General features: G+C 71.9%; 206 protein-coding genes, 2 tRNA genes, 1 pseudogene and 1 riboswitch (1 of these 210 cut by a window edge). Of the genes and pseudogenes, 119 read left to right on the forward strand and 90 right to left on the reverse strand.

Annotated features, from left to right (window positions below; genetic code table 11):
- A protein-coding gene (locus tag IE252_RS15650) for a magnesium transporter MgtE N-terminal domain-containing protein (protein WP_190090007.1) crosses the window boundary here: on the reverse strand, positions 1 to 363 show its 5' end (the start). It extends 909 nt beyond the left edge of the window; only the first 363 of its 1,272 coding nucleotides appear in the window; its start codon is at positions 361 to 363; its stop codon lies beyond the left edge, outside the window.
- A gap of 216 nt (positions 364 to 579) precedes the next feature.
- Here IE252_RS15650 and IE252_RS15655 point away from each other — a divergent pair, with 216 nt between their 5' ends.
- Positions 580 to 1,329, forward strand: coding sequence for a hypothetical protein (locus tag IE252_RS15655; protein ID WP_190090008.1), 750 nt, complete (start codon positions 580 to 582; stop codon positions 1,327 to 1,329).
- A gap of 84 nt (positions 1,330 to 1,413) precedes the next feature.
- Here IE252_RS15655 and IE252_RS15660 read toward each other — a convergent pair whose 3' ends face one another.
- Positions 1,414 to 1,929, reverse strand: a complete 516-nt coding sequence (locus tag IE252_RS15660) for a hypothetical protein (RefSeq protein WP_190090009.1) — start codon at positions 1,927 to 1,929, stop codon at positions 1,414 to 1,416.
- Between the two features lie 98 nt (positions 1,930 to 2,027).
- Here IE252_RS15660 and IE252_RS15665 point away from each other — a divergent pair, with 98 nt between their 5' ends.
- A complete protein-coding gene (locus tag IE252_RS15665) occupies positions 2,028 to 2,945 on the forward strand; it encodes a DMT family transporter (RefSeq protein ID WP_229848401.1) in 918 nt (305 codons plus the stop codon).
- Here IE252_RS15665 and IE252_RS15670 read toward each other — a convergent pair.
- Positions 2,923 to 4,050 (reverse strand): magnesium and cobalt transport protein CorA, encoded by a 1,128-nt coding sequence (locus IE252_RS15670; protein ID WP_190090010.1) that lies wholly within the window; start codon positions 4,048 to 4,050, stop codon positions 2,923 to 2,925. The two genes, IE252_RS15665 and IE252_RS15670, sit on opposite strands and share 23 nt — an antisense overlap.
- Positions 4,051 to 4,477: 427 nt before the next feature.
- Here IE252_RS15670 and IE252_RS15675 point away from each other — a divergent pair, with 427 nt between their 5' ends.
- The 4 genes from IE252_RS15675 (at position 4,478) to IE252_RS15690 (ending at position 7,557) form a co-directional block, all read left to right on the forward strand.
- On the forward strand, positions 4,478 to 5,062 hold the full coding sequence (locus IE252_RS15675) for a suppressor of fused domain protein (RefSeq protein ID WP_190090011.1): 585 nt from the start codon (positions 4,478 to 4,480) through the stop codon (positions 5,060 to 5,062).
- 89 nt (positions 5,063 to 5,151) lie between these two features.
- Positions 5,152 to 5,790: a DUF6758 family protein gene (locus tag IE252_RS15680; protein ID WP_190090012.1), complete on the forward strand. Its 639-nt coding sequence runs from the start codon at positions 5,152 to 5,154 to the stop codon at positions 5,788 to 5,790.
- Between the two features lie 120 nt (positions 5,791 to 5,910).
- Positions 5,911 to 6,774 carry a PHP domain-containing protein gene (locus IE252_RS15685; protein ID WP_190090013.1) on the forward strand — a complete coding sequence of 288 codons (864 nt, stop codon included), beginning with the start codon at positions 5,911 to 5,913 and terminating at the stop codon, positions 6,772 to 6,774.
- A 177-nt stretch (positions 6,775 to 6,951) separates the two neighbouring features.
- On the forward strand, positions 6,952 to 7,557 hold the full coding sequence (locus IE252_RS15690) for a MarC family protein (protein WP_190090014.1): 606 nt from the start codon (positions 6,952 to 6,954) through the stop codon (positions 7,555 to 7,557).
- 105 nt (positions 7,558 to 7,662) lie between these two features.
- Here IE252_RS15690 and IE252_RS15695 read toward each other — a convergent pair whose 3' ends face one another.
- The gene (locus IE252_RS15695; protein WP_180357254.1) at positions 7,663 to 7,815 is read right to left on the reverse strand and encodes a DUF8834 family protein; all 153 of its coding nucleotides are present in this window, start codon (positions 7,813 to 7,815) and stop codon (positions 7,663 to 7,665) included.
- 230 nt (positions 7,816 to 8,045) lie between these two features.
- Here IE252_RS15695 and IE252_RS15700 point away from each other — a divergent pair, with 230 nt between their 5' ends.
- On the forward strand, positions 8,046 to 9,008 hold the full coding sequence (locus IE252_RS15700) for an NYN domain-containing protein (RefSeq protein WP_229848403.1): 963 nt from the start codon (positions 8,046 to 8,048) through the stop codon (positions 9,006 to 9,008).
- Between the two features lie 169 nt (positions 9,009 to 9,177).
- Here IE252_RS15700 and IE252_RS15705 read toward each other — a convergent pair whose 3' ends face one another.
- Complete coding sequence (locus IE252_RS15705) at positions 9,178 to 10,029, reverse strand: alpha/beta fold hydrolase (protein WP_190090015.1); 852 nt, start codon at positions 10,027 to 10,029, stop codon at positions 9,178 to 9,180.
- A gap of 101 nt (positions 10,030 to 10,130) precedes the next feature.
- A complete protein-coding gene (locus tag IE252_RS15710; protein ID WP_229848405.1) occupies positions 10,131 to 12,101 on the reverse strand; it encodes a DEAD/DEAH box helicase in 1,971 nt (656 codons plus the stop codon).
- Between the two features lie 454 nt (positions 12,102 to 12,555).
- On the opposite strand from IE252_RS15710, the gene IE252_RS15715 reads away from it, so the two are divergent.
- Positions 12,556 to 13,326, forward strand: coding sequence for a ferritin-like fold-containing protein (locus IE252_RS15715; protein ID WP_373298555.1), 771 nt, complete (start codon positions 12,556 to 12,558; stop codon positions 13,324 to 13,326).
- Between the two features lie 16 nt (positions 13,327 to 13,342).
- On the opposite strand, the gene IE252_RS15720 is transcribed toward IE252_RS15715, so the two are convergent.
- The 4 genes from IE252_RS15720 to IE252_RS15735 form a co-directional block, all read right to left on the reverse strand.
- The gene (locus IE252_RS15720; RefSeq protein WP_190090016.1) at positions 13,343 to 13,606 is read right to left on the reverse strand and encodes a hypothetical protein; all 264 of its coding nucleotides are present in this window, start codon (positions 13,604 to 13,606) and stop codon (positions 13,343 to 13,345) included.
- Positions 13,607 to 13,784: 178 nt separating this feature from the next.
- Positions 13,785 to 14,012: a DUF3107 domain-containing protein gene (locus IE252_RS15725; RefSeq protein ID WP_101389947.1), complete on the reverse strand. Its 228-nt coding sequence runs from the start codon at positions 14,010 to 14,012 to the stop codon at positions 13,785 to 13,787.
- A 133-nt stretch (positions 14,013 to 14,145) separates the two neighbouring features.
- Complete coding sequence (locus IE252_RS15730; protein ID WP_190090017.1) at positions 14,146 to 14,787, reverse strand: TetR/AcrR family transcriptional regulator; 642 nt, start codon at positions 14,785 to 14,787, stop codon at positions 14,146 to 14,148.
- 146 nt (positions 14,788 to 14,933) lie between these two features.
- Positions 14,934 to 15,152, reverse strand: a complete 219-nt coding sequence (locus IE252_RS15735; RefSeq protein WP_190090018.1) for an Rv3202a family protein — start codon at positions 15,150 to 15,152, stop codon at positions 14,934 to 14,936.
- 117 nt (positions 15,153 to 15,269) lie between these two features.
- Here IE252_RS15735 and IE252_RS15740 point away from each other — a divergent pair, with 117 nt between their 5' ends.
- The 13 genes from IE252_RS15740 (at position 15,270) to IE252_RS15805 (ending at position 31,054) form a co-directional block, all read left to right on the forward strand.
- Positions 15,270 to 16,238, forward strand: coding sequence for an alpha/beta fold hydrolase (locus IE252_RS15740; RefSeq protein ID WP_190090019.1), 969 nt, complete (start codon positions 15,270 to 15,272; stop codon positions 16,236 to 16,238).
- Positions 16,239 to 16,246: 8 nt separating this feature from the next.
- Complete coding sequence (locus tag IE252_RS15745; RefSeq protein ID WP_229848409.1) at positions 16,247 to 17,704, forward strand: DUF3152 domain-containing protein; 1,458 nt, start codon at positions 16,247 to 16,249, stop codon at positions 17,702 to 17,704.
- Between the two features lie 88 nt (positions 17,705 to 17,792).
- Positions 17,793 to 17,888, forward strand: a complete 96-nt coding sequence (locus IE252_RS44255; RefSeq protein ID WP_317453741.1) for an Ms4533A family Cys-rich leader peptide — start codon at positions 17,793 to 17,795, stop codon at positions 17,886 to 17,888.
- 185 nt (positions 17,889 to 18,073) lie between these two features.
- Positions 18,074 to 19,795 carry an ABC transporter substrate-binding protein gene (locus IE252_RS15750; protein WP_190090020.1) on the forward strand — a complete coding sequence of 574 codons (1,722 nt, stop codon included), beginning with the start codon at positions 18,074 to 18,076 and terminating at the stop codon, positions 19,793 to 19,795.
- A gap of 2 nt (positions 19,796 to 19,797) precedes the next feature.
- The gene (locus IE252_RS15755; protein WP_190090021.1) at positions 19,798 to 20,805 is read left to right on the forward strand and encodes an ABC transporter permease; all 1,008 of its coding nucleotides are present in this window, start codon (positions 19,798 to 19,800) and stop codon (positions 20,803 to 20,805) included.
- The gene (locus tag IE252_RS15760; protein WP_190090022.1) at positions 20,802 to 21,791 is read left to right on the forward strand and encodes an ABC transporter permease; all 990 of its coding nucleotides are present in this window, start codon (positions 20,802 to 20,804) and stop codon (positions 21,789 to 21,791) included. Before IE252_RS15755 ends, IE252_RS15760 begins: the two co-directional genes overlap by 4 nt.
- The gene (locus tag IE252_RS15765; protein ID WP_229848413.1) at positions 21,788 to 23,425 is read left to right on the forward strand and encodes a dipeptide ABC transporter ATP-binding protein; all 1,638 of its coding nucleotides are present in this window, start codon (positions 21,788 to 21,790) and stop codon (positions 23,423 to 23,425) included. The genes IE252_RS15760 and IE252_RS15765 overlap by 4 nt, the downstream gene beginning before the upstream one ends.
- A 190-nt stretch (positions 23,426 to 23,615) precedes the next feature.
- A complete protein-coding gene (locus tag IE252_RS43180) occupies positions 23,616 to 25,856 on the forward strand; it encodes a DUF3492 domain-containing protein (protein WP_229848415.1) in 2,241 nt (746 codons plus the stop codon).
- Positions 25,853 to 27,403 (forward strand): hypothetical protein, encoded by a 1,551-nt coding sequence (locus IE252_RS15785; RefSeq protein ID WP_190090023.1) that lies wholly within the window; start codon positions 25,853 to 25,855, stop codon positions 27,401 to 27,403. The genes IE252_RS43180 and IE252_RS15785 overlap by 4 nt, the downstream gene beginning before the upstream one ends.
- 82 nt (positions 27,404 to 27,485) lie before the next feature.
- Positions 27,486 to 28,457 (forward strand): NAD-dependent epimerase/dehydratase family protein, encoded by a 972-nt coding sequence (locus tag IE252_RS15790; protein WP_067163749.1) that lies wholly within the window; start codon positions 27,486 to 27,488, stop codon positions 28,455 to 28,457.
- Positions 28,445 to 29,194, forward strand: coding sequence for a spherulation-specific family 4 protein (locus IE252_RS15795; RefSeq protein WP_190090024.1), 750 nt, complete (start codon positions 28,445 to 28,447; stop codon positions 29,192 to 29,194). Before IE252_RS15790 ends, IE252_RS15795 begins: the two co-directional genes overlap by 13 nt.
- 63 nt (positions 29,195 to 29,257) lie before the next feature.
- Complete coding sequence (moeZ, locus tag IE252_RS15800; protein WP_190090025.1) at positions 29,258 to 30,436, forward strand: adenylyltransferase/sulfurtransferase MoeZ; 1,179 nt, start codon at positions 29,258 to 29,260, stop codon at positions 30,434 to 30,436.
- Between the two features lie 126 nt (positions 30,437 to 30,562).
- Entirely contained in the window at positions 30,563 to 31,054 is a 492-nt protein-coding gene (locus IE252_RS15805) for a hypothetical protein (RefSeq protein WP_190090026.1), read from the forward strand.
- A 47-nt stretch (positions 31,055 to 31,101) separates the two neighbouring features.
- On the opposite strand, the gene IE252_RS15810 is transcribed toward IE252_RS15805, so the two are convergent.
- From IE252_RS15810 to IE252_RS15820, 3 genes are all read right to left on the reverse strand, one after another.
- Positions 31,102 to 32,658: an alpha/beta hydrolase gene (locus IE252_RS15810; protein WP_190090027.1), complete on the reverse strand. Its 1,557-nt coding sequence runs from the start codon at positions 32,656 to 32,658 to the stop codon at positions 31,102 to 31,104.
- Positions 32,659 to 32,798: 140 nt separating this feature from the next.
- Positions 32,799 to 34,364: an alpha/beta hydrolase gene (locus IE252_RS15815; protein ID WP_190090028.1), complete on the reverse strand. Its 1,566-nt coding sequence runs from the start codon at positions 34,362 to 34,364 to the stop codon at positions 32,799 to 32,801.
- Positions 34,365 to 34,445: 81 nt separating this feature from the next.
- Positions 34,446 to 37,292 (reverse strand): lysylphosphatidylglycerol synthase transmembrane domain-containing protein, encoded by a 2,847-nt coding sequence (locus IE252_RS15820; protein ID WP_229848416.1) that lies wholly within the window; start codon positions 37,290 to 37,292, stop codon positions 34,446 to 34,448.
- 221 nt (positions 37,293 to 37,513) lie between these two features.
- Here IE252_RS15820 and IE252_RS15825 point away from each other — a divergent pair, with 221 nt between their 5' ends.
- The 6 genes from IE252_RS15825 to nudC all read left to right on the forward strand — a co-directional run bounded on the left by IE252_RS15825 (position 37,514) and on the right by nudC (position 48,834).
- Positions 37,514 to 37,966 carry an MGMT family protein gene (locus IE252_RS15825; protein WP_229848441.1) on the forward strand — a complete coding sequence of 151 codons (453 nt, stop codon included), beginning with the start codon at positions 37,514 to 37,516 and terminating at the stop codon, positions 37,964 to 37,966.
- Between the two features lie 152 nt (positions 37,967 to 38,118).
- On the forward strand, positions 38,119 to 41,622 hold the full coding sequence (locus tag IE252_RS15830; RefSeq protein ID WP_190090030.1) for an ATP-dependent helicase: 3,504 nt from the start codon (positions 38,119 to 38,121) through the stop codon (positions 41,620 to 41,622).
- Between the two features lie 87 nt (positions 41,623 to 41,709).
- The gene (locus IE252_RS15835; RefSeq protein ID WP_190090031.1) at positions 41,710 to 42,606 is read left to right on the forward strand and encodes a hypothetical protein; all 897 of its coding nucleotides are present in this window, start codon (positions 41,710 to 41,712) and stop codon (positions 42,604 to 42,606) included.
- Positions 42,607 to 42,728: 122 nt separating this feature from the next.
- Positions 42,729 to 46,349 carry an ATP-dependent helicase gene (locus IE252_RS15840; protein ID WP_229848418.1) on the forward strand — a complete coding sequence of 1,207 codons (3,621 nt, stop codon included), beginning with the start codon at positions 42,729 to 42,731 and terminating at the stop codon, positions 46,347 to 46,349.
- A gap of 10 nt (positions 46,350 to 46,359) precedes the next feature.
- Positions 46,360 to 47,778: a dipeptidase gene (locus IE252_RS15845; RefSeq protein ID WP_190090033.1), complete on the forward strand. Its 1,419-nt coding sequence runs from the start codon at positions 46,360 to 46,362 to the stop codon at positions 47,776 to 47,778.
- A gap of 75 nt (positions 47,779 to 47,853) precedes the next feature.
- Positions 47,854 to 48,834: an NAD(+) diphosphatase gene (gene nudC / locus IE252_RS15850; RefSeq protein WP_190090034.1), complete on the forward strand. Its 981-nt coding sequence runs from the start codon at positions 47,854 to 47,856 to the stop codon at positions 48,832 to 48,834.
- Positions 48,835 to 48,915: 81 nt separating this feature from the next.
- Here the strand turns inward: nudC and IE252_RS15855 are convergent, their stop codons facing one another.
- The gene (locus tag IE252_RS15855; protein WP_101389965.1) at positions 48,916 to 49,158 is read right to left on the reverse strand and encodes a mycoredoxin; all 243 of its coding nucleotides are present in this window, start codon (positions 49,156 to 49,158) and stop codon (positions 48,916 to 48,918) included.
- Between the two features lie 228 nt (positions 49,159 to 49,386).
- Here IE252_RS15855 and IE252_RS15860 point away from each other — a divergent pair, with 228 nt between their 5' ends.
- From IE252_RS15860 to IE252_RS15880, 5 genes are all read left to right on the forward strand, one after another.
- Positions 49,387 to 51,570: an ATP-dependent DNA helicase UvrD2 gene (locus tag IE252_RS15860; protein WP_190090035.1), complete on the forward strand. Its 2,184-nt coding sequence runs from the start codon at positions 49,387 to 49,389 to the stop codon at positions 51,568 to 51,570.
- Positions 51,571 to 51,761: 191 nt separating this feature from the next.
- A complete protein-coding gene (locus tag IE252_RS15865; protein WP_190090187.1) occupies positions 51,762 to 52,091 on the forward strand; it encodes a hypothetical protein in 330 nt (109 codons plus the stop codon).
- A gap of 161 nt (positions 52,092 to 52,252) precedes the next feature.
- A complete protein-coding gene (locus IE252_RS15870) occupies positions 52,253 to 52,621 on the forward strand; it encodes a WhiB family transcriptional regulator (protein ID WP_067163768.1) in 369 nt (122 codons plus the stop codon).
- The gene (locus IE252_RS15875; protein ID WP_190090036.1) at positions 52,618 to 52,941 is read left to right on the forward strand and encodes a putative WhiB-interacting protein; all 324 of its coding nucleotides are present in this window, start codon (positions 52,618 to 52,620) and stop codon (positions 52,939 to 52,941) included. The genes IE252_RS15870 and IE252_RS15875 overlap by 4 nt, the downstream gene beginning before the upstream one ends.
- A gap of 120 nt (positions 52,942 to 53,061) precedes the next feature.
- Positions 53,062 to 53,247 (forward strand): hypothetical protein, encoded by a 186-nt coding sequence (locus IE252_RS15880; protein WP_101389968.1) that lies wholly within the window; start codon positions 53,062 to 53,064, stop codon positions 53,245 to 53,247.
- Between the two features lie 37 nt (positions 53,248 to 53,284).
- On the opposite strand, the gene IE252_RS15885 is transcribed toward IE252_RS15880, so the two are convergent.
- Complete coding sequence (locus IE252_RS15885; protein WP_190090037.1) at positions 53,285 to 54,703, reverse strand: ABC1 kinase family protein; 1,419 nt, start codon at positions 54,701 to 54,703, stop codon at positions 53,285 to 53,287.
- Complete coding sequence (locus tag IE252_RS15890) at positions 54,696 to 55,901, reverse strand: ThiF family adenylyltransferase (RefSeq protein ID WP_190090038.1); 1,206 nt, start codon at positions 55,899 to 55,901, stop codon at positions 54,696 to 54,698. Before IE252_RS15890 ends, IE252_RS15885 begins: the two co-directional genes overlap by 8 nt.
- Before the next feature lie 174 nt (positions 55,902 to 56,075).
- Here IE252_RS15890 and IE252_RS15895 point away from each other — a divergent pair, with 174 nt between their 5' ends.
- From IE252_RS15895 to IE252_RS15910, 4 genes are all read left to right on the forward strand, one after another.
- Complete coding sequence (locus IE252_RS15895; protein WP_190090039.1) at positions 56,076 to 56,672, forward strand: M48 metallopeptidase family protein; 597 nt, start codon at positions 56,076 to 56,078, stop codon at positions 56,670 to 56,672.
- Positions 56,673 to 56,777: 105 nt separating this feature from the next.
- The gene (locus IE252_RS15900; protein WP_190090040.1) at positions 56,778 to 58,457 is read left to right on the forward strand and encodes a TerD family protein; all 1,680 of its coding nucleotides are present in this window, start codon (positions 56,778 to 56,780) and stop codon (positions 58,455 to 58,457) included.
- A 13-nt stretch (positions 58,458 to 58,470) separates the two neighbouring features.
- Positions 58,471 to 59,151 (forward strand): AIM24 family protein, encoded by a 681-nt coding sequence (locus IE252_RS15905; protein ID WP_190090041.1) that lies wholly within the window; start codon positions 58,471 to 58,473, stop codon positions 59,149 to 59,151.
- Positions 59,152 to 59,167: 16 nt separating this feature from the next.
- Positions 59,168 to 59,923, forward strand: a complete 756-nt coding sequence (locus tag IE252_RS15910) for an AIM24 family protein (RefSeq protein WP_101389974.1) — start codon at positions 59,168 to 59,170, stop codon at positions 59,921 to 59,923.
- Positions 59,924 to 60,016: 93 nt separating this feature from the next.
- Here IE252_RS15910 and IE252_RS15915 read toward each other — a convergent pair whose 3' ends face one another.
- Positions 60,017 to 60,538: an NUDIX hydrolase gene (locus IE252_RS15915; RefSeq protein WP_190090042.1), complete on the reverse strand. Its 522-nt coding sequence runs from the start codon at positions 60,536 to 60,538 to the stop codon at positions 60,017 to 60,019.
- Entirely contained in the window at positions 60,535 to 61,950 is a 1,416-nt protein-coding gene (locus IE252_RS15920) for a zinc-dependent metalloprotease (protein ID WP_190090043.1), read from the reverse strand. Before IE252_RS15920 ends, IE252_RS15915 begins: the two co-directional genes overlap by 4 nt.
- Before the next feature lie 189 nt (positions 61,951 to 62,139).
- Here IE252_RS15920 and IE252_RS15925 point away from each other — a divergent pair, with 189 nt between their 5' ends.
- From IE252_RS15925 to IE252_RS15940, 4 genes are all read left to right on the forward strand, one after another.
- Positions 62,140 to 63,246 (forward strand): SDR family oxidoreductase, encoded by a 1,107-nt coding sequence (locus tag IE252_RS15925; protein WP_190090044.1) that lies wholly within the window; start codon positions 62,140 to 62,142, stop codon positions 63,244 to 63,246.
- 78 nt (positions 63,247 to 63,324) lie between these two features.
- Positions 63,325 to 63,789: a molybdenum cofactor biosynthesis protein MoaE gene (locus tag IE252_RS15930; RefSeq protein ID WP_190090045.1), complete on the forward strand. Its 465-nt coding sequence runs from the start codon at positions 63,325 to 63,327 to the stop codon at positions 63,787 to 63,789.
- A 176-nt stretch (positions 63,790 to 63,965) separates the two neighbouring features.
- Positions 63,966 to 64,136, forward strand: coding sequence for a hypothetical protein (locus tag IE252_RS15935; protein WP_190090046.1), 171 nt, complete (start codon positions 63,966 to 63,968; stop codon positions 64,134 to 64,136).
- A gap of 108 nt (positions 64,137 to 64,244) precedes the next feature.
- A complete protein-coding gene (locus IE252_RS15940; protein ID WP_190090047.1) occupies positions 64,245 to 65,333 on the forward strand; it encodes a YlbL family protein in 1,089 nt (362 codons plus the stop codon).
- A gap of 103 nt (positions 65,334 to 65,436) precedes the next feature.
- Here IE252_RS15940 and IE252_RS15945 read toward each other — a convergent pair whose 3' ends face one another.
- Complete coding sequence (locus IE252_RS15945) at positions 65,437 to 66,003, reverse strand: PPA1309 family protein (protein ID WP_190090048.1); 567 nt, start codon at positions 66,001 to 66,003, stop codon at positions 65,437 to 65,439.
- A gap of 126 nt (positions 66,004 to 66,129) precedes the next feature.
- Here IE252_RS15945 and IE252_RS15950 point away from each other — a divergent pair, with 126 nt between their 5' ends.
- The 4 genes from IE252_RS15950 (at position 66,130) to IE252_RS15965 (ending at position 71,308) form a co-directional block, all read left to right on the forward strand.
- The gene (locus IE252_RS15950; RefSeq protein WP_190090188.1) at positions 66,130 to 69,027 is read left to right on the forward strand and encodes a UPF0182 family membrane protein; all 2,898 of its coding nucleotides are present in this window, start codon (positions 66,130 to 66,132) and stop codon (positions 69,025 to 69,027) included.
- Between the two features lie 46 nt (positions 69,028 to 69,073).
- Positions 69,074 to 69,147 (forward strand) — tRNA-Met (locus tag IE252_RS15955).
- Between the two features lie 171 nt (positions 69,148 to 69,318).
- The gene (locus IE252_RS15960) at positions 69,319 to 71,148 is read left to right on the forward strand and encodes a tetratricopeptide repeat protein (protein ID WP_190090049.1); all 1,830 of its coding nucleotides are present in this window, start codon (positions 69,319 to 69,321) and stop codon (positions 71,146 to 71,148) included.
- A gap of 83 nt (positions 71,149 to 71,231) precedes the next feature.
- Positions 71,232 to 71,308 (forward strand) — tRNA-Met (locus IE252_RS15965).
- Positions 71,309 to 71,481: 173 nt separating this feature from the next.
- Here the strand turns inward: IE252_RS15965 and IE252_RS15970 are convergent.
- Entirely contained in the window at positions 71,482 to 71,898 is a 417-nt protein-coding gene (locus IE252_RS15970; protein WP_190090050.1) for a Fur family transcriptional regulator, read from the reverse strand.
- 126 nt (positions 71,899 to 72,024) lie between these two features.
- Here IE252_RS15970 and IE252_RS15975 point away from each other — a divergent pair, with 126 nt between their 5' ends.
- A complete protein-coding gene (locus IE252_RS15975; RefSeq protein WP_190090051.1) occupies positions 72,025 to 73,494 on the forward strand; it encodes a catalase in 1,470 nt (489 codons plus the stop codon).
- Between the two features lie 98 nt (positions 73,495 to 73,592).
- On the opposite strand, the gene IE252_RS15980 is transcribed toward IE252_RS15975, so the two are convergent.
- Together IE252_RS15980 and hisN are read right to left on the reverse strand one after the other, a co-directional pair.
- Positions 73,593 to 73,994 (reverse strand): CBS domain-containing protein, encoded by a 402-nt coding sequence (locus IE252_RS15980; protein WP_190090052.1) that lies wholly within the window; start codon positions 73,992 to 73,994, stop codon positions 73,593 to 73,595.
- 225 nt (positions 73,995 to 74,219) lie between these two features.
- Positions 74,220 to 75,020: a histidinol-phosphatase gene (gene hisN / locus IE252_RS15985; protein WP_101389987.1), complete on the reverse strand. Its 801-nt coding sequence runs from the start codon at positions 75,018 to 75,020 to the stop codon at positions 74,220 to 74,222.
- 138 nt (positions 75,021 to 75,158) lie between these two features.
- Between hisN and IE252_RS15990 the strand changes: the two genes are divergently transcribed.
- Positions 75,159 to 75,797, forward strand: coding sequence for a TetR/AcrR family transcriptional regulator (locus IE252_RS15990; RefSeq protein WP_190090053.1), 639 nt, complete (start codon positions 75,159 to 75,161; stop codon positions 75,795 to 75,797).
- A gap of 16 nt (positions 75,798 to 75,813) precedes the next feature.
- Here IE252_RS15990 and IE252_RS15995 read toward each other — a convergent pair whose 3' ends face one another.
- The 4 genes from IE252_RS15995 to IE252_RS16010 all read right to left on the reverse strand — a co-directional run bounded on the left by IE252_RS15995 (position 75,814) and on the right by IE252_RS16010 (position 79,293).
- Entirely contained in the window at positions 75,814 to 76,137 is a 324-nt protein-coding gene (locus tag IE252_RS15995; protein ID WP_101389989.1) for a DMT family transporter, read from the reverse strand.
- A gap of 70 nt (positions 76,138 to 76,207) precedes the next feature.
- Entirely contained in the window at positions 76,208 to 77,221 is a 1,014-nt protein-coding gene (gene rsgA / locus IE252_RS16000) for a ribosome small subunit-dependent GTPase A (protein ID WP_190090054.1), read from the reverse strand.
- 15 nt (positions 77,222 to 77,236) lie between these two features.
- Complete coding sequence (aroA, locus tag IE252_RS16005; RefSeq protein WP_190090055.1) at positions 77,237 to 78,562, reverse strand: 3-phosphoshikimate 1-carboxyvinyltransferase; 1,326 nt, start codon at positions 78,560 to 78,562, stop codon at positions 77,237 to 77,239.
- Between the two features lie 26 nt (positions 78,563 to 78,588).
- Complete coding sequence (locus tag IE252_RS16010) at positions 78,589 to 79,293, reverse strand: M50 family metallopeptidase (protein WP_229848421.1); 705 nt, start codon at positions 79,291 to 79,293, stop codon at positions 78,589 to 78,591.
- A 49-nt stretch (positions 79,294 to 79,342) separates the two neighbouring features.
- On the opposite strand from IE252_RS16010, the gene IE252_RS16015 reads away from it, so the two are divergent.
- The 8 genes from IE252_RS16015 (at position 79,343) to def (ending at position 86,849) form a co-directional block, all read left to right on the forward strand.
- Positions 79,343 to 80,164, forward strand: a complete 822-nt coding sequence (locus tag IE252_RS16015) for an SOS response-associated peptidase (protein ID WP_190090056.1) — start codon at positions 79,343 to 79,345, stop codon at positions 80,162 to 80,164.
- A gap of 263 nt (positions 80,165 to 80,427) precedes the next feature.
- A complete protein-coding gene (locus IE252_RS16020) occupies positions 80,428 to 81,066 on the forward strand; it encodes an alpha/beta hydrolase family protein (RefSeq protein ID WP_190090057.1) in 639 nt (212 codons plus the stop codon).
- 246 nt (positions 81,067 to 81,312) lie between these two features.
- A complete protein-coding gene (locus IE252_RS16025; RefSeq protein ID WP_180357259.1) occupies positions 81,313 to 81,957 on the forward strand; it encodes a sigma-70 family RNA polymerase sigma factor in 645 nt (214 codons plus the stop codon).
- Positions 81,954 to 82,247 carry a mycothiol system anti-sigma-R factor gene (gene rsrA / locus IE252_RS16030; protein ID WP_101389996.1) on the forward strand — a complete coding sequence of 98 codons (294 nt, stop codon included), beginning with the start codon at positions 81,954 to 81,956 and terminating at the stop codon, positions 82,245 to 82,247. Before IE252_RS16025 ends, rsrA begins: the two co-directional genes overlap by 4 nt.
- A 165-nt stretch (positions 82,248 to 82,412) precedes the next feature.
- Positions 82,413 to 83,789 (forward strand): HD-GYP domain-containing protein, encoded by a 1,377-nt coding sequence (locus IE252_RS16035; RefSeq protein WP_190090058.1) that lies wholly within the window; start codon positions 82,413 to 82,415, stop codon positions 83,787 to 83,789.
- Positions 83,786 to 85,054 carry an HD-GYP domain-containing protein gene (locus tag IE252_RS16040; protein WP_190090059.1) on the forward strand — a complete coding sequence of 423 codons (1,269 nt, stop codon included), beginning with the start codon at positions 83,786 to 83,788 and terminating at the stop codon, positions 85,052 to 85,054. Before IE252_RS16035 ends, IE252_RS16040 begins: the two co-directional genes overlap by 4 nt.
- 114 nt (positions 85,055 to 85,168) lie before the next feature.
- Positions 85,169 to 86,158: a tetratricopeptide repeat protein gene (locus IE252_RS16045; RefSeq protein WP_188275983.1), complete on the forward strand. Its 990-nt coding sequence runs from the start codon at positions 85,169 to 85,171 to the stop codon at positions 86,156 to 86,158.
- Positions 86,159 to 86,216: 58 nt separating this feature from the next.
- Positions 86,217 to 86,849: a peptide deformylase gene (def, locus tag IE252_RS16050; protein WP_190090060.1), complete on the forward strand. Its 633-nt coding sequence runs from the start codon at positions 86,217 to 86,219 to the stop codon at positions 86,847 to 86,849.
- A gap of 67 nt (positions 86,850 to 86,916) precedes the next feature.
- Here def and IE252_RS16055 read toward each other — a convergent pair whose 3' ends face one another.
- The 5 genes from IE252_RS16055 to IE252_RS16075 all read right to left on the reverse strand — a co-directional run bounded on the left by IE252_RS16055 (position 86,917) and on the right by IE252_RS16075 (position 93,518).
- Positions 86,917 to 87,948, reverse strand: a complete 1,032-nt coding sequence (locus IE252_RS16055) for a ribonucleotide-diphosphate reductase subunit beta (protein ID WP_190090061.1) — start codon at positions 87,946 to 87,948, stop codon at positions 86,917 to 86,919.
- The gene (locus IE252_RS16060) at positions 87,948 to 90,326 is read right to left on the reverse strand and encodes a ribonucleoside-diphosphate reductase subunit alpha (RefSeq protein ID WP_190090062.1); all 2,379 of its coding nucleotides are present in this window, start codon (positions 90,324 to 90,326) and stop codon (positions 87,948 to 87,950) included. Before IE252_RS16060 ends, IE252_RS16055 begins: the two co-directional genes overlap by 1 nt.
- Before the next feature lie 130 nt (positions 90,327 to 90,456).
- A riboswitch (cobalamin riboswitch) is annotated at positions 90,457 to 90,580 on the reverse strand.
- Between the two features lie 147 nt (positions 90,581 to 90,727).
- Positions 90,728 to 92,359 (reverse strand): monocarboxylate uptake permease MctP, encoded by a 1,632-nt coding sequence (mctP, locus tag IE252_RS16065; protein WP_229848422.1) that lies wholly within the window; start codon positions 92,357 to 92,359, stop codon positions 90,728 to 90,730.
- A complete protein-coding gene (locus IE252_RS16070) occupies positions 92,356 to 92,610 on the reverse strand; it encodes a DUF3311 domain-containing protein (RefSeq protein WP_190090063.1) in 255 nt (84 codons plus the stop codon). Before IE252_RS16070 ends, mctP begins: the two co-directional genes overlap by 4 nt.
- A 143-nt stretch (positions 92,611 to 92,753) precedes the next feature.
- Positions 92,754 to 93,518: a GntR family transcriptional regulator gene (locus tag IE252_RS16075; RefSeq protein WP_190090064.1), complete on the reverse strand. Its 765-nt coding sequence runs from the start codon at positions 93,516 to 93,518 to the stop codon at positions 92,754 to 92,756.
- 283 nt (positions 93,519 to 93,801) lie between these two features.
- Between IE252_RS16075 and IE252_RS16080 the strand changes: the two genes are divergently transcribed.
- The 4 genes from IE252_RS16080 (at position 93,802) to IE252_RS16095 (ending at position 98,542) form a co-directional block, all read left to right on the forward strand.
- On the forward strand, positions 93,802 to 95,085 hold the full coding sequence (locus IE252_RS16080; protein WP_190090065.1) for an extracellular solute-binding protein: 1,284 nt from the start codon (positions 93,802 to 93,804) through the stop codon (positions 95,083 to 95,085).
- A gap of 79 nt (positions 95,086 to 95,164) precedes the next feature.
- Positions 95,165 to 96,163 carry a carbohydrate ABC transporter permease gene (locus IE252_RS16085; protein ID WP_190090066.1) on the forward strand — a complete coding sequence of 333 codons (999 nt, stop codon included), beginning with the start codon at positions 95,165 to 95,167 and terminating at the stop codon, positions 96,161 to 96,163.
- Positions 96,164 to 96,166: 3 nt separating this feature from the next.
- Positions 96,167 to 97,021 carry a carbohydrate ABC transporter permease gene (locus tag IE252_RS16090; RefSeq protein ID WP_190090067.1) on the forward strand — a complete coding sequence of 285 codons (855 nt, stop codon included), beginning with the start codon at positions 96,167 to 96,169 and terminating at the stop codon, positions 97,019 to 97,021.
- 9 nt (positions 97,022 to 97,030) lie between these two features.
- Positions 97,031 to 98,542, forward strand: coding sequence for a glycoside hydrolase family 3 protein (locus IE252_RS16095; protein WP_190090068.1), 1,512 nt, complete (start codon positions 97,031 to 97,033; stop codon positions 98,540 to 98,542).
- 241 nt (positions 98,543 to 98,783) lie between these two features.
- On the opposite strand, the gene nagB is transcribed toward IE252_RS16095, so the two are convergent.
- On the reverse strand, positions 98,784 to 99,569 hold the full coding sequence (gene nagB / locus IE252_RS16100) for a glucosamine-6-phosphate deaminase (RefSeq protein ID WP_190090069.1): 786 nt from the start codon (positions 99,567 to 99,569) through the stop codon (positions 98,784 to 98,786).
- A gap of 164 nt (positions 99,570 to 99,733) precedes the next feature.
- Here nagB and IE252_RS16105 point away from each other — a divergent pair, with 164 nt between their 5' ends.
- Positions 99,734 to 100,816: an SIS domain-containing protein gene (locus IE252_RS16105; protein WP_373298556.1), complete on the forward strand. Its 1,083-nt coding sequence runs from the start codon at positions 99,734 to 99,736 to the stop codon at positions 100,814 to 100,816.
- Between the two features lie 7 nt (positions 100,817 to 100,823).
- On the opposite strand, the gene IE252_RS16110 is transcribed toward IE252_RS16105, so the two are convergent.
- On the reverse strand, positions 100,824 to 101,576 hold the full coding sequence (locus IE252_RS16110) for an SDR family oxidoreductase (protein WP_190090070.1): 753 nt from the start codon (positions 101,574 to 101,576) through the stop codon (positions 100,824 to 100,826).
- Between the two features lie 92 nt (positions 101,577 to 101,668).
- On the opposite strand from IE252_RS16110, the gene IE252_RS16115 reads away from it, so the two are divergent.
- The gene (locus IE252_RS16115) at positions 101,669 to 102,271 is read left to right on the forward strand and encodes a TetR/AcrR family transcriptional regulator (protein ID WP_190090071.1); all 603 of its coding nucleotides are present in this window, start codon (positions 101,669 to 101,671) and stop codon (positions 102,269 to 102,271) included.
- 295 nt (positions 102,272 to 102,566) lie between these two features.
- Complete coding sequence (locus IE252_RS16120) at positions 102,567 to 104,033, forward strand: sensor histidine kinase (RefSeq protein ID WP_190090192.1); 1,467 nt, start codon at positions 102,567 to 102,569, stop codon at positions 104,031 to 104,033.
- Between the two features lie 157 nt (positions 104,034 to 104,190).
- Here the strand turns inward: IE252_RS16120 and IE252_RS16125 are convergent, their stop codons facing one another.
- Both IE252_RS16125 and IE252_RS16130 read right to left on the reverse strand, forming a co-directional pair.
- Positions 104,191 to 104,448 (reverse strand): WhiB family transcriptional regulator, encoded by a 258-nt coding sequence (locus tag IE252_RS16125; RefSeq protein ID WP_004937597.1) that lies wholly within the window; start codon positions 104,446 to 104,448, stop codon positions 104,191 to 104,193.
- 316 nt (positions 104,449 to 104,764) lie between these two features.
- Entirely contained in the window at positions 104,765 to 105,733 is a 969-nt protein-coding gene (locus IE252_RS16130) for a diacylglycerol/lipid kinase family protein (protein ID WP_190090072.1), read from the reverse strand.
- 94 nt (positions 105,734 to 105,827) lie between these two features.
- On the opposite strand from IE252_RS16130, the gene IE252_RS16135 reads away from it, so the two are divergent.
- The gene (locus IE252_RS16135; protein ID WP_190090073.1) at positions 105,828 to 106,283 is read left to right on the forward strand and encodes a hypothetical protein; all 456 of its coding nucleotides are present in this window, start codon (positions 105,828 to 105,830) and stop codon (positions 106,281 to 106,283) included.
- Positions 106,284 to 106,345: 62 nt separating this feature from the next.
- Here the strand turns inward: IE252_RS16135 and IE252_RS16140 are convergent, their stop codons facing one another.
- The 3 genes from IE252_RS16140 to IE252_RS16150 form a co-directional block, all read right to left on the reverse strand.
- The gene (locus tag IE252_RS16140) at positions 106,346 to 107,293 is read right to left on the reverse strand and encodes an RNA polymerase sigma factor SigF (RefSeq protein ID WP_229848424.1); all 948 of its coding nucleotides are present in this window, start codon (positions 107,291 to 107,293) and stop codon (positions 106,346 to 106,348) included.
- A gap of 14 nt (positions 107,294 to 107,307) precedes the next feature.
- On the reverse strand, positions 107,308 to 107,721 hold the full coding sequence (locus IE252_RS16145) for an ATP-binding protein (protein ID WP_067163834.1): 414 nt from the start codon (positions 107,719 to 107,721) through the stop codon (positions 107,308 to 107,310).
- Positions 107,722 to 108,025: 304 nt separating this feature from the next.
- Positions 108,026 to 108,286, reverse strand: coding sequence for a UBP-type zinc finger domain-containing protein (locus tag IE252_RS16150; RefSeq protein WP_190090074.1), 261 nt, complete (start codon positions 108,284 to 108,286; stop codon positions 108,026 to 108,028).
- Between the two features lie 40 nt (positions 108,287 to 108,326).
- Here IE252_RS16150 and IE252_RS16155 point away from each other — a divergent pair, with 40 nt between their 5' ends.
- Positions 108,327 to 109,925, forward strand: a complete 1,599-nt coding sequence (locus tag IE252_RS16155; RefSeq protein ID WP_190090075.1) for a Na+/H+ antiporter — start codon at positions 108,327 to 108,329, stop codon at positions 109,923 to 109,925.
- A gap of 3 nt (positions 109,926 to 109,928) precedes the next feature.
- Here the strand turns inward: IE252_RS16155 and IE252_RS16160 are convergent, their stop codons facing one another.
- The 4 genes from IE252_RS16160 to IE252_RS16175 form a co-directional block, all read right to left on the reverse strand.
- Positions 109,929 to 110,834 (reverse strand): 1-aminocyclopropane-1-carboxylate deaminase/D-cysteine desulfhydrase, encoded by a 906-nt coding sequence (locus IE252_RS16160; protein ID WP_190090076.1) that lies wholly within the window; start codon positions 110,832 to 110,834, stop codon positions 109,929 to 109,931.
- Between the two features lie 22 nt (positions 110,835 to 110,856).
- The gene (locus IE252_RS16165; RefSeq protein ID WP_190090077.1) at positions 110,857 to 111,447 is read right to left on the reverse strand and encodes an N-acetylmuramoyl-L-alanine amidase; all 591 of its coding nucleotides are present in this window, start codon (positions 111,445 to 111,447) and stop codon (positions 110,857 to 110,859) included.
- 149 nt (positions 111,448 to 111,596) lie between these two features.
- The gene (locus tag IE252_RS16170; RefSeq protein WP_190090078.1) at positions 111,597 to 112,820 is read right to left on the reverse strand and encodes a globin domain-containing protein; all 1,224 of its coding nucleotides are present in this window, start codon (positions 112,818 to 112,820) and stop codon (positions 111,597 to 111,599) included.
- A gap of 74 nt (positions 112,821 to 112,894) precedes the next feature.
- Entirely contained in the window at positions 112,895 to 113,353 is a 459-nt protein-coding gene (locus tag IE252_RS16175; RefSeq protein WP_190090079.1) for an RrF2 family transcriptional regulator, read from the reverse strand.
- 197 nt (positions 113,354 to 113,550) lie between these two features.
- Here IE252_RS16175 and IE252_RS16180 point away from each other — a divergent pair, with 197 nt between their 5' ends.
- The 3 genes from IE252_RS16180 to IE252_RS16190 all read left to right on the forward strand — a co-directional run bounded on the left by IE252_RS16180 (position 113,551) and on the right by IE252_RS16190 (position 116,917).
- Complete coding sequence (locus IE252_RS16180) at positions 113,551 to 114,948, forward strand: family 2B encapsulin nanocompartment shell protein (RefSeq protein ID WP_190090080.1); 1,398 nt, start codon at positions 113,551 to 113,553, stop codon at positions 114,946 to 114,948.
- 185 nt (positions 114,949 to 115,133) lie between these two features.
- Positions 115,134 to 116,165: a family 2 encapsulin nanocompartment cargo protein polyprenyl transferase gene (locus IE252_RS16185; RefSeq protein ID WP_190090081.1), complete on the forward strand. Its 1,032-nt coding sequence runs from the start codon at positions 115,134 to 115,136 to the stop codon at positions 116,163 to 116,165.
- Positions 116,166 to 116,302: 137 nt separating this feature from the next.
- The gene (locus tag IE252_RS16190) at positions 116,303 to 116,917 is read left to right on the forward strand and encodes a GNAT family N-acetyltransferase (RefSeq protein ID WP_190090082.1); all 615 of its coding nucleotides are present in this window, start codon (positions 116,303 to 116,305) and stop codon (positions 116,915 to 116,917) included.
- A 35-nt stretch (positions 116,918 to 116,952) separates the two neighbouring features.
- On the opposite strand, the gene IE252_RS16195 is transcribed toward IE252_RS16190, so the two are convergent.
- The gene (locus IE252_RS16195; protein ID WP_190090083.1) at positions 116,953 to 117,531 is read right to left on the reverse strand and encodes a TetR/AcrR family transcriptional regulator; all 579 of its coding nucleotides are present in this window, start codon (positions 117,529 to 117,531) and stop codon (positions 116,953 to 116,955) included.
- A gap of 121 nt (positions 117,532 to 117,652) precedes the next feature.
- Between IE252_RS16195 and IE252_RS16200 the strand changes: the two genes are divergently transcribed.
- From IE252_RS16200 to IE252_RS16215, 4 genes are all read left to right on the forward strand, one after another.
- On the forward strand, positions 117,653 to 118,228 hold the full coding sequence (locus tag IE252_RS16200) for a dihydrofolate reductase family protein (RefSeq protein WP_190090084.1): 576 nt from the start codon (positions 117,653 to 117,655) through the stop codon (positions 118,226 to 118,228).
- Positions 118,229 to 118,286: 58 nt separating this feature from the next.
- Positions 118,287 to 118,730, forward strand: a complete 444-nt coding sequence (locus IE252_RS16205; protein ID WP_190090085.1) for a DUF6304 family protein — start codon at positions 118,287 to 118,289, stop codon at positions 118,728 to 118,730.
- A gap of 149 nt (positions 118,731 to 118,879) precedes the next feature.
- The gene (locus tag IE252_RS16210) at positions 118,880 to 119,845 is read left to right on the forward strand and encodes a DUF1648 domain-containing protein (protein WP_190090086.1); all 966 of its coding nucleotides are present in this window, start codon (positions 118,880 to 118,882) and stop codon (positions 119,843 to 119,845) included.
- Positions 119,845 to 120,201 (forward strand): GntR family transcriptional regulator, encoded by a 357-nt coding sequence (locus tag IE252_RS16215; RefSeq protein ID WP_190090087.1) that lies wholly within the window; start codon positions 119,845 to 119,847, stop codon positions 120,199 to 120,201. Before IE252_RS16210 ends, IE252_RS16215 begins: the two co-directional genes overlap by 1 nt.
- Positions 120,202 to 120,205: 4 nt before the next feature.
- Here the strand turns inward: IE252_RS16215 and IE252_RS16220 are convergent, their stop codons facing one another.
- The 3 genes from IE252_RS16220 to sodN all read right to left on the reverse strand — a co-directional run bounded on the left by IE252_RS16220 (position 120,206) and on the right by sodN (position 121,687).
- On the reverse strand, positions 120,206 to 120,613 hold the full coding sequence (locus IE252_RS16220; protein WP_190090088.1) for a VOC family protein: 408 nt from the start codon (positions 120,611 to 120,613) through the stop codon (positions 120,206 to 120,208).
- Between the two features lie 10 nt (positions 120,614 to 120,623).
- The gene (locus tag IE252_RS16225; RefSeq protein ID WP_190090089.1) at positions 120,624 to 120,761 is read right to left on the reverse strand and encodes a hypothetical protein; all 138 of its coding nucleotides are present in this window, start codon (positions 120,759 to 120,761) and stop codon (positions 120,624 to 120,626) included.
- Positions 120,762 to 121,291: 530 nt separating this feature from the next.
- Positions 121,292 to 121,687 (reverse strand): superoxide dismutase, Ni, encoded by a 396-nt coding sequence (gene sodN / locus IE252_RS16230; protein WP_067163856.1) that lies wholly within the window; start codon positions 121,685 to 121,687, stop codon positions 121,292 to 121,294.
- Positions 121,688 to 121,853: 166 nt separating this feature from the next.
- On the opposite strand from sodN, the gene sodX reads away from it, so the two are divergent.
- Entirely contained in the window at positions 121,854 to 122,279 is a 426-nt protein-coding gene (gene sodX, locus IE252_RS16235) for a nickel-type superoxide dismutase maturation protease (RefSeq protein ID WP_190090090.1), read from the forward strand.
- Here sodX and IE252_RS16240 read toward each other — a convergent pair.
- The 4 genes from IE252_RS16240 to IE252_RS16255 all read right to left on the reverse strand — a co-directional run bounded on the left by IE252_RS16240 (position 122,183) and on the right by IE252_RS16255 (position 125,708).
- Positions 122,183 to 122,812 (reverse strand): CGNR zinc finger domain-containing protein, encoded by a 630-nt coding sequence (locus IE252_RS16240; protein ID WP_190090091.1) that lies wholly within the window; start codon positions 122,810 to 122,812, stop codon positions 122,183 to 122,185. The two genes, sodX and IE252_RS16240, sit on opposite strands and share 97 nt — an antisense overlap.
- A gap of 164 nt (positions 122,813 to 122,976) precedes the next feature.
- Positions 122,977 to 123,738, reverse strand: coding sequence for an amino acid ABC transporter ATP-binding protein (locus tag IE252_RS16245; protein WP_308434540.1), 762 nt, complete (start codon positions 123,736 to 123,738; stop codon positions 122,977 to 122,979).
- The gene (locus tag IE252_RS16250; RefSeq protein WP_190090092.1) at positions 123,735 to 124,676 is read right to left on the reverse strand and encodes an amino acid ABC transporter permease; all 942 of its coding nucleotides are present in this window, start codon (positions 124,674 to 124,676) and stop codon (positions 123,735 to 123,737) included. The genes IE252_RS16245 and IE252_RS16250 overlap by 4 nt, the downstream gene beginning before the upstream one ends.
- Positions 124,677 to 124,748: 72 nt before the next feature.
- Entirely contained in the window at positions 124,749 to 125,708 is a 960-nt protein-coding gene (locus IE252_RS16255) for an ABC transporter substrate-binding protein (RefSeq protein WP_190090093.1), read from the reverse strand.
- A 545-nt stretch (positions 125,709 to 126,253) separates the two neighbouring features.
- On the opposite strand from IE252_RS16255, the gene IE252_RS16260 reads away from it, so the two are divergent.
- The 3 genes from IE252_RS16260 (at position 126,254) to IE252_RS16270 (ending at position 129,949) form a co-directional block, all read left to right on the forward strand.
- Complete coding sequence (locus tag IE252_RS16260; RefSeq protein WP_190090094.1) at positions 126,254 to 127,468, forward strand: NAD(P)-dependent malic enzyme; 1,215 nt, start codon at positions 126,254 to 126,256, stop codon at positions 127,466 to 127,468.
- 88 nt (positions 127,469 to 127,556) lie between these two features.
- Positions 127,557 to 128,522, forward strand: a complete 966-nt coding sequence (locus tag IE252_RS16265; protein WP_190090095.1) for a zinc-binding dehydrogenase — start codon at positions 127,557 to 127,559, stop codon at positions 128,520 to 128,522.
- Positions 128,523 to 128,587: 65 nt separating this feature from the next.
- Positions 128,588 to 129,949 (forward strand): cellulase family glycosylhydrolase, encoded by a 1,362-nt coding sequence (locus tag IE252_RS16270; protein WP_190090096.1) that lies wholly within the window; start codon positions 128,588 to 128,590, stop codon positions 129,947 to 129,949.
- Between the two features lie 10 nt (positions 129,950 to 129,959).
- On the opposite strand, the gene IE252_RS16275 is transcribed toward IE252_RS16270, so the two are convergent.
- From IE252_RS16275 to IE252_RS16285, 3 genes are all read right to left on the reverse strand, one after another.
- Positions 129,960 to 130,826: an MBL fold metallo-hydrolase gene (locus IE252_RS16275; RefSeq protein WP_190090097.1), complete on the reverse strand. Its 867-nt coding sequence runs from the start codon at positions 130,824 to 130,826 to the stop codon at positions 129,960 to 129,962.
- A gap of 267 nt (positions 130,827 to 131,093) precedes the next feature.
- Positions 131,094 to 131,990, reverse strand: a complete 897-nt coding sequence (locus IE252_RS16280; RefSeq protein ID WP_190090098.1) for a PadR family transcriptional regulator — start codon at positions 131,988 to 131,990, stop codon at positions 131,094 to 131,096.
- A gap of 1 nt (position 131,991) precedes the next feature.
- Positions 131,992 to 132,855 carry a DUF4097 family beta strand repeat-containing protein gene (locus IE252_RS16285; protein ID WP_190090099.1) on the reverse strand — a complete coding sequence of 288 codons (864 nt, stop codon included), beginning with the start codon at positions 132,853 to 132,855 and terminating at the stop codon, positions 131,992 to 131,994.
- Between the two features lie 145 nt (positions 132,856 to 133,000).
- On the opposite strand from IE252_RS16285, the gene IE252_RS16290 reads away from it, so the two are divergent.
- Positions 133,001 to 133,825 (forward strand): hypothetical protein, encoded by an 825-nt coding sequence (locus tag IE252_RS16290; RefSeq protein WP_190090100.1) that lies wholly within the window; start codon positions 133,001 to 133,003, stop codon positions 133,823 to 133,825.
- Between the two features lie 164 nt (positions 133,826 to 133,989).
- Here the strand turns inward: IE252_RS16290 and IE252_RS16295 are convergent, their stop codons facing one another.
- A complete protein-coding gene (locus tag IE252_RS16295; protein WP_101390066.1) occupies positions 133,990 to 134,172 on the reverse strand; it encodes a DUF6104 family protein in 183 nt (60 codons plus the stop codon).
- 134 nt (positions 134,173 to 134,306) lie between these two features.
- Here IE252_RS16295 and IE252_RS16300 point away from each other — a divergent pair, with 134 nt between their 5' ends.
- The 17 genes from IE252_RS16300 (at position 134,307) to IE252_RS16380 (ending at position 157,496) form a co-directional block, all read left to right on the forward strand.
- Complete coding sequence (locus tag IE252_RS16300) at positions 134,307 to 134,681, forward strand: CU044_2847 family protein (RefSeq protein ID WP_190090101.1); 375 nt, start codon at positions 134,307 to 134,309, stop codon at positions 134,679 to 134,681.
- A complete protein-coding gene (locus IE252_RS16305; protein WP_190090102.1) occupies positions 134,674 to 136,641 on the forward strand; it encodes a VMAP-C domain-containing protein in 1,968 nt (655 codons plus the stop codon). The genes IE252_RS16300 and IE252_RS16305 overlap by 8 nt, the downstream gene beginning before the upstream one ends.
- 229 nt (positions 136,642 to 136,870) lie before the next feature.
- Positions 136,871 to 137,872 carry an AAA family ATPase gene (locus tag IE252_RS16310; RefSeq protein WP_190090103.1) on the forward strand — a complete coding sequence of 334 codons (1,002 nt, stop codon included), beginning with the start codon at positions 136,871 to 136,873 and terminating at the stop codon, positions 137,870 to 137,872.
- A 5-nt stretch (positions 137,873 to 137,877) separates the two neighbouring features.
- The gene (locus tag IE252_RS16315; RefSeq protein WP_190090104.1) at positions 137,878 to 141,291 is read left to right on the forward strand and encodes an SAV_2336 N-terminal domain-related protein; all 3,414 of its coding nucleotides are present in this window, start codon (positions 137,878 to 137,880) and stop codon (positions 141,289 to 141,291) included.
- The gene (locus IE252_RS16320; protein WP_190090105.1) at positions 141,288 to 141,563 is read left to right on the forward strand and encodes a hypothetical protein; all 276 of its coding nucleotides are present in this window, start codon (positions 141,288 to 141,290) and stop codon (positions 141,561 to 141,563) included. The genes IE252_RS16315 and IE252_RS16320 overlap by 4 nt, the downstream gene beginning before the upstream one ends.
- Positions 141,560 to 142,798, forward strand: a complete 1,239-nt coding sequence (locus tag IE252_RS16325; RefSeq protein WP_373298557.1) for an FxsB family cyclophane-forming radical SAM/SPASM peptide maturase — start codon at positions 141,560 to 141,562, stop codon at positions 142,796 to 142,798. Before IE252_RS16320 ends, IE252_RS16325 begins: the two co-directional genes overlap by 4 nt.
- Positions 142,799 to 142,892: 94 nt before the next feature.
- Positions 142,893 to 145,880, forward strand: coding sequence for an FxSxx-COOH system tetratricopeptide repeat protein (gene fxsT, locus IE252_RS16330; RefSeq protein WP_190090106.1), 2,988 nt, complete (start codon positions 142,893 to 142,895; stop codon positions 145,878 to 145,880).
- Between the two features lie 296 nt (positions 145,881 to 146,176).
- Entirely contained in the window at positions 146,177 to 147,430 is a 1,254-nt protein-coding gene (locus IE252_RS16335; protein WP_229848426.1) for an acyltransferase family protein, read from the forward strand.
- A gap of 60 nt (positions 147,431 to 147,490) precedes the next feature.
- Entirely contained in the window at positions 147,491 to 148,201 is a 711-nt protein-coding gene (locus IE252_RS16340) for an SDR family oxidoreductase (protein ID WP_190090107.1), read from the forward strand.
- Between the two features lie 47 nt (positions 148,202 to 148,248).
- Positions 148,249 to 148,707 (forward strand): carboxymuconolactone decarboxylase family protein, encoded by a 459-nt coding sequence (locus IE252_RS16345; protein ID WP_190090108.1) that lies wholly within the window; start codon positions 148,249 to 148,251, stop codon positions 148,705 to 148,707.
- Between the two features lie 159 nt (positions 148,708 to 148,866).
- On the forward strand, positions 148,867 to 149,763 hold the full coding sequence (locus IE252_RS16350; protein WP_190090109.1) for a sigma-70 family RNA polymerase sigma factor: 897 nt from the start codon (positions 148,867 to 148,869) through the stop codon (positions 149,761 to 149,763).
- 386 nt (positions 149,764 to 150,149) lie between these two features.
- A complete protein-coding gene (locus IE252_RS16355) occupies positions 150,150 to 151,670 on the forward strand; it encodes an MFS transporter (protein WP_190090110.1) in 1,521 nt (506 codons plus the stop codon).
- 153 nt (positions 151,671 to 151,823) lie between these two features.
- Entirely contained in the window at positions 151,824 to 152,240 is a 417-nt protein-coding gene (locus tag IE252_RS16360) for a pyridoxamine 5'-phosphate oxidase family protein (protein WP_190090111.1), read from the forward strand.
- A 196-nt stretch (positions 152,241 to 152,436) separates the two neighbouring features.
- Entirely contained in the window at positions 152,437 to 153,924 is a 1,488-nt protein-coding gene (locus tag IE252_RS16365) for an FAD-dependent monooxygenase (protein WP_190090112.1), read from the forward strand.
- A gap of 110 nt (positions 153,925 to 154,034) precedes the next feature.
- The gene (locus IE252_RS16370; RefSeq protein ID WP_190090113.1) at positions 154,035 to 154,871 is read left to right on the forward strand and encodes an SDR family oxidoreductase; all 837 of its coding nucleotides are present in this window, start codon (positions 154,035 to 154,037) and stop codon (positions 154,869 to 154,871) included.
- A 98-nt stretch (positions 154,872 to 154,969) separates the two neighbouring features.
- A complete protein-coding gene (locus IE252_RS16375; protein ID WP_190090114.1) occupies positions 154,970 to 155,956 on the forward strand; it encodes an alpha/beta fold hydrolase in 987 nt (328 codons plus the stop codon).
- A 73-nt stretch (positions 155,957 to 156,029) separates the two neighbouring features.
- Positions 156,030 to 157,496: an FAD-dependent monooxygenase gene (locus IE252_RS16380; RefSeq protein ID WP_190090115.1), complete on the forward strand. Its 1,467-nt coding sequence runs from the start codon at positions 156,030 to 156,032 to the stop codon at positions 157,494 to 157,496.
- 82 nt (positions 157,497 to 157,578) lie between these two features.
- Here IE252_RS16380 and IE252_RS43960 read toward each other — a convergent pair whose 3' ends face one another.
- From IE252_RS43960 to IE252_RS16390, 3 genes are all read right to left on the reverse strand, one after another.
- The gene (locus IE252_RS43960; RefSeq protein WP_257583886.1) at positions 157,579 to 157,713 is read right to left on the reverse strand and encodes a hypothetical protein; all 135 of its coding nucleotides are present in this window, start codon (positions 157,711 to 157,713) and stop codon (positions 157,579 to 157,581) included.
- A gap of 93 nt (positions 157,714 to 157,806) precedes the next feature.
- Positions 157,807 to 158,628 (reverse strand): AfsR/SARP family transcriptional regulator, encoded by an 822-nt coding sequence (locus IE252_RS16385; RefSeq protein ID WP_190090116.1) that lies wholly within the window; start codon positions 158,626 to 158,628, stop codon positions 157,807 to 157,809.
- A 91-nt stretch (positions 158,629 to 158,719) separates the two neighbouring features.
- Positions 158,720 to 159,565, reverse strand: coding sequence for an AfsR/SARP family transcriptional regulator (locus IE252_RS16390; protein ID WP_190090117.1), 846 nt, complete (start codon positions 159,563 to 159,565; stop codon positions 158,720 to 158,722).
- Between the two features lie 572 nt (positions 159,566 to 160,137).
- Here IE252_RS16390 and IE252_RS16395 point away from each other — a divergent pair.
- Positions 160,138 to 160,599: a carboxymuconolactone decarboxylase family protein gene (locus tag IE252_RS16395; protein WP_190090118.1), complete on the forward strand. Its 462-nt coding sequence runs from the start codon at positions 160,138 to 160,140 to the stop codon at positions 160,597 to 160,599.
- A 205-nt stretch (positions 160,600 to 160,804) separates the two neighbouring features.
- On the opposite strand, the gene IE252_RS16400 is transcribed toward IE252_RS16395, so the two are convergent.
- Complete coding sequence (locus tag IE252_RS16400; protein ID WP_229848428.1) at positions 160,805 to 161,506, reverse strand: gamma-glutamyl-gamma-aminobutyrate hydrolase family protein; 702 nt, start codon at positions 161,504 to 161,506, stop codon at positions 160,805 to 160,807.
- 337 nt (positions 161,507 to 161,843) lie between these two features.
- Here IE252_RS16400 and IE252_RS16405 point away from each other — a divergent pair, with 337 nt between their 5' ends.
- Positions 161,844 to 162,539 carry a hemerythrin domain-containing protein gene (locus IE252_RS16405; protein ID WP_190090119.1) on the forward strand — a complete coding sequence of 232 codons (696 nt, stop codon included), beginning with the start codon at positions 161,844 to 161,846 and terminating at the stop codon, positions 162,537 to 162,539.
- 80 nt (positions 162,540 to 162,619) lie between these two features.
- The gene (locus IE252_RS16410; protein WP_190090120.1) at positions 162,620 to 162,832 is read left to right on the forward strand and encodes a DUF6191 domain-containing protein; all 213 of its coding nucleotides are present in this window, start codon (positions 162,620 to 162,622) and stop codon (positions 162,830 to 162,832) included.
- Positions 162,833 to 162,918: 86 nt separating this feature from the next.
- On the opposite strand, the gene IE252_RS16415 is transcribed toward IE252_RS16410, so the two are convergent.
- From IE252_RS16415 to IE252_RS16430, 4 genes are all read right to left on the reverse strand, one after another.
- Positions 162,919 to 166,719 carry a multifunctional oxoglutarate decarboxylase/oxoglutarate dehydrogenase thiamine pyrophosphate-binding subunit/dihydrolipoyllysine-residue succinyltransferase subunit gene (locus IE252_RS16415; protein ID WP_190090121.1) on the reverse strand — a complete coding sequence of 1,267 codons (3,801 nt, stop codon included), beginning with the start codon at positions 166,717 to 166,719 and terminating at the stop codon, positions 162,919 to 162,921.
- Positions 166,720 to 166,979: 260 nt separating this feature from the next.
- Positions 166,980 to 168,140, reverse strand: coding sequence for a HAMP domain-containing sensor histidine kinase (locus IE252_RS16420; protein ID WP_229848430.1), 1,161 nt, complete (start codon positions 168,138 to 168,140; stop codon positions 166,980 to 166,982).
- A complete protein-coding gene (locus IE252_RS16425; RefSeq protein ID WP_067163879.1) occupies positions 168,137 to 168,874 on the reverse strand; it encodes a response regulator transcription factor in 738 nt (245 codons plus the stop codon). The genes IE252_RS16420 and IE252_RS16425 overlap by 4 nt, the downstream gene beginning before the upstream one ends.
- Positions 168,875 to 168,958: 84 nt before the next feature.
- Positions 168,959 to 169,645, reverse strand: coding sequence for a spermidine synthase family protein (locus IE252_RS16430; RefSeq protein ID WP_190090122.1), 687 nt, complete (start codon positions 169,643 to 169,645; stop codon positions 168,959 to 168,961).
- A gap of 212 nt (positions 169,646 to 169,857) precedes the next feature.
- Here IE252_RS16430 and IE252_RS16435 point away from each other — a divergent pair, with 212 nt between their 5' ends.
- Entirely contained in the window at positions 169,858 to 170,694 is an 837-nt protein-coding gene (locus IE252_RS16435; protein WP_190090123.1) for a rhomboid-like protein, read from the forward strand.
- Here IE252_RS16435 and IE252_RS16440 read toward each other — a convergent pair.
- The gene (locus tag IE252_RS16440; RefSeq protein WP_190090124.1) at positions 170,653 to 171,198 is read right to left on the reverse strand and encodes a hypothetical protein; all 546 of its coding nucleotides are present in this window, start codon (positions 171,196 to 171,198) and stop codon (positions 170,653 to 170,655) included. The genes IE252_RS16435 and IE252_RS16440 overlap by 42 nt on opposite strands.
- The gene (locus IE252_RS16445; protein ID WP_190090125.1) at positions 171,195 to 171,851 is read right to left on the reverse strand and encodes a GNAT family N-acetyltransferase; all 657 of its coding nucleotides are present in this window, start codon (positions 171,849 to 171,851) and stop codon (positions 171,195 to 171,197) included. The genes IE252_RS16440 and IE252_RS16445 overlap by 4 nt, the downstream gene beginning before the upstream one ends.
- A 165-nt stretch (positions 171,852 to 172,016) precedes the next feature.
- Here IE252_RS16445 and lon point away from each other — a divergent pair, with 165 nt between their 5' ends.
- The gene (gene lon, locus IE252_RS16450) at positions 172,017 to 174,428 is read left to right on the forward strand and encodes an endopeptidase La (RefSeq protein ID WP_190090126.1); all 2,412 of its coding nucleotides are present in this window, start codon (positions 172,017 to 172,019) and stop codon (positions 174,426 to 174,428) included.
- Between the two features lie 34 nt (positions 174,429 to 174,462).
- Here the strand turns inward: lon and IE252_RS16455 are convergent, their stop codons facing one another.
- Together IE252_RS16455 and IE252_RS16460 are read right to left on the reverse strand one after the other, a co-directional pair.
- Positions 174,463 to 175,254, reverse strand: a complete 792-nt coding sequence (locus IE252_RS16455; RefSeq protein ID WP_229848432.1) for a trypsin-like serine peptidase — start codon at positions 175,252 to 175,254, stop codon at positions 174,463 to 174,465.
- A gap of 94 nt (positions 175,255 to 175,348) precedes the next feature.
- Complete coding sequence (locus IE252_RS16460) at positions 175,349 to 176,173, reverse strand: lysozyme (protein WP_190090127.1); 825 nt, start codon at positions 176,171 to 176,173, stop codon at positions 175,349 to 175,351.
- A 438-nt stretch (positions 176,174 to 176,611) separates the two neighbouring features.
- On the opposite strand from IE252_RS16460, the gene IE252_RS16465 reads away from it, so the two are divergent.
- On the forward strand, positions 176,612 to 179,461 hold the full coding sequence (locus tag IE252_RS16465) for a M4 family metallopeptidase (RefSeq protein ID WP_373298558.1): 2,850 nt from the start codon (positions 176,612 to 176,614) through the stop codon (positions 179,459 to 179,461).
- 110 nt (positions 179,462 to 179,571) lie between these two features.
- Positions 179,572 to 180,051: a MarR family winged helix-turn-helix transcriptional regulator gene (locus tag IE252_RS16470; RefSeq protein ID WP_190090128.1), complete on the forward strand. Its 480-nt coding sequence runs from the start codon at positions 179,572 to 179,574 to the stop codon at positions 180,049 to 180,051.
- 152 nt (positions 180,052 to 180,203) lie between these two features.
- On the opposite strand, the gene IE252_RS16475 is transcribed toward IE252_RS16470, so the two are convergent.
- A complete protein-coding gene (locus IE252_RS16475) occupies positions 180,204 to 180,992 on the reverse strand; it encodes a hypothetical protein (protein ID WP_190090129.1) in 789 nt (262 codons plus the stop codon).
- Positions 180,993 to 181,371: 379 nt separating this feature from the next.
- On the opposite strand from IE252_RS16475, the gene IE252_RS16480 reads away from it, so the two are divergent.
- From IE252_RS16480 to IE252_RS16500, 5 genes are all read left to right on the forward strand, one after another.
- Positions 181,372 to 183,945, forward strand: a complete 2,574-nt coding sequence (locus tag IE252_RS16480; RefSeq protein ID WP_190090130.1) for a sensor histidine kinase — start codon at positions 181,372 to 181,374, stop codon at positions 183,943 to 183,945.
- The gene (locus IE252_RS16485; RefSeq protein WP_190090131.1) at positions 183,942 to 184,427 is read left to right on the forward strand and encodes a roadblock/LC7 domain-containing protein; all 486 of its coding nucleotides are present in this window, start codon (positions 183,942 to 183,944) and stop codon (positions 184,425 to 184,427) included. Before IE252_RS16480 ends, IE252_RS16485 begins: the two co-directional genes overlap by 4 nt.
- Positions 184,424 to 184,828, forward strand: coding sequence for a DUF742 domain-containing protein (locus IE252_RS16490; RefSeq protein WP_190090132.1), 405 nt, complete (start codon positions 184,424 to 184,426; stop codon positions 184,826 to 184,828). Before IE252_RS16485 ends, IE252_RS16490 begins: the two co-directional genes overlap by 4 nt.
- Positions 184,809 to 185,444 (forward strand): GTP-binding protein, encoded by a 636-nt coding sequence (locus tag IE252_RS16495; protein ID WP_190090133.1) that lies wholly within the window; start codon positions 184,809 to 184,811, stop codon positions 185,442 to 185,444. The genes IE252_RS16490 and IE252_RS16495 overlap by 20 nt, the downstream gene beginning before the upstream one ends.
- Before the next feature lie 61 nt (positions 185,445 to 185,505).
- Complete coding sequence (locus tag IE252_RS16500; protein ID WP_190090134.1) at positions 185,506 to 186,750, forward strand: styrene monooxygenase/indole monooxygenase family protein; 1,245 nt, start codon at positions 185,506 to 185,508, stop codon at positions 186,748 to 186,750.
- Positions 186,751 to 186,880: 130 nt separating this feature from the next.
- Here the strand turns inward: IE252_RS16500 and IE252_RS16505 are convergent, their stop codons facing one another.
- From IE252_RS16505 to IE252_RS16525, 5 genes are all read right to left on the reverse strand, one after another.
- Positions 186,881 to 188,008 carry a C40 family peptidase gene (locus IE252_RS16505; protein ID WP_190090201.1) on the reverse strand — a complete coding sequence of 376 codons (1,128 nt, stop codon included), beginning with the start codon at positions 188,006 to 188,008 and terminating at the stop codon, positions 186,881 to 186,883.
- Positions 188,009 to 188,160: 152 nt separating this feature from the next.
- On the reverse strand, positions 188,161 to 190,443 hold the full coding sequence (locus tag IE252_RS16510; RefSeq protein WP_190090135.1) for an outer membrane protein assembly factor BamB family protein: 2,283 nt from the start codon (positions 190,441 to 190,443) through the stop codon (positions 188,161 to 188,163).
- Positions 190,444 to 190,502: 59 nt separating this feature from the next.
- Positions 190,503 to 190,772: a DUF8847 domain-containing protein gene (locus IE252_RS16515; RefSeq protein ID WP_190090136.1), complete on the reverse strand. Its 270-nt coding sequence runs from the start codon at positions 190,770 to 190,772 to the stop codon at positions 190,503 to 190,505.
- A 39-nt stretch (positions 190,773 to 190,811) separates the two neighbouring features.
- Positions 190,812 to 191,537 (reverse strand): TetR/AcrR family transcriptional regulator, encoded by a 726-nt coding sequence (locus IE252_RS16520; RefSeq protein WP_190090137.1) that lies wholly within the window; start codon positions 191,535 to 191,537, stop codon positions 190,812 to 190,814.
- Between the two features lie 143 nt (positions 191,538 to 191,680).
- The gene (locus IE252_RS16525) at positions 191,681 to 192,610 is read right to left on the reverse strand and encodes an AurF N-oxygenase family protein (RefSeq protein ID WP_190090138.1); all 930 of its coding nucleotides are present in this window, start codon (positions 192,608 to 192,610) and stop codon (positions 191,681 to 191,683) included.
- A 193-nt stretch (positions 192,611 to 192,803) separates the two neighbouring features.
- Here IE252_RS16525 and IE252_RS16530 point away from each other — a divergent pair, with 193 nt between their 5' ends.
- Both IE252_RS16530 and IE252_RS16535 read left to right on the forward strand, forming a co-directional pair.
- Positions 192,804 to 193,910, forward strand: a complete 1,107-nt coding sequence (locus IE252_RS16530; protein ID WP_190090139.1) for a ferritin-like domain-containing protein — start codon at positions 192,804 to 192,806, stop codon at positions 193,908 to 193,910.
- An 88-nt stretch (positions 193,911 to 193,998) separates the two neighbouring features.
- Entirely contained in the window at positions 193,999 to 194,607 is a 609-nt protein-coding gene (locus tag IE252_RS16535; protein ID WP_190090140.1) for a Uma2 family endonuclease, read from the forward strand.
- On the opposite strand, the gene IE252_RS16540 is transcribed toward IE252_RS16535, so the two are convergent.
- Together IE252_RS16540 and IE252_RS16545 are read right to left on the reverse strand one after the other, a co-directional pair.
- On the reverse strand, positions 194,608 to 196,059 hold the full coding sequence (locus tag IE252_RS16540) for a penicillin-binding transpeptidase domain-containing protein (protein ID WP_190090141.1): 1,452 nt from the start codon (positions 196,057 to 196,059) through the stop codon (positions 194,608 to 194,610).
- Positions 196,056 to 197,435, reverse strand: a complete 1,380-nt coding sequence (locus IE252_RS16545) for an FtsW/RodA/SpoVE family cell cycle protein (RefSeq protein WP_190090142.1) — start codon at positions 197,433 to 197,435, stop codon at positions 196,056 to 196,058. Before IE252_RS16545 ends, IE252_RS16540 begins: the two co-directional genes overlap by 4 nt.
- A gap of 123 nt (positions 197,436 to 197,558) precedes the next feature.
- Between IE252_RS16545 and IE252_RS16550 the strand changes: the two genes are divergently transcribed.
- Both IE252_RS16550 and IE252_RS16555 read left to right on the forward strand, forming a co-directional pair.
- Positions 197,559 to 197,999 (forward strand): DUF6325 family protein, encoded by a 441-nt coding sequence (locus tag IE252_RS16550; protein WP_190090143.1) that lies wholly within the window; start codon positions 197,559 to 197,561, stop codon positions 197,997 to 197,999.
- A 4-nt stretch (positions 198,000 to 198,003) separates the two neighbouring features.
- Entirely contained in the window at positions 198,004 to 198,258 is a 255-nt protein-coding gene (locus tag IE252_RS16555) for an SHOCT domain-containing protein (RefSeq protein ID WP_190090144.1), read from the forward strand.
- A 9-nt stretch (positions 198,259 to 198,267) separates the two neighbouring features.
- Here the strand turns inward: IE252_RS16555 and IE252_RS16560 are convergent, their stop codons facing one another.
- The 5 genes from IE252_RS16560 to IE252_RS16580 all read right to left on the reverse strand — a co-directional run bounded on the left by IE252_RS16560 (position 198,268) and on the right by IE252_RS16580 (position 201,822).
- Complete coding sequence (locus IE252_RS16560; protein WP_190090145.1) at positions 198,268 to 198,609, reverse strand: SH3 domain-containing protein; 342 nt, start codon at positions 198,607 to 198,609, stop codon at positions 198,268 to 198,270.
- A 58-nt stretch (positions 198,610 to 198,667) separates the two neighbouring features.
- The gene (locus IE252_RS16565) at positions 198,668 to 199,987 is read right to left on the reverse strand and encodes a histidine kinase dimerization/phospho-acceptor domain-containing protein (protein ID WP_373298559.1); all 1,320 of its coding nucleotides are present in this window, start codon (positions 199,985 to 199,987) and stop codon (positions 198,668 to 198,670) included.
- Positions 199,984 to 200,730 (reverse strand): hypothetical protein, encoded by a 747-nt coding sequence (locus IE252_RS16570; RefSeq protein WP_190090146.1) that lies wholly within the window; start codon positions 200,728 to 200,730, stop codon positions 199,984 to 199,986. The genes IE252_RS16565 and IE252_RS16570 overlap by 4 nt, the downstream gene beginning before the upstream one ends.
- A 50-nt stretch (positions 200,731 to 200,780) precedes the next feature.
- A complete protein-coding gene (locus IE252_RS16575; protein ID WP_190090147.1) occupies positions 200,781 to 201,419 on the reverse strand; it encodes a class F sortase in 639 nt (212 codons plus the stop codon).
- Between the two features lie 79 nt (positions 201,420 to 201,498).
- Complete coding sequence (locus IE252_RS16580) at positions 201,499 to 201,822, reverse strand: zinc-ribbon domain-containing protein (RefSeq protein ID WP_190090148.1); 324 nt, start codon at positions 201,820 to 201,822, stop codon at positions 201,499 to 201,501.
- 122 nt (positions 201,823 to 201,944) lie between these two features.
- On the opposite strand from IE252_RS16580, the gene IE252_RS16585 reads away from it, so the two are divergent.
- Positions 201,945 to 202,745, forward strand: coding sequence for an NERD domain-containing protein (locus IE252_RS16585; protein WP_190090149.1), 801 nt, complete (start codon positions 201,945 to 201,947; stop codon positions 202,743 to 202,745).
- Positions 202,746 to 202,962: 217 nt separating this feature from the next.
- On the opposite strand, the gene IE252_RS16590 is transcribed toward IE252_RS16585, so the two are convergent.
- Entirely contained in the window at positions 202,963 to 203,853 is an 891-nt protein-coding gene (locus IE252_RS16590) for an ATP-dependent DNA ligase (protein ID WP_190090150.1), read from the reverse strand.
- Positions 203,850 to 204,734 (reverse strand): non-homologous end-joining DNA ligase, encoded by an 885-nt coding sequence (gene ligD / locus IE252_RS16595; RefSeq protein WP_190090151.1) that lies wholly within the window; start codon positions 204,732 to 204,734, stop codon positions 203,850 to 203,852. Before ligD ends, IE252_RS16590 begins: the two co-directional genes overlap by 4 nt.
- A gap of 40 nt (positions 204,735 to 204,774) precedes the next feature.
- Between ligD and ku the strand changes: the two genes are divergently transcribed.
- Entirely contained in the window at positions 204,775 to 205,830 is a 1,056-nt protein-coding gene (ku, locus tag IE252_RS16600; protein WP_190090152.1) for a non-homologous end joining protein Ku, read from the forward strand.
- Positions 205,831 to 205,890: 60 nt separating this feature from the next.
- On the opposite strand, the gene IE252_RS16605 is transcribed toward ku, so the two are convergent.
- From IE252_RS16605 to IE252_RS16625, 5 genes are all read right to left on the reverse strand, one after another.
- A complete protein-coding gene (locus tag IE252_RS16605) occupies positions 205,891 to 207,618 on the reverse strand; it encodes an MFS transporter (protein ID WP_190090153.1) in 1,728 nt (575 codons plus the stop codon).
- Positions 207,619 to 208,063: 445 nt separating this feature from the next.
- Positions 208,064 to 208,609 (reverse strand): cupin domain-containing protein, encoded by a 546-nt coding sequence (locus IE252_RS16610; protein WP_190090154.1) that lies wholly within the window; start codon positions 208,607 to 208,609, stop codon positions 208,064 to 208,066.
- A 421-nt stretch (positions 208,610 to 209,030) separates the two neighbouring features.
- Complete coding sequence (locus IE252_RS16615) at positions 209,031 to 210,245, reverse strand: FAD-dependent oxidoreductase (protein WP_190090155.1); 1,215 nt, start codon at positions 210,243 to 210,245, stop codon at positions 209,031 to 209,033.
- A 174-nt stretch (positions 210,246 to 210,419) separates the two neighbouring features.
- Positions 210,420 to 210,875, reverse strand: coding sequence for a carboxymuconolactone decarboxylase family protein (locus tag IE252_RS16620; protein WP_190090156.1), 456 nt, complete (start codon positions 210,873 to 210,875; stop codon positions 210,420 to 210,422).
- A 164-nt stretch (positions 210,876 to 211,039) separates the two neighbouring features.
- Entirely contained in the window at positions 211,040 to 211,567 is a 528-nt protein-coding gene (locus IE252_RS16625) for a hypothetical protein (RefSeq protein ID WP_190090203.1), read from the reverse strand.
- A 363-nt stretch (positions 211,568 to 211,930) separates the two neighbouring features.
- Between IE252_RS16625 and kdpF the strand changes: the two genes are divergently transcribed.
- From kdpF to IE252_RS16655, 7 genes are all read left to right on the forward strand, one after another.
- On the forward strand, positions 211,931 to 212,020 hold the full coding sequence (kdpF, locus tag IE252_RS16630; RefSeq protein ID WP_063801986.1) for a K(+)-transporting ATPase subunit F: 90 nt from the start codon (positions 211,931 to 211,933) through the stop codon (positions 212,018 to 212,020).
- Between the two features lie 8 nt (positions 212,021 to 212,028).
- Positions 212,029 to 213,693: a potassium-transporting ATPase subunit KdpA gene (gene kdpA, locus IE252_RS16635; protein ID WP_190090157.1), complete on the forward strand. Its 1,665-nt coding sequence runs from the start codon at positions 212,029 to 212,031 to the stop codon at positions 213,691 to 213,693.
- Between the two features lie 32 nt (positions 213,694 to 213,725).
- Positions 213,726 to 215,822, forward strand: a complete 2,097-nt coding sequence (gene kdpB / locus IE252_RS16640) for a potassium-transporting ATPase subunit KdpB (RefSeq protein WP_373298560.1) — start codon at positions 213,726 to 213,728, stop codon at positions 215,820 to 215,822.
- Between the two features lie 6 nt (positions 215,823 to 215,828).
- Complete coding sequence (locus IE252_RS16645) at positions 215,829 to 216,512, forward strand: potassium-transporting ATPase subunit C (RefSeq protein WP_190090159.1); 684 nt, start codon at positions 215,829 to 215,831, stop codon at positions 216,510 to 216,512.
- 31 nt (positions 216,513 to 216,543) lie between these two features.
- Positions 216,544 to 217,245: a response regulator transcription factor gene (locus IE252_RS16650; protein ID WP_190090160.1), complete on the forward strand. Its 702-nt coding sequence runs from the start codon at positions 216,544 to 216,546 to the stop codon at positions 217,243 to 217,245.
- An 89-nt stretch (positions 217,246 to 217,334) separates the two neighbouring features.
- Positions 217,335 to 217,409 (forward strand): 50S ribosomal protein bL37, encoded by a 75-nt coding sequence (locus IE252_RS44260; RefSeq protein ID WP_373298561.1) that lies wholly within the window; start codon positions 217,335 to 217,337, stop codon positions 217,407 to 217,409.
- Positions 217,410 to 217,448: 39 nt separating this feature from the next.
- Positions 217,449 to 217,901 (forward strand): nucleoside deaminase, encoded by a 453-nt coding sequence (locus tag IE252_RS16655; protein WP_190090161.1) that lies wholly within the window; start codon positions 217,449 to 217,451, stop codon positions 217,899 to 217,901.
- A 231-nt stretch (positions 217,902 to 218,132) separates the two neighbouring features.
- Here IE252_RS16655 and IE252_RS16660 read toward each other — a convergent pair whose 3' ends face one another.
- From IE252_RS16660 to IE252_RS43185, 3 genes and pseudogenes are all read right to left on the reverse strand, one after another.
- The gene (locus IE252_RS16660) at positions 218,133 to 218,546 is read right to left on the reverse strand and encodes a PIN domain-containing protein (protein ID WP_190090162.1); all 414 of its coding nucleotides are present in this window, start codon (positions 218,544 to 218,546) and stop codon (positions 218,133 to 218,135) included.
- Positions 218,543 to 218,806, reverse strand: coding sequence for a CopG family transcriptional regulator (locus IE252_RS16665; protein WP_190090163.1), 264 nt, complete (start codon positions 218,804 to 218,806; stop codon positions 218,543 to 218,545). The genes IE252_RS16660 and IE252_RS16665 overlap by 4 nt, the downstream gene beginning before the upstream one ends.
- A gap of 59 nt (positions 218,807 to 218,865) precedes the next feature.
- Positions 218,866 to 219,000 (reverse strand): annotated as a pseudogene (locus tag IE252_RS43185) (NUDIX hydrolase); the annotation flags it as partial.
- A gap of 225 nt (positions 219,001 to 219,225) precedes the next feature.
- Here IE252_RS43185 and IE252_RS16670 point away from each other — a divergent pair.
- Positions 219,226 to 219,477: a hypothetical protein gene (locus IE252_RS16670; protein ID WP_190090164.1), complete on the forward strand. Its 252-nt coding sequence runs from the start codon at positions 219,226 to 219,228 to the stop codon at positions 219,475 to 219,477.
- A gap of 308 nt (positions 219,478 to 219,785) precedes the next feature.
- Positions 219,786 to 220,151, forward strand: coding sequence for a hypothetical protein (locus IE252_RS16675; RefSeq protein WP_190090165.1), 366 nt, complete (start codon positions 219,786 to 219,788; stop codon positions 220,149 to 220,151).
- A 230-nt stretch (positions 220,152 to 220,381) separates the two neighbouring features.
- Here the strand turns inward: IE252_RS16675 and IE252_RS43190 are convergent.
- Positions 220,382 to 220,659 (reverse strand): hypothetical protein (locus IE252_RS43190; protein ID WP_229848436.1); only part of this gene is annotated, 278 nt, incomplete at its 5' end.

A 220,659-nucleotide genomic window follows, 5' to 3' on the forward strand; every position in this document is an offset into this window, starting at 1 on the left:
CAGCTGCTGGATGGCCACGTCGAGGACCGTCACCTCCTCGCCCTTCTCGACGAGGGTGACCCGGCGGTCGAGGAGCTCGCCGAGCACCAGCCGCTCGGTGGGGCGCTGTTCGAAGCGGCGCAGGTTGACGACGCCGGTGGTGATGACCTGGCCGGACTCGACGCCGCTGACCCGGGTCATCGGCAGGAAGATCAACCTTCGGCCGGCCACCTCGACGACGAGGCCGAGCAGCCGGGGCGGGCGGCGGCCGACCCGCAGTATGGCGACGAGGTCGCGCACCCGGCCCACCTGGTCGCCGTTGGGGTCGAAGACGGCGACGCCGGAGAGGTGCGAAACGAAGATCCGGGGGGCGCCTGCCGCCATGCTGAGCGCCTCCTCTTGGGCGTGATCCGACCTTGTCGTGGCCTGAAATGGCGCTGAATATCTGATTCAGGCTAGCCGGTGACCATCCGGTGCGCCTTTGAGGGGCGTCCGTACGGCTCTCTGCCGGGCAGCGTAGACGGCCCGGGTAGGGTGCGGTCTGCCGACCCCGACTTCGCGCCCCCCACCCCGCGCGCTCCGACGAAAGGCCGTGTGCCGGTGACCACTCGCTCCCTGTCCGTACGGGCCCGCCGGGCCGCGCTCCCCGTCGCACTCTGCGCGGGGCTCGCCACGGCCGTCACGGCGTGCTCCTCGGACCCGGACGAGGGCACCAACGGCGTCGGCAAGCTCTCCGCCACCGACATCGAGGGCAAGGCGCGCACGGCGGCGGACGGCGCCGACGCGGTGCACCTCAGCGGCACGCTGGTCAGCAAGGGCGGCTCGTACAGGATCGACATGCGGCTCAAGGGGACCGGCGCGACCGGCACGGTCACCTCGAAGAACAGCACGTTCGGGCTGCTGCGGGTGGGCGACGAGCTCTTCCTGAAGGCGGACGCCGGGTTCTGGTCGCACAAGGACAAGGGCGGCGACCCGGGGAGCGCGGCGGCGGGCAAGCAGCTCGACGACAAGTACGTCAAGGTGCCGTCGGGCGACCCCTCGTACCAGGAGCTGCGCGGCTTCACGGACAAGAGCGCGCTCCTGAAGGGGATGCTCGGGCTCCAGGGCGAGCTCTCCAAGGGCGACCGGTCCAAGGTGGGCGAGGTGCGCACCATCCGCGTCAAGGCGGGCAAGGACGGCGAGGGCGGCACGCTCGACGTCTCGCTCCAGGGCACGCCGTACCCCCTGCGCTTCGAGCGCGCGGGTGGTGCGGGCGTCCTGGAACTGGGTGACTGGAACCAGGACTTCGCCCTGGCCCCGCCGTCGAAGGACGCGACGGTGGACTACGGCCGCCAGCTTCCGAAGACGTAGCTCGTTCTTGGTCTGCGGGCCGTCCCCAACTGGTCGCGCAGTTCCCCGCGCCCCTTAATGCCGCTGCGCGGCAATACGCCGCCTTCAGGCCCGCTTCCGCTTGCGCTTCATCAGCAGCCTCGGCAGCGCCGCGGGGATCGGCCGCCGCGTGGTGGCCGAGGTCTCCACGGGCTGAGCCGCCAGCGAGCCGGAGGGCATCGTCGTGCGGACCTCGACCGGCGACAGGCGCAGCACCCGGCACTCCCGCGCCCAGCGCCCCGTCACCGCCTCCCCGTCCGGCGCGTTCAGCCGCTTCGTCTTCAGCTCGGCGGCCACGGCCTCCCACAGCTCGCCGTGCGGCGCGATCTCGCTCACCGCGGCCGTCCAGGCCACCAGGCGGCCGCCCTTGTCCTTGCTGCGGACGGTCACCTCGGCGGTGCCGCCGTCGGCCAGGCCCTCCAGGGGCTGCTCGCCGGGGCCGCCGCCCACCACGTACGCGGCGCCCTCGTGCCACACGTGCCACAGCGTGCGGTCGGCCGTCCCGGTGCCCCGCACCCAGATCAGCCCGGACTTCTTGGTGGCCTCCTCGACGAGGGCCCGGTCGAGCAGCGCAGGTGTCATGGGGTCACTTTATGGGACGGCCGGTACGGGGGTGGCGGCGTTGTCCACAGCCCGGACCGACAGTTCCGTAAATATGTTTAGCGCCTTACTCTCTTGTCGTGCCCACCACCACCGCGTCCACCGCCACCCCGGCCCTGACCGCCGCTCCGGCCGTCCCCCGGGTGGACTTCGCGCTGCTCGCCGTCGCCATCACCAGCGTGTCGCTCTCCGCGCCGCTCATCGCCGCGACCGCGGCCCCCGCGCTGGCCATCGCTTTCTGGCGCAACGCCATGGCGGTGGGGGCGCTCACCCCGCTGGCCGCGGTCAAGTACCGGGCGCAGCTGCGCGGGCTGACCCGGCGCGAGGTAGGGCTCGCGGTCGCCGCCGGGGCGCTGCTCGCGCTGCACTTCGGGCTGTGGCTGCCGAGCCTGCGGATGACGTCGGTGGCGTCCTCGACCGCACTGTGCACCACCACCCCGATCTGGACCACCATCGCGCTGCGCCTGCGCGGCCACCGCCCGCCCGCGATGGTGTGGGTCGGGACGCTGGTCGCCTGCGCGGGCGTGGTGATGCTCACCGGCGTCGACATGACCACCTCGCCGCGCGCGCTCGCCGGTGACGCGCTCGCGCTCGGCGGCGGCATCGCGGCCGCCGGTTACGTACTGCTCGGCGCTGAGGTCCGGCGGACCGTGGACACGGTCCCGTACACGTACCTCTGCTACGGGACGGCCGCCGCCGGGCTGCTCGCCGCCTGTCTGGCGAGCGGCGCGGACCTCACCTCGTACTCGGGAGAGACCTGGGCCAAGCTGGCCGCGCTCACCGTCGCCGCCCAGCTGCTCGGCCACTCCCTGCTCAACCGGGTGGTGCGGGGCCTCGGGGCGTCCGTGACGTCCACGGCGATCCTCCTGGAGACGCCGGGCGCCGCCCTCATCGCGGCGCTCTGGCTGGGCCAGCAGCCGCCCGCGCTGGCCTGGCCCGCGCTCGTGGTGATCCTCGCCGGGCTCGCGCTCGTGGTCAGAGCCAACCGTTCCGCTTGAGCGTGCGGTGGATGACGAGGCAGCTTCCGGCGATGGCGGCCAGCACCAGCGGGTAGCCGTACTTCCAGTGCAGCTCCGGCATGTGGTCGAAGTTCATGCCGTACACCCCGCACACCATCGTCGGTACGGCGATGATCGCCGCCCATGAGGTGATCTTGCGCATGTCCTCGTTCTGCGCGAACGACGCCTGCGCCAGATTGGCCTGGAGGATCGAGTTCAGGAGCTCGTCGAAGCCCACGACGTGCTCCTGCACGCGCGCGAGGTGGTCGGCGACGTCCCGGAAGTACTTCTGGATGTCGGGGTCGACCAGCCGCATCGGCCGCTCGCTGAGCAACTGCATCGGCCGCAGCAGCGGCGCGACCGCCCGCTTGAACTCCAGCACCTCACGCTTGAGTTGGTAGATCCGCCCGGCGTCCGTGCCGCGCGGGCTGCCCTTGGAGGGGGCCGAGAAGACGTCGATCTCGACCTCGTCGATGTCGTCCTGCATCGCGTCCACGACCGCCAGATACCCGTCGACGACCTGGTCCGCGATGGCGTGCAGCACGGCCGAGGGGCCCTTGGCGAGCAGCTCGGGGTCGTCCTGGAGGCGCTTGCGCAGCGCCCGCAGGGAGCCCTGGCCGCCGTGCCGGACGGTGATCACGAAGTCCCGGCCGGTGAAGCACATGACCTCGCCGGTCTCCACGACCTCGCTGGTCGCGGTGAGTTCGGCGTGCTCGACGTAGTGGACCGTCTTGAAGACGGTGAAGAGCGTGTCGTCGTACCGCTCCAGCTTGGGCCGCTGGTGGGCGTGGACCGCGTCCTCCACGGCCAGCGGGTGCAGCCCGAACTCGGCCGCGATACCGGCGAATTCGGCCTCGGTCGGCTCGTGCAGCCCGATCCAGGCGAAGCCGCCGTCCTCCCGCACCCGCCGCATCGCCTCGCGCGGCGACAGGCACGAGTCGGCCTGGGTGCGCAGCCCGTCGCGGTAGACCGCGCAGTCGACGACCGCGCTGCTCGCGGACGGGTCGCGGGTGGGGTCGTACGAGTTGTACGGGGCGGTGCTCTTGCGCAGCGACGGACGCAGGGAGGGGCGGACCGCGGCGCGCAGGTCACGGATCATGGACATGGCAGGACTCCTTCGCGGAGGGGCCGCCGGCGGGCGTGGCACTGCCCGGAATGGGGACGTGACGCGACGACTGCGTACATCTGCGTACGTCCGCAAAGCGGGCGGTACCGCGGGTGCGGTGACGGCGTTCGCTACTGAAACGGACTGGGCGAGGCGATGTGCTCTTCCGTCGTGCGAAATGCCATGAGACTCAGATGTTTCCCGGTGGAACGGCCGGGTAAGGAGGTCTCGATCACAGGGAACAACGAAGGCGCACGGAAGAGCGGTTGGTACTGCCAGGCCGACTTCGATCCATCGCAGCCCCACCTCCTCCGGCCGGTCCCCCGTGAGGGACTTCCTGCTGCCCTGAACAGCGGCCAAGACTATCAGCCGGCGCAAGTGTCAAGTCCGTACTTTGCTCGTTCGATACGGCTTCTATGCTCAACTCATGGTTGATGTTCTTGCTCTCGTCGAGGCCAGGCTGCGCACCGCCCTCGGCGAACCGGACGCGCGCGCCGCGGTGACCTTCCTCGGCACGGATCGCGTCGAGGTGCTGCGCTTCGCCGACGGGGACATCGTCCGCTACGCCACGCTCGGCATGTCGGCCCAGCCCATGACCGACCCGGCCGCCGCCCTCGCCGACCCGGTCAAGGGCCCGCGCGCCGAGCTGGTCCTGTCCGTACGGGCCGGGCTCGCCGACACGGACAAGGTGCTGCGGCCGCTCGCCGTCCTCGCCTCCACCCCGCAGGTCGAGGGCGTGATCGTGGCCCCCGGCGCCTCGCTCGACATCGGGGAACCGCTGTGGCCCGGGGCGCCGTTCAGCTCGGTCCTGGTCGCGGAGCCGGGCGGCCTGGTCGAGGACCTGGAGCTCGACGACCCGATGGACCCGGTCCGCTTCCTGCCGCTGCTGCCGATGACGACGAACGAGGCGGCGTGGAAGCGGGTGCGGGGGGCGCAGGAGCTGGAGGAGCGGTGGCTGGCGAACGGGACGGACCTGCGGGATCCGCTCCGTACGTCGGTACGGCTGGACTAGTCCGGAAGCCGGGGCCCGCCCCGATCCCCACACGCCGGACGGGTGATCGTCCTTGACGCGGCGCTGGACGGGGAGGACCGTGGGCATTTATGAGGGGCGAACCCAGTTGCCCGAAGTGCGGAGGCCGGGTCAGGGCGCCCGGTCTCTTTGCCGACTCCTGGCAGTGCGACGTGCACGGGACGGTGCATCCGCTGCAGCCGGTGGTCCCCCCGAGCGTCGAGGCCCTCGGCGTCGTGGTGCACCGGTCGAAGGTGCCCGTCTGGATGCCGTGGCCGCTGCCCATCGGCTGGCTCTTCACCGGCGTGGCCTGCGCGGGCGACGACCGCAACGGCGGGCGCGCGACCGCCGTGGCCTGCTCCGGCCCCGCCCCGCTGGGCGGCATCGGTGAGCTGCTGCTCGTCGCGGAGGAGCTGGGCGTCGGCCTCGGCGCGCGGTACGCGGGCATCGACGGCCCCGACCCCGGCCCGTACATCAGCGTCGACAAACCGCCGCACGCCAAGGTCCTCGCGGCCGGGCGGCCCACCCCGCTGTGGCACGTGACCGGCACGCCCGACGACCGCGCGGTCTTCGCGGGCGAGGCGCGCGGCCTGTGGCTGTGGGCGATCGTCTGGCCCGAGCAGTCGGGCCTGCTGCTCTACGACGAGCTGGTCCTCACCGATCTGCGCGACGCGGGCGCCGAGGTCGAGCTGGTGCCGTGCGGCGCGCTGTCGCCGCGGATCCTGTCGTGACGCGCGCGTGGCGGAGCGCCCCGAGTGCGGTGACCGCCACAGCCGTTACGGGCGGGACAGGGGCTACGCGCAGTTATCCTTGATTGTCCCCCTGCCGGTCTCTACGCCCTGGAGTCACGCGTGCGCATCGATCTGCACACCCACTCCACGGCCTCCGACGGCACGGACACCCCGGCCGAGCTGGTCCGTAACGCGGCCGCCGCCGGGCTCGACGTCATCGCGCTCACCGACCACGACACCACCAGGGGCTACGCCGAGGCGACCGCCGCGCTCCCCGCGGGCCTGACCCTGGTGACCGGCGCCGAGCTCTCCTGCCGGGTCGACGGCATCGGGCTGCACATGCTGGCGTACCTCTTCGACCCCGAGGAGCCGGAGCTGGCGCGCGAGCGCGAGCTGGTCCGCGACGACCGGGTGCCGCGCGCCCGGGGCATGGTCGCCAAGCTCCAGGCGCTGGGCGTCCCCGTCACCTGGGAGCAGGTGGCGCGGATCGCGGGCGACGGCTCGGTCGGCCGTCCGCACGTCGCCGAGGCGATGGTCGAGCTGGGCGTCGTCGGCTCGGTGTCGGACGCGTTCGTGCCCGAGTGGCTGGCGGACGGCGGACGCGCGTACGTCGGCAAGCACGAGCTCGACCCGTTCGACGCGATCCGGCTGGTCAAGGCCGCCGGCGGAGTCACCGTCTTCGCGCACCCGCTCGCCGTCAAGCGCGGCCGGGTCGTGCCCGAGACGGTCATAGCCGAGCTGGCCTCGGCCGGTCTCGACGGCATCGAGGTCGACCACACGGACCACGACGCGCCCACGCGCGCGCGGCTGCGCGGACTGGCCGCCGAGCTCGGTCTGCTCACCACCGGCTCCAGCGACTACCACGGCGGCCGCAAGGCCGTGCGGCTCGGGGAGTGCACCACCGACCCCGAGATCTACGGCGAGATCACCCGCCGCGCGACGGGCGCGTTCCCCGTTCCTGGCGCGGGCGGAACCGGCCGCTGAGCGCTTCGCTGGAAGCGCGGTGATTCGTCTGCGGGCCGTGTGTGGCTGGTCGCGCCCCCGCGGCGGAGCCGCATATGTCTCAGTCCCGCGCCCCTGAAGGCTCGGCCCCGGGCGGCCCATGCCCCGGCCCGAGGTCCCCCTTTTCCCCGTACACCCCTCCTCCTGCAAGGCACCACCGTGTTCGACGCTGCCGTCTTCGGCTCCCTGTTCCTCACCCTTTTTGTCATCATGGATCCCCCCGGGATCACGCCGATCTTCCTCGCGCTCACCTCCGGCCGCCCGGCCAAGGTGCAGCGCAAGATGGCGTGGCAGGCCGCGGCCGTGGCCCTCGGTGTGATCACCGTGTTCGGTCTGGTGGGCAACCAGATCCTGGCGTATCTGCACATCGACGTGCCCGCGCTGATGATCGCGGGCGGTCTGCTGCTCCTGCTCATCGCGCTCGACCTGCTCACCGGCAAGATGGAGGAGCCGAAGCAGACCAAGGACGTCAACGTGGCGCTGGTGCCGCTCGGCATGCCGCTGCTCGCCGGGCCCGGCGCGATCGTCCAGGTCATCCTCGCGGTCCAGAACCACGACACGTTCTCCGGGCAGGTCGCCGTGTGGACCGCGATCCTCGCGATGCACATCGTGCTCTGGCTGGTCATGCGGTACTCGCTGCTGATCATCCGGGTGATCAAGGACGGCGGTGTCGTCCTGGTGACGCGGCTCGCGGGCATGATGCTCTCCGCGCTCGCGGTGCAGCAGATCATCAACGGCGTCACCCAGGTGATCCACGGCGCCTGACCGCCGTCCGCCCGCCTGCCCGCTGCCGTACAAGCGGAAAGCGCCCCCGCACCGACGATTCGGTGCGGGGGCGCTTCGGCTTGCCGCGTAGAAGATCCTTACGCGTTACGAAGCCGGACTGTCGGCCGGGCGGATGTAGATGCGCTGGCCGATTGCGGCGGCCTGCTGCACGATCCGGTTGACGGAGGCGGCGTCCACGACGGTGCTGTCCACGGCGGAGCCGTCGACGTCGTTGAGGCGCATGATCTCGAAGCGCATGGCTTCTCCCTTCGTCTGATCCTCCTGAAGGAGAACTACTGGTGCGGGGGGCTCGGCTTCTTCAGCCTGCACCCTCGCGGAGTCCGGACGATTGCCCGCCCGTTACGACTGTTCAACGGGTTGCCCTTGGCAAACATTCCCTACGCTAAGGAAATTTTTTCACGGGCTAAATACTGGCAGGTAAGGCACCGGTTGTGTGGGATCGCTCACGCCACGGAGAATGGGGGGCAATGAGCGACGCAGGCGACATCCCAGGCATCCCCGACGGCCCCGGCGACCCGAGCGACCCCACCGACGCGGGCGGCTCCGCGGCCTCCGACATCGGCGCGCAGCTGGAGCGCACCAACCAGCTGCTGCGGCGGATGCTGGCCGAGGTGGCCAAGACGCCCTCGACCCACGCGATCTTCGTCGACGCGGGCTATGTGTACGCGGCGGCGGGCCTGCTGGTCGCCGGGACCGAGGACCGCCGGTCCTTCGACCTCGACGCCGAGGGGCTGATCGAGGCCTTCATCGACAAGGCGCGCACGATCTTCGCGGACAGTCGGCTGCTCCGCGTGTACTGGTACGACGGCGCGCGCCGGCGCATCCACACCTCCGAGCAGCAGTCGATCGCGGAGCTGCCGGACGTCAAGGTCCGCCTCGGCAACCTCAACGCCAACAACCAGCAGAAGGGCGTCGACTCGCTGATCCGTTCCGACCTGGAGTCCCTCGCCCGGCACCGCGCCATCAGCGACGCGGCGCTCATCGGCGGCGACGAGGACCTGGTCTCGGCGGTGGAGGCGGCGCAGGGGTACGGCGCGCGGGTCCACCTCTGGGGCATCGAGGCGGCGGAGGGGCGCAACCAGGCGGAGCCGCTGCTGTGGGAGGTCGACAGCCAGCGCACGTTCGACCTGGACTTCTGCAAGCCGTACGTCACTCGGCGGCCGGTGACGATGTACGAGGACAGCGGGCCCGCGCCGACGCGGGACGACGTGCGGTTCGTGGGGGCGCAGATCGCGGCGACGTGGCTGTCGTCGCGGGGCCGGGCCGCGCTGGCCCAGCTGCTGCCGGGCCACCCGTATCTGCCCGGTCCGGTGGACCAGGACCTCCTGGTGGAGGCGGAACGGCTGCTTCAGCGGTCGCTGCGGGGGCATGCGGATTTGCGGCGGGCGCTGCGGGATGGGTTTTGGCAGCACCTTCAGTCCCAGTACTAGCGGGTCCCAGTACTGGCGGTTGTTCGTCCGCGCGCCGTCCCCAACTGGTCGCGCAGTTCCCCGCGCCCCTAAAGGACTATGGCTGAGCTGACGTCTCCGGCTGCGGCGGACTACCTAAGGGGCGCGGGGAACTGCGCGACCAGCCACCCACCGGGCCGCAGACGGACAATCAGCGCCCCCAGAACCCCGTCAGGGCCGACGCCAACTCCTCCGCGTGCGAGACATTGGGGGAGTGGCCCGCGCCCGGGATGACCGTGTGGTGGGCGTTCGTGTCGCGGGCCAGGGCGGCGAGCTCCTGGACCGTCCACACCGTCTCGCCGTCCCCGTACGCCACATGCAGTGGCAACGGCAACGCCGCGATGTTCTCCGTCCGGTCCGGTTCCGTCCTCAACTGCCGCCCGGCGGCGATGAGTTGGCCGGGCCGCGTGTTGAACCACCGCCGCCGCAGGAACGCGGCGACCTCCGGCGCGTCCGGCTCGTACGCCGGATCGCGGCTGTCCAGCCAGCGCGTCGCCGCCCACACCGCCGCCGGCGGCAGCACCGGCAGCGCGGCCCGCAGCAGCCGGATCTTGGCGCGCTGCTCCGGGCCGACATGGCCCGGCCCCGACGACAGCAGCGTCAGCGAGCGGAAGGAGCCGGGGGAGAGGCGGACGGCCGCGCGGGCCACCAGCCCGCCGAAGGAGTGGCCGACGAGGTGTACGGGCCCGTCGCCGAGCGCCGCCGCCTGCGCGATCACGTCCTCGGCGAGGGTGCGGGGCGTGTAGCCGCCCGCGCCGCGTGGCCCGGGGCTCTCGTGCTGGCCCCGCCCGTCGACCGCCACCGCCCGGTACCCGGCCCGGGCGAGCGGCTCCAGGAGCGCGAGGAAGTCCTCCTTGCTGCCGGTGAAGCCGGGCAGCAGCAGCGCGGTGCCGAGCGCCGGTCCGCCGGGTTCGGCGTCGAGCACGGCGAACCGGCCGCGCGGTGTTACCAGCGCGTACGCGCGCGTGCCCGCAGGCGGGACCAGGGACCGGGGCTTGCTCATATGCCGAGCGTAACCGGGGTGTGCGGGGCCCGGAGCGGCGGCCCGGACGCACTTCGGCCCGGCACCCCCGAAGGGATGCCGGGCCGAAAGAGCGGTGCTGCTTACGCCTCGGGCGCCGCGACCTTGCGGGTGCGCGTACGGCGGGGCTTGGGCTCGGCCTCGGTCGCCTCGGGGGCGGCCTCGACCGTCTTCTTCGCGCGCGTACGACGCGGCTTGGGCTCGGCGGCGACCGACGCGTCGGGCTCCGCGGCGACCGCCTTCTTGCGCGAACGCACCGGCTTGGTGGCCTCCGCCGCCTTCGCGGCGGCGATCTCCAGCGCGGCCGACTCCGGCGTCAGGAAGCCGACCTCGGCCGACTCCGCGACCTTGCGGATGCGGCGGCGCGGCTTCGCGGGCGCCTCGACGACGGCCTCGACGACCGGCGCCGCGACCTTGCGGGCGCGGGTGCGGCGGGGCTTGGGCTCGGCCTCGACGACCGCGACGGGCTCGGCCGGGGCCGGGACGACGGGCGCCTCGGCGACGGCAGCGGCGGCCTTGCGGGTCCGGGTGCGGCGCGGCTTGGGCTCGGCCTCCACCACGGTCTCGGCGACCGGCTCGACCACCGCCACCGGAGCGGCGACGGCCTCGGCGACCGGGGCCGCCTCCACCGGGGCCACCCGCGTACGACGACGGCGGCGCGGGGTGCGCGGCTCCGTGTCGGCGGCGGGCGCGTCGGCCGGCTCGGTGGCCACGGGCGCCGGAGCGTCCGCCTCGACCGTCGAGCCGCCACGGGTGCGGCGGCGCTGGCGCGGGGTGCGGGTGCGCTCGGGGCGCTCCTCGGTCGCGACCGGCGCGGCGGACTTGCGGCCGCGGCCGCCCGTCTCGCCCAGGTCCTCGAGCTCCTCGGCCGCGAGACCGGCGCGGGTGCGCTCGCCGCGCGGCAGGACGCCCTTGGTGCCCGCCGGGATGTTCAGCTCCTCGAACAGGTGCGGGGACGTGGAGTACGTCTCGACCGGGTCCGGGAACTTCAGGTCCAGCGCCTTGTTGATCAGCTGCCAGCGCGGGATGTCGTCCCAGTCGACCAGCGTGATCGCGATGCCCTTGTTGCCCGCGCGGCCGGTGCGGCCGATGCGGTGGAGGTAGGTCTTCTCCTCCTCCGGCGACTGGTAGTTGATGACGTGCGTCACGCCCTCGACGTCGATGCCGCGGGCGGCTACGTCGGTGCAGACCAGCACGTCGACCTTGCCGTTGCGGAACGCGCGCAGCGCCTGCTCGCGGGCGCCCTGGCCGAGGTCGCCGTGGACCGCGCCGGAGGCGAAGCCGCGCTTGGCGAGCTGCTCGGCGATGTCGGCGGCCGTCCGCTTCGTACGGCAGAAGATCATCGCGAGTCCGCGGCCCTCGGCCTGCAGGATGCGCGCGACCATCTCCGGCTTGTCCATCGAGTGGGCGCGGAAGACGTGCTGCGAGATGTTGGCGACGGTCGCGCCCTCGTCGTCCGGCGCGGTGGCGCGGATGTGCGTGGGCTGCGACATGTAGCGACGGGCGAGACCGATGACGGCGCCCGGCATGGTCGCCGAGAACAGCATGGTCTGGCGCTTCGCCGGAAGCATGTTGATGATCTTCTCGACGTCGGGCAGGAAGCCCAGGTCGAGCATCTCGTCGGCCTCGTCGAGGACGAGCGCGCGGACGTGGGAGAGGTCCAGCTTGCGCTGGCCCGCCAGGTCGAGCAGTCGGCCGGGGGTGCCGACGATGACGTCGACGCCCTTCTTGAGGGCCTCGACCTGCGGCTCGTACGCCCGGCCGCCGTAGATGGCGAGCACGCGGACGTTGCGGACCTTGCCGGCGGTGAGCAGGTCGTTGGTGACCTGGGTGCAGAGCTCGCGGGTGGGGACCACGACGAGCGCCTGCGGGGCGTCGGTGAGCTGCTCGGGCTTGGCCCGGCCCGCCTCGACGTCCGCGGGGACGGTGACGCGCTCGAGGAGCGGCAGACCGAAGCCGAGCGTCTTGCCGGTGCCGGTCTTGGCCTGGCCGATCACGTCGGAGCCGGAGAGCGCGACGGGGAGCGTCATCTCCTGGATGGGGAACGGGGACACGATGCCGACGGCTTCGAGGGCCTCGGCGGTCTCGGGAAGGATCCCGAGCTCTCGGAACGTAGTCAGGGTGCTGCCTCTTCTGTGAGACGCGGTACGGAGGCGAACGCGGCGGGTCGTACCGTGCCGGGTACATCCGGCCGGTTCGGGGATCGACCGGGCCGGGTGGCGCGGGACCACTGCCGTCGCTCAAGCGCTCGTGCCGCTGAGGGTCCCTCATCTGCGGTTACGCACTGTCACGTGCCGCACTGGAGGGCTGTCGGGTCGGAGCCGACCGGGCGACCGACCGGGCATCCTCATTCATCAAGCCGCCCGCCGAATACATGATCCTCGGCAGGCTCATTACCACTGTACCCCGGATTCGCGCATGTGTGTTGGGCGAATTCCCGGGAACCGGTCGCACGCTCTGGCTGACCAGGCCCTTCCTCCCTGCCGCGAGCGGGCTATTGTGCGCTGCATGGAGACGCCTGACAACGCCCGCGCGGCCGGTACCGAAGCCGACGCGAACGCCGCAGAAGAGACCGTGGAACCCACCGGGATCGCCGCCCAGGACTGGGCGACGGCCTCCGCCGAGCCGCAGTACCGGGCCGCCGTAGTGGATCTGCTCGGCGCGCTCGCGTACGGCGAGCTGGCGGCCTTCGAGCGCCTCGCCGACGACGCCAAGCTGGCGCCCTCGCTCGCCGACAAGGCGGAGCTGGCGAAGATGGCGTCGGCCGAGTTCCACCACTTCGAGCGGCTGCGCGACCGCCTCGCGGAGATCGACGCGGAGCCGACCGCCGCCATGGAGCCGTTCGCCAAGGCGCTGGACGACTTCCACCACCAGACCGCGCCGTCGGACTGGCTGGAGGGCCTGGTCAAGGCGTACGTGGGCGACTCGATCGCCAGTGACTTCTACCGAGAGGTGGCGGCCCGGCTGGACTCGGACACGCGCGGCCTGGTGCTCGCGGTCCTCGACGACACCGGCCACGGCAACTTCGCCGTCGAGAAGGTGCGCGCCGCGATCGAGGCCGACCCGCGCGTGGGCGGCCGTCTCGCGCTGTGGGCGCGCCGGCTGATGGGCGAGGCCCTGTCGCAGGCCCAGCGCGTGGTCGCGGAGCGTGACGCGCTGTCGACCATGCTGGTCGGCGGGATGGCGGACGGCTTCGACCTGGCGGCCGTCGGCGAGATGTTCACCCGGATCACCAAGGCCCACACCAAGCGGATGGCCGCGCTGGGCCTCGCGGCCTAGTTGAAGAAGGTGCCGCCTACGCCGCTGAGCGGCGCAGGCGGCCCGCCGGGCGCAGCAGCAGGGACAGCGCGACCACGGCGATGAACGTGGCGCCCACGACCGTCGTCACCGCGTGGCCCGGGCCGACCGCCGAGTGGGTCAGGAAGGCGCCGAACAGGGCGCCCAGGGCGCCCACCGCGAAGACGGTCCGGCGCTCGGGCAGACGGTGCGGCAGGCGGGTCGCGGCGGTCCAGGCGAGGGCGATTCCGAGAGTCACGGAGCCGAGCGCTTCCAGGAGCATGTGCGTCCCTCCCGCGGTGTGGCCAGGTGTATCAGGTCACCAGCCGTCCTACCCGACGCTTGCGGAGCGCAATCCTCCCCTCACCGTGTGGAGCACAGCGAGGGCACAGCCCGGACACAGCGGAGCGGCCCGGCGGTCGATGACCGCCGGGCCGCTCCCTTGCCACGTGTGCGTCGGGCTACAGCTGGCCGAAGCCCACCCGGCGAACCGTCGGCTCGCCGATCTCCACGTACGCGATCTTGTCGGCCGGCACCAGGACCTTGCGGCCCTTGTCGTCCTGGAGGCTGAGCAGCTGCGCCTTGCCGGCGAGGGCGTCGGCGACGGCGCTCTCGACCTCCTCGGCGGACTGCCCGCTCTCCAGAACGATCTCCCGGGGCGCGTGCTGCACGCCGATCTTGACCTCCACGGCTATGTCCCTCCGACGGTCTGCGGTGCGCGGTCAGCCGCGCCGTACCCCGCACACATTAGCCCGGTGAGGGGACCCGGACGGGCGCGGCGCCGCACGCTAGGAGCGAACAGCCGCACCCCGCAAGCGCTGTTCAGTGGCCCTCGGTGCCGTGCAGCGGGAAGCCCGCGATGCCGCGCCAGGCCAGCGAGGTGAGCAGCTGCACCGCCTTCTCGCGGGGGATCGCCGACTCGCTGGAGAGCCAGTAGCGCGCGACCACCTGGGAGACCCCGCCCAGGCCCACGGCCAGCAGCATCGACTCGTCCTTGGACAGGCCGGTGTCCTCGGCGATCACGTCCGAGATGGCCTCGGCGCACTGGAGGCTGACCCGCTCGACGCGCTCGCGCACGGCGGGCTCGTTGGTCAGGTCGGACTCGAAGACGAGACGGAACGCGCCGCCCTCGTCCTCCACGTACGCGAAGTAGGCGTCCATGGTGGCGGCGACGCGCAGCTTGTTGTCGCTGGTGGAGGCGAGCGCCGTGCGCACCGCCAGGAGGAGTGCCTCGCAGTGCTGGTCGAGCAGGGCCAGGTACAGCTCCAGCTTCCCGGGGAAGTGCTGGTACAGGACCGGCTTGGAGACGCCGGCCCGCTCCGCGATGTCGTCCATCGCGGCCGAGTGGTACCCCTGTGCGACGAAGACTTCCTGGGCCGCGCCCAGAAGCTGATTGCGGCGGGCCCGGCGGGGCAGACGCGTGCCTCGCGGGCGCGCTGCCTCGGTCTGCTCGATGGCTGTCACGCCGCCTCCCAAAAATTGATCTCGTGCGCGATGTACGCGCGCCGCCATCGTACTTTTGGGTAACCCGGCTGTGCGCGGTGCGCACGCAGAATTTCACGGACCGGACGCGCTGGGTAGCTGGAGATACACCGGCTTATCCGAACAAATCAGCGGTAGTCGTCCTCGTCGAGGGAGACGACCCGGGTCTGTTCGACGGCGTCGGCCTCGCTGGCGGCGTCCGGGTGGACGTGGCTGAGCGGCTCGTCGCGCTCCTGCCGTACGTCCGTGTGCTGTTCGGCGGCGTCCGCCTCGGGAGTCTCCTGGGCGAGCTCCACGGCGTCGTCGTCTTCCTGGAACACTTCGGGGTCACTGGGGTCGAGGGGCATGATTGCTCCCTTTTGGAGGGCTTGGTTACGAGCCTATGGGCTAGCTCTGCGCACCGCTATGCGATCTGTGACGGCGAACACATGAACCACGGTGTGATCGTCTCGTAACATTGCCGCATGTCTTCGACCGACCTGCCGGAAACCCTTGCCGCCGCTGTCGCCCCGGCTCCCCGGGTGGGCGCGGTCCGGGTGGCGGACGGTGAAGAGCTGCGCTCGGTGAGTCTGCCCGGGCTGACGCTGAACATCCGCGCCCGTCCGAATCAGAGATCCGGTCTCGAACCCGCCCTGTTCGTGCACGGGCTCGGCGGCTCGTCGCAGAACTGGTCCGCGCTGATGCCGCTGCTCGACGACAGGCTCGATTGCGAGGCCGTGGACCTGCCCGGCTTCGGCGACTCCGCGCCGCCGGACGACGGCGACTACTCGGTCACCGGCCACGCGCGCGCGGTGATCCGGTTCCTCGACTCGGCCGGGCGCGGCCCCGTCCACCTCTTCGGGAACTCGCTGGGTGGCGCCGTCGCCACCCGGGTCGCCGCGGTCCGCCCGGACCTGGTCCGCACCCTCACCCTGGTCTCGCCCGCGCTCCCGGAGCTGCGCGCCCAGCGCACCGCCTGGCCGACCGCCCTGCTCGCGGTGCCCGGCGTGGCCTCGCTGTTCACGCGGATGACCAAGGACTGGACGGCCGAGGACCGTACGCGCGGGGTGATGGCCCTCTGTTACGGCGACCCGGGCAAGGTGAGCCCCGAGGCCTTCCGGGCCGCGGTCGAGGAGATGGAGCGGCGGCTGCGGCTGCCGTACTTCTGGGACGCGATGGCCCGATCGGCGCGGGGGGTCGTCGACGCGTACACCCTGGGCGGGCAGCACGGGCTGTGGCGGCAGGCCGAGCGGGTGCTCGCCCCGACGCTGCTGGTCTACGGCGGCCGGGACCAGCTGGTCGGCTTCCGGATGGCGCGCAGAGCGGCGGCCGCGTTCCGGGGGTCGAGACTGCTGACCCTGCCCGACGCCGGGCACGTGGCGATGATGGAGTACCCGGAGGTGGTCGCGCAGGCCTTCCGGGACCTGGTCGACGACTGCGGAAACAGGAGCTGATCCGGGGCGTGGGACGACACAGCCGACCCAAGGGCGCCGCAGGCACTCCCGAGTCCACCCGCACCGCCGAGACCACCGGGCCCGTGCCCGTGGTGGACGGCGGGCAGGGCGCGGGCGGACGCCGCCGCGCCGACGGCCCGCCGACCGGCCCGGTACCGAGGATCCGCCCGGTCCCGGGCGACCCCGCCCCGCAGCACTACGGCGGCACCCCCGCGCACGGCGTGCCGCAGGTGCGCGGCGGCCACCCCGAGCACCACGAGGGCGGGGGCGGCTGGGGCGAACCCGCCGCACCGCACGCCGACGACTGGCCGGCCATGTCCGGCCCCGGTGTCCGAATACCGGGACCCCGGCGCGAGTACGTGGACGCCTTCGACGGCGCCGACTGGACCGATACCGGCACCCACCGCGTGGCCGAGCCGGGCGACACGGGCTCGCACCGAAGGCCGGAGCCCACGGACACGGGCACGTACCACCGGGTCGCCCCCACCGATACGGGCTCCCACCGCAGGGTGGACCCGGCCGACACCGGCTCCCACCGCAGGGTCGCCCCCGAACCCCAAGCGCCCCCCGCCCCCCGGCCGGTCCCCGTTCCCGAGCGGGTCGAGACGGCGCCCGAGGCCAAGACCGCCAAGGCGGCCAAGTCGGGGAAGTCCGGCAAGGGTTCCAAGGGCCGGACCCTCACGGGCATCGCGGCGGCGGCCGTCACCACCGTGCTCGCGGTCGTGGTGGCCGGGCAGGTCACCTCCGACGGCGGCCACAAGACCGGCGCCCAGGCGGCCGACGACAACGGCCGGGGCACGGACGGGCCCGCCTCCCGCTCCAAGGACCGGGCGACGCCCGAGCAGGCGGCCCCGGTCAAGCCCGCCTCGTACGAGCAGAAGATGGCCCTCCAGTACCCGATCGACCCGAAGCTGAAGGGTTCCGGCGAGTTCGAGACGGTGCCCGGGGCCGCGGCGGCGCCCGGCAAGGGGCGCAAGTACCGCTACCGGGTGGACGTCGAGAAGGGCCTCGGTCTGGACGGCAGCCTCTTCGCCGAGGCCGTGCAGAAGACCCTCAACGACGACCGCAGCTGGGCGCACGACGGGGCCAGGACCTTCGAGCGGATCTCCTCGGGCAAGCCCGACTTCGTGATCACCCTGGCCAGCCCGGGCACCACGGCGACCTGGTGCGCCAAGTCGGAGCTGGACACCGCCGAGGAGAACGTCTCGTGCGACTCGGCCAAGACCGAGCGCGTGATGATCAACGCGTTCCGCTGGGCGCAGGGCTCCGAGACGTACGGCGCCCAGGCGATGTACGCGTACCGGCAGATGCTCATCAACCACGAAGTGGGACACCGGCTCGGCCACGGCCATGTGAGCTGTCGCACTCCCGGGGCGCTCGCTCCGGTGATGCAGCAGCAGACCAAGTCCTTGGACATAGACGGGATCAAGTGCCGTCCCAACCCCTGGGTCTACCCGACTGGTTGAGACCAGCCGGACCCCGCTGTCCACACTGTGGGACAACTGTCTCAATCTCGGTTGACAGTGGACAGCGGGGCTTTGCATAGTTCTCGGCATGCCGCACCGTCCCGTCACCCCCGCACGCGCCGCCATCGAGCTGGCGCTGATCGGCGTGACCGGGCTCTGCGTAGCCGACATTCACTGTTGCTGACGCCCGCTCGCGCGCAGTTTTCTTTCACTAGCGCCCGGGTACTTCCGTCTTTGCTCATCCGCGCGGGCGCGCAGCACTCCCTCTTGTTCGAAATTGCTCGAAGACCATGACGCCGTCATGGGCCGAGACGCTCGCCCGCGTCCCCTTTGCCCTGTACGTGCAGTCACCGAGAGGTCTTCATTCCGATGCGTCAGATGTCCGGAAACGTCGCAAGAGCGGCAGCGATAGCCGTGGTTCTCGCCGTGGGCGCCGTCGCCTGCGGCCCCGATGACAGCGGCGCCAAGAACGCCGGCGGCAGCTCGGACGGCAAGCCCCAGAAGGGCGGCACGCTCTCCGTCCTCAACAACGAGCCGCAGACCGACTTCGACCCGGCGCGGCTCTACACCTCCGGCGGCGGAAACGTTCCGTCCCTGGTGTTCCGCACGCTCACCACGCGCAACCGCGAGGCTGGCGCCGAGGGCACCAAGGTCGTCCCGGACCTCGCCACCGACACCGGCAAGCCCAACGCCGACGCCACGGTGTGGACGTACACCCTCAAGGACGGCCTCAAGTACGAGGACGGCTCGCCGATCACGACGGCCGACATCAAGTACGGCATCGAGCGGTCCTTCGCGGCCGAGCTCTCCGGCGGCGCGCCCTACCTGCGCGACTGGCTGGTCGGCGGTGACAAGTACGAAGGCCCCTACAAGGACGGCGGCAAGGGCCTCGCCTCCATCGAGACGCCCGACGCCAAGACCATCGTCTTCCACCTGAACAAGCCCGAGGGCGAGTTCCCGTACCTGGCGACGCAGACCCAGTTCGCGCCGGTCCCCAAGGCCAAGGACACCGGTACCAAGTACGAGTCGCACCCGGTCTCCTCCGGCCCGTACAAGGTCGTCAAGAACGAGAACGACGGCGAGCACCTGGTCCTGGAGCGCAACCCCAACTGGTCCGAGGCGACCGACGCGGAGCGCAAGGCGTACCCGGACAGCATCGACGTCCGCTCCGGCCTGGACGCCTCCGTCATCAACCAGCGCCTGTCCGCCTCGCAGGGCCCGGACTCGGCCGCCGTCACCACCGACACCAACCTCGGCCCGGCCGAGCTGGCCAAGGTCGGCGGCGACAAGGCGCTCGCCGGGCGCGTGGGCACCGGCCACTTCGGCTACACCAACTACATCGCCTTCAACCCGAAGGTGAAGCCGTTCGACGACCCGAAGGTGCGCCAGGCCATCGCGTACGCGGTGGACCGCAGCTCGGCCGTGAACGCGGTCGGCGGCTCCTCGCTCGCCGAGCCCGCCACCACCTTCCTGCCCAACCAGAAGGCGTTCGGCTACACCGAGTTCGACCACTTCCCGGCCGGCGCCTCCGGCAACGCCGCCAAGGCCAAGGAGCTCCTGAAGGAGGCGGGCCACGCGGACGGCCTCACCGTCACGCTCACCCACTCCAACGCCAAGGGCGGCCCCAAGGGCCCCGAGGTCGCGACCGCGCTCCAGGACGCCCTGAAGAAGGCCGGGATCACGGTCAAGCTCCAGGGCCTGGAGGCCAACGACTACAACGAGACGATCCAGAGCGTCAGCAAGGAGCCCGGCTTCTTCCTGCGCGGCTGGGGTGCCGACTGGCCCTCCGGCGGCCCGTTCCTCGCCCCGATCTTCGACGGCCGCCAGATCGTCAAGGACGGCGCCAACTTCAACACCGGCCTGCTGGACGACCCCTCGGTCAACAAGGAGGTCGACGAGATCAACAAGCTGACCGACCTGGCCGCGGCCGCGCCGCGCTGGGGCGCCCTGGACAAGAAGATCGGTGAGCAGGCCGTCGTGGTCCCGCTCTTCCACCCGGTCTACAAGCGACTGGTCGGCAAGGACATCAAGAACGTCGTCATCAGCGACTGGACCGGTGTGCTCGACATCTCCCAGGTCGCGGTCAAGTAGCCATGAGTGAGGCCTTGTTGGCCTCTCAGGCGGGAGCGGCCCAGGTGGCCGCTCCCGCTTCGGGGGCCCGTCAGTTCTGGCGGCGGCTGCGCGCCCAGCGCGCGGTGACCGTCGCCGCCGTCGTGTTCGCGCTGCTGGTGTTCGTCGCGCTCGCCGCGCCGCTGCTCACCGCCCTGGAGGGGCAGGACCCCAACGCCTTCCACCCCGCCCTGGTGGACTCAGCGGCCGGCGGTGTGCCCAAGGGCTCCTTCGGCGGGATCAGCGGCGACCACTGGCTCGGCGTGGAGCCGCAGACCGGCCGCGACCTGTTCGCCCGGCTCGTCTACGGCGCCCGGGTCTCCCTCGGCGTCGCCTTCATCGCCACCCTGGTGCAGGTGTTCATCGGGGTCAGCCTCGGGCTGCTCGCCGCGCTCGGCGGGCGCTGGGCCGACCAGGTCATCAGCCGGTTCACCGACGTGGTGGTGGCGCTGCCGCTGCTCGTCATCGGCCTCGGCCTGATCGCGATCGTGCCCGACTCCGTGCCGCGCCCGGTCCTGATCACCGCCGTCATCGCGGTGGTCGGCTGGTCCGGCACCTCCAAGATCGTGCGGTCCTCCGCGCTCAGCCTCAAGTCGCTCGACTACGTCTCGGCGGCCCGGCTCAGCGGCTGGGGCAGGCTCGCGGTCGCCCGGCGCGAGCTGCTGCCGGCGCTGGCCGCGCCCGTCATCACGTACGGCGTGCTGCTCGTCCCCGCCAACGTCTCCATCGAGGCGGCGCTCTCGTTCCTCGGCGTCGGCATCAAGCCGCCCACCCCGTCGTGGGGGCAGATGCTCACCGACGCCAACACCTGGTACCAGTCGGCGCCGACCTATCTGCTGCTGCCCGCGGGCTTCCTGTTCGTGACGGTCCTCTCCCTCACCGTCGTCGGCGAGGGCGTGCGCACCGCGCTCGACCCCCGCGCCGCCTCCCGGCTCAAGGTGGGCGTCAAATCCCGCAAGGACGCCAAGTCCCGTAAGGAGGCCTCGAAGTGACGGGCTTCCTGCTGCGACGGCTCGGCGGCGCGGTCTTCGTGCTGCTCGCCCTCTCCGTCGTCGTCTACCTCGTCTTCTACGCCGCTCCCGGCAACGTCGCCCAGATCGTCTGCGGCGAGCGCTGCTCCCCGGCCCAGGTGGCCCAGGTGCACGACCGCCTCCAGCTCGGCGACCCGATCTACGTCCAGTACTGGCACTTCCTTCAGGGGCTGTTCGCCGGGCGCGACTTCTCCTCCGGCGTCGGCGTCGTCCACTGCGACGCGCCGTGCCTGGGCCTGTCCTACCGCCAGGACTCGCCGGTCACCGACATCCTCGTGAACAAGCTGCCCGTCACCGGCTCGCTGGTGATCGGCGCCTTCGTGCTGTGGATCCTGCTCGGCGTCGGCACCGGGCTGCTCTCCGCGTGGAAGCGCGGCGGCGCCATCGAGCGGACGCTGACCGGGCTCACCCTGATCGGCTTCTCCACCCCGGTCTTCGTGATCGGCCTGGTGCTGATCATCGTCTTCTGCTCGACGCTCGGCTGGCTGCCGTTCCCGCAGTACACGCCGTTCTCGGACAACCCCGAGCAGTGGTTCTGGGGACTGCTCCTTCCGTGGATCTCGCTGGCGCTGATCGAGAGCGCCAAGTACGCGCGCCTGGTGCGCAGCTCCATGCTGGAGACCCTGGCCGAGGACCACGTGCGCACCTTCCGGGCGTACGGACTCACCGAGCGGGCCATCGTCGGCAAGCACGCCCTGCGCGGCGCGGTCGCCCCGGTCATCGCGCTCAGCGCGCTGGACGCGGGCTCCATGTTCGGCGGCGCCGTGCTCACCGAGTCGCTCTTCGGCATCCAGGGCATCGGCAAGCTCCTGGTGGACTCGGTCCGCCAGGTCGACCTGCCCGTCGTGGTCGGCGTCGTCATGACGACCGGATTCTTCGTCGTACTGGCCAATGCCGTCGCGGACGCGCTGTACGCGATGGCGGACCGACGGGTGGTGCTCCAGTGACCGAGGCTACGACTGAGGCCCTGGTGGAGGTCGTCGACCTCGGCATCTCCTTCGGGGAGACCCGGGCCGTGGACGGGCTCTCCTTCAGCCTGGCGCCCGGCGCCGCGCTCGGCGTGGTCGGCGAGTCCGGCTCCGGCAAGAGCGCGTCCGCGTACGCCCTGCTCGGCCTGCACCGGAGCACCGGCGCCGTGGTCGACGGGACCGTCCGGGTCGCGGGCACCGACGTACAGCGGGCGTCCGACGCCGAACTGCGGCGGCTGCGCGGGGGAGTGGCGGCGATGGTCTTCCAGGACCCGCTCTCCTCCCTCGACCCGTACTACGCCATCGGCGACCAGATCGCCGAGGTCTACCGGGTGCACCGGGGCGGCTCCAAGCGGGCGGCACGCGCGCGTGCCGTCGAGGTGCTCGACCGCGTCGGCATCCCGGACGCGGCCCGCAAGGCGCGCTCGCGCCCCCACGAGTTCTCCGGCGGCATGCGCCAGCGCGCGCTCATCGCGATGGCGCTGGCCTGCGAGCCCAAGCTGCTCATCGCGGACGAGCCGACCACCGCCCTCGACGTCACCGTCCAGGCCCAGATCCTCGACCTGCTGCACGGGCTGCGCCAGGAGACCGGGATGGGACTGCTGCTCGTCACCCACGACGTGGGCGTGGCGGCGGAGAGCGTCGACGACGTCCTGGTCATGCGGCAGGGCCGCGCGGTGGAGCGCGGGCCCGTACGGGACGTGCTCGGCGCGCCCAAGGCCGCGTACACCAAGGAGCTGCTTTCGGCCGTGCCGCGCCTGGACGCGGCGAAGCCGGCCGCCTCCGACGCCGGAGAGCCGCTGCTCGAAGCCCGTGACCTGCGCAAGGTCTTCGGGCGCGGCAAGTCGTCGTTCACCGCCGTCGACGGCGTCTCGCTCACCGTGCGGCGCGGCGAGACGCTCGGCGTGGTCGGCGAGAGCGGCAGCGGCAAGACCACGCTCGGCCGGATGCTGGTGGGCCTGCTCGACACCACGTCGGGCACGATCCGCCGCGACGGCACCGCCGTCCAGATGGTCTTCCAGGACCCGGTCGCCTCCCTCAACCCGAGGCGCTCGATCGGCGAGTCGGTCGCGGACCCGCTGCGCGCCTCGGGCGTACGGGACGAGCAGCGCATCCGCGCGCGCGTGGGCGAACTCCTGGAGCGGGTCGGCCTCGACCCGGACCGCTACGACCGCTACCCGCACGAGTTCAGCGGCGGCCAGCGCCAGCGCGTCGGCATCGCCCGCGCGCTGGCGGCCGAACCGCAGCTGATCGTCTGCGACGAGCCGGTGTCCGCGCTCGACGTGACCACCCAGGCCCACGTCACCGAACTCCTCGCGGAGCTCCAGCGCGAGCTCGGCCTCGGGCTCGTCTTCATCGCGCACGACCTCGCCGTCGTACGGCAGGTCAGCGACCGGGTCGCGGTGATGCGCCGGGGCCGGATCGTGGAGGAGGGCGCGGTGGACGAGGTGTACGGCTCGCCCAAGGACCCGTACACCCGGCAGCTGCTGGCGGCCGTCCCGACCGTCGACCCGGTGCTCGCGGCGGTGCGCCGCGCCGCCCGCAAGGAGCTGCGCGAGCAGCTCCGCGAGCAGGCGGGCGCGGCCGGCCGCGACGAGGTGGCCGCAGCCTGACGCTCTGTCACTCTCCCGCCCCGTAGCGCGACGGAACGCGACCGGGGAGGGAAAGTTACGTGCATTCACCCCTTCCGGTGGCGCGATGGACAACCGTCCATCGCGCCACCGTCGTATCCGCTTACGTTCTTCCCGCTGCGAGTCGCCGGTGCAACGGCGGCCGCCCACCAGGGAGATCGGGGGTGCGTACATGCGGATCGGACTGCTCACCGACGGCGGCTATCCGTACACGACCGGCGAGTCCAGGCTGTGGTGCGACCGGCTCGTGCGCGGGCTCGCGCGGCACGAGTTCGACATATACGCCCTGAGCCGCACGGCGGCCCAGGAGGAACGCGGCTGGGTGGCCCTGCCGCCTCAGGTCCGCCGGGTGCGCACGGCCCCGCTGTGGGCCCCGCAGGAGTGGGCGCACGCCCGCACGGGCGCGCAGGTGCCGCGCCGCCTCGGCCGCCGCGAACGGCACCGCTTCGCCACGTGCTTTCGCGAACTGGCCGGAGCGATCTGCATGGCCGGACCGGGCGGGGCGGCGGAGGGCGGGAGTACGTCTTCGGGGCAGGCCGCGGCGCCCGGCAGGGGCGGGCCGCTGAGCGGGGTGCCCGGGCAGCGGCCGGGCGGGAGCGCCCCGGCCTCGGACCCGAACGCCCTGACCATCACCGACCTGACCGTCTCCTTCGACGCGCTCGCCATGGAAGGGCAGGTGGTGGTCGGCACGGCGGCTTCGGGCGGGACTTCGGGCGCCGGTACCGGTGCCGGGGCCGCCGCCCCGGGCGGTTGTTCGCGGTTCGCCGAGGCGCTGTACGGGCTGGCCGACCTGGCCCGCGAGTGCGGCGGGCTCTCCGGCGCGCTGCGCTCCGAGACGGCCGTGCGCGTACTGGAGGCCGCCTGCCGCACCCCCGGCGCGAGCCGCGCGGTGCAGGCCGCGCGCGTCCCCGACTACCTCGCCTTCGCCGACCTCCTGGAACGCGCCCTGCGCCCCCTCTCGCTCGACTGGTACGACGCGGCGGGCCTCGGCGACGTCGACCTCTGCCACGCGGCCGGAGGCGGCTCCGCCGCCCTCCCGGGCCTGCTGGCCAAACGCTTCTTCGGGGTTCCGCTGCTGGTCACCGAGTACGGGGTGCAGCTGCGCGCGCAGTACCTCGCGGCGGGCGACGCGCGCGTCCCGGTACGGGCGCTGATGGCCGCCTTCCACCGGCGGCTCGCCGCCGAGGTGTACGAGCGGGCCGCGCTCATCACCCCCGGCAACACCCACACCCGCCGCTGGCAGGAGAAGTGCGGCGCCGACCGCGCCAAGCTGCGCACGGTGTACCCGGGCATGGCCGCCGACCGCTTCCAGACGGTCGGCGAGGAGACGAACGGGGGCGACCCCACCACGCTGGTCTGGGTCGGCCGCGTCGACCCGACGAAGGACCTCATCGCCCTGCTGCACGCCTTCGCCGAGGTCCGCCGCGCGGAGCCGGACGCGCGCCTGCGCATCTTCTACGCGGGCCAGGCGTCCGGGGCGGTGGGGTACGTGGATGGTCGCGGGTCGGGCTCGGCGGGGTTCGGAGGGGCGGGCCTCGGGGCCGGTGTGGAGTACGGCTCGGGATCGGGATACGGGGGCGGCTCGGGATTGGGATACGGGGTCGGCCCGGGGTACGCGGGCGGCCCCCACTACGGCGCCGCCGCCCAAGGGTTCGGCGCCCCCGCCTCCCCCCTTTCGCCCGAGTCCGCCGCCTACCTCGCCCACTGCCGCGCCCTCGCGGCCCAGCTCTTCCCCGACGAGGCCGTGGACGCGCACGCGGTCGGCGACAACCCGGTCTCCTTCGAGGAGATCGGCGGGCCCGGCGCGCCGGAGCTGGCCGACGCGTACGCCAGCGGCAGCGTCGTCGTGCTCTCCAGCGTCGTCGAGGGCTTCCCGGTCAGCCTGGTCGAGGCGATGTTCTGCGGCCGGGCCACGGTCTCGACCGACGCGGGCGCGGTGGTCGAAGTCATCGGCGGCACGGGCCTCGTGGTGCCGCCGCGCAACCCGCGCGCCCTGGCCGACGCGTGCGTCGCGCTGCTGCGCGACCCCGAACGCCGCGAACGGCTGGGCGCCGCCGCCCGCGCCCGCGCCCTCGAACTCTTCACCGTCGAGCAGAACCTCGCGGCATTTCGCGGCATTTACCTGGAGCTGATGTCCCACTGCCCGGTGCAGCGCGAGGCCGTGGACGAGAGCGGCGACCCGGTCCTGTTCGCCCACCCGGCCGAGGCCCACGTCCCCGGCAGCTGGGCCGCCATGACCGCCCCGTCCACGGCCGCCGGGCACGCCCCGAGCTGGGCGGACGGGGGCGCGCGCGGCGGTACGAGGAGTACGGGCACGGCCCGCCCGACCACCCGGAGCTCGGCCCCGCCCCCCTCGGACCCGCCCGGCATCGCCCGCCCCGGCTCCGCCCACGCCGAGGAGGCGACCCGATGACCCGCCCCCCGACGACCCGGCCGACGGACGGCCCCGCCGACAACGACATCCCGCGCGCCCCCGAGAGCTCGGGCGCCTGGGACATCCGCTCGGAGGCCCTCCTGGCCGACCCGGTCCCGAAGCGCCCCACGGGCGTACGGGGCCAGCGCCTCCCGTTTCCCCCGATCCCAAGGGGCAACTCGGCCTCGGTGGAGGGGAGTTCGAAGGGGGCGGCCAACGTGTCGAGGGGGGCGGCGAGCGCGGCGCGTACGGAGTCCATCCCCGCGAACTCCGCCCGCCCTGCGTCCGGTTCGCCCTGGGAGACCCCGGCGGCCCATGACTCCGTGGCAGCCGAGGACCCCACCGAGGTCGAGAAGGTCACCGAGGTCGACGAGCCCACCGAGGCCGACGAGCCCACCGCCCCCCGGCGGTCCGCGCCCCCGGACCAGCCCTCCGCCGGGCCCCAACGCCCCCGCCCCCGTCGCGGTCCCGCCGACCCCGTAAGGGCGCTCATGCACCGGCACCGGGACCTGTGCGAGCGGGCCGTCGACCCGCTGGAGATCGCCGCCGGACTCGAAGCGCACGGGGTGACCGACCGGACCGCCGCCCGCTTCCGGCACCGGGACGTGTTCTCGCTCGCCGAGGAGCTCTACGCGCGCGTGCCGCGCGGCACCGAACCGCCGCGCCACGACCTGGAGCCCGCACCCCAGCCCGCCGGACGGCCGTTCCGGGTGCTGCGCGCGCTGCTGCCCGGTGCCCTGTGCGCCCTCACCGTGACGGCCAGCCGGATCACCGTCGGCGGGGCACGGCTCGCCGCGATCGCCGCCGGGGCCGCCGCCGTCGGCGCCGCCTTCGCGTACGCCGTCCGGCGCGGCCCCCTGCGGACCGGCCGCGGCGCCGGGCTGCCGTGGGCACTCTGGCTCGCCGCCTACGCCGTCGCGGGCAACGGCCTCCTGGACGCGCTGGTCGCGGGCGGCCCGGACGGCGGCCCCGTCGGCGCCGACGGCTGGGGCGCCGACCCGGCGGCCGCGGTCGGCCTCACCCTGGCCGTCGCCCCCGCCACCTGGTGCGCCCGCCTCTTCGCCGTACGCGCCCGGCGCGGCCTCGCCACCAGCCGCGGCCTGGAGGAGTTCACCGGCCGCTCCCGCCCCCTGCTGCTCGGCGCGGTCGCCCTGTTCCTGACCGTCCTCGCCGCGATCCTGCTGACCGGCCGACTCGCTTACGGGCACGGCTCGTTCGCGTCCGCCGCCGCACCCGGCGCGCTGCTCTTCCTGGCGCGGCTGCTCACCCTGCACGGCTTCGCACCGGCCGCCGCCGCCGGACTGCGGGCGGCGGCCTGCGCCGAGGCGGCCGCCCTCGCCCTGGTGCTCGCCGGCCGCCTGCCGGGCTGCGGCGTCCTCGCCCGCCCGGTGACCGCCGCCGTCGAGGCGGGCGGCGCGGGAGCCGTCCCGGCCGCGATCTGCGGCGCGGTCGCCCTCGCCCTGCTCGTCCGGGCCACCGCGGTCCTCGCCCGCGCCTCGGCCCACTCCGTACGCCCACCCACCCCCGAACAGCACTACACGCATTGACGCGCACTGATGCCCGAAGGAGAACGAGACACATGACCGCCCTGCCCCCGGCCTCCTGCCGACCGCACGGAAAGGCCGTGCGATGAGGGTGCTACTGCTCGGTGCCAACGGATATCTGGGCCGTTTCGTCGCCGACCGACTGCTCGCCGACCCGGCCGTCCAGCTCACCGCGCTCGGGCGCGGCGACGACGCCGACGTCCGGTTCGACCTCGCCTCCGGCAGCCCGGGAGCCCTGACCCGCTTCCTGGACGCCGTCCACCCCGGGGTCGTGATCAACTGCGCGGGCGCCACCCGCGGCGGCGCCCGCGAACTGACCCGGCACAACACGGTCGCCGTCGCCACCGTCTGCGAGGCCCTGCGCCGCAGCGGCTGCGGCGCCCGCCTCGTCCAGCTCGGCTGCGCCTCCGAATACGGGCCCTCGCAGCCGGGGTCCTCCACCGCCGAGGACGCCGTGCCGCGCCCCGGCGGCCCGTACGGCGTGAGCAAACTCGCCGGGACCGAGCTGGTCCTCGGCTCCGGCCTGGACGCCATCGTGCTGCGGGTCTTCTCCCCGGTCGGGCCCGGCACCCCCGCCGGGTCCCCGCTCGGCCGCCTCGCCGAGGCGATGCGCCGGGCCATGCAGTCAGGCGACGGCGAACTCAAACTCGCCGGGCTCGGTGTGCAGCGCGACTTCGTGGACGTCCGCGACGTCGCCCGCGCCGTCCACGCCGCCTCCCTCTCCGCCGCCCAGGGCGTCGTCAACATCGGGACCGGCCGCTCGGTGAAGCTGCGCGACGCGGCCGCCGTCCTCGCCCGGGTCGCCGGATACGGCGGCGCGCTGCACGAACTGGACGCCGGGCCGGGCCTGCGGCCGGGAGTCATCGGCGCCCCCCGCCCGTCCGCAGACGCCGTCCTGGAGCATCTGGCGGCCTCCCCGGCCCCGTACCCCGACGGCTGCGGCAGCTGGCAGCAGGCCGACGTCCGCACCGCGCGCGACCGGCTCGGCTGGCGGCCCCGCATCAACCTGGAGGAGTCCCTCGCGGACATCTGGATGGAGGCGGCGTGCCGCATCTGACCACCACCGGCGCCCCGCGCGCGGCGACCTCGGGACGGCTCGGGTTCGGCGTCCCCGGCTGCGCGCACCCCCTGGTCGCCCCGGTCGAGTGGGCCGAGCTGACCCGCCCGGGCACCCCGCTGCACTGGGCGGTCCTGAACGTCGCCGACGGCCCGGGCACCCGCCCCGACCCGCACTGCCTGGAAGCCGCCGGGAAGCTGCGCAACGCGGGCATCCGGGTCCTCGGCCACCTCGACACCGCGTACGGGACCCGCCCCTTCGGCGAGCAGATCTCCGACGCGCACCGCTTCCTCGACTGGTACCGCGTCGACGGCTTCCTGCTGGACCGCTGTCCCACGGACCGGGACGCGCTGCCGGAGGTGCGGCGCACGGTCTCGACCCTGAGAGCCCTGCGCGAGGGCGCCCACCTGGTCCTCGGCCAGGGCGCCCACCCGTACCCGGGCTACGCGGAGACCGCCGACCAGCTGGTCACCTTCACCGGACCGTGGAACGAGTACCGGTGGTCGCAGGTGGCCGAGTGGACCGCCGACTACCCGGCGGAGCGCTTCTGCCACTTCGTCCACGGGGTGCCCCGCACCCACCTCGACGAGGCCCTGCGGATCGCCCGCTGGCAGGGCGCGGGGACGATCTACTTCACCGACCGGGGAGACGCCGGGGGACAAATGAACCCATTCGAGACACTGCCCGGCTACTGGGACGAAATCGTCTCGCGTATCGGACCGGGTATCTCGGAATGAGAAGCGGCGTGGCAGTGTTGCGGGAAGAACAACCGTACTGACATACCGACCGACGGAGTTTCCGTGTCGCTGCCACCCTTGGTCGAGCCGGCCGCCGAGCTCACCGTAGACGAGGTCCGCAGGTACTCGCGCCACCTGATCATTCCCGATGTCGGGATGGACGGGCAGAAGCGGCTGAAGAACGCCAAGGTGCTCTGTGTGGGCGCCGGCGGCCTCGGCTCGCCGGCCCTCATGTACCTGGCCGCCGCCGGTGTCGGCACGCTCGGCATCGTCGAGTTCGACGAGGTCGACGAGTCGAACCTGCAGCGCCAGATCATCCACAGCCAGGCCGATATCGGCCGCTCCAAGGCCGAGTCCGCCAAGGACTCGGTCCTGGGGATCAACCCGTACGTGAACGTGGTCCTGCACGAAGAGCGGCTCGAAGCCGAGAACGTGATGGACATCTTCAGCCAGTACGACCTGATCGTCGACGGCACGGACAACTTCGCCACCCGGTACCTCGTCAACGACGCGTGCGTGCTGCTCAACAAGCCGTACGTGTGGGGCTCGATCTACCGGTTCGACGGCCAGGCCTCGGTCTTCTGGTCCGAGTACGGCCCCTGCTACCGCTGCCTGTACCCGGAGCCCCCGCCGCCGGGCATGGTCCCCTCCTGCGCCGAGGGCGGCGTCCTGGGCGTGCTCTGCGCGTCCATCGGCTCCATCCAGGTCACCGAGGCGATCAAGGTCCTCGCGGGCGTCGGCGAGCCGCTGGTCGGCCGACTGATGATCTACGACGCCCTGGAGATGCAGTACCGCCAGGTGAAGGTCCGCAAGGACCCCGACTGCGCGGTCTGCGGCGCCAACCCGACCGTCACCGAGCTCATCGACTACGAGGCCTTCTGTGGCGTCGTGTCCGAGGAGGCCCAGGAGGCGGCGCTCGGCTCGACGATCACTCCCCGGCAGCTCAAGGAGTGGATCGACGCCGACGAGAAGATCGAGATCATCGACGTCCGCGAGCCGAACGAGTACGAGATCGTCTCGATCCCGGGCGCCAAGCTGATCCCGAAGAACGAGTTCCTGATGGGCAACGCCCTCCAGGACCTGCCGCAGGACCGGCGCATCGTGCTGCACTGCAAGACGGGCGTCCGCTCGGCCGAGGTGCTCGCGGTCCTGAAGTCCGCGGGCTTCGCGGACGCGGTCCACGTCGGCGGCGGCGTGATCGGCTGGGTCAACCAGATCGAGCCGGAGAAGCCCGTCTACTGATCCCGGTCCCGGCCCGTAGGACATTTGTCCTGCGGGACCCGGGACGGTCATCTCTGCCGTGGTCGGTGCCCCCTGAGCGAAGCTCTTTCTTGTCAGCGAGAGAGCGCGAGCGAAGGGGGCACTGTGATGAGCACGGTGGCAATCGAGAACCAGGTCCGCACTGTTGGAGCCGAGGTCCGCACGGAGATTGAGGCGCACGTCGAGATCTCGGCGCAGGCCGCGGCCACGGCGCAGCCGGAGATCAAGGGCCTGCCCACCTGGTACTTCCCGCTGGTCGGCTGCTTCGCCGGGGTCTTCGACATCGCCCGCGCCTACCCGGTGGTCTACTGGCTGATCCCGGTCGTGGCCGCCCTGAACATCGCGCTCACGCTCACCGTGCTCCGCGCCCGGATGCGCTACATGCGGGCGCTCTGGAAGAACAAGCGCACCCGCCTGCTCGCCCTCGGTCTGCTCGGCGTCCGCTTCGCGGTCCGGTTCGGCCTGGGCTTCGCCGGCCTCGCGATGGGCGCGGCGAGCGGCAGCCTCACCGTCGGCATCGTGATGGCGGTGCTGGGCACGGCGATGGCCTGGGGCGACCAGTGGCTGATCCTGCGCACCCTCAAGCGCGCCCAGGCCTGACGGCCGCCCGGCCGGACCGAGGCCCGGCCGCTCCCGGTCCGCGCCCGCTAGGACGAGCAGACGGTCCCGTTCGCCGGGACCTTGCCGTCCAGCAGATAGGCGTCGACGGTCCGCATCACACAGGTGTTGCCCTCGGTGTACGCGCCGTGGCCCTCGCCCTTGTTGGTCAGCAGCACCCCCACTCCCGTGCCCAGCTTGTCCGCCATCTTCTTCGCGCCCTCGTACGGGGTCGCCGGGTCGCCGGTGGTGCCCACCACCAGGACCGGACCCGCCCCCGGGGCGCTCGCCTCCGGCACATCGCGCTCGCCCGGCACCGGCCAGTTCGCACACCAGCCGGCCGTGTCCCAGGCCAGGAACTCCCCGAAGACCGGCGATATCCTCCGGAACTCCGGCAGCAGCGCCCGCGCCTGCGCGGCGGTCGGCCGGGCCTTGCTGTCGTCGCAGGAGATCGCCCGCTGCGAGTGGCTCTGCGTCCCGTAACGCCCGCTCTTGGAGCGGTCGTTGTACGAGTCGGCCATCGCGAGCAGCAGATTGCCGGTGCCGCGCTCCTGGACCTCCGCGAGCGCCTGGGTGAGGTAGGGCCAGCTCTCCTTCGAGTACAGCGGCATGACGATGCCGGTCAGTGCCAGGGTCTGGTCGAGCTTGCGTCCGCTGGACGTGGGCAGGGGCCGCTCGTCGAGCCGCGCCAGGAGCTTCGCGATCCGCTCGGTGCCCGCCTTCGGCTCCTGGCCGGTCGACTTCAGGTAGTCGTCGAGCGCCCGCTGGAAGCCGGTGGCCTGGTTCCGGGCGTGGCCCACCGTGTCGGCGGTCGGGTCGACCACCGCGTCCAGCACGGTCCGCCCCACGTTGTGGGGGAACAAGTGGGCGTAGGTGCCGCCCAGTTCGGTTCCGTACGATATTCCGAAGTAGTTGAGCTTCGCGTCGCCGAGGACCTGGCGGAGCAGGTCCATGTCCCGGGCCGCGTTGCTCGTCGCCACATACGGCAGGACCTTCCCGGAGCGGCGGGCGCAGCCCGCGCCGAAGTCGGCGCCGTCCTTGAGGAAGGCCGCCTCCTCGGCCGGGGTGTCCGGGGTGGCGTCGATCCGCCGCTCGGCGTCCGCCTGCTCCTTGTCGTCGCGGCACACCACGCCGGAGCTCTGGGCGACGCCGCGCGGGTCGAAACCGACCAGGTCGTAGCGGGCGTTGAGGGAGCGGTAGGTGCTCGCGGCCCGGGGCAGGATGTCGACGCCCGAGCCGCCGGGGCCGCCGAAGTTGAAGAGCAGCGAGCCGATCCGCTTGTCCTTGTCGCGCGCCTGCTTGCGCACGAGCGCGATCGAAATGGTGTCACCGGCCGGTTTCGCGTAGTCCAGCGGCACCTTGACCTCGGCGCACTGCCACCCGGAGCTCTTGCACGAACTCCACTGCGGCCGCTGCCCGGTGAGCGCGTCCGGAAGCGCCCGCGCCTTGTCGTCCGTGCTCCGCGTCGGCGCGGCGGAGGCCGTGCTCTTCGGCGGGGCTGTGGCGTCCGAGTCCTTCCCGCCGGAGTCGCAGCCCGCCAGGAGCCCCGCCGCCAGCACGGCGACGGCAGCTAGTGCTCCTGCCCGTACACGTACAAGACCGTTCATGGACGCCCCCCCGCGGGCCGAGTGAATGGACCGAGTGAATCAAGTCCGGTCATCGTAGGCGGGCCCACTGACAACGCCCCCGCGAGCCCGCCCGGCACCGGCCCGGAGCCCGTCCGACGCGGGCCACGAGCCCGCCCGGGCTACTGGCAGACCGTCCCGGCCGCCGGGGCCTTGCCGTCCAGCAGATACGTGTTCACCGCATCCTGCACGCACTTGCTGCCGCTGTTGTACGCCCCGTGCCCCTGCCCCTTGTACGTCAGCTCCACCCCGACGCCCGGCCCGAGCTTCTCCGCCATGTGCTTGGCGCCCTCGTACGGCGTGGCCGGATCGCCGGTGTTGCCGACGACCACGATCGGCGCCGCGCCCGGTGCGCTCACGTCAGGGGTGCTCCACTGGCCGGGCACGGGCCAGGCGGTGCAGCCCAGCATGCCCCAGCCGAGGAAGTCGCCGAAAACGGCGGACGCCTTGCGGAACTCGGGCAGCTTGGCCTTCGTTTGGTCCAGTGAGTAGCGGTCCTTGAAATCAGCACAGTTGATGGCGGTGTTGGCCGCCTGGATGTTGCTGTAGGTACCGTCCTTGGCCCGGCCGTTCATCGCGTCGGACAGGGCGAGGAGGAGGGCGCCGTTCCCGCCCTCCGCCTCGTCCACGCCCTCCTCCAGGAGCTGCCAGTACTCCTTGGAGTAGAGCGCCTGGGCGATGCCGTTGGTCGCCTCGGTCTGCGTCAGCATGCGGGTGCCGCTGCCCGGGATGGGCTGCTTGTCGAGGCCGGTCAGCAGCTTGACGATGACGGCCTCGACCTCCTTCACGTTCGCCCCGGCCAGCTTGCACCGGTCGCCCCGGTCCACGCAGTCCTGGGCGAAGTTGTCCAGGGCGAGCTGGAAGCCCTTGGCCTGCCCCAGCGCGCCCTGCTCGGAGGTGCTGGTGGGGTCGACGACGGCGTCGAAGACGGCCCGGCCGACGTTCTGGGGGAACAAGTGGGCGTACACCCCGCCCAGTTCGGTCCCGTAGGAGATGCCGAAGTAGTACAGCTTGTCGTCGCCCAGGACCTGGCGCATCAGGTCCATGTCGCGCGCGGCGCTGGTGGTGCCGACATGGGGCAGGACCCGCCCCGAGTTGGACTGGCAGGTCGCGGCGAACGACTTCATGTTGTCGGTCAGGGACTTCTCCTCGGCCGCGTCGTCCGGCGTGAAGTCCTGCGCGAAGTAGCGGTCCAGCTGGCTGTCGCTCTCGCACTGCACGGGCGCGCTGGCGCCGACCCCGCGCGGGTCGAAGCTCACCAGGTCGTAGCGGGACCGGAGTTTGTCGTAGTCGCCCGCGGCGGCGGGCAGGGTGGTCACCCCGGAGCCGCCCGGCCCGCCGAAGTTGAAGATCAGCGACCCGATCCGCTTGTCCTTGTCACGGGCCTCGGCCCGGATGAGCGCGAGCTCCACCGACCCGGCGTCGGGCTTGTCGTAGTCGAGGGGCACGCGCATGGTGGCGCACTTCCACTCGCCCCCGCCGGGCGGCGGCGAGGGCGCGTCCCCGTTCCCCTCCGCCGGGGAGGGCGCGCCGCACTTCTTCCAGTCCAGCTTCTGGGAGGCGAGCGCCGACGCCTTGGCCGGGGACGACTCCTTGGTCCCGCTGTCGGAGCACCCGGTGGCGGCGAGCAGCAGGGCGGCGGTGGCGGTGGCGAGAGAGGCGGCACGCAGGGCGGCGGAGTTCTCCATGCCTCCCATCGTGGGCCCGTCGGCCGGGACCCGCGCGAAACCGCAGGCCATGCGGGTGGCCGGGGCCCCTGCGCGGGTCCGTCAGAGCTCGCCCCTGCGGGTCAGGTAGTTGAAGCACAGCCAGCCCGGCAGCACCGGCAGCCAGAAGGTGAGCAGCCGGTAGAGCAGCACGGCGGAGGCCGCCGTCTCGGCCGGCAGGCCCGCGATGGTCAGGGCCGTGGAGAGCGCCAGCTCGACCGCGCCGACACCGCCCGGCGTCGGGGCGGCCGATCCCAGCGCGTTGGCGGTGAGGAAGACCACCGCGACGCTCGCGTAGCTGAGGGTGTTGTCGCCGGAGCCGAAGGCCCGGATGGACGCGTCCAGACACATCACGAAGGTGCCGGTGATCAGCAGTATTCCGCCGATGCCGGTGAGCAGCTTCTGCGGCCGCTGGAGTACGTCCAGCATGCGCGGCACCACTCCGGCGAACAGCGACCGGACCCGGGTGACCACGAACTTCCGCAGGAAGGGGATGGCGGTGACCACCAGGATCAGCACGGCGGCCGTGAGCAGACCCGCGATCACGGTCCGGGACGGCGACAGGTCCGGCGTCTTCTCGGTGCCCGTGACATAGCCGAAGACCAGCAGCAGCGAGATGTGCGAGGCGAGCCCGAAGAGCTGGGACGCGCCCACGCTCGCCACCGCGAGGCCGGGGCGGACCCCGGCGCGCTGGAGGAAGCGGGTGTTCAGGGCCACGCCGCCGACCGCCGCCGGGGCGACCAGCTTCACGAACGAGCCCGCGACCTGCGCGATCACGGCCCGTCCGAAGGGCACCTTCTCGGGCACGAAGCCCAGCAGGCTCGCCGCCGCCGCCGGATAGGAGAGCGCCGAGAAGAGCACGGCCGCCGCCACCCAGCCCCACTGCGCGTTCGCGACGAGATCGCCGAACTTGATGTGGGTGATCTGCACCAGCAGGTAGTACGCGGCGATGGCACCGGCGACGAACGTCAGCAGGGTCTTCACCTTGATGCGCTCCAGGCGCACCGGCTCCACCGGTGCCTGCGGGCGGATCAGCAGCACCTGGGCGCGGATCTGGGTGAGCAGATCGTCCTCGCGCGCGTTCTCCAGGGCCTCGTCGATGGCCTCCTTCTCGGCCTTCTTCTCGGCGCGCACGGCCTTGTTCTCGGCCCGTACGGCCTTGCGCTCCTCCCCGGCGGCCGACGGCTGCTCGGGGACGCTGGCTTCCGCCTCGCGCTGCCTGGCCTGGGCCGCCTCGGCGGCCCGTGCCTCCTTGGCCGCGAGCGAGGCCTCGATGACGGCCTCGCGCTCGCGCTGCGCCTGCTCGCGCGCCAGGCGGCGCAGCGTCGCGCGCGTGGTGCGGCTCAGCGCGATCGGCTGGAGCAGCGGCAGGCTGTCGGCGACGGTGTCCGGGCCGAGCACGTCGACGGCGGCGGCCACCGCGCGCTCGGCGCCGACCCGCAGCCCCAGGGTGACCAGGAGCTGCGCGATGTCCATGCGCAGGACCACGTCGCCGGCCGCGATCTCGCCGCCGCGCAGATCCGTGAGGATGACCGTGCCGGAACGATCCACCAGGATCGCGTCCCCCGCGAGCCGGCGGTGGGCGATGCGCCGCGACTGGAGCGCGCGCACCTGCCGCCAGGCGCTGCGCATCAGCTCGTCGGTGATCTCCTCGTCGGCCAGCGAGTCCAGGGAGCGCCCGCCGGTGTGCTCGTACACCAGCATCACGGCGTCCGGGCCGAGCTCGGAGGTGGCGATGAGCTTGGGCGCGTGCGCCCCGGCCGCGATCGCCGCGTACGCGAGCAGCGCCTCCTGCTCCAGGGCCTGGCGCAGCGACTGGATGGAGCGGCGGGTGGTGATGGAGCGCAGGGTCAGGCGCCGCCACACCCGGTAGAAGAAGCCCTGGGCCTGCTGCTCGCGGTCGACGACGGTGACGTCGAGCGGCGGCGCGTCCTCCAGGGTCACGAAGTAGCGTCGGCCCCGGTCGCCCTGCTCCATGGAGTCCGGGACGTCCTCGGCGCGCATCGCGGTGAGCGGCCGGAAGCCCACGTTCCGCAGTCCGGCGAGGAGGGTCTGGCCGGTGGGCCGGACGTTGGGCGAGCCCACCGCGTACAGCGTTCCGTAGGCGACCGTCCAGCCGATCAGGACCGTGACGAGGATCGAGAAGGCGGTCGTCTGGCCGCCGACGAGCACGGCGAACGAGTTGAGCAGCAGGACCGCCCACAGGGCGACCCGCCAGCGCGGTCTGCGGGCCATGCCGACGGCCGTCATATAGGCGATGACCGGGGCGAGATAGCCGTGCACGGGGTCGGTGAGACCGCCCGAGCCGGACTGCTGGGTGAGCGCGCTGGTGATCGAGTCGGGCGCCGACTTGGCCACCCAGAGGTCGGTGGCGAGGGCGGCGCCGTGGGCGAGCACGGCCGCGAGCACACCGTCCGCGATGCGCAGCCCGTCGCGTTTGATCAGCCGCTCGATGGCGAAGGCGACCGGCAGGATCAGCACGGCGATGGAGGAGACCAGACCGGCCAGCCGGATCAGTACGTCCGGAGCCTGGTCGGAGCCCTTGCTGATGTCCTGTTCGAGGCCGGACGTGGTGTGGTGGGCGATGGCGGCGATGGTGAGCACGATCGCGATGGCCAGTACGCCGCTGATCAGCCGTACGAGGTCGGAGGGGCGGTGCACGCGCGCGGGGAGCAGCGGTTCGTCCACCGAGACGCGCTCGATGGAGGCCGAAGCCTCACAGGCCTCGAAGCCGGACCCGGACTCCTTCTCCGCCGCCTCGCGCAGCGCGGAGGTGGCCGTGGCGCCGGAGGGGGCCACGGTCGAGGGCCTGGCGCCGGGCGCGGGCGCGGCCTTCGCGCCGGAAGCGGGTACGTCGGAGCGCGCCCCCGTCTCCGGGGAGCTGCCGGCCGCCGCTTCGGGTGGCTGCACGCCCCGCTCCTTCGCCGTCTGGTCCGCTGTCTCGCCGGTCTGGTCTTCGTGCTCTCGTATCACCGGTCACCGCCCGCATGATGGTGGCATGACCAGGCCCCGCAGGGGGGCATCAGGGTGCGTCGAGAGGGCGTACGCCGTGCGGTGCACGCCCTGTGGCCATGGTGCGCGCGGTCAAGGGGCGCCTGCTTCCCGGTCCACTGTCGGTGGCGTACGGCAGGATGGACAGGGTGAGCGATGAGCTTCCGGAACTCCCGGAGTATGCCGAACGGGTCCTGGACGTCGCCGAGCAGATCCCGCCCGGCCGGGTGATGACGTACGGGGACGTCGCCGAATGGCTGGGCGAGGGCGGCCCGCGCCAGGTCGGCCGCGTCATGGCGCTGTACGGCGCCGCCGCGCCCTGGTGGCGCGTGGTGCGCGCGGACGGGGCGCTGCTGCCGGGCCACGAGCTGCGCGCCCTCGGCCACTACCGGGACGAGGCCACGCCGCTGCGCGAGGCGAGCCGGGCCGCCGAGGGCCATCTGCCGCGCCTCGACATGCGCCGGGCGCGCTGGGACGGCGGCGCGGAGGACGGCGAGGGCGCGGGGGGTCGTTCCGGGCGCGCCGGGGACATACCGGCCGCGCGCGCGGCGGGCGCGGAGCGCGAGGTCGGCGGCGGGGCGGCTCATATCTGACAGCTTCGGCCATCGGGCGCCACCGGGGGCGGCCGCAGGCCCGTACGGATGACTCGCTGCGTGCCGGGCGCGCTTCGGCGTACCGTCGACAGTCGGCACGGCCCCCGTCCGCACCCTCATCACCAGCACACCCACCAGGACCGGCGATCCACGTGAGCTCCTCCTCCTTCACCGGGCGTACGACGTACCCCCAGGTACGACGGCGGTCCGCCGGCGCGTACCGACTGGTACGTACCCCGTTGAGGCCGGTGGACCCCCCTTTGCTGGACGCACGTCAGCGGGCGGTGGTTGACCACGGCCGGGGGCCGCTGCTGGTCCTCGCCGGGCCGGGCACCGGCAAGACCACGACGCTCGTCGAGGCCGTCGCGGCCAGAGTGGCCGCCGGGACCGACCCCGAGCGGATCCTCGTCCTCACCTTCAGCCGCAAGGCCGCGGTGGAGCTCCGCGACCGCATGGCGCTGCGGCTCGGCGGCACCCGGGGCCCGCAGGCCACCACCTTCCACTCCTACTGCTACGCCCTGGTCCGCGCCCACCAGGACGCCGACCTGTTCGCCGAGCCGCTGCGCCTGCTGTCCGGCCCCGAGCAGGACGTGGCCGTACGCGATCTGCTGGCCGGTCAGCTCGGCCTGGAGCGCGAGGGGCTCGCCCCCATCCGCTGGCCCGACGAGCTGCGCGCCTGTCTGACCACGCGCGGCTTCGCCGACGAGGTCCGCGCGGTGCTCGCCCGCAGCCGCGAGCTGGGCCTGGCACCGGACTCGCTGGCCGACTTCGCCCGGCGCACCGGCCGCCCCGACTGGCGTGCGGCGGCCGCGTTCTTGGCCGAATATCTCGACGTCCTCGACCTCCAGGGCGTACTGGACTACGCCGAGCTGGTCCACCGGGCGGTGCTGCTCGCCGAGCGCGCCCCGCACTCCGGCACCTCGTCCCACGTCTCCTCCTCCGCCCCGTCGTACGGGCCCGCTCCGGCCGATGCGTACGACGTGGTGTTCGTGGACGAGTACCAGGACACCGACCCGGCTCAGGTCCGCCTGCTGCGGGCCCTCGCGGGCGGTGGCCGCACGCTGGTCGCCTTCGGCGACCCGGACCAGTCGATCTACGCGTTCCGGGGCGCCGACGTCAACGGGATCCTCGACTTTCCGGACACGTTTCGGCGCGCCGATGGCACTCCGGCGCCGGTCGAGGTGCTGACGACGTCGCGCCGCTCCGGCGAGGCGCTCCTCGCAGCGACCCGGCTGCTGACCCGGCGGATGCCGATGCCGCGTCTGCCGTCGGAGAAGGCACGGGCCCACCGCGAGCTCGCGGCGGTACGCGCGGGCGGACGCGTCGAGGCGTACACCTACCCGACGGCCTCCACGGAGCTGGAGAACATCGCGGACATCGTCCGGCGCGCCCATCTGGAAGAGGGCGTTCCGTGGCACGACATGGCGGTCCTGACCCGCGCCGGCACCCGCGCCCTGCCCGCGCTGCGCCGCGCCCTGACGTCGGCGGGCGTCCCGGTGGAGGTGGACGGCACGGACATCCCGCTGCGCCATGAGCCCGCGGTGACGCCGCTGCTGACGGCCCTGCGGGCGGTGGCGACGGCGGCGCTGCTGGGTGCGGCGGAGGGGGGCGTCGGCTCCACGGGTGAGGCCGACGCGGCAGGCGACGCCCCCACGGCGGATGACGGCGGCGCGGTAGTCGACGGCCAGGCGGCCGACGGTGAGACGGCGGAGGGCGGCGACGCTGCCGCCGGCGGTGGCGGTTCGGCACATGACGGCGGTTCCGCCGATCACACCCCGCCCACCTGGCTCGACCCCGAGACCGCCCTCGACCTGCTCACCTCGCCCCTCGGCGGCATGGACAGCGCCGACATCCGCCGCCTCGGCCGCGCCCTGCGCGACGAGGAGCGGGCGGCGGGCAACCGGGTGCCACCGCCCTCCGACGTCCTCCTCGCGCGCGTGCTCGCCGAGCCCGAGCGGCTCGTCGCGCACGACCCCGCGTACGCCCGGGGCGCCCAGCGCCTGAGCGCGCTGCTGCGCAAGGCCCGCGAGCTCCTGGAGGGCGGCGGCACCGCGGCCGAGGCCCTGTGGGAGCTGTGGAGCGGCACCCCGTGGCCGCAGCGCCTGGAGCGCGCGGCGCTGCGCGGCGGCACGGCCGGACGCAACGCCGACCGCGACCTGGACGCGGTGTGCGCGCTGTTCGACACCGCGGCGCGCGCCGAGGAGCGCACCGGGGGCCGGGGCGCGCTCAACTTCCTGGAGGAGGTCGACGCCCAGGACATCGCCGCCGACACCCTCACCCGCCGCGCCGTGCGCCCCGACGCCGTACGCCTCATGACCGCCCACCGCTCCAAGGGCCTGGAGTGGAGCCTGGTCGTCGTCGCGGGCGTCCAGGAAGGCCTCTGGCCCGATCTGCGCCGCCGCGGCTCGCTCCTGGAGGCCGACCGCATCGGCCGCGACGGCCTCGCCGAACCGCTCACCCCCGGCGCCCTCCTGGCCGAGGAGCGCCGCCTCTTCTACGTCGCCGCCACCCGCGCGCGCGACCGTCTCGTCGTGACGGCGGTCAAGGCCCCGGCCGACGACGGCGACCAGCCCTCCCGCTTCCTCGCCGAGCTCGGCGAGGAGCCGAAGGACGTCACCGGCCGGCCCCGCCGCCCGCTGGCCGTCGCCGCGCTGGTGGCGGAGCTGCGCGCGACCACCGTCGACCCCGAGGCGTCCGAGGCGCTGCGGGACGCCGCCGCCCGCCGCCTCGCCCGCCTCGCGGCCCTCACCGACGACGAGGGCCAGCCCATGGTCCCCGCGGCCCACCCGTACCGCTGGTGGGGGTTGAACGAGCCGACGCGCTCCGCGGTTCCCCTGCGCGACCGCGATCACCCGGTCGTGCTCTCCGGCAGCGCCCTCGACCAGCTCGCCAACACCTGCGCCCTGCAGTGGTTCCTGGGCCGCGAGGTGAAGGCCGACGCGCCCACGTCCGCCGCGCAGGGCTTCGGCAACGTGGTGCACGTCCTCGCGGACGAGGTCGCCTCCGGACGTACGCCCGCCGATCTGGCCGTGCTGATGGAACGGCTGGACTCGGTGTGGGACGCGCTGGCCTTCGACGCGCCCTGGAAGTCTGTCCAGGAGAAGAACAACGCGCGCGTGGCGCTGGAGCGGTTCCTGCGCTGGCACACGCTCGACCGGACGGGCCGCACCCCCGTCGCCACCGAGCACGACTTCGACGTGACGCTGGAGGCGGGCGAGTACGAGGTCCGCATCCGCGGCTCCATGGACCGGGTGGAGCGGGACGAGGCGGGCCGCGCCTACGTGGTCGACTTCAAGACCGGCAAGCAGGCGCCCACCGCGAACGAGGTGGCCGCGCACCCGCAGCTGGCGGTCTACCAGCTGGCGGTCGAGCGGGGCGCGGTCGACGAGGCGTTCGCCGGTGAGCGCCCCGCGCCCGGCGGCGCCGAGCTGGTCCATCTGCGCCAGGCCGCCCCCAAGAAGGAGGGCGGTGAGGCGTACCCGAAGGTCCAGGCGCAGGAGCCGCTGGCGGGGGAGTGGGTCGGCGACCTCCTCGCCACGGCGGCGGGCCGCGTCCTGGACGAGCACTTCACCCCGAACCCGGGCCAGCACTGCACGAACTGCACTTTCCGTACGTCGTGCTCGGCCCAGCCGGAGGGGCGGCAGGTACTGGAGTGACGGATGTGGGGGGCGGGGGCGCTGTATTGATGGGGCCACGACAGTCGCACAATGTCGCGGGTCCATCGGTCTGGTGAGGAGAGACGCATGTGGGTCAGTCGGAAGGTTCTGGTCGTCGCGGTGGTCGGTACGACCGCCGTCGCCGGTCTTGCGGGTTGCGGCAAGGACGGTGACAACAAGGCCAAGGGCGTTTCCGAGGCCCGGAAGCCGTCCGCGACGGCTTCCCCCACGCCCGTGGACCCGTTCGCGGGGATGACCCCCGACGCGATCGCCGAGAAGGCGGTCGGCGTGACGAAGGCGGCGAACACCGTGAAGGTGTCCGGCGCGGGCATCTCCGACGGTGAGCACATGGCCATCGAGGTCTCGGTCACCCGCCAGGGCAACTGCTCCGGCAGGGCGACCGTCAAGGGCGGCACTGCCCACCTGATCAAGGCCGACGCCAAGTCCTTCTACATGAAGGGCGACGAGAAGTTCTACCGGGCCATAGCCAAGGAGGACGGCACCCCCAAGCGGCAGGCCGACGCCATGATCGAGGTCCTCAAGGGCCGCTGGATGAAGATGCCGGCGGACGCCCCGACGAAGTCCAAGAAGCGCCGCGGCAAGGCGTCCGGCGACGACATGGGCCAATTCTGCGTGCTCTCCGACCTCGTCGCGGGCATGGACGACGACAAGGGCGACCGCACCGGGATGACCAAGGGCGCCGACACCGCCGTCGCCGGTGTGCCCGCCGTCACGCTCACCAAGAAGAAGAGCGACGGCTCCGCCGTGACGATGTACGTCGCCAAGCAGGGCCCTGCCCGGCTGCTGAAGGTCGTCGAGACGGGCGGCGACGAGCCCGGCACCGTCACCTTCAGTGACTACGACAAGCCGGTGACGATCACCCCGCCGCCCGCCGACCAGGTCATGGACCTGGAGAAGCTGGGCATGAAGCCTGGCGGCGGCTCCGGCTCCGGCTCCGGCGGGACGGGCGAGCTGAAGGCCTGACGCCCGGGACCGGCGAATTGAAGGCCTGACGCCTGGGCGCACCCCGGTCGGGAGTGCGGGGAGCGTCACACCGGCGCTAACGGGGACCACGGTTGTCAGTGGCCCCCGTTAGCCTCTCTGGGGTGCCCCTCCTCACCGACCCCGAAGAGCTCAAGGAGCTCCTCGGCATCCCGTTCACCCCGGAGCAGACGGCGTGCATCACCGCCCCGCCCGCCCCGCAGGTCGTCGTGGCCGGCGCCGGGTCCGGGAAGACCACCGTGATGGCGGCCCGGGTGGTCTGGCTGGTCGGCACCGGGCAGGTCGCCCCCGAGCAGGTCCTCGGACTGACCTTCACCAACAAGGCCGCGGGCGAGCTCGCCGAGCGCGTCCGGACCGCCCTGGTCCGCGCGGGCATCACCGACCCGGACGCGATCGACCCGGACAACCCCCCGGGCGAGCCCCGGATCTCGACGTACCACGCGTTCGCCGGACAGCTCCTGACCGACCACGGTCTGCGGATAGGGCTCGAGCCCACCTCCCGGCTGCTCGCGGACGCCACCCGCTACCAGCTCGCGGCCCGTGTGCTGCGCGAGGCACCGGGTCCGTACCCCGCGCTGACCAAGTCCTTCGCCTCCCTGGTCAGCGACCTGCTGGCGCTGGACGCGGAGCTCGCCGAGCACCTCGTACGACCGGAGGAGCTGCGGGCGTACGACCGGGAGCTGCTCCGCGCCCTGGAGGGCGCCAGGCTCAGCAACGCGGATCTGCGCAAGGTGCCCGAAGCGGCCGAGGGGCGGCTGGAACTCCTCGACCTCACCGTCCGTTACCGGGATGCCAAGAAATCCCGTGACCTGCTCGACTTCGGCGACCAGATCGCGCTCTCCGCCGAGCTCGCCCTCACCCGCCCCGAGGTCGGCCGGATCCTGCGCGACGAGTTCCGCGTCGTGCTGCTCGACGAGTACCAGGACACCTCGGTCGCCCAGCGCCGGCTGCTCGCCGCCCTGTTCGGCGGGGGGACCGGACACGCGGTGACCGCCGTCGGCGACCCCTGCCAGGCCATCTACGGCTGGCGCGGCGCCTCGGTGGCCAACCTGGACGACTTCCCGCGCCACTTCCCGTACGGGGACGGCAGCCCGGCCACCCGCCACTCGCTCAGCGAGAACCGCCGCAGCGGCGGCCGTCTGCTCGACCTCGCCAACTCGCTGGCCGCGCCGCTGCGCGCGATGCACGCGGGCGTGGAGGCACTGCGCCCGGCCCCCGGCGCCGAGCGCGACGGCACGGTCCGCATCGCCCTGCTCGACACCCACCAGGAGGAGATCGACTGGCTCGCGGACTCCCTGGCGCACCTCGTCCGCACTGGCAAGGAGCCCGGCGAGATCGCCGTCCTGTGCCGGACCGCGGGCGACTTCCCGCAGATCCAGGGCGCGCTCGTCGCGCGCGACATCCCCGTCGAGGTCGTCGGCCTCTCCGGGCTGCTCCACCTGCCCGAGGTCGCTGACCTGGTGGCGGTCTGCGAAGTCCTCCAGGACCCGGGCGCCAACGCCTCGCTCGTCCGCGTCCTGACCGGCCCGCGCTGGCGCGTCGGCCCCCGCGACCTGGCCCTGCTCGGCCGCCGTGCGCGCCATCTCGTACGGCGCGAGCGGGCCGGGTCGGACGATCCGGACCAGCGGCTCGCGGACGCCGTGGAGGGTGTCGACCCGGCCGAGGTGATCTCCCTCGCGGACGCACTCGACACCTTCCTGGAGTCGGGCGACGGCGAGGACGACGAGCTGCCGTTCTCGGCCGAGGCGCGGGTGCGCTTCGCCCGGCTCGCCGCCGAGCTGCGCGATCTGCGCCGCTCGCTCGCCGACCCGCTCATGGACGTGCTCCACCGAGTGCTCACCACCACCGGCCTGGAGGTCGAGCTCTCGGCCTCGCCGCACGCCCTGGCCGCCCGCCGCCGCGAGACCCTGGCCAACTTCCTGGACATAGCGGCGGGGTTCGCGGCCCTCGACGGCGAGGCCTCGCTCCTTGCCTTCCTCGGCTTCCTGCGCACCGCCGCCCAGTACGAGAAGGGCCTGGACAACGCCCTGCCCGGCGGCGAGAACACGGTGAAGGTGCTCACCGCCCACAAGTCCAAAGGACTTGAGTGGGACGTGGTCGCCGTCCCCGGCCTGGTCAACGGAACCTTCCCCTCCACCCAGTCGCGGGAGGCCTGGACGGCCCAGGCCAAGGTCCTTCCGCACGCGCTGCGCGGCGACGCCCCGACCCTCCCGGCGACTCCGGAGTGGGACGCCAAGGGCCTCAAGGCCTTCAAGGAGGAGCTGAAGGAGCACCAGCACACCGAGGAACTGCGGCTGGGCTACGTCACGTTCACGCGCCCCCGCTCGCTGCTCCTCGGCTCGGGCCACTGGTGGGGCCCGAGCCAGAAGAAGCCGCGCGGCCCGTCCGAGTTCCTCCAGGCGCTGTACACCCACTGCGAGGCGGGCCACGGCGAGATCGAGGCCTGGGCCGACAAGCCCGCCGAGGACGCCGAGAACCCGGCCCTGAGCGAGTCTGCCGCCACGCACGCGTGGCCGCTCCCGCTCGACCCCACGTCGCTGGCCCGCCGACGGGCGGCGGCCGAGACCGTCCTGGCGTACCTGGACGCGGAGGGGGCGGCCGGTGCGGAAGAGCTGTACTACGCGCGCGAGGACGAGGACTCGGCCCACGCGCGCGTGGAGGACGACTTCTCCCACGAGCCCGACTTCCCCTACGAGGACGACGCGCTCCCCCCGGATGACTTCGACGCCTTCGGTGACGCGGACGACCTGGATGTCCTCTCCGCGCTGGAGGACGGCTGGGAGAGCCTGCCGACGCAGCGCCCGGCACCGGCCGAGCACCCCGCCCCGGCCGACGCCCACGCGCGCGCCGACGTCCCCGCCCAGCCCTCCCGCCCCCGTACGGACTCCCGTACCGGCTCCGCCCCGCGGGAGCCTGTCCTCACCCCCGAGGAGCGCCGCGCCATCGCGTCCTGGGACCGCGACCTGGAGGCGCTCACCACCGAGCTCCGCCGCGCCCGCGCCACCAGCCGCGAGGTCCTGGTGCCGCCCTCGCTCACCGCCTCCGACCTGCTGAGACTGGCCGCCGACCCGGACGGCTTCGCCCAGGAGCTGGCCCGTCCGATGCCGAAGCCGCCGCAGCCCGCCGCCCGCCGCGGCACCCGGTTCCACGCCTGGGTGGAGTCCCGCTTCGAGGAGCTGCCGCTGCCCATGCTCGGCCCCGACGAGCTCCCCGGCGGCGACGAGAGCGACGCCGACATCGCGGACGAGCGGGACCTCGCGGCCCTCAAGGAGGCGTTCGAGCGCTCCCCGTACGCCCGGCGCACCCCGCTCCGCACCGAAGCGCCGGTCCAGCTCACGCTGGCGGGCCGGGTCATCCGTGGCCGCATCGACGCGGTGTACCCGGGCGAGCGGCCGGGCACGTACGAGATCGTCGACTGGAAGACCGGCCGCGGCGCCACCGGCGACCCGCTCCAGCTCGCCGTCTACCGGCTCGCCTGGGCCGAGCAGCACGGCGTCCCGCTGGACTCCGTCACGGCCGCCTTCCTGTACGTACGTACAGGGGAGACGGTCCGCCCCGCCCGCCTCCCCGGCCGCGCCGAGCTGGAGCGGATCCTGCTGGGGGAGCGAGGGGGAGAGGGCAACGGCGGGGCCGAGCACGGGCACGCGCGCGAGGAGGCCGCCCCCGCGCCCCCGCACGGCCCGGCCGGGACACCGGCGGACATCCCACCACCAGCGGCCGGATAGGCTCAATGGCATGAGCGAGACCCCGGACAGCGCCGTCCAGACCGCAGCCGACGACACCGTGCGCGCGTACATCGAGCAGCACCGCGCCGCCTTCCTCGACGACCTCGCGCAGTGGCTGCGGATCCCGTCCGTGTCGGCCCAGCCCGAGCACGACGGCGACGTCCGGCGCAGCGCCGACTGGCTGGCCGCCAAGCTCAAGGAGACCGGCTTCCCGGTCACCGAGGTCCTCCCGACCCCGGGCGCCCCGGCCGTCTACGCGGAGTGGCCCTCCGGCGACCCCGAGGCCCCCACTGTGCTCGTCTACGGCCACCACGACGTGCAGCCCGCCGCGCGCGAGGACGGCTGGCACACCGAGCCCTTCGAGCCGGAGCTGCGCGACGGCCGGCTGTACGGGCGGGGCGCGGCCGACGACAAGGGCCAGGTGTTCTTCCACACCCTGGGCGTGCGGGCGCACCTCGCCGCCACCGGCCGTACCGCGCCCGCCGTCAACCTCAAGCTCCTGGTCGAGGGCGAGGAGGAGTCCGGCTCGCCGAACTTCCGCGCTCTCGTCGAGGCGCACGCCGACCGCTTCGCCGCCGACGCCGTGATCGTCTCCGACACCGGCATGTGGTCGGAGAACACACCTACGGTGTGCACGGGCATGCGCGGCCTCGCCGAGTGCGAGATCCGGCTGTACGGACCGGACCAGGACATCCACTCCGGTTCCTTCGGCGGCGCCGTGCCCAACCCGGCCACCGCCGCCGCCCGTCTGGTCGCGGCGCTGCACGACGCCGACGAGCGGGTCGCCGTGCCCGGCTTCTACGACGGCATCGCCGAGCTGACCGAGGCCGAGCGCGAGCTCGTCGCCGAGCTGCCCTTCGACGAGGCCGAGTGGCTGCGTACCGCCAAGTCCCGTGCCGCCCAAGGAGAAGCCGGATACTCGACCCTCGAGCGCGTCTGGGCCCGGCCGACCGCCGAGGTCAACGGCATCGGCGGCGGCTACCAGGGCCCCGGCGGCAAGACGATCATCCCGTCGTCGGCGATGGTGAAGCTGTCGTTCCGGCTGGTCGCCGGACAGGATCCGGACCGGATCGAGAAGCTGGTCACGGAGTGGGTCGCCGCCCAGGTCCCGGCCGGCATCCGGCACGAGATCGCCTTCAGTGCGGCCACCCGTCCCTGTCTGACGCCGCTGGACCACCCGGCGCTGCAGTCCGTCGTACGGGCCATGGGCCGCGCCTTCGGCCAGAAGATCCGCTTCACGCGCGAGGGCGGCTCCGGCCCGGCCGCCGACCTCCAGGACGTGCTCGGCGCGCCGGTGCTCTTCCTGGGGATCTCCGTCCCGTCCGACGGCTGGCACGCGCCCAACGAGAAGGTCGAGGTCGACCTCCTCCTCAAGGGCGTCGAGACCACCGCCCACCTGTGGGGCGACCTCGCCGCCGTACGGCGGTGAAGGGCCGCGGCCCCGCCGCACCACCGCCGAACGAACACCGCTGAACCCATCCACCCGGGGGAGTTGGAAGCACCTGTGAGCACCACCAGCACCACCAGCACCACCAGCAGTGACGCCACCGCGGACCGGCCGATCGGCCTCGCCACGCCCATCAGCCTCACCGAGGCCAGCGGCATCGACCGCGCGGCCCACCACCGCCTGGACGAGGCCTGGCTGGCGGCGGCCTGGAGCCACCCCACGACCAGGGTCTTCGTGGTCTCCGGCGGTCAGGTCCTGATCGACGACACCGCCGACGGCCGTACGGAACTGGTGATGACCCCGGCCTTCGAGGCCCCCGTCACCGAGACCCACCGCTACTTCCTGGGCACCGACGACGACGGCGTCAGCTACTTCGCGCTCCAGAAGGACTCCCTGCCGGGCCGGATGGACCAGTCCGCCCGCGCGGCGGGCCTGCGCGAGGCCGGGCTGCTCCTGTCGCCCCGGGACACCGGCCTGATGGTCCACGCGGTCGCCCTGGAGAACTGGCAGCGGCTGCACCGCTTCTGCTCCCGCTGCGGCGAGCGCACGGTCATCGCGGCCGCCGGCCACATCCGCCGCTGCCAGGCGTGCGGCGCCGAGCACTACCCGCGCACCGACCCGGCCGTGATCATGCTGGTCACGGACGACGAGGACCGCGCGCTGCTCGGCCGCCAGGTGCACTGGCCGGAGGGCCGCTTCTCGACCCTGGCGGGCTTCGTCGAGCCCGGCGAGTCCATCGAGCAGTCGGTGCGCCGCGAGGTCTTCGAGGAGGCGGGCGTCACGGTCGGCGAGGTCGAGTACGTCGCCAGCCAGCCCTGGCCGTTCCCGTCCAGCCTGATGCTCGGCTTCATGGCGCACGCCACGTCGTCCGAGATCAACGTGGACGGCGAGGAGATCCACGAGGCCCGCTGGTTCTCCCGCGAGGACCTGCGCGCCGCCTTCGAGTCGGGCGAGGTCCTGCCGCCGTACGGCATCTCGATCGCGGCCCGCCTCATCGAGCTCTGGTACGGCAAGCCGCTGCCCAGGCCCACGCACTGAGCCCGGCGCCTCCGGGCCCCGGCACACGGAGGGCCCCCACCGCGCCGGTGGGGGCCCTCTACGCGCGCGTGGAGCTCAGGCTCAGGCGCCTATCTTCTGCTTGACCTGCGCGAGCGACGGGTTCGTCAGCGTCGAGCCGTCGGCGAAGAGCACGGTCGGCACCGTCTGGTTGCCCCCGTTGGCCTTCTCGACGAACGCCGCCGACTCCGGGTCCTGCTCGATGTTGATCTCGTTGTACGCGATGCCCTCGCGGTCCATCTGGCTCTTCAGCCGGCGGCAGTAGCCGCACCACGTGGTGCTGTACATCGTCACAGTGCCCGGCATGCTCTCGCACTCCTCATGTTCGGCTCGGTGGGTGGATCTTGGTCGATGGCCCTCAGCGGCTGAGTGCCAAGGGGAGAACGTACGCGATCGGGCCGCCATTCCCGACCGGTACGGGGGAGGCGGCCGGGAGACAGTGGGAAGGCTGCGGTCGCGGCATTAGTACGACCAATCCCGCCCCCTGTGGACAACGCGTCCCGTCCGCCTCCGCCGACCTGGCAGCATGGCGGGGTGACATCAGCAACGCACTCCTCGCTCTTCCCACAGGTCCCCGACTCGGCGGACGCGGTGCTCGACGGCCTCGACCCCGAGCAGCGCGAGGTCGCGACGGCCCTGCACGGACCGGTGTGCGTGCTGGCCGGAGCCGGGACGGGCAAGACCCGCGCGATCACCCACCGGATCGCGTACGGGGTGCGGGCCGGGATCCTGCAGCCGAGCAGTGTGCTGGCCGTCACGTTCACCAACCGCGCGGCGGGCGAGATGCGCGGCCGGCTGCGCCAGCTCGGCGCGGGCGGCGTCCAGGCCCGCACCTTCCACTCGGCCGCCCTGCGCCAGCTCCAGTACTTCTGGCCCAAGGCGGTCGGCGGCGAGCTGCCCCGGCTGGTCGAGCGCAAGGTCCAGCTGGTCGCGGAGGCGGGCGCCCGCTGCCGCGTCCGGCTCGACCGGGGCGAGCTGCGGGACATCACGGGCGAGATCGAGTGGGCGAAGGTCACCCAGACCGTCCCCGCCGACTACCCGGCGGCGGTCGCCAAGTCCCAGCGCGACGCCCCCCGCGACCCGGCCGAGATCTCGCAGATCTACGGGGCGTACGAAGAGCTGAAGCGCGACCGCGGAATGATCGACTTCGAGGACGTGCTGCTGCTCACGGTCGGCGTCCTCCAGGACCGGCACGACATCGCCGAGCAGATCCGCGGCCAGTACCAGCACTTCGTGGTCGACGAGTACCAGGACGTCAGCCCCCTCCAGCAGCGCCTGCTTGAGCTGTGGCTCGGCGAGCGGGACAGCCTCTGCGTCGTCGGCGACGCCAGCCAGACGATCTACTCGTTCACCGGCGCCACCCCCGACCACCTGCTGAACTTCCGCACCCGCCATCCGAACGCGACGGTGGTGAAGCTGGTGCGGGACTACCGCTCGACCCCCCAGGTGGTGCACCTCGCCAACGGCCTGCTGGCCCAGGCCCGCGGCCGCGCCGCCGACCACCGCCTCGAACTCGTCTCCCAGCGCGAGGCGGGCCCCGAGCCGGTCTACACGGAGTACGGGGACGAGCCCGCAGAGGCCGAGGGCGTCGCCCGGCGCGTCCGCGACCTGATCGCCTCCGGGGTCTCGGCCGGCGAGATCGCCGTGCTCTACCGGATCAACGCGCAGTCGGAGATCTACGAGCAGGCCCTCGCCGACGCGGGCGTGCCCTACCAGCTGCGCGGCGCCGAGCGGTTCTTCGAGCGGCCCGAGGTCAGGGAGGCGGGCGTCGCCCTGCGCGGCGCGGCCCGCGCGGGGGGCAACGACTCGCTCCTCGACGACGCCGTGGACCTGCCGTCCCAGGTCCGGGCCGTCCTCGGCACCAAGGGCTGGACCGCCACTCCTCCGGCGGGCTCGGGCGCCGTCCGCGACCGCTGGGAGTCGCTGGCGGCGCTGGTCCGGCTGGCGGAGGACTTCGCGCGTGCCAAGGCCGGTGCGACGCTCTCCGACCTGGTGGCCGAGCTCGACGAGCGCGCGGCCGCGCAGCACGCGCCGACGGTCGAGGGCGTCACCCTGGCCTCGCTGCACGCCGCCAAGGGTCTGGAGTGGGACGCGGTCTTCCTGGTCGGCCTCACTGAGGGCATGATGCCGATCACATATGCGAAGACCGACGAACAGGTCGAGGAGGAGCGCCGGCTGCTCTACGTGGGCGTCACCCGGGCCCGGGTGCACCTGGCCCTGTCCTGGTCGCTCTCGCGCTCTCCCGGCGGACGGCCCTCGCGCCGCCCCAGCCGCTTCCTGAATGGCCTGCGGCCCGGCTCCGCGGCCCTCGGCGCCCGCTCCTCGTCCGCGGCCTCCACGGGCGGGGTGGAGCGCGGCGCCGCCCGCAGACGGACCCGGCGCGGCCCGGTCCTGTGCCGGGTGTGCGGCAAGACGCTCACCGAAGCCGGTGAGATGAAGCTGATGCGCTGCGAGGACTGCCCCTCCGACATGGACGAGGGTCTGTACGAGCGGCTGCGCGACTGGCGGGCGGGCCAGGCGAGCCTGCTGGGGCAGCCGCCGTACTGCGTGTTCACCGACAAGACCCTGATGGCGATCGCGGAGGCCGTGCCGGCCAGCGGCGGGGAGCTCGCGGTGATCTCAGGGGTCGGCGCCCGCAAGCTGGACCGCTTCGGCACCGATGTCCTGGCCATCTGTGCAGGTCAGGAGGTTGGCGGCAGCGATGAGGAGCCCTCTTGAAAACTCGTGGGAAAAATAGTTTGCGCCCGCCCCAGGAATCCCCATAGGTTCTTAACCACGGAAACAGCGGCTTCTCAGAGGCCCTGCGTCCGTGCTCTACTTGCTGTACTTATCCGAATACGCATGGGACAAGGCCCCCGGGCCCCAGCTCCCCGAGACGCCGAGAGGAGGCGAGACCAGTGACCAGCTTCATGAACTTCACCAGCATCAGCACCGCCAAACTGACCGATCGCTCGGTCGTCGCCACCTGCCCGCTCGGCTCCTCTCTCCAGGGCACCGGTCTGTCCGCCGGCGTCTCCGGTCTGCTCGGCCTCTCGGTCGTCATTCCGTCCTCCCTGGCGAGCCTCCCCGTGCGGAACGGCAATGAGCGACCGACCCAGGCACCGGAAGCAGCAGTAGTGAAGGGACAGGCCCAGGCCTATGCCTTTGCGGCGGCCGGTGCCGGAGCCGAGAAGCAGACGACGCAGCACCACACGATGTGGGCCTTCCGTGGGCTCGAACCCTGGAGTGATCCAGCCTGATCCAGGATCAGGCAGGCGCCTTCAGGGCCGCGGAACCCCACCAGGGATCCGCGGCCCTTCTGTTTGTCCCCGAACGGGGACGACAGCGCGAAGGGGTCTCGGTACCAGCCGAAACCCGGCCGACCGGCCGGACCGACAACAAGACGAGGAAGAAAAACACCGTGCAACTCGAAGCGCACGCCCCGTCCGTACCGCCCGCCCAGACGATCCCCCCGCCCGGTCTCACGGAGGACCCCGCCTTGACTCCCCTCACCGCGCTCACCGCGCTCGACGACGCCATCGAGAACCTCGGCGTACCCGTCCCCTGCCGCTCGTACGACCCGGAGGTCTTCTTCGCCGAGTCCCCGGCGGACGTCGAGTACGCCAAGTCCCTCTGCCGCACCTGTCCGCTGGTCGAGGCCTGCCTCGCCGGGGCCAAGGAGCGGCGCGAGCCCTGGGGCGTCTGGGGCGGCGAGCTCTTCGTCCAGGGTGTGGTCGTAGCCCGCAAGCGGCCGCGTGGCCGCCCGCGCAAGAACCCGGTCGCGGCATGAACCGCCCGGGAACCATCGACCGCCCCCTCACGAACGACCCCCAGAAGCAGGCCCCGATGACGACGTCCGCCAGCGAGCCCATGGGCTCCGCGACCCCAGACTTCACCACCACCGGCGCGAACGCCTCGCGTCAGAACAGGACCCTCGAAATGCAACTCATGCCAGAAGCCCTCGCCCGTGCCCATATGCACGAGCGCCTGCGGGAAGCCGAGGCCGAGCGGCAGGCCATGCGCCTGATCGCCGCCCGGCGGATGCAGCGCCGCGCCGAGCGCGTGTCGATGCGTGCCCGCCGCGCCCTGGCCATGGCCGTCATGCAGTAACGGCCGCACCGCCAGCCAGTGTGCGAAGTGATGAATGAGCCCGCGGGGGCCGGTCCGAACGGACCGGCCCCCGCGGTGCGTTGTGCCCGCAACTACCGGCCGCGGCGGTATCGTCACGAAATGGACGACCCGACCCAGCCGGTTGCCGAGACCGTTGTGTGCTCGAGCTGCGGCACCCCCGCCGAGAGCACTCCGCCGACCTGGACCTACTCCGTCGAGAACGGTGAACGTCTCTACTTCTGCGACGCCTGCGCGCGCGCCAACATCCGGGCGATCGAGAGCAGGCTCGACTCCGTGTGGTGGTGACCCGCGCGGGGCCAGGCCCCGCCGGACCGCCCGGACCTCACGCCCCGGCGGGCTGCTCGTCCTCCTCCTCGTCCGGCTCCCCGGCCCCCAGGACCGCCAGGTTCTCCAGCTCGCCCAGCTCCTCCTCGGCGGACAGGAACCCGGGAACCCACTGCTCCAGCTCGTCCCGCAGCCGGACCGTCGCGTCCAGCTGGCACAGCACCCCGATGGTGGAGAGCGTCACCCGGTGGATCAGCAGATACGCGGGCGGCAGATTGAGCTGCTTGCCCAACTGGTGTGCGGGGGAGCGCGGGTCGGCGATCCGGGCCGCCTGCCCGCGCATCCAGGCACGGGTGAAGGTGAACTCGTCCGCCTGCGCGGGCTCGATGATCGGCAGCAGATAGTCCAGGACCGCGTCCGGGTCGAGGTCTATGGACTCCTTCACGAAGCCCTCCTCGCACAGCAGCGCGTAGACCGCCTCGGCGTCGCCGTCGAGCGTCATCCGCAGCGAGTCGCCGATCGTCCGGGGCAGCCCGCCCGGCAGCCGGTCCACCGTCCCGAAGTCCAGCACTCCCAGGCGCCGCGCGCCGCCCTCCTTCTCCGGCGGCAGCAGCCGGAAGTTGCCCGGATGCGGGTCCGCGTGCAGCAGCCCGGTCCGTGCCGGGCCGGAGAAGAGGAATCTCGCGAGGAGCTGGCCCGCCCGGTCGCGCTCCTCCTCCGTACCGTCCGCGATCACTTCGGACAGCGGGGTCCCGTCGATCCACTCGGTCACCAGGACCTGGTCGCACTGGTGCACCACATCGGGCACCACCACGTCCGGATCGTCGGCGAACTCCGCCGCGTGCTCGCGCTGGGCGCCCGCCTCCAGTTCGTAGTCCAGCTCCTCCGAGACCCGGTCGCGCAGCTCCGAGATGAGCGGCTTGATGTCCATGCCCGGGATCAGCGGCCCGAGCAGCCGGGCGAACCGGCTCAGCTGTGTCAGGTCGGAGAGCAGCGCCTCACCGGCGCCCGGGTACTGCACCTTGACCGCGACCTCGCGCCCGTCGTGCCAGACCGCCCGGTGCACCTGCCCGATCGAAGCGGCCGCGGCGGGCTTCTCGTCGAACTCCAGGAACAGCTCGCGCCACTCGTCCCCGAGCCGCTCCGCGAGCACCGCGTGCACCGTACGGGTCGGCATGGGCGGCGCCGCCTCCTGCAGCTTGGTCAGCGCGGCCCGGTAGGGACCGGCGACCTCCTCGGGCAGCGCCGACTCGAAGACGGACATGGCCTGCCCGAACTTCATCGCGCCGCCCTTGAGTTCGCCCAGGACCTTGAAGAGCTGCTCGGCGGTGCGCTGCTGGAGCTCGCGGCCGACTATTTCCGCGGACTTGCCTCCGATCCGCTTGCCCAGGCCCCAGGTGGCACGCCCGGCGAAACCCAGTGGCAGCGCGGCCAACTTGGCGGTCCGGGTGACCGCCTTCCGGGGAAGATCAGACATGCGCCCCTCCAATTCCCAGCCGGCGGTGCCGCGCGCCTCGCGGCAGTGCGTCGTTGACAGCGGTTACCGGGGCCATTGTGTCCTGCGGCCGAACGCCCCCCGAGGTGTCCTCCCCTTCACTGTTCCCACCAGCGCCGCAGGGACAGTCGAGCCGGGCCCCGAGACGGCGCGGCTGCCAACCGAGCAGGGGCAGCGACGCCTCCCACCGCGTGCCCGTGCTCGCCGGGAGATCGCCGTCCAGAAAGGACAGGGCGTGCGCCGCGGCCAGCCCCGCCACGGCGGTCGCGAGCGCCAGGTCGCAGGCCGGTACGGCACCCCGACGGCGGCCCGAGCGCCACTGCGCGAGCATCCGGGGCCAGCCGGGATCGCGCTCGGCGCGCTCCAGCGCCAGACAGCCCGCGCACGCGGTGCCACCGGGCAGGACCAGCGGCCCCACCAGCCCGGTCGTCTCCACAACTCCCGCGTACAGATGGGGGATGCCCGCCGCCACCCACTCCCCGCCGGTCACCGGGTCCGATGCGTACACATCGAGTCCGTCCCTGGGCGCCACCACGATCAGTGACAGCCCGGTCGGCCCGTCGCCCTCGCCGGACCGGGGCGGACGGTCCGGCGCCGCGCCCCGCACGAGCTGCTGGGCCGCCGGGACCCGGCGCTCGCCGACCGCCTGCTCGGACAGTCCGCCCGGCGCCACGTCCCACGGCTGCACCGTCCCGCCGTCCAGCACCTCCACCCGGCCCACCCCCGACGCGGCCAGGACCGAGGCGATCGTCGCCCCCACCCGCCCCGCGCCCCGCACCTGCACCCGCAGGGACCGGCGGGCCGCCAACCGGCGCGCCCCGCCGCCCGGTTCGGGATCCACCAGACAGAGCGAGGCCAGGTCGGACCTGGTCCGGTCGAACGCCTCGGGCCGCCCGAGCAACGCCTGCGCCGCCGGGCCGCCGGCCGTCGGGTCGTCGACCACCCCGGCCCCGGTCAACCGCTCCACCAGCGCGTCGACTTGGCCGGGCGACAGGTCCAGGGCCCTGGCCTCCTCGTACAGCAGCGGCAAGCCCCGGGTGCCGTCGAGGAGCTCCAGGAAGCTCCCCGTCGCCGTGTCCACCGGCGAGACCACCACCGCCCGCGCCGGTGTCACCCCGAACTGCACGGTCTGCCGGTCCCGCCATGCCCGGCGCAGTGCCGGTTTCAGCATCGGATGCATTTCCACCCCCGTCGTGCGATCCCGTTGTCAGAATGCCGGGTGCGGCGAACTCGTGCGGAAAGTTGTCCACAGGCGGCGGCATTAGTCGTTCAAATGGTGCACGCCCTGAATGGATCATGGGTGAACCGTCCCGGAGGCGGGACTTCCCCCACTGACAGCGGGTAACGTCGGGGCGTGCCCGCCGACCCACTGCAGAGTGCCGGAAGCCCGCCCCGCAGTCCGACAAGTCCGCCGCCCCGCGGTCATGCGACGAGCGCGGTCGAGGTGCGCAGGAGCGCCCGGCGCAGCAGGACGGTCTCCGCGTACCGCGAGGGCGACCGCACCATCGTGCTGATCCCGGCCCGGATGTCCGAGGCCGAGGAGCAGCGCTGGGTGAGCGTGATGCTCGACAAGCTCGCCGCCCAGGAGAGCAAGCGGATGCTGGGCGACGCGGAACTGACCGAGCGCGCCGAGCGGTTGTCCGACCTGTACTTCGACGGTCGCGCGCGTCCCGCCTCGGTGCGCTGGGTGACCAACCAGAACACCCGCTGGGGCTCGTGCACCCCCGCCGAGGGCAGCATCCGCCTCTCGCACCGGCTCCAGGGCATGCCCGAGTACGTCGTCGACTATGTGCTCGTCCACGAGCTGGCTCACCTGCTGGTGCCGGGCCACGGGCCGCGCTTCTGGCGCCTCCTCGAGGCCTACCCCCGTACGGAACGCGCGCGTGGATACCTCGAAGGGGTGGTGGCGGCCGACCGGCTGCCCCATCTGCCCGCCGCACGCGGAGAGTGATCTCGGCGATCGTGTACCGAATGCGTACCGGCTTGGCCGATTGTCGTGGCCAGCCGTTAGCCTGGCGCGACCAATCACACTCGGGATGGGGGACGGTCGTTACGCATGGCCAGGGAATTCCAGCGCGGCCACAAGGCCAAGATCAGTGACCTGACAGCGGGGACCGATCTGTATGTAGGCGTGCAGATCGGCGCCCCCGGGCTGTCCTTCGACATCAGCTGCTTCGGCCTCGACGAGCATGAGCAGCTGTCCGACGACCGGTATTTCATCTTCTTCAACCAGCCCAAGTCGCCAGAGGAGTCCATTCAGCTCCTGGGCGCCCAGGCCGGTGACACCGAGTCGTTCCGCGTCACCCTGGACCGCATCCCGGCCCACGTCCACAAGCTCTCGTTCACCGCGACGCTCGACGGCGCCGGTCAGATGTCGCAGATCGGCCCCGGGTACATCAGAGTCGTGGCCGGTGGCGAGGAAGTCGTCAGATACGCGTTCACGGGCGCCGAGTTCAGCACCGAGCGCGCGGTCATGCTGGGCGACTTCTACCTCAAGGACGTCTGGCGCTTCGCAGCCGTCGGCCAGGGCTTCGACGGCGGCCTTGAGGCCTTGCTGAAGAACTTCGGCGGCGAGGTCGCCGAGGAGGAGCCCGCGGCGCCGCAGCAGCCGCAGGGCGCCGCCCCGGGCTTCGCGCCGCCCGCCCAGAGCGCCCCCGCGCCCCAGTTCGGCGCCCCGGCCGCGCCGCAGCAGCCCCAGCCCCCGCAGCCGGCCCCGCAGTTCGGCACGCCCGCCCCGGCCCCGGCTCCCGCGCAGCACTACGCACCGCCGCCGCCGGGATCCACGCCGCCCCCGGCACCCGCGCCCAGCCCGCAGATCCACGCGGCGCCCACCATCGCCGCGCCGATGACCCTGCCGCCGGGCACCGTCCCGCCCCCGGCCCCGGCCCCGTACGGACAGCCGCCCCAGCAGCCCTCGTACGGCCAGGTCCCGGGCCAGTACCCCGGCCAGGCCCCGCCGCCCGGCGCGCCCGCGCCGTACGGCCAGCCCGCGCCCTACGGTCAGCCGGCTCCTTACGGCCAGCCCGCCCCGTACGGTCAGCAGCCCGGTGTTCCGCAAGGGATGCCGCAGCCCGGCGGCGGCCTCGCGGGTGCCATCCAGCAGTACAAGGAGCTGCCCACCGGACAGCGCTGGACCCCGCAGAACAAGCAGCTCGTCCGGGTCGACCTCGGCGCCGGCGGCTCCCCGGTGCTGGCCCGCCAGGGCAGCATGGTGATGTACCAGGGCAAGGTCGACTTCGGCTACAAGGGCGCGGGGTTCGCCGGTCGGATCGTCGGCAACGCGACCGGCCAGGAGATGCAGCTGATGCGCTGCAGCGGCCGCGGCCAGGTCTTCCTCGCCGAGAACAGCGCCCATCTGCACCCCATCGAGCTCCAGGGCGACGCCATCTGCGTCTCCGCCGAGCACGTCCTGGCGTTCGACGAGTCCCTCCAGTACGAGGTCCGCCGCATCGAGGGCCACGGGATCCCCGGCGGCGCGCTGTTCACCATGCAGTTCCAGGGCACCGGCACGCTCGTGGTGATGACCCACGGCACCCCGGTGGTCCTCCCGGTCACCCCGACCACGTTCGCGGACAGCGACGCGATCGTGGCCTGGTCGGCCGCCTCGCAGGTGATCGTCTCCAGCCAGGTCCGGCTGCGCCGCAACGCCTACCCCGGCCACAGCGGCGAGTCCGTCAACCTGCAGTTCCGGGGCGCGCCCGGGAACTTCATCGTCGTCCAGCCGTACGAGGTCTGAGGGAGCCCGGACAATGAACCAGCAGCTCGTGGGCTATGCCCCCACCCCCGTCGCGGCCCGGATGGAGAACCACGGCAGCGCCATGCTCAAGGTGGCCATGGCCACCGGACAGGACCTCTTCGCGCGCGTGGGCTCGATGGTCGCCTACGAAGGCTTCATCCAGTACGAGCCGAACCCGCCGGCCGTGCGCCAGATCGCCCGTGACTGGATCACCGGTGAGGGCGCCCCGCTGATGAAGTGCACCGGCGACGGCCTGCTCTACCTCGCCGACTACGGCGCCAATGTGGTCGTCGTCCAGCTCAACAACGACGCGCTGTCCGTCAACGGCACCAATGTCCTGGCCTTCGACGCGAGCCTCCAGTGGGGCGTCGAGCGGGTCAAGGGCCTCGCCAAGTTCGCGGGCCAGGGCCTGTTCAACGTGAAGATCTCCGGCACCGGCTGGGTCGCCCTGACCTCGCGCGGCACCCCGGTCGTCGTCGACTGCGGAAGCGGCGAGGACGAGACGTACGTCGACCCGGACGCCCTGGTGGCCTGGTCCCCGAACCTCAAGGTGAAGGGCAAGCGCAGCTTCAAGGCGTCCTCGCTGATCGGCCGGGGCAGCGGAGAGGCCTACCAGATGGCCTTCTCGGGCCAGGGGATCGTCGTCGTACAGCCGAGTGAGGACAGCACCGACCGCCTGCGGGCCCGGGGCTGAGGGGAGCGAGAACACCATGCAGAGCCCGCTTTTCAGCTACACCGAGCAGCAGTCCCAGGAGCGCTACAGCGCGCAGAACTCCCAGATGCTGCGGGTGGTGCTCACCGGCCACGACGACATCCTCGCCCGCAAGGGCTCGATGGTCGCCTACCAGGGGCTGATGGAGTTCGACGGCGAGTACCAGTCGAACGGCCACCAGCGCGCCCGCGCCCACACCGGCGAGGGCCTGGACCTGATGCGCGTCTCCGGCCAGGGCACCGTCTACCTCGCCAACCTCGCGCAGTACGTCCACGTAGTGGACGTGGACCGGGACGGCCTGACCGTGGACAGCGGCTATGTGCTGGCCATGGACTCCTCGCTGCACTACGAGGTCATCGCCGTGGACAGCCAGTACGGCATCTCCGGCACCGGCAAGTTCCAGCTCAACATCACCGGCACCGGCAAGGTCGTCCTGATGACCTCGGGCCAGCCGCTGATGCTCCAGGTCACCCCGGACAAGTACGTCAACGCCGACGCCGACGCGATCGTGGCCTGGTCCACCTCGCTCCGGGTGCAGATGCAGGCGCAGACGCACTCCACGGGCGTGTGGCGGCGCCGCGGCAACACCGGCGAGGGCTGGGAGCTCAGCTTCCTCGGACAGGGCTTCGCGCTCGTCCAGCCCAGCGAGGTGCTGCCCCCGCAGAGCGCGGTGATCGGCCAGGGCCTGCGGGCCCAGTACGGGATGGGCCAGCAGGGCGCCCACGCCCAGAACCAGGGCAACGCCTGGAGCTGACCGGGCGTCGGTGAGCGGTCATCGGTAAGGGGCGGTCGCCAATGGCGACCGCCCCTTACCTGCCTAACCGTTACTGCCCGTCAGGCGGGCCCGTCACAGACGGGCCCGCGTGGCCTCCATCAGCCGCACCACCGAGTCGTCGGCGACCTCGGCCACCTCGTCGTAGCCGAACCAGCGCAGGTCCAGCGACTCGTCGCTGATCGCCTCGACCGCTCCGGCCGGGGCCAGCGCCGCGTACTGGACGTCCAGGTGCCAGTTGCAGGGCGAGGGGATCGGGTGCCGGTCGAGCCGGACCGGCCCGCCCGGCAGCAGTGTGAGACCGGACACACCGGACTCCTCGGCCGCCTCGCGCAGGGCGGCGGCCGTCAGCGAGACGTCCTGCGGCTCGCAGTGGCCGCCCATCTGCAGCCACATGTTCAGCTTGCGGTGCAGCGTCAGCAGCACCTGCCCGCGCTCCGGGGCGATGACCAGCGCGCTCGCCGTGAGGTGGCCGGCCTGGCAGGCCTTCCACATCCCGTCCGGGTGCGCCGACAGATGGTCGAGGTACGTCCGGCGCAGCTTGGGCTGGTCCTCGTACGCCTTCAGGGTGAGGACCGCGTCTTCGTACAGGCTCACTTGCTCTCGTCGTCCTTGCCGTCGCCGCTGTCCTGGGGCTTGTCCTTGGGCTCGTCCTTGCGGGAGGCCGCCTCGCCGAGCATCTTGTCGAGCTCCGAGAAGTCCAGCTGCTCGTGGTGGACAAAGCCGTCCGGGTCGTCCAGGTCGGAGGCGGTCGGCAGCATGTCCGGGTGCTCCCACAGGCCGTCGCGGCCGTCGACCCCGCGCGCGTCCGTGAGCGAGGCCCACAGGCGCGAGGCGTCCCGCAGCCGGCGCGGACGCAGCTGGAGGCCGATCAGGGTGGCGAAGGTCTGCTCGGCGGGACCGCCGGACGCCCGGCGCCTGCGCAGCGTCTCGCGCAGGGCGTCGGCCGAGGTGAGGCGCGGCTTGGCGGCCTCGTGGACCACCGCGTCCACCCAGCCCTCGACCAGCGCCAGGGCCGTCTCCAGCCGGGCCAGCGCGGCCTTCTGCTCCGGGGTGTCCTCCGGCTGGAACATGCCCTGCTGAAGGGCTTCCTGAAGCTGCTCGGGGTTGGACACGTCGAGCTGGCCGACCGCGTCCTCCAGCTTCGCCGTGTCGACCTTGATCCCGCGCGCGTAGCCCTCGACCGCGCCGAACAGGTGCGAGCGCAGCCACGGCACATGGGCGAAGAGGCGCTGGTGGGCCGCCTCGCGCAGGGCGAGGTAGAGCCGCACCTCGTCCTTCGGGACGCCCAGGTCCTTGCCGAACGCCTCGATGTTCAGCGGCAGCAGCGCGGCCTTCCCGGCCGGGCCGAGCGGCAGACCGATGTCGGTCGAGCCGACGACCTCGCCCGCGAGGACGCCCACGGCCTGCCCGATCTGCTGGCCGAACATGGCGCCGCCCATCGAGCGCATCATGCCGATCAGCGGGCCCGCCATGGCCTGCATCTCCTCGGGCAGCACGCCGCCCATGGCCGCGCCGACCCGCTCGGCGACCGGGTCGACGAGCTCCTTCCAGGCCGGCTGGGTCGCCTCGACCCACTCCGCGCGGCTCCACGCCACGGCCGTCGACGCGCCCGAGGGCAGCGACGTCACCCCGTCCAGCCACAGGTCGGCCAGGCGGACGGCCTCCTCGACGGCGGCGCGCTCGGCCGGGCCGACGCTCTCGTCCTTGGTGCCGTCGGCGGTGCCCTGCGCCACCGTCTGCCGGGCGATCTGCTTGGCCATGTCCCAGTTCACGGGACCGCCCTCGTAGCTGAGCATCTGGCCGAGCTGCTGGAAGGCCGCTCCCAGGTCGTTCGGGTTCAGCGAACCGAACATCGCCGCGAACGGATTGTCCGCGCCGCCGGCCCCGGTACCGAACCCGAACGGATTCGCCGGGCCGCCCTGGTTGCCCTTGCCCTTCTCCTTGCCCTCGTCGCCGTTCTCCGGCTCCTCCGGCGGAAGGCCGAATCCGAATGGGTTGTCACTCACGGGTTTCCTCGGCTCCTAGGGCCGCCGGCTCCTGCCGACGGCGACTGCCCACCAACACCACCAGCGTAGACATCCGGGCCGGATAAGGGCTCGGTGCTCCGCCGACTCTTGGCCTGCGGCAGGATGGACGTCACCTGGTCCGTACGCGTCATTCGTGTACGTACTGAATACAACCGCTGGAGACGCCCGGTGAGTTCCCCTGATCCGCAGGTTCGCGCAGCGCGAAACCCTTCCCCCTCAGCCGCGCGGGGTCCCGTCGTCGCGGTCACCGGTGCCGCGGCCGGAATCGGCGCGCTGCTCACCGCGCGGCTCGCCGCGTCCGAGGAGATCAAGCAGGTCGTCGCCATCGACGAGCGCCGGGGCGAGGTGTCCGAGGCCACCTGGCACATCCTGGACGTACGCGACCCGGCCATCGCCGAGAAGCTGCGCGGCGCCGACGTCGTCGTCCACCTGGCGCTCGACCTCGACCTGGAGACGGACGCCGCCGCCCGTACGGCGTACAACGTACGCGGGACGCAGACCGTGCTGACCGCGGCCGCGGCGGCCGGGGTCCACCGGGTCGTGCTGTGCACCTCGGCCATGGTCTACGGCGCGCTGCCCGACAACGACATCCCGCTCTCCGAGGACGCCGAGCTGCGGGCCACCGCCGAGGCGACCGGCGTCGGCGACCTCCTGGAGATCGAGCGCCTGGGCCGCCGCGCCCCGCGCGCCCACCCCGGCCTCAACGTCACCGTGGTCCGGCCCGCCGTCCTGGTCGGCGGCACCGACACCGCGCTGACCCGGTACTTCGAGTCGCCGCGCCTCCTGGTGGTCGCCGGATCCCGTCCGACCTGGCAGTTCTGCCACGTCGAGGACCTGTGCAGCGCGCTGGAGTACGCGGCCCTGGAGAAGGTCGACGGGGAGTTCGCCGTTGGCTGCGACGGGTGGCTCGAACAGGAGGAGGTAGAGGAGCTCAGCGGCATCCGGCGGATGGAGCTGCCCTCGGCGGTGGCGCTCGGCGCCGCGGCCCGGCTGCACCGGATCGGGCTGACCCCGTCCCCGGCGGGCGACCTGGCGTACACGATGCACCCCTGGGTGGTCAGCGTCGGGCGGCTGCACGACGCGGGCTGGCGGCCGCAGTGGACCAACGAGGAGGTCCTCGCGGAGCTCCTGGAGGAGGTCGCGGGACGACACACCGTGGCGGGGCGCCGGCTGGGCCGCAAGGACGCCACCGCCGCCGGTGCCGCCGGAGCGACGGTCGCCCTGCTGGGCGCGGCCGCGGTGGTCCGCAGGGCCCGCAAGCGCCGGGGCCTGTAGGACCCTCCTACGGAGGGTGTCGGCGACCGGGTGAAAGAGCTATACCGCGATGTCAGTGCGGTACGGCACGATGGGGCCATGGCACAGACGCACCCCGATCACCCCGGCGAGCAGGCGGCGGACGACCCGATCCGGCTGCTGGAGATCCGTGACACCCCGCTCTCCCTGGACGAGGTGTTCCGCGCCGTGGGCGACCCCTCGGCGGGCGGCACCGCGCTCTTCGTCGGCACCGTGCGCGACCATGACGGCGGCGCGGACGTGGCCGCGCTCGGGTACTCGTGCCATCCGACGGCCGAGGCGGAGATGCGCCGAGTGGCCGACAAGGTCGTCGCCGAGTTCCCGGTCCGCGCGCTGGCGGCCGTCCACCGGGTGGGCGAACTGGCCGTGGGCGATCTGGCGGTCGTCGTGGCGGTCTCCTGCCCGCACCGCGGCGAGGCGTTCGCGGCGTGCCGCAAGCTGATCGACGACCTGAAACACGAGGTCCCGATCTGGAAGCACCAGAAGTTCTCGGACGGGACCGATGAATGGGTGGGCGCCTGCTGACCTCCCGGGGTGCCTCCAACGGGTGAACGGGTCGCCCGATCAGGGTGTCTGAAACCCTGTCGGGGGGATCCGCCCCGATTTGCGTAACCGCACCCCTGCCCCGAGCGTTGATCTCGCAGATGGTTAATCTGCTGATCTGTCAGTGGTGGTCGCTCATTTGGGGACGGGAGGACGGAATGGCTGCACTCACGTGGCTGCTGATTCCGCTTTTCGCTGCTGTCGGCGCGGCGATATGGGCGAGCTGGGCAGCCCGCAATCGCACGACCGGCGACGTCGCGGAACTCGCCGGCTACAGCCGGTTCCGAGAGGCCATGGAAAAGGCCCAGGCCGAGACCGAGCCCGCCTGACCCCCCTTCGGCGCGTCTCCCGCGCCCCTTCCCGCACGCGGATGCTGACCTCCCCGTACGGACCGGCCCCGGCGGTGCACTGACAGGCACGTCCCGTACTGTCGTTCCATGCCACGCCGCACCGCGACGATGCTCGCCTCCACCTTGATCCTGATCGCGCTGCTCTGCGCAGGCGTCCTCATCAAAGTGCCGTACTCGGAGATGTCGCCCGGCCCCACGGTGAACACCCTCGGCGAGGCGCGTGGCGAGCCCGTACTGCAGATCTCCGGGCACAAGACCTACCCGACGACCGGTCACCTCAACATGACGACGGTCAGGGTCACCGGTGCGGGCTACAACATGAACCTGGTCGAGGCCGTCTACGGCTGGCTGGCCCATGACAACAAGGTCGTGCCGCACGACACGCTCTACCCGGACGGCAAGACCGAGGAGCAGTCCTCGCAGGAGAACGCCGAGGAGTTCAGCCAGTCCCAGGAGAGCGCCAAGGTCGCCGCGCTCAACGAGCTGAAGATCCCGGTGAAGTCCCGGGTCGTCGTGGCGTCCGTGGTCAAGGGCAGCCCGGCCGAGAACAAGCTGCACGCGGGCGATGTGATCAGGTCCGTCGACGGCTCGCCCGTCAAGGAGCCGGGAGACGTGGCGAAGCTGGTCACCAAGCACCGCCCGGGCCAGAACGTGGTCTTCGCCGTCGTCCCCGCCAAGGAGGCGGCCGCGGCGGAGAAGGCGGGCAAGGAGCCCGAGGGCAGCGAGAACGTCACGATCACCACGGAGAAGGCCAAGGACGGCGACCGGGCGATCGTGGGGATCCAGGCCGGGACCGACCACACCTTCCCGTTCTCCATCGACATCAAGCTCGCGGACGTCGGCGGCCCGAGCGCGGGGCTGATGTTCGCCCTCGGCATCGTCGACAAGCTGACGCCCGGCGATCTGACCGGCGGCAAGTTCATCGCCGGTACGGGGACGATCGACGACGCGGGCAAGGTCGGCCCGATCGGCGGCATCGAGATGAAGCTGATCGGTGCGCGCGGCGCGGGCGCCCGCTACTTCCTGACGCCCGCCGAGAACTGCGCGGCGGCCGCCTCGGACACGCCCAGCGGACTGACCCTGGTCAAGGTCTCCACCCTCGACGACGCGACCAAGGCGCTGGAGAAGATCCGCACGGGCGACACGGCCGGTCTGCCGAGCTGCTCGGCGAAGTAAGAAGTAAGAAGAAACAGGGGATCGGCCGCGCCCACGCGCGCGTGAAGGTGTCTCACATCACGCGCGCGTGGGCGCACCCGACTCACGTCATCGGTGACGCGCGTTACTCGGCGAACGTCGCGGCCAGCGCCTCGGCGAGGCCCGGGACCAGACCGGCGCCGGTGAGCACCTCGGTCGGCGAGTCCTTCTCGCGCAGCCGCACCGCCGACTCGCGGGCACCGTCGCGCAGCACCGCCACGGTCATCCGGACCTCCTGGCGGTCCGGGTGCTTGGCCACCCACTTCGCCAGCTGCTTGTCGTTCATGCCCTCGGGCACGGACGTCTCGGCCGACGGCGGAAGCATCAGTCGCTCCACGGTCAGCGCACAGCCGACCACCGCGTCCGGCCAGGCGATGGTGCCCAGGAACTGGTCGAGGGCGGTGCCGGCCGGGATCTCGTCCTGCTCGATCGGGGTCAGCGGGGCGGCCGCGTCGCCCTGGTCGAGGCCGAGCTGGGCGGCGAGCCCCGGCTCCTGGTTGCGGAGCTTGGCGGTGTCGACGAGGGCGAACAGGCGGGCCGGCTGGTCCCAGCCGAGGCCGGACGCGTACTCGTCGATTTCCAGCACTGCGCGGGTGAGGGGGCTCGCGGCCATCGGGGGGCCGGAGGGGGAAACGTTGGACATGAGCAACATCCTGCCCTCTTTCACCCCGGGATCGGGAACTGAGTAAAGCCTCAGTAAGTTGCATGAGTGGGCTCTACGATCGCGGGGCCTGCTCAATCGACAGCGAACTTCGAGGTGCGCACCTTGGCTTTCCAGATGCCGGACCGCGGCGGAGGCCCGTCCGGGCCACGGATCAGAGTCGGCCGGCCGTCCCGCCGGGTCCGGACCCTGCTCATGACACTGGGCATCCTGGCCGTGCTGGCCATGGCGTTCGTCATGTTCGCCGGGTTCTGGACGGACTGGCTCTGGTACCGCTCGGTGCACTATTCGTCCGTCTTCACCACCACCCTGTGGACCAAGATCGGCCTGTTCTCGGTCTTCGGTCTCCTGATGGCCGTCGCCGTCGGCCTGAACATCTGGCTGGCGCACCGGCTGCGGCCGCCGCTCAGCGCGATGTCGCTGGAGCAGCAGAGCCTGGACCGCTACCGGATGGGCATCGCCCCGTTCAAGAAGTGGCTGCTCCTGGGCATCACGGCGCTCGTCGGCCTGATCGCCGGAGCCTCCGCCTCCGGGCAGTGGCGCACCTGGCTGCTGTGGGTCAACGGGGTGCCGTTCGGGCAGAAGGACCCCCAGTTCCACCTGGACGTGTCCTTCTACGCCTTCGACCTGCCCTGGTACCGGTTCCTGGTCGGCTTCGGCTTCGCGGCCACCGTGCTGTCCCTGATCGCCGCCGCCCTGACGCACTACCTGTACGGCGGGCTGCGCATCACCAGCCCCGGCGCGCGCGCCACCGGCGCGGCCACCGGGCACCTGTCGGTGCTGCTCGGCGTCTTCGTCGCCCTGAAGGCCGTGGCGTACTGGCTGGACCGGTACGGGCTCGCGGTGAAGTCCAGCGACTTCAAGGCCAGCAGCAACTGGACCGGCCTGCGGTACGTGGACGCCAACGCCTATCTCCCGGCGAAGACGATCCTCTTCTGCATCGCCGTCATCTGCGCGGTGCTCTTCTTCGCGACGCTGTGGCGCCGCACCTGGCAGCTCCCGGTGATCGGCTTCGGCCTGATGGTCCTGTCGGCGATCCTGATCGGCGGGCTCTACCCGGCGATCGTCCAGAAGTTCCAGGTCCAGCCGAACGAGCAGGCCAAGGAAGCGCCGTACATCCAGAAGAACATCGACGCCACGCGCAAGGCGTACGGCATCGACGCCACCGAGGTGAAGGACTACAAGGGGACGACCGCGGCGGAGGACAACGCCAAGCTGCGGGCGGACGCCGACACGGCCGCCAGCTACCGGCTGATCGACCCCAACGTCGTCACCCCCGCCTTCCAGCAGCTCCAGCAGGAGCGTAAGTACTACCAGTTCGCCGTACCGCTGGACGTGGACCGCTACACGGACAAGGACGGCAAGGAGCAGGACACGGTCGTCGGTCTGCGCGAGCTGAACCTCAACGGCATCGACAAGCGCAACTGGATCAACGACCACTTCACCTACACCCACGGCTACGGAGTGATCGCGGCCAAGGGCACCAGCGTGGACTCCACGGGCTCCCCGGACTTCACCGAGTCCGGTCTGCCCACCACGGGCCAGCTCGGTGAGTACGAGCAGCGGATCTACTACGGCGAGAAGACCGAGCAGTACTCGATCGTCGGCGGTCCGCAGAAGGAGCTCGACTACGAGGCCGAGGGCAAGGGCCAGGAGACGACGAGCTTCAAGGGCAAGGGCGGCGTCAGCCTCTCCAACCCCTTCAACCGCGCCGCGTACGCGGTGGCCTTCAGCGAGCCGCAGATCCTGTACTCGGGAGCGATCGGCGAGGGCTCGAAGATCCTCTACAACCGCACCCCGAAGCAGCGCGTGGAGGCGGTCGCCCCGTGGCTGACCATCGACGGCGACCCGTACCCGGCCAAGATCGGCAAGCGGATCCAGTGGGTCGTCGACGCGTACACCACGACCAACGGCTATCCCTACGCTTCGCGTACCACGCTCGGTGAGACGACGGCGGACTCGCTGACCACCCGCCAGCGCGCGGTGGTGGCCCAGCAGAACCAGGTCAACTACATCCGCAACTCGGTGAAGGCCACCGTCGACGCGTACGACGGCACGGTCACGCTGTACCAGTGGGACACCAAGGACCCGGTCCTCAAGACCTGGATGAAGGCGTTCCCGGGCACGGTGAAGCCGAAGACCGACATCTCCCCGGAGCTGCTGGCCCACCTGCGGTACCCGCAGGACATGTTCAAGGTCCAGCGCGAGCTGCTCACCCGCTACCACGTCACCAACCCCGCGCAGTTCTACAGCGGCAGTGACGCCTGGCAGGTGCCGGACGACCCGACCAACAAGGACGGGGTGGCGGTCCCGCCGTACTACCTGTCGATGAAGATGCCGGGCGCCGAGACGCAGGGGAAGAAGTTCTCCCTGACCACGACGTTCACACCGAACGGCAGGCCCAACCTCGGCGGGTTCATGGCGATCGACGCGGACGCGGCCAGCAAGGACTACGGCACGATCAGACTGCTCAGGGTCACGGACAACGTCCAGGGCCCGCAGCAGGTGCAGAGCAAGCTGAACGGTCTGCCGGAGGTCGCCGAGTTCGTACGGAACCTGCGAGGCAGCGACTCCGAGATCGACTACGGCAATCTGCTGACCGTGCCGCTGGGCGGCGGGTTCCTGTACATCGAGCCGGTGTACGCGCGCGGTGGCTCAGCCAACTACCCGCTCCTGAAGAAGGTCGGCGTCTCCTACGGGGACAAGACCGTCTTCAAGGACACCCTGGCGCAGGCGCTGAACGCGGTGTTCGGCGTGGACGGCTCCGAGCCGCCGCCCGCGACCAAGCCGCCGACGGACACCACCAAGCCGCCGTCCACCGGGACGAACGCCACGGTGGAACAGGCCATCAAGGACGCCCAGAAGGCCTGGGACGACGGCCAGAAGGCGCTGCAGAAGGGCGACTTCGCGGCGTACGGCAAGGCCCAGCAGGAGCTCCAGGCGGCGCTCCAGCGGGCCGCCGACGCCGAGGCCAAGGCCAAGGGGTCGACCGGGGGGTCGGGCAGCGGCGGGTAAACCGGTCAAGGCTCCGTTCCGCGTCGTGATACGTTGTATTCACCGACGCGGGGTGGAGCAGCTCGGTAGCTCGCTGGGCTCATAACCCAGAGGTCGCAGGTTCAAATCCTGTCCCCGCTACTCACGGACGAGGGCCCGGATCCATCAGGATCCGGGCCCTCGTCGATTTGCGTGTCCGGATGTGCCCCTGCTGCGTTTGGCTTATCTCTCTGTGGGCATGTCGACAAAACGCTGTAGTGACCTCACTGGCTGCGGTATACCAGGTGTACGGCGGTTGCGGGTGGTGCGACGATGGTATTTATGGGGGACAGGGCAACTCTGTTGGAGACAGGGCGGTTTGCGCGGATGCGCTCCGATGACGCCGCCGATGCCGAGACCGAGGCACGGCACCGGCGTGCTGCCGACAGCGGCGACGCCGCGTCCATGAGCGTTCTCGGATCCATGCTCCTGCGCCGCGGTGACCTCGACAGCGCCGAGCCCTATCTGCGCGGCGCCACCGCCGAGGGCGACCGCGCCGCGGCCAACAACCTGGGCGTACTGCTGCACCAGCGCGGATACGCGGACGAGGCGGCCGGGTGGTGGCGCATCGCCGCCGTCGCGGGCTCCGCCGCCGCGGCGCACGCGCTGGGCCGGCACTACCGCGAGCGCGGCGACGAGCCGGCGGCCGAGTACTGGCTGCGCCAGTCCGCGGAGCAGGGCCACGCGCTGGGGGCGTACGCCCTGGCGGACCTGCTGGAGCACCGCTCCGACGTGGGCGCCGAGCGCTGGCTGCGCGCCGCCGCCGAGCAGGGGCACCGGGAGGCCGCGTACCGCCTCGCGCGGCTCATCGACCAGCGCGCCGAGCGGGACAGCGGGGAGTCTGACATCGCTGTCGAGGCCGAGCAGGCCGCCGACGCCAAGGACGCGGGGGCGGGCGGCGTCGAGGCCGAGCAGTGGTACCGCCAGGCCGCCGCGCGCGGCCACCGGCGGGCCGCGCTGCACCTCGGCGCGATCCTGGAGAAGCGCGGCGAGCTGAAGGAGGCCGGGCGCTGGTACCTGACCTCGGCCAAGGACGGCGAGGCCAAGGCGGCCTGCGCGCTCGGGTTCCTGCTGCGGGACGCGGGCGACGAGGAGAGCGCGGCCGTGTGGTGGCTGCGCGCCGCCCAGGACGGCGACGGCAACGCCGCCAACGCGCTGGGCGCGCTGCACGCGGCCCGGGGCGAGCCGCAGACCGCCGAGCGCTGGTACCGGGCGGCGATGGACGCCGGGGACGACAACGGGGCGTACAACCTGGCGCTGCTGTGCGCCGCCCAGGAGCGGACCGCGCAGGCCGAGCAGTGGTACCGGCGCGCCGCGTACGCGGGGCACCGCGAGGCGGCCAACGCGCTCGCCGTGCTGCTGCTCCAGGCCGGCGACGCGACCGGGGCCGAGCCGTGGTTCTCCAAGGCGGCCGAGGCGGGCAGCGTGGACGCGGCCTTCAACCTGGGCATCCTCTTCGCCAGCCGCGACGACGACCGCGCCGCCCTGAAGTGGTACGAGCGGGCGGCGGCGGCCGGGCACACCGAGGCGGCCCTCCAGGTCGGCATGGCGCTGCTCAGGGACGGCGAGGAGGCGGCCGCCGAGCGGCACCTGCGGTGTGCGGCGGGCGGCGGCAGCGCGGAGGCGGCGTTCCGGCTCGCCACCGTGCTCGACGCGCGCCAGCCGCCGCCGGGTGCGCCGGTGCTCGGCGAGCCGGTGGCCGAGAAGACGGAGTGTGAGGAGTGGTACGAGCGGGCGGCCGCGCAGGGGCACCGGCGGGCCCAGGTCCGCGTCGGCATGCTCGCGGCGGCCCGGGGCGACCAGGAGGGTGCGGCGCGCTGGTACCGGGAGGCGGCCGAGGCGGGCAGCCGCAACGGCGCCTTCAACCTCGGGCTGCTGCTGGCCCGCGAGGGGCGGGAGCGGGAGGCCGCGCTGTGGTGGACCCGGGCCGCCAACGCGGGGCACGGGCGTGCGGCGCTGCGGCTCGCGCTGCTGGCCGCGCGGTGCGGGGAGCTGGCGGAGGGGCAGCGGTGGTGTGCGCGGGCCGTGGAGCTGGGGCCGGCGGAGGTGGCTGAGCGGGCGGCTCGGCTGCGGGAGGCTCTCCACCAGGAGCTGACGGCCTGACCCCGTGCGCTCCGGCGTGCAAGCGGGGTGCGCCGATCGGGTTTGCGCTGGTCCGTGCGGTGACGTACTGTTGGGTTTACCGACGCGGGGTGGAGCAGCTCGGTAGCTCGCTGGGCTCATAACCCAGAGGTCGCAGGTTCAAATCCTGTCCCCGCTACCAAGTATTCAGGGCCCGGATCCAATGGATCCGGGCCCTGTTTCGTATGTCCACGTGCGGGCCGGTGGGTGGTTTGTGCCCACCCGTTCCGCCCTTGCGGAACGCCTGCCCACAAACCACGGGGGACGGGGAGGTGCGGCCGGAACCGCTGGGGCGGAAAGGTCCCGCCGGCCGCTCTAGGCCTTCGCGCAGTCCGGGCACACGCCCCGGTACGTGACCTCGACGTCCGAGATCGTGAAGCCGAAGCGTTCCGTCGCGGGGAGGTCCGTGAGCGGGTTGCCCGTGGGGTGGACGTCGCGGATCGCGCCGCACAGGGCGCAGACCAGGTGCTGGTGCGGCCGGTGCGCGTTCGGGTCGTACCGCTTGGCGCGGCGGTCCGTGGAGACCTCGATGACCTCGCCCAGCGTCACCATCTCGCCCAGCGTGTTGTAGACGGTCGCGCGGGAGATCTCGGGCAGCTTGGCCACCGCACGCGCGTGGACCTCGTCCGCCGTCAGGTGCATGTGGTCCCCGTCGAGGACCTCGGCCACGACACGCCGCTGGGCGGTCATGCGCCAGCCGCGTCCGCGAAGTCGTTCCAGCAGGTCACTCATAAGGGCCAGCCTAACAGCCGGGGGAGCGTATCCCGAACGGGTGTGACTTTGGATGGTCACTTGACTTAGACAATGTCCATTGTAGGATCGGAAGCGGCTCAGGCCAAGGGACAGGACCAGCAGGTAATGACGCAGGAGGCGCACGTGACGCAGGGACCGCTCACCACGGAGGCCGGGGCGCCGGTAGGCGACAACCAGAACAGCGAGACCGCCGGCGTCGGCGGTCCGGTGCTTCTCCAGGACCAGCTGCTCCTGGAGAAGCTCGCGCACTTCAACCGGGAGCGCATCCCGGAGCGCATCGTCCACGCGCGCGGTGCGGGCGCGTACGGCACGTTCACGGTGACCCGCGACGTCACCCAGTGGACGCGCGCGAAGTTCCTCTCCGAGGTCGGCAAGCAGACCGAGACGTTCCTGCGCTTCTCCACCGTGGCCGGCAGCCTCGGCTCGGCCGACGCCGTGCGCGACCCGCGAGGCTTCGCCCTGAAGTTCTACACGGAGGAGGGGAACTACGACCTGGTCGGCAACAACACGCCCGTCTTCTTCATCAAGGACGCCATCAAGTTCCCCGACTTCATCCACACCCAGAAGCGCGACCCGTACACGGGCTCCCAGGAGGCCGACAACGTGTGGGACTTCTGGGGTCTGAGCCCCGAGTCGACGCATCAGGTCACCTGGCTCTTCGGCGACCGAGGCATCCCGGCCACGCTGCGCCACATGAACGGGTACGGCTCGCACACGTACCAGTGGAACAACGAGGCGGGCGAGGTCTTCTGGGTCAAGTACCACTTCAAGACCGACCAGGGCATCAAGAACCTCACCCAGGCCGAGGCCAACAAGCTCGCCGGTGAGGACCCCGACAGCCACCAGCGCGACCTGCGCGAGTCCATCGAGCGCGGCGAGTTCCCGAGCTGGACGGTCCAGGTGCAGATCATGCCCGCGGCCGACGCGGCGACGTACCGCTTCAACCCGTTCGACCTCACCAAGGTGTGGCCGCACGAGGACTACCCGCCGATCGAGATCGGCAAGCTGGAGCTCAACCGCAACCCGGAGAACGTCTTCGCCGAGGTCGAGCAGTCGATCTTCAGCCCGGCGCACTTCGTGCCCGGCATCGGCCCCTCGCCGGACAAGATGCTCCAGGGCCGCCTGTTCGCGTACGGCGACGCGCACCGCTACCGCGTCGGCATCAACGCCGACCACCTGCCGGTGAACCGCCCGCACGCCACCGAGGCGCGCACCCACTCCCGCGACGGCTTCCTGTACGACGGCCGCCACAAGGGCGCGAAGAACTACGAGCCGAACAGCTTCGGCGGCCCGCACCAGACGGACCGTCCGCTGTGGCAGCCGGTTCCGGTCGCCGACGCGACGGGCAACCACGCGGCCCCGGTCCACGCCGAGGACGACGACTTCGTCCAGGCAGGCACCCTGTACCGGATGTTCTCCGAGGACGAGAAGGCCCGTCTGATCGAGAACCTCTCCGGGTTCATCGCCAAGGTCTCGCGCGACGACATCGCCGAGCGCGCGATCGAGAACTTCCGCAAGGCGGACGGAGACTTCGGCAAGCGGCTGGAGGCCGCGGTCCAGGCCCTGCGCGGCTGAACAGCACTGGATCGCTTGTCGTAGGCAGTCAGAGGGCCGGATCCCCGCGGGGGCCGGCCCTCTGCGCGTGCGCGGGTGCCGGGCGGTTCGCCGACCGGCTAGCCGACCAGTTCGGCCGGGTGGCGCCGGGTCGGGGCCCAGCAGCGGATGATGTCGCGGACCGAGACCACGCCGACGGGGCCGGCCCCGTCGAGGACGATCAGGTGCCGGAAGCCGCCGTGCGACATCGCGTCGGCGGCCTCGTCCAGGGTCCAGCCCGGCGCCGCGAACACGACGTCGGTGGTGGTGTGCGTGCTCGCGGTCTCGCGGTCCGGGTCCTGGCCCTGGCCCAGGGAGTTGAGGATGTCGCGCTCGGTGAGGATGCCGAGCCCGCTGGTGTCGGGGTCGAGGACGACGGCCGCTCCGACGCGGCGCGCGGCCATCAGCCGGGCCGCCTGGCGGAGGGTGTGCGCGGGTCCGATGGTGAGGACCACCGTGCTCATGGCGTCACGGACGAGCATGGATGGAGCCACCTCCTTGGTGAACCCCCGTGTCCCGTACGGAAGTACGGGAACGAGAACGGATTCACAAGTTCACAAGTGGGGGGACTCCTAGAGTTGCATCACGGAGTGCACGTCAACAAGAGGGTGGTAGAGGTCAGTTGAGGGGCGCGTAAAAGTACGACCCACGCCCCTCTCGCGCCTCAGCGGCGCGAGCGGGCCGGGGACGCGCCCCGGCCCGCCGCCTCAGTCCGCCGTGCCCACGTAGTTCAGCAGCTCGTCGTGGAGCAGGCCGTTGGAGGCCGCCGCGTTGCCGCTGTGCGGGCCCTCCTGGCCGTCCAGACCGGTGAAGACGCCACCCGCCTCCTGCACCACGATCACGTTCGCCGCCATGTCCCACAGCGACAGCTCCGGCTCGGCGCAGATGTCGACCGACCCCTCGGCGACCATCATGTACGGCCAGAAGTCGCCGTACGCGCGCGTGCGCCAGCACGCCCGGGTCAGATCCAGGAAGTCGTCGAGCTTGCCGCGCTCCTCCCAGCCGCTCAGCGAGGAGTACGCGAACGACGCGTCCGCCAGCTTCGACACGCTGGAGACCTTCAGCCGGGTCGCCTGCGACAGACTGCGGCCGGTGTACGCGCCGTGCCCCTTCGCCGCCCACCAGCGCCGGTTCAGAGCGGGCGCCGACACCACGCCGACCACCGGCCGGTAGCCGCCCTCGCCCGCCTCCATCAGCGCGATCAGCGTCGCCCAGACAGGCACCCCGCGCACGTAGTTCTTGGTGCCGTCGATCGGGTCGATCACCCAGCGGCGCGGACCCGTGCCCTCCAGGCCGTACTCCTCGCCCAGGATCGCGTCCCGCGGCCGCGCCCGCTGGAGATGGCCGCGGATCAGCTCTTCGGCGGCCTTGTCGGCCTCGCTCACCGGCGTCATGTCCGGCTTGGTCTCGACCTTGAGGTCGAGCGCCTTGAACCGGTCCATGGTGGCGGCGTCGGCGGCGTCCGCGAGGACGTGGGCGAGTCGCAGATCATCGTGGTAGTCGGGCATGGCCACCAACCTATCGACCAGCACCTCCGGCGACCACACGGCCCGGGATGCGGACACCGGCCGCCCGGGGCTATTGACAGTGCGGGGGCGCGCGTCAACTCTGAGGACCAGCCGGCTCGCACGGCCCGGGGAGGCGCGATGCCCACAGCGCGAGAAGCCTTACTGGACGCCACCGTCTCGGCGCTCGCCGCACGGCCCTGGTCGGCGGTGCGGATGGTGGACGTGGCCTCGGCCGCGGGGGTGTCCCGGCAGACGCTCTACAACGAGTTCGGCAGCAAGGAGGGCCTCGCCCGCGCCCTGGTGCGGCGCGAGGCCGACGTCTATCTGCGCGGGGTCGACCGGGTCCTCGCCGAGCGGGCGGTCCCGGCCGACCGGCTGGTCGCGCTCGCCGAGTGGACCGTGCGCTCGGCCCGCACCAGCGCGCTGATCCGGGCGCTGCTCACCGGCTGCTGGAGCGAGCGGCTGCCCGCCCCGCGCGCACACCGCACGCAGGGCGCGCACTCTCCCGTACCGGCGCAGCGGCGCGCGGACGCCGGGGTTCCGGGCCCGTCCGAGCTGGTGGCGACGGTACGGGACCGCTCGCTCGCGGTCCTGGAGAAGGACCTGCCCGCGGTGGAGCCGGTGGAGCTGGCGCGCTGCTGCGAGACGGTGGTGCGGCTCGCCCTGTCGTACGTACTGGCGCCGGACCCGGGACCGCCCGGGCCGCACGGCGGGGGCGGGCACGCGGCCCAGGTGCGTGCGGTGCTCGCCCGCACGCCGATGCGGCCGGTGCCGTAACGCCGAAAGCGCGGTGTCAGTGCGCCGAGCCCGAGATCTGGAGGCCGATCACGCCCACGATCACCAGTGAGATCGACACCAGCTTCAGCGTGGAGACCACGTCGTCGAGGAAGACCATGCCGTAGATCGCGGTGCCCGCGGCGCCGATGCCGGTCCACACCGCGTAGGCCGGGCCCACGTCCAGCTTCTTCAGGGAGAGCGTCAGCAGACCGAAGGAGCCGAGCGCGAAGGCCGCGAAGGCGATGGTCGGGGCGAGCCGGGTGAAGCCGTGCGACAGCTTGAGACAGACGGCGAACCCCGTCTCCAGGATTCCGGCGACCACCACCAGCAGCCACGCCATGTCCAAGCCCTCCCGCAACGCATAGGTGACTGCTCGTCATTGCTGGATGCGATTATGCACGGGGCGCCCGTCAGTCGCCCTCGTGGCGCTCCCGGGTGGCGAGCAGGCGGCGCAGCGAGTAGAGCCGGGCCGGGTCGGCGTGGCCCTGTGCCACCCAGGCGTCGAGCGCGCACTCCGCCTCGTCGTGGCTGCACGCGCGCGGGCAGTTCTCGGTGCCGGGCACCAGGTCGGGGAAGGCGAGGATGACCCGGGACGGGTCGACGTGGTGCAGGCCGAACGACCGTACGCCCGGAGTGTCGATCACCCAGCCGCCGTGCTCGCTGGCCAGCGGCAGCGCCAGCGCGGAGGTGGTGGTGTGCCGGCCGCGGCCGGTGACCGCGTTGACGTGGCCGGTGATCCGTCGCTGGTCCTCCGGGACCAGCGCGTTGACCAGGGTCGTCTTGCCGACGCCGGAGTGGCCGACGAAGGCGGTGGCCTTGCCGTCGAGCTGCTCGCGCACCCGGTCCGCCGCGTCGCCGTTGTAGAGCTCCTCGCGGGAGGTGACGACGTGGGGGACGCCCAGCGTCCCGTACATCTCCAGGAGTTCGTCCGCCGGGGCGAGGTCCGACTTGGTGAGCACGAGCAGCGGCGACAGGCCCGCGTCGTACGCCGCGACCAGACAGCGGTCGATCATGCGCGGGCGCGGCTCGGGGTCGGCGAGGGCGGTGACGATGGCCAGCTGGTCGGCGTTGGCGACGATCACCCGCTCGAACGGGTCGTCGTCGTCGGCCGTGCGGCGCAGCACGGAGGTGCGCTCCGAGATGCGCACGATGCGCGCCAGGGTGTCCTTGTCGCCCGAGAGATCGCCGACGATCATGACCCGGTCGCCCACCACCGCGGCCTTGCGGCCCAGCTCACGGGCCTTCATCGCGGTGACCGTACGGTCCCCGACGAGGCAGGTCAGCCGACCCCGGTCGACGGTGAGGACCATCCCCTCCGAGGCGTCCTCGTGCTTGGGGCGGATGTTGGTGCGGGGACGGTTGCCCTTGCGGTTCGGGCGGACCCGGATGTCGTCCTCGTCGGGGTTCTTGCCGTAGCGGCGCATCTGCTCAGGCCCCGCTCAGTTTCCGGCCCCGGTCAGCATCTCGGTCCACATCCGCGGGAAGTCCGGCAGGGTCTTGGCGGTCGTCGCCACGTTCTCGATCTGGACGCCCTCCACGGCGAGGCCGATGATCGAGCCGGCCGTGGCCATCCGGTGGTCGTCGTACGTGTGGAAGATGCCGCCGTGCAGCCGGCGCGGGCGGATGTGCAGACCGTCGGCGGTCTCGGTGACGTCGCCGCCGAGCTCGTTGATCTCCTTGGTGAGGGCCGCCAGGCGGTCCGTCTCGTGGAGGCGCAGATGGGCCACGCCGCGCAGCGTCGAGGGCGAGTCGGCGAGCGCCGCGACCGCCGCGATGCCCGGGGTGAGCTCGCCGACCTCGCTCAGGTCCACGTCGATGCCGTGGATCGAGCCGGAGCCGGTGAAGACCAGACCGCGCTCGGTGAGCTCGCAGGAACCGCCCATCTCGGTGAAGATCCGGCGCAGCTGGTCGCCCGGCTGGGTGGTGCGCTCCGGCCAGTCCGGGATCGTCACCTTGCCGCCGGTGATCAGGGCGGCGGCCAGGAACGGCTGGGCGTTGGAGAGGTCCGGCTCGACGGTCAGGTCGCGGCCGAGCAGCGCGGACGGCGAGACCCGCCACACGTTCGGCTCGCCGCCGGTCTCCGGCTCGTCCACCTGCGCGCCGACCGAGCGCAGCATGTCGACGGTCATCCGGATGTGCGGCATGGACGGCAGCGAGGCGCCGGTGTGCCGCACCTCCACGCCCTGGTTGAAGCGGGGCGCGGAGAGCAGCAGGGCGGAGACGAACTGCGACGAGGAGGACGCGTCGATCCGGACCCGGCCGCCGTCGAGGGCGCCGCCGCCGTGCACGGTGAGCGGGAGCGCGCCCCGGCTGTCGTCGTCGATCCGGGCGCCGAGCGTACGCAGCGCGTCGATCACGCCGTTCAGCGGACGCTCGTACGAGCGGGGGTCGCCGTCGAAGCGGACCGGGCCGTCGGCGAGGGCGGCGACGGGGGGCAGGAAACGCATGACCGTACCGGCGTTGCCGACGTCGATCGTGGCGGGGCCGTGCAGACCCGCCGGGATCACGCGCCAGGCCTCGCCGGAGCCGTCGGGGCCGACGCCCTCCTCGATGCCGACGCCGAGGGCGCGCAGCGCCTCCGCCATCAGCAGGGTGTCGCGGGAGCGCAGGGGGCGGCGCAGCCAGCCGGGCTCGGCGGCGAGCGAGGCCAGCACCAGGGCACGGTTGGTGACCGATTTGGATCCGGGCACGGTGACCGTCGCGTCGACGGCTCCGCTCGCGACGGGGGCGGGCCAGAGGGCGGGGTGCACGGGCGTTTCGGTCATGGCTCTCACTTTAGTGGGGGGAGAACCTAGAGTCCGAGCAGCCACCGTCCGCCGCCGATGAGCGAGCAGATCGAGACGGCGTGGAAGAGGAACAGCCAGAGCGCCGGTGGTACGGCCGTGAGCCGCGCCAGCTGGTCGGCGTCGGAGTCGCCGCTGTTGTGCCTGCGCCGCTTGGCCTGGAGCTCGAAGGCCGGCCGTACGCCCCCGAGCAGCAGGAACCACACCACCGCGTACGCGAACGCCGACTGCACGTCGGGCGAGGTCAGCCAGGACACCAGCAGGAAGGCGGCGCCGCTGAGGACCACGGTGAGCACGCCGTACGCGTTGCGGATCATCACCAGCATCGCGAGCAGCAGGGCGGTGGCGAGCCAGAGCAGCAGGGTGACGTGGTGGGCGGCGAGCAGCCAGGCGCCGCCGAGGCCGAGCAGCGGGGGAGCGGTGTAGCCGGCGGCGGCGGTCAGGATCATGCCGAGGCCGGTCGGGCGGCCCCGGCTCACGGTGAGGCCGCTGGTGTCGGAGTGCAGCCGGATGCCGTCCAGGCGGCGGCCGGTGAGCAGCGCGACCAGGCCGTGGCCGCCCTCGTGGGCGATGGTGATCGCGTTGCGCGAGATCCGCCAGACGCCGTGCGGCAGGACCACGGCGAGGGCGGCTATCCCGGTGACGACAACCAGCCACTGGGCGGGGGCGGCCTGGGTGCCGAAGAGGTGCAGGTCGGGCATTTCGTCGGCCATTTCCGGGACGGCTCCTTCTGGTGGGCTGCCGCGTGGCAGGGTGACGGTCATGTGTGGGAGGTATGCAGCGAGTCGTAGGCCCGAGGATCTCGCGGAAGTCTTTGACATAGAGAAGTGGGACCCGGATCCGAAGGAGACGCTGGCGCCCGACTGGAACGTGGCCCCGACCAAAGAGGTCTACGCGGTCCTCGAACGTCCACTGAAAGACGCGGACGACCGCCGTCCGGTTCGCCAGCTGCGCAAGCTGAAGTGGGGGCTGGTGCCGTCCTGGGCGAGCTCGCCGGAGGGGGCGGCGCGGATGATCAACGCGCGGGCGGAGACGGTGCACGAGAAGCCGTCGTTCCGCCGCCCCTTCGCGGCCCGGCGGTGCATCATTCCGGCGGACGGGTACTACGAGTGGGTCACCGGGGCGGACGAGCGGGAGCTGGAGGTCGAGGGGAAGAAGAAGCGGCCGCGGAAGCAGCCGTACTTCATCTCGCCGGTGGACGGGTCGGTGTTCGCCATGGCCGGGCTGTACGAGTTCTGGCGCGATCGGTCGTTGCCGGACGACCATCCGGGGGCGTGGTGGGCGACGTGTTCGGTGATCACTTTGGCGGCGGAGACGGGGCCGCTGGGGGTGGCTCCTGCGGAGGGGCCGTCGTCGCTGGCTTCCATTCATCCTCGGATGCCGCTGATGCTGCCGCGGGCTCGGTGGTCCGCTTGGCTGGATCCTTCTCTCTCCTCTGTGGAGGAGGTGCGGGGGTTGCTGGGGGCGCCGCCGGAGGGGTTGATGCGGGCGTACGCGGTTTCGACGGCGGTCAGCAATGTGCGGAACAACGGGCCGGAGCTGGTGGAGGAGTGGGAGGCTCCGGAGGAGCCGACCCTCTTTTAGCCCCACCCCGCCCCTTCGCCTAAACCCTCCGGGGGTGGGTGGTGGAGGCTCGTTTCCCAGGGGCTGCACCCCCGGACCCCCGTTGCGTTCGTCTGCGGACCGTGGATGGCTGGTCGCGCAGTTCCCCGCGCCCCTTAAATGCCGCTCCGCGGCAATCCCCTGGGCGGCCCGAAGGGGCGCATCTCAGGGGCGCGGGGAAGTGCGCGAGCAGCCACCCACTCACCCGCAGACGGACACCGCGCCCCCAGGGCCCCTCCGGCACCATGGGAGGCGTGACTGATATCCAGCTCATCGAGACCCCGGCCGGGGGCGCCCGGATCACCTGGCGTCGCGCGGCGAAGGCACGGCTGATCCTCGCGGTCAGCCACGGCGCCGGCGGGGGCATCGACGCACGTGATCTTCAAGCCATTGCCGGCGCACTGCCCGCGCGCCGCGTCACCGTCGCCCTCGTCGAGCAGCCCTGGCGCGTCGCCGGGAAGAAGGTGGCGCCCGCGCCCAAGACGCTCGACGTGGGGTGGCGGGGCCTCTGGCCCGCCCTCGCGGCGCAGGGGCTGCCCGTCGTCGCGGGCGGGCGCTCCGCCGGGGCCCGCGTCGCCTGCCGCACCGCCGCCGAGCTCGGCGCGCACGCCGTCCTCGCGCTGAGCTTCCCGCTGCACCCGCCCGGCCGCCCCGAGAAGTCCCGCGCGGACGAGCTGCTCGGTGCTGGAGTCCCCACCCTCGTCGTACAGGGTGGGAATGATCCGTTTGGACGGCCCGAAGAGTTCCCAGACGGCAAATACGGCCTCGTCGAAGTGCCCTTTGGGGACCATGGGTTCGCCATCCCCAAGCGTGCCTCCCTCAGCCAGGACGACGCCCTCGGCATCATCACCGAAGGCGTCGCGCAGTGGGTCGACGCCCTCTAGGGAATGCCGCGTACCGGGCCGATGTTGTGACGGACGTAAACATCCGTAGGCCTGGTATTTCGTGGAGAGGGAGTCCGTCGCATGGGTTCGACCATCTGCCCCAGCCGCTCGCGCGCCGCTGACCTGGAGTGGACGGTGCTGTCGGCGGCCAAGACCGCTCCTATTCGAGCGGCGGGCGGACCGGATCGTCGTCTATCCTCCGATTCGAGCGGGTCCAGCTTCGGACTCGCAACAGCGTTCGAGGAGGTGGGTCCGGTCACAGGGACCGACGACGGCCACGTGGAAGAGTCGACCGCCGAGCGAAACGCGCGCTTCGAGCGGGATGCCCTCGGCTACCTCGACCAGATGTACTCGGCCGCGCTGCGCATGACGCGCAACCCGGCCGATGCCGAGGACCTGGTACAGGAGACCTACGCGAAGGCGTACGGATCCTTCCACCAGTTCCGGGAGGGGACGAACCTCAAGGCTTGGCTCTACCGGATTCTCACCAACACCTTCATCAACTCGTACCGGAAGAAGCAGCGCGAACCCCAGCGCAGCGCCGCCGAGGAGATCGAGGACTGGCAGCTCGCGCGCGCGGAGTCGCACATGTCGACCGGACTGCGGTCGGCCGAGTCGCAGGCGCTGGACCACCTGCCCGACTCCGACGTGAAGGAAGCGCTCCAGGCGATCCCCGAGGAGTTCCGTATCGCCGTGTATCTGGCGGACGTAGAGGGCTTTGCGTACAAGGAGATCGCGGACATCATGGGTACACCCATCGGTACGGTGATGTCCCGGCTGCACCGGGGCCGCCGCCAACTGCGCGGAATGCTGGAGGACTACGCCCGTGACCGCGGGCTCGTCCCGGCCGGCGCCGGCGAGTCGGACGAAGCGAAAGGCTCGGGCTCATGAGCTGCGGAGAGCCGCACGAGACGGACTGCTCTGAGGTCCTGGACCATCTCTACGAGTTCCTCGACCACGAGATGCCCGACAGCGACTGCAACAAGTTCGAGGTGCACTTCGAGGAGTGCTCGCCGTGCTTGGAGAAGTACGGGCTCGAACAGGCCGTGAAGAAGCTGGTCAAGCGGTGCTGCGGGTCGGACGACGTACCCGCCGACCTCCGCTCCAAGGTCATGGGCCGGATCGATCTGATCCGCTCAGGGCAGGCCGTGCCCGATCAGGACATCGTCGCCGAGGGCTGAGCCGCAGGCAGTGCCACGGAAGGGTCGCGACTTCGGTCGCGGCCCTTTTTCCGTCACTCGAAGGTGCTAATCCGGCGGGACCTAAACGGTTCAATCCGACAATGCGCCTACTCGCCGTCCCGCGCGGGCCTATCCTCCCGATCCGGAGCAGGAGGGAGGCGTGCCATGGAAGGACCGCGGCGGCGGAGCCTGCCCTGGGGGGCGCGCGCCGTGCTGTCGGGCGCCGTCGTGGCCGCCGGGGCGTGCGCGTTACCCGTGGCGCGCGGAAACGTCCCCTGGGGCGCGTTCGGACTGCTCGCCGGTCTGTACGCGCTCTGCGAATGGCCCGCGCGCTGCCCCTTCCTCGTGGGGCGGGTCACCGTCCCGACCGGCTCCGGCTCGTTCTTCCCCGTCCTGCTCGCCGCCGCGTTCCTGCTGCCGCCCGCCGCCGCCGCGCTGGCCGCCGTCCCGGGCGCGCTCCTCGGCCCGGTCGAACAGCCGCCCCGGTCCATACGCCGCCTGTGGCGCGCCGCCCGGCTGGCGCTCGCCGTGGGCGCCGCCGCCGAGGCGCACCGGCGGCTCGGCGGGCGCGCCGCCCTCGGGGGCCCGGCCCTCGCCCCCGACTTCCCGTACGCCCTGCTGCCCGCCGGGGCCGCCGCGCTGGTCTTCTGCGCGGTCCTGGCCGCCCTCGACGGGTTGATCCTGTGGACCGCCGAGCGGCTGCCCGCCCGGACCGCCTGGCGCGGGCTGTTCCCGCGCTCCCTTGCCCCGTACTGCGTCCACGGGCTCGCCGGGCTGATGATGGCCGTGCTCTGGCGCAGCCCGTACGGCCCGCCCGCCGCCCTCCTGGTGCTGCTGCCGATGTACATCTCGTGCTGGGTCTTCGCCCAGTACCACCGCGAGCGCGCCGCCCACCAGGCCACCATCCGGGCCCTGGTGCAGGCCGTCGACATCAAGGACACCTACACGCGCGGCCACAGCGAGCGCGTCGGCCTCGCCTCCGTGCTGATCGCCCGCGAACTCGGCATGGACGAGAGCCGGTTGGAGGTGCTGCGGTTCGCCGGGATCCTGCACGACGTGGGCAAGCTGGGGGTGCCGACCCGGCTGCTGCGCAAGGACGGGCCGCTCACCCCGCAGGAGCGCGCGGTGATCGAGCTGCACCCCGAGTACGGCCATGAGATGGTGCGCGGCATCGGCTTCCTCGGCGAGGCGCGCGCCGCGATCCTGCACCACCACGAACGGCTCGACGGCAGCGGCTACCCGTACGGCCTGGCCGGGCCCCAGATCCCCGAGTTCGCCCGGGTGGTCGCCGTCGCCGACGCCTTCGACGCGATGACCTCGACCCGCTCCTACAGCCGCGCCCGGCCCGTCGGGGCGGCGGTCGAGGAGCTGGAGCGGTGCGCCGGGCGCCAGTTCGACCCCGTGATGGTGCGGGCGCTGGCGCGCGCGCTCGACCGGCACGGCTGGCACCCCGCGGTCACGGCGGACGAGCCGGACCGGGGCGGCGCCGCCGACAGCGGAAACGTCCCGGCCTGCGACGCCGCCCCGGCCGGGCACGCATGAGACGGGCCGCGCCGCGCCCGCTGCCGGTCACCGTCGCCGGGGTGTACGGGGCCGCCGCCGCGCTCACCGCCTGGGCGCTGGCCCGGACCCTCTGGTACGGGATCGACGAACCCGGGGTCGCCCTCGCCTTCGGGGCCCTGGTCGCGGTCGGCGAGCTGGTCCGCCGGGGCTCCCCGGGCGAGGAGCGCGAATCCGCGCCGCTCGGCTCGGCGGGCGCCCTCGCCTACGCCCTGCTCGGCCAGAACGCCGGGCACGCCACCCACCACGGCGTCCTCCAGGCCGTCGCCGTCGTCCTCGCCGCCGCCCTGGTCGGCGCGGTCCCGCACGTGGCCCTCGGTCGCGGCCCCAGCCTGGACCAGGTGGCCCGGCGGGTGCTGACCGTCGCCTTCGCCGCCGCCTGCTTCCAGCCGCTCTACAACTCCGGCACCCTGGAGCGCTGGGTCGGCCACGGCCCGTACTACGCGCTCTTCCTGCTCCTCGTCCTGGTGCTCACCGCGCTGTGCGACGCGGTCGTCGCCGCCGCGCTGCTGCGGGCCCGCACCTCCTTCCCGTACGGCCCGCTGCTCCGTGACGAGCTGCGCGCGCTGGTCGGCGTCGGCTCGGCGGTCTGCGCCACCGGGGCCGTCATCGCGCTCGCGGTGGCCGTCGCCGGGCTGTGGGCGCTGCCGCTGTTCTGCGTGCCGCTGCTCCTCACCCAGCTGGCGTTCCGCCGGTACGCGGCGGTGCGCACCACCTACCGGCAGACCATCACCTCGCTCGCCCGGGCCACCGAGATCGCCGGGTACACCCAGCCGGGCCACGCCCGCCGGGTCGCGGTGCTCAGCCGGGCCGTGGGGCGCGAGCTGGGGCTCTCCGAGCCCGAGCTGACCGTTCTGGAGTACGCGGCCCTGATGCACGACATCGGGCAGCTCTCGCTGGTCGACCCGGTGCCCGCGGGGGCCACCGCGCCGCTGCCCGCCGCCGAGCAGCACCGGATAGCCCTGCTCGGCGGGGCCGTGGTGCGCCAGACCGGGGTGCCCGCCGAGGTCGCGGTGATCGTGGAGCGGCAGGCCGACCCGTACCGCGAGCAGCCGCTGCCCGCCCGGATCGTGCGTACGGTCAACGCCTACGACGACCTGGCGGGCGCCCCGGGCGGCCCCGGGAGCTCGCTGAGCGCCCTGGAGCAGCTGCGGCTCGGGACCGGCCGGGACTACCAGCCCGAGGTCGTCGAATCACTCGCACGCGTCCTGGCCAAGGGCTGTCTGACCCTGGTGGCACCTGGGTAACCCAGGAGTAATGAGCGGCCTTCCGGCCGGGCATGGTTGGATGCGAAAGAACCCAGAAAACTGGGAGACCGAAAGACCGGCTCGGAGGCAGGTCGGTCTGGGCAGGCGGGAATCGTGAGGATCTTCGGCAAGGGACGGCACCGGCCCTCCGCCTCGTGGCGGCAGGCCACGGACCGTGCGTTCACGCTGATCGGCGACGGCAGGTACGAGGACGCCGGCGCGCTGCTGACGCGCGCCGCGGACCTGGAACCGTGGCTCTCCGAGTCCTGGTTCAACCTGGCGCTGCTGCACAAGTTCCGGCACGACTGGGAACAGGCGCGGGCCGCGGGCCTGCGCGCCGTCGCGCTGCTCGACAAGGAGACCGGGGCCCCCGACTGGTGGAACGTGGGGATCGCCGCCACCGCGCTCCAGGACTGGCCGCTGGCCCGCCGCGCCTGGCAGGCGTACGGCCTCAAGGTGCGCGGCTACCAGGAGACCGCCACCGGCACCGGCGAGCCGTCCGGCATGGAGCTGGGCAGCGCGGCCGTGCGGCTCTCGCCCGAGGGCGAGGCCGAGGTGGTGTGGGGCCGCAGGCTCGACCCGGCGCGGATCGAGGTCCTGTCGATCCCGCTGCCGTCCTCCGGGCGGCGCTGGGGCGAGGTGGTCCTGCACGACGGGGTGCCGCACGGCGAGCGGACGGTCGCGGCCGGGCCCTCCTTCCCGGTCTTCGACGAGATCGAGCTCTGGGCGCCCTCGCCGGTGCCCACCTGGGTGGTGCTCCTGGAGGCCGCCACCGAGGCCGACCGGGACGCGCTGGAGCGGCTCGCGGCCGACGCGGGCTTCGCCGCCGAGGACTGGTCCTCGTCGGTGCGGCTGCTGTGCCGGGCCTGCTCGGAGTCGCGGATGCCCAGCGACGAGGGCGACGGCGAACACCTGGACCCGCACGACCACAGCGAGCCGGGCCACCCGGGCCCGCTGGGCCACCGCACGGCCGGTGACCTGTGGGTGCCCGAGCGCGAGTGCGGGATCGCGGCGCCGCCCGGCCTGGTGCGCGGGCTGCTCGACGGCTGGGTCGCGGACAGCCCCGACAGCCGCGAGTGGCGGGATCTCGAAGAAGTCTGCTGACCGTGCCCGTAGGCTGTACGGGTTCGGAATCGGGTTTTCAGGAAGGCGTACGGCGGACATGTCGCAGCAGGAGACGGACCAGCAGGTCGAGAACGACGGGTTCGTCGTCGACACGGAGGACTGCGAGGAGCGCGAGCAGGCGTACCGCGCGCGGGGCACGTCCCGGCCGATCACGGTCGTCGGCAACCCGGTGCTGCACAAGGAGTGCAAGGACGTCACCGAGTTCGACGACAAGCTCGCCGCGCTGATCGACGACATGTTCGCCAGCCAGCGCACCGCCGAGGGCGTGGGCCTGGCCGCCAACCAGATCGGCGTCGACCTCAAGGTCTTCGTCTACGACTGCATGGACGACGAGGGCGTGCGCCACGTCGGCGTCGTGTGCAACCCGGTCCTTGAGGAACTGCCGGCCGACCGCCGCGTCCTGGACGAGTCCAACGAGGGCTGCCTGTCCGTCCCGACGGCCTACGCCGAGCTGGCCCGCCCCGACTACGCCGAGGTCAGCGGCCAGGACGCCGAGGGCAACCCGATCCGGGTGCGCGGCACGGGCTACTTCGCCCGCTGCCTCCAGCACGAGACGGACCACCTGTACGGGTACCTGTACATCGACCGGCTCTCCAAGCGCGACCGCAAGGACGCGCTGAAGCAGATGGCCGAGGGCACCCCGCGCTACGAGGTCGTTCCGAACGCCTGACCTCGCCACAGAGCCGAAAAGGGGCCCCGCACCACGAATGGTGCGGGGCCCCTTCACGTAAAGAGGACTAGAACTCCTCGTCGAAGCCCACCGAGCCCTCGACCGCGACCTGGTACGCGGACGGGCGGCGCTCGAAGAAGTTCGTGAGCTCCTGGACGCCCTGGAGCTCCATGAAGGAGAACGGGTTCGACGAGCCGTACACCGGGGCGAAGCCGAGGCGCTGCAGGCGCTGGTCGGCGACGCACTGGAGGTACTCGCGCATCGACTCGGTGTTCATGCCCGGCAGGCCCTCGCCGCACAGGTCGCGGCCGAACTGGAGCTCGGCCTCCACCGCTTCCTTGATCATGTCGGTGACCTGCTGCTGGAGCAGGTCGTCGAAGAGCTCGGGCTCCTCCTTGCGGACGGTGTCCACGACCTCGAAGGCGAAGTTCATGTGCATCGTCTCGTCGCGGAACACCCAGTTGGTGCCGGTGGCGAGGCCGTGCAGCAGGCCGCGGCTGCGGAACCAGTACACGTAGGCGAAGGCACCGTAGAAGAACAGGCCCTCGATGCAGGCCGCGAAGCAGATCAGGTTGAGCAGGAAGCGGCGGCGGTCGGCCTGCGTCTCCAGGCGCTCAAGCTTTTCCACCTCGTTGATCCACTTGAAGCAGAACTGCGCCTTCTCGCGGATCGAGGGGATGTTCTCCACCGCGTCGAACGCCGCCGCGCGGTCGTCCGGGTCGGGCAGATAGGTGTCGAGCAGCGTCAGATAGAACTGGACGTGCACGGCCTCCTCGAAGAGCTGACGGCTCAGGTAGAGCCGCGCCTCGGGGGAGTTGATGTGCTTGTAGAGCGTCAGCACCAGGTTGTTCGCCACGATCGAGTCGCCGGTCGCGAAGAACGCGACCAGCCGGCCGATCATGTGCTGCTCGCCCGGCGACAGCTTGGCGAGGTCGGCGACGTCGGAGTGGAGGTCGACCTCCTCGACCGTCCAGGTGTTCTTGATGGCGTCGCGGTAGCGCTCGTAGAAGTCCGGGTAGCGCATCGGACGCAGGGTCAGTTCGAAGCCCGGGTCGAGCAGGTTTTTATTGAGCACAGTCTTGTCGGAGTTGGAGCTCATTACTGGCAGGCCTCGCAGGACTCGGGGTTTTCGAGGGAGCAGGCGATCGCGTCGGCGTCGGGGGCCGCCTGCTGCACGGGGATCGGGGTGGTGGCCTGGGCGGCGCGGGCGATCCGGGTCGCCGGGCGCGAGCGCAGGTAGTACGTCGTCTTCAGACCCTGCTTCCAGGCGTACGCGTACATCGACGACAGCTTGCCGATGGTGGGCGTCTCCAGGAACAGGTTCAGCGACTGCGACTGGTCCAGGAACGGGGTGCGGGCCGCCGCCATGTCGATCAGGCCGCGCTGCGGGATCTCCCACGCCGTGCGGTAGAGCGCGCGCACGTCGGCGGGGATCCAGCTGAAGTCCTGGACCGAGCCGCTGGCGTCGCGCAGCGCCTCGCGGGACTGCGCGTCCCACACGCCGAGCTTCTTCAGGTCCTCCACCAGATAGCCGTTGACCTGGAGGAACTCACCCGACAGGGTCTCGCGCTTGAACAGGTTGGAGACCTGCGGCTCGATGCACTCGTAGACACCGGCGATGGACGCGATGGTCGCGGTCGGGGCGATCGCGAGCAGCAGCGAGTTGCGCATGCCCACCGAGGCGATCCGCTCGCGCAGCGCCGCCCAGCGGTCCGGCCAGTTCGGCTCGACGTCGTAGTGGTCGGGGTGCAGCACACCGCGCGCGGCACGGGTCTTGTCCCACGCGGGCAGCGGGCCCGAACGCTCGGCCAGGTCGCAGGAGGCCTCGTACGCGGTGAGCATGATGCGCTCGGCCAGCTTGGTGGAGAGCGCCTTCGCCTCGGGGGAGTCGAAGGGCAGGCGCAGCTTGAAGAAGACGTCCTGGAGGCCCATCGCGCCCAGACCCACCGGACGCCACTTGGCGTTGGAGCGGCCGGCCTGCTCGGTCGGGTAGAAGTTGATGTCGACGACGCGGTCCAGGAAGGTCACGGCGGTGCGGACGGTCGCGTCCAGGCGCTCCCAGTCGATCTCGCCGGAGGCGAGGACGAAGGCGCCGAGGTTGACCGAGCCGAGGTTGCAGACGGCCGTCTCGCCGTCGTCCGTGACCTCGAGGATCTCGGTGCAGAGGTTGGAGGAGTGGACCGTGTGGCCCGGCTCCGCCGTCTGGTTGGCGGTGCGGTTGGAGGCGTCCTTGAAGGTCATCCAGCCGTTGCCGGTCTGCGCCAGGGTGCGCATCATCCGGCCGTACAGGTCCCGCGCCGGGATCGTCTTCTGGGCGAGACCGGCTGCCTCGGCCTTGCGGTAGGCGGCGTCGAACTCGTCGCCCCACAGGTCGACCAGCTCGGGCACGTCGGCGGGGGAGAACAGCGACCAGGTGCCGTCCGCGTCCACCCGGCGCATGAACTCGTCCGGGATCCAGTGCGCCAGGTTCAGGTTGTGCGTACGCCGGGCGTCCTCACCGGTGTTGTCGCGCAGCTCCAGGAACTCCTCGATGTCCGAGTGCCAGGTCTCCAGGTAGACCGCCGCCGCGCCCTTGCGCCGCCCGCCCTGGTTGACGGCCGCGACCGAGGCGTCCAGCGTCTTCAGGAACGGGACGATGCCGTTGGAGTGGCCGTTGGTGCCCCGGATGAGCGAGCCGCGCGAGCGGATGCGGGAGTACGAGAGGCCGATGCCGCCCGCGTGCTTCGAGAGGCGGGCCACCTGGTGGTAGCGGTCGTAGATCGAGTCCAGCTCGTCCTGCGGCGAGTCCAGCAGGTAGCAGCTGGACATCTGCGGGTGGCGGGTGCCGGAGTTGAAGAGCGTGGGGGAGGACGGCAGGTAGTCGAGACGGCTCATCAGGCCGTACAGCGAGGCGACCTCGTCGAGCGCGCGCACCGAGTCGTCCTCGGCCAGGCCCGCCGCGACCCGGAGCATGAAGTGCTGCGGGGTCTCGATGACCTGGCGGGTGATCGGGTGCCGCAGCAGGTAGCGCGAGTAGAGCGTGCGCAGGCCGAAGTAGCCGAAGCGGTCGTCGGCGCCGGCCGCGAGGGAGTCCGCCACCAGCGTGTCCAGGCGGGCCGCGTGCAGCCGTACGAAGTCGGCGGTGCGGTCCGCGATCAGGCCCTCGCGGTGGCCGACCTCGACCGACTCGGAGAACGTGACCGAGCCCTGGGTCGCGGCCTCCTCGGCGATCGTGACCGTCAGCAGCCGGGCGGCGAGGCGGGAGTACGCCGGGTCCTCGGAGATCAGACCGGCGGCGGCCTCGGTGGCGAGCCCACGCAGCTCCGCCTCGTCCGAGCGCGCGTTGCGGCCGCGCAGCGCGGCGGCGGCGACACGGCCGGGGTCGGTGTCCGGCAGATCGGCGGTGAGGTCGGTCAGGGTCCGCAGCAGCGCGGTCCCGGGGGCATCGGCCGGCTCTTCGGCGATCGCTGAGGCGGGATCCGCAGGGGCGATGGTCACGTGGGGGCACTCCTCGCTCGGCACGGGGCCTTGGGGAGCGTGCGGGCACACGGAGAGACCCCTCGCGGGGGTACGCCGCGTCCACCTGCCCATTCCGCGAGGCCCTGGACGTCTGGCACCCGGGCCGGCCGGCCAGGGCGCGCTGTCGGCAGGTCCTCGGACTGACCAGGTACGCAAATGCGTACGAGTACACCGTTGCGGGACAGTTCCGGATTTGCACCGGATTCCCCTGCGGCGACAGCGAGCACGAGCATACATCTTGTGCCGCGCCTTGTTGGCGCCCCCACATGTTGTGTCGGGGTGAAACCGTGGAGTGGCAGAGCGTCAACTCGTCTTCCCTGAAAGCGACAACGGGCCGCCGGGATTCCCGGCGGCCCGTGTGCGTTCGGTGAAGGCTCGGCTCAGTGCGTCGAGCCCGCCGTCGCCGGGGGCAGTTCCGTCTGTACGCCCGGGTCGCCCGCGTCCGCCGTGTAGTCCTCCGGGGACGTCTCGTCGACGCCGTCGGGGGCCTTCAGGGCTCGCAGGACGACCGTGAGGACGACCGTCACCGCGACGTTCAGGAGGAACGCCGTGAGGCCGATGTAGCCGATCTCACCGATGCCGGGGATCTCCTTGGAGCTGCCGCCGAAGTGCTTCTGGGTGGGCGAGGCGACCCCGTACGCGGCGAGCGTGCCGTACGCCATGCCCACCGCCCAGCCCGCCAGCAGTGCCCAGCGGTGGAACCAGCGGGTGAACAGACCGCCGACCAGGGACGGGAAGGTCTGCAGGATCCAGATGCCGCCGAGCAGCTGGAAGTTGATCGCGACCGTCTTGTCCATCGTCAGGACGAAGACCAGCGCGCCCACCTTCACCAGCAGCGAGACCAGCTTGGACACCTTGGTCTCCTGCTCCGGCGTGGCGTCCGGCTTGATGAAGTCCTTGTAGATGTTGCGGGTGAAGAGGTTCGCGGCCGCGATCGACATGATCGCCGCCGGGACGAGCGCGCCGATCCCGATCGCGGCGAACGCCACGCCCGCGAACCAGTCCGGGAACATGTCCTCGAACAGCTGCGGGATCGCCAGCTGGCCGTTCTTGACCTTGACCCCGGCCGCGATCGCCATGAAGCCGAGCAGCGCGAGCAGACCCAGCATCAGGGAGTACAGCGGCAGGATCGTGGTGTTGCGGCGGATGACGTTGCGGCTGCGGGAGGAGAGGGTCGCCGTGATCGAGTGCGGGTACATGAAGAGCGCCAGCGCCGAGCCGAGGGCGAGCGTCGCGTACGTCCACTGCCCGGCCTCGGGGGGCACCAGCGCGCCCGTCGGCTTCCCGGCCGCGTTGGGCGTCTCGAACTTGTGCCGGGCCGCCGCGAAGATGTCGTCGAAGCCGCCGAGCTTGATCGGGATGTAGATGATCGCCACCAGGATGACGATGTAGATCAGCGTGTCCTTCACGAACGCGATCAGTGCGGGGGCGCGCAGACCCGAGGAGTACGTGTACGCGGCGAGCACCGCGAACGCGATGAGCAGCGGCAGGTCCTTGACGAACCAGTTGCTGGAGCCGCCGATGCCCATCACGTCGAGCACCGCCTGGATGCCGACCAGCTGGAGCGCGATGTACGGCATCGTGGCGAGGATGCCGGTGACCGCGACGGCGAGCGAGAGGCCCTTGGAGCCGAACCGGCCGCGCACGAAGTCCGACGTCGTCACATAGCCGTGCTTGTGCGACACCGACCAGAGCCGGGGCAGGAACGTGAAGATCAGCGGGTAGACCAGGATCGTGTACGGCACCGCGAAGAACCCGGCCGCGCCCGCCGCGTACACCGCCGCCGGAACCGCGACGAACGTGTACGCGGTGTAGAGGTCGCCGCCGAGCAGGAACCAGGTGACCCAGGTGCCGAACGAGCGGCCGCCGAGCCCCCATTCGTCCAGGCTCTGCTCGTTCTCGGCGCGGCGCCAGCGGGCGGCCATGAAGCCGATGACCGTGACGGCCAGGAAGAAGAAGATGAAGACGCCGAGCGCGACGCCGTTCACTCCGTCGTTGGCTGCGAGAGTCACTTGCCCTCACCCGCCTTGCGGCCCTGCTGGTCGTGCTGCCACAGCTTGTACGCGAGCATGGTGAGCGCGGTCGAGATGACCACCCAGAGCATCTGGTACCAGTAGAAGAACGGGATCCCGGCGAGGGCCGGATCGGCCTTCGCGTACGAACCGACCCAGAGCATCGCCACGAAGGGCGCGATCAGGCAGAGGGCGATGACCACGCGCGCGGGCGTGATCACCGGTCTCCGCTCTTGCGTTGATTCCGGCATACGTTGGCTCCGTCCCCTCACTTCACCTGTGTAATGCGCAGGAAATCTAGGGGACGGATAACCGTCGCGAAACCCCCGTCCGGATAGCGGACGTGGCGAAAGAGCGCGGAGTCGGTGCAGGCCGGAGGCTATTTCCGGCTATGTCAGTCGGTGGGCCGCTTGAGGCGCGCGACGAATTTGTAGCGGTCGCCCCGGTACACCGAGCGCACCCACTCCACCGGTTCGCCGTTTCCGTCCAGCGAGTGGCGGGAGAGCATCAGCATCGGCAGGCCCACGTCCGTGCCGAGCAGCCCGGCCTCGCGCGGGGTGGCCAGCGACGTCTCGATCGTCTCCTCGGCCTCGGCGAGCCGCACCCCGTACACCTCCGCGAGGGCGGTGTAGAGGGAGGTGTACTTGACCAGCGAGCGGCGCAGCGCGGGGAAGCGCTTGGCCGACAGATGGGTCGTCTCGATCGCCATCGGCTCGCCGCTGGCCAGCCGCAGCCGCTCGATGCGCAGCACCCTGCCGCCCGCCGCGATGTCGAGCAGCCCGGCCAGCGTGTCGTCGGCGGTCACGTAGCCGATGTCCAGGAGCTGGGAGGTCGGCTCCAGGCCCTGGGCGCGCATGTCCTCGGTGTACGAGGTGAGTTGCAGCGCCTGGGAGACCTTGGGCTTGGCGACGAACGTGCCCTTGCCCTGGATGCGCTCCAGGCGCCCCTCGACCACCAGCTCCTGGAGGGCCTGGCGCACGGTGGTGCGGGAGGTGTCGAACTCGGCGGCCAGGGTGCGCTCGGGCGGCACCGGGGTGCCCGGCGGAAGGGTCTCCGTCATGTCGAGGAGATGCTTCTTGAGGCGGTAGTACTTGGGCACGCGAGCGGTACGGGCGCCGGCGCCCGCCTCTGTCTCCGTACCGCTCCCGTCGGTGGCCATGGCCCGCCTTCCCGAGTGCTGCGCTGCTGCCGTCACCGGCTCCTCCGTCTGTCGCGGCTCACATGGTGGCACGGACCGGTCACGGGTCGTCGCCCTCCCTCAGGTGTCGGTCCGATAACGGACGCGACAGCCCTTCTTATACACCCTTGACACCCCTAAAGGTCTAGGCCAAGCTCCGGGTACTGGTCTAAACCATTAAAGACCAGGTCCCAGCCCCACAGGCAGTACACGGCGTATGTCTTCGCGGTGGGCGGGGGGTTGCAGCATCCCTGAGGAGGGTGGCGTGAAGCGCAAGCTCATCGCGGCGATCGGCGTCGCGGGCATGTTGGTCAGCATCGCGGCGTGTGGCGACGACGACAAGAAGGACGACGGCGCCAAGGGCGGCGACGCCAAGTCGCTGACGGTCTGGCTGACGGTCGACGCGCAGAAGAACTGGCCGGACCTGGTGAAGGCGGCCGACGACGCCATCGTCGCCAAGCACCCGGGTCTGAAGATCAGCCACGAGTACTACGGCTGGCCGGACAAGAACGCCAAGCTCGACGCGGTGCTCGCCACCGACAAGGCCCCCGACGTGGTCGAGATGGGCAACACCGAGATGCTCGCCTACTCGGTCAAGGGCGCCTTCGCCGAGATCGACCCGTCGAAGTTCGACAACTCCTCCGCCTGGCTCGACGGCCTCAAGGCCTCGGTCACGTACGACGGCAAGACCTACGGCGTCCCCTACTACGCCGGTGGCCGCGTGGCGACCTGGCGCAAGGACATCGCCGCCGAGGCGGGCGTGAGCGCCACCCCGAAGACGTACACCGAGCTGACCGCCGACCTGGACAAGATCCAGGAGAAGAAGGGCGACAAGTTCAGCGCCTGGTACCAGCCCTCCCGCGACTGGTACGCGGCCATGTCGTACGTGTACGACGCCGGCGGCTCCATCGCCAAGGAGGACGGCGGCAAGTTCAAGGCGAACCTGTCCTCGCCGGAGTCCCTCAAGGGGCTGAACGAGTACAAGAACATCCTCGGCAAGTACATGCACGGCGACAAGACCAAGGACGAGGCCGACCGTCCGATCGTCTACGGCCAGGGCAAGTCCGCGCTGATCTTCGGCGCCGGCTGGGAGGGCGGCACCGCCGCGACCCCGGAGAACGACAAGGTCGGCAAGCTCGCCGACAAGATCGAGAACTTCGTGATGCCCGGCCCGTCCGGGAAGGCCATGCCGGTCTTCCTCGGCGGCTCGGACCTCGCCGTCCCGGTCAAGTCCAAGGCGCAGGCGCTCGCGGCCGAGTGGATCAACGCGTTCACCGGCACCCAGGGCCAGAAGGGCCTGATCGCCAAGCAGAACCTGCCCAACAACAAGACGGACCTCGCTCCGCTGAAGTCGGACCCGAAGACGGCCGTCCCGGCCACCGCGGCCGAGTCCAGCTGGTTCGTGCCCATGGCGCCGGGCTGGGGCCAGGTCGAGAAGGCCAAGGTCCTCCAGGACATGCTGCAGGCCATCGGCACCGGCAAGAAGTCGGTCGAGCAGGCCGCGAAGGACGCGGACGCCGCGATCGACAAGGTCATCAACACCAAGTGACCTGTGGGCGAGGGCCCCGTCGGAGAGCGACGGGGCCCTCGCCCGGCCAGTACCGGAGAGGGACCGCTAGGAGCGCGCGATGAGTGCCGCAGAGACAACCACCGCCAAGGTGCCGCCGGCGCGGCGCGACCCACGACCGGGTGGGGAATCCGGGAAGCCCCCGAAGGGACCGGGCAGAAAGCGCAGTGCGGGACAGGCGGCGGTGCCCTGGGCGCTGCTCGCCCCCTGCCTCCTGGCGCTCGCCCTCGTCCTGGGCTATCCGCTGGTACGCCTGGTCACCCTGTCCTTCCAGAAGTTCGGGCAGCCGCAGCTCTGGGGGTTCAAAGACCCGGAGTCGGTCGGCTTCGACAACTTCACCAAGGTCCTGGGCGACAACGAGTTCTGGACCGTCGTCGTCCGCACCGTCCTGTTCGCCTTCACCGCGGTCGTGCTGACCATGGTGCTCGGCATGCTGATCGCCCTGCTGCTCCAGCGGGTCTCCGGCTGGGTGAAGACCCTGGTCAACATCGCCCTGGTGGCGAGCTGGGGCATGCCCATCGTCGTCGCCATCACCATCTTCAAGTGGATGTTCGACACCGACTTCGGCGTACTGAACTGGCTGCTCAGCCAGTTGCCGGGGATGGACATGATCGGCCACAACTGGTTCGCCAGCGGCACCCAGGGCCTCGCCGTCATCATGCTGCTCGTGGTCTGGGGCGCGGTGCCGTTCGTCGTCATCACGCTGAGCGCGGGCCTCACCCAGGTCCCCAAGGAGCTCGAAGAGGCCGCCCGGCTCGACGGCGCCGGCGCCTGGGGCGTCTTCCGGCACGTCACCCTGCCGATCCTCAAGCCCATCATCGTGATGCTCGCGACCCTCTCGGTCATCTGGGACATGGGCGTCTTCCCGCAGGTCTTCGTGATGCGCGGCAACCACCCCGAGCCCGAGTTCCAGCTCCTCACCACGTACTCGTACGACAAGGCGTTCGTGGTCAACGACTACTCGCAGGGCGCCGCGATCGCGCTGCTCACCGTGCTCCTTCTGCTCGGTGTGATCGCCGTGTACATGCGCCAGATGCTGAAGATCGGAGAGGTGGAGTAACCGATGGCTACCTCTACCCCGGCGCTCAAGCGCCCCAAGGGCAAGAAGTCCAAGCTCGGCTGGAACCTGCTCGGCCTGCTGGTCTTCGCCACCGCGGGCTTCCCGGTCTACTGGATGCTCAACACGGCGCTCAAGCCGTCCAAGGACGCGATCGACCCGAGCCCGCACTTCTTCCCCCGGTCCTTCACCCTGGAGAACTTCCGCCGGGCGCTGGACATCGGTGACTTCTGGGGCTCGATCGGCCGCTCGCTGATCGTCTCCGTCGTCGTGGTGGTCATCGGCATCGCGGTCGGCCTGCTGGCCGCGCTCGCCATCTCGCGGTTCGCCTTCCGCGGCCGCAAGGTCGTGATCATCGGCATCCTGGCGGTCCAGATGGTCCCGCTGGTCGCGATGATCATCCCGGTCTTCCTGCTCCTCAACGACCTCGGCCAGTACGACAAGTTGTCCGGCCTGGTCCTCACCTACCTCACCTTCATCCTCCCCTTCACGGTCTGGACGCTGCGCGGCTTCATCGTCAACGTCCCCAAGGAGCTGGAGGAGGCGGCGATGGTCGACGGGTGCAGCCGCACCGGCGCCTTCATGCGCGTGGTCTTCCCGCTGCTGGCCCCGGGCATGGTGGCCACCTCGGTTTACGGCTTCATCCAGGCGTGGAACGAATACCTCTACGCCCTGATGCTGATGAGCCAGAACCACCAGACCGCCACCGTCTGGCTGTCCAACTTCACCACCCAGCACGGCACCGAGTTCGCCCCCATGATGGCCGGCTCCACCATGATGGCCGTCCCCATCGTGGCTCTGTTCCTCCTCGTCCAGCGCAAGATGGCCGCGGGTCTGACGGCCGGCGCAGTGAAGGGATAACGCCGCCCCATGACGACGATCGCACGCAGCACCGACACACTCACGCGCGACGCCCTGACCGTCCTGCAGCCCGGTTTCGTCGGCACCACCGCCCCCGACTGGCTGCTGCGCCGGATCGGGGAGGGCCTCACCTCGGTGGGCCTGTTCGGCCGCAACATCGCCACCGCGGACCAACTGGCGGCGCTGACCGCCCAGTTGCGGTCCGAGCGGGACGACGTCCTGGTGGCCATCGACGAGGAGGGCGGGGACGTCACCCGTCTGGAGGTCCGCACGGGCTCGTCGTTCCCGGGCAACCTGGCGCTGGGTTCGGTGGACGACACGGACCTGACCCGCGCGGTGGCCCACGAGCTGGGCCGCCGCCTGGCGGCCTGCGGAGTGGACCTCAACTGGGCCCCGTCGGCGGACGTGAACTCCAACCCCGACAACCCGGTGATCGGCGTACGGTCCTTCGGCGCCGACCCGCAGCTCGTGGCGCGGCACACCGCCGCGTACATCGAGGGGCTGCAGTCCGCCGGAGTCGCCGCCTGCACCAAGCACTTCCCGGGCCACGGCGACACGGCGGTCGACTCGCACCACGCGCTGCCGCGCATCGACGCGGACCTGGACACGCTGCACGCCCGTGAACTGGTGCCCTTCCGCGCCGCGATCGCCGCGGGCTCCAAGTCGGTCATGAGCGCGCACATCCTGCTGCCCGCGCTCGACCCGACCCGCCCGGCGACGCTGAGCCCGCGCGTCCTGACCGGACTGCTGCGCGAGGAACTCGGCTACGACGGGCTGATCGTCACCGACGCCGTGGAGATGCAGGCCATCGCCTCGACGTACGGGATCGAGCGCGGCTCGGTCCTCGCGATCGCGGCCGGGGCGGACGCGCTGTGCGTCGGCGGCGGGCTCGCGGACGAGGACACCGTGCTGCGGCTGCGGGACGCGCTGGTCGCGGCGGTACGGGCCGGTGAACTGCCCGAGTCGCGCCTCGCCGACGCGGCGGCCCGGGTCCGCGCGCTCGCGTCCTGGACGCGGGAGGCCAGGGGGAGCGTGGCGGGGCCGGGCGCGGCGGAGGGGGCCGCGTCCGGTTCCGACATCGGGCTGGTGGCGGCGCGGCGGGCGCTGCGGGTGACGGGTTCTGCCGCGCCCCTTTCGGCCCCGCCGTACGTGGCGTCCTTCACTCCCGTGGCGAACATCGCGGTCGGGGACGAGACGCCGTGGGGGGTGGGGGTGGAGCTTTCGGCTCTGCTGCCGGGGACTGTGACGGGTACGTACGGTCCATCGGCGGACCCCGCGTCGGTGCTGGCCGCGGCTGGTGGGCGGCGGATCGTCGCCGTCGTCCGCGACGAGCACCGCCATCCGTGGATGTCCTCGGCCCTGTCCGCGCTGCTGTCGGCGCGTCCGGACACGGTGGTGATCGAGATGGGGGTGCCGCAGGCTGCGGCGCGGGGTTCCGTCCACATCGCGACGCACGGGGCGGCAAGAGTCTGCGGCCGAGCGGCCGCCGAGGCTTTGCTCCCCACCCCACCCCTTCCCTAAAGCCCTCGGGCGGACGGCCGAGTTCGTCGGCTGCGGACCGTGGTGGGTTGCTCGCGCAGTTCCCCGCGCCCCTTAAGTGCGCCCCTTCGGAGCGCTTCTAGGGGCGCGGGGAACTGCGCGACCAGTTGGGGACGGCCCGCAGACAAACGGAGTCCAGGGGTCCGGGGGCGTAGCCCCCGGGAAAACACCTCCGCCCCCTCCCGCCCCCGGAGGGTTTAGGGAAGGGGCGGGGTGGGGGGTCCTACAGGCCCTGCCACGTCGGCTTGTTGGCGTACGTGTGGCGGAAATAGTGCGCAAGCTTCAGCTTCGACGCAGCCGCCTCATCCACCACCACGGTGGCGTGAGGGTGCAGCTGGAGCGCCGAGGCGGGGACCACGGAGGCCACCGGGCCCTCCACGGTCGCCGCCACCGCCTCAGCCTTCCCCTCACCCGTCGCCAGCAGCACCAGATGCCGCGCCTCCAGGATCGTCCCGATCCCCTGCGTGATCACGTGGTGCGGCACCTGCTCGATGTCGTCGTCGAAGAAGCGCGCGTTGTCCACCCGCGTCTGCTCCGTCAGCGTCTTGATCCGGGTACGGGACGCCAGCGACGAGCACGGCTCGTTGAAGCCGATGTGCCCGTCGGTGCCGATCCCCAGGATCTGGAGGTCCACGCCCCCGGCCGACGACAGCGCCCGGTCGTACGCCTCGCACGCCGCCTGGACGTCCGCCGCCGAGCCGTCCGGCCCGATGAACGAGTCCGCGCCGAGCCCGAGCGGCTCCACGACCTGGCGGATCACCGTGGCGCGGTAGGACTCGGGGTGCCCCACCGGCAGCCCGACGTACTCGTCGAGCTGACAGACCCGGGCCCGCGACACGTCCACCGCACCCGCCGCGACCTTGGCCGTCAGCGCGTCGTAGATGGGCAGCGGGGTCGAGCCGGTGGCCACGCCGAGCAGGGCGTCGGGCTTGCGGCGCCACAGGGCCGCGATGGACTCCGCGATGAGCTCGCCGCCCGCCTTGGCGTCCGGGACGATGACAACTTCCACGTGGGCCTGCCGATCTGGAGACGTAGAGACGTAAACCAACCAGGGTGGTATAGACCAATCTAGCAGAGTGGGCGGCCCGCCCGCTGGCGGTCGCGCCTTCTGCCATGGTCGACTGGAGGGGTTTCGGCAACGCGTACACGGACCGCCATTTGGAGGCATTGCGCATGTCGTCCCCGATGTCGTCGGCGCACAGCGAGGCGCACAGCGAGCAGCCCGGCCGGATCATGCACGGCGAGATGGCGGAGCAGCCCGCCGTACTGCGCCGCATCCTCGCCGACGGCGCCCCCCGCATCCGCGAGGTCGCGGCCGCGATCGCCGCCCGAAAGCCCCGCTTCGTCCTGCTGACCGCCCGCGGCACCTCGGACAACGCCGCCCTGTACGCGAAGTACCTGATCGAGATCCGGCTCGGGATCCCCTGCGGACTGACCTCGATGTCGACGATCACCGCGTACGGCGCCCGGCCCGACCTCAGCGACGTCCTCGTCATCACCGTCAGCCAGTCCGGCGGCTCGCCCGACCTCGTCGACTCCACCCGGGCGGCCCGCGCGGCGGGCGCGATCACGCTGGCCTTCACCAACAACGCCGACTCGCCGCTCGCGGCCGTCTCCGAGCACCACATCGACATCCTGGCCGGGCCTGAGAAGGCGCTGCCCGCGACCAAGACGTACACCGCCTCGCTGCTCGCCCTCTACCTCTTCGTCGAGGGCCTGCGCGACGGCGACGTCTCGGCCGCCGGGGCGCTGCCGGAGCTCGCGGACCGGATCCTGGCCCGGCAGGACGAGGTGAGGGCGCTGGCCTCCCGCTACCGGTTCGCCGAGCGGATGGTGATCACCTCGCGGGGGTACGGCTATCCCACGGCGAAGGAAGCCGCCCTCAAGCTGATGGAGACGAGCTACATCCCCGCCCTCTCCTACTCCGGCGCCGACCTGCTGCACGGCCCGCTGGCCATGGTCGACAACATCTCGCCGGTGATCGCGGTGGTCACCGACGGCCGGGGCGGCCAGGCGCTCCAGCCGGTGCTCGACCGGCTGCGCGGCCGGGGCGCCGACCTCTTCGTCGTCGGCCCCAAGCCGCAGGTGGACGCGGCTTCGGCGGGTTTCGTGCTGCCGGTCGAGGGCGTCCCCGAGGAGCTCCAGCCGATCCTGGAGATCCTCCCGCTCCAACTCCTCGCGTACGAGGTCACCATCGCCCGCGGCCAGGACCCGGACGCCCCGCGCGCCCTGGCGAAGGTGACCGAGACCCACTGATCGCGGGCTACGGCAGCGAGCCGCCCGTCGCGTCGATCCACTGGCCCGTCACCCAGCGCCCGTCCGCCGAGGCCAGGAACGCCACCACGTCCGCGATGTCGGAGGGTTCGCCGACCCGGCCGAGCGCCGACATCGCCGCCGCGCCCGCCCACGCCTCGTCACTCGCGCGCAGCCAGTCCGCGTTGACGTCGGTGTCGACGATGCCCGGGGCCACCGAGTTCACGGTGATGCCCCGACTGCCCACGATCTTGGACAGGTTGCGGGTGAACACGTCGAGCGCGCCCTTGGTCATGGCGTACGCGATCAGGTCCGGCAGCAGCGCCGACTTGGAGGCGCCGGAGGAGATGTTGATGATCCGGCCGCCGTCGCGCATCCGCTCCAGGCCGAGCTGCGCCAGGAAGAACGGCGCCTTCGCGTTCACCGCGAACACCCGCTCGTACTCTTCCTCCTCGATCTCCCCGAAGGTGCTGGCCGTGCCGATGCCCGCGTTGTTGACCAGGATGTCCACCCCGTCCGCGTGCCGGTCGAAGGCCGCCCACAGCGCCTGGGCGTCGCCGGGGACGCCCAGCTCCTGGCCGAGGGCGAAGGCCGAGCCGCCCGCCTCCTCGATCGCGGCGACCGTCTCCTTGGCGGCCGCCTCGTTGCTGCCGTAGTGGACGGCGACCCGCGCCCCGTCCCGGCCGAGCCGTTCCGCGATGCCCCGGCCGATGCCCCGGCTGCCGCCGGTGACCAGTGCCGTCCTGCCCGTGAGTGCGCCCATGGCGTACGTCCTCCCCGTGAACAAAAATCTGTAGCGCTCGCTACAGAACGAGAACGTAACACATTCTCTAGTGGTCGCTATAGAATTCGTCCATGACCACCGGACAGCGCGGCCGCCCCCGCTCCTTCGACCGTGCCCGCGCGCTCGACCAGGCCACGCTGACCTTCTGGGAGCACGGTTACGAGGCGACCTCGGTGGCCGGGCTGACCCGGGCGATGGGCATCGGGGCGCCCAGCCTGTATGCCGCCTTCGGTGACAAGAAGGCCCTGTTCGACGAGGTCGTGGGGGCGTACGGGCAGACGTACGGGGTGTTCATCCGCCGCGCCTTCGCCGAGGAGTCCGGTGCGCGGGCGACGATCGGGCGGATCCTGCGCGAGGCCGCCACCGAGTTCACCCTGACGGGCCGCCCGCGCGGCTGCCTGGTGCTCAGCGCCGCCGTCAACTGCACCTCCAGGGAGGTCGAGGAGGCCCTGCGCGAGGTGCGCGACGGCAACCTCGCGGAGTTCGAGCGCCTGATCGCCGCCGACGTCGCGACCGGCGCACTCCCCGCCGGAACCGACCCCCGCGCCCTCGCCCGCTTCAGCGTGGCCGTCTTCCAGGGCATGTCCCAGCAGGCCAGGGACGGCGCATCCGAGGAGGAGCTGGCGGCCGTGGCCGAGCTCGCCATGCGCGGCTGGCCGGAGCAACGGGACTAGGCCTGGACGGCTGGACGTGGCAGGCTCGGCACCGGCTGGAGCAGGGCCGTCAAATGGATGGACAGTGAGGAATGGTCTAGTCCACAATGGCCCGAGCAGGCCTCCGGCCTCCCCGCACAGGAGGCCGGACAGAGGTACGCGGCGCTCTCTGCCCTGACAGCGCCGAGCACCTCCCGTAAGGCCGAGGGGCACCGCACACCACTCGGCCGGCAGTTCCGGGCTGCGGTGCCGGACGGGCCGAGGGTCCCGACCCGGCGCCGTAGCCCGCGCGGGTACCCTCGCTGACGTGCCCTCCATGAACGACCTCGTACGTCAGCACACCGCTCTCAGTGAATCCGACCTGGAGTGGCTCCATCTGCTGGTCTCGGAGTGGCAGCTGCTCTCCGACCTCTCCTTCGCCGACCTCGTGCTGTGGGTGCCCACCCTCGACGGCACCCGGTACGTCTCGGTCGCGCAGATGCGGCCCAACACCGGCCCCACCTCCTACCAGGACGACATGGTCGGCCACCTCGTCCCGCGCGGCCGCCGCCCGCTGCTCGACGCCGCGCTCGACGAGGGCCGGATCGTGCGCGAGGGCGACCCGGAGTGGCGCGAGGAGGTGCCGGTGCGGGTCGAGTCCATCCCCGTACGCAGGGAGGGCCGCGTCCTCGGAGTGATCGCGCGCAACACCAATCTGCTCACCGTGCGTACACCCTCCCGCCTTGAGCTCACCTACCTCCAGTCCGCCTCCGACCTGGCGCAGATGATCGCCGCCGGGTCCTTCCCCTTCCCGGGGCAGCAGGTCGACATGGACGCGTCGCCGCGTGCCGGCGACGGGCTGATCAGGCTGGACGCGGACGGCATCGTCCAGTACGCCTCGCCGAACGCCCTCTCCGCGTACCACCACCTCGGGCTCGCCTCCGACCTCGTCGGCCAGCACCTCGGCGAGCTCACCGCCCAACTCGCGCCCTCGCGCGGCCCGGTGGACGAGGCCATCGCCAAGCTGGCCAGCGGCTACGCCCCGCGCGAGACCGAGGTCGAGGGCAGCGGCGGGGTGATCCAGCTGCGGGCCATCCCGCTCAAGCCCAAGGGCACCCGCATCGGTTCGCTCGTCCTGCTCCGGGACGTCACCGAACTGCGCCGCCGCGAGCGCGAGTTGATCACCAAGGACGCCACCATCCGGGAGATCCACCACCGGGTGAAGAACAACCTCCAGACGGTCGCGGCCCTGCTGCGCCTGCAGGCCCGGCGGATCGACTCCGAGCAGGGGCGCGAGGCGCTGAACGAGGCGGTGCGGCGGGTCGGCTCGATCGCGATCGTGCACGAGACGCTCTCGCAGAACCTGGACGAGCGCGTCGAGTTCGACGAGATCGCCGACCGGGTGCTGGCGATGGTGGCGGAGATCTCCCCGGGCAAGGTCGGCTGTCGCCGTACGGGACGGTTCGGCATCCTGGACGCGGAGGTCGCCACCCCGCTCGCGATGGTGCTGACCGAGATCCTCCAGAACGCGCTCGAGCACGCCTTCGCCCAGGGGGAGCAGGGCACGGTAGAGGTCTCCGCGGTGCGCGGCGGCACCCGCGAGGACGCCCGGCTGCTGATCACCGTGCGCGACGACGGCCGGGGGCTGCCCGAGGGCTTCGACCCGCAGAAGGCCGGGAACCTCGGCCTCCAGATCGTCCGCACCCTGGTCGAGGGCGAGCTCGGCGGCGCCTTCGACATGGTGGCGGCGCCGGAACGGGGCACCCAGGTGGTGCTCGACGTGCCGGTGCGGGCCGACAAGTAACCCGTACGCCCGCACAACGGGCACAAACAGCAGCGAGCCCCGGACCGCGAACGGTCCGGGGCTCGAATGCTGTGGGTTACTGCTGCGCGCTGCGGCTCGGGGGGCGGTGAGTGCGTACTCGCTGTACGCGCCGCGCGGGCCTAGGCAGGAGGGGGGATCAGGCGGTCGCGTTACGCGCCCGGTTGCGAGCGGCACGGCGCTTCATCGCGCGGCGCTCGTCCTCGCTGAGGCCACCCCAGACGCCGGAGTCCTGGCCGGACTCGAGCGCCCACTGCAGGCACTGCTCCATGACGGGGCAGCGGCGGCAGACGGCCTTGGCTTCCTCGATCTGCAGCAGCGCAGGACCGGTGTTGCCGATGGGGAAGAACAGCTCGGGGTCTTCCTCACGACAAACGGCGTTGTGACGCCAGTCCATGGCTGCTACCTCTCTTGGTATTACGTGCGGGTTGCTTGTGAATGTGAACGCTTTCACGAATCCCCCCGCAAGGGAAGGGCCGACTTCCAGTTGGACTGGTTGTGGTCCTGAGTTGAGGAGGGGTTCTGGCTCTCAAGGAGGCCGGTGTTGCGGGCCGTCCCGATCGCCATGTAGAGATTCGCAAACCTCGGCGGCGGATACAACCCCTTCAGGAAAGTTTTTTTTGATTCCTCGGTGTCGACTGGGTCACAGTCGTACTTCTATGGGGTGGGGCCCAGCCCAAACGTTCGAGTTAAAGGACTTTCGGCCCTTCCACTCACACAATCACACGCAGTGCACGGCGTACGCCTGTGAACGTCACGCTCGTACGCAGACCCAGGTGGTCGCCGTCCATCTGGAAGGGCAGCGGGGCCTTGGAATGCAAGGTGAAGTCCGTGAGGTCATGCAGTGAAACCGCGTGCTTGCCGTGGGGACCCTTCTCGGGGGTCGAGGTCAGCAGCTGGGTGGCGTAGCGGGCCGCCGAGGTGGTCGAGAGCCGGGAGAGCGAGAGCACGTCCAGGGCCGTCTCGAAGGACGCCTCCGGGGCCGCGTACACCGGGCGATTGCCCAGGTAGGTCCAGGGGGAGGTGTTGCAGACTATCGACATCACCAGGTCCTCGACCGGGTCCTGGCCCGGGCGCTCCAGGGTGATCGTCCCGTGCCGGCGGTGCTGCTCGGCGAAGAACTGGCGGGCCACCTGGCGGATGTAGAGGCTGTGCGTGGAGCGTCTGCCGCGCTCCCGCTGCTGTTCGACCCGGCCGACGACGCCCGCGTCGAACCCGAGTCCGGCGCAGAACGTGAACCAGCGGTCCGGGACGCCCTCGTCCTCGCTGCCCGGCGTGCCGGCCGCCAGGCCCAGGCTCACCGTGCGGCCGCGTCCCTCGCGCAGGGCGTCCAGCAGTATGCCGGTCGCCTCCACGGGCTCGTTGGGCAGTCCGACCGCGCGCGCGAAGACGTTGGTGGAGCCGCCGGGGACCACCGCGAAGCTCGGCAGGTTCTCCGGGTCGGGGCCGTTGTGCAGCAGACCGTTGACGACCTCGTTGACCGTGCCGTCGCCGCCGAGCGCCACGACCAGGTCGATGTCGTTGCTCTCCGCCGCCCGCCGCCCGAGGTCGCGGGCGTGCCCCCGGTACTCCGTCGTCACGGCCTCCAGCTTCATCTCGCTGGCCAGCGCGTGGATGAGGACATCACGGGTGCGGGCACTGGTGGTGGTAGCCGCCGGGTTGACCACGAGAAGTGCACGCATGGGCGCCAGAGTACCTACCGGGCGGTACCGGGCACAGTCCAGCCCCCTCTCCCCGGCCCCGGAGCGGGGTCCGGCCGAGGGCTACCCTGCTGGGGTGAGTACTGAGCAGCACCCTGACAGCGAGAGCGGCACCGGCACGCCCGAGGGGCCGCGTCCGGGCCGGCTGACCGCGGCCGCCGCGATCGCCGCGATCGAGGGCCTGGCCCTGGTCGGCGGCGGTCTCTTCATGCTCGTGATGGGCCTGATGGGCAAGCCCGACCAGCCCCGCCAGGCCGAGACCGGCGGTGTGACGCTGATCGTCCTCGGGATCATCCCGCTGGTCGCGGCGCGCGGGCTGCTGCTGCGGCGCCGCTGGAGCCGGGGGCCCGCGCTGATCACCCAGATCCTGGCGCTGCCGGTCGCCTGGATGTTCCTGAACGCGGACGGGGCGGCCATCCCGGTGGGGATCGCCACGGCCGCGGTCGCGGTGACCGGACTGGTCCTGCTGGTCAACCCGGCGACCGCCGAGGCGCTCGGCGTACGCGGGGCGGGCGGCTCGCAGGCCCCGTAGGCCCGCGGGGCGCCGCAGGCTCGTGGCCCCCGGACGCCCGCACCGCCTCCGTCGGCCGCGTCCTACTCCTCCACCAGCAGCTTCTCCCGCAGCTGGGCCAGGGTCCTGGCCAGCAGGCGGGAGACGTGCATCTGGGAGATGCCGACCTCCTGCGCGATCTGCGACTGGGTCATGTTCCCGAAGAAGCGCAGCAGCAGGATCCGCTTCTCGCGCGGCGGCAGGTCCTCCAGGAGCGGCTTGAGCGACTCCCGGTACTCGACGCCCTCCAGCGCCTCGTCCTCCGCGCCCAGCGTGTCCGCGACCGCCGGCGACTCGTCGTCGGTGTCCGGGACGTCGAGCGAGAGCGTGGAGTACGCGTTCGCCGACTCCAGGCCCTCCAGGACCTCCTCCTCGGAGATGCCCAGGCGCTCCGCCAGCTCGTGCACCGTGGGCGAGCGGCCGTGCTGCTGGGAGAGCTCGGCCGTGGCCGTGGTGAGGGCCAGGCGCAGCTCCTGGAGGCGGCGCGGCACCCGGACCGCCCAGCCCTTGTCGCGGAAGTGCCGCTTGATCTCGCCGACGACCGTCGGGGTCGCGTACGTCGAGAACTCGACGCCGCGCTCCGGGTCGAACCGGTCGACCGACTTGATCAGGCCGATGGTGGCGACCTGGGTCAGGTCGTCCAGCGGCTCGCCGCGGTTGCGGAACCGCCGGGCCAGGTGCTCGACCAGCGGCAGGTGCATCCGGACCAGCTTGTTGCGCAGCTCGGCCTTCTCCGGCGAGCCGTCCGGAAGCTTGCGCAGCTCGATGAACATCGCCCGCGCCCCGCTGCGGTCCTGCGGATCGTGCTGGTGTTGCGTGTGCTCGATGTGCTCGCTCATGTGGGCCGCCCGCTCTGCCTGCCGCGTCTGCTCCGCCACGGCCCGAAGGCCGTCAAGTCCGTCCACCGGGTGCGGCCGGGCCTGCTGCTCCGGAATACCGACGGAGCGCGGCACCTCCGGGTGCGTCTCGGGGATGCGCCTGTCGTCCCGCACCGGACCGTCCCCGCTCACGCCGGTCCGGGTCCCGCGCCGCGCTGTTTGTACAGGCTGATGGAGACCGTACGGTCGTCGGCGACCGAGGAGTCGACCTTGCCGGCGAGCGCGGAGAGCACCGTCCAGGCGAAGGTGTCGCGCTCGGGGGCCCGGCCGTCCGTGGTCGGGGCCGAGACCGTGACCTCCAGGGAGTCGTCGACGAGGCGGAAGACACAGCTGAGTACGGAGCCGGGGACGGCCTGCTGAAGCAGGATCGCGCAGGCCTCGTCGACCGCGATACGCAGATCCTCGATCTCGTCGAGGGTGAAGTCCAAACGTGCCGCGAGACCGGCCGTGGCCGTACGCAGCACCGACAGGTAGGCACCCGCGGCCGGCAGCCGGACTTCCACGAAGTCCTGATTCCCGGGCTCGCCTGCGATCTGGGACACCCTCACCTCCAAGGTGGCACAAGCTCTCTCGGGCCCCGGCGGAGGGGACGCCTCCGGGGCCATGCGGTACGTAATGCGGTGATCGTGCGTCGTCCACGCGATCGTGGTGCTCGGAAGGGCGACGCTATCGCGATCCATGGTGCCGTGTCGCCGGGACCCCTCCCGGCAGGTGTCACTCATGGTAAGCATATGAGCACGGACAGTGGCTAGAGGTGTGCGGTGCCCAATTGCTGTGAACCGACGCCGGGTTGACGTACCCAGGCCGCGGGCCGTCGAACCGTCCGGATCCTCCTGGCCTCCCGCGTCACACCAGTACGTTGTCCACAAAGCACCAGCGCCAGTCCTCGCCCGCCTCCAGGGTGCGCATCACCGGGTGCCCGGTCTCCTGGTGGTGGGCGGTCGCGTGGCGCATCGGCGAGGAGTCGCAGCAGCCCACATAGCCGCAGACCAGGCACTGCCTCAGCTGGACGTAGTGGGTGCCCGCATCCAGGCACTGCGGGCACGTCTCGGTCAGCGGCGCGGGCTCGGGGCGCGGCAGTTCGGCAACGTGCGGGCACTCGCTCATGATTGCCAGGTTACGACGGTCCGGGTGTGAGGTGGCTGGGATGGACGCGTTGCCGCTGGTGGCACTGGTCGCGGGAAGCGCGGTGGTGGCCGGCGCCGCCCGCCGCACCCCGGTTCCGGCCCCGCTGCTGCTGGTCGCGGCGGGGCTGGCCGCCGCCTATGTGCCGGGCGTGCCGGACTACACGCTCGACCCGCACATCGTGCTGCCCCTGCTGCTCCCGCCGCTGCTGTACACGGCCGCCGTCGACAGCTCGTACCTCGATCTGCGGGCCAATCTGCGGCCCGTCGCGCTGCTCTCGGTCGGTTACGTCCTGTTCGCGACCCTGGCCGTGGGCTGGCTCGCCTATCTGTTGGTGCCCGATCTGCCGCTCACCGCCGCGCTGGTGCTCGGCGCGGTGGTCGCCCCGCCGGACGCGGTCGCGGCCACCGCGATCGCCCGCCGCCTGGGCCTGCCGAGCCGGATCACCACGATCCTCCAGGGCGAGTCGCTGGTGAACGACGCGACCGCGATCACCGCGTACAAGGTGGCGCTCGCGGCGGCGGTCGGGGAGGGGGCGACCTGGGCGGGCGGCGCCGGGGAGTTCGCGCTGGCCTCCCTCGGCGGGATCGGCATCGGGCTCGTCCTGATGGTGCCGATCCAGTGGCTGCGCACGCATCTGACGGAGGCACTGCTCCAGAACACGCTCTCGCTGCTCATCCCGTTCGTGGCGTACGCGGCGGCCGAGCAGGTCGGGGCGTCCGGGGTGCTGGCGGTGGTGGTCGTCGCCCTGCACCTGGGCCACCGCTCCTGGCAGGTGGACTTCGCGACCCGGCTCCAGGAGGCGGCGGTCTGGAAGATGGTCGCCTTCGTCCTGGAGTCGTCGGTGTTCGCGCTGATCGGGCTGCAGCTGCCGGTGGTGCTCAAGGGGCTCGGCGAGTACCGGGTGGGGGAGGCGGTGCTGTACGCGACCGGGGTCTTCGCCGCGGTCGTCGCGATGCGGTTCGTCTGGGTCTTCCCGGCGACGTTCCTGCCGAGGGCGCTCTCGGAGCGGATCCGCACCCGCGAGCCGGACACGGACTGGACGGCGCCGGTGATCGTGGGGTGGGCCGGGATGCGCGGGGTGGTCTCGCTCGCCATCGCCTTCTCGATCCCGATGACCATGCACGACGGCCGCCCCTTCCCGGCCCGGAACCTGGTGCTCTTCCTGACCTTCACCACGGTCATCGCCACCTTGGTGGTGCAGGGGCTGACGCTGCCGCCGCTGATCCGGGCGCTCAAGCTGCCGGGCCGGGACGCGCGGGCCGAGACGCTGGCCGAGGCGCAGGCCCAGAACGAGGCCTCGCTGGCCGCCGAGCGCCGCCTGGACGAGCTCCTGGCGGACGAGGCCAACGCGCTGCCGCCGCCGCTGGCCGACCGGCTGCGCACGGTCATGGAGCGGCGCCGCAACTCCGTGTGGGAGCGCCTCGGCGGGGTGAACGAGGTGACCGGCGAGTCGGCCGACGCCACCTACCGCAGGCTGTCGCGGGAGATGATCGGCGCCGAGCGCGAGGTCTTCGTGCAGCTGCGGGACGCGCGCCGCATCGACGACGAGATGCTCCGCACGCTGCTGCGCAGGCTGGACCTGGAGGAGGCGGCGGCGTACCGGGAGAGCGAGTCGTGACGGCTAGAGCGGCTGACCGGTGACGACGGCGGCGACCGCCGTGCCCTCGGGGAACGCGCCCTCCTCGGCGAGGGTCAGCAGCCCGTACAGCATCTTGGCGACGTAGAGGCGTTCCACGGGCAGCCGGTGGCGGGCCTCGAAGTCGTCGGCGAAGGCGTCGAGTTCGGGGGTCGTACGGGCGTAACCGCCGCAGTGGAAGCGGTCGTCCAGGAACCAGTTGTCCCCGGCCGCCCCGAACGTCTCGTACTGCAACTCCCGTATCTCGCGCGCGAGGAACCCGCCCCGCAGTACCGGGAACCCGAGGGCCCGCTGCCCCGGGGCGAGCCCGGCGGCGAGACCCGCGAGGGTGCCGCCGGTGCCGCAGGCCACCGCCACCACGTCGGCCAGGCCGTGCAGTTCGCGCCCGAGGTCCGTGCACCCGCGCACCGCCAGGGAGTTGCTGCCGCCCTCCGGGACGACGTACGCGTCGTCGCCGCCGAACCGCTCGCGCAGCGCGGCGAGCACCTCCGGCTCGGCCTTGCGCCGGTAGGTGGCGCGGTCCACGAAGTGCAGCCGCATGCCGTCGGCCGCGCACCGGGCGAGCGACGGGTTGAGGGGCCGCTCGGCGAGTTCGTCGCCCCGGACCACACCGACGGTGGGGAAGCCGAGCAGGCGGCCCGCGGCGGCGGTGGCGCGCAGATGGTTGGAGTAGGCGCCGCCGAAGGTCAGCACCGGGCGCCCGGCGGCCGCGCGCAGGTTCAGGGCGAGTTTTCGCCACTTGTTGCCCGGCAGCGCCGGGTGGATCAGATCGTCGCGCTTGAGCAGCAGGCGGACGCCGTGGCGGGTGAAGCGCTCGTCCTCGACCGGTTGCAGGGGCGAAGGGATGCGCGGCCGCAGGGCGTCGGCGAGGTCGAGCGCTTCTTCGGTCACCTGTCCATTGTGACCGGCGCCCTCACTTCAGGCGCTCCTGGACCCGCTCCCGCAGCCAGTCCATGCCGAAGCCGCGCGGGTCGACCTTGCCGGGCTGCCACTCCTTGTGGCCGATCACCGACCGCTCGGTCCAGCCGTAGTGCCGGCAGACGGCCGCCGCGGCCTTCTCGATGGCCAGGAGCTGGGCCGGTGGCCAGTCGTCCTCGCCGTCGCCGAGGTTCTCGCACTCGAACCCGTAGAAGCGCGCGTTGCCGTCGGTGTCGGCTTTGCCGCAGGGCGGCAGGCGTTTCTCGGCGATCACCGCGCGCAGCACGTCGCCGTCGCCCGCGCCGGCGTGGTTGGCGCGGCCGTTGCCGACCAGGTGGACCGTGCCGTCCTTGGTGATCACGCCGTGGCAGAGCGGGCCGGGCAGGCTGTCGTAACCGTCGTAGCAGATGCGAACGGTGGCGGCGGATCCATGGGTGACGGTGTGGTGGATCATCACGCCGTTGAGCGGCCCCCAGGCGCCGTGCCCGGCCCGGTTGTGGGTGCGCCAGCCGTCGACCTCGACGACCCGGAGGCCTTCGGCGCGCAGGGCGGTGAGGAACTGGTCAGCCGACATGGGTGGGGCCATGGCCGACTCCTTCGAGCTTGCGGTGCCCATGGGGCACCTGGTGCGGTTGAGGTGGAATGCTCGCCACCGCTTCTACCGGAACTTCCGTACGGGGGCGATCTGTTCGGACGCTGTGCGAGCCGATCCGGACACAGATCGCCCGATTACGGTCAGTTGTCCGCGAGCCAGAGGTCGGGGCCGAACACCTCGTAGTGGATGTCGGCGGCCGCGACCCCCTGGTCGAGCAGCTGGGTGCGCACCGCCCGCATGAACGGCAGCGGACCGCACAGGTACGCGCGCGTGCCCGGCGCCACCGCGACCGAGGAGAGGTCCACCAGGCCCGTACGGTCAGCGGGGTGGCCCGGCTCGGGCCGCTCGTACCAGAAGTGCGCCGAGGCGCCGGGGAGTTTGGCCGTCAGCGCCGCGTGGTCCTCGCGCAGGGCGTGGTCGGCGGGGGAGCGGTCGCCGTGCACCACGGTCACCGGGGCGCGGTGCCCGGCGCCCGCCAGGTGCTCGAGCATCGACAGCATCGGGGTGCAGCCGATCCCCGCCGAGGCGAGCAGCAGGGGCGTCCCGCCAGTCCCGTCGCTATCGAGGACGGACGTGTCGAGGACGAGGTCGCCGTACGGGGCCGAGACGCGCAGCCGGTCGCCTTCGCGTACGCGCGCGTGCAGGTGGAGCGAGACCTCGCCGTCGGGGTCCGGCCCCTCGCCCCGGACCCGCTTGACCGTGATCGAGCGGGTGGCGGAGCCGGGGGCACCGCTGAGGCTGTACTGGCGTATCTGGCGGGCGCCGTCGGGCAGTTCGACCTGGACCGAGACGTACTGGCCGGGGCGGAAGCCGGGCGCCGGGACGCCGTCGGCGGGCCGCAGCCGGAAGGTGGCCACGTCGGCCGTCTCCTCGGTGCGCCCCTCGACGGTCCACTCGCGCCACACGTCCCCGGCGGCCACGCCCCGCTCGGCGTAGAGCCGGGCCTCGACGGCGATCAGGGCGTTCGCCATCAGCCAGTACACCTCGTCCCAGGCGGCGGCGACCTCGGGCGTGACGGCCTCGCCGAGCACCTCGGCGATGGCCGCGAACAGGTGCTCGTGCACCACGCCGTACTGCTCGGCCGTGACACCGAGCGAGGCGTGCTTGTGGGCGATGCGGCCCAGCATCACGTCGGGGCGCTCGTCCGGGTGGTCCAGGAGGTGGACCGCGAAGGCCGCGATCGACCCGGCGAGCGCCTGCCGCTGGACCCCGGCGGCCTGGTTGCCCCGGTTGAACAGGTCCCGCAGCAGCTCGGGGTGGGCCGCGAACAGCCTGGCGTAGAACCGCTCGGTGACGGCGGGGAGGGCCGCGCCGACGGCGGGCAGGGTGGCGCGTACGGCCGCGGCCGACTTCTCGGACAGCAAGAGAACTCCTTAATTGGAATCTAATACTCGCATTTTGGGCTGTGGAGCAGGGCCGCGAGCGGGCCGACGGTTCCTCAGTCGTCCGTCCGGCGCCCGCCCACGAGCCCGATGAGCAGCGGGCCGGTGGGCGAGGTGACCAGGTCGGCGACGGTGAGGGGGTCCAGGGAGGCGCAGAACGCCTCCTGGGCCCGGCGCAGCGCCCCGCGCAGCCGGCACGCCGAGTTGAGCGGGCACGGCACGGCCCCTTCGCACTCGACCACGTCGCCGGGGCCCTCCAGTTCGCGGACGAGCCCGCCGACCGACGCCCGGCGGCCCGCCGGGGTGAGCGCGAGCCCGCCGCCGCGGCCGCGCCGCGCCTCGACGAGCCCGAGGTGCTGGAGCCTGGCGACCACCTTCGCGGTGTGCGTATAGGGCACCCGCATGGTCTCGGCCACCTCGCGGGTGGTCGGCGGGGCCTCCCGGTCGCCCTCGTCGGCGACGGCTAGACGCATCAGTACGCGAAGCGCCAGGTCCGTGAATCTCGTCAGCCGCATGACGCCAGGCTAGATAACTTGCATATGCCGTGCAAATTTGTGGCCGGAACTGCGAGGGTGCCCCGGCGGGAGTGCGCAACCTGCCCCGCCGAAGGCCCTTCTAGTCCCACTCATTTGTGTAATGGCGCGCGCACGGTCCGTGCTGGAAGGCTGCTCGCGCAGGTCAGCTCATGATCGGAAGATCGAGAGGGAAACACATGTCGGTCGAGGCAGGGCCCGAGAACCGCGCGCAGCAGAGTCTTGGTACCGCAGCCGCGCGGAATCTGGCGACCACCACCAAGTCCGCCCCGCAGATGCAGGAGATCACCTCCCGGTGGCTGCTGCGGATGCTGCCATGGGTCCAGGTGCAGGGCGGTACGTACCGGGTCAACCGGCGACTGAGCTACTCGGTGGGTGACGGCAAGATCACCTTTGTGCAGACCGGCGAGCGGGTCGCCGTCATCCCGGCCGAGCTGGGGGAGCTGCCCGCGCTGCGCGGGTTCACGGACGAGTCCGCGCTGAGTGAGCTGGCGAACCGGTGCGAGCAGCGCGAGTTCGCCGCCGGGGAAGTGCTCGCCGCCCAGGGCGACCCGGTGGACACGGTCTACCTGCTGGCCCACGGCCGCGTGGAGCAGATCGGCACCGGGCCGTACGGGGACGAGGCGGTGCTCGGGGTCCTCGCGGACGGGGCGCACCTGGGCGAGCAGGCACTGGTCTCCGGCGAGGCCACCTGGGACGCCACGGCCCGGGCGGCGACGGCCTGTACGGTCCTGGCGCTCAGCCGCTCCGACGTGCTCAACCTGGCGGAGCGCGCGAGCTCCCTCGGCGAGCACCTCGCGGCGTACGCGCTGATCCCCGAGCAGCGCACCAACAACTACGGCGAAGCGGCGATCGACCTCGCCTCCGGCCACGTCGGCGAGCCGGTCATCCCGCACACGTACGTGGACTACGAGGGCGCGCCCCGCGAGTACGAACTGTCCGTCGCGCAGACCGTCCTGAAGGTCCACAGCAGGGTCGCGGACCTCTACAACCAGCCGATGAACCAGACCGAGCAGCAGTTGCGGCTCACCGTGGAGGCGCTGCGCGAGCGCCAGGAGGACGAGCTCGTCAACAACCGCGAGTTCGGTCTGCTGGCCAACTGCGACTACGGCCAGCGGCTCCAGCCGCACGACGGCGTGCCCAGCCCCGACGACATGGACGAACTGCTCTCCCGGCGGCGCGGCAACAAGTTCTTCCTCGCCCACCCCCGCGCCATCGCCGCCTTCGGGCGCGAGTGCAACAAGCGCGGTCTGGTCCCGGAGAGCATCGAGATCAGCGGCAACCGCATCCCGACCTGGCGCGGTGTGCCGATCTACCCGTGCAACAAGATCCCGGTCAGCGACGCCCGTACGACCTCGATCATCTGCATGCGTACCGGCGAGGCCGAGCAGGGCGTCATCGGGCTCCAGCAGAGCGGCATCCCGGACGAGATCGAGCCGAGCCTGTCGGTGCGGTTCATGGGCATCGACGAGCAGGCGATCATCTCGTACCTGGTCACCGCCTACTACTCGGCCGCGATCCTGGTGCCGGACGCCCTCGGCGTGCTGGAGAACGTGGAAGTGAGCCGCTGGCGCTGACCCCGCAGACCCCGCGCGGGCGGCCGGCGGCACGGGAGGTCCGCCGGCCGCCCGCCCGGAGACCGCGCACCGCACGCGGCGCGTGAACGCGCGCACCGGCCACGACGTATGGAACACCGCGTATGCGAACACCGCGTATGCGAACACCGCGTATCTGACACGGCGAGAGGAATGTCGAGTTGGTCATGGGGGAAGCCGTCGAGGGGCGCGAGGCCGTGGACCTGCTGGAGCAGACCCGGGTGGCGGTCAATCCGCGGCTGCGGAACACGGTGGAGTCGCTGCCGGGCTCGATACGGCGCGTCGCGATGTACCACTTCGGATGGGAGCACGCGGACGGCACCCCGGCCGCCGGGCAGGCGGGCAAGGCGATCCGGCCCGCGCTCGTGCTCGCCGCCGCCGGGGCCCTCGGCGGCGACCCCGACGACGCGCTGCGCGCCGCTGCCGCCGTGGAGCTCGTCCACAACTTCACGCTGCTGCACGACGACGTGATCGACGAGGACGCCACCCGGCGCCACCGGCCCACCGCCTGGACCGTGTTCGGCATCCCCGACGCGATCATCGTCGGGGACGCGCTGCTCGCGCTCGCGCTGCGGCTGCTCGCCGAGGACGGCCACCCCGCGGCCCCGGCCGCCTCGGCCCGGCTCGCGGCCTGTGTGATCGAGCTCTGCGCCGGACAGCAGGCCGACTGCGCCTTCGAACAGCGCGGCCCCCAGGAGGTGTCCCTGGACGAGTGCCTGGACATGGCGATGGCCAAGACCGGGGCGCTCCTCGGCTGCGCCTGCTCGCTGGGGGCGCTGTACGCGGGGGCGGGGCCCGAGGAGGTGGCCGCGCTCGACGCGTTCGGCCGCGAGGCGGGGCTCGCCTTCCAGCTCATCGACGATCTGATCGGCATCTGGGGCGACCCCGGCCGTACCGGCAAACCGGCCGGTGCCGATCTCGCCTCGCACAAGAAGTCGCTGCCGGTGGTGGCCGCCCTGACCTCGGGCACTCCGGCGGCGGCCGAACTCGCCGAGCTGTACCGGGGCCCGATGGGGGCGGCCGCGGTGCGGCGGGCGGCGGGGGCGGTGGACCGGGCGGGCGGCCGCGACTGGGCGCAGATCCACGCGGCCGACCGGATGGCCAGGGCGGTGGACCAGCTGTCCCGGGCGGTCCCGGACCTGGCGGCGGCGGGCGACCTGCTGGCCCTGGCGGAGTTCGTGACCCGGCGCTCGCGCTGACGGGGGCCCGAGGGGGGGAGGGGACGAGGCGCCCCGGGGCTGCTTCCGGGGCACCTCGTCCCCTGACTCGGAGAGAGACAACTCTAGGATCGTTCCGATCAGTTGAGGATGACCGGAACGCGACAAGGGTGGCCGACATGGGTACGGGACCGGACACGGGCATACGGCGGGTCGAGCGGGACGACGACAAGGCGGTGGAGACGGCCGTGCGCCTCCTCGACGAGGCGTTCCAGAACGACCCGGTGAGCAGCTGGGTCTTCCCGGACCCGGCGCACCGCCGCGAGGTGCACCGCCACCTCATGCGCGCCTTCCTGGAGATCTCGCTCGCCGAGGGCCACGTCGACCTCGCGGCGGACGGCACGGCGACGGCCCTGTGGATCGACGTCCCGGCCGAGCCGGCGGACGGCGACGAGGACGGCCCGGCGCAGCTGCGGGCCGCCGTCGACCCGGACAACGAGCGCGTCGAGCTGATCGGACGGCTCACCGGGTCCGTCCATCCGCACGGCCGGGCGCACGCGTATCTGCTGCTGATCGCGGTCGCCCCGGACCGCCAGGGACAGGGCGGCGGGGCCGCGTTGATCGCGTCCGTCCTGGAGCGGTGCGACCGGGAGGGCCTGCCCGCCTATCTGGAGGCGAGCAGCGCGCGCAGCTCCCGGCTGTACGAGCGGCTCGGCTTCGCGCACCTCGGGGAGCCGCTGCGACTGCCGGACGGCCCGCTGATGTACCCGATGTGGCGCGAACCGCGCGGCTGAAACGATTCGCCGCTGTACGGGGCCGGGTCCGGGGGTCAGCTCCCGAGCACCCGGTCCACGACCATCTGCACCAGCCGCTCGGCCGTGCCCTCGTCCTCGCCGAGCACGCCCGGCAGCGTGAGGTGCTCGACCAGCAGCCCGGTCATGGCGAAGTAGAGCAGCCTTACGGTGTCCGCGTCGCCCGGCAGCCCGGCCTCCAGATGGAACGCGATGTTCGCCTCCAGGTCGGCGCGGACCGCACCCGTCAGCGCCTCCCGCAGCTCCGGCCTGCGGGTGGCCTCAAGGCGCAGCTCCAGCATCGCGAGGTAGCCGGTGCGCTCCTTGACGATCCGCCGCAGCAGCCAGTGCATCAGCGAGGCGACCAGCTCCCGCGACGGCGCCGGCCGCATCGCCTCGCTCACCTCGGCCGGATCCGGTGTCATCCGTACGTGGATGTGCCGGCCCGCCTGGGTGAACAGGTCGTCCCTGCTCGTGAAGTAGTTGGAGGCGGTGCCGGGCGGCACCTTGGCCTCGCTGTCGACGGCGCGAAAGGTCAGCCCGCGCGCTCCCTCACGCGCCAGCACCTCGATCGCCGCGTCCACGAGTGCGGTTCTGCGTTCCGGGTTCCTGACCATCCGAGTCCTTCTCCTGATTTTCGAGGGCCCGCGTCCACAGGCCTTGCGCAACCACTACACACAAAGTACTTTACGTGCAGTGGTTGATCGACCGACCACTCCCGAGCCAGAAGAGGCCAGCTTGCGCAAGCTTTCGTACTACATCGCCCTCACCATCGACGGCTTCATCGCCGCCCCGGACGGGTCGTACGACTTCTATCCCCTCAGTGACGAGCTCTTCGGTTTCATGGGCTCCGACTTCCCCGAGGCCCTGCCGACCCCCGCCCGCCGGGCCCTGGGCGTCGACGAGACGCCCAACCGGCGGTACGACACGGTGCTGATGGGCCGCGGGACGTACGAGCCCGGCCTCAAGGCGGGCATGACCAGCCCGTACGCCCATCTGCGCCAGATCGTCTTCTCGCGCGGCCTCGGCGAGTCCCCGGACCCGGCCGTCGAGATCGTCTCCGGCGACCCGGTCGCGTTCGTCCGCGAGCTCAAGCGGGAGGAGGGTGCCGACATCTACCTCTGCGGCGGCGCCGACCTCGCCGGGCAGCTCGTCGACGAGATCGACGAGCTCGTGATCAAGAGCTATCCGGTCGTGGCGGGCGCCGGAATCCCCTTGTTCCGGACCGAGTTCACGCCACGCTCCTTCGTGCCGACGGACAGCCGTTCCTTCGAAAACGGTACAGTCGTCACCACTTACGCAAGGAAGCGCTAACTCCCATTTCGGTCACGCCCTGTGACGAACGGCAGGCTGCGGCGCTAATCTCCCGCCCATGACCACACAGTCCTGGGCGGGCTGGTACCGAGACCGCCATGGATCCGAAGCGCTGACGATCACCGCCGACGGGACCCAACTGCACACCCGCATCAGGGGAGTCGACTTCGCCGGGGCCGGGTTCGACTCGCTCGGCCCGGTGCCCGGCATACCGACGGAGGGCTCGTTCGCGCTCGACGGCGGCACCCTGCGCGACTTCGTCCTGGAATGGGACATGCCGGTACCGGTCGCCTCCGCCGACGGCGCGGTCCACCACGCCACCCTGAGCTGCCTGCTCTCCCTCAAGCCGCCCGAGCCCGACCTGGGGCTCGCGCTGCACCTCGGGGGAGCGGTGTACGCGTCAGGGCGCGCCGAGGTCGACTTCGGGTCGGTGCTCGACGACATCCGCCGCCAACTCCCTTACGGGGCACAGCTCCAGCCGTCCGTCCTCGAAAGCATCTGACCCCCGAGCGGCCGTCACGTACCGAGACCAGGTAGGTGACGGCCGCTTCCTCTCTTTTTTCGCGTGACTGTCAGAAACCCGTCAAGAAGCGGTAGTTGAAGACCACCCGGCCACATTGTTCTACTACTGTGCGAACAATGAAGGTTTCGATGAACCGTGTCCGGTACCGCCTGGTGGCCGTAGCCGTGCTGCCGTTCCTGCTGGCGCTCGCCGTCGACCTGCTCCTCTTCGCCGCTCTGCGCGACCGGCTGCCGACGCGCCTGGCCACCCACTTCGACGGCGGCGGCACCGCCGACGGCTACGCGGACCGCGGCTCGTACGTGACGGTGAACATCGGCCTCGCGGTCGGCCTCGCCGCCGTCTGGGCGGTCATCGCGGCCACCGCCGACCTCGCGGTGCGCGGGGCCCGTTGGGTGGTCGGCGCGGGATACGCGGCCGCGGGCCTGACCGGCTATGTGATGGCGGCCGCGCTGTACGCGAACCTCGATGCCGTCGACGGCAGCGAGGTCCGGCTGCCGCTGTGGCAGCTCGTGGCGGGTCTCGCGGTGGCCGCGCTCGCCGCGGGCGCCGGGGCGCTGCTGCTGCGCCTCCTCGACCTGCCCTCGGCCGTGCCGCCGCCCGGTCCCGGCGCGGTCGAACGGCTCGACCTCGCGGAGGGCGAGGTGGCGGGCTGGGCCAGGCGCGCCCCGTCGCGGACGCTGTGCGCGGTCGGCGTGGCGCTGCTCGTCGTCGGCGGCGTGCTCACGTACGTGTACGGGTGGGGGCGCGCCGCCGCGCCGCTGGCGTGCGGGCTGCTGATCCTCGGCTGCTCCTGCCCGTACGTCACGGTGGACCGGCACGGGCTGACCGCCCGTCCGACGGTGCTGCCCTGGCCCCGGGTGCGGATACCGCTGGCGGACGTGGACCGGGCGGTGAGCCGGGAGGTGAAGGCGCTCGCGGAGTACGGTGGTTGGGGCTACCGGGTGCGCCCCGGACGCTCGGGGCTGATCCTGCGCTCGGGCGAGGCGATCGTGGTGCGGCGCGCGGGCGGGCGGGAGTTCGCCGTGACGGTGGCCGACTCCGCGACGGCCGCGGCCCTGCTCAACACGCTGGCCGAGCGCGCGGCGGTGCGCTGATGCTGTTCCGGGTGGACCCGGCGTCCCCGGTGGCGCTGGGCGACCAGATCGCCGCGTCGGTGCGCCGCGCCATCGCCGAGGGCACGGTGGAGCCGGGCGAGCGGCTGCCCGCCGCCCGCGTCCTCGCCGACTCGCTGGGCGTCAACGTCCACACGGTCCTGCGCGGCTACCAGCGGCTGCGCGAGGAGGGCCTGATCGAGCTGCGGCGGGGCCGGGGCGCGGTGGTGGTCGAGGCGACCTCGTCCCGTACCCGGGCCGGGCTGCTCGTGCGGGTGCGCGAACTGGTGGAGGAGGCAAGGCGGTTGGGCTTGACCGAGGACGAGCTGGTGGCCCTGGTCCGCACGAGCCTCCGTTGACGTATCAGTAGGTCTGGAGCTCCACCAGATTGCCGTCGGGGTCGTGCAGATGGGCGGCCCGCATGGTCGGCCCCCACTGCGGCCGGTCCTGCGCCGGGGCGACCACGGTGGCGCCGGCCGAGGTGCAGAGCTCGACCCCGGCGTCCAGCGCCTCGGGCCCGTCCACATGGATGACGACGGACGCGCCCACGGGCACGTTCTCCTCCCCGACGGCCGCGGCCATCGCGGCCCGCGAGAACAGCGCGAACGTCGTACGCCCCTCGCAGTCGTCCCAACTCGCGTACCCCGTCCCCTCGGTCCCGCGCGCCAGCGAGCATCCGCTCAGCTTGGGCAGCACGGCCGCGTAGAAGCGGAAGGTCGGCTCGTATCGCTCCACCAGGAGCCGGGTGTACGGAGGTTCAAGAGGTGCCATGGCCCCGAATTTACCCCGTCCGGTGGACCGAGGCGGAGGCGATTTCGCCGTTGCGGAGGGTGTACGTACCGGTGAAGGTGCGGGTGCTGCCGTCCCGTTGGCAGGCGTCGATGTCCACGGAGACGGTGCCGCCCTGAACGGACGCCAAAGCCCCTCCCCCTCCCCACCAGCACTCCTCGGTGGCGTCGCCTTACGAGGCGGCACTGCTCAGCGCGGCGAAGGCCTTTTCGTAGAGAGCGAGTTCACTCTGTTCTGTTACGTCCACGGAGGACGAGGATCACGGTGGCGTACGTCTCGGTCTGAAGGGTGCCCCAGATCATCGTGGGCACGTACGCCTTGCCCCGCCGCGTGTCCTGGTACCAGCGGACCACGTCGCCCTGGATCGCTTCCGTACCGGCGGAAAGCCGCTCCGTTCAGGGAGCCGAACTGGTCACCGCGCTCCCTCCCTCCCTCTGGCGTGTGCCGCCGGGGCGGCGTAGACGGGTGTTGCCGTACCGGTCGAGGATGGCGCGGGGCGTCGGATCTTGTAAGACCGGGAATCTCGGCTAGCCGCGAGCCTAGGCCTCGTCCAGGAGCACATGCAGCAGCCCCAGGTCCGACGAGAAAAGCCGACAGCACCCGGCTCCGCGCGGATGCCGGGTGCTGTCGGGTGGTGCTGCCGGAGCGGCGAAGGAGGCGTTACGCCTTCTTCGTCTCCCAGAAGATGCGGTCGATCTCGGCGATGAGTTCGAGCGCCTTCTCGCCGGTCTTCGGGTCCGTCGACGCCTTGGCGGCCGAGAGGGCCTTCAGGGTGTCGTTGACCAGCTGGTGGAGCTGGGGGTACTTCTCGAAGTGCGGGGGCTTGAAGTAGTCGCTCCAGAGCACCGAGACGTGGTGCTTCGCGAGCTCCGCGCGCTGCTCCTTGATGACCACGGCACGCGCACGGAAGTGCGGGTCCTCGTTGGCCTGGAACTTCTCCTGGACGGCCTTGACCGACTCGGCCTCGATACGGGCCTGGGCCGGGTCGTACACGCCGCAGGGCAGGTCGCAGTGGGCGCTGACCTTCACCTTGGGGGCAAACAGGCGGGAAAGCATTGAGCTGTCCTTCCTCGTGATCGTCTTCTCAGGTGGGACATTACTCGGTGAGAGAGCCGATTTCGCGAGTGCCCCCGGGGGCTTAGGACAAAAGTCCAGGGTCACCATGGGACTCGTGGCGGAACGTACCGTGGGAGTGGACCGGGTACCGGGAGGTGGGTGGCGGATGACGGATCAGGGGCGGGAGCCGAGGGTGCCGTTGGGGATCGCGGAGGTGACCGGGACCTCCATGGTGCCCACCCTGCTCCACGGGGATCAGCTGCTGGTGCACTACGGGAGCGAGCTGCGGGCGGGTGACGTCGCCGTGCTGCGGCATCCGCTCCAGCAGGACCTGCTCATCGTCAAGCGGCTGATCGAGCTGCGCGAGGGCGGGTGGTGGGTGCTCGGCGACAACCCCGACGACGAGGTCGTCGACAGCCGGGCCTTCGGGACCGTGCCGTGCGAGCTCGTGCTCGGGCGGGTGCGCGGCCGCTACCGGCCGCTCACCCCCGGGCGTCAGCGCTCGATCGCCGTGCTGCTGTCCTGGCTGGTCTCGGCCGTGCGGCCGGTGTTCGCCGACCGGTCGGTCTCCAGGCGCTTGCGCGCCCGGTAGGCGGCCACGTTCGCCCGGGTGGCGCACCGGTCCGAGCAGTAGCGCCGGGAGCGGTTGGTGGAGGTGTCGAGGTAGGCGTTGCGGCAGGGCGCTGCCTGGCACAGGCCCAGGCGGTCGACGCCGTACTCCGTGAGGTGGAAGGCCAGGCCCATCGACGCCAGCGCCGCGTAGCCCGCCGTCGCGTTCGAGGTGTGGTCGGCCAGGTGCATGTGCCACAGCGGGCTGCCGTCCTCGTCCCGGTGGTCGTGCCCGGAGATCTGCGGGCTGACCGGGAACTCCAGGAGGAGGGAGTTGAGCAGGTCCACCGCCTGGACCTCCTCGCCCGCGTCCGCCGCCTCGAAGACCGCCCGCAGCCGCGCCCGGACCGCCCGCAGGCGCGGCACGTCCGCCTCGGTCGCCCGCCGGGCCGTCGTCGACTCGGAGCCGAAGAGCTCGCGGATCACCTCGACCGTCGTCAGGGAGTCCTTGTTACGGGCCGGCTCCTCGGTGTTGACCAGGCGCACGGCGTAGTCCGAGTAATAGGCCAGTTCCACATGTAATCCTTACGGCGACAGTAGCGGCAGCAGTAACGGCTGTGCGCTGTCCGAGGGTATTACGTGAAGGGCCTCGACGGGGACGGAACCCCGCTACGCCGAAAGGGGCGGTACGGGCTCCTCGGCCCGTACCGCCCCTGTCCGTACTCCCGGCGCCCCGGCGCCTACAGCACCTTCGACAGGAACGACTTCGTCCGGTCGTGCTGCGGGTTGGTCAGGACGTCGCGCGGGTGGCCGGACTCGACCACCACACCGCCGTCCATGAAGACCAGCGAGTCGCCGACCTCGCGGGCGAAGCCCATCTCGTGGGTGACCACGATCATGGTCATGCCGTCCTCGGCCAGGCCCCGCATGACGTCCAGGACATCGCCGACCAGCTCCGGGTCGAGCGCGGAGGTCGGCTCGTCGAAGAGCATCAGCTTCGGCTCCATGGCCAGCGCACGGGCGATCGCCACGCGCTGCTGCTGGCCGCCGGAGAGCTGCGAGGGGTAGTTGCGCGCCTTGTCGGCCAGGCCGACCCGGTCGAGCAGCCGCTCCGCGCGCTCGCGCACCACCGCCTTGGACTCGCCCCTGACCTGGATCGGCGCCTCCATGACGTTCTCTATGGCCGTCATGTGCGGGAACAGGTTGAAGCGCTGGAAGACCATGCCGATGTCGCGGCGCTTGAGCGCGACCTCGCTGTCCTTCAGCTCGTAGAGCTTGTCGCCCTTCTGGCGGTAGCCGACGAGCTCGCCGTCCACGTAGAGGCGGCCGGCGTTGATCTTCTCCAGGTGGTTGATGCACCGCAGGAAGGTCGACTTGCCGGAGCCGGACGGGCCGATCAGGCAGAACACCTCGCCCTCGGCCACCTCCAGGTCGATGCCCTTGAGGACCTCGGTCGCGCCGAAGGACTTGTGCACGCCTTCGGACTTCACCATGGCGGTCATCGGGTCACCGCCTTGGGGGTACGACGGAACAGGGCCAGATTGGCCTTGAGCCGCTGGAACGGGGTGGGCGGGAGCGCACGGCTGGCGCCGCGGGCGTAGTAGCGCTCCAGGTAGTACTGGCCGATCGAGAAGACCGTGGTGAGGATCAGGTACCAGGCGGCCGCCAGGAACAGCATCTCCACCGCGGCGCCGGACGTCTGGCCGATGTCCTGCGCCTCGCGCAGCAGCTCGTAGAACTGCACCGCCGAGACCAGCGAGGTGGTCTTCAGCATGTTGATGACCTCGTTGCCCGTCGGCGGCACGATCACGCGCATCGCCTGCGGGATCACGATCCGGCGCAGCGTCTTGGAGTGGCTCATGCCGAGCGCGTGGGACGCCTCGGTCTGGCCCTCGTCGACCGCGAGCAGACCGGCCCGGCAGATCTCCGCCATGTACGCGGCCTCGTTGAGCCCGAGCCCGAGCAGCGCCGTGAGCAGCGGCGTCATGAACGAGGACCAGTAGTCCTTGTAGATCGGTCCGAGGTTGATGTACTCGAAGACCAGGCCCAGGTTGAACCAGACCATCAGCTGGACCAGGACCGGGGTGCCCCGGAAGAACCAGATGTAGAACCAGGCGATCGACGAGGTCACCGGGTTCTTCGACAGGCGCATCACGGCGAGCAGGATGCCGCCCACGATGCCGATCGCCATCGACAGGACGGTCAGCAGCAGGGTCTGGCCGACGCCGTGGAGGATCCGGTCGTCGAAGAAGTAGTCCGGGACCGCGCCCCAGTTGATCTTGCCCTGGCTGAACGCGTAGACGATCGCGACGAGCAGCCCGATCGCGATCACGGCGGAGACGTACCGGCCGTAGTGGCGGACCGGGATCGCCTTGATGCTCTCCGGAGCGGCGGGCGGCGGGGTGTCCGCCGGCTCCGTCTTGTTGACGTCAACAGTCACGGGTGTTGCCTTTCAGAAGCCTTCAGGCCCTCCGCCCGGGGACGGGGCGGAGCGCGCCTGGAGCGGGGAGGTTCAGACGCCGCCGTTGATCTTGGCTTCCTTCACGGCGCCGGCCTCGACGCCCCACTTCGCGATGACCTTGTCGTAGTCGCCGCTCTTGATGATCGCGTCGAGCGCCTCCTTGAGGGCGTCGCGCAGCTGGGTGTTGTCCTTGGAGACCGCGATGCCGTACGGAGCGGCCTCGACCTGCTCACCGACGATCTGGAAGTCGTTGCCGCCGCCCGAGGTCTTCACCGCGTACGCGGCGACCGGGAAGTCCGAGGAGCCGGCGTCGGCGCCGCCGGAGCGCAGTCGGGTCTGGGCCTGCTGGTCGGTGTCGAAGGCCTCGATCGCGATCTTGCCCTTGTCGCCGCACTTCTCGGACTGCGCCTTGGCGAGGTCCTCGGAGACCGTGCCGCGCTGCACCACGATCTTCTTGCCGCAGAGGTCCTCCCAGGTCTTGATGCCCTGGTCCTTGCCCTTCGGGGTGTAGATCGAGACACCGGCCGTGAAGTAGTCCACGAAGTCCGCGCCCTCGCCGACCTTCTTCTTGGTCTTCGAGTCGACGCCGTTCTGGCGGTCCTTGGTGTCCGTCATGGCCGACATGGCCATGTCGTACCGCTTCGCGCGCAGGCCGGTGACCAGCGTGTCGAAGGTGCCGTTCTCGAACTGGAACTTCACGCCCAGCTGCTTGCCCAGGGCGTCGGCGAGGTCCGGGTCGATACCGGCGGTCTTGCCGTCCTTGTCCTTGAATTCGACCGGGGCGTACGCGATGTCCGAGCCGACCTTGATGACGCCCTTGTCCTGAATGGCCTTGGGCAGCTTCGAGAAGAGCGGGGCCTTGCTGGTGGCGGCGGAGCTGGAGCCGCCGTCCTTGCTCTTGGTCTGGTCTCCGCAGCCGGTAAGGAGCAGGGCACCGGCGACCGCGATCGCGCCGACCGCGGCAATCCGGGACGAGGCGGCGGTCGTACGACGGGTGGTGCTTGCGGTCATGGTCGGGTTCCTCCGGCGGGTGATGGAGTGGCCAGTGAGTGAACAGTGGGCCGTGGTGCCCGTCCTTGGGCGACACGACCGTGTTGTGTCGGCATCTTGCCATTCGGACCTGCGGAATCAGGGGGGCGCGCATGTCAAAATCGGATAACGGGTCACCCCCCAACCCCAACGGGCCGGTACATCAAGGCCGGACCATGTGCGGGTTTTACCTTTACCGGCCGGAAAATCTGCGGTTCATCTCGCGTTGTGGACACGTTTCATGCCGCATAGCTCACTTGTCCCGACATGCCGCTATGAGTCGTGTCACCACGGCGTTCCGCAGTCGAAATGGACTACTCGGCGCCCCCCTCCGTCCGGTAAGAAGGATCCTTACACCCCTCATCCGGGGCTCAGGGCGCGTTGTGCGGCGTGCCCGCGCGTACGTACCTCCTCCTCGCGGGGCGGGCCAACCGCTCCTCGCGGGGAACGTGCGTGGTGCCCACCCACCCCTCCTCAACAAGGAGTGGCCACCCTCAACTGATGAAGACTTAAGGGGTCAAATCAAAATGGCAGCGGAGATCGTCAATCCTCGCAGCGACAGCAGTACCGACCAAGGCTCCTCGGAGGAGCCCTTCGATCCGGCCTTCGCCCTGCACCGGGGCGGCAAGATGGCCGTGCAGGCCACCGTGCCCATCCGGGACCGGGACGACCTGTCCCTGGCCTACACGCCGGGTGTGGCGAAGGTGTGCACCGCGATCGCGGAGAACCCCGACCTGGTCCACGACTACACCTGGAAGTCCCAGGTCGTCGCCGTGGTCACGGACGGCACGGCCGTGCTCGGACTGGGTGACATCGGCCCCGAGGCGTCCCTCCCCGTGATGGAGGGCAAGGCCATCCTCTTCAAGCAGTTCGGCGGGGTCGACGCGGTGCCCATCGCGCTCGCGACCACCGACACGGACGAGATCATCGAGACCGTGGTGCGCCTGGCGCCCTCCTTCGGCGGAGTGAACCTCGAGGACATCTCCGCGCCGCGCTGCTTCGAGATCGAGCGGCGCCTGCAGGAGGCCCTGGACATCCCGGTCTTCCACGACGACCAGCACGGCACCGCCGTGGTCACCCTCGCGGCGCTGCGCAACGCGGCGAAGCTCACCGGGCGCACGCTCGGCGAGCTGCGCGGCGTGATCTCCGGCGCGGGCGCGGCCGGCGTGGCCATCGCCAAGTTCCTCCTGGAGGCGGGGCTGGGCGACGTGGCGGTCGCCGACCGCAAGGGCATCGTCAGCCGGGACCGCCAGGACCTGACCGACGTCAAGCGCGAGCTCGCGGAGATCACCAACAAGGCGGGCCTGACCGGCTCCCTGGAGACCGCCCTGGCCGGCGCGGACGTCTTCATCGGCGTCTCCGGCGGTACGGTCCCCGAGCCCGCGGTGGCCTCGATGGCGCCCGGCGCGTTCGTGTTCGCCATGGCCAACCCGAACCCGGAGGTCCACCCGGACATCGCGCACAAGTACGCGTCGGTGGTCGCCACGGGCCGTTCGGACTACCCGAACCAGATCAACAACGTGCTGGCGTTCCCGGGCATCTTCGCGGGCGCCCTCCAGGTCCGGGCCTCCCGGATCACGGAGGGGATGAAGATCGCGGCGGCCAACGCGCTGGCCGACGTCGTCGGCGACCAACTGGCCGCGGACTACGTCATCCCGTCCCCGTTCGACGAGCGGGTCGCCCCGGCCGTCACGGCGGCGGTCGCCGCCGCGGCGCGGGCGGAGGGCGTGGCGCGCCGGTAGCGCCTGCGGTCAGGACGTTCCGTACGGGACGCGGCTCACACCTCGATGAGGTTCCGCCGCGTCCCGTACGCGTTCTAGGGTCAGGGCCATGTTCGCCGCCTATGCCGCACGCATCGACCGTGACCAGCCGCTCTCCGGTCTGGAGTTGGGGGAGCGGCCAGCGCCCGGGGTACGCCCGGGCTGGTCGCTCATCGACGTCCGGGCGGCCTCGCTCAACCACCACGACCTGTGGTCGCTGCGCGGGGTCGGCCTCGGCGAGGACAAGCTGCCGATGATCCTGGGCTGCGACGCGGCCGGGATCGACCAGGACGGCAACGAGGTCGTCCTGCACTCCGTGATCGGCCAGACGGGTCACGGCGTGGGTCCCGGCGAGAGCCGCTCCATCCTCACCGAGAAGTACCAGGGCACCTTCGCCGAGCAGGTCGCCGTGCCGACCTGGAACGTGCTGCCCAAGCCCAAGGAGCTCAGCTTCGCGGAGGCCGCCTGCCTGCCGACCGCCTGGCTCACCGCGTACCGGATGCTCTTCACCAACGCGGGCGTACGGCCCGGCGACTCCGTCCTCGTGCAGGGCGCGGGCGGCGGGGTCGCGACCGCCGCGATCGTGCTCGGCAAGGCCGCCGGGCTGCGGGTCTTCGCGACCAGCCGCGACGAGGCCAAGCGGAAGCGGGCGGTCGAGCTGGGCGCCCTGGAGGCGTACGAGCCGGGCGCGCGGCTGCCGCAGCGGGTGGACGCGGTGATCGAGACCGTCGGCGCGGCCACCTGGTCGCACTCGGTCAAGTCGCTCAAGCCCGGCGGCACGCTGGTCATCTCCGGCGCCACCAGTGGCGACCGGCCCGCGCACGCCGAGCTCACCCGGATCTTCTTCCTGGAGCTGAAGGTGGTCGGCTCGACCATGGGCACCAAGGAGGAGCTGGAGGACCTGCTCGCGTTCTGCGCGGCGACGGGCGTACGGCCGGTCATCGACGAGGTCCTGCCGCTCGACCGGGCCCGCGAGGGCTTCGAGAAGCTGGAGTCGGGCGACGTCTTCGGGAAGATCGTGCTGACGACGTCTTGATGAGCATGACTCAACGCTGATCTGATCTCCCGCACGCTGTTCGACTACGTGCCGGAGGATGCCCCATGCGTACGAACAAGTTCCTCGCAGCGATCGGTTGTTGTGCGGTTCTGGTGGCGGGTGCGGGCGTACCCGCCGCCCATGCCCGGGAGGCGGGTGTCATCCCCCGGCTCACCGACGAGCAGGGGCGGGCGCTCACGCTCCGGGGCTGGAACGTGGAGGACAAGGCGCACCGGGGCGACCAGGCGCTCTCCGCGATCACCGAGCGGACCTTCCGGGACCTGCGGGCGAACGGCTTCGGCTTCGCCCGGCTGCTGGTCTTCTGGGACGACCTGGAGCCGGTGCGGGGGCAGTACAGCCAGGCGTACCTCCGTAAGGTCCAACGGGTCCTGGACTGGGCGCACCGGTACGACGTCCGGGTGGTGATCGACGCCCACCAGGACGTCTTCGGCCCGGCGTTCGGGCACCGGGGCATACCCGAGTGGGCGACGCGGACGGACGGGCTGCCGTTCACCCCGCACCCGGACGACTGGTTCTCCGAGTACTACGAGCCCGCCGTGCAGCGGGCGTTCACGCATCTGTACGGGGATGAGGACCTGCGGAAGGCGCAGGCCGCGATGTGGCAGGTGCTGGCGCGGCGGTTCACGCACCACCCGGCGGTCCTCGGCTACGACCTGATCAACGAGCCGATGGGCGAGTTCCGGGAGGGCGAGGACCCGGCGACGGCGGCGCGCCGGATCGAGGCCGAGCAGCTCACGCCGATGTACAACCGCCTGGCCCGGTCGGTGCGTTCGGCGGACCGGCGGCACTGGGTCTTCGTGGAGCCCACCCCGGCGGTGGGCGAGGGCGTGCCGACCGGCCTGGGCAAGATCAAGGATCCGAGGGCGGTGTACGCGCCGCACTTCTACAACACCGCGATGGAGGCGGGCGCGGACTACGACCCCTCGGCGGGCTGGATCGAGTCGTACGAGTCCGCCGTGACGGCCTATCCGAAGAAGTACGGGGTGCCGGTGGTGGTGGGCGAGTGGGGCCCGCTCAACAGCGAACTCCCGCACATGGCCCGGTTCTACACCGACGCGCTCGCCTCGCTGGCGCGCTACACCTCCGGCTGGGCGGGCTATGTGTGGTGCTACGGGGGCGGCTACTGCGCGGCCGACGCGGGAGGCGCGCTGCGCGGCAACAAGGCGCTGACCGCGACGCCGTACGCGCGGGCGGTGGCGGGGCGGGTGCGGTCGGAGTCGTACGACCCGTCTACGCGGACGTACCGCCTTGTGTACGTGGCGGGGCGCGGCGCGACGGAGCTGTCGGTGCCGTCGGCGGCGCGGGGGTGGCGGGTCCGGGTCGCGGGGCCGGGCTCGGTCCGGGGCTTGTCGGTGCGGGCGGTGGCGGGGGCGACGGTCACTGTGACGGTGGCGCCCCGCGCCTGACGCCTCCGTATTAGCCCCGGTGTACGAGGATGAAGTCCCCGTACGGATGCGAGCCCGGGCGGCCGTCGGTCTCGGCGAGCGCGCGGCGCAGGGTGTGCAGATGCGCGGCGGTGAGCTGGAGCGGCGGCTCGTCCGGCTGGTAGGTGGTGCCCCGGGGATAGTCCTCGTCCGGGGTGGTCGTCATCTCGATGTGGCAGCCGAGGACGTGGGTGACGGGGCGGGTGGCGCAGAAGTCGATCAGCCGGTCGGCGGTTTCGGCGTACGCGGTGGCGTCGTCGACGTACAGCCGCCCCGGGTAGAGCGAGTCGCCGGTCAGCAGGGTCTGGGTGTGCCGGTCGTAGAAGACGACGGCGGCGGGGTGGTGGCCGGGGCCGGGGATCAGGTCGAGGACGCGGCCGCCGAGGTCGAGCTCGACGGGCTTGTGCGGCCAGTCCGTGAACCCGAAGTGCCGGACCACGTCGTCGAGTCCGGGTGGGACGACGGTGGTGTCGGGGCGGTCCGCGAACTGTCCGTCGGCGGCGATGTGGTCGCCGTGGCCGTGGGTGTGGGTGACGAGCAGTTCGTACGGCTTGTCGGTGGTGCGGGGGTTGTGGGCCAGCCACTCGTCGATCAGGCGGTCGACGGTCTCGCGGAGCGGGAAGTGGGCCGGGTCCGGGCTGGCGCCGGTGTCCAGGAGGAGGGCGCGTTCGTTCCCGAAGAGGAGGAAGAGGAAGGGGGCCTCGAAGTGGACGGACTTGTTCTGGCGGAGGAGGACGGTGTGGGGGGTGGCGTGGTGGATCTGGATCTCGGGGGCGGGGTCGTGTTTGGGGGAGGGGTGGCCGGAGTGCCAGTGGGTGGGCAGGGTGGGGGTGTCGGGGGCGCCTCGGAAGTCGATCACGGGGTTAGTGTGCCCCCACCCCGCCCGTTCCCTGAAGCCCTTTGGCGGGCGCCGGGTGGGGGTTGAGGTCCGCTTCCCGGGGGCTACGCCCCCGGACCCCGTTGCGGGGCCTGCGGCCCCTGCACCCCGCTGGGGTGGGTGGGCCAGCCCGTTCGTCTGCGGATCGTGCTGGGTTGCTCGCGCAGTTCCCCGCGCCCCTAAGGGGCGCATCTTAGGGGCGCGGGGAACTGCGCGAGCAACCCGCCACCGGGCCGCAGGTGAACACGGCTAAGCCGATCCGCCCCGCAGGATCGCTCCGATGTGTGTCGCCGCCGTCGACAAGTGGTGGCGGGTTTCTCGGAGTTGGGACTCCGTCACCCCGTGGTCGCGGGCCGCGTCGCGGATGTCGTCGCGGAAGCGGTCCAGGAGGCGGTCCAGGTCGCGGGCCGGGTTGCCGGTGGCCGGGTCGTCGGCCCAGGCGGGCGGTGGCGTGGGCTCCTTCGCCGCGGGACGGGTGAAGCGGCCGAGCTCCTTCGTGATCTCGGCCAGACCCTCCCGTACGCCCGTAGGCCAGTCGCCCCGCGCGAAGTGGTCCTGCACCTGCTCCGCCACCCGCTGCATCTGCTCGCGCGCGCTGTCCTGGGCCTCCTTCGCCTGGCGGCGGGCCTGCTGGGCGTCCTCGCGGGCCCGGCGCGACTCGTCCTTCGCGCGGCGCGCCTGCTCCTTCCACTCCTGCTTGGCGCGCTTGAACTCCTCCTTGGCCTGCTGCCAGGACTCGCCGTCACCGTTGGTTCCGGCCCGCGCCTCGCGCGCCTGGCGGCGCACGTCGTCGCGCAGGTCGCCCGCCGCGCCCCGGACGTCCGCGCGGATCTCGGCCGCGAGCTCGGAGACCGACTCGCGGATCTCCAGCTCCAGGTCGGCCAGCTCGCCGCTGCGGCCCGCGAGTTCGGCGCGGCCCGCGTCGGTGATCGCGTACACCTTGCGGCCGCCCTCGGTGGTGTGGGTGACCAGGCCCTCCGCCTCCAGCTTGGCGAGCCGGGGGTAGACCGTGCCGGCGCTCGGCGCGTACAGCCCCTGGAAGCGCTCCTCCAGGAGGCGGATCACCTCGTACCCGTGGCGCGGGGCCTCGTCGAGCAGCTTGAGGAGGTAGAGCCGCAGACGGCCGTGGGCGAAGACGGGGGGCATCTCAGAGCACCTTCTTGGTCGAGGGAGCGGCCGGCTCCGCCGGGTCGTGCGACTCGGGGCGGCGCAGCAGCGCGAGCGAGCCGGAGACCGTGGTCGCCCGCAGCGTGCCCCGGCCCGCCCCCAGCGTCCCGGTGATCCGCTTCGCGCCCCACTGGCCGGTGACCCGCAGGTCGTCGAAGGCGTTGGAGACCGCGCCGCTGGTGGTGTTCGCCTCGACCCTGGCGTCCGCCGCCGGGTGCTCCAGGCGGATCGCGATCTCGCCGGAGACCGTGGTCAACTGGACGTCTGCGGGCTTCCCGGACGGGTCCAGGTCGAGCACCATGTCGCCGCTCACCGACTCCGCCCGTACGGACGTGGCCGCGCCCTCGATCACCGTCAGATCGCCGGAGACGGACTGGAAGCGGAGGTCGCCGGTGACGGCCTGGGCCTCCACGTTCCCGGAGACGGTCTCCGCGCGGACCGAGCCGGACAGGCCGACGAGGGTGGTGTCGCCGGTGACGCCGCGTACGTCCGTACGCCCCCGGATCCCGGAGACCACGGCGGTCGCGCCGACCACGCCGACCTCGACGGCGCAGGCGGACGGCACGGTGAGCGAGACGACCGCGCTGCGGCGCCAGCCCTTGCGGTCGAACCACTTGAGGAAGCCCTTCCAGGGCAGGTCCTCGTAGGCCACCGTGAGCGTTCCGCCCTGCTGGGTGACGATCAGCGGCGGTCCGTCGAGGGCGGCCACCTCCAGGCGCGCGGAACCTTCCTCGGTCCCCACGACGTTCACCGTTCCGTTGACGATCCGCACGTTGAGCGCGGTCACCGGAGCGTCGAAGGTGAGTGTGCGCGGCTCCTCAACGGTCCACGTCGACTCGGCCATGGCTCTGCCCTCCCTGGGCGGGTCATACGCAACATATCGCGTCTGCTTGATAGACACGATATATCGCGGATGGGGGAAGTCAAGGAGGCGTCCTGGAATGGGGGACGGTGGGTGGAAACGGGTGAATTGCCCTAGCGTATGGATCATGTCCAGCGTCTCTGGTGCCGCCTCCGCTTCCGCCCCCGGAGCCCTGCTGCTGTGCCGGGCCGAGCCCGCGGCCGTGCGGCCCGCCGCGCATCTGCTGCGCGAGCGGATGCTGCTCGCTGCGGCGGGGGACGGGTGGAGCGTGCTGGTCCCGGCGACGAAGCCGTGGCGGGGTGGCGCCGACCCGGTCGACCAGGTGCTCGCCGGGTGGGCCTCCGCGCTCGCCGTCGGGGCGAGCTGGCCCGTGGTGGCGCTGTGGTGGGACGGGGACCGTGCCGGGTACACGCTGGCGTCCGGGTTCCGGCGCACGGTCGGCTATGTGTGGCTGGCCGACGGGACGGCGGCGGGGGAGGACGAGGCGATGCGTACGTTCGCGGCGCGGCTCGGTCTCGATCCGGTGCTCGACCTGGAGGAGCTCGACCGGCTCACCCGGCCCGATCCGGCGGCCGACGCGCGGGCCCGGCTGCTCGGCCTCACCGCCGTGCTCGCCCGGGCGGGCGTCGCGCTGCCGGCCGGGCTGTCACCCGGTGAGCCCGCGGACCGGCTGCGAGCGGTCGCGGCCGCGACGGGGGCGGAGCCGGTGGAGTGGTCGGGCTGGCGGGACGCGGTCCGTGCGGAGCTCGACGTGGTGGAGGGCGGGGTGCTGGGGCCGTGGCTGGTGGGGCCTCGGGCGCGGGTGCTGGGGGGTGTGCAGGTGGCGGTGGGGCTCCCGGTGGCGGCGCGGGGGCTTGCCCGTCGCAACGGCGGCTGGACGGCTGCCGGGGTCGTGCTGCTCGCCCATGGGGCGCTGGGGCTGGTGTACGACCGGGTGCGCGGGCGGGACTGAGCGCGGGTTCGGCTGCGGGCCGGTGGTCCGTGTGCCCACCCTCCCCCAAGCTCTCGGCTTCGCTCGAGCAGGGTGGACCCCCAGCCCTGCGGAACGCCTGCCCACAACGAACGGCACGACGTTCCGCGAGGGCCGACCGTGGCCGGGCTGCGCCTCAGCCCCGCCTACTCGTCCTCGTCCTCGTCGTCCAAGCGGGCCAGCCACGTGGCCAGGCGTTCTACCGGGACCTCGAAGTCGGGGTTCAGGTCGACGAACGTGCGCAGCTGGTCGGCAAGCCACTCGAAGGTGACCTCCTCCTCGCCGCGTCGCTTCGCCAGCTCCTCGATGCCGCGGTCGGTGAAGTACACAACGTGCTCCTGGGGTGCTCCGGATGTTCCCCTCCAGGGTATCGGGCGCGGTGAAGGGGTCCCGTGCAACCGTTCGGCGGATTACCCTCGTCATCTCAAGTCAGGGGAATATGCGACTGGTTGAGGGGGCGGCCATGGCGCAGGCACGGGAGATCGAGTTGCCGGGCGGGGCCGTGGTGCTCGCCCGGGTGTCCACCGCCGGGGGGTACGCGGCGGACGACGACGACGTCGGGGTGATCGAGAAGGCCGTCGCCAAGGTGGAGCGGCTCGGTGAGCTGATCGAAGGCGTCGGCCGGTCCGTGCTCGACGCGGCCGCCGCCGTGCGGCCCGACGAGGCGAGCGTCAGCTTCGGCATCGAGCTGTCCGCCAAGGCGGGGGCGGCCGTGGCGATCCTCGCGGACGGCGAGGCCAAGGCGTCCCTCCAGGTCACGCTGACCTGGCGGCTGGCGGACCAGCCGTCGGCCACGCCCGTCGCGCCCCCGGCCCCCGGCGGCTCGCCCGATGCCTGAGTACGCCCACGACCCCTTCATCGACGATCTGGCGCGCTCGGCCACCGTCCACCTGCTCCCGGCCGGTGGCGGCACGATGTGGGGCAGCGGTTTCTTCGTCGCCCCCGGCTGGGTGCTGACCTGCGCGCACGTCCTGCGGCCGCATCTGGCCCGGGACCGGGAGAAGGTCTTCCACGTCGGCAGCGACCGGCTCGGCGACCCGCTGCCCGCCCGGCTCGCGGCCTGGCTGGTCGACGACGACCTGCGCGACGACATCCCCGTCGAACAGGACCTCGCGCTCGTCCGGCTCCTCGACGACGACGTGGAGCACGAGTGCGTCTGGCTCAGCGACTGCGCCGAGCCGCCCGCCGCGAGCGGCGCCGTGGTCTACGGATTCAAGCCCGAGGGGTGCCCGGAGCGCTGGCACAGCGCCATCGACATCCGTACGTACGACGGGAGTTACGGGCTCCGGTTCAGCGAGGTCGAGTTCCCCAAAGGGGTCTCCGGCGGGCCGGTGCTCGATCCGCAGACCGGCGCCGTGGTCGCCGTGATGAAGTCCCGCCGGATCGAGCGCGACGGCGGCCGGGCCATCGCGCTCCCGGCGCTGCGCCGGTTCGGCGACCTCTACCGGACCGTGCTCGCCGAGCACGACCGGTGGCACGGCGGCGAGCCCAGGCTCAGCGGCTACAACACCTGGGTCGACCGGCAGCAGAACCTCCCCGCGGCCGGGCTGCACCACACGCCCGAGCAGTGGAGCCCGTACGACCGGCGCACCGCCCTGAACCTGCTCGCCGCCGTGCCCGGGCCCGGCGGGGTGCCGCCGGTCGCCAAGCTGGCGCGCAAGGCGCGCGGCGGGATCGCCCCGCCGGGCAGCCTGCCCGACCCGCGCACCTGGCGGGACGGCCACGGCCTGCTCTACGAGGCGCACCGCCCGATGCCCGCCATCGCCTTCCTGCACTACCTCAAGCTCGTCGTCGAGTACGAGCGCGGGCGCGGCGGCGACCCGGCGCGGCTGGACGCCTGGGTGAACGAGCGGCTGCGCGGGGTCCCGCCGGTGGTGCACACCGTGGTCACCGAGGCGCGGCTGCCCGAGGGGCTGCTGCCGGTGCTGGGGCCGGGCGCGCCCGAGGAGATCCTGACCGTACTGCCCTATCCCACCGTCGAGCGCGGCGGCGCCGTCGTCACCGTGGAGCTGGAGCCGCTCTCCGACGCGCCGGACCGGTTCTACTGGCGCATCCGGGTGCACGACGGCGACCGGGAGGGCTCCAGACCCGTGGCCGAGGAGTGCAGCGGCGAGGGGGTGGCCCCCGGCGAGCTGATCCGGCGGCTGCGGCGGCCGCTGAGCACCGCGTTCCAGAGCGTCGACACCGACGACTGCCCCGCGCCCCTCGAAGTCGCCCTGCCCGCCGACCACTTCGACACCGCCGTGCACCGCTGGCAGCTCACCGAGATCGGGCGCCTGTACCGGTCGCCCTACCTCGGGGTGCAGCGCCGGGTGGTGCTGCGCGACCTCGACCGGCGCGGCGAGGTCGACCCCGAGTGGCGCGAGCGCTGGGACGGCCTGATGGCCGCCGAGGAGCTGGCCGCGGTGCCCGCGCCGCTCCCGGGGAAGGCGCCCCGGCTGCGCCACTTCACCGAGCTGGAGCCGGGCGCGGTGCCGGTGCTGTGCCGGCCCGCCGGGCGCGGGGTGGGCGGCGCGGCCATGCGCAACGCCCTGGAGGCCGGCCACGGAGTGGCGCTCTGGCACACCGACGGCCACCCCGAACACGGCTGCCACGATTTCTGCGTGGCCCTGCGCGCGGGGGCGGCCGATCTGCTCGGGCAGGCGAAGGACCCCACTGAACTCCCGGACCGGCTGCGCCGTATCAGGGAGGAGATCAGCGATTCCAAGGATGCCCAGCACTGGGCGGAGGGTGTGGCGATGCTCTACGACGACCCGGGACGGCCGCTGCCGGACTACGAGCGGGTGGACGCCCCGTGACCCGGCCCTCTGCCGCCACGCCGTGCGCCGCCGTGCGCCCGGTCAAGCGCCGCTGTGACCGGGTGTGCGTCCGCTCGCCCAGGTCCTGTCCGGAAAACGCATTTCGGCGGGCCGGGAGTGGGTACCTTCCGACTGGACCTCGACTCGCAACGAGACTCGCAGCGACACGTGGCGCAACGACACGTGGTCAACAAGTGGTGCCCCGCCGACCGTCGACGAGGAGCGAGCGATGGACGACTGGCTGATCTACCGAGGCTTCGGGGCACCGGATCCGGAGCGGATCCGTGCGCTGCCCCCGCCGCCGCGCTGGCGCACCTTCGGCGGCGAGCCGCGCCCGTACACGGTGCCGGACATCGACATCGCCTCCAAGCGCCGGCTCGGCGACCGCGTCTCCGAGCTGTCCGCGCACGACGCCGAGACCCTCCAGCTGATCAACGCCGCGCTGTATCTGCGCCGCCCGCTGCTGATCACCGGGGAGCCCGGCTCCGGGAAGTCGACCCTGGCGCACTCCATCGCGTACGAACTGGGCCTCGGCCGGGTCCTGCAGTGGCCCATCATCAGCCGCACCGAGCTCAAGGACGGGCTCTACACGTACGATGCCATCGGGCGGCTGCACGACGCGCAGCTCGCCGACGGCCAGGCCGACGACATCGGCCGCTACATCCGGCTCGGCCCCCTCGGCACCGCGCTGCTGCCCGCCACCCGGCCGCGCGTGCTGCTCATCGACGAGCTCGACAAGAGCGACATCGACCTGCCCAACGACCTGCTGAACGTGCTGGAGGAGGGCGAGTTCCCGCTGCCCGAGCTGGAGCGGATCGCCGACCGGCCGGGCCGCGACGTGGTGGAGGTCCTCACCGACGACGGCCAGCGGGTCGCCGTGCCGAACGGCAAGATCAGCTGCCAGGCCTTCCCGGTCACCGTCCTGACCAGCAACGGGGAGCGCGACTTCCCGGCGCCGCTGCTGCGCCGCTGCATCCATCTGCACCTGGAGCCGCCGCGCGAGGAGCGCCTCGCGGCCTTCGTGCAGGCGCACTTCGGACCCGGCGCCGACGAGCGCAACGTCGATCTGCTCAGCCGGTTCACCCGCGACGACGGCGACGGCGAACTGCGCCCCACCGACCAGCTCCTGAACGCCATCTTCCTCACCCAGCAGGTGACCGAGGAGGGGCCGGAGCGGCGCGAGGAGATAGCCGAGCTGCTGCTGCGGCCGCTGGACACCAGGCAGCGGTGACCCCGATGACCGCAGCCGGGGGCCCGCGCCCCACCGAGAGCGCCGTGAGCTCCACGCTCACGGCACTGGTGGCGCGCCTCCGGGAGGCGGAGATCCAGCCGACCGCCCAGGAGCTGGCGGACGCGCTGTGGCTGGCGGGCTTCGCCGGTCCGCTCACCCGGCCCCGGCCGCAGGTCCCGGACGGGGTGCGGCCCATCGCCTCCGGCCCCGGCGTCAAGCCGCCGGACCCCGTCGACGCGGGCCCCGCGCCCGCCGAGCGCGTCCCCGAGCAGGGCGCCTCCGGCGGGCCCGCGGTCCGTCCGTACGAGGGCCGGGCCGATCTGTTCACCCCCGGGCCCGGCCCCGGAACCGGCCCGGGCGGCGAGGCCGGCGGCTTACCGGGCGGCTCCGACGGGGTGCGGGTGGCCGCGCCCGCCGCCGCGACCCTGCCCGAACCCCTCGCCCTGCAACGGGCGTTGCGCCCGCTCCAGCACTACCGGCCGCCCGCCCGCACCACCGGCAGCCGCCTCGACGAGCAGGCCACCGCCGACCGGGCGGCCGACACCGGCCTGATCCTCCCGGTGCTCAAGCCCGACCGGCGCCGCCAGGCCCGGCTCGCCCTGCTGATGGACGTGTCCTCCTCGACCGTGGTGTGGGAGCAGACCTTCGACGAGCTGCGCCAGGTCTGCGAGCGGGCCGGGGCCTTCCGCGAGGTGCAGCTGCACTATCTGCACGAGGGCGTGGACGGCGGGCCGCGCGTCGGCACCACAGTGACCCCCGGCGGGCACCTCGCCGACCCGTCCCAGTTCTGGGACCCGGCCGGACGCCAGCTGACCCTGCTGCTCAGCGACTGCGCGGGCCCCATGTGGCGCAGCGGGCAGCTGCACCGGCTGCTGTACGGCTGGGCGCGCACCGCCCCGCTCGCCGTGGTCCAGCCGCTGCCGCAGCGCATGTGGCGCTCCACCCACCTGCCCACCCGGCAAGGCGTGCTGCGGCGCCGTGAAGGCCCGGCCGGGCGGCTGGAGTTCCGGCCGCGCAGGCCCGAGCGCGGCCGCGACGCCCGGGGGATCCCGGTGCCGGTGCTCGCCCTGCGGCAGTCCTCGTTCGGCGCCTGGGCGCGGCTGGTGAGCGGCTCCACCGAGCAGACCATGGAGGCGGCGGTCGGCCGGGTCCGCGCCGACCAGGCCCCGGCGGCCGGCAGCGCCCGCGCCGAGCGGACGCTCACGGCCGCCGAGCGGGTCGCCGCGTTCCGCGCCACCGCCTCGCCCGACGCGGCCCAGCTCGCCGCCTGTCTGTCGGCGGCGCCGCTGGTGCTGCCGGTGATGCAGCTGGTCCAGCGGGCGATGCTGGTCGACAGCGGGCCCGAGGTGCTGGCCGAGGTGCTGCTCAGCGGGCTGATGCGGGTCGCCGACGAGGAGGGCGGCGGCGGCCGGGACGTGCTGCCCGGCTACGCCTTCCTGGACGGGGTGCGCGAGGAGCTGCTCGAACACCTCGGCGCCGGGAGCGCGATCCTCGTGCTCAAGCACTGCTCCGAGTACGTGGAGCGGCGCTACGGGCGGACCGTGCGCAACTTTCCCGCGCTTGCCGCTGCCGTCCTTGCCGGGTCGGTCGACCCCGGGGGCAGCGCGCCCGCCGGGCCGTCGGACGACTCCCGGCTGCGGGTCTTCGCCCGGGTCTCGGCGCAGGTGCTGCGGCGCTTCGGCCGGCCCGACCAGTTCGTCCAGCCGGGCGGCGCCGACGGCCCGGGCCCGCGCGAGCTGTCCGAGCGCGCCCGCGACTGCCTGGACCGGTTCGGCGCGTACGGCACGGTCCGCGACCTCGACATGGGCGTCCAGCTGCTCGGCGCCGCCGTGCGGGGCGAGCGGCGGGCTGCCGAACGGGCTTATCTGTACGGTGAGTTGGCGAAGGCGCTGCTGTTGCGCTGGGAGCTGCGGCGGCTCGGCGAGGACCTGGGCGAGGCCCTGGCCGCCGTGGAGAACGCGCTGCCGCACGAGCGCCGGGCCCATCTGACCCTCGCCCGGATCCTGGAGGCGATGGCGGACGAGGCGGAGTCGGGCCGGGCGGGCGCGGACGAGGCGTGGTGGCTGACGGCGAAGGCCCGGGTGCGGGCGGAGTCCGGCGGCGAGGGGGAGAGCGCGGAAGGGGCGGGCGGGGCGGCGGTGCTGGTCGAGCGCTCGGCCCACGAGGTCGCCCTGGAGTTCCTCAACCGCGCCCACAACAGCCTCGCCCTGATCGGCGGGATCCCCCCGGCCTCCGCCACCCAGCGCGCCGACTGGCGGGCCGCCTCGCTGGCCCGGGTCCGGGTGCTGCGCCGGCTCGCCGAGCTGGAGCCGGAGTGGACGGGCGGCTGCCTGGACACCGCGGTCCAGGTCACCGACGCGCTCCTGAAGGAGGCCCGCGCCGCCGACGTCCTGCTGCTGCGCGGCTCGCTGCTGCTCGCCCTCGCCCGCCACGCGGCCGCGAGCCCCGGCGAGGAGGCGCTGCTCACCGCCCGCTCCTACGCCGACCGCGCGGCCAGGGACCTGTACGCCGGGTTCGAGACGCCCGCGCCGGGCGTCCTGACCGACGCCGAGGTCAGCCGGGCCTGGCTGGACGTGGCCGACGCCGTGGAGCTCTCCCAGGCCGAGACCGACGACGCCACCCGGCTGACCGTCCTCCAGGCCCTCGACCAGGCCCGCCGCTACGCCGGCCCCGACCGCGAGGCCCAGGCCGTGTGCCTGCTGCGGATGGCGAAGGTGCTGCGCGAGCGGTACGAGTCGACCCGCAGCCGCACCCACCTCGACTCGGCGGTGGTGGCCTGGTCGGAGGCGCTGGAGCTGATGGACCCGGACGACCCGCGCCGCGCCGCCGCCTTCACCGAGCTCGGCGACGCGCTCACCGCGCGGGCCCGGGCGAAGGAGTCCGTCGACGACGCCCGGGGCGCGGTGCGCGCGCTGCGCCGGGCGCTCGACGAGACCTCCGAGTCCGCCCCCGAACTCGCCCGCCGCCGCTATCTGCTGGGCGCCGCCCACGTCCAGCGCTTCCACGCCGAACAGGTCCTCCCCGACCTGCACGAGGCGCACTGGATACTGGGCGCGGCGGCCAGGGCCACCGACCGCAGCGCGGTCCTCGCCCGGATCTGGCTGCTGCGCGCCGAGGTGCTGCGGCTGCTGTCGGAGCGCACCGGCTCACCGGCCCGGCTCGGCGAGGCGGCCGACCACGCGCTGCGGGCCGCGGAGGAGAGCAGGGCGGCCGGGGAGCCGCTGACGGAGGCGAGGGCGCGCCAGCTGCGGGCGCTGCTGCTGGAGCGGACGGCGGGCCCGGCCCGGGCACGGGAGGAGCACCTTGAGGTACTGCGGATCCTTTCGGACGCGGCAGCGGCGGGACGGTCGGACGCCGAGGCGGAGGCCCTGAGCCGGGCGGCGACCGACCGGCTCGACGACGAGCTGGGAGCGTCGTGACGGCGACCGCGACGGACGGGGCGACGGCGCTGCCGGACCCCGCGGCCTTACCGGACCTGCGCCCGCTGGCGGCCCGCTCCCCGCACGAGTGCGCCCACCCCGTGCTCGCCGCGGTCCTCGCCGACCTGTGCCACCGGCCCGGTGCCCAGGGGCGCGCCGGGGCGTACTTCAGCGACGCGCCCGCGACGGAGCCGGCGGACGCGGTGGGGGCCTACTTCGCGGACACGCCCTCGGCCCGCCCCGGCGACCCGCGCCAGGGAGACGTGCCGTGACCACCGCCGAGGAGCCCCGCTGGCCGCACCGCGAACTCGACCCGGACGCCGTGCGGGCCGTCCCGCTGCGCCAGTTCGTCCTGAAGGTGCACAGCCGGTGCAACCTCGCCTGCGACTACTGCTACATCTACCGCGGCCAGGACGCGAGTTGGCGCGAGCGCCCGGCCCGGGTGCCCGAGACGACCGTGCGCCGCACCGCCCGCCGCATCGCCGAACACGCCGCCGCCCACCGGCTCCCCGCGCTCCGCATCGACCTGCACGGCGGCGAGCCGCTGCTCGGCGGGGCCGGTCCCGTCGTGGCGTACGCGGCCGAGGTGCGCCGGGCCGTGCGCGAGGCCGTCCGGGGTGTGGTGCCCGGCGGCTGCGAGGTCACCGCGACCGTGCAGACCAACGGCACCCTGCTGACCCCGCGCACCCTGGACCGGCTCGCCGCCGCCCGCGTCCGGGTCGGGCTCAGCCTGGACGGGGGCGCGGCCCGGCTCAACACCCGCCGCACCGACCGCCGGGGCCGCCCCTCCTGGCCCGCCGTCGCCGCGGCCGCACGGCTGCTCGCCCGGCGCCCCGCCGCGTACGCGGGGATCCTGTGCACGGTCGACCTCGCCGCCGACCCCGAGGACGTCTACCGCTCGCTGCTCGCGCTCGGCCCGCCCGGCATCGACCTGCTGCTGCCGCACGGCAACTGGGCGGCGCCGCCGCCCGGGATCGCCCCGGCCCCGGTGCCGGGGCGGCGCGCGCGCCCCACCCCGTACGGGGACTGGCTGGTGCGGGTCTTCGACCTGTGGTGGGACGACGACCGGATGCGCACCGGGGTGCGGCTCTTCCAGGAGATCGTGGCGCTGCTCCTCGGCGTGCCGAGCTCCGTCGAGTCGGTGGGGCTCTCCCCGATGGTGGCGGTGGTGGTGGAGACGGACGGTGCGATCGAGCAGACGGGCGCGCTGCGCTCGGCGTACGAGGGCGCCTCCGCGACCGGGCTCGACGTCTTCCGCCACTCCTTCGACCGGGCGCTGCGCCATCCCGGCGTCGCCGCCCGCCAGTTGGGGGTTGCGGGGCTTTCGCGGGACTGTGTGGAGTGCCCGGTGCGGGAGGTGTGCGGGGGCGGCAACTACGCCCACCGGTACGCCCCGTACAGCGGATTCCTCCACCCCAGCGTGTACTGCGCCGACCTGGAGCGGCTGATCCGCCACATCGCGGCCCGGCTGGCGGACGCCGACGGGCCGCAGCGGGGCCGCCCGTGACCGTCAACTCCTGCTCATCGACATCTTTCTGACGCACAATTGAAGTTGCGCGCACATTCCGCAGCTTCCGGCCCGAGCCGAGGGAGTCCGCCGCATGTCCGACCACGAGGGCGCCGTGGGGCCCACGCTGCCCGAGCCGGCCGAGGAGTCACCCCGTGTCACCGTGCTCTTCGCCGGGCAGAGCCAGGCCTGGGCCGACTGGATCGGGCAGCAGCTGGAGCGGGCGGGCCACCCCGCCGTCCTCATACGGTGGGACCCGCTGCACCTGAAGCCCGCCGACTCGGCCCTCGCCGACCTGCTGGAGCCGCCCGGGCACATCCTGGTGGTCCTGGACGACTGGTACCTGCGCTTCGACTCGGAGAAGTACCAGGGCTGGGCCCGGCTGCTGCGCGACACCCTGCCGCAGCACCGCGACCGCGTCGCCGCCGTCAGCGTCACCGCCAAACCGCTGCCGCCCGCCGCGGCCACCCTGCGCCCCGTCGGGCTGCGCGGGGTCGGCCCCGACGAGGCGCGCCGCCGGGTCCTGGAGTGCGCCGGGTCGCCGGGCCGCCCCGGCGGAGTCGTCCTGGAGCGGCCCATCCGCTTCCCCGACGACCGCCCCGGGATCTGGAACGCGCCGCGCCGCAACCGCCAGTTCACCGGCCGCGAGGACGCCTTCGAGCGGGTCCACGACATCCTGGCCGCCTCCGGCGAGGAGGGCGGCCGGGTGGTGATCCACGGGCTGAGCGGCGTCGGCAAGACCCAGGCCGCGATGGAGTACGTCCACCGGTTCGCGGGCGAGTACGACATCGTCTGGTGGGTCGGCGCCGCCGCCAAGGCCAGCGCCCGCGAGGGGTTCGCGGCGCTCGCCCCGGCCCTGGACCTGCCACAGGGCAGCCGGCTCGGCGAGGTCATCACGGCCGTGCGCGGCGCCCTGGAGACGACCGGCCGGCGCTGGCTGGTCGTGTTCGACGGCGCGGAGAGCCCGGAGGCGGTCGGCGAGCTGATCCCGGAGGGCCCCGGACACGTCCTGGTCACCGCCAACTCGCCCGAGTGGCCGGGCCTGAGCGCCCAGCTGGTGCAGCTGCCGCCGTTCGACCGCGAGGAGAGCGTCGCCTTCGCCCGGCGCCGCGCCGAGCGGCTCGGCGAGCAGGACGCGGACCGGCTCGCCGAGGCCGTCCAGGACCTGCCGCTGCTGCTCGACCAGACCGCCACCTGGATCGCCAACAACCCGGCCGCCTCGGTCGCCGACTATGTGCGCGGCATCAGCCAGGGCGACCCGCACACCGTCTCCACCATGCCGTCCCGCGAGTACCCGGCCAGCTTCCAGGCCGCCTGGTCCAAGACGCTCAACAGCCTGCACGAGACCTCCGCCGAGGCCTGGGAGCTGCTGAAGCTCCTCGCCCACTTCTCCCCGGACTCCGTGCCGCTGCGGCTGCTGCAGAACGCCCGGGTCAGCGATCTGCCGCCGCACCTCGCCTCCCTGGTCACCGACCCCAGCAGCTGGAACTCGGCGCTGCGCACGCTCTCCCGGGTGACCTCGACGCCGCTGGAGTACGACGACCCCGGCCGGCTCGGCACCCGTACCGTCGGCTCCCTGCGCATCCACCGGCTGCTGCACCGCTTCGTGCGCGGCAGCCTGCCCGAGCAGGACCACGAGCGGGCCACCGCCACCGCCTGCCGGGTGCTGGTCGCCGCCGACCCGCGCGACCCGGCGGGCTCGCACAACTGGCCGCGCTACGCCGAGCTCATCCCGCACCTGGAGCCGTCCGGCGCGCTCGCCTCCACCGACCCGGACGTGCGCCGCCTCGTCCTCAACTGCATCGAGTACCTGCGGGTGCGCGGCGAGTTCCGCGAGGGGCGCCGGCTCAGCGGCCTCGCCGTGGAGTCCTGGCGGCCGCTGTCCGGCCCCACCGACGGCCTCGTCCTGGTCGCCACCCACCAACTCGCCCATACGCTGCGCCAGCTGGGGGAGTACGGCCGCGCCGAGGAGCTGGGCCGCGACACCCTGCGGCGGCTGATGGCGGAGGGCCGCGGCGGCATCGAGGTGGTCCGCGCCAAGAACGGCCTGGGCGGCACGCTGATGGTGCTCGGCAAGTACGCCGAGGCGCGCGCCCTGTTCGAGGAGGCGGCGGGGGAGACCGCGGCCCTGCTCGGCGACTGGAAGGTGCCCCGCCTCCTCGCGATCCGCCACAACCTGGCGGTCACCCTCGCCCTCCAGGGCCACTACGCCAAGTCCCTCTCGCGCCACGACGAGGTCCTGGAGGAGTGCATCTCCGTCCTGGGCGGCAAGGACCACCTCACCCTCCAGGCCGGGCTCTACAAGGCCCAGATGCTGCGGCTGATGGGGCGGTACGGGGAGGCGCTGACCATCCAGGAGTACAACCACCGCCTGCACCGCCAGATCCTGGGCAGCGACCACCCGCAGACGCTCACCGCCCAGCACAACCTGGCGCTGTGCCTGCGCCGCGACGGCGAGCCCGAGCGGGCCAGGGGGCTGCTCTGGGAGGCCCGCGACGCGATGCTGCGGCGCGCCGACGCGACCGCGTTCACCTGCGACTACGCCATGCTGCTGCGGGACTTGGGCCGCCACGAGGAGGCGCACGCGCTGGCCGTCGAGGCGGCCGCCGGATACGAGAAGCTGCTGGGCGCGGACCACCCGTACACGATCGGCGCGCACGACAACGTGGCCCTGGTGCTGCGCGAGACGGGCGAGCACCACGCCGCCCGCGACCTCGCCGAGCGCAATCTGCGGGCCTTCACCCGGGTCCTCGGCCACGCCCACCCCTGGACGCTGGGGTGCGCCATGAACACCGCCTCCGCGCGGGCCGCCGACGGCGATCTGCCGGGCGCGGCCGAGCTCGGCCGCGCCGCGCTGGTGCGAGCGGTCACCTCGGTCGGCCAGACGCACGTCCTGTCGGTCAACCTCCAGGCGGGCCTCGCCCAGGACCTGCGGGCACTGGGCCGCCGGGCCCAGGCCGCCGAGCTGCTCCGGGACGCGGTGACGACCCTGACCGTCGCGCTCGGCGAGAACCACCGCCAGACCGCCTACATGCGGAGCGGGGCCCGGCCGTACTGGGACTTCGAGCCGATGCCGGTGTGATGGCGACTGTGAGCAAAGCCACGCGCGGCTGGATTTGACACTTCTCTGACGTACTTCTGACGTGGAGCAGGCAATTCCCGTACGTGAACGTGCAGTTACTGTAGTTGATGGCCGAACTCCGCGCTGTCCCGGAGCACCCCGCCTTGAAGCGGAGCGTGATCGTCAAGATCCTTGAAGGGGCCCGGAGCATCGCTCAAGGGGCGCTCCCTTGGGGTGGGCGACGATCGAACGTGCCGAGAACCTCTCTTCCGAACACGGCGAGAGGCCGACTCCCCATGCCTTCAGGAGGGTTTGCCATGACTCAAGGCGACACGATCGGCGCCGGGCCGCCGACCGCGGCAGCCGACTCGTCCCGCAGGGCACGGTCCGCGCGCCTGGGCAGGACGACCGGGTTACGCACGGTCGCCACCCGGGACGGCTGGCTGCGCCCCGAGGCCACCCGGCTGCCCTCGCTGACCGGACTGCGCTTCCCCGCGGCCCTCCTGGTCTTCCTCAACCACACCGGACTGCCGTTCCCGTTCCTGCGCCTGGTCAAGGACGACGACGCGGCGATGGACTGGTTCGACATCACCCACAACGCGGGTTCCCTCGGCGTCACGTTCTTCTTCGTCCTCAGCGGATTCGTGCTCACCTGGGCGGTCCGGGAAACGGACACCGTACGCGCCTTCTGGCGGCGCAGGATCGTGAAGATCTACCCGAACTACGCGATCACCTGGGGCCTGGCGATGGTCGCCTTCGCCTCCGCCTATACGCCGACTCGAACGGCGATACTGAACCTGCTCATGGTGCACGTATGGGTGCCGAAGTTCGACGTGTTCTCCAGCGTGAACCAGCCCAGCTGGTCGCTGGGCTGCGAATTGCTCTTCTATCTTTCCTTCCCGCTGCTGCACAAAGTATTCCGCCGCATCAAGGCCGGGCACCTCAAGTACTGGATATCCGGTGTGACGGCGGCCATCATCGCCACGCCGTTCTTCACCTATCTGCTGCTGCCGGACGACCCCAACTTCCCCGGCGGCCTGGCGCTCGGCGCCCGCGCCTCCACGAACCAGTACTGGTTCGCGTACAACTTCCCGCCGATGCGGCTGCTCGACTTCGCGCTCGGCATGCTGGTCGCGCAGGCGGTGCTCAACGGCCGCTGGTGGAACATCGGCATGACCTGGTCGGGCCTGCTGCTGGCCGGCAGCTATGTGTGGGCCTCCCACGTGCCGTTCCTCTACTCGCAGCGGTCCATGACCATCATCCCGATCATCTTCCTGATCGCGGCCGCCGCCACCGCCGACGCGAGGAACCAATTCACGCTCTTCCGCAATCGCGCGATGATCTGGCTCGGCGAAGTCTCCTTCGCCTTCTACCTCGTCCACTTTGTCGTACTCGCATATGTGCGCAAGTGGCTGGGGCACGACATGTACTCGGTGCCGCAGACCATCGGCATCGTCCTCGTGGAATTCACGATCGCCCTGCTGGCGTCCTGGGCGCTGTACGCACTCATCGAGCGTCCCATCACCCGTAACTGGTCAAAGCCCCGGCACCCCAAGGCCGCGGCGAGCTGACCCGCACCGAACCACTTGCATTCAAGTGGAGTTCAAGATTCGACTGTAAGGATTCCCCCCATGAAGACCATCGCCCTCATTACAGGTGCCAACAAAGGAATCGGATTCGAGATCGCGCGCCAGCTCGGCGAGCTGGGGGTCACCGCGATCGTGGGCGCGCGTGACGAGAAGCTCGGCAGGGCCGCCGCCGAGAAGCTCGGCCAGCCCTTCGTACAGATCGACGTGACCGACCCGGAGAGCATCAAGAAGGCCGCCACCTACATCGACCTCGCCTACGGCAAGCTCGACATCCTGGTGAACAACGCCGGCATCACGGTCTCGCACGAGGACGGCAAGCCGAGCACCACCTCGCTGGAGACCCTCCGCTCGATATACGAGACCAATGTGTTCGGTGTCGTCGCGGTGACCAACGCGTTCCTGCCGCTGCTGCGCAAGTCGCCGGCGGGCCGGATCGTCAACCAGTCCAGCGAGATGGCCTCGCTCACCAACGTGCTCGACCAGGACCACCCGATCTGGCACGTCAACAACCTGCCGTACAACTCCTCCAAGACCGCGCTCAACATGATCACCGTGTCCTACGCCAAGGAGCTGTGGGACACCCCGATCAAGGTCAACGCGGTCGACCCGGGCTGGTGCCGCACCGACATCACCGGGGGCGAGGGCTACAAGTCGGCCGAGCAGGGCGCGGCGATCGCCGTGAAGCTCGCCACCCTGGACGCGGACGGCCCCACCGCCACGTTCGTCCAGGACCAGGGCATACTTCCCTGGTAAGCATGATCTTTCTCGCTCAACACCCCCACTGCTGAAGGAATATGACGATGTCCACTCCCCGTATGAACAACCCCGCGCAGGTGCTGCCCGACTCGATGGCGGCCATCGGCGGCCTCATCAAGTCGATCCGCAAGGCCGGTGTCGAGGAGGCCACCCTCGAACTCGTCCACCTGCGCGTCAGCCAGATCAACGGCTGCGGCCCCTGCCTCGACGCGTCGGCCAAGGCCGCGCAGAAGGCGGGCGTCTCCGACGAGCGCATCTTCTCGGTGGGCGCCTGGCGCGAGACGCCGTTCTACAGCGAGGCCGAGCGCGCGGCGCTGGCGCTCGCCGAGCACGTCACCCGGCTCGCGGACCGCGAGGACGCCGTGCCGGACGCCGTGTGGGACGAGGCCGCCAAGCACTACGACGAGCAGAAGCTGGCCGCCCTGGTCCTCCAGATCGGTGTGGTCAACCTGTTCAACCGCCTCAACGCCTCCACCAAGCAGCAGGCGGGCCAGGCCTGGTAGCCGCGTCGCACGCCGCCGGGGGCCCGGTTCCCCGGCGGCGTGCGACAGTTGGCCGGCCGGGGGACCGGCGAACGAGCCCACCGGCGGCGGACGCTGTCACATTTGCCGGGGTCGGTTCGTCATGGGATTGACGGAACGCGAACCAAAAGGATGTGACCGATGGACGAGCGCGAGTGGCTGGCGCAGCGATTCGAGGAGAACCGGAGCCATCTGAGAGCGGTGGCGTACCGGATGCTCGGCTCGCTGACCGAGGCCGACGACGCCGTTCAGGAGTCCTGGCTGAGGCTCAGCCGCGCCGACACGGACGACATCGAGAACCTGGTCGGCTGGCTGACGACGATCGTGGGCCGGGTCTGTCTGGACATGCTGCGCTCCCGCCGGGCCCGCCGTGAGGACCCGCTGGAGGCCCAGGTCACCGAGCCCGCCCTGGACCCGGAGGACGGCGCCGACCCCGAACACCAGGCGCTCCTCGCCGACTCGGTGGGCCTGGCCCTGCTGGTCGTCCTGGAGACGCTCGACCCCGCCGAGCGGCTGGCGTTCGTGCTGCACGACATGTTCGCGGTGCCCTTCGAGGAGATCGCGCCCATCGTGGACCGCAGCCCCGCGGCCGCCCGGCAGCTGGCCAGCCGCGCCCGCCGCCGCGTCCAGGGCGTGAACACCCCGCCCGCCCCCGACCTCACCCGGCAGCGCGAGGTCGTCGAGGCGTTCCTCAGCGCGGCCCGCGGCGGCGACTTCGACGCCCTGGTCGCCGTGCTCGACCCCGACGTCGTGGCCCGCTCGTACGCGGCCGACCGGCCCGGAACCTCCACCGTGCTGCGCGGTGCCTCCGCCGTGGCCCGGCAGGCGCTCACCTTCGCCCAGTTCGCCAAGTCCGCCGAGCCCGCGCTGGTGGACGGCTCGCCGGGCGTGGTGGCGGACCGCGGCAAGCCCGGCTACCGCGTGATGAGCTTCGGCTTCTCCGACGAGGGCTTCGCCGACGCGGTGATCACCGAGATCGAGGTCATCACCGACCCGGCGCGCCTGGGCGCGCTCGACCTGGTGCTGCTCGACGCCTGAGAAGGCGCCCGAGAACGGCCCGGTACCGCTTCGGCGGACCGGGCCGTTGTGCTTTTCGGGTGCATCACCGCAGGTCAGACACCGTTCTAAAACTATTTTTCGTCCAGCGGTCACATTCGCGGCGCGGGATCCGTCATATCAGTGACGGACGAGTCCGGGCGGTGAGCCGAGGGGGGCAGCACCGGTGGAGCGTCCGTCGCCCTCGTTCGGGGGCGCCCGTTCGAAGAAGCCCCCGATGGAGAGCAGCCTTTGACACGTATGGCCCGCGTCCCGAACAGAACTCTCGGGCGGCGTTCCGTATGCGGACGCGGTTGTGTCCGGCAGCCATCCGGCAGCGCCGGGGGCGCTCTCACCCACTCGATTTCCCATGATTTAGGAGTCTCGTAATGGCTGCCGCCGACTCACTCCCGAGGTCGGGACCCGCGACGGGCGTGAAGCCCGGCCTGATCCTGGCGTTCCTGTGCCTGGGCCAGTTCATGGTCTTCCTCGACGTGTCGATCGTGAACCTCGCCCTCCCGTCCATCCAGGACGGGCTCGACATGTCCGATGTCAGTCTCAACTACATCGTGACCGCCTACTCCACCGTGCTCGGCGGCTTCCTGCTGCTCAGCGGCCGGCTCGCCGACACCTTCGGGCGCCGGCGGCTCCTGATGACCGGCTTCGTGGTGTTCGCCGTCGCCTCGCTCACCTCGGGCCTCGCGCAGAACGCCGCCATGCTGATCACCTCGCGCGGCTTCCAGGGCCTCGGCTCCTCGATGATCGCCCCCGCCGCGCTCTCGATCCTCACCAACACCTTCCCCGAGGGTGCCGAGCGCAACAAGGCGCTGGGCGTCTGGGGTTCGCTGGCCGGTATCGCCTCGATCGTCGGCGTGATGCTCGGTGGCGTCCTGGCCGACGGCCCGGGCTGGGAGTGGATCTTCTGGATCAACGTGCCGATCGGCCTGGGCGTCGTGATCCTGGCCCCGCGCATCCTTCCCGAGAGCAAGTCCGACGCCCCGCGCCAGCGCTTCGACTTCGCCGGCGCCGCGACCCTCACCGCCGGTCTGCTGCTCCTCATCTTCACCCTCGGTGAGGCCATCAACGTCGGCTGGGGCACCGCCCGTACGATCGGCAGCCTGATCGGCGTCGCCGTTCTGCTCATCGCCTTCCTCGTCATCGAGACCAAGGTCGAGGCGCCGATGATGCCGCTGCGCATCTTCCGCCTCAAGACCATGCGCGTCGCCAACTTCTCCGCGATCCTCGTCTTCGGTACGTTCGGCGCGCTGTTCTTCTTCGCCAGCCTCTTCATGCAGCAGGCGTTCGGTTACTCGCCGATGAAGGCCGGCTTCGCCTATGTGCCGCTCGCCCTCGCGGTGGCGGTCGGCGCCGGCGTCGCCTCCGGCATGATCACCAAGATGGCCGCCCGCCCGGTGCTCGCCGTCGGTCTGACGCTGACCACCTCCGGCCTGCTGATCCTGTGGCGCACCGGCGCCGGCAGCTCGTACCCGACGCACCTGCTGCCCGCGTTCGTCCTGCTCGGCCTCGGCTGCGGCATGGTCTTCGTGACGCTCCAGATCGCCGCGTTCGTCGGCATCCCGGACGAGGAGGCCGGCATCGGCGCCGGTCTCATCAACACCAGCCAGGAGGCCGGTGGCGCCCTCGGTCTCGCCGTGATCGCGACCATCGCCTACAACGGCCTGGAGGAGAAGCTCTCCAAGACCGGTGGCGACCCCGTCAAGATCCACGACATCCAGGCGACGGCCAACCACCACGCGTTCCTCTCCGCCGCGATCCTCTGCTTCAGCGCCCTGCTGGTCGCCCTGTTCTTCATGCCGAAGGGCGCGAACTCGATGAGCTCGGCGCACGCCCACGGCAACGGCGACGCGGAGGTCGCGGGCACGCCCGAGGCCGCCGGAGTAGAGAAGTAGAAACGACCTTTGTGAACCGCCCGCTCGCCGCATAGGGCTGGGCAGGCCGTGGCGCTCCTCCGACACCTGGCGGAGGAGCGCCATCGGTCGATAACCGGGGGCCGGGCCGCTGTGGTCGCGGCCCCCTGGAACGCCTGGAAGGACGTATCCGCAATGTCACTGCCCCGAGGGCGGACGCGTGCTCCGGAGGTCTCCGCCTCGGTGGAGGCGTTCCTCACCGAGCCGCTCACCGCCACGCTGACCACCCTGCGGCCCGACGGCTCGCCCCATGTGGCGCCCGTCCGGTTCACCTGGGACGCGGCGTCGGGGCTGGCCCGGGTCATGACGGTGGTCACCTCGCGCAAGGCGCGCAACGTGCTGGCGAACCCGGGCGGCCGGGCCGCCCTGTGCCAGGTGGAGGGCTTCTCCTGGGTCACCCTGGAGGGCACCGGCACGGTCTCGGACGACCCGGCGCGGGTCGCCGAGGGCGTCAAGCGGTACGCCAAGCGCTATTGGTCGGCGCCGCCGAATCCGCCCGGCCGGGTGGTCCTGGAGATCGCGGTCGACCGGGTGATGAACCTCAACACGTAATTCACGCACCACACCGCACGGCTTTATCGGCGCGGCACCACCGGATGCACCCCATTCGGCGGCGCCGCGCCTTTTTGTATTGCATACGATCCAACTCCCGTACGGATTCGATGACTTGAGTCGTACTCAGGCGCCCGCTGCCACGATCGGCGATATCGGCTGAACCATGTCATCCATCTGCACGAGGAGTGCGAATATGACCCAGGGCGCAATTGTTGTCGGGGCCGGTCCGGTCGGACTGATGCTCGCCGGCGAACTCCGCCTTGCCGGTGTGGAGGTCGCCCTCTACGACAAGCTGCCGGCTCCCAGCGGAGAGTCGCGCGGTCTCGGATTCACCGGCCGTACCGCCGAAGTCCTCGACCAGCGCGGTCTGTTGAGCAGGCTCGGTGAGTTCCGCTGGGGCAAGCAGGGCCACTTCGGCGGCGTCCGCATCAACTTCGACGAGCTCGACGAGAGCCACTACGGCATCATGGGCCTGGCCCAGTCCCGTACCGAGGACACCCTCGGCAAGTGGGTCGAGGAGCTCGGCGTCACCGTGCGCCGCGGTTACGAGGTCACCGGCTACCGGGAGACCGAGGACGGCGTCGTCGTCGAGTACGAGGGCCCCGACGGCCCCGGCGAGGAGGCGGCCCAGTACCTGGTCGGCACCGACGGCGGCCGTTCCACCATCCGTCGCCTGGCCGGCATCGACTTCCCGGGCGAGCCCGCCACCCGCGGCATGTACCTGGCCGACGTGGTCGGCGCCGGGCTGCGGATGCGCCCCATCGGCGAGCGCATCGAGGGCGGCGGCATGGTCCTCTCGGTGACCCTGGAGCCGGGCATCGACCGCATCGTCATCCACGAGCCGGGCGTGCGCCCGCACCACGGCGAGGGCGAGCTGAAGTTCTCCGAGCTCGCGGACGCCTGGGAGCGCATGACCGGCGAGGACATCCACGGCGCCAGCGCCCGCTGGATGTGCGCGCTGACCAACTACACCGGCCAGGCCACGGACTATCGCAAGGGCCGCGTCTTCCTCGCCGGCGACTCCGCCCACGACCACGCCCCGCTCGGCGCGCAGGGCGTCAGCGTCGGCATCCAGGACGCCGTCAACCTCGGCTGGAAGCTGGCCGCCGCCATCAAGGGCCAGGCGCCCGACGGGCTGCTCGACACCTACCACTCCGAACGGCACCCCATCGGCCAGCAGTTGCTGCGCAACACGCTCGCCCAGTCGCTGATCTACCTCAGCGGCGAGGAGATGGAGCCGCTGCGCGCGGTGCTGCGCGAGCTGGTGCAGATCCCGGACGCCGCCCGCCACCTCGCCGGCCTGGTCAGCGGTCTGGACGTACGGTACGACGTCGACACCGACGGCAGCGGCCACCCGCTGCTCGGGCTGCGCCTGGCCCCGGGCCGCGAGGTCGAGCTCGCCGACGGCGGCCGCAAGCGGGTCGCCGAGCTGCTGCACGCCGGGCACGGCGTCCTGATCACCACCGGCGACTCGCGCGAGGCCGCCGAGCTCGCCGAGGGCTGGACCGACCGCGTCGACGTGGTCACCGGCAGCTGGGTCCCCTCGGACACCGCCGCCGGCCAGGACCCCGAGGCCGTTCTGGTGCGCCCCGACGGACACGTCGTGTGGGCCGCGCCCGACGGCGGCAAGCTCCGCGACGCGCTTGAGCGGTGGTTCGGCGCGGCTCAAGTGGCCGCTTAGAAGCTGACTCCGCAACCAGCCGCCACCCTGCCCAGGGCCTGTCCGGCTCCTACCCGCCGGACAGGCCCCGGCCGTACCCCCGCACAGCCACATCCGAAAGGGAATCCACCATGACCGTCCTCGTCACCGGCAGCAGCGGCAAAGTCGGTTCGCACCTCGTGCGGCTCCTGCGCGCCAGGGGCGTCGCCGTCCGCGCCGGCTCGCGCAGCCCGGAGAAGCTGACGCTGCCCGAGGGCGTCGAGTCCGTGAAGCTGGCGCTCGACGAGCCCGCCGACTTCCCGGCCGCGCTCGCCGGGGTGACCTCGGTCTTCCTGTACTGCGAGGCCTCCGCCATCGGCGAGTTCGTCCAGCGGGCCGAGGAGGCCGGTGTCGAGCACGTCGTCGTCATGTCCGCCGACGCGGTACTGCGCCCCGACGCCGCAGTGAACCCGATCGCCGCCCCCCACCTAGCCGTCGAGCAGGCGCTCGCCGCCTCCTCGATCACCTCGACCCCGCTGAACTGCGGCGCCCTCGCCAGCAACGCCATGCCGTGGGCCTGGCAGCTCAAGGCGCGCGGCACGGTCGGCCTGCCGTACCCGAACAGCTACGCCGACCCGGTCAACGAGCGCGACGTCGCCGAGGCCGCCCTCGCGGTGCTCACCGACCCGTCCCTGCGCGGCCGTTCGTACCACCTCACCGGCCCCGAGGCGCTCACCTTCACCCAGCACATCGCGGCCATCGAGGCCGCCGCGGGCCGGTCCATCCCGGTCACCGAGGTGCCCCCGGCCGTGTGGCGGGCGAACAAGCCCGACTTCATGCCGGGCGACATCGCGGACGCGCTGCTCGCCCTCTGGGCGGCCAGCTCCGCCCCGGTCCCGCTCACCGGCGACGTCGAGAAGCTGACCGGCCACCCCGCCCGGCCGTTCACCGAGTGGGCCCAGGAGTATGCGGGTCCGTTCCGCGGCTGACAGCCCCCTGCGCCTGGCGGCCGACCCGAAATCCGCCATCCCCCACAGGCACTGGCATTCCCCCCATGTAGGCACACGTATGACAGGTAGGACGAAGCATGTCGCTGGACCGTAGAAAGATGATCGGCCTGGGCGCCGGGTCCGCCGCCCTCGCGATGGCCGGCGGTGTCGCCACGGCCGAGCCCGCCGCCGCCACCGCGCGGCGCCGCGTCCCGAGCGACGCCGCGCTGGCCAGGTCCATCTCCGGCGGTTTCCACAGCCGCTACGCGCACGTCAACGGCGTACGGCTGCACTACGTCACCGGGGGTTCCGGTGCACCGGTGGTCCTGCTCGCGGGCTGGCCGCAGACCTGGTGGGCCTGGCGGCACGTCATGCCGGAGCTGGCCCGCAGCCACCGCGTCATCGCGGTCGACATCCGCGGCATGGGCGGCTCCGACAAGCCGCAGGGCGGCTACGACAAGAAGAACATGGCCCGCGACGTCCACGAGCTGGTGCGCTCGCTCGGCCACAGCCGGGTCGACGTCGTCGGCCACGACATGGGCGCGATGGTGGCGTTCAGCTTCGCCGCCAACCACCCGGCGGCCATCCGCAGGCTCACCCTCGTCGACACCCTGCACGTCGACGAGACCCAGTACGACATCCCGCTGCTGCCCCGGCCCGGCAAGGGCTTCAACCTCTGGTGGTGGGCGTTCAACCAGGTGCAGGGCCTGCCCGCGCAGCTGGCGGCCGGCCGGATGCGGCACATCGTCGACTGGCTCTTCGCCAACTCCCTGCCCGACCAGGGCCTCGTCCCCGACTTCGACCGCGCGGTGTACGCGCACGCGTACGACTCGCCGGACGCCGTCCGGGCGGGCACCGCCTGGTACCAGGCCGCCCACCAGGACATCGCGGACCTGAAGACCTACGGCAAGGTGACCGCGCCCGTGCTCGGCGTCGCCTCACAGCTCACGTACGACCAGTTCCGGCAGGTGCTGCCGACGCTGGCGACGGACGTCCGCGTGGTGTGCGCGGACAAGTCGATCCACTACATCCCCGAGGAGCAGCCCGAGCTGCTCAGCCGTGAACTGCTGAAGTTCCTCGCCTGACCGGACCCACCCGGGCAGCCGGTCAACGGCACTCGTCCCAAGGCCTGTTCAACATCTGCACGAGGAGTGTGACATGACTCAGGGCGCAATCATCGTCGGAGCCGGACCGGTCGGGTTGATGCTCGCCGGTGAGCTCAAGCTCGGCGGCGCGGACGTCGCCGTCTACGACCGGCTGCCCGCGCCGAGCGGCGAGTCCCGCGGCGTCGGCTTCACCCGCCGCGCCGCCGAGGTCTTCGACCAGCGCGGACTGCTCGCCAGGTTCGGCGACGTCGAATGGGCCCAGGGCCACTTCGGCGGGGTGCGCATCGACTTCTCCAAGCTGGACGACAACCACTTCAGTGTGCGGGGCGTGCCCCAGTTCCGTACCGAGGAGATCCTGGAGGGCTGGCTCGCCGAGCTCGGCGTGAAGGTCCACCGCAACCACGAGGTGACCGGCTTCCGCGAGACCGAGGACGGCGTGGTCGTCTCCTTCGAGGGCCCCGACGGTCCCGGCGAGGCCGAGGCCCAGTACGTGGTCGGCTGTGACGGGGCCCGCTCGGTCGTCCGCAAGACCGCCGGGATCGACTTCCCCGGCTGGGACGCCACCCGCGGTATGTACATGGCCGACCTGGTCGGCGCCGGGGTGCGCCAGCGGCCCATCGGGGAGCAGGTGCCCGGCGGCATGGTGATGGCGTTCAACCTGGAGAACGGCGTCGACCGGATCGTCATCCACGACGAGAAGCTGCGTCCCCACGAGGACAAGAGCCAGCTCACCTTCGAGGTCGTCGCGGACGCCTGGGAGCGGATGACGGGGGAGTCCCTGCACGGCGCCGAGGTGCGCTGGATCAGTGCCTTCACCGACACCACCCGCCAGGCGTCCGAGTACCGCAAGGGCCGCGTCTTCCTCGTCGGGGACGCCACCCACATCCACATGCCGGCCGGTGCGCAGGGCATGAGCGTGGGTGTCCAGGACGCGGTGAACCTGGGCTGGAAGCTGGCCGCGGCCATCAACGGCTGGGCGCCCGAGGGCCTGCTCGACACCTTCCAGTCCGAGCGGCACCCGGTCGGCGAGCAGCTGATGCGCAACACCCGCGCCCAGACCCGCCTCTACCTCACCGGCGACGAGATGGAGCCGCTGCGCGCGGTGATGCGCGAGCTGGTCGAGTCCCCGGACGTGGCCCGTCATCTGGCCGGACAGGTCAGCGGTCTGGACGTGCGCTACGACGTGGGCGCGACCGGCCACCCCCTGCTCGGGCTGCGCCTGTCGCCCGACCGCGAGCTGAACCTCGCCGACGGCACCCCCACCCGCATCGCGGAGCTGCTCCACAGCGCGCGCGGCGTCCTGATCACCACCGGCGACTCGCGCGAGGCGGCCGAGCTCGCCGAGGGCTGGGCGGACCGTGTCGACGTGGTCACCGGCACCTGGATCCCGGCCGACAACGTCACCGGCGACGACCCCGAAGCCGTACTGCTGCGCCCCGACGGCCACGTCGCCTGGGCCTCGCCCGACGGCGGCAAGCTGCGCGACGCGCTGGAGCGCTGGTTCGGCACGGAGGGCTAGCCGGAGGTCCGGCCGCACGTCACGACGGCCGGACAGACGAAGGCGCCCCCTGCCGGCGGGGGGCGTCTTTCGTCCGGTGCGCTCAGTCGATCCCCCGAATGATGTTCAGCTCGACGTCGTCCTCCTCCGCCCCGGCCAGCCGGAGCGGAGGAGCGACGGCGACGAGGTCACCCGGCCGAAGCTCGTGGTCCTCCCGGTCTTCCCTGTTCTCGTACATCTGCTCCCCCTTCGCATGGATACGAGCACGGGCTGTTCGAGCATGGCCGTACGGCGGCGGCACGGCGAGCCGCCGCGTTGCACAGGGCTCGGATCAGGCCGCGTACAGATCGAAGGTGGAGGTGCGGCGGGGGCCCGCCACGACGTCGAGCTGGGGGTCGACGGCGAGGATCGCCTGGTGCAGCCGCTGGAGCTGAGGCGAGGGCTCCACACCCAGCTCCTCGATGAGCCGGCCGCGCAGCTTGCGGTACAGATCGAGCGCGGTGGCCTGCCGTCCGGAGCGGTAGAGCGCCACCATGGCCTGCGAGTGCAGGCCCTCGTGCTGGGGGTGACGGGCGATCAGATCGGTGAGCTCGGCGGTCAGTTCGGCATGGCGGCCGAGGCGTAAGTCGGCGTCGATGCGGCGCTCCCTGACCACCAGACGGCTCTCCTCCAGGCGCATCACCTCGATGTCGAGGATCGGCCCGACCCGCACGTCGACCAGCGCGGGCCCCTCCCACAGGTCGAGCGCCCGCCGGAAGCACTCCGCCGCCCGCTCGTTGTGCCCCTCGTCGAACGCCAACTGACCCTCCGCCGCCAGCTGTTCGTACGCGTGGACGTCGACCGCCTCGGACGGGATCTGGAGCAGATAGCCGCCGTAGCGGGTGGCCAGAACATCCTTGGCCGAAAGTTGTGCGTCAGGGCCCATGGCACCGGCGAGCCGGCGCCGCAGTTGGAGGATGTACGTCTGCAGGGTGGTCAGCGCGCTCTGCGGCAGATCGGTGCCCCAGATCTCCTCCATCAGCGTGGGTACGGGGATGACGCGCCCCGGGTACAGGGCGAGCAGCGCGAGGATCTGACGGGGCTTGCCCGCCGTGGGGACGACGGAGACTCTGTTCACTTCGGCACTCAAAGGGCCCAGGACCTGAATTTTCACGGCTTCCTCTCGGATAAAAGGCGGGGGTGCGCCGGGACATCGTTGTCTCCCCCCCGGGGCCAGGCCGCCGGGGAGTGGTCGTGCGTACGGGTCAGCTCGCGCGGGCGACGAGCCGCTCGGTGACGGGGGCGCCGTCGGGCACCGGCGAGCCGGGCCGGGCCGCGAGGATGGCCATCTGGAGCCTGCCGAGCGCGGCCGAGGGCTCCAGACCGGCCTGGGCGACGAGGGTCGCACGCAGCCGCTGGTAGGCGTCGAGGGCCTCGCTGCGCCGCCCGGAGCGGTGCAGCGCCAGCATGAACTGGCCGTGCAGCGCCTCGTGCATGGGGTGGCGGCTGACCAGCACGGTCAGCTCGGAGAGCAGCTCGCGGTGGCGGCCGAGGAGGAGATCGGCCTCGATGCGCCGGTCGAGCGCGGCGAGCCGGGCCTCCTCCAGCCGCTCGGCCTCGGTGCGCAGCCGGGTGCCCTGGTGGACGCCGGTGAGCGCGGACCCGGTCCACAGGGCCAGCGCCTCGCGCAGCAGCCGGGCGGCCCCGGTGTGGTCGCCGGCGTCCATGGCTCGGTGGCCGGCCGTGGCGCGGCGCTCGAACTCGCGGAAGTCCGCGGTCCCTTCGGCGTCCTCGCCGTCGCCCCCGGTCTCCAGGCGGTAGCCGCCGGGCAGGGTGACGAGGACGTCCTTGGCGGTGCGCCGCTCGCCGTCGTGGCGGGCCAGCGCCTCGCCGATGAGCTCGCGGAGCTGCATCACGTACGTCTGCACGGTGGTACGGGCACTGCGCGGCGGGGCGTCGTCCCACAGTTCCTCTGCCAGCGTCGCGAGCGGCACCACCTGATCGGAGTGCAGCGCGAGGAGTGCCAGCACCTGCCGCGGCTTCGGGGCAGTGGGCGCGATGGATAACCCGTTCTTCCGCACCGACAGTGCACCCAGCACTTCGATGTCCATGTTTCTCCCCAGAGTCGGGAAATACGGGGGGTAAGGGTATTCGGGTCGGAAGTGTCCGCTCGGCTGGCAGGCCCTCGGCGGCAACCCGCTTTGATCATGTGCCCGAACCCACCCGCCGCGGCAAGACCGCCTGTGGCTGATCTGACGTACCTGTCAAAGTCCTGACCGCGTTGTCAAAATCCTGTAGCAGTCGCGAATTCTGCTCGGATTGAAGCCGCTCGACTCTGGGTAAAGAACGGCCGGATGTGGCGGATTTTCGCGGCCCTGCGCCCTGCCCCCGCCCGGATCCTGCTCCCGCTTCGATCCCGCTCCCGTGGTGCTCCGGGATCCGGATCTTACGTCTTCCTTAGGTAAGCGCCCAGTGCGCGGGTGCCCCGTACCGCCAGATGTGGCGTGGGTCACACCTGACTCCCGTCACATTCACGAGCCACGTTTCGTCATAGCTGTGACGGAGGAAGCCGACCGGTGTGGATGTTCTGGCAGGGCCGGTCGGCGTCCGACGTCGCAGTTCCCGCGTTTTTCTGTGTGAAGTGTTCGGCGTTTTACGTGAGATCTTTTGAGGAGAGCAAATCATGACTGCTCGGGCGAAGCACCCTGCTTTTGTCGTTCCCGGCGCCATTGACGCTTTGGTGGCCCTCGGAAAGGCCAGCAAGGAGGTTCCCGGCGTCGATGTGAAGCTGCTGGAGCTGCTGCATCTGCGGGCCAGCCAGATCAACGGCGACGGTGCCAACGCCGACCGCCACCCGCGCCTGGCGAAGGCCGCGGGCGAGACCTCGGACGAGCGCCTGTTCGCCGTGGCCGCCTGGCGCAACACGCCGTACTTCACGGACGCCGAGCGTGCCGCCCTGGCGCTCGCCGAGGCCGTGACCCGTCTCTCCGACCGCGAGGACGCGGTCTCGGACGAGGTGTGGAACGACGCGGCCAAGCACTTCAACGAGCAGCAGCTCGCGGCGATCGTCCTCTCGGTCGCCACCGCGAACCTGTGGAACCGTCTGCACGTGGCCATCGGCCAGGTTGCCGACCCCAACAGCTGATCACCCCCGTACAGCTGCTGGTGCCGGCCGACACCCCCGACGGCCGGCAGGTCGGGCGGACGGCTCGACGGCGGGCGGCCCGGTCACCGCAAGGACGTTGCGGCGACCGGGCCGCTTTTGTGTCCCGGACGGCTTTTGTGTCCCGGACGGAGGGAGGGGCTGGGTGCGGCCCCCGGCGGGAACCGCGCCCAGCCCCTCATCCTCGCTACTTCTGCTTCTTCCTCGCGGCCTCGATGAAGGCCTCGAAGAGGGGGAGGGTGTCGGTGCCCAGCTCGCCGTGGGCCTGGAGCCCGGCGAGGAAGGGGGCCGAGGGGTCCTCGGCCTCGGCGCCCTCGATGACGCCGTCGTCCGACCAGGCGGTGGCGACCAGCCCGGCGCCGAGCTTGTCGATGCCCTGGTGGTGGTGGCAGTAGACGGTGGCGGTCGGTCCGAGGGCGCTGCCGAGCAGCGAATCCGGCTTCACCTGGATCTCGCGCGGCTCGTACTTCCCGGGGACGGCGGGGGAGTGCTCGGGAAGGTGCTGGTCCAGGGTGCCGCCGCGAATGATGGATATCAGCTGGAGGCCGCGGCAGACGCCGAGCACCGGAATCCCGCGCCGCTCGGCGATCGCCAGGGCGGCGAGCTCGGCGGTGTCCCGGGCCTTGTGCGGGGGAAACGTGAACTTCTCCCGCTCGGCGCCGTAAAGGGCCGGGTCGATATCGGCGCCGCCGCTCATCAGCAGGGCGTCGGCCCGTTCCATCACGGCGTCCACCGCTTCGGGAATCGGCGGTACCAGAACGGGCGCTCCACCCGCCTGGTGGACCTTCTCCATGTACTCCCAAGGGAGCAGGGCCACCGAAACATCTCCCCAAATGTTCCAGTTCACCGTGCTCAGATCGGCGGTCACCGCCACGACGGGGCGAGTCATAGAATGTCGTCCTTCCCAATTCCAGCGAAATCGAGTTCCACTAGAGCGTTACTAGTGCGCTTCTCGGGTGCGCTCCACTTGTCCGCAGCGGGTACGGAGGCTTGGATCAAGAATTACATAGAGCACGCCTCTTTGGAAGAAATCCCAAAATAGGTATCGTGGAGACATCGCCGCTTTGTGGAGGAAAGCGGGTCGTCATCGCGCGCGTTCAACTGCGAGCTGATCGCAGTCGAACACCCCTATGGGGCGTGCGACGCTCTTGCGTACCCTCACGACAAGTGATCGGTTCATCGATCGGTCCATCGGTCCATCGGTCAAATAAATGGGGGAGACAACCATGACGGCCGCGACAGAGAACCCCGGCGCCCGTATGTATCAGGAGTTTCTCGGCGTCCACGCGATCCTGCGCCGGGGAACGGAACTGGTGGCGAACGCATTCGAGCGCCTCGGCGACGGCGACCAGGTCAGCGTCAAGGAACTCATCGACACCGCGCAGTGGCTCATCGACTTCACGCACCACCACCACGAGTCGGAGGACGAGCTCTTCTGGCCCGTGCTGCACGGGCTCTACCCCGAGTCGGTGGCGTCCTTCGACACCCTCAACGAGGAGCACGCGGAGCTGGACCGGGAACTGCACGGCCTGAGCCGGGCGGTGGAGCTCCTGACGGCGGCCAACGAGGCGGGAGGGCAGGCCGGCGACGCCGCGGTGACCGAGGCGGCGCACGCCGGCACGGCGGCCGCCCGCAAGGTCCGCGACATCCTGGCGGGCCACCTCGACACCGAGGAGCCGGTCGTACGCGACCTCTTCCCCGGCGTCCCCGGCGCGGAGATCGACCGCCTCCGCACCGCGATCACCGAGGGCAGCCCCAAGTCCGGCGGCCACCTGGTCTTCGGCCTCCTGGAGGACCCGGACCTGGCCGAGGGCTACGACGAACTCATCGCCAGCTTCCCCCTCGCCTTCCGCTCCCACCGCCCCGAGCTGCTCCAGATGTACGTGGCCAGCAAGAAGGCGCTGGGCCTCGCGTCGGACTGACCTCCGTCCCCGTGATCGGGATCGCTCAGCGGCCTCACAGCGTTGTACGGGCAGGAGACCCCAGACGGAGGTGACCGCTCGTGTTCGGTAGTGCGCTCAATGAGCTGTTCCAGCCCGGCAAGCGGCATGCCGAGGAAGAGAAGCGGCGGCTGGAGATCACCCTCGACGAGGTGGGCGACGCGGATCCCGGACGCGGGCCGATAGACCTGGGGAGCGGGACCGTGGTGATACGGGTCCCGCCGCCCGTGCGGGACGGGGACGCGAGTGAGGGCGCGGACGACCCGCAGAGCTAGTACGTACGCCGGAGGGCCCGGTATCCCGTTCTTGAACGGGATACCGGGCCCTCCGGCCGTACCACTCCAGCCACAGCGGCCGGCGACTACGCGTCGAAGACCTCCGACACCAGCTGCTCCTGCTCCTGCTCGTGCCGCTTCTTCGAGCCCACCGCGGGGGACGAGGAGTGCGGGCGCGAGATGCGGCGCAGGCGCTCGCCGTGCGGGATGTCCGCGCCGACCGCGAGGTCGAGGTGGTCGATCAGGTTGAGCGCGATGAACGGCCAGGCACCCTGGTTCGCCGGCTCCTCCTGGGCCCACAGGTACTTCTCGGCGTTCGGGAACTTGGCGATCTCGGCCTGGAGCTCGGCACCCGGCAGCGGGTACAGGCGCTCCAGACGGATCAGCGCCGTGTCCGTCGCGCCGCGCTTGTCGCGCTCCGCCTTCAGGTCGTAGTAGACCTTGCCGGCGCAGAAGACGACCTTGCGGACCGCGTTCGGGTCGACGAACTCGTCACCGATCACCGGGCGGAAGCCGCCGGTGGTGAACTCCTCCGCCTTCGACGCCGCCGCCTTCAGACGCAGCATCGACTTCGGGGTGAAGACGATGAGCGGCTTGTGGTGCGGGTTGTGCACCTGCCAGCGCAGGAGGTGGAAGTAGTTCGACGGGAGCGTCGGCATGGCGACCGTCATGTTGTTCTGCGCGCACATCTGCAGGAAGCGCTCGGGGCGCGCGGACGAGTGGTCCGGGCCCTGGCCCTCGTAGCCGTGCGGCAGCAGCAGCGTGACGCCGGACGTCTGCGCCCACTTCTGCTCGGCGGAGGAGATGAACTCGTCCACCACCGTCTGCGCGCCGTTGACGAAGTCGCCGAACTGCGCCTCCCACATCACCAGGGACTCGGGACGGGCCAGCGAGTAGCCGTACTCGAAGCCCATCGCCGCGTACTCGGAGAGCAGCGAGTCGTAGACGTTGTACCGCGCCTGCTCCTCGGTGAGGTACATCAGCGGGGTGTAGTCCTCGCCGGTCTCCTGGTCGACCAGGACCGCGTGGCGCTGGCCGAAGGTGCCGCGGCGGGTGTCCTGGCCGGAGAGGCGCACCGGGGTGCCCTCCATCAGCAGCGAGCCGATGGCCAGGGTCTCGCCCATGCCCCAGTCGATCGTGCCGTCCTCGACGGAGGCGGCGCGGCGCTGCAGCTGCGGCATCAGACGCGGGTGGACCTTGATCCGCTCCGGGATGTTCACCTGCGACTCGGCGATGCGCTTCACGACCTCCTGGGAGACCGCGGTCGTCACCGCCGCCGGGAACTCGGCCTGCGGCTCCGGGGACTGGATCTCGCCCGCCTGCGAGGTGGCCTCGCGGACCTCGGCGAAGACCTTCTCCAGCTGGCCCTGGAAGTCCTGGAGCGCCTGCTCGGCTTCTTCCAGGGTGATGTCGCCGCGACCGATCAGCGACTCGGTGTACAGCTTGCGCACCGAGCGCTTCTTGTCGATCAGGTTGTACATCTGCGGGTTGGTGAACTGCGGGTTGTCGCCCTCGTTGTGACCGCGGCGGCGGTAGCAGATGAGGTCGATCACGACGTCCTTGTTGAACGTCTGGCGGAACTCGAAGGCCAGGCGGGCCACGCGGACCACGGCCTCCGGGTCGTCGCCGTTCACGTGGATGATCGGGGCCTCGATCATGCGGGCCACGTCGGTCGCGTACATCGACGAGCGCGACGACTCCGGGGCGGCGGTGAAGCCGACCTGGTTGTTGATCACGATGTGGACCGTGCCGCCGGTGCGGTAGCCGCGCAGCTGCGACATGTTCAGGGTCTCGGCGACGACGCCCTGGCCCGCGAACGCCGCGTCGCCGTGCAGGGCGACCGGCAGGACCGTGAAGTCCGTGCCGCCCTTGTTGATGACGTCCTGCTTGGCGCGGACGACGCCCTCCAGGACCGGGTCCACCGCCTCCAGGTGCGAGGGGTTGGCGACCAGCGAGACCTTGATCTGCTCGCCGTCCAGGCCCGTGAAGGTGCCCTCGGCGCCCAGGTGGTACTTGACGTCGCCGGAGCCGTGCATCGACTTCGGGTCGAGGTTGCCCTCGAACTCCCGGAAGATCTGCGCGTACGACTTGCCGACGATGTTGGCGAGGACGTTCAGGCGGCCGCGGTGGGCCATGCCGATGACGACCTCGTCCAGACGCGACTCGGCCGCGCTGTCGATGACCGCGTCGAGCAGCGGGATGACCGACTCGCCGCCTTCGAGGCTGAAGCGCTTCTGGCCGACGTACTTGGTCTGCAGGAACGTCTCGAACGCCTCCGCCGCGTTCAGACGGCGCAGGATCCGCAGCTGCTCCTCGCGCTCCGGCTTGGAGTGCGGGCGCTCCACGCGGTCCTGGATCCACTTGCGCTGCTTGGGGTCCTGGATGTGCATGAACTCGATGCCGGTGGTGCGGCAGTACGAGTCGCGCAGCACGCCGAGGACGTCGCGCAGCTTCATCAGGGACTTGCCCGCGAAACCGCCGACCGCGAACTCGCGCTCCAGGTCCCACAGGGTGAGCCCGTGCTCGGTGATGTCCAGGTCGGGGTGCTTGCGCTGGCGGTACTCCAGCGGGTCGGTGTCGGCCATGACGTGGCCGCGGACCCGGTAGGAGTGGATCAGCTCGAAGACGCGCGCGGCCTTGGTGACGTCGTCGTCGTGGCTGGCGTCGATGTCCTTGAGCCAGCGGACCGGCTCGTAGGGGATGCGCAGCGACTCGAAGATGCCGTCGTAGAAGCCGTCGTCGCCGAGCAGCAGGTTGGCGACGATCCGCAGGAACTCGCCGGAGGCGGCGCCCTGGATGACCCGGTGGTCGTACGTGGAGGTGAGGGTCATCACCTTGGAGATGCCCAGCTTGTTCAGGGTGTCCTGGGAGGTGCCCTGGAACTCGGCCGGGTAGTCCATCGAGCCGACGCCCATGATGACCGACTGTCCGGGCATCAGACGCGGCACGGAGTGGACGGTGCCGAGGCCGCCCGGGTTGGTCAGCGAGACCGTGACGCCGGAGAAGTCGTCCATCGTCAGCTTGCCCTGGCGGGCCCGCTTGACGATGTCCTCGTACGCCTGCCAGAACTCGAAGAAGTTGAGCGTCTCGGCCTTCTTGATGCCCGCGACGACCAGCTGGCGGTCGCCGTTGGGCTTCACCAGGTCGATGGCGAGACCGAAGTTGATGTGCTCCGGCTTGACCAGGGTGGGCTTGCCGTCCTTCTCCGTGAAGGAGTAGTTCATCGACGGCATGGCCTTGATGGCCTGCACCATCGCGTACCCGATGAGGTGGGTGAAGGAGATCTTCCCGCCCCGGGCGCGCTTCAGGTGGTTGTTGATCACGATCCGGTTGTCGAACAGCAGCTTCACCGGGACCGCGCGCACCGAGGTGGCCGTCGGGACGTCGATGGAGGCGTGCATGTTCTTCGCCACGGCGGCGGCGGGACCGCGCAGCGTGACGTACTCCGGACCGGCCGGGGCCTCGGTCGCCGGGGCCGCCTTGGCCGCGGGCTTCGCCACGGCCGGGGCCGGGGCGGCCGCGGCGGGCTGCGCCGGAGCGGCGGGGGCCTGGACGGCGGGGGCCGGCGCGGGCGCGGCCGGAGCCTGGGCGGCGGGCGCCGGGGTGACCGGGGCCGGGGTGGCGGGAGCGGCGGGGGTGGCTACCGCAGCCCCCGCGGCTGCGGCGGGGGCACCCGCGACAGGCTTGTCCGCCGTGCCGGAGGCACCCGGCTTGTAGTCGGCGAAGAAGTCCCACCAGGCACGGTCGACCGAATTGGGGTCCTGGAGGTACTGCTGGTAGATCTCGTCGACGAGCCACTCATTGGCACCGAAGCCGGCTGCAGGGTTCTTGCCCTGCCCGTCTTGGTCGGTCGAGACGCTCGAATTACTGGGGGACTGAGACGACACGGCGGCAACCGCCCTCTTCCGCTTCACAAGGTGATGGACAGCGGAAATAAAGGCTACGCCTCCCTGGCCTGGAGGTGCAGACCGGGCGTGCCACAGTCGCGTAAGTCACACCGGAAAGCGAGTTTCAGGGCAGGATTTGGCGGGAAACAGATCAGGTTCGGCTGGCGAGTGGGTACGCCACAGCGCGGTTGCGACCCTGGTGGAGCCGCATCCCCTGACCACCTACACGCAGAACGTCTGCTTCCGGTTCGAACCCTACGTCAATTCGTCGTCCGGGGTGCCCCCGGAAGGGTGACCTGGATGCGGCATCCGCGCGACGATTCGGCCACGCCGATGTGGCCGCCGTGCAGATCCACCGCCCAGCGGGCGATCGCCAGGCCCAGGCCCGTACCGCCGTCGCTGCCGGGCCCGTGCGGGGCCGAGGCGTCGCCCCGGTTGAACCGCTCGAAGACCCGGTGCCACTCGGACTTCGGGATGCCCGGGCCCTCGTCCAGGACCTCCAGGTCCAGCGACTCGGGCTGCGGGCCGCGCCGGGCCCGTACGGTGACGCGGCCGTGCGGCGGCGAGTGCTTGACCGCGTTGTCGATGAGGTTGGCCACCACCTGGTGCAGCCGCTCCCGGTCCGCGTGCGCGGTCAGCTCGGGCGGCGAGACGTCCAGGTGGAGGTGGACGTCGGTACGGGTGTGGTTGCCGGAGCCGGAGGACAGGCCGCGCCGGGAGGCGGCCAGATTGGCCTCCTTGAGCACCCCGGACAGATACGGCCACACCTCGAAGCGGTGCGCCCGCAGCGGTACGACACCGTTGTCCAGCCGGGACAGGTCCAGCAGGGTCTCCACCAGGCGCCCCAGCCGCTCCGTCTGCTTCAGGGCCGTGCGCATCGTCTCGGGGTCGGCGGCCGAGACGCCGTCCACCACGTTCTCCAGAACCGCGCGCAGCGCCGCGATGGGGGTGCGCAGCTCGTGGGAGACATTCGCCACGAGTTCCTTGCGGTGGCGGTCCACGGCCTCCAGGTCGTCGGCCATGCGGTTGATGGTGGAGGCGAGGTCGCCGAGCTCGTCGCGGCGGCCGTCGCCGCGCACCCGGCGGGTGTAGTCGCCGTGCGAGATCGCCCGGGCGACGGTGTTCATCTCGTCCAGCGGCGCGGTCAGGCCGTGCGCCACGAACTGGGTGATCAGCAGGGTGGCTATCACCGAGAAGACGGTGATGAACCGCAGCTCGGTGCGGGTCTGCACGGCGACCATCAGCAGCCCGGTGGTGATGAAGACCGAGACCACGACCAGCGTGCCCAGCTTCGTCTTGATGGAGATCGAGACCTCCCGCAGGCCGCCCCTGAGCTTCTCGCGCACCCGGTCGCGGACTCCGGCGCGCGGCCCGTTCCGCCGGGCCCGCCCGTTCACCGCCCCGGCCGCCGCCCGGCTCATGGCGCCGGGGTCTCCAGCGCGTAGCCCACGCCGTGGACCGTGCGGATGCGCTCGGCCCCGATCTTCCGGCGCAGCGCCTTGATGTGGCTGTCCACGGTCCGGGTGCCCGAGGCGTCCGCCCAGTCCCAGACCTCCGCGAGCAGCTGTTCGCGGGAGAGGACCGCACGCGGGGTGTTGGCCAGGCAGCTCAGCAGGTCGAACTCGGTCGGGGTGAGGTGCACGTCCTCGCCGCGCACCCGGACCCGGCGCTGCGCGTGGTCGATCTCCAGCTCGCCCAGGCGCAGGATCCCGGTGCGCGGGGTGGCCGCGGCGAGCGTGGCCCGCTCGACCCGGCGCAGCAGCACGTGCACCCGGGCCGCCAGCTCCCGCATGGAGAACGGCTTGGTCATGTAGTCGTCGGCGCCGACGCCGAGACCGACCAGCATGTCCGTCTCGTCGTCGCGGGCCGTCAGCATCAGCACCGGGACCGGTCGGCGGGCCTGCACCCGGCGGCAGACCTCCAGGCCGTCGAAGCCCGGCAGCATGATGTCCAGGACCATCAGGTCCGGCTGCCACGCCTCGGCCGTGTCCACGGCCGCCGGGCCGTCGAGCGCCGTCTGCACCTGGAAGCCCTCGGCCCTCAGCCGTGCCGCGATGGCGTCGACGATCGTCGTGTCGTCCTCGACGACCAGCACCCGGCGCTGGGCGCCGGGGGTCGCCGCGACGCCGTTGTGGGTGGTGTGTGCCTGCTCCATCGCCCCGCCCTGATATTGCTTCCGGGGATCCGTGGGGTGATCCCCTGTGTCCGTCAGAGACTAGAGGCACCGGCCGCGTCCCGGCTACGCAGGGCGAACGGCGAGATGGACCACGTCGGGGACGCCCCGGGCAACTGTGATCTCTTCGGTCCTAACCCCGGAGAATCCGGCATTACGGAGAGCCTCCTCGAAGGCGGGGGAGGGCTGCGCGGACCACACGGCGAGGACTCCGCCGGGGGTGAGCCGGTCCCCACAGGCCGCGAGGCCGGTGGGGGAGTAGAGGCTGTCGTTGCTCGCGGTGACGGTCCAGTCGGGCCCGTTGTCGATGTCCAGGCAGAGCGCGTCGAAGGTGTCCGGGGCGCTCGCCACGTACGCGACCAGATCGGTGTGCAGGACCTCGGTGCGCGGGTCGGCCAGGGCGGCTGCGGAGAGCGGCGCCAGGGGTCCCGAGCGGTGCCAGTCGACGACCGCCAACTCGCGTTCCACCACGGCGATCCGGCCCCACCGGGGATCGGCGGCGGCGTGCGCGAGCGAGAAGCCGACGCCGAGCCCGCCGATGAGCACCGAGGGCCGCTCGCGGCCGGCCGGCAGCGCGTCGTGCGCGGCGTCCACGAGCAGCCGCTCCGAGCGCCCGTCGGAGGTGTCCATCAGGAACGTGCCGTTGGCGATGATCTCGAAGTGCGGGCCGCGCCGCCGGAGCACGACCTCTCCGTACGGCCCCTCGCGCCGGTCGAGTACGACCGGGTCGGCGATCGGGTCGGCGATGGGCATCGAAGGACCTCCTCGTAAGCGGAGCGAACGGCTCGGAGGCCGACGCGCGGCCTGCGTCAAAGGTTGTCCAATGTGGCACAAGTCATAGACGTGATGGGGAGCGTTCGCAGAGGGTGAGCGTTGTACAAGCGTAAGCATCAAGGCCGGACGATCACCGGCGCGGCTTGTGGTTCCGGGCGCGTGTGCGGCGCCCGGTGGAAGGGGCCTCACCGGTGAACCCTGGAACGACGCGGGACGCGGGGCTGCTCAACGGCATCCCGCGGCAGCGGCCGACGGCTCGGGAGACGGCAGACGAGACGCCGGAGGGCGGGGCCATCGCGAAGACCCCTGTGACGGCCGGGACGCCCGTCGGTCCGCAGGTGCGCGGACTGCTGCGCCGCGCCGTGCAGTTGGTGCCGACCCCGACGGGCACGCCCTTCACCTTCGCGTACACCCTGCTGCTGCTCCTCACGTCGCTGTACGCGGAGTTGGGCGACCCGGACACGGTCCGCACGCTGCTCGAAGGCTCCAGTACCGATGTGCAGCACCTCAGCCGCACGCCCGTGCTGGTGCTGCTCGCCAGCGCGCTGTGGATCGCGGGCGGCATCTCCTCGCCGTGGGCCGTCGGCTTCGTCTTCATCCTCACCGCCCTGGAGCGCCGCGTCGGCGGGGTGCGCACGGCCGGGGTGTTCCTGCTCGGGCACGTGGTGGCGACGCTGGTGACCGAGGTGCCGGTGGGTGTCTCCGTGATGGCCGGGCAGCTCCCGGACTCCTCGCTGCACCGCCTCGACTACGGCATCAGCTTCGGCCTGATGGCGAGCGTCGGCGCGCTCGCCGGGCTGCTGCCGCCGCTGCTGCGGTGGCCGCTGCTCGGCGTGATGGCCGTGCTGCTCACCCAGGACCTGCTGGACATGGTGGATCCGCTGGCCAGTTGGGGCCATCCGACCGCCCTGCTCGTCGGCGTCGTCTGCTGGCCGGTGCTGCGCCGGGCGGACCGGCGCCGGGCCGCCGGGCGCACCGACGAGCCGTCAGCGGTAGCCGACGGGCAGATTGGCTCGTACGTTCCGTAGCGCCGGGCCCTGGTGGATGTCGTCGGTCAGGACGACGTGTCCCCCGTACGTGAACTGGTACATCAGCGCGTCGGCGATCGGGCGCCCGGTCGGGCGCGGCGGCAGATGCGCAAAGTCGGCGTCCTTGAGGGCCGTGCGGAGCTTGGCCAGGGCGTCCGGCGCCAGTGTGCCGGTGGTGGTCTTCCCGTCCCGGCTCGTCGAGGTGTAGGAGCCGTCCTCCTTGACCACCAGCTCGTTGTGCAGCCCCGCGAACCCGCCGCTCACCACCATCTTGAGCAGCTGCGCGTGCTGGGCGGGCGGTGTGGGCGCGGTGCTCCCCGGCGAGGTCGGCGGCGGCGTGCCGGGCGGCGGGGTCTGCGCGCTCAGGGTGCTGCTCGGCGCCGGGGTGGGCGACTTGGAGGCGCCGTCCGCCGAGGAGCTCGTGGAGTCGCAGGCCGTCGCCGCGAGCAAGGTGACGAGCAGCAGCGCTCCGGTCGTCGTCCAGGTCCTGCCCGTGTGGCTCATGCAGCCGAGGATGCCGGATCGGTGGGAGCGAAGTACAGGCTCGCCATCGGCGAGTGCGTCGTCCAGCCGAGCGATGCGTACAGCGCCTGGCCGTCCGGGGTGGCGACCAGGACGCCGGTGGTGGCGCCCGTCGCGTGCGCGCCGCTCTGGAGCGTGCGCATGACCAGGCCGCCGAGGCCGCGGCGCCGGTGCTCGGGCGAGGTCTCGATCTGGTCGGCCACGGCCGTCGCGCCGGTCGGGGCGATCTGGCCGCGCGCGGCGAAGTGGCCCGCCTCGGTGCGGACCAGGACGCGCAGCACGCCGCCGGTGGTCCAGCGGGTGAGTGTGTACCCGGCCGGGACCTCGGCGGGGGCCGGGGCGAGCGGCAGCGTCATCAGGAAGCCGGGCTCGTCGCTCTGCCAGCCGGGGCCGAGCCACGGCCGGACCGTGTCGCCCTCGGCGAAGAGCTTCAGCCAGGTGCCGGGCGCGGTCGTCGCCTCGACCAGCTTGCGCACCGAGGCCTCGTCGGGCTCGGGCAGCACGTGCCGGGAGACCTGCTTGACCTGGCCGACGTCGATGGTCCAGCCCCACGGCTCGGCGACCGGCGCCGCCGCGCCGCGCGACACGACCCACCCCTTGGTCCAGGCCTCGACGAGCTCCGGTACGGATTCCATGGCTGTCCCTCCCGTAATGCCGTTATGGCGATGCGAGTAATGGTCCTTTCTGTTCTGCGACTCTTACAAGAGGTGATCGCTCAGAGCGAACACCCGTTGGGGAACATTCCCTGGCTCACATGCATTGAGTCGGCATAGCTCAACTTGACTGCCGAAGGGGAGATCATGGCTCACTCGTCCGCACCGCTCACCCTGCCTGTGCTGCCGCTCGACGACGAGGTCGTGCTGCCCGGGATGGTCGTGCCACTGGACCTGTCCGACACCGAGGTGCGGGCCGCCGTGGAAGCCGCCCAGGCGGCCGTCCGGGCCGACGGCCCCTCGGCGGGCAAGCCCCGGGTGCTGCTCGTCCCGCGCATCGACGGGGCCTACGCCGCGACCGGCGTCCTCGGCACCGTCGAGCAGGTCGGCCGGCTCTCCGACGGCGACCCGGGCGCGCTCATCCGGGGCGTGACCCGGGTGCGCATCGGCGCCGGCACCACCGGCCCCGGCGGAGCCCTGTGGGTGGAGGGCGCCACGGTCGAGGAGACCGTGCCCGACCCCCTGCCCGGCCAGGTCACCGAACTGGTCAAGGAGTACAAGGCACTCGCCACCGAGTGGCTGAAGAAGCGCGGTGCCTGGCAGGTCGTCGACCGCGTCCAGCAGATCGAGGGCGTCTCGGCCCTCGCCGACAACTCCGGCTACTCGCCGTTCCTCACCACCGCCCAGAAGGTCGAGCTCCTGGAGACCGCCGACCCGGTCGCCCGGCTCAAGCTCGCCACCGAGCACCTGCGCGAGCACCTCGCCGAGCAGGACGTGGCCGAGTCCATCGCCAAGGACGTGCAGGAGGGCGTGGACAAGCAGCAGCGCGAGTTCCTGCTGCGCCGCCAGCTCGACGCCGTACGCAAGGAGCTGCGCGAGCTCAACGGCGAGTCGGAGGGTGAGGAGTCCGACGACTACCGGGCCCGGGTGGAGGCCGCCGACCTGCCCGAGAAGGTCCGCGAGGCCGCCCTCAAGGAGGTCGAGAAGCTGGAGCGCTCCAGCGACCAGTCCCCCGAGGGCTCCTGGATCCGCACCTGGCTGGACACCGTCCTGGAACTGCCGTGGCAGGAGCGCACGGAGGACGTGTACGACATCGCGGGCGCCCGCGCGGTCCTGGACGCCGAGCACGCGGGCCTGGAGGACGTGAAGGAGCGCATCACCGAGTACCTGGCGGTCCGCAAGCGGCGGGCCGACCGGGGCCTGGGCGTGGTCGGCGGGCGGCGCGGGGGCGCGGTGCTCGCGCTCGTCGGCCCGCCCGGCGTGGGCAAGACGAGCGTCGCGGAGAGCGTGGCCCACGCCATGGGCCGCAAGTTCGTCCGCGTCGCCCTCGGCGGCGTCCGCGACGAGGCCGAGATCCGCGGCCACCGGCGTACGTACGTGGGCGCGCTGCCCGGCCGGATCGTCCGGGCCGTCAAGGAGGCCGGGTCGATGAACCCGGTGGTGCTGCTCGACGAGATCGACAAGATCGGCTCCGACTTCCGGGGCGACCCGGCGGCGGCCCTGCTCGAAGTCCTCGACCCGGCGCAGAACCACACGTTCCGCGACCACTACCTGGAGGTCGAGCTCGATCTGAGCGACGTCGTCTTCCTGGCCACGGCCAACGTCCTGGAGGCCATCCCGGAGGCGCTGCTCGACCGCATGGAGCTCGTCCGCCTGGACGGCTACACCGAGGACGAGAAGGTCGTCATCGCCCGCGACCACCTGCTCCCGCGCCAGTTGGAGCGGGCCGGGCTGGACGCCGGCGAGGTGGTCCTGGAGGAGGGCGCGCTGCGCAGGCTGGCGGGGGAGTACACCCGCGAGGCGGGCGTGCGGAACCTGGAGCGCTCGCTCGCCCGGCTGCTGCGCAAGGTGGCGGCCCAGCACGAGACCGGCGAGCGCGCGCTGCCCTTCACGGTCACGCCCGACGACCTGCGCGGGCTCATCGGGCGCCCGCACCACGTGCCCGAGTCCGCCCAGGACCCGGCGGAGCGGCGCACCTCGGTGCCCGGCGTGGCCACCGGCCTCGCGGTGACCGGGGCGGGCGGCGACGTCCTGTTCGTCGAGGCGTCGCTGGCCGACCCGGAGACGGGCGCGGCGGGGCTGACGCTCACCGGCCAGCTGGGCGACGTGATGAAGGAGTCGGCGCAGATCGCGCTGAGCTTCCTGCGCTCGCACGGCGCCGAGCTGGAGCTGCCGGTCGCCGACCTCAAGGACCGGGGCGTGCACGTCCACTTCCCGGCGGGCGCGGTCCCCAAGGACGGCCCGAGCGCGGGCATCACGCTGGTGACCGCCCTGTCCTCGCTGCTCAGCGGCCGTCTGGTGCGCACGGACGTGGCGATGACCGGTGAGGTGTCGCTGACCGGCCGGGTGCTGCCGATCGGCGGCCTGAAGCAGAAGCTGCTGGCCGCGCACCGGGCGGGCATCACCACGGTGGTGATCCCCAAGCGCAACGAGCCGGACCTGGACGACGTCCCCGCGGAGGTCCTGGAGAAGCTGGAGGTCCACCCGGTCAGCGACGTCCGCCAGGTCCTGGAGATCGCCCTGGCCCCGGCGGAGGTTCCGGTGCCGCTGGCTGCGTAAGCAGCCGTATGTACGAGAAGGCCGCCCGGGACGGTTACGCCCGGGCGGCCTTCTCGTAAAGCCGCCTCGCCCGCCCGTCGAACAGCACCGCCGTCGAGGCCACGTCCGTGTCGCCGCCGCTCAGTACGCCGATGAGGTGGCCCCGGTGGTCCGGGCCCCGATAGTCCGCCAGCCAGGGGCTGCCGCTGGTGCCGGTCCAGAAGCCGGCGCAGTCGATCCGTACGTCGCTCGACAGATCGGGGTCCGGGCGGGTGTCGGTGGTGCAGGCGATGGGCCGGTTCTCCGGGTTGTGGTCCTCGTCCGGATAGCCGAAGACGGTCACCCGGCGCCGGGGCCCCGAGCTCCAGTCGGGCTGGGCCGCGCCCACCACGCTCTGCACGCTGCGGCCCCGGGCGTCCGGCTCCAGGGTCAGGAAGGCGTAATCGAAGGAGTCGTCGCCGTCCCCGGACCACCCCTGGTCGGTCTGGACGGCCTTCACCTTCCAGGTCCCGTACGGGTACGAGCCCTTGACCGCGCCGGAGAACCCGGGCGCGAACGCCATCGAGCCCACCGTCCCGGCGTCCGCGCAGTGCGCGGCGGTGGCGACGACGTTGCCCTTGGGGCTGGCCACGACGCTGGCCGTGCACCAGTGCTTGTCGCCGTCGACCAGCACGCCCACGGACGGCAGCCCGGAGGTCGCGGCGGCCGACGACTGCGGGGCGGGCGCGGGCGGCACCTCGTCGGGCCGGTCCTGCTGGGGCGCCGACGCGGCCGACCAGCCGCACCCCGTGACCAGGGCCAGCATCCCCGCGGCGGACACCCGCCCCACCCTTCGCAGCACGCGCATGGCGACCATCCTGTCGTATGACGGGACGCGACGCGGTGAGGCCCCCGGCGCGCGCGTCGGCGTGCCGGGGACCCGCACCTCCGAGGAGGAGAGATCAGCCGTTGGCCAGCGCCTGCAGCCGGTCGTAGGCGCCGTTGAACTTCGAGTGGTCGCCCACCGTCGGGCCGGACGACGTGTACTGCCACATCGTGTAGTAGCCCCAGCCGGCCGGGAGCGTGCCCGGGTCGGTGTTGTAGCGGGCGATCCACAGCGGGTTGGTGGAGCCGAAGGCGGCGGAGTTGCCGGTGCACTGGGTCCACCAGCTGGTGGCGGTGTAGATGACCGCGTCCCGGCCGGTGCGGGCCCGGTACTGGTTCACGAAGTCGCGGATCCAGTTGACCATCCCGGCCTGGGAGAGCCCGTAGCAGGCGGCGCCGTACGGGTTCCACTCGATGTCGAGCGCGCCCGGCAGCGTACGGCCGTCGCGCGACCAGCCGCCGCCGTGGTCCACGAAGTAGTTGGCCTGGGTCGCGCCGCTCGTGGTGTCCGGCGTCGCGAAGTGGTACGCGCCCCGGATCATGCCGACGTTGTACGAGCCGTTGTACTGCTGCGCGAAGTACGGGTTGGTGTAGTACGTGCCCTCGGTGGCCTTGACGTAGGCCCACTTCACCCCGCTGTTCCACAGGGTGGTCCAGGCGACGTTGCCGTTGTGGCTGCTGGTGTCGACGCCCTCGGTCTGGACGACCGTCGAGCCGGTCGGCGCACCGCCGGTGCCGTCGTGGGCGGCCACTCCCATGCCCAGGGTGGCGGAGCCGCGGGCGGGGGTCTGGGCCGCGCCGGACGTGCCGGGGGCGGTGAGGAGGAGGACGAGGGCCGAGAGGAGGATTCCGGCCGCGGCGAGGGGACCGCGACGGGCCGTTCCGGGTCTGTGCACGGGCATTGCGTGCCTCCGAAAGGCGTGGGTGGGGGGACGTGCCGGGGAATCGACATGTCGTTGTGGACATGTCATACAGAAAAAGCTACGCACGTAGACCGTGACGCGAAAGAGGTTCCGGAACTGCCATTGGCCCAGGCCTCTGGCAGGACGACGGAGGCCGGTGCGAGCTGCGCCGGCCACGGGCCGCTGCACATAACTTTCAGCCGCGGGCAGTTGACGGCCCGACGGCCGCACCCGCCGTGCGGCCCGCCTCCCCGTCCGCTCCGCCGGGTCGCGTTCGCGCCAAAGTCCTCATGTCAACTCACATGCCCCATTGAGGAGTTCATGCCCCACGGGCTTGCATGGCCATGACCAGTCGGCGCCCACCGGCGCCACCGGCCTCCCCGCGCGGCCGACGCCGTTTCGCGGGAGGCATCCGCATCGGCCCGTGGAGGAAAGACCTTGCACAAGCCCAGAGCAGGCAGAGCCGGAGCAGGCAGCACCCGGGGGACCAGGACCGGCGCGGGGGTGGCCGCGTTCCTGGGGGCCGCCGCCCTCCTCGCCACCGCCGTGCCGGCGGCCCACGCCGCGCCCCAGGCGCAGGCGCCCGCCACCGACGTCGTGCCCGGCACCGGCACCGCGACCCCCGCCCTCGTCGACGGCCTCCACGAGAGCGCCGACGCCGAGGCGGCGCCCGCCGACGCGGCCCGGAGCCACCTCGCCGCCAAGGAGAGCCGCTACCGGATAGCCGACCCCGGCCGCGACCTCACCCCCGTACAGACGCTGAAGCAGGGCGCGGACGAGACCGTACGGCTCCAGCAGAAGCACCGCGGCGTCGAGGTGCTCGGCGGCCAGTACGTGGTGCGGATGGAGAAGAAGGACGGCAAGCGCGTCGTCACCGGCACCTCCGGCAAGTACTTCACCGGGCTGACCACCGGCACGCGGGCGACCGTCGCCGAGGACGTGGCCGTGCGCCGGGCCGTCACCTCGGTCGCCGCCCGCATCGGCGGCGCCACCCTCGGCAAGAAGGACGTCCAGCCCTCCGAGGGCGCCAAGACGAAGGCGGCCGCCGCGCTCTTTGGCAAGGCGGGCGGCCTGGTCGTCGTCCCCAAGGGCGCGGGCATCCTCACCTACCGCGTCACCGTGCGCGGCACCGACACCGCCACCGGCAGGCCGGTCCTGCAGGACGTGTACGTCGACGCGCACGCGGGCTTCCCGGTGCTCCAGTACAGCCTGATCAAGACGATGACGGCGCCGAAGCCCGCGGGTGGGGCCGCGAAGCCCGCCGCCGCGCCGAAGGCGCCCGCCGCCACCACCAACCCCGGCACCAGCGGCACCGGCGTCAAGTACAGCGGCGAGCAGGTCCCGCTGGACATCTACTTCGACGACGCGGCCAAGCAGTACAGCCTCGTCGACTACGCGCGGATGGCCACCACCAGCAAGAACACCCTGCACACCTGGGACGCGCGCGCGGTCGACGTCAACGACGCCTCGGGGCGCTGGCCGGCCGGGCTCAAGGAGTTCACCAACGCGGCCCCCGACTACAGCGGCGACGCCACCGCCGCGGGCGCGGTCGACGCGCACTGGGCGGCCGGGCAGGTCTACGACTACTACAAGAAGGTGCACGGCCGCGACAGCCTGGACGGGCGCGGCATGACCATCAACTCGCTGGTCGGCGTGACCTACGCGGGCGGCCCGTTCGTCAACGCCTTCTGGGACGGCCAGAAGATGGTGTACGGCGCCGGGGACGAGCAGTACAAGACGCTCTCCGCCGACCTCGACGTCGTCGGCCACGAGATGACCCACGGCGTGGTCGAGAACACCGCGAACCTCGTCTACGCGGGCCAGTCCGGCGCCCTCAACGAGGCGCTCGCCGACTACTTCGGCAACGCCATCGACGTCACCGCCAGCGGCACGAAGATGGACGACCCGGACGCCGGGCTCATCGGCGAGGACCTGTGCCGCACCACCAAGCCGCGCGAGTGCGCCTTCCGCGACCTCAACGACGGCCGCACCACCGCCAAGGACTACCTCGGCGTCACCTTCGGCACCGACAACGGCGGCGTCCACCTCAACTCGACGATCTTCTCGGGCGCCCTGTGGGACATCCGCCAGGACCTGGACCCGAAGGACCCCTTCCTCGCGGACCGGCTGGTCTACAAGGCCCTCTCCACGTACATGACCCCGCTGGACGGCTACACCGAGGCCCGCAACGCGGTCGTCGCGGCCGCCAAGGACCTGGGGCTGTCGGCCAGGCAGCAGAACGTCGTCAAGCGGTCGTTCAACGCCCACGGCATCGTGCCCGGCTGGGAGAACGCCATCGGCGTCGACTCCGACCGCCTCTTCGGCAAGCTCAACATCGCCGGTACGGGCACGGCCGCGGGCGGCGGCTGGTGGGCCACGTCCAAGTCCAACGACGACGGCAGCGAGGCCTACTCGGTCTACGCCGGGCGGGTCGACGGCAGGGGCACGCCCAGGCTGATCAGCCCCAACGACGGCCGCTACCACGTGTATCCGGCCACCGACGGCAAGACGGTGGTGTGGGCCGCGTTCGGCACGACCAGCCTCGACATCCTCTCCCGCCCGATCGCGGGCGGCCCGATCAAGACGCTGTACACCTCGTACACCAACGTCCAGAACCTCCACGTGGAGAACGGCACGGTGGTCTTCGAGTCCTTCGACCCGTTCGGCGGGCGGCACGTCGGCTTCCTCAAGCCCGGCGACCGCGAGCCCACCTGGGTGGACGGCGGCAAGTACGAGCTCGGCACCGGACTGCCCTCGCTGAAGAACGGCAGGATCGCCTACGCCAAGCTCTACCCGGGCGAGACCGACTACAAGATCGGCACCGAGACGTACGACCTCGCCACCGGCAAGACCCAGCTCGCCCAGCAGCTCGGTGAGCCGCAGGCGATCGGCCAGACCGGCATCACCGGCAAGAACGTGTTCTGGCTGGTCGACGAGAACCCGGCCGACCAGGGACAGATGGCGGTGCGCAGGTCCACCCTGGAGGGCACCGGCACGGCGGACATCAGCGCCGAGTCCGGCCCCGGCGCGCTGATCCCGTTCGACCTGACGGCGTCCGACGACGCGGTCACGGTGAACACCCTGCTGCCGGACACCCAGTACCGCAATGAGACCCTGCCCAAGCTGTGGCAGCTCAGCGCCGACGGCACCCGCAGGGAGCGCCTCTCCTGCAACCGCGGCGAGCAGCTGTACCCGTCCGCCGCGGGCGGGCGGCAGGTCGTCTGGCTGGACGGCACCACCGGCTGGACGGACCTGGTCACCCGGGAGCGGCCGGCCGGCACCTGCTGAATGCGCTCCCCGCATGACGCGTAATTGAGCCAAAGGGCCCCCGGTGCTCGGCGCCGGGGGCCCCTGTCCAGCGGGGACTGGGAAATACTGTCCCGTCGGGACAGCGTGGGATGGGAGCTGATGTGCACGGTCCGGACCAGGAGTTTCTCGCACTCGAACGCGAGCTGGCGGTGTTCCTGAGGCGCGCCCGGGCGTCCTCCGGCGAGATGGCCCGCGCGGTCCATCCGGAGCTGGAGGCCGCGGCCTACGGGCTCTTCGTGCGCCTGGAGGAGGGCGGCCCGCAGCGGGCCACCGAGCTCGCCGCGTACTTCGGCGTGGGCAAGGCGACCATGAGCCGCCAGCTGCGCGCCCTGGAGGACCTGGGCCTGGTGGCGCGCGAGCCGGACCCGGCCGACGGCCGCGCCTCGCTGGTACGCCTCACCGAGGAGGGCCTGGCCCGCTTCCGCCGGGTCCGCGACGCCCGCCGCGCCCAGTACGTCACCAAACTGGCGGACTGGGACCGCAAGGAAATCGCAGAACTGGCGAGACTCCTGCACCAGCTGAACGCGAGAGCGGACATGCAGGAACCGGGGGCACAGCTGCGCCCCTAGGGTCGCAGCCCTTCAGGGGCGCGGTGGGGGCCCCGCCGCGCCAGGGCCGCCTGCTTTTAGGGACGCGGTGAGGATCCCGCCGAGCACCGGCCCCCTGCCTTCAGGGGCGCGGGGAACTGCGCGCCCAGCCCCCACCGGCCCGCAGCCGCGACTCAAAGCTCCACATACACGGCGGTGGCGTCATCGTGCGTCTTGCTGCCCCGCAGATACGTACGCCCGGCGGCATCGGCCCGCTCCAGCTCCCGCACCCTGTCGATCAACCCCTGCGGCCCGGCCTTGCGCAGCAGAGCGAGACACCCACCCCAGTCGCCCTCGCGAAACGTCTCGACCCACCGGCTGGCGCCATCACTGAGCGCGGCCAGTGCCCGTACATCCCTCACAGGGGTGCGACCGGTAATGGCGCGCGAGGCCACAGAGGGATCCGCCGCGGCGGTGAAGAACCCCCCCTCCCGGTTACGGGCCACCGCATCCGCCACGGAATCCGACACCAGCACGGACCGCGGCACCCGGTCGAGCCGGTCGTCCAGGACCGCCCGGACCACCCCGTCGGGCGACGACAGCAGCAGGACGGAGTCGGACAGCACCAGATGCTCCACGACCTCCTCGTCCCAACGCGCCACGACCACCGTCGCCTGAGGCGTACGCGGGTGAGAAAGGTCACAGGTGTCACGGTGGGCGTCCGCGGTGCGCCTGATGGACTCCGCGAGGATCCCGCTCAGCGGTATGTCGCGCCGCGAACCGGACAGTTCGGTCAGCGCGCCGCCGAGCCGCGCGGTGAACCAGGACACGTCGTGCACACAGTCCCCGTTGCCCGGCGGTGGGGTCACCCCGTCGAGCACCACCAGCACCCCGCCCCGTCCGGCGGCGGGCAGCACGGTGGCGGCCCAGTCCTCGTTGGGGCGGGCGGGGTCACCGGGGGCCGTGGCGAGTTCGATGCGCATACGGCCAGTCTGCACGACGCCTCCACGCGGCCTCCATGACGGCCAATTGGCCTGGACCACTGGGCCGGAAGGCGGCTCCGAGCCGGGCCCGACGGCCCGTCGGGAAGCTGTGGGCGGGCATCCTGCCAAAGGCCGCGCGGAAGTTCCAACCGGCCTTCCGCACGAGCGGTGGCGGCCATTCCGCGGGAGTTGATGGCCAACTCCCGAGTGTTGTTCACTCGTTCGGGTGGCGGAGTGGATGTTGCATGCCTCCTTCCGAAAACCACTGGAATGGTCGGAAGCCGTGCAGGGGTGGGAACGCGTCGCACACGACGCAAGAGACGCATGACCGGTCGTCACCTCGGCTTCATGGGTGGACGAGTCAAGATTGAGAGCACCGGTGCAGAACAAGCGGCCTCGGGGCAAGGGCGGCGAGACCGTCAAGGGCGCTGAGGGCGCCGCGGACACCGCGGGCGCCGGACGCCCCGTGCGCGTACGGACCCGGCTGGTCACCTCGGTCGCCCTGGTCTCGCTCACCGTCCTGGGCGCGGGCACCCCCACGCTGCTCACCGCCTCCTCGGACCTCAACGAGTCGCAGAGCCTGGTCACCCTGGCCGAGCTGAACCAGCAGGCCGTCACCCTGGCCCACGCCCTCGCCGACGAACGCGACGACGTCACCGCGTACATCGCGGGCGGCCGCGACCCGCGCAAGGACGCCGCCCTCAAGGACCGCGCCACCCGCGTCGACCGGCGCATCGACGAGATCCGCGCCACCGCGCCCGCGGCCCTCGGCCGCGACCTGGCCACCGTGCCCTCCCTGCGCCGCACCGCCCTCACCGGCAAGGGCACCGCCCTGGAGGCGCACCGCACGTACTCCGACGTGATCGCCAAGCTGCTCGGCCTCGCCGCCGAGCTGGCCGACCGGACGCCGCCGCGCGCCGCCGAGGCCACCCGCGCCCCGGCCGACCTCGGCCGCGCCGTCGAACAGGCCTCCGCCGCCCGGGGCCTGCTGGTCGCCGCGCTCTCCGTGCCGCAGAAGCCCGGCACCACGGTCTACGACCCGATCACCGGGCGGTACGTGCAGAAGGACGCCGCCGACGGCGAAGAGGGCCGCACCCGGGACGCCTTGAGCGCCGCCGGGCAGCAGGCGCGGGTGCGCGAGCAGTCCGCGCTCGCCGACTTCGACCAGGCGGCCGCCCCCACCGCGCGCGAGAAGCTCGCCACCACGGTCACCGGCCCGGACGTGGACGCCGCCGAGCGCTATCTCGCCCGCCTCACCGACCAGCCCCAACTGAGCACCTCCGACCGCAAGTTGGGCGCCGACAAGGTCGCCGCCGCGCTCACCGCGCGGATCGACCGGATGCGCGGCACCGAGTCGGCGCTCGCCACGGCCGAGGTGAAGCGGTTCGAGGCGCTGCGCGACGACGACGTGACCGACCTCGAACTCCGTGTCGCGCTGATCGGCGCGCTGCTGCTGTTCGCCGTCGGCGTCTCGTCCGCGAGCGCCCGCAGCCTCACCCGGCCGCTCGCCGTGCTGCGGCGCGGCGCGGCTCGCCTTGCCACCGCGCCCGAGGCGGAGGAGCCGGTCCGCTTCACCGGCCGCAACGACGAGTTCGCCCAGGCCGTCCGGTCCCTCAACACCCTCCACGACCGGCTGCGCGAGCACGCGGCCCGCGCCGACGACCTCGGCGCGGAGCTGGCCGGCGCCCGCGAGGGCCAGACCGCGCTCGCCGTCGAACGAGCCGAACTGGCCGAGGCCGTACGGGAGTTGACCGTACAGCTGGAGCGGGCGCGCGGCACCGTGCAGCACACCTTCGTCAACCTCGGGCTTCGCAGCCTCGGCCTGGTCGAGCGTCAGCTCGGCATCATCGAGGGCCTGGAGGAGCGCGAGCAGGACCCCGACCAGCTCGCCACGCTCTTCAAGCTCGACCACATGGCCACGGTCATCCGCCGCCACGGCGAGAACCTGCTGGTCCTCGCGGGCGCCGAGCACCACCACAACCACCCCGGCCCGGTCCCGCTCGTCGATGTCCTGCGGGCCGCCGTCAGCGAGATCGAGCGGTACGAGCGGGTCGTCATCCAGGCCCTGCCGCCGCACGCCCAGGTCGCCGGGTTCGCCGCCGACGATCTCAGCCACCTGGTCGCCGAGCTCCTGGAGAACGCCACCTCGTTCTCGCCGCCGGACGCCCAGGTCCAGCTCTCCGGCTGGCAGCTGGAGAGCGGCGAGGTCATGCTCTCGGTCCAGGACGAGGGCATCGGGGTGAGCCCGGCGCGCCGCACCGAGCTCAACATGCGGCTCGCGGACCCGTCCATGTACGAGCCGGGGGAGCCCGGCACCGAGACCGGTGGCCTCGGACTGCACGTCGCCGCGCTGCTCGCCCGCCGCCACGGGGTGCGGATCGAACTGCGCGAGCAGAAGCAGGGCGGGCTGGCGGCCGTGGTCGTGCTGCCCGAGCCGATCCTGCCGAAGACGCCCCCGGCCGAGCCGCCGCACGTGGCGCCGGCCCAGGGCGACGCGCCGCGCTTCACGCTGCCGGGCGCGCTGGCGGAGGCCAACTCCAACGTGCTGCCCGAGCGGGCGGAGCGCACGGCGGAGATCCCGCTCCCGGCCCCCGCGCCGGAGGCGGACACGCACGAGCGGGTCGACGAGCCGACGTTCGAGATGCGGCTCCCGACACCGGAGCCCGAGCCCGAGCCGCGGCCCACCGTCCCCGCGCAGCGCGTCACGGACAAGGGGCTGCCCAAGCGCACCCCGAAGGTGGTCAAGGCGGGCACCACCGCCCCGGCCCCGCGCAAGGGCGGCGCGGAGGTCGCCGACGCGCTGCGGCGGCGGCTCGGCGGGTTCCAGCAGGGCGCCCTGGAGGGCCGCCGGCACGCCGAGACCGAGATCCAGGAAGCACAGAGCGAAGCACACGTCGAAGAGAAGGCATCCAGGCCACACACGGGGGAGACAGTCGAGGAGGCACGCAGTTGACTGCGACCGGCACCGGCACGTTCGGACTGAGCAGCGAAGCCCGCAATCTGCACTGGCTGTTGCGGAACCTGGTCGAGGAGGTGCCGGGACTCCTCTCCGTCGCGGTCGTCTCCTCGGACGGACTGCTGCTGCTCTCGTCCGACCCGGACCAGCGGCCCGCCCGCACGGAGCCCCGCACCGAAGGGCCGCGCGGCTCCAGCGCCGACCTCGCCACCATCGTCTCCGGCATCGGCAGCCTCACCCACGGCGCCGCGCGGCTCATGGACGGCGGCGGGGTCAAGCAGACCGTGGTCGCGATGGAGGAGGGCAGCGTCTTCGTCATGGCGATCAGCGACGGCTCGCTGCTCGGGGTGCACGCCACGCCCGACTGCGACGTCACCGTCGTCGCGTACCACATGGCCCTCTTCGTCGGCCGCGCCGGACACGTGCTCACCCCCGAACTCCGCAGCGAACTGCGCCAGTCGATGGAGGCCGTCCAGTGACCTCGTCCGCATCCGCTCCCAAGCTGCCGATACGGGGCAGCGGCCGCAAACCCGCGCGGGTCCGCCCGTACTCCCTCACCGGCGGACGCACCCGCTTCGGCCACGTGCTCCTCGTGGAGACGTTCGTCGCGGCCATCGAGGCTCCCGAGGAGCGCAAGGCGCTGGGCGGCTCGCCGCTGCGGATGATGCCGGAGATGCGGGCGATCGTGGAGATCTGCCGCGCGATGCGTACGGTCGCGGAGATCTCGGCGCTGCTGCGCATGCCGCTGGGGGTCGTCCGGGTGCTGCTCAGCGACCTGGCCGACCAGGGAAGGATCCGTGTGTACGGGACCGGGCACGGCCCCGGGCGGCCCGACCGCGCGCTGCTCGAAAGGGTCATGAGTGGACTCCGCCGCCTCTGAACTCCTGGCGCCCGAAGCGGCCGCGTCCATCGAGGAAGACCTGCGGCCCTGGCAGCAGGACCGCACCAGAGCCCCCATCGCCACCAAGGTCGTGGTGGCGGGCGGCTTCGGCGTGGGGAAGACGACGTTCGTCTCCTCCGTCTCGGAGATCACCCCGCTCCAGACGGAGGCGGTGATGACCGAGGCGAGCGAGGGCACCGACGACCTCTCGTCGACCCCGGAGAAGACCACCACGACCGTGGCCATGGACTTCGGCCGCATCACGCTCGACGACGACCTCGTCCTGTACGTGTTCGGCACGCCCGGGCAGCAGCGGTTCTGGTTCATGTGGGACGACATCGTGCGTGGGGCGATCGGCGCGGTGGTGCTCGCCGACACCCGGCGGCTGTCCGACTGCTTCCCGGCGCTCGACTACTTCGAGAGCTGCGACCTGCCGTACATCGTGGCGGTCAACCACTTCGAGGGCACCGAGTCGTTCGAGCCCGAGGACGTCCGGGAGGCGCTGACGGTGCCGCCGCACATCCCCGTGGTGATCATGGACGCGCGCGACAAGATCACGGTGATCGAGTCGCTGCTGGCGCTGGTGGCGCACGCGCTGGAAGAACTGCCGGAGTAACGGCGCCCGTACTACTCCTTCATTTACTCACGTATCTGCTGACGTATCGGAGAACACTCGCATGCGGCGAATCCTGATAGTCGGGGCCGGTCAGTCCGGGCTCCAGCTGGCCCTCGGACTCCAGTCGAAGGGGTACGAGGTCACCCTGATGTCCAACCGCACGGCCGACGAGATCCGCTCCGGGCGGGTCATGTCGACGCAGTGCATGTTCCACACGGCGCTCCAGCACGAGCGGGACCTGGGCCTGAACTTCTGGGAGTCCCAGGCGCCGCGCATCGAGGGCGTGGGCGTCTCGGTGGCCGGCCCCGACGCCTCCCGGCCCGTCGACTGGGTCGGCCGCCTCGACGGCTACGCGCAGTCGGTCGACCAGCGGGTCAAGATGGCGGGCTGGATGGAGACGTTCGCCCAGCGCGGCGGCCAGCTGGTGATCCACGGGGCGGCGGTCTCGGACCTGGACTTCTTCGCGCGGACGTACGACCTGGTGCTGGTGTCGGCGGGCAAGGGCGAGCTGGTGTCCATGTTCGGCCGCGACGCCTCGCGCTCGCCGTACGCGGAGCCGCAGCGGGCGCTCGCCGTCTCGTACGTGCACGGGCTCGGCCCGCGTCCCGAGCACCCGGACTTCGACGCGGTCCGCTGCAACCTGGTGCCCGGGGTGGGCGAGCTGTTCGTGATGCCGACGCTGACGACGTCGGGCCGGGCGGACATCCTCTTCTGGGAGGGCGTCCCCGGCGGCCCGCTGGACGCGTTCCGGGGCGTGACGGACCCGGGCGAGCACCTGTCCTTGACCCTGGAGCTGATGGAGCGCTTCACGCCCTGGGAGTACGCGCGGGCGACGAAGGTCGAACTGACGGATGCGGGGGGTACGTTGGCGGGCCGTTACGCGCCGACCGTCCGCAACCCGATCGGGCGGCTGCCCGGTGGGGGCCTGGTCCTGGGCGTGGTGGACGTGGTCGTCGCCAACGACCCGATCACCGGGCAGGGCTCCAACTCGGCGTCCAAGTGTGCGGCGTCGTACCTGGCGTCGATCCTGGAGCGGGGGGAGGCGGCGTTCGACGAGGAGTGGATGCAGTCGACCTTCGACCGGTACTGGGCGACTGCTCAGCACGTGGTGAAGTGGACGAACGCGATGCTGGGGGTGCCGCCGGAGCACGTCCTCAACCTGATCGGCGCGGCCGGCGAACTCCAGCCGGTCGCGGACCGCTTCGCGAACGGCTTCGACGACCCGTCGGACTTCGAGAACTTCTTCTTCGAGGAGGGGAAGGCGGGGGCGTACTTGGCGGAGGTGGCATCGGCCCAGGCGGCGTAGTTTCCCCCACCCCGCCCCTTCCCGAAACTCTCCGAGGGATCCCTTCGTCTGCGCGACCAGCCACCCACGGTCCGCAGACAAAGCACCCGGCCGCCCGCCAGAGGGCTTTCGGGAAGGGGTGGGGTGGGGGCTAATCCCCCGGAGGGGCGTCCGACGCGTAGCCCTCGTCCGACCCCGCCCCCGCCCCCACCGGCAACCTCGGCGGTCGATACGACCGCACCGCCCCCGCCCCGGGATCAGGACGCACCGCCCCGAGCAGCGGATTCGACGCGATCGGGGAGATCTTCACCCGGGTCCCGGGACGCGGCGCCTGCACCACCAGCCCGTCCCCCACGTACAGGGCAACATGCGTCGCCCCGGGGTAGTACACCACTAGGTCCCCCGGACGCAGAGAACGCAGCGGAACCCGCCGCAGCGACGCCCACTGCTCCTGACTCGTCCGCGGAATCGCCCGCCCCGCATGCGCCCACGCCTGCGACGTGAGGCCGGAGCAGTCGTACGACCCCGGCCCCTCCGCCCCCCACACGTACGGCTTGCCGAGCTGCCCGACCGCGTACCGCAGCGCCTGCTCGCCCTCCTCCGACGGCGCCCGCACCCCGCTCAGCGCCCCCGTGGCCAGCAGATCCCGCTGGGCCTTCGCCATCCCGTCCCGCTCCAGGCGGGCCAGCTCGGCGAGTTGGTCCTCGCTCAGGGACGCGAGCAGGCCCTCCACGTCCTTCAGCCGGGTGCGCACCTCGTCCCGCGCCCGGCGCTGGCGCACGGCCAGCAGCGCCTGCTCGTCCAGCGCCTTGCGCGCCGCCCGCGCCAGACCGTCCGCCTGCTTCTCCATGGAGGCGAGCCGCGTGAGCGACGCCCGGCGCTCGTCCCCCGCGCGCCGGATCAGATGCCCCTGGTCGAGCGCCCCCTGCGGGTCCCGCGCCAGCAACAGCTGCATATACGTCGAGAGTTCGCTGCGGCCTTGGTACTGCTCCCGCGCCAGCCGGCCCGCCGCCTCCCGGCTCCGCGCCAGCGCGACCCGCGCCCTGGCCAGCCCGGCCGCGACCTTCTTCTCGTCCGCCGTGCGCCGCTTCAGCTGCTCCTCGGCCGCGTTGTACGCCTCGGACGCCTCCTCGGCCTGCCGGTACAGCGTCTGAAGCTGCGTCAGCAGACCGGACACCGAACTCTCCGGCGGCGTGGGTGCGGCCTGCGCCGCGGGGACGGACGACACGAGCGCCGCCGCGACGACCGCCGCCGTGCACACCGTACGCAGGGATCTCATCGACACGTGCTCACCTCCGGTCGGATGGTGGCACGGTGATCCGGGGCCCGGCCTGCCGAGTCGGGTGAACGGTGCGGATCCTTCCCCCGTACGGCCGTACCGCGGTGCGGAGGCTTGCCCCCGCGCCCGTCATGTGCGTACGAGAGGGAGGGTCACCGCACCGGCAGCGCGTACAGCGTCGCCCCGTGCCACACCACCGCCGCGTCCGCGCCCGCCGCCACCGCACGGTAGGTGCCCCGGTCCGCCGACTGCTCCTTGGTGCCCGCGTCCTGGAACTTCCACAGCCGTTCGCCGCTCGCCGCGTCCAGCGCCGTCACCTGGAACGGGTCGAGCGCCAGGACCGTACGCCCGGACGCGCTCGCCACCGTGCGGGTCTCCACCGGGGCGGTCGGGGCGAGGTCCGTCGAGCCGACCCACACCTCCCGGCCGTCCGGCGCGGTGACCGCCGCCACCTTGGTGGTGGTGTCGGGGGCGTACACAACTCCCTTGCTGAGAACGGGAGTTCCGTATGTCCCCGCGCCCTTCCCGCGCTGCCAGCGCAGCTTCGTCGTCTCCAGGTCGAACGCCTGGAGGCCGCCGCCCGCCGTGGTGAGCAGCGTGCCGTCGGGCGACAGCACCGCCGCGTCGGTGGGCAGCACCGTCCCGTACGACCGCGCCCACAGGTCCTTGCCGGTCTTCGGGTCGACCGCGAAGAACTCCGCGAGCACCTGCTTGGCGCCCTTCGGCGGGGCGGCGGCGGGGCGCCGCGCGATCAGCCGGCCACCGACGGCGGTCGCCCACTCGAACGTCTCGCCCCGGCCGAGCGGGCGGCGCCACAGGGTGGTGCGGGTGGCGATGTCGTACGCGTACAGCGCGGTGTCCTTGCCGACCGTGGCCGTGAACCACACCGTCGTGCCGTCGTGCGCGCGCACCTCGGGGGTGCCCATGCCGGGTGCGAGCTGGGCGTACGCCACCTTCTGGCGGATCGCGCCGTCCGCCACCGCGAACCAGGTGAAGTCGGTGGGGCCGACGCCGAACGCCACCGCCGGGTCCGGGCCCGCGGGCTGGAGCTGGGCGAGACCGGCCAGCTCGGGGCGGGTCCAGAGCTGCTTGCCGGTGCGCAGGTCGACGCCGGTGGGCGCGGCGCCGGGCACGACCAGGACCGCGCCCTGGACGAGCGGGGTGCCGAGGAGCTTGCCGCCGGGCACCGCGTATCCCCAGCGGGCGGTCGGGGGCGCGCCGGGCACCGGTTGCGGGCGGGCGGCGGGCTTGCTGTCGGCGGCGGGGGCCTTGCCGTCGCCGTCGTCCCCGTCGAACGCCAGCACCCCGGCCGCGCCGACCGCGAGCCCGGCCACCGCCGCGAGCCCGGCGGTCAGCAGCGACCGGCGGTCGGCGGTGAGCCGGGAGAGGGCGTTGGCGGGCGGGGCGGCCTGCGGAGGCTGGGGCGGCGGTACGGGCAGGGGCTGCGGCGCCGACCAGGCGGGCTGCGGGGGAGCCTGCCCGTTCAGGGCCGGTGCGGGCAGCGGGGCGGCGGGCTCCGGCACCCGGTCGGCCACCACCGGTCCCGGCAACTCCTGGGCCCGCGCGGCCCGTTCGGCGATCGCGGCCGTCAGGCGCGGCGGCAGCCACCCCGCGCCGGGCAGCGGGGCGACCCCGCCGGGGACCAGCTCGGCGGCCACCTCGGCCGGGGCCGGGCGCGACCCGGGCGCCTTGGCCAGACAGCGGCCGAGCAGCGGGCGCAGGGCGGCCGGGACCGGGGTGAGGTCCGGGACCGAGTGCGCGATGCGGTGCGCGGCCGCGTCGGCCGGGCCGGAGTCGAACGGGCCCGCGCCCCCCGCCGCGTACGCGAGCAGCATGCCCAGCATGAAGACGTCGGCGGCGGGGCCGGGCTGCTCACCGGCGACCTGCTCCGGCGTCAGATAGCCGACGGTCACACCGAGCCGCCCGCCCTCCCCGGCGCTCGCCGCGCTGGCGCCGCCGAGCACGCCGAAGGCGGTGACCAGCGGTCCTTCGGCGGTGAGCAGCACGACGTCGGGGCCCAGGCCCTGGAAGGCCTCACCGGTCACCGCGTGCGCCCGCTCCAGGGTGGCGGCGAGGGCCGCGCCCAGGGTGCGCACGGCCTCCTCGGGCAGCGGCCCGGCCAGCGCCACCGCCTCGGCGAGGGTGAGCGCGGCCGTGAACGGGGTGGCCAGCCACGGCAGCCACTCCTCGGGGCCGGTGGCCAGCACCGGCGGCACCCAGGGCCCGGCTAGCCGCTCGGCGGCCCGCGCCTCGGCCCGGAAGCGGGTGCGGAAGGCGGGCAGCGCGGCCAGGTCGGGGCGGGCAGCGGTGACACAGACCCCGCGCCCGTCCGCCCCGTGGGCGAGATAGACCCGGGCGGTGCCGGTCTCGCGCAGCCTGGCCCGCATGCGGTACGGACCGAGCTCGCGCGGTTCCTCGGCGGTCAGCGCCTCCATGGTTCAACTCCCCCTGCGGCACGGCGTGGACCAGCGAGCTTATCGCGCCACAGGAGCTCCTACGCGCGCGGCTTCGGCTTGGTCCAGGGCCAGCGGCGCGGCTCGCGACCCTCCGGGACGTAGGTGTACTTCCAGCCGCGCGGCAGCCCGAGGCGCTTGCTGTGTCCGACGGGCTCGCGCCGGTAGGCGTGGACGGTCGGCGGGCCGCCGTCGGCGTCCGGGACCGGGACCTCGTACCACTGGGGAGGCTTGTCCGTGGGGCCGACCAGGACGGGCAGGACGCGCCCGTCGAGGGGCCCGCCCACAAAGAGGGTGTTCTCGCTTCGCACGTCTCAAGTGTCACACCGGTGCGGGCCGCGCCGCGCGCGTCACAGCAGGTGGGCGGCTTCGGCCAGGACCGGGAGCACCCGGCGGGCGAGGAGTCCGGCCGGGCCGTCGGCGGGCTCCAGGGCCAGCGCGGCCCGGACCACGGCGGCCGCCTGCGGGTCGGTGGCGGCGGTCGCGGTGAGCAGGGCCACCAGGTGGTCGACCAGCCAGTCGCGCAGCTCGGGCAGCGGCGGCTGCTTCTCCTCGTCCAGCCAGATCAGGGAGGCGGCCTCGACCGCCGCGATCCAGGTGCGCACCATCATCCGCAGCCGTGCACCCGGGCTCTCCACCTCCAGGTGGAGGAGGATCTGCTCGGCGGCGGACCGGCGCACCTCGTCGACTATCGCGGTCGTCCGGGAGGTCTCGGCGACGCTGCCGCCCTGGAGGAGGGCGGAGAACCCGGCGTCGTGCTCGTCGACGAAGGCGAGGTAGCGGTCCAGAGCGTGGGTCAGGCGCTCGGTGAGCGGGCCGGTCTGGGGCTGGGCGAAGCAGAGTTCGAGCTCGTCGGCGGCCGAGCGCAGCGCCGCCTCGTACAACTGCTGCTTGCCGCCGGGGAAGTAGCGGTAGACCAGTGGGCGCGAGACCCCGGCCGCCTCGGCGACGTCGTCGAGCGAGACGTCCTCCGGCGCCCGGTGCGCGAAGAGCGACAGCGCGGCGTCGAGGAGCTGGGTGCGGCGCTCCTCGACGCTGAGCCTGCGGTACGCGGGGGTGGTGGCCGGTGAGGTCATACGGGCAGCGTAATCCCCGGGCCGTTGCTTCAGGCCGGTGCTCGTACGCGGTTGGCCGGGAGCGGAGGGTTCGGCGAAGGGTTCCCTGCGGGGCTCGGCGAAGCGGTCGGTGAACTGCTCGGTGAAGGGCATGCGGGGCCGGGTCAGGCCAGCAGCCCCGAGCTCTGCCACAGCCGGCGGCCCACGCCGCGCAGCACGCCTATGTCGTCGAGGAAGTCGGTGAGCCGCCTGGCGCCGTTCTGCATCACCTCGCGCCGGTGGCCGCTGGCCTTCACCTGGGCGACGGCCTCCCGGCGGTCCAGCCCCACGTTCTCGTACACCTTGGGGTTGACGAAGCAGGTGGAGAAGACCCGGGCCGCCTCGCCGCAGCTGACCCTGGTCAGCTCCCGCTCCCAGGCGGGCGCGGTGACCATCTGGCGCCGCAACTCCTCGCGGGCGTACCGGACGTGGCGGGCCTCCTCGACCACGTGGATGCGGGTGACGCCGCGCATCAGGGTCTGCACCCGGTCGTCCGGGAAGGTCAGCCGCTGCATCCAGTCGAGGATCTCCTCGCCGAGCAGGGTGGCCGCGAAGGAGCCGGGGGTGGTGGAGACGGTCTTCAGGACGCGCGCGAGGTTGTGGTAGAGCCGGGGGACCGGGTAGGTGGGCGATCCGCACTTCTGGATCACGCGGGCGAACATCATCGAGTGGCGGCACTCGTCGGCGATCTCGGTGAGCGCGTAGCGGACGTGGTTGCTGGTGACGGGCTTGTCGTAGACGTGCCGCACCAGCAGCTGCATCAGGATGATCTCGAACCAGATGCCGAGCGAGCCGAGCGAGGCGGCCTCGTGACGGGACAGTTCGATGCGCTGGTCCTCGGACATCCCGCGCCACATCGGGGTGTCGTAGAGGGAGAGCAGCTCCGGGGGCCAGAACCACTTGCCGTCCTCCAGCGGCGCGTCCCAGTCCAGTTCCTTGTCGGGGTCGAAGGAGTGCTTGGCGGACGACGCGAGCAGCCGCTCGGCGACCTCCTCGCGGTCCCGGAGCAGGCCGAGCGCGTCGCGGAGCACTTCGCTGTCGGTCACGGTCGTCATGGCTGGGGCACCTCGGTGGGAGTCGGCCTCGAAGGGGGTTACCGGCGGTCAACTCTTATGAGACTGCTTGTCAGCAAGCGCGTCAATCCCTTCGGCCCGACTTGTTGACCCGGCGTCTACCAACGTGTGAGCCTGCCAATGAGCCAACGTGTCACGGTCAGTCAGGTAGTTCCGCGAGGCGAAGGAGCCGCACGTGTCTACGCACGACCTGTATGTGAACGGCCCGCAGGACCCCCTCTGGGAGATCCCGGCCTCGGGAGCGGCGCGTTTCAGCTGGGACTACGACGACGGACGCGAGCGCCTCCTCGCCCTCTACCAGAAGGGCAAGGACAAGCAGTGGGACGGCGCCAAGCGGATCGACTGGGACATCGAGGTCGACCCGTACGACCCGCTGGGGACGCCCGACGAGTCGCTGACGCTGTACGGGACGCGCCACTGGGCCAAGATGACCGACAAGGACAAGGGCGAGCTGCGCAGGCACTACGCCTCCTGGCAGTTCAGCCAGTTCCTGCACGGCGAGCAGGGCGCGATGGTGTGCGCGGCGCGGATCGTGGAGTCGGTGCCGGACCTGGACGCGAAGTTCTACTCCGCCACCCAGACGATGGACGAGGCGCGGCACGCGGAGATCTACTCCCGCTTCCTCCACGACAAGGTCGGCATGCTCTACCCGGTCAACGACAACCTCCAGGGGCTGCTCGGCGACACCCTGCGCGACTCCCGCTGGGACATGCCCTACCTCGGGATGCAGGTCCTCATCGAGGGCCTCGCGCTCGCCGCGTTCGGCATGATCCGCGACACCACCGACAAGCCGCTGCCCAAGCAGATCCTGGCGTACGTGATGCAGGACGAGGCCCGGCACGTGGCCTTCGGGCGGATGGCCCTGCGCGACTACTACAAGCAGCTCAGCGACGCGGAGCTGCGCGAGCGCGAGGAATTCGTCATCGAGGGCTGCTACTTGATGCGCGACCGCCTGCGCGGCGTCGAGGTCCTGGAGAACTTCGGCGTCTCCAAGGCGGAGGCCGAGCAGTACTCGGAGCAGAACGAGTTCCTGCACCTGTTCCGCAAGCTCCTGTTCAGCCGCGTCGTCCCCTGCGTCAAGGACATCGGCCTGTGGGGCAAACGCCTCCAGCAGGCGTACGTGGACATGGGCGTCCTGGAACTCGGCGACTCCAACCTCGACCTGCTGATGGCCGAGGACGAGGAGATCGCAGAACAACTGGACCGCGACCGCTTCGCCCAGGAGGAGACGGCGCGAGTGGCGGAGGTGGAGGAGATGATCGCGGAGGGGGCGGGGGGCTGACCCGAGACTCACGCTTTCGTGCGGCGCTCCCTCGTTCCCCCTGGGTAGGCTGGCGGTACCGAGCAGACTCCTCCCCATGGGAGCAAGCATGAGCGCCGCACGTGACTACGGCCTTGACGACCAGCACGAGTGGGCCCGTCCGCCCGCCGGCGGTTGGACGGCGGACGACCTCGACCACCTCCCGAATCTCCCTCCGCACACGGAGCTGATCGACGGGAGTCTCGTCCTCGTGAGTCCGCAGACCCGGTTCCATTCGCGCACCATCCACTTTCTGGTGCGGTCGCTCATGGACCAGTCGCCGGAGCACCTCGAAGCCATCGGGGAGATGACGGTCACGCTCGATCGCCGCAATCGGCTGGAGCCCGATGTCCTCGTCGTTTCCATTGACGCGGACACAGGCCCCCGACAGACCTGGTTCAAGCCGGAGGACCTCATCCTCGCCGTCGAGGTGGTCTCCGACGAATCGGTGGACCGCGACCGCGAGGTCAAGCCCCGCAAGTACGCCCGCGCGGGCATTCCGCATTTCTGGCGGGTGGAAGAGAACGAAGGGATGCCGGTGGTGCACACCTTCGAGCTCGACCCCGGCACCAAGTCGTACGGTCTCACCGGCATTCACCACAAGCAGCTCAAGACAGACCGCCCCTTCCCCCTCGACATCGACCTCACCGCGATCGACCGCCGCCCGCGCAAGGGCTGATCAGTCCCGCAGCGCCGCCTCCATCACCGCCTTCGCGATCGGGGCCGCGTCGCCGCCGCCGCTGATGTCCGCTCGGTTGGCCTCCGCGTCCTCGACCACCACCGCCACCGCCACCGCCGGCTGGGCCGCGTCGGGAGCCTGGGCCCAGGAGATGAACCAGGCGTACGGGTGGCCGCGGTTGCCGATGCCGTTCTGGGCCGTGCCCGTCTTGCCGCCGACCTTCGCGCCGGGGATCGCCGCGTTGGTGCCGGTGCCCTTCTCCACCACGTCCACCATCAGCTGCTGGAGCTGCGCGGCGGTGGTCGGGCTCATGGCCTGGCGGTAGGTGCGGGGGCCGTTCTGGGCGACCGTGGTGCCGCGTGCGGTGGTCGTCCGCTCCACCAGGTACGGGTACTTGAGCTCCCCGCCGTTGGCCACCGCCGCCGCGACCATCGCCATCTGCAGCGGCGTCGCCGTCGTGTCGAACTGGCCGATGGAGGAGAGCGCCAGCTGGTCCGGGCCCATCTTCCTGTCGAAGTTGGACTTGGCCACGTGGGAGGGGATCCGCAGCCGGGCGTCGTTGAAGCCGAACCGGCCGACCGCCTCCAGCATCCCCGGCAGCCCCACCTTCACCCCCAGATGCGCCATCACCGTGTTGCAGGAGACGACCACGGCGTACGCGAGCGAGGCCTTGCCGCAGCCGTCCGCCTCGTTGGGCAGCGCGGTGGTGGTGCCGGGCAGGACGTAGGGGTCGGGCGTGGTGGTCGGCGCGTCCACGTCGGTCACCGCGCCCGCGTCGAGCGCGGCCGCCGCCGTCACGATCTTGAAGGCGGAGCCCGGCGGATAGGTCTGCCGGATCGCCCGGTCGAGCATCGGCTGGTCGGGGTCCGCGTTCAGCGCCGCCCAGGCGCCCTTGACCGCCCGCCCGGTCCCCGACAGCCGCCCCGGGTCGTACGAGGGGCTGCTGACGAGCGCGAGGATGCGGCCCGTGCCCGGCTCAAGCGCGGCGACCGCGCCCCGCTTGCCCGCGAGCCCCCGGAAGGCGGCCCGCTGCACGCCCGCCCTGATGGTGGTGACCGCGTCGCCGCCGCGCTGCCGCTTGCGGGTGAGCCCGCCCCACAGCGGCTTGAGCAGCGGCGAGGTGCCGGAGAGCACCGGGTCCTCGGCGGCCTCGACGAGCGTCGTGCCGTACACCTGCGAGGCGTACCCGGTGATCGGCGCGTACAGCGGCCCGTCGGCGTACGTGCGCTCGTACCGCAGCGCCTGCCCGCTGTCCCTGGAGCCGGTGACCGCGTCGCCGTCCACCAGGATGTCGCCGCGCGGCTGGCCGTAACGGGCCAGCGTGGTACGGCGGTTGGCCGGGTCGGCGTCCAGCGCGTCGGCCTGGAAGACCTGGACGCGGGCCGCGTTGACCAGCAGCGCCACGAGCAGGAGCAGACAGCAGGCGGCGGCCCGCCGGATGTAGCGGATCATCGGCTTCCCGTCCGGACGGGGGTGACCGTGCCGCTCTCCACGGCCGGGCGCGGGGTGCGCGCGCTGTCGCTGACCCGGATGAGGAGCGCCACGATCACCCAGTTGGTGACGACCGAGGAGCCGCCCTGGGCGAGGAACGGCATCGCCATGCCGGTGAGCGGGATCAGCCCCGTCACCCCGCCCGCGATCACGAACACCTGGAGGGCGAGGATCGAGGCGAGCCCGACGGCGAGCAGCCGCCCGAACGGGTCGCTCAGCGCGAGGGCCGCGCGGTAGCCCCGGGCGACGAGCAGCGCGTACAGCAGGAAGACGGCCGTGAGGCCCGCCAGGCCCAGCTCCTCGCCGGCCGTCGCCAGGATGAAGTCGGACTTCGCGGCGAACCCGATCAGGACGGAGTGCCCGGCGCCCAGGCCGGTGCCGAGCATGCCGCCCGCCGCGAAGGCGAAGAGCGACTGGGCGAGCTGGCCGGGGCCCTGGCCCGCCTCGATGGAGGCGAAGGGGTGGAGCCAGTCCTGCACCCGGCCGTGCACGTGCGGCTCCAGCGAGCCGACGGCCGCCGCGCCGACCGCCGCGAGCAGCAGCCCGACCGCGATCCAGCCGGTGCGGCCGGTCGCCACGTACAGCATGATCACGAAGAGGCCGAAGAAGAGCAGCGAGGTGCCGAGGTCGCGCTCCAGGACCAGGAGGCCGACGCTGAGCAGCCAGATCGCCACGATCGGGCCGAGCACCCGGCCGGTGGGCAGCTGGAGCCGCCAGACGCGGCGGCCGGTGTACGCGAGCGCGTTGCGGTTGGCGGCCAGGTACCCGGCGAAGAAGACCGCGAACAGGATCTTGGCGAACTCGCCCGGCTGGAAGGAGAGTCCGCCCGCCCGGATCCAGATCTTGGCGCCGTTCACGGCGGGGAACGGGATCGGCACCGCCATCAGGACCAGGGCGGAGGCGGCCGAGAGGTAGGCGTACCGCTGGAGGACCCGGTGGTCGCGCAGGGCCAGGACGACCGCCGTGAACAGCCCGACGCCGATCGTGGACCAGACGAGCTGGGTGGCGGCGGCCCGGCTGTGCGGGGTCTCCAGGTCGAGGCGGTAGATCAGGACCAGGCCGAGCCCGTTGAGCAGCACCGCGATGGGCAGCAGCAGCGGGTCGGCGTGCGGGGCGCGCCAGCGGACGGCGAGATGGGCGAGCAGGGCGAGCAGTCCGAGGCCCGCGCCGTAGCGGGCCGCGTCGGGCGGGACGGCGCCGCTCTTGGCCAGGCCGACGCCCGCGTATCCGTAGACCGAGGCGAGGACGGCGCAGACGAGCAGCGAGAGTTCGACGCCCCGGCGCTTGGCGAGGCGCGGGGCGGGCGGGGGGACGTCCGCCGCCGTCGGTGCGGTCATGTCGGGCAACGTAGCAAGCCGGAGCGGCTATGTCCCTTATGTCATAGTGTGCCGAGGGGTGGGAACGCCGAGTCGGGCAACCGCCGGCGGAAAGCCGACGGACCGTCACTGAGGAGTACGGCCATGGGGCCCGTGGAGTTCATCGTCCTCGCCTTCCCCGAGGAGCAGCTTCGGGTGCAGGCCGTCGACTCGCTCGTGGGGGTGCGCAGGTCCCGGGCCGTACGGATGGTCGACGCGCTGGTGGTCACCAGGACCGCGGCGGGCGAGGTGGTCGCCGCCGAGCTCGACGAGTTCGAGGAGCTCGCCGGGGTGCTGGTCGGCGAGGGCGTCGAGCGGCTGATCGGCCCGGAGGACGTCAAGGAGGCGGCGGACCTGCTCGACCTGGGCAGTTGGGCGCTGGTGGTGCTGATCGAGCACCTGTGGGCGCAGGAGGCGGCGAAGGGGGTGCGGGCCGCGGGCGGGCACGTCGCCGGGTCGGTGCGGATCCCGCCGGAGCGCCTGGAGGAGGTCAGGGCGGCCCTGGCCGCGCGCGCCGGGACCGTACGCGTACGAGAGGAAGGCTGAGCCCATGTTCATCCGGCGCGCCAAGGCGGCGGTACGACCCGTGGTGCGCCCGTCCGGCGCCCCCCTGCTGCGCGGCCTCCTGGTGGGCGGCCCGCGCCCCGCGAAGCCCGCGCCCGCCCCGGAGGCGCCGCCCGGGGCGGACGGCCCCGGCGACGCCGGACTGGTGGACCTGCTGAGCCGACTGGGACGGCTGGCTCAGCAGGGGGTGCTCACCGAGGAGGAGTTCACGGCCGCGAAGGCCAGGCTGCTCGGGCTGTGAGGTGACGGCTCAGCACCAGCGGGGCGACGGGCCGATGTTGTCGATGAACTGCGCCGAACCCCAGGCCCAGGTGCCGTCGCTCAGCAGGTACCAGCGGTTGTTGCCCTCGACGCTGCCGCCGCGGGTCTTGCAGAAGATGTGGACGATCGAGCCGTACCGCGCCAGGCCGATGACCCGGCTGCTGCGGGTCGGCTTGTCCCGCAGGAGCAGGCCGGACTTGGCCGTCACTCGCCCCTTGTAGTCGTTGTGGACGGATTCCTCGGCGGTCGCGGGACCGGCCGCCGCGAGGGCGGCGACCGCGCCGGTGGCCAAGCACAGGCCGAACAGGGCAAGCGGGGAACGGCGGGACACAGTGCCTCCTGGGGAGTGGAGGGCCGTGCTCCACGGCCCTTGGCTCGCCCCGCTCACGTTAGGTTCGCTCGTTGCCGCCCGCAAAGCGCTGAGGCCCGTCCGGGTGCGTCGGGGCTTCTGGTACGCCGTCAGGGTCCACGTACTCCGGCAGGATCAGCCGCGCCAGCGCGCCGCCGCCCGCCGCGTTGCCGAAGCTCAGTTTGGCGCCGAGGACCGAGGCCTGGCCGACCGCGATGGTCAGGCCGAGCCCGTGGCCCTTGTTGCCGCCCTCGGTGCGGAAGCGCTGGGGGCCGTGGTCGAGGAGGTACGGGGGATAGCCGGAGCCGTGGTCCCGCACCGTCACCACCGGCCCGTCCACGCGCAGCACCACCGGCAGCGCGCCGTGCTTGTGGGCGTTGCCCAGGAGGTTGGCCAGCACGCGCTCCAGGCGGCGCTTGTCGGTCTCCACACAGGTGTCGCGGACGATCACGAGCTCGGTCTGCGTCCCGGAGGCCCGCACCACCCGCTCCACCAGCGGCCCCAGTTGCTCCAGGTCCAGGTCGACCCGCTCGCTGCCCGCCTCCAGACGGGAGATCTCCAGCAGGTCCTCGGTGAGCGAGCGCATCGCCTTGACCCGGTCCCGTACCAGCTCGGCGGGCCGCCCCTCGGGCAGCAGCTCGGCGGCGGCGTGCAGTCCGGTCAGCGGGGTGCGCAGCTCGTGGGCCACGTCCGCGGTGAAGCGCTGCTCGCTCAGCAGCTTGTTCTGGAGCGTCCCGGCCATGGTGTCGAGCGCCCCGGCGACCGTGGCCACCTCGTCCTGGGGGCGCGAAGGGTCCTTCGTACGGGGGTCGTTGACCCGGGCGTCCAGGTCGCCCGCCCCGATCCGGCGGGCCACCGTCGCCGTCTGGTGCAGCCGGCGGGTGACCCGGGTGACGCCGAAGACGCCGACCAGGAGGGTCGCGCCGATGGCGAGGATGGAGGAGCCGAGGATCGCCTGGTCCAGGCCCGTGATCGTGCGGGCGCTCTGGCTGTAGTCGATCGAGACCGCGATCGCGCGGCCGTCGGCCGGGCCCGCCGCCCACATGGTGGGGCGGCCCTTGTCGTCGGCGACGACCGTGCCGCGCTTGCCGGAGACGGCCAGCTTGCGCAGCGAGGAGGGCAGGTCCTGCGGGTCCAGGCCCGCGCCCGGCGGCAGCGGCTCGCCCGCCTCGTACGCGCGCGAGACCTCCTCCAGCTTGTCCAGCGCCTTGTCGCGGGCCTGGCCGACGGTCTGCCGGGTCACCGAGACGTGCACGAGCACACCGAGCAGCGCCGCGAGCGCGCAGCACATCACGGTGATGAAGACGGCGGCCTTCCAGGTGAGCGTCGCCGTCCAGGCGGGCAGGCGCGGCCCCCTCACCGGGCGCTCGCGGAGGAGCGCGGCGACGGGCCGGAGGTCTTGGGGCGGGGCACCGCGCCGGGCGAGTGCTGCGGCTCCACCCGGATGATCTCGTCGCGGGTGGGCAGCATCGCGCGCTGGTGGTCGTCCCACGACCAGGCCGTGCGGTACTCGTACCCGGGGATGCCCGCGGAGACCGAGTGCAGGATGACGTCCCGCCCGGCCAGCTCCACGCCGATCAGCTGGTCCGAGGTGGACATGATCCGGGTGAGGGCGCCGCGGTCGGGCATATAGCAGCGCACGGCCAACTGCTGCTCCGGCATCTTGATGCCGAGGATCAGCTCGTCCCTGCCGTCGCCGGTCAGATCGCGGTAGTACGCCCTGAGCACCGGGCAGCCCTTCGGCTTCTCCCGGCACTGATTCAGCTGGCGAACCGTTTCCTCGTAGAGCCCGTCGGCGCCCGTGTACTGGTCGGGGTGGGCCCGGACCTCGGCCTGGACGACCGCGACCGGGTCGAGCGCGCGGACGTCGTCGCCGGGCACCTTGATGCCGGGCACCCGTTCCGTCTGGCCCTCGCCGAAGTCCAGGGGCGTCGTCGTGGGCTTGGGCAGATCGGGCCAGAGGTGGACCGGGCCGACCGCCGTGGGGGTCGCGCCCGCGCCCTCCAGGCTGCCCGCGTTGCCGCAGCCGGAGAGCAGCAGGGCTGCGGCGCCGGCGGTGAGCAGCAGGAGTGCTGCGCGGGCGGGGCGGCGGTGGCGGGTCAAGGTGCTCCTGTCGTGCGGGCGGCGGCGCCGGGAGCGGCACCGTCCCCGGGCTACTTCACCTTCACCAGATCGGCGTAGAAGATGATGTTGGCCGAGCGGTGGCCGTTCTTGATCGGGCCGCCGCAGGTGATGAGGCGGAGTTCCGGACGGTCGGTCTTCCCGTAAACCTTATTCGTAGGGAAGTCTGTTTTGTCCACTTGCTGAGTCTCGCGGATCCGGAAGACGGCCGTGGAGCCGTCGGCCCGCCCGACCTCGATGACGTCCCCCACGTGCATCTTCTTCACGTCCCGCATCAGGGCCGGGCCCTTCGCGGTGTCGTAGTGCGCGACGATCACGGACGCGCCCTTCTCGCCGGGCGTGACGCTGCCGGTGTACCAGCCCGCCAGCTCCGCCTTGTCGACCGGGGGCACCTCCAGCTCCTGCCTCTCGTCCACGCCGAGCCGCAGCACCGGGCCCGCGTCGACGCCCGCCGCCGGAACGACCACCCGGGTCGGCTCGCTCGCCATGAGCGGGCCCACCTGCTGGCGGGCCTGGGTGGTGGTGGCGTTCTGGACGGTGACGTCGGGAGCCTTGGCGCCGGACGAACCCGAGCCGCAGGCCGCGAGCCCGCCGCCCACGGAGAGGGCGAGCGCGGCGGCGGCCGCGAGACGGGCCGTGCGGCGCGGGCGGGAGGGGGTGGACGCAGTCATGTCCACCACCGTAGGCGGGCGGTGTTGCGGAGCTTTCCCGGCTTTGTAACAGCTCTCCATAGCCGGGGCGACAGCGCGGTTACTGCTGGTAGGGGTTCTGCCCGTGGGGCTGGCCGGGGGCCTGGCCCTGCATCTGCTGCGGCTGGGCCTGGTAGCCCGGCTGCGGTGCGGCGGCCGTCGCGAGCAGCTGCTCGGCGGCCTCCTTGGTGATCTGCTGCTCCATGCCGCAGAAGGTGCACTGCGTGCGGTACTTGGTGGAGACCGGGAAGAGCGGGATGAAGAAGAACGTGAACTTGGTGACGTACTTCCGCAGGCCGTGCGCGGCCGGATTGCCGCAGTTCCCGCAGACGAGCGTCATCATGGCGAGCTGGTACAGATATCCCTTGGTGCCCCAAATGAGCATCGGACTTCCCCTCCCGAGGTAAAGCGGCGCGTGTGGCGCGCGGTAGCGGCTCCGCACTATACGAGCCGCGATATTGCCCTGCGCGGCCGGTGCTGCTCCCATGGGCGTGGGGGTGATGCGGGATGTCGGGACTGCGGGTGACACCGGTGCACCGGCACGGACGGGCACGGCTGTACGTCAGCCTCCCGGACGGGCGGAGCGCCGCCTGGTACGACAGGGACAGCGGACGGGTCAGTCTCCTCCTGGAGGAGTGCCGCGACGCCGTCCTGGCCGCGCTCGCGCCCTTCGTGGTGGGCGAGGTGACGGTGGGCCCGCCGCCCGTCCCGATCTCCGCCGACCTGGCCCGGCTCTCCCTGCACCCCGACGACGACCTGGCGCCGAACCGCCCCGGCGAGGCGCTCCTCGGCGAGCTGGAGTCCGCGGGTCCGCCGCGCCGGTTCCGCGAGGACCCGCGCCGGGCGCTGCTGGCCGCGCAGGAGCGGGTGGGGGCGGGGCTCGATGCCCTGGAGGGGGCGGGGTGGCGGGTGCTGCACTCGGTGCCGCTGCCGGGGGACGGGCTGCTCGACCACCTCGTGATCGGCCCGGCCGGGGTGCTCACGTTCCGCACGGTCGCGGCGCACCGGCACCGGGTGCGGATCGCCGATCCCTTGGTGGGGGTCGGGCGGGCGGCGCCGGTTCCTTTGCTGCGGTGGGTCCGGCGGGATGCGGAGCGGGCGTCGTTGGCGCTGGCGGTGGGTGTGCGGGGCGTGCTGGTGCTGTCCGACACCGACCGCGTCGACCTGCCCGCGCCGCCGGTCGACGTCCGCGTCCTGCGGGACGCGGAGCTGCCCGGGCTGGGGCGGTTGGGTGGGGTGCTGAAGCCGGGGGATGTGGAGGGGCTGTATTGGCGGGCACGGGACCGCCGCACATGGCTGAGGGTGTGAGTTGCCCCCACCCCGCCCCTTCCCGAAACCCTCCGAGGGGTGTCGTTCGTCTGCGGACCGTGCTGGGTTGCTCGCGCAGTTCCCCGCGCCCCTGCAGGGCGCCCCGGAGGGGCGCATTTAGGGGCGCGGGGAACTGCGCGACCAGTTGGGGACGGCCCGCAGACGACGAACCCGGCCGCCCGCCAGAGGGCTTTAGGGAAGGGGCGGGGTGGGGGCATCACGCCTCGCGCAGACGCAGCACCGTCGTCACCCCCAGCCGCCCCGACCCCCGCTCCACCTCCGCCACCAACCCACCCCCCTCCACCGGCGTGTAGCCAACCTCCCCCCACCCCGGCGCCACAGCCGTCCGCGTAGGAGACGCGGGCGGCAGACGAGCCCGCCCCGCCTCCGCCCGCAGCGCCGACGGCAACGGCGAAGACACCGTCACCGCGTCGTCCCCCGGCAGCACAAGCACCAGCGCGCTCGGCCGCCGCGCGGAGCCGACGTACCCCACCACCACCCCCTCCCACGGCTCCGTGTGCCGCAGCTTGCGCCACGCGCGTGTGCCGCCCCGGTAGGGGGAGTCGTCCCGTTTGGCCACCAGGCCCTCGATCCCGCTCGCGGGGAGCGTCTCGTACCAGGTCAGGGCCGTTTCCACGGAACGGGTCGCCGGGACCGGCTGGAGCGGGGGGCCGAGGGAGGAGAGGAGGGACTCCAGGCGGGCGCGGCGCTCCCCGTACCCGAGGCCCCGCACGTCCTCCCCCCGGTCCGCCAGGACGTCGAACGCCGCGTACGACGCCGGGAGCCGGGACGCGAGCAGCCCGGCCCGCCCCGGCGTCGCCGCCGCCCGCCGCTGCACCGCCGCGAAGTCCGTGCGGCCGCCCGTCCACACCACCACCTCCCCGTCGAACACGCACCCCGCCGGCACGGCGAGCGCCGCCGCCACCAGGTCCGGGAACGCGGCCGTCACGATCCGCCCCGAACGGGCCTGGAGCACCACCCCGTCCGCCTCCCGGAACACCACCATCCGGTGGCCGTCGAACTTCGGCTCGTACCACCAGCCCGGCCCGCGCGGCAGCTCCCGTACCGACTGGGCCAGCGCCACCCGTACCGGCGGCCGCACACTCACGGCAACCGCCCCGCCCGGTTGAGGTTGATCAACGGCCCCAGTAGGTCTCCGTCCCGCGACAGGCGAGCCTCCATGTCGCCCAGCAGGAACACCAGGTCACCCGCACTGCCGCAGGACTCCACCTCCTCCCACGACACCGGCGCCGACACCGTCGGCCGCTCCCTCGCCCGGAGGGTGTACGGTGCCGCCGTCGTCTTCGCCGCCGCGTTCTGGCTGTGGTCGACGAACACCTTGCCGGGGCGGAGCGTCTTGGCCATGCGGTGCGTGACCAGGTCGGGGAGCGCCGCCTCCGCCTCCTGGGCGAGGCCCTTCGCGTACTGGGAGACGCGCTCGGACGGGGTGGGTTCGAGGGGGACGAGCAGGTGCAGGCCCTTGGAGCCGGAGGTCTTCGCGTACGCGTGCAGCCCGTCCGCCGTCAGGCGCTCGCGCAGCCACCGCGCCACCAGGCAGCACTCGACCACTGTCGCCGGGGCCCCGGGGTCCAGGTCGAAGACCATCCGGTCGGCCCGCGCGGGCGCGTCCGCCTGCCACTGCGGGGTGTGGAACTCCACCACCAGGTTCGCCGCCCACATCAGGGTCGACAGGTCCGGGACCGTCACCTGGCGCGCGCCGCTGTCCTCGGAGCGCGGGACCGGGGCCGTCGTCACCCAGGAGGGTGTGCCGGGCGGGGGATTCTTGGTGAAGAAGAGCTGGCCGTCGGGGCCGTCCGGGTAGCGCAGGAACGACACCGGCCGGTTGTGCAGATGGGCGAGGAGCGCCCCGGCGACGGTCGCGTAGTAGTGCAGCACCTCGCCCTTGGTGGTGCCGGTCGCCGGATACAGCACCTTCTCCAGGCGGGAGAGCGCGATCCGCCGCCCCTCCACCCATGTGATCGGCGTCATACGATGAGAATCCCACTATTCCCGACAGAGGGGATGAAGAGTGCGATCCATATGGAACGGCGCGATCTCATTTGGGCTGGTCAGCATTCCGATCAAGCTCTTCAACGCCACCGAGAGCCACTCGATCTCGTTCCGGCAGATCCACACGGAGGACGGCGGACGGGTCCGCTACCGCAAGGTGTGCGAGCTGGACGGCGAGGAGCTGGACGCGTCCGAGATCGGCAAGGCGTACGAGGACGCGGACGGGTCGCTGGTCCCGATCACCGACGACGACCTGGCCGCGCTGCCGCTGCCCACCGCCAGGACCATCGAGATCGTCGCGTTCGTGCCGGCCGACTCCATCGACCCGCTCCAGATCGACACGGCGTACTACCTGAGCGCCAGCGGCGTCCCGGCGGCCAAGCCGTACACCCTGCTCAGGGAGGCGCTGAAGCGGAGCCGGAAGGTGGCGGTCGCCAAGTTCGCGCTGCGCGGGCGCGAGCGCCTGGGGATGCTGCGGGTCGTGGACGACGTCATCGCCATGCACGGGCTGCTGTGGCCGGACGAGATCCGCGCCCCCGAGGGCGTCGCCCCGGACAGTGCCGTGAAGATCCGCGACGCCGAACTCGACCTGGCCGACGCCCTGATGGACACCCTCGGCGAGGTCGACGTCGACTCGCTGCACGACGACTACCGGGAGGCCGTGGAGTCCCTGATCGCCTCCAAGGCGGGCGGTGCGCTGCCGCCGGCCGAGGCCCCGGAGAGCAAGGGCGGCGGCAAGGTGATCGATCTGATGGCCGCGCTGGAGAAGAGCGTGCGCGCCGCGAAGGAGGCGCGCGGCGAGGAGGCGGCGGAGCCCGCCGAGGTCACCGAGCTCAAGCCGCGCAAGACGGCGGCCCGCAAGTCGGCCCCGGCGAAGAAGGCCGCCACCAAGACCACGTCGGCCAAGTCCACTTCGGCCAAGACCGCGACCAAGTCGACCTCGAAGAGCGCGACCGCCGCCAAGAAGTCGGCCGCGTCCCCCAAGGCCTCCGCCGCCGGTGCCAAGAAGTCCACCGCCACGACGGCCAAGAAGACCGCGAAGAAGGCGGCTCCCCGCAAGCGCGCGTCGGCCTGACGGCCTTCGTACGCCCACAGGGAGCCGGGTCGGAGCGCGCGGACGCCCCTCAGGGTGCTGTCAGACGCCCCGGGCCACCGGTTCGCCCAGCGCCTCCAGCTCCGCGTCCAGGTCGCGCGCGTGCACCTCGCGGGGCAGCGCGAACATGCCGAGCGCCACGAGCACCAGGATCCCGACCCCGTACCACAGGCTCAGGTCGAAGCTCTTGACGAAGTTGTGGCTGACGGCCTTCTGGCCCTGCTCGGTCAGGATCGGCTGGACCTTGTCCGCGCCCGGCACCGAGGAGGGCAGACAGCTGGCCGGGACCTTGGTCGGGTCCGACTCGGCCGACCGATCGTGCACACACGCCCGGAAGCCCTTGACGATGTCGTCGACGCCGTCGGCCGGGACCCCGGCGGTCACCAGCTCCTGGCGCAGGGCCGGGGTGACCTTGTCGACGCCGTGGTCGGAGTCGTCGGCCAGGTGGCCGAAGAAGAGCACGCCGACCAGGGCGACGCCGAGCGCCATGCCGACCTGCTGGGTGGTGCCGAGCAGACCGGAGGCCGAGCCCGCGTCCTTGGCGGGCACCTTGGTGAGGATCGCGTCGATCATCGGGGCGACCACCAGACCGAAGCCGAAGCCGGTCACCACCAGCGGCGCGATCATCTGCCAGGACGGGATGCCCGGACCGTAGTGGTGGGCGACGAAGATGTACGCGGCGAAGCCGAGCGCGTTCAGGAGCGCCCCGCCGATCAGCGTCAGGCGCCCGATGCGCGGGGTGAACACCTCGACCGCGAGGCCGGAGCCCGCGGCCGCGCCGACCGCGAAGGCCGCGCCGGTCAGACCGGCCCGCATCGGCGACCAGCCCAGACCCAGCTGCATGTACAGCGTCCACACCAGGAAGAAGCCGCCGAGCGCGATCCAGAACAGCGTCCACACCAGCATGCCCGCGGTGAACGCGCGCTCCTTGAACAGGCTGAGCACCACCAGCGGCGAGCCCACGGTCCGGGTGCGGTACCGCTCGAAGGCCACCAGGATGCCGAACACCACGACCGAGCCGCCCATGAGGAAGAACGTCCAGGCCGGCCAGTCGAGCGCACGGCCCTCGGCGAGCGGATAGACCAGCATCAGGATGCCGGTCACGGCGATCACCACGCCGATCGGGTCCAGCTTGACCGCGGCCGCCGACTTCGACTCGCGTACGAAGAACCAGGCGGCGATCAGCGCGCCGATGCCGACCGGGATGTTGACCAGGAAGATCGGACGCCACTCCAGGTCCGCGATGTTCGCGTCGACCAACACGCCGCCGACGATCAGACCGGCCACCGACGCCGAGCCGAGCACCCCGCCCCAGATGCCGAGCACCTTGCCGCGCTCCTCGGACGGGAACGTGACGTGGATGATCGCCAGGATCTGCGGGACCATCAGACCGGCCATGGCGCCCTGGAAGAAGCGGGCGCCGATGAGCATGCCGGGGCCGCTGGCGACACCGCAGAGCGTCGAGGCGATGGTGAAGCCCGCCACGCCGATCAGGAACATCTTCTTGCGGCCGTAGATGTCGCCGAGCCGCCCGCCGGTGATCAGCAGGGCCGCGAAGCCCAGTACGTAACCGGCCACGACCCACTCGATCTGGGTGTAGTCGGCGTGCAGGTCCTTCTGGATGCTCGGGATGACGACGTTGACGATCGTCACGTCGAGCATGTCCATGAACCCCGCCACCAGAACGATGATCAGGGCGAGCCAGCGGCGGGGGTCGAGCGGGGGCGCTTCGCCGGACGCGTCGGCTCCGGCGTGGGTGTCGTGAGTCATGGCGTTTCTACCTCTGGCCGATCGTGGTGACCGGGGCCGTGCGAGCCCGGTCGTGACGGAAGGAGCGTGATGAGACGAGTGCCATTTGCGGGTCTCCTTGCCACAGCGGCAGGAAAAAGTGCGTCACCGAGATGACGACACAGGGTCTGGGGGTGTGACTTCTCGCAGGTCACACCCCTTTTCCGGGGTTTACGCCCGGTCTGTGGCCGGTCCGGCGCCGCCCCAGCAGGCGGCCGCCCCGCGGATCGCCGGGGCGATCGGGCGGGGCGGGGGCACGGACGGAGGGGAGGGGCGGGGAGGGCGCATGGAAGCGCCCTCCCGCAGCGGGTGTCGGGCCCATGACAGGCCGACACCACCGCTCAAGAAGGCACTCACATGCTCCGACGGCCTGAGCCGCGGCCTAAGTCACGGCGTGAACCGCCGCCTAAGTCGCCGCGTAAGCCGCTCAAGCGACCGGCTGCTTGTCGGTGTACTCGGCGAGCAGGCGCTGGGCCTCCGCGTCGGCCTCGCCGGCCGGGACGAGGACGCCCGCGGGGGTGAGGCGCTGCGGCTCGGTTCCGGCCATCCGCCAGTCGAACTTCGCCGCCAGCTCGAAGAGGTCGGACTGGATCAGCGGGCCGCCCTTCTCGTGCTCGGCGGCGAGCGCGGTCGGGTGGTACAGCTCGTACCCGCCCGGCAGGTGCAGCGTCAGGAAGCGGCAGCCGCCCTCGACCGTGGTGGACCAGGTGTGCTCGGCGCCCTTGGAGATGTGCGCCATGCCGCCGGGGCCGAGCGTGGTCACCTCGCCGTCGATGTACATGACCAGGGAGCCCTCCAGGACGAAGTACGTCTCGTCGGACTCGGCATGCGTGTGGAGCGGCGGTCCGGGGGTGGCGGCGGCTATCTCGCCTTCCACGAGGGCGGCGGCACCATCCGTGGCACCGCTCGGCAGGACGATTTCAAACCCGCGGCGGCCGTCGGGACGGTCCTCGGGGTAGATGATGGTCGTCATGAATCCCTCTCTGGCTTGATTTCTATCAAGTGGTTACGGGTTTAGCACGGGCTCGCGGGTGCCGGTCAAGCAGCGCTCAACTTGCCCGTCGGGCGCGGCTCCAGTGGCACTCAGGCCCCTTGGACAACAGCTCTAGCACGCCTGTGTGCGAGCGCGGGATTTCCGCAGTTGGACACTTGTGGAGACGGCTGGTCGTCCCGTCAACGAATTTGCCGGGAGTTCAGGGATGTGTGAAGGGAAGCCCCGCGACTGTCCATTTCCCGTCCGCCGTCCGTCCGATATCCGCCCGGCGTCCGTCCGGTGTCCCTCCGGTGTCTGGCCGGTTTTCCGCGTGTCGCGGTCGGGCGATTTCCCAAAAACGCCGACGGGCGGGTACGGGACGCGGTGAGCGCCCGCACCCGCCCGTCGGGCGGCCGTCGGCTCAGACCCGCTCGGGGGTCCGTACGTGCTCGGGCCGGGGCCCGTACCCGATCATCCGGGCGATCAGCTTCCGCATCGGCCGGACATGCTCCGCGACCGCCAGGAACCGCGGCGGCTTGGACTCGCGGGTGCCGTGCAGGGTCGGCGCGATGAGCTGGTTCTGCAGCAGGATCTGCATGCGCTGGATGGCGACCACCGGGGGCAGCCGCCGCTTCTGCACCGCCGCCAGGTCCTCGGTGCTCACCGTGCCCCGCCGCAGCGGTTCGGCCAACAGGTTGGCGGTGGCCACCGCGTCCTGCACGGCGACGTTGATCCCGAACCCGCCGACCGGCGACATCGCGTGCGCGGCGTCCCCGATGAACAGCAGGCCCGGCCGGTACCAGCGCTTGAGCCGCTCGACGCGGACCTCCAGCATCCGGGCGTCCGAGAACTCGATCTTGTCCGGCCGGTCGCCCATCCACGGCAGCAGCGCGCGCACGCTCCTGCGCAGCGACTCGATGCCCTCGGCCTGGAGCTCGGCGTACCGGCCCTTGGGGATGACGTACGCGAACTGCCAGTACGTCTCCCGGCAGATGCCGATGAGCAGGCCCTGCTGGCCCATGCGGATGAACGTGTCCGGCGGGTCGCTCTCCTCGCGGGGGATCCGGAACCACAGGTCGTCCATCGGCGCCCCGAACCCCTGCGGGACGAGCCCGGCCGGGTGGCGCAGCACCGAGTCGCGGCCGTCGGCGGCCACGGTGAGCTCCGCGCGCAGCTCGTGCTCGCCCTCGGCGTCGCGGTAGCGCACGCCCCGGGCGCGGTCGCCCTCGCGGATCAGACCGTGCACCTCGGCCCCCATCCGCAGATGGAAGTTGGGGTACTTGGCGGCCTCGGCGGCGAGCAGGTTGAGGAAGTCCCACTGGGGGACGAAGGCGATGTACGGATACGTGCCGGACAGCAGCCGCTGGTCGGCGACGAGCACGTCCTGGGTGTCGGTGACCATGTTGATCCCCGGCGTGGTGCGGTGCGGCAGCTCCAGGAAGCGCTCGGCGAGCCCCAGCTCGGCGAGGACGTCCAGGGTGGAGGGGTGGATCGTGTCGCCGCGGAAGTCCCGCAGGAAGTCCCGGTGCTTCTCCAGGACGGTGACCTCGATACCGGCCCGGGCGAGCAGCAGCCCCAGCATCGCGCCGGCCGGCCCGCCCCCGACGATGCAGCAGGTGGTTGTCTCGGTTGCCATTCGTGCCACCTCGGCGTTGCGCATGGATGTCGTACTCAGTCTCGGTCGATCTCGGCGAGCATGCCCCACGGTTGTCGCGGGTGCCAAGGCCGTACGGATCGAACGGAGTGTCAGATCCCTTGGCGGGAGCGGAAGTTGAGGTTCAGTGGACTGCCGGATCGCCGGGCCGCCGGATCACCAGGTCTGGCCGCCCTGCTGGCGGGTGGCCGCGTTGAGCCGGTTGTAGAAGTTGCTGACGGCTATCCACAGCACCAGGGCCGCGAGCGGCTTCTCCTCGTAGTGCCGGGCGGCCTCGTCCCAGACCTCGTCGGAGACCGGCTCGGCGCGGTCGTTGAGCCGGGTGACCGACTCGGTGAGGGCGAGCGCGGCCCGCTCGGCGTCCGTGAAGTACGGCGTCTCGCGCCAGGCGGCCACCGCGAACAGGCGCTCCGCGCTCTCGCCGCCCTTCATCGCGTACCGGGTGCCGGAGTCGACGCAGGCGCTGCATCCGTTGATCTGGCTGGCGCGCAGATGGACGAGGTGCATCGTGGTGGCGGGCACTCCGGCGCTGTGGGTCGCCTTCTGAAGTCCCCGTACGGCCTCCATCGCCCCCGGGACGAGCGTCGCCGGGCTCGGCATCCGTGCTTCCATGACTGTTCTCCTGGCTGCCACTCGTCGCGTGGCCTGGGCTCCGACTGTCATGGAATTGACGAAGTGGGGCGGGCAAGTGTGACGGCCTCTTTTGCCCGGTCTTTGTCTGCTGGCCGGTGGGTGGCTGGGCGCGCAGTTCCCCGCGCCCCTGGTAACCGGGGTGCTCAGTTCAGGCCTGACACCTTGAACACGCCCCGTGCCGTCTCCCTGTCCACCCGTTCCGATACCTGCCGCAGGGCCGTTTCTCCGCAGCGGAGTGTCCCGCGCGTCACGCTCGTACGGGCGTCCTCGTCCAGCAGGCGCCACAGCGGCGGGTTGGCGACCAGGACCCGGGGGTCGAGTTCCGCCCGGGCGCCTTCCGCGTCGCGTAGGACCAGGCGCTGGGCGACGCCGTCCGACCAGCGCACCGACACCAGTCGGTCGGTGCGTACGGCCCGGGTGCGCAGTGGTCCGCGTGCGACCAGCAGGCCCGGGGCCGCCGACACCCGGGCCGGCCACAGCACCAGGAGCAGCAGCACGGCCAGGCCCGCCCACAGCGCCGCCCGCCAGGACGTGAGGGTGCCCGCGCCGCTGTCGATGAGCAGCAGCAGACCGAGCAGCACGGCCGCGCACCCCACCGCCGAGCGGGCCTCACCCGCCCAGGTCCGGTCGTACGCGGCGGGCGGCGCAGTACGGGGTGTCCGTCGTCCCATGGCTCTCATGCCCGTGACGCTAAGGACCGGGCCGGGGCCCTTCGGCGCCCGTTGATGAAGCGTTGACGCCCGCCGGACAAGTCTTGACGGCGGATATACGGCCTCCTGACGCCGTAGCCCGGGCCGCCCTGGCCGGAAGCCGCGTATGAAAGGCGTCAAGGACGTGCCAGTGGCCGTAAGGGGGCCGTCAACGAAACGTGCGGGGGCCGTGCGGAGGGGTTTGCTCTAGAGGTCCGCCCATTTCCCGCTCATTTCCGAGCCTCTTCGAGTTCTGGAGTTCGCGATGGCCGATCTGGCCTTCGTCGTCACCACGATCGCGGTATTCGCGTTGGTGGCGCTCATTGCCAAGGGGGTGGCGAAGCTGTGACTGCCGAGAACATCGTCGGTCTGATCGTGGCCGTCGCCCTGCTGGGATACCTCGTCCTCGCCCTTGTGTACCCGGAGAGGTTCTGAGCCCCGCCATGTCTCCTGTTCTTTCCGGTGTGCTCCAGTTCGCCGCGCTCACGGCGGCCCTGGGCCTTTCCTACCGGCCGCTGGGCGACTACATGGCCCGCGTCTATTCCTCCGACAAGCATCTGCGCGTCGAGAAGTGGATCTACAAGGCCGTCGGCGCCAACCCGTCCACCCAGATGCGCTGGCCCGCGTATCTGCGAGGGGTCCTGGCCTTCTCGGCCGTGAGCGTCCTCTTCCTCTATCTGCTCCAGCGCCTCCAGGGGCACCTGCCCGGCTCGCTCGGCTTCGTGTCGATCCCGGCCGACCAGGCGTTCAACACGGCCGCGTCGTTCGTGGCGAACACCAACTGGCAGTCGTACTCGGGCGAGCAGGCCATGGGCCACGTCGTGCAGACCGGCGGCCTGGCGGTGCAGAACTTCGTCTCCGCCTCGGTGGGCATCGCGATCGCGGTCGCCCTGGTACGCGGATTCGCCCGCTCCCGTACCGGCGAGCTCGGCAATTTCTGGTCCGACCTGGTGCGCGGCACCGTGCGGATCCTGCTGCCGATATCGGTGGTCGGCGCGCTGGTGCTGGTCGCCTGCGGCGCCATCCAGAACTTCGCCGGAATTCACGAGGTCGGCCAGTTCATGGGCGGCTCACAGCAGTGGAACGGCGGCGCGGTCGCATCGCAGGAGGCGATCAAGGAACTGGGCACCAACGGCGGCGGTTACTTCAACGCCAACTCGGCCCACCCCTTCGAGAACCCCGACGGCTTCTCCAACCTCTTCGAGATCTTCCTGATCCTGGTGATCCCGTTCGCGCTGACGCGGACGTTCGGCAAGATGGTCGGAAGCGTCAAGCAGGGATACGCGATCCTGGCGACGATGGTCACCATCTGGGTCGGGTTCACCGCCTTGATGATGTGGACCGAATTCGCCCACCACGGACCGGCGTTCGACCTCGCCGGCGGCGCGATGGAGGGCAAGGAGACCCGCTTCGGCATCGGCGGCACCTCGATCTTCGCGGTCGCCAGCACGCTCACCTCCACGGGCGCCGTGGACGGCTTCCACTCCTCGCTGACCGGTTTCGGCGGCGGCATCACCATGCTGGGCATGCAGCTCGGCGAGATCGCGCCGGGCGGCACCGGCTCGGGCCTCTACGGCATGCTGATCATGGCGATCATCGCGGTGTTCCTGGCGGGCCTGATGGTGGGCCGCACGCCCGAGTACCTGGGCAAGAAGATCGGCACCCGCGAGATCAAGTTCGCGGCCTGCTACATCCTCATCACCCCGGCCCTGGTCCTGGTGTTCACGGCGGTCGCCATGGCGATGCCCTCGACCCGCGACTCGATGACCAACTCGGGCGCCCACGGCTTCTCCGAGGTGCTCTACGCGTACACCTCGGGCGCCAACAACAACGGCTCCGCCTTCGCGGGCCTGAACGCCAACACGCCCTGGTTCAACACCAGCATCGGCCTCGCCATGCTGCTCGGCCGGTTCCTGCCGATGGTGTTCGTGCTGGCGCTGGCGGGCTCGCTCGCGGAGCAGAAGCCGATCCCGGAGACGGCGGGCACGCTGCGCACCAACAAGCCGCTGTTCACGGGCCTGTTGGTCGGCACGATCCTGATCGTCACCGGTCTGACCTACTTCCCCGCGCTCGCGCTGGGACCGCTGGCCGAGGGGCTGGCGTCATGACCACGAACCTGAAGTCTGAGGAGCCCGGCTCCATGTCCACCGCCACCCCCACCCGCGCCCCGCACAGCGACGTCCCCACCGGTCACCAGGACCAGGGGAAGGTCGGCGGCGGTCTGTTCGACCCGAAGCAGCTGGTCAAGTCGTTCCCGGACGCGGTCAGGAAGCTCGACCCCCGGGTGATGGTCAAGTCGCCGGTGATGTTCGTCGTCGAGATCGGGTCCGTACTGACCACGATCCTGGCGGTCAAGGATCCGGGTGACTGGTTCGGCTGGGCGATCGCGGGCTGGCTCTGGCTGACCACGATCTTCGCGAACCTCGCGGAGGCGGTCGCCGAGGGCCGGGGCAAGGCGCAGGCCGACACCTTGCGCAAGGCCAAGACCGACACGGTGGCCCGGCGGCTGGTCGGCTCCACCGAGGAGCGGGTGCCCGGTACCGAGCTGAGGATCGGCGACCTGGTCGTCTGTGAGGCGGGCGACGTCATCCCCGGCGACGGTGACGTCGTCGAGGGCGTCGCGTCCGTCGACGAGTCGGCGATCACGGGCGAGTCCGCGCCGGTGATCCGTGAGTCCGGCGGCGACCGGAGCGCGGTCACGGGCGGTACGAAGGTGCTGTCCGACCGGGTCGTCATCAAGATCACGACGAAGCCGGGCGAGACGTTCATCGACCGGATGATCAACCTGGTCGAGGGCGCGGCACGGCAGAAGACGCCGAACGAGATCGCGCTGAACATCCTGCTCGCCTCGCTCACCATCGTGTTCCTGCTGGCGGTGGTCACGCTCCAGCCCTTCGCGAAGTACGCGGGCGCCGAGCAGTCGATGATCGTGCTGGCCGCACTCCTGGTCTGCCTGATCCCGACGACGATCGGCGCGCTGCTCTCCGCGATCGGCATCGCGGGCATGGACCGCCTCGTACAGAGGAACGTCCTGGCGATGTCGGGCAGGGCGGTGGAAGCGGCGGGCGACGTCTCCACGCTGCTCCTGGACAAGACCGGCACCATCACTCTGGGCAACCGCCAGGCGTCCGAGTTCGTGCCCGTACGCGGGACGACCGAGGCCGAGGTGGCGGACGCCGCCCAGCTCTCCTCGCTGGCCGACGAGACCCCCGAGGGCCGCTCGATCGTGGTCCTCGCCAAGGAGAAGTACGGGCTGCGCGAGCGCCACCAGGGCGAGCTGACGGACGCCGAGTGGATCGCCTTCACCGCCCAGACCCGGATGTCGGGCGTGGACGTGGACGGGCGCAAGATCCGCAAGGGCGCGACCGGTTCGGTCGTGGCGTGGGTGAAGGAGCGGGGCGGCAGTGTCTCGGAGGACGCCCAGGCGCTCACCGACCGGATTTCCCAGGCTGGTGGCACGCCGCTGCTGGTGGCTCTGGAAGACGCTGACGGCGCCCGCGTCCTAGGCGTCATCCACCTCAAGGACGTCGTCAAGGAGGGCATGCGGGAGCGGTTCGACGAGCTGCGCCGGATGGGCATCAAGACGGTCATGATCACGGGCGACAACCCGCTGACCGCCAAGGCCATCGCCGAAGAGGCCGGTGTCGACGACTTCCTCGCCGAGGCCACCCCCGAGGACAAGATGGCCCTGATCAAGCGCGAGCAGGCCGGCGGCAAGCTGGTCGCGATGACGGGCGACGGCACCAACGACGCCCCCGCGCTGGCCCAGGCGGACGTAGGCGTGGCCATGAACACGGGCACGTCGGCCGCCAAGGAGGCCGGCAACATGGTCGACCTCGACTCCAACCCGACCAAGCTGATCGAGATCGTGGAGATCGGCAAGCAGCTCCTGATCACCCGGGGCGCGCTCACTACGTTCTCCATCGCCAACGACGTGGCGAAGTACTTCGCGATCATCCCGGCGATGTTCGCGGTGGTCTACCCGGGCCTGGACAAGCTCAACATCATGAGCCTGCACAGCCCCGAGTCGGCGATCCTCTCGGCGGTCATCTTCAACGCGCTGATCATCATCGCGCTCGTACCGCTGGCCCTGAAGGGCGTCCAGTACAAGCCGACCAGCGCCGACAAGATGCTCCGCCGCAACCTCGGGATCTACGGCCTCGGCGGCCTCATCGCCCCCTTCATCGGCATCAAGCTCATCGACCTGCTTATCACCCTCATCCCCGGAATCGGCTGATCCGTCATGAACAACTCGGTATCCAACACGGCCCGGTTGATCGGCGCGGGCCTGCGCGCCCTGCTGGTCCTCACGGTGATCTGCGGCGTCCTGTACCCGCTCGCCGTCACCGGCATCGCCCAGGCCGCCCTCGGCGGCAAGGCGAACGGCTCGGAGGTCAAGTCCCGGGGCAAGGTGGTCGGTTCGGAGCTCATCGGCCAGCGCTACGACCTCCCCAAGAAGAACCCCGCCGACCCCGAGGAGGCGGCCCGCCCGGACCTGCACTGGTTCCAGCCGCGCCCCTCCAACGGCCTCGGCTCCAACAAGGCCAACGGCGTCAACACCCAGTACGACCTGATCGTCTCGGGCGCCACCAACCTGTCCGGCGACAACGACAAGCTGATCCAACAGGTCAAGGACGCCAAGGCGGCGGTGGTACGGGACAACTCGACCCCGACGTACAAGGTCGACCCGTCCGACGTCCCCGCCGAGGCGGTCACCTCCTCGGGCTCGGGCCTGGACCCGGACATCTCCCCGGCGTACGCGAAGCTCCAGATCCACCGGGTGGCGCAGGTGAACGGCCTGCCGCTGGCGACGGTGGAGAAGCTGGTCGCGGACCACACGAGCGGCCGGATCCTCGGCTTCATCGGCGAGCCGCGCGTCAACGTCCTCAAGCTGAACATCGCGCTGAAGGAGGCCGTGGGGAAGTGACGGGCTTAGGACGGGGTCGGGGAGCGGGCCGATGACCAGGGTGCTGGTGGTGGAGGACGAGCCGCAGCTCGTACGGGCTCTGGAGATCAACCTCAGAGCGCGCCGGTACGACGTGGACGCGGCCCCCGACGGCGAGACGGCCCTCACCCTGGCCGCCGCGAACCCCCCGGACGCGGTGCTCCTGGACCTGGGCCTGCCGGACATGGACGGCATCGACGTGATGCGCACCCTGCGCCGCTGGTCACGGGCGCCGATCCTGGTGGTCTCGGCCAGGAGCACGTCGGACGAGAAGGTGGAGGCGCTGGACGCGGGCGCGGACGACTACATCACGAAGCCGTTCAGCATGGACGAGCTGTTGGCGCGGCTGCGGGCGGCGACGCGGCGGGGGGACGGGGGCGGGCCGGAGCCCCGGGAGCCGGAGCCCGGTTCCCCGGCTCGGGTCTCGACCCCCACCTTCACCCTGGACCTCCTGGCGAAGAAGGCGACCCGCGACGGCGCCCCCGTACGCCTGACCCCGACGGAGTGGCACCTCCTGGAGGTCCTGATACGCCACCGCGGCCGCCTGGTCACACAACGCCAACTGCTCCAGGAGGTCTGGGGCCCGACGTACCGCACCCAGAGCAACTACCTCCGCGTCTACATGGCCCAACTGCGCCGCAAACTGGAGGCGGACCCGTCCCACCCGAGGTATCTGGTGACGGCACCGGGGATGGGGTACCGGTTCGAGGTGTGAGGGGGAGGGGTGGAACGTAAGGTGGAGCAAAGTGGGCTATTCCGGCCTATGGCAGTCCATTCCAGACCTTACGTAGGGAGACGAGGGCCATGTCGAAGCGAGGGAACAAGCGCCGGGCGCGGAAGAAGAAGAGCGCGAACCATGGGAAGCGGCCGAACTCCTGATGCGGGTGCCTTTGGGCGCTCCGGGGCCACACTGAGGTCATGGAACTGGCGGCGGCACGTGCCCTGCTCCCCGTAGCGCTCCAGGAGGCGCGAGCCGGTCTGGCCGAGGGAGGAATCCCGATCGGCGCGGCACTGTACGCCGCCGACGGCCGCCTCCTGGGCCGCGGCCGCAACCGCCGAGTCCAGGACGACGACCCGTCCATGCACGCGGAGACGGCGGCGTTCCGGGCGGCGGGCCGCCAGCGGTCGTACGGCGGCACAACGATGGTGACGACCCTTTCCCCCTGCTGGCACTGCAGCGGCCTGGTCCGCCAGTTCGGCATTCCGAGGGTCGTGATCGGCGAGGCGACGACGTTTGAGGGTGGGCGTGAGTGGCTGGCGGGGGCTGGGGTGGAGATCGTGGTGCTGGATGACGAGGAATGCCGGTCGCTGATGCGGGGGTTCGTGTTGGGGAATCCGGGGCTTTGGGGGGAGGACATCGGGGAGGGGTGACGTGTGGGCTCGACGCGGGCGGCACGGGGTTCCGTCTGCGTGATCCGGATGGCGGCGTTGTCGTTCTCGGCCCCGACCGGGAAGAGGCGCCGACGCCGTGCGATCTCGACGAAATGAGCGACCTGGGCCGTACGTTCACGCCACGGGAGGTCCTGCCGTACGCCTACAAGCACGCGAACACGTTCGCGCCGGAGGGGTCGGCGTGGCCCGGCTCGTGATCGGACCTGGCGATCAGACCTTGATCACGGTGACGCGGCCGCCGCACAGGGCGGTGAGGTCCTCGGGGTCGGAGGTCAGCACGGTTACGGGCCCCGGGGCGGCGAGAGCGGTCGCGCTGAGCATGGCGTCGATGGCGTACTTGTGGCCGTGCAGCCCGGCGTCGGCGAGCAGCCCGGCGGCGTCCCGGGCGAGGGATTCCGTGACCGGCTCGACGACGAGGCGGGACAGTGTCCACTCCAGCGCGGGGCGGTTGATCCGCGGGTGGACCACCTCGACGAGCGTGGCCGCAGACGTGATGACCCGCAGATCGTCCGCTCGGGCCAGGGCGAGCCACGCGGTGACGGTCCGGTCGCGCAACACGGCCTTGGCCAGCCCCTCGCTGTCGAGCACGAGCGTGCCGCCCGGGGAGGCGGGCGACGGACTCACGCGGCGTCCGCCCCGCTGCCCGTCTGCTCCCGCCGCGCCTGCTGCAGCTGCTCCCGCAGGGCCTGGATCTCATCCTCGGCCACGGGCCCGTGCTCGGCCTCGGCGACCTGGATGAGCTCATTGAGATTGTCCCGCTCGATCTGCCGGGCGACGGCGGCGGCGACATATGCGGACAGCCCGGAGGGACCACTGCGGGCGCGAGCGGCTTCGGCGATGTCGCGCGGCATGGTGATCGAGTACTTGCCGGTAGGGTCAGGCATGCCACCTATCCTACCGCTGGTATTCCCGCGCTGCCGTTTTGCCTTCGCTCCACCTCGCTCTAGGGGAGCCGAAGGACGCCGTGGATGCGGACGGCCGGTGGGGTGGTGTTGTCGAGCGCGTCCAGAACGCGGATCGCGTATGTCTCGTTGGCGAGGCCGACGGCCTTTTCCCGGGAGCTCCAGCGCAGGGTGCGGGCTCACCGCCGATGCCTTCGTCTTGGCGCGTCAGCTTCAGGCTGCGTGACGGGGGCGGGCCGACCCTTGCGCGTACGGGCTGTTTCTCCCCTCGATTGGGCGGGCCTCCGACGACCTCCAATGAAGCGCACGGTCACCCAAAGGGGTTCCGGCAAAGCCACGCTGCCCTCACGTCCCAACCACTCGCGACATCCTCCCCCTACCAACTCATCTCTGGAGGCGTCATGGCGAGCTACAGCGACGTGCAAAAAGCAGTACGAGTTGAGAAGTTCCGCATCTGGTTCGCGTGGACGTCCGGCGGGATCATCTGGCTGATGATCACCAGCGCCACCAAGAGCATCGCGATCGTCAGCGTGATCACTCAAGTGCTGCTGGTGGTTCTCGGACTGCTGTTCACCATCGCCGCGGTGACGATGACGAACAGGCTCAATCGGAAGGCAGAAGCAGCACGTAGAGAGGTTCTCGGTGACCTGTAGCCCAGCAGGCGGCCTTCTGAGCCCTGCGGTAGGGCGCCGAGAAATGCTCCGGCAGCAAGGCCATTCGGGCGCGATGCGTTGCCAACGGACCTGGCCGACACCAGTGCGGAGCATCACGACCCGGCCTGGGAGGCTCGTTCGCGGGTGAGGCCTTGCGGCTGGCCTCAGGGCACCCTCGCTCATTCGCGGCAACCGTAGACTCCAGCCCCTGCAAGCCGAGTTCGAGCCCCTGGCCGCGACCGCTGCATCGCTGAGCCGGGTGTTGAGATCAGCAGCGCACTGAGCACGAGGTGACGAGAGGGGTCGGCATGTTGCCGATCGAGGGCGCGCGGCTGTTCCGCGAGGCGTGGATCGCCGGTGTACGCAAGCACTTCCCCGGCGAACCGAAGGCCGGCTACGTGACGCCCTGGGAGGACACCCCTGCATGGGAACGCGCCGCCGCAGGCGCGGTCCACGCCCAGATCCGCCAACTCCTGGACCAGACCGCCGGCCACGCCTCCCGCCTCGCCCGCGAACAGAAGAGCCGCTTCGTCGCCACGTGCTGGACGGCCCAGATGTACCACCACTTCGAGAACCCGAAGCCGGGCTACGTGGCCGACTGGGCTGAGCTGCCGGAGTGGCAGCGGGAGACTGATGCGGACATTTTTGAGGCGGTTGAGGGGGAGGCGGGCTGAGCGGATTGGGGAAGGGGTGACCTGGAGTGCCTGACGTGCCACGGTTCCGGCAACCGGGCAAGTCAGGGCCTTTCAGGCAGTGGAGATATTGCTGCCGTGGGACGATGCGCTCGGCACTTACACGGATCGTCCGCCAACGTCCAATGTGGTTCACAGCTGTGCGTCGTCGTTGTCATGCAGTTACACCCAGTGTGGCCCGCATCCGAAGCCGTGGCCGTGGCTGTAAGCGCCTAGAGGCCGCGTAACGCCTGGTGCAAGTTGTCGTAGGCGAGCCAACAGGCGATGCTGCCGTCGCCGTACAGGGCGCCCATGTCATCGACAGGCTTCACGAGGCGCAGGCTATGGAACCCGAGAATGATCTCTGGTTGTGGCATCTCCTGGATCTCGGCGACGGCGACCCACTTCACTGAGCCTTTTCCAACCTGGTTCTGGAGTGCGGCTGTTGGGCTGACAACGTGGTGAAGCCCCTGGTAGATGGGTTTTCGACCAAGAGAACCGGCTCCACCAG

Source organism: Streptomyces melanogenes (assembly GCF_014649795.1).
In the GTDB taxonomy this organism is placed as follows: domain Bacteria; phylum Actinomycetota; class Actinomycetes; order Streptomycetales; family Streptomycetaceae; genus Streptomyces; species Streptomyces noboritoensis.

What these genes read in the sequence shown, in the direction of transcription:
- IE252_RS15980 (WP_190090052.1), bottom strand. Translation starts at nt 73,994, where the DNA reads ATGCTCGTCCGTGACGCCATGAGCACGGTGGTCCTCACCATCGGACCC.
- IE252_RS16310 (WP_190090103.1), top strand. Translation starts at nt 136,871, where the DNA reads ATGGACGACTGGCTGATCTACCGAGGCTTCGGGGCACCGGATCCGGAG.
- IE252_RS16575 (WP_190090147.1), bottom strand. Translation starts at nt 201,419, where the DNA reads ATGACTGCGTCCACCCCCTCCCGCCCGCGCCGCACGGCCCGTCTCGCG.
- IE252_RS16195 (WP_190090083.1), bottom strand. Translation starts at nt 117,531, where the DNA reads ATGGTCAGGAACCCGGAACGCAGAACCGCACTCGTGGACGCGGCGATC.
- IE252_RS16090 (WP_190090067.1), top strand. Translation starts at nt 96,167, where the DNA reads ATGGCTACCTCTACCCCGGCGCTCAAGCGCCCCAAGGGCAAGAAGTCC.
- IE252_RS15660 (WP_190090009.1), bottom strand. Translation starts at nt 1,929, where the DNA reads ATGACACCTGCGCTGCTCGACCGGGCCCTCGTCGAGGAGGCCACCAAG.
- IE252_RS15825 (WP_229848441.1), top strand. Translation starts at nt 37,514, where the DNA reads ATGGACAGGGTGAGCGATGAGCTTCCGGAACTCCCGGAGTATGCCGAA.
- IE252_RS16315 (WP_190090104.1), top strand. Translation starts at nt 137,878, where the DNA reads ATGACCGCAGCCGGGGGCCCGCGCCCCACCGAGAGCGCCGTGAGCTCC.
- IE252_RS16280 (WP_190090098.1), bottom strand. Translation starts at nt 131,990, where the DNA reads ATGCCCCCCGTCTTCGCCCACGGCCGTCTGCGGCTCTACCTCCTCAAG.
- IE252_RS16625 (WP_190090203.1), bottom strand. Translation starts at nt 211,567, where the DNA reads ATGGGACGACGGACACCCCGTACTGCGCCGCCCGCCGCGTACGACCGG.
- kdpB (WP_373298560.1), top strand. Translation starts at nt 213,726, where the DNA reads ATGTCCACCGCCACCCCCACCCGCGCCCCGCACAGCGACGTCCCCACC.
- IE252_RS15740 (WP_190090019.1), top strand. Translation starts at nt 15,270, where the DNA reads ATGTCTTCGACCGACCTGCCGGAAACCCTTGCCGCCGCTGTCGCCCCG.
- IE252_RS16400 (WP_229848428.1), bottom strand. Translation starts at nt 161,506, where the DNA reads ATGACTCGCCCCGTCGTGGCGGTGACCGCCGATCTGAGCACGGTGAAC.
- IE252_RS16220 (WP_190090088.1), bottom strand. Translation starts at nt 120,613, where the DNA reads ATGGCACCTCTTGAACCTCCGTACACCCGGCTCCTGGTGGAGCGATAC.
- IE252_RS16505 (WP_190090201.1), bottom strand. Translation starts at nt 188,008, where the DNA reads ATGAGATCCCTGCGTACGGTGTGCACGGCGGCGGTCGTCGCGGCGGCG.
- IE252_RS15720 (WP_190090016.1), bottom strand. Translation starts at nt 13,606, where the DNA reads ATGCTCCTGGAAGCGCTCGGCTCCGTGACTCTCGGAATCGCCCTCGCC.
- IE252_RS16605 (WP_190090153.1), bottom strand. Translation starts at nt 207,618, where the DNA reads ATGACTCACGACACCCACGCCGGAGCCGACGCGTCCGGCGAAGCGCCC.
- IE252_RS16190 (WP_190090082.1), top strand. Translation starts at nt 116,303, where the DNA reads ATGGGTACGGGACCGGACACGGGCATACGGCGGGTCGAGCGGGACGAC.
- lon (WP_190090126.1), top strand. Translation starts at nt 172,017, where the DNA reads ATGGCTCACTCGTCCGCACCGCTCACCCTGCCTGTGCTGCCGCTCGAC.
- IE252_RS16550 (WP_190090143.1), top strand. Translation starts at nt 197,559, where the DNA reads ATGGGGCCCGTGGAGTTCATCGTCCTCGCCTTCCCCGAGGAGCAGCTT.
- IE252_RS15805 (WP_190090026.1), top strand. Translation starts at nt 30,563, where the DNA reads ATGAGCACGGTGGCAATCGAGAACCAGGTCCGCACTGTTGGAGCCGAG.
- IE252_RS15695 (WP_180357254.1), bottom strand. Translation starts at nt 7,815, where the DNA reads ATGCGCTTCGAGATCATGCGCCTCAACGACGTCGACGGCTCCGCCGTG.
- IE252_RS16290 (WP_190090100.1), top strand. Translation starts at nt 133,001, where the DNA reads ATGTCCAGCGTCTCTGGTGCCGCCTCCGCTTCCGCCCCCGGAGCCCTG.
- IE252_RS16215 (WP_190090087.1), top strand. Translation starts at nt 119,845, where the DNA reads ATGCTGTTCCGGGTGGACCCGGCGTCCCCGGTGGCGCTGGGCGACCAG.
- IE252_RS16675 (WP_190090165.1), top strand. Translation starts at nt 219,786, where the DNA reads ATGTTGCCGATCGAGGGCGCGCGGCTGTTCCGCGAGGCGTGGATCGCC.
- IE252_RS16165 (WP_190090077.1), bottom strand. Translation starts at nt 111,447, where the DNA reads ATGGCCCCACCCATGTCGGCTGACCAGTTCCTCACCGCCCTGCGCGCC.
- IE252_RS16620 (WP_190090156.1), bottom strand. Translation starts at nt 210,875, where the DNA reads ATGGAAGCACGGATGCCGAGCCCGGCGACGCTCGTCCCGGGGGCGATG.
- IE252_RS16615 (WP_190090155.1), bottom strand. Translation starts at nt 210,245, where the DNA reads ATGGCAACCGAGACAACCACCTGCTGCATCGTCGGGGGCGGGCCGGCC.
- IE252_RS15835 (WP_190090031.1), top strand. Translation starts at nt 41,710, where the DNA reads ATGTGGGTCAGTCGGAAGGTTCTGGTCGTCGCGGTGGTCGGTACGACC.
- IE252_RS15930 (WP_190090045.1), top strand. Translation starts at nt 63,325, where the DNA reads ATGGCACAGACGCACCCCGATCACCCCGGCGAGCAGGCGGCGGACGAC.
- IE252_RS16390 (WP_190090117.1), bottom strand. Translation starts at nt 159,565, where the DNA reads ATGGACATCGAAGTGCTGGGTGCACTGTCGGTGCGGAAGAACGGGTTA.
- IE252_RS16020 (WP_190090057.1), top strand. Translation starts at nt 80,428, where the DNA reads ATGGGAGGCGTGACTGATATCCAGCTCATCGAGACCCCGGCCGGGGGC.
- IE252_RS15990 (WP_190090053.1), top strand. Translation starts at nt 75,159, where the DNA reads ATGCCCACAGCGCGAGAAGCCTTACTGGACGCCACCGTCTCGGCGCTC.
- IE252_RS15845 (WP_190090033.1), top strand. Translation starts at nt 46,360, where the DNA reads ATGAGCGAGACCCCGGACAGCGCCGTCCAGACCGCAGCCGACGACACC.
- IE252_RS16125 (WP_004937597.1), bottom strand. Translation starts at nt 104,448, where the DNA reads ATGGACTGGCGTCACAACGCCGTTTGTCGTGAGGAAGACCCCGAGCTG.
- IE252_RS15715 (WP_373298555.1), top strand. Translation starts at nt 12,556, where the DNA reads ATGGAGACGCCTGACAACGCCCGCGCGGCCGGTACCGAAGCCGACGCG.
- IE252_RS16500 (WP_190090134.1), top strand. Translation starts at nt 185,506, where the DNA reads ATGCGGCGAATCCTGATAGTCGGGGCCGGTCAGTCCGGGCTCCAGCTG.
- IE252_RS16345 (WP_190090108.1), top strand. Translation starts at nt 148,249, where the DNA reads ATGTCCACTCCCCGTATGAACAACCCCGCGCAGGTGCTGCCCGACTCG.
- hisN (WP_101389987.1), bottom strand. Translation starts at nt 75,020, where the DNA reads ATGCCCGACTACCACGATGATCTGCGACTCGCCCACGTCCTCGCGGAC.
- IE252_RS16360 (WP_190090111.1), top strand. Translation starts at nt 151,824, where the DNA reads ATGTCACTGCCCCGAGGGCGGACGCGTGCTCCGGAGGTCTCCGCCTCG.
- IE252_RS16650 (WP_190090160.1), top strand. Translation starts at nt 216,544, where the DNA reads ATGACCAGGGTGCTGGTGGTGGAGGACGAGCCGCAGCTCGTACGGGCT.
- IE252_RS43960 (WP_257583886.1), bottom strand. Translation starts at nt 157,713, where the DNA reads ATGTACGAGAACAGGGAAGACCGGGAGGACCACGAGCTTCGGCCGGGT.
- IE252_RS16255 (WP_190090093.1), bottom strand. Translation starts at nt 125,708, where the DNA reads ATGACCGCAAGCACCACCCGTCGTACGACCGCCGCCTCGTCCCGGATT.
- IE252_RS16340 (WP_190090107.1), top strand. Translation starts at nt 147,491, where the DNA reads ATGAAGACCATCGCCCTCATTACAGGTGCCAACAAAGGAATCGGATTC.
- IE252_RS16460 (WP_190090127.1), bottom strand. Translation starts at nt 176,173, where the DNA reads ATGCCCGTGCACAGACCCGGAACGGCCCGTCGCGGTCCCCTCGCCGCG.
- IE252_RS16075 (WP_190090064.1), bottom strand. Translation starts at nt 93,518, where the DNA reads ATGGCCACCGACGGGAGCGGTACGGAGACAGAGGCGGGCGCCGGCGCC.
- IE252_RS15680 (WP_190090012.1), top strand. Translation starts at nt 5,152, where the DNA reads ATGAGGGGCGAACCCAGTTGCCCGAAGTGCGGAGGCCGGGTCAGGGCG.
- ligD (WP_190090151.1), bottom strand. Translation starts at nt 204,734, where the DNA reads ATGACGCCGATCACATGGGTGGAGGGGCGGCGGATCGCGCTCTCCCGC.
- IE252_RS16370 (WP_190090113.1), top strand. Translation starts at nt 154,035, where the DNA reads ATGACCGTCCTCGTCACCGGCAGCAGCGGCAAAGTCGGTTCGCACCTC.
- IE252_RS16520 (WP_190090137.1), bottom strand. Translation starts at nt 191,537, where the DNA reads ATGACCTCACCGGCCACCACCCCCGCGTACCGCAGGCTCAGCGTCGAG.
- IE252_RS16395 (WP_190090118.1), top strand. Translation starts at nt 160,138, where the DNA reads ATGACTGCTCGGGCGAAGCACCCTGCTTTTGTCGTTCCCGGCGCCATT.
- IE252_RS15855 (WP_101389965.1), bottom strand. Translation starts at nt 49,158, where the DNA reads ATGCCGGGCACTGTGACGATGTACAGCACCACGTGGTGCGGCTACTGC.
- IE252_RS16535 (WP_190090140.1), top strand. Translation starts at nt 193,999, where the DNA reads ATGAGCGCCGCACGTGACTACGGCCTTGACGACCAGCACGAGTGGGCC.
- sodN (WP_067163856.1), bottom strand. Translation starts at nt 121,687, where the DNA reads ATGCTTTCCCGCCTGTTTGCCCCCAAGGTGAAGGTCAGCGCCCACTGC.
- IE252_RS15705 (WP_190090015.1), bottom strand. Translation starts at nt 10,029, where the DNA reads ATGAGCAAGCCCCGGTCCCTGGTCCCGCCTGCGGGCACGCGCGCGTAC.
- IE252_RS15880 (WP_101389968.1), top strand. Translation starts at nt 53,062, where the DNA reads ATGGACGACCCGACCCAGCCGGTTGCCGAGACCGTTGTGTGCTCGAGC.
- IE252_RS15670 (WP_190090010.1), bottom strand. Translation starts at nt 4,050, where the DNA reads ATGTCCATGATCCGTGACCTGCGCGCCGCGGTCCGCCCCTCCCTGCGT.
- IE252_RS16270 (WP_190090096.1), top strand. Translation starts at nt 128,588, where the DNA reads ATGCGTACGAACAAGTTCCTCGCAGCGATCGGTTGTTGTGCGGTTCTG.
- IE252_RS16155 (WP_190090075.1), top strand. Translation starts at nt 108,327, where the DNA reads ATGGACGCGTTGCCGCTGGTGGCACTGGTCGCGGGAAGCGCGGTGGTG.
- IE252_RS15875 (WP_190090036.1), top strand. Translation starts at nt 52,618, where the DNA reads ATGAACCGCCCGGGAACCATCGACCGCCCCCTCACGAACGACCCCCAG.
- IE252_RS15890 (WP_190090038.1), bottom strand. Translation starts at nt 55,901, where the DNA reads ATGCATCCGATGCTGAAACCGGCACTGCGCCGGGCATGGCGGGACCGG.
- aroA (WP_190090055.1), bottom strand. Translation starts at nt 78,562, where the DNA reads ATGACCGAAACGCCCGTGCACCCCGCCCTCTGGCCCGCCCCCGTCGCG.
- IE252_RS16670 (WP_190090164.1), top strand. Translation starts at nt 219,226, where the DNA reads ATGGCGAGCTACAGCGACGTGCAAAAAGCAGTACGAGTTGAGAAGTTC.
- IE252_RS15910 (WP_101389974.1), top strand. Translation starts at nt 59,168, where the DNA reads ATGCAGAGCCCGCTTTTCAGCTACACCGAGCAGCAGTCCCAGGAGCGC.
- IE252_RS15700 (WP_229848403.1), top strand. Translation starts at nt 8,046, where the DNA reads ATGAGCGACGCAGGCGACATCCCAGGCATCCCCGACGGCCCCGGCGAC.
- IE252_RS15675 (WP_190090011.1), top strand. Translation starts at nt 4,478, where the DNA reads ATGGTTGATGTTCTTGCTCTCGTCGAGGCCAGGCTGCGCACCGCCCTC.
- IE252_RS15975 (WP_190090051.1), top strand. Translation starts at nt 72,025, where the DNA reads ATGACGCAGGAGGCGCACGTGACGCAGGGACCGCTCACCACGGAGGCC.
- IE252_RS15790 (WP_067163749.1), top strand. Translation starts at nt 27,486, where the DNA reads ATGAGGGTGCTACTGCTCGGTGCCAACGGATATCTGGGCCGTTTCGTC.
- IE252_RS43180 (WP_229848415.1), top strand. Translation starts at nt 23,616, where the DNA reads ATGCGGATCGGACTGCTCACCGACGGCGGCTATCCGTACACGACCGGC.
- IE252_RS16070 (WP_190090063.1), bottom strand. Translation starts at nt 92,610, where the DNA reads ATGCCGGAATCAACGCAAGAGCGGAGACCGGTGATCACGCCCGCGCGC.
- IE252_RS15905 (WP_190090041.1), top strand. Translation starts at nt 58,471, where the DNA reads ATGAACCAGCAGCTCGTGGGCTATGCCCCCACCCCCGTCGCGGCCCGG.
- IE252_RS16285 (WP_190090099.1), bottom strand. Translation starts at nt 132,855, where the DNA reads ATGGCCGAGTCGACGTGGACCGTTGAGGAGCCGCGCACACTCACCTTC.
- IE252_RS16655 (WP_190090161.1), top strand. Translation starts at nt 217,449, where the DNA reads ATGGAACTGGCGGCGGCACGTGCCCTGCTCCCCGTAGCGCTCCAGGAG.
- IE252_RS16510 (WP_190090135.1), bottom strand. Translation starts at nt 190,443, where the DNA reads ATGGAGGCGCTGACCGCCGAGGAACCGCGCGAGCTCGGTCCGTACCGC.
- IE252_RS16445 (WP_190090125.1), bottom strand. Translation starts at nt 171,851, where the DNA reads ATGGAATCCGTACCGGAGCTCGTCGAGGCCTGGACCAAGGGGTGGGTC.
- IE252_RS16120 (WP_190090192.1), top strand. Translation starts at nt 102,567, where the DNA reads ATGAACGACCTCGTACGTCAGCACACCGCTCTCAGTGAATCCGACCTG.
- IE252_RS15970 (WP_190090050.1), bottom strand. Translation starts at nt 71,898, where the DNA reads ATGAGTGACCTGCTGGAACGACTTCGCGGACGCGGCTGGCGCATGACC.
- sodX (WP_190090090.1), top strand. Translation starts at nt 121,854, where the DNA reads ATGACGGATCAGGGGCGGGAGCCGAGGGTGCCGTTGGGGATCGCGGAG.
- IE252_RS16180 (WP_190090080.1), top strand. Translation starts at nt 113,551, where the DNA reads ATGTCGGTCGAGGCAGGGCCCGAGAACCGCGCGCAGCAGAGTCTTGGT.
- IE252_RS16440 (WP_190090124.1), bottom strand. Translation starts at nt 171,198, where the DNA reads ATGAGCCACACGGGCAGGACCTGGACGACGACCGGAGCGCTGCTGCTC.
- IE252_RS16175 (WP_190090079.1), bottom strand. Translation starts at nt 113,353, where the DNA reads ATGCGGCTGACGAGATTCACGGACCTGGCGCTTCGCGTACTGATGCGT.
- IE252_RS15735 (WP_190090018.1), bottom strand. Translation starts at nt 15,152, where the DNA reads ATGCCCCTCGACCCCAGTGACCCCGAAGTGTTCCAGGAAGACGACGAC.
- IE252_RS16375 (WP_190090114.1), top strand. Translation starts at nt 154,970, where the DNA reads ATGTCGCTGGACCGTAGAAAGATGATCGGCCTGGGCGCCGGGTCCGCC.
- IE252_RS16110 (WP_190090070.1), bottom strand. Translation starts at nt 101,576, where the DNA reads ATGGGCGCACTCACGGGCAGGACGGCACTGGTCACCGGCGGCAGCCGG.
- rsrA (WP_101389996.1), top strand. Translation starts at nt 81,954, where the DNA reads ATGAGCTGCGGAGAGCCGCACGAGACGGACTGCTCTGAGGTCCTGGAC.
- IE252_RS16545 (WP_190090142.1), bottom strand. Translation starts at nt 197,435, where the DNA reads ATGACCGCACCGACGGCGGCGGACGTCCCCCCGCCCGCCCCGCGCCTC.
- IE252_RS16405 (WP_190090119.1), top strand. Translation starts at nt 161,844, where the DNA reads ATGACGGCCGCGACAGAGAACCCCGGCGCCCGTATGTATCAGGAGTTT.
- IE252_RS15940 (WP_190090047.1), top strand. Translation starts at nt 64,245, where the DNA reads ATGCCACGCCGCACCGCGACGATGCTCGCCTCCACCTTGATCCTGATC.
- IE252_RS15935 (WP_190090046.1), top strand. Translation starts at nt 63,966, where the DNA reads ATGGCTGCACTCACGTGGCTGCTGATTCCGCTTTTCGCTGCTGTCGGC.
- IE252_RS16105 (WP_373298556.1), top strand. Translation starts at nt 99,734, where the DNA reads ATGTCGTCCCCGATGTCGTCGGCGCACAGCGAGGCGCACAGCGAGCAG.
- IE252_RS16525 (WP_190090138.1), bottom strand. Translation starts at nt 192,610, where the DNA reads ATGACGACCGTGACCGACAGCGAAGTGCTCCGCGACGCGCTCGGCCTG.
- IE252_RS16095 (WP_190090068.1), top strand. Translation starts at nt 97,031, where the DNA reads ATGACGACGATCGCACGCAGCACCGACACACTCACGCGCGACGCCCTG.
- IE252_RS16015 (WP_190090056.1), top strand. Translation starts at nt 79,343, where the DNA reads ATGTGTGGGAGGTATGCAGCGAGTCGTAGGCCCGAGGATCTCGCGGAA.
- IE252_RS16245 (WP_308434540.1), bottom strand. Translation starts at nt 123,738, where the DNA reads ATGACCGCCATGGTGAAGTCCGAAGGCGTGCACAAGTCCTTCGGCGCG.
- IE252_RS16355 (WP_190090110.1), top strand. Translation starts at nt 150,150, where the DNA reads ATGGCTGCCGCCGACTCACTCCCGAGGTCGGGACCCGCGACGGGCGTG.
- IE252_RS16055 (WP_190090061.1), bottom strand. Translation starts at nt 87,948, where the DNA reads ATGAGCTCCAACTCCGACAAGACTGTGCTCAATAAAAACCTGCTCGAC.
- IE252_RS16035 (WP_190090058.1), top strand. Translation starts at nt 82,413, where the DNA reads ATGGAAGGACCGCGGCGGCGGAGCCTGCCCTGGGGGGCGCGCGCCGTG.
- IE252_RS16475 (WP_190090129.1), bottom strand. Translation starts at nt 180,992, where the DNA reads ATGCGCATCGAACTCGCCACGGCCCCCGGTGACCCCGCCCGCCCCAAC.
- IE252_RS15755 (WP_190090021.1), top strand. Translation starts at nt 19,798, where the DNA reads ATGAGTGAGGCCTTGTTGGCCTCTCAGGCGGGAGCGGCCCAGGTGGCC.
- IE252_RS15810 (WP_190090027.1), bottom strand. Translation starts at nt 32,658, where the DNA reads ATGAACGGTCTTGTACGTGTACGGGCAGGAGCACTAGCTGCCGTCGCC.
- IE252_RS15995 (WP_101389989.1), bottom strand. Translation starts at nt 76,137, where the DNA reads ATGGCGTGGCTGCTGGTGGTGGTCGCCGGAATCCTGGAGACGGGGTTC.
- IE252_RS16470 (WP_190090128.1), top strand. Translation starts at nt 179,572, where the DNA reads ATGGGAGCTGATGTGCACGGTCCGGACCAGGAGTTTCTCGCACTCGAA.
- IE252_RS16425 (WP_067163879.1), bottom strand. Translation starts at nt 168,874, where the DNA reads ATGGAGCAGGCACACACCACCCACAACGGCGTCGCGGCGACCCCCGGC.
- IE252_RS16335 (WP_229848426.1), top strand. Translation starts at nt 146,177, where the DNA reads ATGACTCAAGGCGACACGATCGGCGCCGGGCCGCCGACCGCGGCAGCC.
- rsgA (WP_190090054.1), bottom strand. Translation starts at nt 77,221, where the DNA reads ATGCGCCGCTACGGCAAGAACCCCGACGAGGACGACATCCGGGTCCGC.
- IE252_RS16645 (WP_190090159.1), top strand. Translation starts at nt 215,829, where the DNA reads ATGAACAACTCGGTATCCAACACGGCCCGGTTGATCGGCGCGGGCCTG.
- IE252_RS15750 (WP_190090020.1), top strand. Translation starts at nt 18,074, where the DNA reads ATGCGTCAGATGTCCGGAAACGTCGCAAGAGCGGCAGCGATAGCCGTG.
- IE252_RS16555 (WP_190090144.1), top strand. Translation starts at nt 198,004, where the DNA reads ATGTTCATCCGGCGCGCCAAGGCGGCGGTACGACCCGTGGTGCGCCCG.
- IE252_RS15885 (WP_190090037.1), bottom strand. Translation starts at nt 54,703, where the DNA reads ATGTCTGATCTTCCCCGGAAGGCGGTCACCCGGACCGCCAAGTTGGCC.
- IE252_RS16130 (WP_190090072.1), bottom strand. Translation starts at nt 105,733, where the DNA reads ATGCGTGCACTTCTCGTGGTCAACCCGGCGGCTACCACCACCAGTGCC.
- IE252_RS16085 (WP_190090066.1), top strand. Translation starts at nt 95,165, where the DNA reads ATGAGTGCCGCAGAGACAACCACCGCCAAGGTGCCGCCGGCGCGGCGC.
- IE252_RS16365 (WP_190090112.1), top strand. Translation starts at nt 152,437, where the DNA reads ATGACCCAGGGCGCAATTGTTGTCGGGGCCGGTCCGGTCGGACTGATG.
- IE252_RS16010 (WP_229848421.1), bottom strand. Translation starts at nt 79,293, where the DNA reads ATGGCCGACGAAATGCCCGACCTGCACCTCTTCGGCACCCAGGCCGCC.
- IE252_RS16040 (WP_190090059.1), top strand. Translation starts at nt 83,786, where the DNA reads ATGAGACGGGCCGCGCCGCGCCCGCTGCCGGTCACCGTCGCCGGGGTG.
- IE252_RS15950 (WP_190090188.1), top strand. Translation starts at nt 66,130, where the DNA reads ATGCCGGACCGCGGCGGAGGCCCGTCCGGGCCACGGATCAGAGTCGGC.
- IE252_RS16430 (WP_190090122.1), bottom strand. Translation starts at nt 169,645, where the DNA reads ATGCCCATCGCCGACCCGATCGCCGACCCGGTCGTACTCGACCGGCGC.
- IE252_RS15865 (WP_190090187.1), top strand. Translation starts at nt 51,762, where the DNA reads ATGAACTTCACCAGCATCAGCACCGCCAAACTGACCGATCGCTCGGTC.
- IE252_RS16455 (WP_229848432.1), bottom strand. Translation starts at nt 175,254, where the DNA reads ATGCGCGTGCTGCGAAGGGTGGGGCGGGTGTCCGCCGCGGGGATGCTG.
- IE252_RS16540 (WP_190090141.1), bottom strand. Translation starts at nt 196,059, where the DNA reads ATGATCCGCTACATCCGGCGGGCCGCCGCCTGCTGTCTGCTCCTGCTC.
- IE252_RS16585 (WP_190090149.1), top strand. Translation starts at nt 201,945, where the DNA reads ATGTCGGGACTGCGGGTGACACCGGTGCACCGGCACGGACGGGCACGG.
- IE252_RS15900 (WP_190090040.1), top strand. Translation starts at nt 56,778, where the DNA reads ATGGCCAGGGAATTCCAGCGCGGCCACAAGGCCAAGATCAGTGACCTG.
- IE252_RS15945 (WP_190090048.1), bottom strand. Translation starts at nt 66,003, where the DNA reads ATGTTGCTCATGTCCAACGTTTCCCCCTCCGGCCCCCCGATGGCCGCG.
- IE252_RS15785 (WP_190090023.1), top strand. Translation starts at nt 25,853, where the DNA reads ATGACCCGCCCCCCGACGACCCGGCCGACGGACGGCCCCGCCGACAAC.
- IE252_RS16380 (WP_190090115.1), top strand. Translation starts at nt 156,030, where the DNA reads ATGACTCAGGGCGCAATCATCGTCGGAGCCGGACCGGTCGGGTTGATG.
- IE252_RS16185 (WP_190090081.1), top strand. Translation starts at nt 115,134, where the DNA reads ATGGGGGAAGCCGTCGAGGGGCGCGAGGCCGTGGACCTGCTGGAGCAG.
- IE252_RS16150 (WP_190090074.1), bottom strand. Translation starts at nt 108,286, where the DNA reads ATGAGCGAGTGCCCGCACGTTGCCGAACTGCCGCGCCCCGAGCCCGCG.
- IE252_RS16665 (WP_190090163.1), bottom strand. Translation starts at nt 218,806, where the DNA reads ATGCCTGACCCTACCGGCAAGTACTCGATCACCATGCCGCGCGACATC.
- IE252_RS16305 (WP_190090102.1), top strand. Translation starts at nt 134,674, where the DNA reads ATGCCTGAGTACGCCCACGACCCCTTCATCGACGATCTGGCGCGCTCG.
- IE252_RS44255 (WP_317453741.1), top strand. Translation starts at nt 17,793, where the DNA reads ATGCCGCACCGTCCCGTCACCCCCGCACGCGCCGCCATCGAGCTGGCG.
- IE252_RS15960 (WP_190090049.1), top strand. Translation starts at nt 69,319, where the DNA reads ATGGTATTTATGGGGGACAGGGCAACTCTGTTGGAGACAGGGCGGTTT.
- IE252_RS16420 (WP_229848430.1), bottom strand. Translation starts at nt 168,140, where the DNA reads ATGAGCCGGGCGGCGGCCGGGGCGGTGAACGGGCGGGCCCGGCGGAAC.
- IE252_RS16580 (WP_190090148.1), bottom strand. Translation starts at nt 201,822, where the DNA reads ATGCTCATTTGGGGCACCAAGGGATATCTGTACCAGCTCGCCATGATG.
- def (WP_190090060.1), top strand. Translation starts at nt 86,217, where the DNA reads ATGTCGCAGCAGGAGACGGACCAGCAGGTCGAGAACGACGGGTTCGTC.
- IE252_RS16300 (WP_190090101.1), top strand. Translation starts at nt 134,307, where the DNA reads ATGGCGCAGGCACGGGAGATCGAGTTGCCGGGCGGGGCCGTGGTGCTC.
- IE252_RS16260 (WP_190090094.1), top strand. Translation starts at nt 126,254, where the DNA reads ATGGCAGCGGAGATCGTCAATCCTCGCAGCGACAGCAGTACCGACCAA.
- IE252_RS16210 (WP_190090086.1), top strand. Translation starts at nt 118,880, where the DNA reads ATGAACCGTGTCCGGTACCGCCTGGTGGCCGTAGCCGTGCTGCCGTTC.
- IE252_RS16205 (WP_190090085.1), top strand. Translation starts at nt 118,287, where the DNA reads ATGACCACACAGTCCTGGGCGGGCTGGTACCGAGACCGCCATGGATCC.
- IE252_RS16350 (WP_190090109.1), top strand. Translation starts at nt 148,867, where the DNA reads ATGGACGAGCGCGAGTGGCTGGCGCAGCGATTCGAGGAGAACCGGAGC.
- IE252_RS15815 (WP_190090028.1), bottom strand. Translation starts at nt 34,364, where the DNA reads ATGGAGAACTCCGCCGCCCTGCGTGCCGCCTCTCTCGCCACCGCCACC.
- kdpA (WP_190090157.1), top strand. Translation starts at nt 212,029, where the DNA reads ATGTCTCCTGTTCTTTCCGGTGTGCTCCAGTTCGCCGCGCTCACGGCG.
- IE252_RS16115 (WP_190090071.1), top strand. Translation starts at nt 101,669, where the DNA reads ATGACCACCGGACAGCGCGGCCGCCCCCGCTCCTTCGACCGTGCCCGC.
- IE252_RS16265 (WP_190090095.1), top strand. Translation starts at nt 127,557, where the DNA reads ATGTTCGCCGCCTATGCCGCACGCATCGACCGTGACCAGCCGCTCTCC.
- fxsT (WP_190090106.1), top strand. Translation starts at nt 142,893, where the DNA reads ATGTCCGACCACGAGGGCGCCGTGGGGCCCACGCTGCCCGAGCCGGCC.
- IE252_RS16610 (WP_190090154.1), bottom strand. Translation starts at nt 208,609, where the DNA reads ATGACGACCATCATCTACCCCGAGGACCGTCCCGACGGCCGCCGCGGG.